The following is a 225,050-nucleotide window of genomic DNA, read 5'->3' as shown; positions in this document are numbered from 1 at the left end:
GTGTGTTTGCTCCAAAACAAAACCCCGGGGAATTTGTCCTTTTTCGTTGTTCAATAGTCCACTCTGACCCCGGTTTTGCCGATTGATGCGTGACCGAGCCGAGGAGCAACCCCGGCAGGCGCAACGCTGCCACCGAAGCCCGCCTCACCGTGATCGAACGATTGCGCGCACAAGCGCGCACGAAGAAAAGCCCGGCCAGAGGCCGGGCTTCAAAGGGGCAACTGCGGGCAGCGGCCTAGACTGCGTCGGCCGCCTCGCGGGCCTGCCGATCGAGCTCGTCGAGCGCGGCCTGGACCTTGAGCATCACTTCGCGCGTGCCCTCGTGGGCCAGCCCCGAGATCAGGAACCAGGGACCCGCCCACGCCAGCGCCTCGACGATCCGCGCTGCCTCGGCCTGCGCCTCTTCGGGCAGCAGCGTGTCGGCCTTGTTGATCAGCAGCCAGCGCGGCTTGTCGAGCAGCGCCGCATCGAACTTGCCGAGCTCGCGCTCGATCGCGCGCACCTGGTCGACCGCATCGCTGCCGTCGAGCGGCGCGATCTCCACCAGATGCAGCAACAACCGGGTGCGCTGGATGTGGCGCAGGAACAGCGCCCCCAGCCCCGCGCCATCGGCCGCCCCCTCGATCAGACCGGGGATATCGGCGATCACGAAGCTGCGCGCCGGCTCGACGCTGACCACACCCAGGTTCGGATACAGCGTGGTGAACGGATAGTCGGCGACCTTCGGCGTCGCCGCCGAGACCGCCCGGATCAGCGTGCTCTTGCCGGCGTTCGGGAACCCCAACAGGCCGACGTCGGCCAGCAGTTTGAGCTCGAGCCGCAGCGTGCGCTCCTCGCCGCCCTCGCCCGGCGTCGACTGGCGCGGCGAGCGATTGGTCGAGCTCTTGAAGTGCATGTTGCCCAGGCCGCCCTTGCCACCGCGCGCCACCAGCAGCCGCTGACCGTGCGCGGTCAGATCGCCAATGACCTCGTCGGTGGTGACGTTGTGCACGACGGTGCCAACCGGCACCACGATCACCAGATCGTCGCCGCCCTTGCCGTACATCTGCCGGCCCATGCCGTTCTCGCCGCGCTGCGCGCGGTACATCGTCTGGTGACGGAAATCGACCAGCGTGTTGAGGTTCTCGTCGGCGATCAACCAGACACTGCCGCCGTCGCCGCCGTCGCCGCCGTCCGGCCCACCGAGCGGAATGAACTTCTCACGCCGGAACCCGACGCAGCCATTGCCGCCGTTGCCGGCAGTGACGGTGATTTCGACTTCGTCGACTAACTTCATGGGATTGGGAATTCGAAAAAAATGGGGGATTGGGACAAGCGGGGCGACAGCAGTCTACCTGCCTCGCTCTGGTGGACCGGCTCTGGACATGCGGTGCGCGCGTGCGGCGCCCGAATTCCCATTCCCGAATCCCGTCTTTCCTGGTGGGCTGCGCCGCCAGAAAGACGAAACCCCGCCGGAGCGGGGCTTCGTGCCGGACGACGTCGCGCGGGGATTACTGCGCGGCGACGACGTTGACGGTGCGGCGGTTCTTCGGACCCTTGGTCGTGAACTCGACCTTGCCGTCGACCAGCGCGTACAGCGTGTGGTCGCGACCCAGGCCGACGCCGCTACCCGGATGGAACTGGGTGCCGCGCTGACGCACGATGATGTTGCCGGCCTCGATGGCCTGACCACCGTAGATCTTGACGCCGAGGTACTTCGGGTTGGAGTCGCGGCCGTTGCGCGAGGAACCTACGCCCTTCTTGTGTGCCATGCCTGCTGCTCCTTACTTGCTGCCACCGGCGATGCCGGTGATCTCGATTTCGGTGTAGTGCTGACGGTGCCCCTGCCGCTTCATGTGGTGCTTGCGGCGGCGGAACTTGATGATGCGGATCTTCTCGGCGCGGCCGTGCGACTTGATCGTCGCGCTGACGCTGGCGCCGGCGAGCGCATCGCCGAGCTTCACGCCGTCGGCGTCGCCGAGCAGCAGGACGTTGTCGAACTTGATCTCGCTGCCGACATCGCCGTCGAGCTTCTCGACGCGCAGCGTCTCGCCCGCCATCACGCGGTACTGCTTGCCGCCCGTCACCAGGACTGCATAACTCATGACCAGACTTCCTCTGTAGTTATTGTGGTCGCTGCCGCCATCGAGGGCGGACAGGAGCGGAATTGTAATGCGATCAGCGGCTTGCGGTCAAACCACCCCAGATCGTACGGACGTGCGCGCCGCTCTGCGGGGAAGGCGCCAGCCCGGGCACCTGAACCGCCTCGTCTCACGGCCTGCGACCGCCCCCCGTCACACTGGCGTTCGGCCGATTTGCCCCCAAATGACCGGCTCGGTAGTCTGACCGATTGCCCGTTCCCGCGCCTCTCAAGGGCGCGCGCGTGCCTCCCCCGCCCTCCAACCGGACCTGACGTCGATGGCGATGGACACCATCCGCATTCGCGGTGCCCGTACCCACAATCTCAAGAACATCGATCTCGACCTGCCGCGCGACCAGCTGATCGTCATCACCGGCCTGTCGGGCTCGGGCAAGTCGTCGCTGGCGTTCGACACGATCTACGCCGAAGGCCAGCGCCGCTACGTCGAGTCGCTGTCGTCCTACGCGCGGCAGTTCCTCAGCGTGATGGAGAAGCCCGATCTCGACCACATCGAGGGCCTGAGCCCGGCGATCTCGATCGAGCAGAAGTCGACCTCGCACAACCCGCGCTCGACCGTCGGCACGATCACCGAGATCTACGACTACCTGCGCCTGCTCTATGCACGCGTCGGCAGCCCGCGCTGCCCCGACCACGGCTACCCGCTCGAGGCGCAGACCGTCAGCCAGATGGTCGACCAGGTGCTCGCACTCGATCCCGAACAGCGCTGGATGCTGCTGGCGCCGGTCGTGCGCGACCGCAAGGGCGAGCATGCGCAGGTCTTCGAGCAACTGCGCGCCCAGGGCTATGTGCGCGTGCGCGTGGACGGCGAACTGTACGAGATCGACGCGCTGCCGACGCTGGCGCTGCGCCAGAAGCACACCATCGAAGCGGTCATCGACCGCTTCAAGGTGCGCGAGGACATGAAGCAGCGGCTGGCCGAGTCCTTCGAGACCGCGCTCAAGCTCGGCGAGGGCATGGCCTCGGTGCAGGCGATCGACGATGCGTCGATTCCGCCGCACCTGTTCTCGTCCAAGTACAGCTGCCCGGTCTGCGACTACGCGCTGCCCGAGCTCGAGCCGCGACTGTTCTCGTTCAACGCACCGATGGGCGCCTGCCAGACCTGCGACGGCCTGGGCATGAGCGAATTCTTCGATCCCGACCGCGTCGTCGTGCACCCCGAGCTGTCGCTGGCGGCCGGTGCGGTGCGCGGTTGGGACCGCCGCAACGCCTACTACTTCCAGCTGATCCAGTCGCTGGCCCGTCACTACAAGTTCGACGTCGACGCGCCGTGGCAGGACCTGCCGCAGGCCTCGCGCGATGCGGTGCTGCTGGGCAGTGGCGAGGAGACGATCACCTTCACCTACATCACCGACTCGGGCGCGCGCACCCAGCGCAAGCACCGGTTCGAGGGGATCGTGCCGAACCTGGAGCGGCGCTATCGCGAGACCGAGTCGGCCGCGGTGCGCGAGGAACTGGCCAAGTTCATCAGCGAACGCCCGTGCCCGGACTGCGGCGGCGCGCGGCTCAACCGCTCGGCGCGCAACGTGTTCGTCGCCGACCGGCCGCTGCAGTCGCTGGTCGTGCTGCCGATCGACGAGGCACTGGCGTTCTTCGAAGGCCTGGAGCTGCCGGGCTGGCGCGGCGAGATCGCCGCCAAGATCGTCAAGGAGATCGGCGAGCGGCTGAGCTTCCTGGTCGACGTCGGCCTGGACTATCTGACCCTCGAGCGCAAGGCCGACACGCTGTCGGGCGGCGAGGCGCAGCGCATCCGGCTGGCCTCGCAGATCGGCGCCGGCCTGGTCGGCGTGATGTACGTGCTCGACGAGCCGTCGATCGGCCTGCACCAGCGCGACAACGAGCGCCTGCTCGGCACGCTGACCCGCCTGCGCGACCTGGGCAACACGGTGATCGTCGTCGAGCACGACGAGGACGCGATCCGCCTGGCCGACCACATCGTCGACATCGGCCCGGGCGCCGGCGTGCACGGCGGCGAGGTTGTCGCCCAGGGCAGCTACGACGACGTGCTCAAGGCCCCGCGCTCGCTGACCGGCCAGTACCTGTCGGGCAAGCGGCGGATCGAGATCCCGGCCAAGCGCCACACGCCCAATCCAAAGATGCGGCTGCGGCTGCTGGGCGCGTCGGGCAACAACCTCAAGAACGTCGACCTGACGATCCACTCGGGGCTGTTCACCGCGATCACCGGCGTCTCGGGCTCGGGCAAGTCGACGCTGATCAACGACACCCTGCACTCGCTGGCCGCCAACGAGATCAACGGCGCCTCGCACAAGGCCGCGCCCTACCGCGAGATCGAGGGCCTGGATCTGTTCGACAAGGTCGTCGACATCGACCAGTCGCCGATCGGACGCACGCCGCGGTCCAACCCGGCCACCTACACCGGCCTGTTCACGCCGCTGCGCGAGTTGTTTGCGCAGGTGCCCGAGGCGCGCGCGCGCGGTTATTCGCCAGGCCGCTTCAGCTTCAACGTGCGCGGCGGTCGCTGCGAGGCCTGCCAGGGCGACGGCCTGCTGAAGGTCGAGATGCACTTCCTGCCCGACGTCTACGTGCCTTGCGACGTGTGCCAGGGCAAGCGCTACAACCGCGAGACGCTGGAGATCCTCTACAAGGGCCACAGCATCCACGACGTGCTGGAGATGACGGTCGAGGACGCGCTGACGCTGTTCGAGCACCTGCCGCCGATCGCGCGCAAGCTCGAAACGCTGGTCGATGTCGGCCTGAGCTACGTCAAGCTCGGGCAGAGCGCGACCACGCTGTCGGGCGGCGAGGCGCAGCGCGTCAAGCTGTCGAAGGAGCTCTCGCGCCGCGACACCGGGCGCACGCTCTACATCCTCGACGAGCCCACGACCGGCCTGCACTTCCACGACATCGAGCACCTGCTCAGCGTGCTGCACAAGCTGCGTGACGACGGCAACACGGTCGTGGTGATCGAGCACAACCTCGACGTCATCAAGACCGCCGACTGGGTCATCGACCTGGGCCCGGAGGGCGGCCACCGCGGCGGGCAGATCATCGCCGAAGGCACGCCCGAGCAGGTCGCCGCGATGCCCCAGTCGCACACCGGCCAGTTCCTCGCGCGCCTGCTGCAGACCGTGCCGGCCGAGGCTGCCGAGCCGCGGGCGGCGCGCAAGCTGGCCCGCAAGTCGACCGCGCACCTGCCCAAGCCGCTGCCGCGCAAGGGCGCCTCGACCAAGGCCGCCGAGGCCGAGGCCGCCGCTCGCGCGGAACTGCGCAAGACCGACACCAAGCCCAAGTCGAAGCCCGCGGCCAAGCGGGCCGGCAAGACGAGCAAGGCGAAGGGAGCCAAGGCATGAACGATGCGAAGGTGCTGATCCGTGTGCCGATCGAGTTGCGCTGGCGCGACCTCGACGCGTTCGACCACGTCAACAACGCAACCTTCATGACCTATCTGGAGGAAGCGCGCATCCGCTGGTTCGACTCGATCGGCGAAGCATGGGTCACCGAGGCCACTGCGCCGCTGCTGGCGGCGGTGCAGATGAACTACCGGCTGCCGATCCCCTACCCTTCGCGCATCGTCGTCGAGTTGTCGGCGCAGCGCGTGGGCACGACCAGCGTCACCGTCGGCCACCGCATCGTGTCCGAGGACGGCGCCACCCTGCATGCCGACGGCCACGTCGTCGTGGTCTGGATCGACCGCGCGACCGGGCGGCCGACGGCGCTGCCCGAGTCGGTGCGGGCCAAGGCGCTGGCCTGACACCACGCCGGAGACACAAGCGGCGTAACGTGCCGCATGCGCTTGCTCGAGCGATCGGCCGCGCCGACGGCATCGTCTACCATCGCCGCTCCTGTTCTGCCGGAAGGTCCACGATGCCGTCCCCGATCGAGATCCTCACCCATGGCCCGATCCGCGAGCTGCGGCTCGCACGCGCGCCGGTCAATGCGCTCGACCCCACGTTGTGCCGGGCGCTGCGCGAGGCCGTGGAGGCAGCAGCCGACGACGACAGCGTCGCCGGCTTGGTGCTGTCGGGTCAGCCGCGGTTCTTCTCCGCCGGGCTCGACGTGCCGTATCTGCTGACGCTCGATGCGTCCGCGCTGCGCGCGGCCTGGGACGGCTTCTTCGATGCCGTGCGCGCGGTCGCGGTCTCGCCCGTACCGGTCGCGGCCGCGATCACCGGCCACGCGCCGGCCGGCGGCTGCGTGCTGGCGCTGGCCTGCGACTACCGGGTGATGACGCGCGGCGCGTTCGGGATCGGCCTCAACGAGACCCAGGTCGGGCTGGTCGCGCCGATCGGGATCCAGCAGCTGATGCGGCGCACCGTGGGCCAGCGCCAGGCCGAGCGCCTGCTGGTGGGCGGTCTGCAAGTCGATCCGGAGGAAGCACTGCGGCTCGGGCTGGTCGACGCCCTGGCCGAGCCGGAAGAGACGGTAGCGGCCGCCTGTGGCTGGCTGCGGTCGCTGCTGGCATTGCCGCAGGCACCGATGCGCGAGACGCGCCGGATCGCACGCGCCGATCTCGTCGAGGCGTTGCAGCCCGACCAGCTCGATCTCGACCACCAACTCGCGGCCTGGCAGGCGCCCGACACCCAGGCCGGCCTGCGCGCCCTGGTGGCGCGGCTGGGGCGCTGACGCGTCGCCCAACACACTGCGCGATTTACGGCCCGGTCGCCACCGCACGCGCGGGATCGTCGATCCAGCCGCTCCACGAACCGCTGTACAGCCGCGCGCCATCGAGCCCGGCATGCGCCATTGCCAACAGGTGATGGCAAGCGGTCACGCCCGAGCCGCACATCGCGACAAGCGCCGAGGGCGGATGGCCGTCGAGCAGCGCGCCGAACTCGCGCGCCAGCGCATCGGCGGGCTTGAACCGGCCGTCGGCCAGATTGTCGGCATACGGCCGATTGATCGCGCCAGGCACGTGACCGGCACGCGGATCGATCGGTTCGACCTCACCGCGGAACCGGGGCGCGGCACGGGCGTCGACGAGCAAGCCGCCCGCGGCGACATGGCGCTGGACGTCGTCGGCTGCGTGCAGCAGCGCGCCGGCATCGAAGGCGCCGGCAACCTCGCGCGACACGCGCACCGGCGCCTGTGCCTCGACGGGCAACCCCAGCGCGGTCCAACGCGCCCAACCGCCGTCCAGCACCGCGACCCGGGAATGGCCGAAGCTGCGCAGCAGCCACCACAGCCGCGCGGCGAATGCGCCGTCGCCGTCGTCATAGGCCACCACCTGGGTGGCCGCATCGATGCCCCAGCGCCCCAGGCTCTGCGCGAATGCAGCCGCCGTCGGCCAGGGATGTCGGCCTCGGCCGGGACCGTGCGGCCCCGACAGGTCGCGATCGAGATGCGCGTACACCGCACCGGGCACATGCGCCGCGCGCCAGGCGCGCTCCCCGGCATCCAGGGCGCCGGCCGAGGCTGCGAGCGAGAACCGACAGTCGACCACGCACAGACGGTCGCGACCGAGCGCGGCGGCCAGCGCCTCGGCGGAGACCAGCGTGCGCCAGTCCGTGCTCATGCGCGCTCCAGATGACGCCGCAAATTCAGCAGGATCGACGCGGTCACGCCCCAGATGCGATGGGTCGGCGCGTCGGGCACGGTTTCGTACTCGAGCACGTGGCGCGTGCGTCCGGCGAACGCGATGTCGACCTGGCGCAGCGTCACCGGCGACATTAGGAAATCCAGCGGCACCTCGAACACCTCGGCGACCTCGCCCGGATCGGGCACGGGCGCAAAACCGGGATCGAGCATCGCCACCACCGGCACCACACGGTAGCCGGTCACGGTCGCCAGCGGATCGAGAAAGCCCAGCGGTGCGGCCTGAGCGGGCACCAGTCCGATTTCCTCGTTCGCCTCGCGCAGTGCGGCTTGCAGCGGGCCGTGATCCTCGGGCTCGAGCCGGCCACCGGGAAAGCTGACCTGGCCGGCGTGATGGCGCAGCGTGTCGGTCCGCCGCGTCAGCAGCGCCTGCAGGCCGCGCTCGCGCTCCACCAGCCCGACCAGCACCGCGGCCTCGCGCAAGGTCGCGTCCGGCGCGAGCAGGCCGTCGAGTTCGTCGACATTCCAGCCGCGTGCGGTCGGCGCCCCGTCGAGCGGGTGCAATACCCGGCGCAGGCGTGCCGCGAGGACGGGCGGGGTCATGCGCGTGCGGCCTGGCGGGCGGGCAAGACCACCTCCATCAGATGCCGGCGCTGGGCATCGCTCATCTGCAGCCAGCGCCCGATCTCCTCGGTGCTGCGCAGGCAGCCGTCGCAACGGCCCTGGTCGTCGAGCGTGCACACGCCGGTGCACGGCGTCGGCACGGCGCGGAAGGAAGCATCCATCCCGCCATTCTAGCGGCGCGGCGCACGTGCGGCGTGCGCCAGGCAGCGCGTGGCCCGGACACGACGACGCCGACGTGCGGGGCACGTCGGCGTCGTCGGACACACTTGCAAAACCGTGATCAGCGAACGCTGAGCAGCTTCACCATCACGCCGACCGGCTGCTTGGCGATCTCCTGCGCGTTCTGCCCGGTGACGAACTTGCCCGGCGGCAGCACGATCTCGTAGACCGCGTTGAGCGGCATCAGCGGCAGCACTTCGCGCAGACCGGTGATCTGGGCCTCCGACACGCGGAAGGGCGCGGTCTTGTCCTCGGCGCTGACGCCGATACCGACCGGCACGATCAGCGCCTGATAGGCGATCTCGACCTGGCTCGACGCGGTGGGCTTGGCACCCGAACCGGCTTCGACGACGCGGTACATCACGCCGCTGGGCAGCGACACCACGCCTTCGCGCGCCTTGTACTCGGCCAGGAACGCCGAGGCCTTGCCCTCGTTCTCGGTCAGCGCCGCGCGACGCTCGGCGACGATCTTCTGCTGCATGCGCTGCTGGAAGCCGTTGTAGGCCGCGCCCATCTGCTCGGGGGTGTAGGTCGGCTGGCGCTTGCCGTGACCGTCCTGCAGGCCCTTGATGATCGTGTTGACGTCGACCGACTCACCGGTCTCGGCCAGGCGATTGCCCAGATCGAACCCCAGCGCATAGCTCAGCGTGGTCCTGTCGGTCGCCGATGCCGCGGGAGCTGCGGCCTGCTGCTGTGCGAACGCGGAACCGCTGAACGTGATGGCCGCCACGGCGGCCGCAATAAAACGCAACTTCATTCCCTGGTTCTCCGCTAGGTCAGATTTCGATATCGCCTGTACGAGAAAGGGCGGTCGAACCGCCCCTCTTGACGCGTTAGGATAGCGGTCGCAGGGCTTAACCGCCACTGACGACCTCCCTATCCGACCGCGCGCGGTCCGGCGAGTTCCAGGCGCCGCGTCCCGCGCCAGGAGCCCGTATGGCCGACTTCCCGCTGCTGATAGACGATCGCGACGGCATCCGCGTGGTCGCCGTCCACCGCCCGGAAAAACTGAATGCGCTGAACTCGGCGACGCTCGATGCGCTGTTCGAGGCCTTCGAGGCTGCGGCCCAGGCGCCCGACGTGCGTGTGGTCGTGCTGACCGGCGCCGGCCCCAAAGCCTTCGTCGCGGGCGCGGACATCGCCGAGATGGCCGACCTGCGCCCGGTCGAGGGGCGCGATTTCGCGTTGCGCGGCCAGCGCACGATGCGCCGCATCGAGACCATGCCCAAGCCGGTGATCGCGATGGTCAACGGCTTCGCGCTCGGCGGTGGGCTGGAACTGGCGATGGCCTGCCACCTGCGTATCGCTGCCGATACCGCCAAACTCGGCCAGCCGGAAATCAATCTCGGCCTGATTCCGGGCTTCGGCGGCACCCAGCGCCTGCTGCGCCTGGCCGGCCGCGCGGCGACCCTCGAACTGTGCCTGACCGGCACACCGATCGACGCGACGCGCGCGCAGGCGCTGGGCATCGTCAACCGCGTGGTGCCGGCCGATGCGCTGGAGGCCGAGACGATGGCGCTGGCCACGCAACTGGCGCAGGCTGCGCCGCTGGCGCTGCGCGGCATCCTCGACTGCGTCCACATCGGCGGCGAGACCGCGCTCGATGAGGGCCTGGCCTACGAGGCCGCGCAGTTTGGCCTGGCGTTCTCGACGCAGGATATGCGCGAGGGGACGCGCGCATTCCTCGATCGACGCAAGCCCACGTTCGGAAACCGTTGATGCCCGGCCAGCCCATCGCCAGCCCAGCTTCGATGCACCACCTGGTCGCTCTGCTGCGCCGCGACGATCTCGACGGTGCGATCGAGGCCGGCCTGATGGCCGCCTGGCCGGACGCGGCGACCGCGTCGCTCGACGACGACGCGCGCACGCGGCTGCTCGACGCGCGCGCCCGGCTGCAGGCAGCCTGGGACGCGCGCGCACGGTACCGCCGCCGCGACGCCCGGCTCGCACAACGCGCGGCCGCACGCGAGGCTGCACGTGCGCCGGCGCCTGTCGCAGCGCCCACCTCCGCAGCGGAGGCCGCCCTGCCGCCGCGGCCGGCACTGCCCGCCAGCGCCGCGGCCATCCTGGCCCGCGCCAAGGCGCGCGCAGGCGGCGGCGCATGAGCGACGGCGCCCAGCCCACCCCGCCCCGGCGCCGCGGCCCGACGTTGACCCGGGCCGAGATCCACGACCTGTTTTCGCGGCTGCGCGCGCTCGATCCCGAGCCCACGACCGAGCTCGAATACACCACGCCGTTCGAGTTGCTGATCGCGGTGATCCTGTCGGCGCAGGCCACCGATGTCGGCGTCAACAAGGCCACCCGGCGGCTGTATCCGGTCGCCAACACGCCGCAGGCGATCCTCGACCTGGGCGAGGACGGCCTCAAGCGCCATATCGCGACGATCGGCCTGTTCAACGCCAAGGCCAAGAACGTCATCGCCACCTGCCGCATCCTCGTCGAGCAGCACGGCGGCGAGGTCCCGCACGATCGCGCTGCGCTCGAGGCCTTGCCCGGCGTCGGCCGCAAGACCGCCAATGTCGTGCTCAACACCGTGTTCGGCGAGCCGGCGATCGCGGTCGACACGCATATCTTCCGCGTGTCCAACCGCACCGGTCTTGCGCCGGGCAAGGACGTGCGCGCGGTCGAGGACCGGCTGCTGCGGGTGGTGCCCGAGGAATTCCTGCTCGGCGCGCACCACTGGCTGATCCTGCATGGCCGCTACACCTGCAAGGCGCGCAGGCCCGACTGCCCGAAGTGCGTGATCCGCGACCTGTGCCGGTTCAAGGACAAGACCCCCGGGACGGTGGACTGACGCCCATCCATCGTGCCGCGGGGCCTTGCCGGGCCTCTGTCGTGCGTATCCCGGAGCGATAGCGCTCAAGCGGAACCAAGGCCCTGTGCCCGCTCGAGCGAGCGCGCCGGCACGGCGGCGGCTGCACCGCCGTGCCCGACCGCATCACTCGTCGCGTTCGACGAACGGCTTGCGCGGCAACCGCTGCTCGCGCATCGCGGCGTGATAGGCGAACGAGGCGATGATCGCCGCCGCCTGCTTCAGGTCCTCGGGCACCACGTGGTCGTAGGTGTCCAGGTGCGTGTGGTGGACATGGCTGAAGTAGTCGGCGGGGTCCTGCACGAACTGGAAGCCTGGCAGGCCGACGCGATCGAACGAGATATGGTCGGTGCTGCCGGTGTTGCGCGTGGTGACGATGCGCGCGCCCAGGTCGGCGAACGGCGCCAGCCACGCCTGGAAGATCGGCACCGCGGCGTGATTCTCCTGCGCATAGATGCCGCGGATGCGACCGGTGCCGTTGTCGAAGTTGAAGTACGTGGAGAACCGGTCGTAGCCACGCTGGCGCTGCAGCGGACCGGTGCCGCGCTGGAACGACTGCGGCAGGGCCCGCTGCTCGGGATCGGTCGGTTCGGGATAGGCCGCCAGGTGCCTGGAGACGTAACCGGCCGACCCGTGCAGGCCCTGCTCCTCGCCGCCCCACAGCGCGATCCGGATGGTGCGCTTCGGGCGCACGTCGATCGCCTTGAGGATACGCATCGCTTCCATCATCACGACCACGCCGGCGCCGTTGTCGGCCGCGCCGGTCCCGGTATGCCAGGAATCGAGGTGCGCACCGATGATCACCAGTTCGTCGGCCTTCGAACTGCCGGGCAGGTCGGCAAAGGTGTTGCTGGCCGGCAGATCGTCATCGCTGGTGAAGCGCGCATCCACGTCGACCCGCAACCGCGGCGCCTGGCCGCGCTCGACCGCGCGCACGAGCTGGTTGTAGTGCTCGGCGGCGACCACCAGATCCGGCACCCCGACCGGCTCGCCGGCCTTGCGCGCGCCCCCGCCCATCACCCGGACGATGCCGTTGTCCCAGGAACTGATCGACAGCGTCGCCAGCACGCCTTCCTCGGCAAAGAACGCGTTGAGGGCACGGTTGAGCGCCTGGCGCTTGCGGTACTCGTCCAGGCGCTTGTCCTGCGCATCGCCGGCCGGGTCCTGCGGCACCGGGAAGGTCTGCAGCTCGCCGAGGTCCTCCTCGGTATAGCGGCGGAAGTCGGGCTTGTCGGCCGGCTTGTAGGCGCGCGCCTCATCCAGCAGCACGATCTTGCCGGCGAGCTTGCCGCGCTGCTTGTCGATGTCCTCAAGCGTCTTGAACGTCGCCAGGACCACCTCGCCCTCGACCGGGCCATCGGTGCCGGGGGTCCAGGCCTTGGGCAGCGCGTGGATCGGCAGTGCGCGCGGTGCGAGCAGTTCCACCCGCGATGCGAGGAACTCCCAGCCGCGGCCGAAGGCCGGGTCGTAGACCTCGTCGTGCACGTTCGACAGGCCCCAGCCCGCCAGCTTGCCGCGTGCCCAGGCGCTCGACCGCACGTAGGCCGGCGAGTTGGTCAGGCGCGGCCCCACGGTTTCGGTGAGTTCCTTGAGATTGGCGGCGGCCTGCGAACGATGGAAGGCTTCGTGGCGGATCCGGGCCACGACATCGAGATCGACCGGCTCGACGGCCTGGGCGAATGCCAGCGCCGGCGACAGGACAACGGCGGCCAGTGCCGCCTGCAACAGGCGGAAAACGTGGGATTGCGTGCTCACGAGACTCCCCGGGGACTGCGGAACGAAAGCCCGCACAAGGACGGGCCGGCGACGGCGCCGTCTCCCGCGGCGCCGGACCGCCATGCTAACCGCAGCCGGGCACGACGACGCCTCCCGCGCATGTCCGATTCCACCTATCGGCATGGCGCATGCGCATGTGGGACGGTCGCGGCCCCGAAAACGCACAAGGCCCGCGGCATCGACCGCGGGCCCAGTGCGTGGCGCGGACCGCGTGGGTCAGAACGCAAACTGCGTGCGCAGCGCGTACTGCCCGGTCTCATCGCCAGTGAGCGTGTTGTCGCCCTTGGTGTAGTTGAACATGAAGCGCAGGTTCGGATTGACGTAGTAGTTCATGCCGACGATCCAGCTGCTGACGTCCATGTTGCGCACGTCCTTGTTCTCGATCGTGTCGTAGCGCGCGGTCAGCTCCCACAGGCCGCGGTCGGCGACCTTGGGCGAGGCGAAGATGCCGTTGCCCGGCTTGTAGGCCTTGTGGCCGCCGTTGAGCAGCCAGCTGCCCTGCACGTACCAGGTCGCGACGTCCTGGTCGGGGCCGTTCGGCTGGCCGAACGTGGCGTTGGCGTACTCGCCCTGGAAGAACAGCGGCCCGAACGAGCCCGCGGCTTCGATACCGACCGCAGTGACTTGGTTGCGGCTGGCGCCGGTGGTCGTGGCGATGGTCTGCGACGGGCCGCGACGGCCGGCGTAGTGGGCCGACGCCGAGAAGTCCGCCGAGCCCTGGTTGAGGTTCTCCTGGCTGACCCAGCCGCCGAAGTGCAGCGTGCTGTCCTGGGTGTTGATCGGCGCGAAGGTCACGCGCCCGGCCGCGCCGACGCCCTCGTTGCGGCTGCCCGACGCACTGCGCAGGTTGAACACCGACAGCCCGGCGGTGTAGTTGCCGTCGGCGCGCAGGTAGCCCACGCCCTGCTGGAACTGGCGGCCGCTGAACAACCCGGTGGCCGAAGCGAACGGCCGCTCCATCATCAGGATTTCGTTGGAGCTGGTGAGTTCTTCCATCGAGCGGTACGGCTTGAAGTGGCCGATGGTGAACTTGCCGCCCAGCGCCGACTTGGCGATGTAGACGTCGCGGAAGCCATCCAGGCCGCTGCCGGCCGCAAAGTCCTGCTCGAACTTGTAATCCCAGCCATAGGCCTTGCCCTGCAACGTGATGCGTGCGCGGCGGAACTCGGTGGTGCCTGTGGTCGAGGCCTGGTCGCGGTCGAAAGCGTAGGCATCGAAGTGCAGGCGGCCACCAGCGGAGAACTCGAACTGCTTGTCGGCCGAGGTGACCTTCAGCCCGCCCTTGGTGTCGACGACCGGCAGGGTGGTCGCCATCTTGTCCAGGCTCTCCTGGGTGCCGATGTTGATGTCCGACTGCGCATCGGTGCGCACTTCCAGTGCGTCGACCTTGGCCTGCAGCTCGGCCAGTTGCGCGCGCAGCGCGGCGACCTCGGCATCGCGCGGAGACTGGGCGGCAGCGGCGGAGGAAACGGACGCGACAGCGAGGGCGATGGACGCGGCCAGGATGGAATGACGCATGGTGGTGTCCCGTGGAGAGAGTGAGAGGTGTCGAAGCGCCACACCTTGCGTCACGCCCCGCGTGAGCCGGCCCAGCGTTAAGCGCCCGTTATCGACGCTGCGCAGACTGCGCTGGCTCGCTGACAGGCCGATGGCAACCCGATGACAGTGCGATGACAGCGCGCCCGGCGGCGCGCTGGGCCCGCGCCTCGCGCACCGTCATCGCATGGTCACGGGATTGAAGCCGGCCCGTCATCTCGCATGCGTGAAATACGCCGCACGGCGCTGTGGGCCGTCCATCACTCCAGGGAACCTCATGTACGCACTGCTCAAGAACCGGGTCGCGACCCTTGCACTGTCGACCACCCTGCTGGCGACCGCATTCGCCGCGCCCGCACTGGCCAACGATGTCACCGGCGCCGGCGCCTCGTTCGTCTATCCGGCGATGACCAAGTGGTCGGCCGATTACCGCGCCGCGTCCGGCAAGCAGGTCAACTACCAGTCGATCGGTTCGGGCGGCGGCATCGCCCAGATCAAGGCCGGCACGGTCGACTTCGGCTCCTCGGACGCACCGCTCCCGCCCGAGGATCTGGCGAAGTCCGGCCTGATCCAGTTCCCCTCGGTGATCGGCGGCGTGGTGCCGATCATCAACGTGGACGGCATCGCCGCCGGTGCGATGAAGCTCGATGGCGACACGCTGGCCAACATCTTCCTGGGCAAGATCACCCGTTGGAACGACCCGGCGATCGTCGCGCTCAACGGCGGCCTGGCCCTGCCTGATGCACGCATCACCGTCGTCCACCGCTCCGACGGCTCGGGCACCACCTTCAACTTCGTCAACTACCTGTCCAAGGTCAGCGCGGAGTGGAAGAACGGCGTGGGCGAAGGCACGACGGTCAAGTGGCCGGTCGGCATCGGCGGCAAGGGCAACGAAGGCGTCGCCGCGTACGTCAAGCAGATCAAGGGCGGCATCGGCTACGTCGAACTGTCGTATGCGGTGCAGAACCGCCTGGCCTATTCGCGCCTGAAGAATGCCGCGGGCCACTTCGTCAATCCGAGCGAGGAGACCTTCTCGGCCGCGGCCGCCAGCGCCGATTGGGCCTCGACGCGCGACTTCCACCTGGTCATGACCAACGCCCCAGGGGAGAACGCCTGGCCGATCACGGCGACCAACTTCATCCTGATGCACCGCGCGCCGCGCAACCGCACCGGCGCCAAGAATGCGCAGGACTTCTTCCGCTGGGTCTACGCCAACGGCGGACCGCAGGCCCGCGAGCTGGGCTACGTGCCGCTGCCGGCCTCGCTGGTGCAGCAGATCGAGCGCTACTGGACCCAGAACGCGCGCTACTGATTCCTTCGACGCCTCGCACTCGCAACACCGCGGGCCGGTTGTCCTCTCCCAGCCGGTCCGCGGCCCCGCGCTGCGTCCTTTTACTTTCTCGACGGGCCTTTTGGCCCGTCGCGCCGGGCGCTAACCGTTCCCGGCTCAGTCGGCGCACTCCGCAGTCCGGCCCGGCGAAGCCCCGAGCGCCCCGACAAGCCGCATCCCTCCTGAGTTCTGCACCCAGGCCGGGCGCAAAGACGGCAGCGACACGCTCAGCGCAGCGCGTCGACCATGCTGCGCAGCAGCCGGAAGGCTTCGGCGCGCTCGCCGTCGCTCAAGCCGCCCAGCATCCGCACCTCGACGTCGCGCACCGCGACGGTGGCCTGCGCGAGCTTGCGCCGCCCGAGCGGGGTGAGACGCGTGGGCAGGGCTTTGCCCACAGGCGCCTCCGCCGGGCGGGTCACCTGCCCTTCGCGCTCGAGCGTCTGCAGCAGCACATTCATCGACTGCCGCGTGACGAAAGCGCCGCGCGAGAGATCGGAGTTCGACAGCCCCGGGCGCTGCGCGAGCAGCTCAAGGCACGCGTAATGCGTGACCGTCATGCCGAGGGGCCGCAGCGCCTCGATCATCGCGGCACGAAGTACGCTCGAGGCCTCCTTGAGCAGGTAGCCCACCGACGTCTCGAGATCGACTCCACCTTGACTCATGTCAGGATTCTAACATAGAGTGCCTCGTGTCAACTAACTGACACGAATGAAGGAGCACGATCATGCCCGCCACCGGCCTCGATTTCCTCTCCCTGCAGACGCGCGACCTCGACGCCTCCCAGGCGTTCTACGAGCGCTACCTCGGCCTCGTCCGCTCCCCCGCCGGGCCGCCCCACGCCGTCGTCTTCGACACGAAGCCGATCGCCTTCGCCCTCCGCAATCTCGTACCCGGCACGGATCTGGAGGCTGCGCCGCAGCCGGGTGTCGGCATCGCGCTGTGGTTTCACGCGACCGAGGTGCAGGCGATCCACGACGCACTCGTCGCCGACAACCACACGATCGTCTCCGCGCCGATCGACGGCCCCTTCGGCCGCACCTTCACCTTTGCCGATCCCGACGGCTACCACGTCACCCTCCACGACCGCCGATGAGCCCGCCCGCGCCGGCCGGCGCGAAACGGGAGCGACCAGCACGACGCACTGAGACCGAAAGCGCGCGGCTTGTTTCAGCAAGCGACTGTGCATCCACCGAAGTCCTGTTACAGACGTCTATGGCGGCGGACTGACGGCGCGTGGCCGGGGCAAGCGCGCCAGGGGCGAGCCGGCTTCGCCCCCCGGGCGCGCGCCCGAGTCGCACAGAGGGGGCATGGCTGGCGCGACGCACCTCCATGCAAGCGCGATCTGCGCTTCGCGTGAGCGGACAGCGAAGCGGCTTTGACCGAGGGGAGAAGGCGGTTTTCGGCTGGCAGGCGGCGGCCCATCCGAAGTGAAACTCCCAGTCCCGCCTCTGGGAGAAGGGCCTTTCTCGGGCCGGCTCGACGCCTCTCTCCACCCTGCCCGCCAGGCGGGGGATGGCGTCGACAGTCGCGGGTGGCGGGGAACCGCGGCACTGCGCGCCCATGGGTCCGACTCCCGCCCGTCAGAGGGTCAGCGCGCGCCAGCCACGCCGTCATACGCCTGTAACAAAAACATCATTTCATGAGCGCACCCCGGCGGCGCGCTGCGTCGCTTCCTCACATGGAGCTTTTCGCATGTCCCGTCATCCGGTCCGCATCAGCGCACTCGCGCTGTCCTCCCTGCTCTTTCTCGCCGCCTGCGGCGGCAACGACGCGCCGGCCGGCCAGACCGCCGACGGTGCACCCGCCGCGCAACAGGGCGCGCGCGATCGCGTCGCCGCCGAGATCTCCGGCGCCGGGGCCTCGTTCATCTACCCGCTGGTGTCCAAGTGGTCGGCCGACTACAACGCCGCCACCGGCAACAAGGTCAACTACCAGTCGATCGGCTCGGGCGGCGGCATCGCCCAGATCAAGGCCGGCACCGTCGACTTCGGTTCGTCCGACAAGCCGCTCGACAGCGCCGAACTGCAGGCCGCGGGCCTGGGCCAGTTCCCGTCGGCGATCGGCGGCGTGGTGCCCGTGCTCAACGTCGAGGGCCTGGCTCCCGGCCAGCTCAAGCTCACCGGCGCCGTGCTCGCCGACATCTTCCTGGGCAAGGTCGCGACCTGGAACGATCCGGCGATCGCCGCGCTCAACCCCGGCGTGACGCTGCCGGCGGGCAAGATCAGCATCGTCCACCGCTCCGACGGCTCGGGCACCACGTTCAACTTCTCCAACTACCTGTCCAAGGTCAGCGCCGACTGGAAGTCCAGGGTCGGCGAAGGCACTTCGGTGCAGTGGCCGACCGGCGTGGGCGGCAAGGGCAACGAGGGCGTGGCCTCGTACGTGCAGCAGATCAAGGGCTCGATCGGCTATGTCGAACTCGCCTACGCCCTGCAGAACGGCATGCCGTACGCCTCGCTGCAGAACGCGGCCGGCAATTGGGTGCAGCCGAGCGAAGCGAGCTTCGCCGCAGCGGCCGCGACCGCCGACTGGGCCAGCGCGCAGGACTTCAACCTGGTGATCACCAACGCCCCCGGCGCCGATGCCTGGCCGATCACTGCGACCAACTTCATGTTGATGCACAAGCAGCCCAAGGACGCGGCCCGCAGCCAGGCGACCCGCGACTTCTTCAAGTGGGCGTTCGAGTCGGGCCAGGCCCAGGCCAGCGAGCTGCACTACGTGCCGCTGCCGCCCGAACTGGTGCAGCAGATCGAGGCCTATTGGGCGGCCGAGTTCAAGTGACGGTGTGTCCGCGCCCGTGCGAGCGGGCGCGGACACGCCGCGTCCCCGCGGCGATGCGGGTTGCGCGGGTGGCGAGACCGCCCGGACCGATCGCGATGGTCGCGTCCACCCGGGGTGACCCGCCGTTCGACTGTCGAAGAGCACGTCCCGCCTGCGCGGGAATGACGGCACCCGCCACCTGCGGCCCACTCTCCTGTCTGGACATCCAATGACCGCCGCCACCGTTTCCGCCGCGTTTGATGCCCCGAGCGACCGCGACCTGCGCGACGCACGCGCCGATCGCCTGTTCCGCTTCGTCCTGACCACGACCGTGGTGCTGGTGATGCTCGCGCTCGCGGGCGCCGCGCTGTCGATGCTCTGGGGCGGCCGCGATGCGCTCGCCTCGCAGGGCCTGTCGTTCTTCACCAGCGCCGACTGGAATCCGGTCGAGAACCGCTACGGCGCGCTGGCCCCGATCGCCGGCACCATCGTCACCGCGCTGATCGCGATGATCATCGCCGTGCCGGTCAGCTTCGGCATCGCGTTCTTCCTGACCGAGGTCGCACCGCGCTGGCTGCGCGGCCCGGTCGGCACGGCGATCGAACTGCTCGCCGGCATCCCGTCGATCATCTACGGCATGTGGGGCCTGTTCGTCCTGGTGCCGGTGATGACCACCTGGGTGACGCCCTGGCTCAACGACCACCTGGGCACGCTTCCCGGCATCGGCCTGCTGTTCCAGGGCCCGCCGCTGGGCATCGGCACGCTGACTGCCGGCTTCGTGCTCGCGATCATGGTGATCCCCTTCATCTCGGCGGTGATGCGCGAGGTGTTCCTGACCGTGCCGACCCGGCTCAAGGAATCGGCCTACGCGTTGGGCGCGACCAAGTGGGAGGTCAGCTGGGACATCGTGCTGCCCTACACCCGCTCGGCAGTCATCGGCGGCATCTTCCTCGGGCTGGGCCGCGCGCTCGGCGAGACGATGGCGGTGGCCTTCGTGATCGGCAACTCGGTGCGGCTGACGCCCTCGCTGCTGGAACCGGGCACGACGATCGCCGCGCTGATCGCCAACGACTTCGGCGAGGCCACCGAGACCTACCGCTCGGCGCTGCTGCTGCTGGGCTTCGTACTGTTCATCGTCACCTTCGTGGTGCTCGCGATCGCGCGACTGATGCTGATGCAACTCGCCCGCCGGGAGGGCAAGTGATGACCGCCGTCGCCACCGTCACCGAACGCGAACGCCAGGTCGCCGACCGCCTGTATGCGCGCCGCCGCGTGCGCAACGGCATCGCCATCCTCATGGGTTGCCTGACCGCCGCGTTCGGACTGTTCTTCCTGGGCTGGATCCTGTGGACGCTGGTCAGCAAAGCCGCCGGTGGCATCAACCTGCAGTTGTTCACGCAGATGACGCCGCCGCCGATGCAGGAGGGCGGCCTGCTCAATGCGTTCTTCGGCAGCGCGGTGATGTGCGCGCTGGCGATCGCGATCGGCACGCCGCTGGGCGTGGCTGCCGGCACCTGGTTGTCGGAGTACGGCCGGGCCCGCAAGGCCGGGGTGGTCGTGCGCTTCATCAATGACATCCTGCTCTCGGCACCGTCGATCGTGCTCGGCCTGTTCGTCTACACGCTGTTCGTGATGCAGACCGGCGGCCGGTTCTCGGCGCTGGCCGGCGCGATCGCGCTGGCCTTCATCGTGCTGCCGGTCGTGGTGCGCACCACCGACGAGATGCTGCAACTGGTGCCTACGCAGATGCGCGAGGCCGCGCTGTCGCTGGGCGTGCCGCATTGGAAGGTCGTGGTGCAGGTGCTCTACCGCAGCGCGTCGGCCGGCATCGTCACCGGCGTGCTGCTGGCGCTGGCGCGCATCAGCGGCGAGACCGCGCCATTGCTGTTCACCGCGTTCGGCAACCAGTACTGGAACAGCGACGTGCTGCGCCCAATGGCGAGCGTGCCGGTGGTCATGTACCAGTACGCCGGCAGCCCCTACGAATCCTGGCAGCAGCTGGCCTGGGCCGGCGCGCTGGTGCTGACCTGTTTCGTGCTGCTGGTGAGCCTGGGCGCCCGCGCGATCCTGCTGCGCAATCGGGTGACACATGACTGACGCCGCGCCCCGCCTTCCCTATCCCACTCCTTCCTTTCGACCGGATCCGGCCATGAACGACCTGCATACCGCGCCGTCGCAACGCATCCAGCTGGCGACCCACGCCCGCGAAGTGCTGGCCCCGCGACCGGTCAAGATCGCCGCGCGCGGCCTGGACTTCCACTACGGCGACTTCCACGCGCTCAAGGGCATCGACCTGGAGATTCCCGAAAAACGCGTGACCGCGCTGATCGGGCCTTCTGGCTGCGGCAAGTCCACGCTGCTGCGCATCTTCAACCGCATCTATGCGCTGTACCCCAGGCTGGTGGCCAGCGGTGACGTGCTGCTCGATGGCGAGAACATCCTCTCGCCGCGCTATCCGATGAACCGGCTGCGCTCGAAGGTCGGCATGGTGTTCCAGAAGCCGGTGCCGTTTCCGATGACGATCTTCGAGAACGTCGCCTATGCGATCCGCCACCACGAGAAGCTCTCCAAGGGCCAGCTCGCCGAGCGCGTCGAGCAGGCGCTGACCCAGGCCGCGCTGTGGACCGAGGTCAAGGACAAGCTCGGCCAGAATGCGCTGGGCCTGTCGGGCGGCCAGCAGCAGCGCCTGTGTATCGCACGCGCGGTCGCGCTGCGCCCCGACGTGCTGCTGCTCGACGAGCCGACCTCGGCGCTCGACCCGATTTCCACCAGTCGCATCGAGCAGTTGGTCGAGGAACTGAAGGTCGACTACACGATCGTCATCGTCACCCACAACATGCAGCAGGCCGCACGCGTGTCCGACTACACCGCCTTCATGTACCTGGGCGACCTCATCGAGCACGACACCACCGAGACGATCTTCTCCAACCCCGCCAAGCGGCAGACCGAGGATTACATCACCGGCCGGTTTGGGTGAGGGGCGCACTCGGTCGAGGCCATCCGGCCTCGATCGCGCCCCGAACGCCCGGCCATGGAGGCCGGGCCGGTCGATCCGACGCCGGCGACATCCCGCCATGGAGGGCGACGCCAATCCAAAGACGAACGCGTCCGCGCCTTCCCTATCCAGGTAACCACCATGCCCACCCAACCGCACGACCACATCGTCAAGAGCTACGACGAAGAACGCAGCCGTCTGACCGGCGAGATCCTGCGCATGGGCGAGATGGCGGCCGCGCAGCTTGAATCGGCGCTGGACGTCATCGAGCGCCGCGACGACCGGGCCGCCGACCGGATCGTCGCCAACGACGATGCGATCGATATCCTCGAACGCGAGATCAGCCAGGACGTGATGAAACTCGCACTGCGCGGGCCGATGGCCCGCGACCTGCGCGAAATCCTCGCCGCGCTGCGCATCGCCGCCGACATCGAGCGCATCGGCGACTACGCGGCGAACGTGGCCAAGCGCTCGACCGCGCTCAACCTCTCGCCGCCGCTGCCGCATACCCGCGGCCTGGCAGTGCTGGGCGAACTGGCCGTGCGCCAGGTGCGCGAAGTGCTGGCGGCGTTCCGCAACACCGATGCCGACGCGGCCCAGCGCGTACGCGCCCAGGACGTGGAGATCGATACGGTCTACACCAGCCTGTTCCGCGAACTGCTGACCTACATGATGGAAGATCCCCGCGCGATCACACCGAGCACCCATCTGCTGTTCATGGCCAAGAACATCGAGCGCATCGGCGACCACGCGACCAACATCGCCGAGAACATCTGGTTCCTCGAACACGGCGACGACGACCTGCCGCCGCGCGAGAAGCGCGACGGCACCAATACGGTCGTCTGAACGACGGGCCGCGTGCCGGTTCCTGCTGCCGATCCAGCGCGACGCTCTGCTAGGCTTGCGCGCATGCCTGAGATCGACGCGCCGGCCGCTGCCGCCCCCACCGCCCTTGTGCCGATGGCCCGCCGCTTCCGTGGCTTCCTGCCCGTCGTGGTCGACGTGGAGACCGGAGGCTTCGATGCACGCCGGCACGCGCTGCTGGAGATCGCCGCGATCCCGCTCGACCTCGATGCCGACGGCCGTCTGGTCGCCGACGCATCGGCGCATGCGCACGTCGAGCCCGCGCCGGGCACGACGATCGATCCCAAGTCGCTCGAAGTGACCGGCATCGACATCCACCATCCGTTCCGCTTCGCCAAGCCAGAGCGCGATGCGCTCGAGCACGTGTTCGCGCATGTGCGCGCGGCCATGCGAAGGCACCAGTGCCAGCGCGCGATCCTGGTCGGCCACAACGCGCATTTCGACCTGGGGTTCGTCAACGCCGCGGTCGAGCGCAGCGGCCACAAGCGCAATCCGTTCCACCCCTTCAGCGTATTCGACACCGTCACGCTGGCCGGCGTGGCCTACGGCCAGACCGTACTGGCCCGCGCGGTGCAGGCCGCCGGCTTGCCGTGGGACCAGACACAGGCGCACTCGGCGCTGTACGACACAACGCTGACCGCGCAGCTGTTCTGCCGGATCGCCAACGCTTGGCCGGCGATGGGCGCCCCGCCGCCGCCGGATGAAGCCGCCGACCTCAGTCCACCGCCCGACGCAGCGTGATCAGCGCGATCTCCGACGGCACGCCGATCCGGGTCGCAAAGCCCGGCCACAACCCGGCGCCGTTGCCGACGTACAGTTGCATGCCGTCGACCGGATAAAGGCCGGACACGAAGCCACCGTTCGCGCGCGCGACCAGACGGTCCATGCCGATGATGTGGCCACCGTGGGTGTGGCCGGACAACTGCAGCGCCACCCCGCGCGCGGCATGCGCGCGGGCTTCGCCCGGACGGTGGTCGAGCAGGATTACCGGCGCCTTCGGATCGACGCCGGTCAGCGCAGCCGCGGCATCGGGCTGCGGCAGGCCGTAGCGCGCGGCGATCGGATCGGTGACGCCGGCGACGGTCAGCGCCGCATCGCCACGCGCGATCCGCAGGTGCGCGTTCTCGAGCACCGTCATACCCAAGGCCGCGAACGCGTCCATCCATTCGCGGTACTGGCCGTAGTACTCGTGATTGCCGGTGATCGCGATGACGCCGTCGGGCGCGCGCAGTTCGGCGAACGGACGCACGTCATTGGCGCGCGTCCGCACGCTGCCATCGACCAGATCGCCGGTGATGACGATCAGGTCCGGATGCTGCGCATTCGCACGCGCGACGACCTCGGCGACCCAGTCGCCGGTCAGCAGTCGGCTGGCGTGGATGTCGGTCAGCTGCAGCAGCCGATAGCCCTCGAACGCCGGCGGCAGGTCGGCGATCGCGATCTCGACCTGGCGGACCTGCGGCACCGCCATCGCCTGCCAAGTGCCGTACAGCGACAGCAGCAGCGCCAGCGCGGCCGCCCCCGGACGCAGCGAGCTAGCGCGCAACGCCGACAGTGCCCCCTGCCGGCGCAACGCCCAGGCCGCGAGCGTGGCGATGTCCAGCACCAGCACCAGCAGCGCCGTGAGCAGCAGCGCCACGAACCCGGTGCCGAGCGCGGCGATGACCAGCGTCGGCAGCTCGGGCGAGGCCATGCTGCCGGCAAAGCGCGCAACGATGCGGTGATGCAGTGCCAGCCCGCAGATCAGCGCCGCCAATGCGACACGCAAGGGCCACGCGCAGCGCAATGGCAGCACCAGACGCAGCGCGAGATAGGAGGCGAGGACGAGGGCGACGACACTGAGCACGACGGATTCCAGGCAGCAACTGGCCGGCGCGTGCGAGACGTGCCGACGTGGGGCCGGCTATGGTCTTCGATGCGAGGTATCGGTGCCAGCATCGCGATGGCGGCGATTCACCTGTCTCGCAGCAGTCACCGAGCGCCGAACCGCAGCCCTCGGCGCTTTCCTGGTGCTTCGCCAAACCAGAGGACAACCGGGGTCAGAGTGCAATTTTCGCCTTGCGAAATTTGGACTCTGACCCCAGTTTTTCGATGGCCATCTCCGCGTGTGGGAGAAGACCTTTCTTTCGAGATCAGTCGCGCAGGTCAGCCGGCGAGTTTGAGGCCGATGATGCCGGCGACGATCAGCGCCAGGCTGATCAGGCGTCCGGGACTGGCCGCATCGCCCATCAGCACGATGCCCAGGATCACGGTGCCGACCGCGCCGATGCCGACCCAGACCGCGTACGCGGTGCCGACCGGCAACGTGCGCATCGCGATCCCCAGCAGGCCGACGCTGATCGCCATCGCCGCCAGCGTGCCGACACTGGGCCAGAGCCGGGTGAACCCGTGCGTGTACTTCAGGCCGATCGCCCAGGCGATCTCGAACAGACCGGCCAGCACGAGAATGATCCAGGACATGACATACCTCCATCGTGGCGATGGGGCCGTCCCCGGATGTAGATGGAGCGGCGGGGTCGTCCCCGCTTCCTGCGCGGCATTCTGGCGCAGGCGCTGCCGCAAGGGATGACCGCGGCCTGACCCACTGCGGTCGAACCAGGATGCGCCGGCGTCGGACGCGCCGTGATCGGACGCGTTGCCGTCAGCGCGGACCGGTCACCCGACTGCGGGCGCTCAGCGTCCGGACGATGCCGAACAGGCTGATCGCGATCCAGGCCAGCTGCATCACCAGCACGGTCACATCGAAGCCGCCATAGAGCGAAAGCACCACGCCGATGGCGCCGAACAGATTCAGCAGCAGATACGGCAGGCCGGCGCCCGACAACCGCGTCACCTGCAGCAGGAAGTACGCCAGCACGATCAGCGACGCGCCGACGATGCCGCACCATTGATGCCAGAGCAGGTCCATGCCGTTCTCCTCTACGCGAAAACCGATCGCATCATCCGCCCGCCCGTTCCGGCGGGCAAGCAGGGCTCAGCCCAGGCGCTGGCGCACGGCTTCGAACAGCACCACGCCCGAGGCGACCGAGACGTTGAGGCTCTCCACGCCGCCGGCGGCGTCGGCGCCGGGCATCGGGATGGTGACCAACTGGTCGCAATGCTCGCGGGTGAGCCGGCGCAGGCCGTCGGCCTCGCCGCCGAGCACCAGCGCGACGTTGCCGCGCAGGTCCAGGCCGTACAACGAGGCGCTCGCCTCGCCGGCCAGGCCGTAGATCCACACGCCGAGCTTCTGCAGGTCGCGCAGGCTGCGCGACAGATTGGTCACGCGCACGACCGGAACATGCTCGGCGGCGCCAGCAGACGTCTTGCGCACCGTGGCGTTGACCTGCACCGCCTTGTCCTTGGGGATCAGCACCGCTGTGACCCCGGCCGCCGCCGCGCTGCGCAGGCAGGCGCCCAGGTTGTGCGGGTCCTGCACGCCGTCGAGCACCAGCAGCAGCGCGCGGCCTTCGGCGGCCTCCACCAGGCCCTCGAGTTCGTTCTCGTCCCAGGTCCGGGCCGCCGCGTAGCGGGCGACCGCGCCCTGGTGGCGCAGGCCGCCGGCGACGCCGTCCAGCGCCTGCTGCGCGACCCGACGCACGTCGATGTCGCGGCGACGCGCGGCGGTCTCGATCTCCACGATCCGCGGGTTCTTCGCCCCGGCCTCGAGCAGCACTTCGCGTACGTTCTCGGCGTCGTGTTCGACGGCCGCGGCGACGGCATTGATGCCGACGATCCACTGGTTCTGTTTGCTGCTCATGCGTCGGGCTTCGGCGTTGGGGGTCTCACACGTTTCGGGGCCGGGACCCGGGCCCCGGCCCCGAAGGGGCGTCCATTCTACTGGTAGGGCGCCTTCTCGCGCTTCGCCGGCTTGCCGCGCGGCGGCGGCGGTTTCGGCTCGCCGGGCTGCGGCGCGCCCTCCTCGACCAGGCGGAAGTCGATCTTGCGGTCTTCCAGGCTGGCCTTGAGCACGAGGATGCGCACACGGTCGCCGAGCCGGAACTCGCGGCCGGCGCGCTCGCCGGTCAGCATCCGGCGCACCGGATCGAAGCGGTAGAAGTCGTTCGGCAACTGGGTCACATGCACCAGGCCGTTGACCTTCGACTGGTCGAGCTCGACGAACAGCCCGAAGCTGGTCACGCCGCTGATGACGCCGTCGAACTGGCCACCGACATGCTTCTCCATCCACGCTGCGCGGTAGCGCTCATCGACCTCGCGCTCGGCTTCGTCGGCCCGGCGCTCGCGCTCGGAGCACTGCAGCGCCAGGCTTTCCATCATCCGCGGCGTGTAGTCGAACTTCGCCAACGGCTTGCCCGAGAGCACATGCTTGATCGCGCGATGGACCAGCAGGTCGGGGTAGCGGCGAATCGGCGAGGTGAAGTGGGCATAGGCTGCGAGCGCCAGGCCGAAGTGGCCCAGGTTCTCGGTCGAATAGACCGCCTGGCTCTGACTGCGCAGCAGCACCGACTCGAGCAGCGTCGCGTCGCTGCGGTCGCGGATCTTCTTGAGCAGATTGGTGAAGTCCTTGGGCTGCACCTTCGCCCACGGCGGCATGCGCAGCGCGAATTCCTTCAGAAACTCCAGCAGGTCGGTGTACTTGGACTCCGGCGGCTTGTCGTGCACGCGGTAGGGCGCGGGAATGCCCGCCTCGAGCAGGAAGCGCGCAGCCTCCACGTTCGCGGCGATCATGCATTCCTCGATCAGCTTGTGCGCGTCGTTGCGCACCAGCATGCCGGCCTGGGTGACCTCGCCGCGGTTGTCGAGCACGAAGCGCACCTCCGAGCTTTCGAACTCGATCGCGCCACGCTTGGCCCGCGCCTTGGCCAGCACGCGGAACAGCTGGTGCAGGTACTCGACCTGCGGCAGCAGCAGTGCGCCGATCGACGCACGCGCGTCCTCGTCCTGCTCGCCCACCGCCTTCCAGACCTGGGTGTAGGTCAGCCGGGCGTGCGAGTTCATCACCGCCTCGTAGAACTTCGCGCCGGTCACCTCGCCGTCGCGGCCGACCTGCATGTCGCAGACGAAGCACATCCGGTCGACCCGCGGCATCAGCGAACAAATGCCGTTGGACAGGGTCTCGGGCAGCATCGGCACGACAAAACCCGGGAAATACACGCTGGTCGCGCGCAGCTGTGCTTCATCGTCGAGCGGCGTGCCCGGCCTGACGTAGTTCGAAACATCGGCGATCGCCACCACCAGACGGAAACCGTCGCGGTTGGGCGCGCAATACACCGCGTCGTCGAAGTCCTTGGCGTCTTCGCCGTCGATCGTCACCAGCGGCAATGCGCGCAGATCGACGCGGTCGCCGAGCATGCGCTCCTCGACGTTGAGGGGCACCGCCGCGGCCTCGTCGAGCACCGGCTGCGGGAACTCGTGGGGCAGATGGTGGCCGTGGATCGCGGCCTCGACCACCAGCGACGGGGTCAACGCATCGCCCAGCACCGCGAGCACCTTGCCGATCGGCGGCCGCCGCGCGTCGCCCGGGGCGACGATCTCGCAGACCACCAACTGGCCGTCCTGCGCGTCGAGCCGCGCGTCCTGCGGGATCTGCACGTTGCGCTGGATCCGGCGGTCGTCGGGCACCACGAAACTGATGCCCGACTCCACCGAAAACCGGCCGATCAGCCGGGTCGTGCGGCGTTCGAGCACTTCGACGATGACGCCGGCGCGGCGGCCACGTGCATCGACGTTGGTCAGGCTGGCCATCGCGCGATCGCCGTGCATGACCTTGCGCATCTCGGCCGGCGGCAGGAACAGGTCGTCGCCGCTGCCGCTGTCCGGGCGCAGGAAGCCGAAGCCTTCCGGGTTGGCGATGACGGTGCCGGGGATCAGGTCCAGCCGTTTGGCCGGCACCAGCCCGCCGCGGCGGTTCTGCAGCAACTGGCCCTCGCGCAGCATCGCGGCGAGCCGCTTGCCGAGCGCATCGAAGCGCTCGGGATCCGTCAGCTCGAGCGCCTGCGCCAGTTCGGTCGCGGTCTGCGGCCCGGGGGCGTCGGCGAGCAGTTGCAGGATTGCCTCGCGGCTGGCGATCGGATTGGCGTAGCGGGCCGCTTCGCGGTTGGCGTGCGGATCGTCGCTCCGGCCGCCGCGCGACGCCGGCGGGCGTGGCGCAGGCGGGGCGGATGCGACGGGTCTGTCAGACGGGCGCGACCCCGAGCGCGCGCCCGAGCGCAGCGCACGCTGCAGACCGGGGTCGGGCATCCAGGGCGGCAACGAGGCTGCCGGCTTGCCGCTGTGGGAGGATCCGCCGGCCTCGCCGCGTTTGGCGGCCGGGGCGGGACGTTCGGAATCGCGGCGACTGCCGCGCTTGCTGGGAGGTTTTGCCATTGCGGCCATGGTACACCCCACGCCGCGAGGCCCGCGTCGAGAGCGGTTGGCGCACCCTGCAGGTCGCCCCCCTGCTATCGCAATTCAGGGCCAGTACGACGTACCGAACCCTAAAGCGTGCCCCTTCTTCCAGCGGGCCACTGTGCCCGCCCGAAGTCGGGTTGCGAAGATCCGCACAGCGGACTGACGGCCGATGGCCGCGTCGAGCGCGCCGCTCGCAAAACCGGGGTCAGAGTGCAATTTAGCCGCGCGAATTTCACTCTGACCCCGGGGTTGGACCCCGGTTTTGCGAGGGCTGGCGCCCGAGTCAAGTCAAGGCGACTTGGCATTGCGCATTTGGAAAATGGCCCACAAAAAAACCCGCGCTTGGCGGGTTCGTTGTCGCAGTCGGTAAGGCTGCGTGACCTGGTGCCCAGGAGAGGACTCGAACCTCCACGGAGTTGCCCCCGCTAGCACCTGAAGCTAGTGCGTCTACCAATTCCGCCACCTGGGCAGGTCAGACGCGCATTTTGCGGTGCGCGTGCGCGGCTGTCAACGCGCGGCATTGGACCGTTGGCCGAGGCGGCCTCAGGCGCGCGGTGCGTCATCGGCCTGCCCCGCGTCCGCCTCCTGCTGCTCGCGATCGAGCGAGGCCTGCACCATCGCCTCGCTGACCCGGAACTCCGCACCGATCGGCGAGACCTGCACCACCGGCTCGAACGGCGCAGCCGGCAACGGTGCCGGCGAGGTGCTGCGTCGCCACAGGAACACGCAGGCCAACAGCAGGTTGAGCACCAGAAACGACCAGAACAGCCCCTGCGTGCCGACCTGGTTCATGACCCGCGCGATCATCAACGGGCTGAGCGCGGCGCCGACGGAGTTGACCAGCAGCAGGCCCTGGATCAGCCGCACCAACTCATCGGACGCGGCGCGGTCGGCCGAGTGGCTGACGGCGACCGGATAGATCGCAAACACCCCGCCGCCGAGCAGGAACAGCAAGGCCGCCAGCAACCAGCGCTCGTCGGGCAGCCACAGGATCGCCAGCGCCAGCGCCGCGCACGCCAGGCTCAGTACCAGCAACACCACCTGCCGGTTCTGCCGGTCCGACCAGCGACCGACCGGGTACTGCAGCACCATCGCACCGAGAATCGTGCAGGCCATCAATTGACCGACCTCGGCCACGTCCATGCCCACGCGCTGCAGATAGATCGGCAGCAGGGTGTAGATCGCCGCGATCGCCACGCCCGAACCGAAACAGCCGAGCACGCCCGATGGCGTCACCCGCAGCAGGTCGCGCGGCGTCAGCGGTTCGATCGCCCCGGCTTCGGGCGAGACCCGCGGCAGGATCACCACCGGCAACACCGACAGCGAGCCGAGCATGCCTGCGACCATGAACGGCGCCATCGCGCCCCAGCCGTCGATGACGCCCAACTGGAGCTGGCCGAGCATGCCCGAGCCGTACAGCGCGATCATGTAGACCGCGAGCAGCCGCCCGCGCATGCGCGAATCGCCCGCGAGCAGCAGCCAGCTCTCGACCACCAGGAAGATGCCGACGATCGCCCAGCCGTTGATCAGCCGGAACACGAACCAGGCCCAGGGATCGAACACCAGCCCCTGCAGCAGGAACGTCACCGCAGTCAGCGAGGCGAAGCTGCTGTAGGCCCGGATATGCCCGATCCGTGCGATCAGCCGGTCGCTGAACATCGCGCCCAGCGCCAGACCGACGAAGTACGACGAGGACACGATGCCGATCATCGTGTCCGACACGCCGGCCGCGTCCAGCCGCAACGCGGTCAACGACGACACGAAGCCATTGCCCAGGCAGACGATGAACAAGCCCAGCAGCGGACCCAGGACCAGCTTCAGCAGTGCTCGGGACACGACGCGCGCGCTCCTGTCCGCTGGCGCCGGGACCGTGCGGACCGGTCGGCAGGACGATCGCCATCGGACACGCCCGGCGCGTGTCGCGACGCCCTTCCCGGCCGCAGTCGAAAGCGCGTGTCAGGAACGGCAGGGACAAAAAAACCCGCACTCGGCGGGTTCGTTGTCGCAGTCGGTAAGGCTGCGATGACCTGGTGCCCAGGAGAGGACTCGAACCTCCACGGAGTTGCCCCCGCTAGCACCTGAAGCTAGTGCGTCTACCAATTCCGCCACCTGGGCAGGTCAGGGCGCGTATGTTGTCGATCCGCGCACGGCTTGTCAACGCATTCAAGGGCGATCCCGCAGGCCCGGCGCAAGCCACGTGCAGAAGGCCGGGGGGGCAACGGCTTCCGGCCGTCGCCGCGTTCGCGGCACGCACTGCACGCACCGGCGACATCGCCGCAGCTACACCACGACTGTGGATCTGCCGTCGCTGCCGTCGCCCTGCGCCGGCCAGGCGCCTTCCTCCCGCCCACAGGACCTACCCGATGGCGCCGCTGCAGCCGATGGATGCTCGAGCCAGGCAGGCCGCCTGGCTGCACGACCTGCGCAATGCGGCCAATGGCGTCGGCATCGCGCTGGAGATGATCGAGCTGTTGCTCCAGCACGACGATCGCCCGGCCGTCGTCCGCAGTCTGGCGCGCGCGCAACACGGCTGCGCGCACCTGCTCGCGCTGGTGCGCGCGCCGATCGAAGGCGAGACGGACGAGCCGACGTAGCCGCCGCACGCCCTGGCTGCAGTCGCTGCGTGGACTCAGGCCTGCGGTTGCCGCTTGGCCAGGACATCGCGCATCGCCGCCGCCAGGGCATCCATCGACAACGGCTTGCTCAGGTGGGCGTCGAACCCCGAGGCACTCGCCTCCTGGATGTCGCTGGGCCGGGCATAGCCGCTGAGCGCCACCAGCGCGAGTCGATCGGCCCCGGCCAGCGCACGCGCCTGGCGGGCGAACGCGTAGCCGTCCATGCCGTCCATGCCGATGTCCGACAGCACCAGGTCGAAGACCTGCGCATCGAGCCGATCGAGCGCATGGGCCGCATCGTGGCAGACCACGACCGAGGCGCCCTGCAGTTCCAGCAACTGCGCCAGCCCGTCGGCGGTGCCGACATCGTCGTCGACAACCAGGATCCGCAGCCCGTCCCAGCGCATCGCCTCGTGTCGGCCATCCGATTCGCCCGGCCCGAACAATGGGTAGGTGAAGCGCGGCAGCCACAGCGTGAACGTGGCCCCCCGCCCGGGGCCGTCGGAATGCGCTTCGATCCGGCCGCCGTGCAGGTCCACGAGCTGGCGCACCAGCGACAGCCCGATGCCCAGGCCGCCGCCCCGGCCGATCGCATGGCCGGTGCCCTGTCCGAACAGGTCGAAGATCCGCGGCAGCGACTGCGCATCGATGCCCTGCCCGGTGTCGCGCACGCGCAGCCGCACATAGTGCGCCTCGCCCCCGACCATCAGCGAGATCTGTCCGCCCTGCGGCGTGAACTTGATCGCGTTGCTGAGCAGGTTCCAGACGATCTGCTCGATCCGCGACGCATCACCGCGCACCATGATCGGCGCGTCGGGGATCTGCATCCCGAACGCGATGCCCACCGATGCCGGATCCAGTCGCGCGACGTCCACCAATTCGGTGACGACCATGCCCACATCGACCGGTTCGGGCTTGAGCGTGAGCTTGCCGGTGCGGATGCGCGACATGTCGAGCAGGTCGTCGATGATCTTGGTCTGGCTGCGGATCGCACGCCGCACGGTCTCGATCGAGGCGATCGCGCTCGACGACTCGCGCACGCCGGGCAACCGGGCCATCAGCTCGGTGTTGACGCTGATCAGGTTCAGCGGATTCTTCAGCTCGTGCGACATCACCGCGAGGAACTCGTCGCGCAAGGTGACCGACGTCTCGGCTTCGTAGCGTCCCGCCCATGAGCGCGCGCCGCCCTGGCGCCTGGCGCCGAGCAGCAGCACGTACGCGACCACCTCGTCCTGCGCGCGGATCGCCGACAGCGCGACCCGGCACTGGATGCGATCCCCGCGGCAATTGCGGTACCAGCGCAGCCCCTCGACCGCCATGCCGGCCCCAGCCTGGACGAAGTCGTGCTCGGGCTGCCCGCTGTCGCGCTCCTGCTGGCCGTAGAGCGCGTCCACCCGCGTGCCCAGCAGGTCGCGCTCGCCATAGCCCAGCAGGTCGACGACGCCGCCACTGGCGGAGATCACCTGCCGCTGGCCGTCGGCGACCAGGACCGCGACATCGGTCGGGGCCAGGACACTGGCGTCGGCCTGGCCCCGACGCTCGCCCGCGGAGCGCAGGCTGGTGGTGTCGATGAAGGTCAGCACCGCGCCGTCGATCCGGTTTCCGGCGGTGCGGTAGGGCACCACGCGCGCGACGTACCCCTTGCCGTCGGTGCTGCGGATCTCGCGTTCGATCGGTTGCAGGGTCTCGAACGCGTTGCCGGCATCCTCGCCCAGTTCGGGATACTCCAGCCGGTGGGTGATGTCGAGCAGGCAGCGGCCGACATCGCCGGGAATGATGTTGAAGATCAGTTCGGCCTTGGGCGTGTAGCGCTTGATCCGCAGCCCGGCATCGACGAACACGGTGGCGATGTCGGTGGCGCTGAAGAAGGTCTGCAGCTCGTCATTGATCTTCGCCGTTTCCTCGACCTTCGACTTCAGTTCGTGGTTGACGCGGATCAGTTCCTCGTTGACCGACCGCAGCTCCTCCTTGCTGGCCTCCAGTTCCCCGGTCGCCGAGCGCAGGGCGGCCTTGATCGATTGCAATTCTTCGTTGGAGGCCTCGGACTGCGCGATCGCGACCTGCAGCCGGTCTCGGGTGCGCTGGAGTTCCTGTTCCAGCTGCAGCAGCGCCTCGCCGTCACCGGTGCGCCGATCGTCCACGGGCGGCGGCGCATGGGCCGCGAGCACACGCTGGTGCACTTGGGCGAGGATCTCCAGGATGTCGCGGATCGCCCGCTCGCGCGCCTCACCAGTCGACGGCGCGGTCGCTGGATTGTGCTCGGCCCGCGGCTCGGGGCGCGGCAGTTGGATCTGCCTGGCATCGCGCCACAGCGCCACGAGCTTGCCCGGGATCTCGACCGCCGGCAGCACGAAATCCACGCAACCGCTGGCGATCGCGCTGCGCGGCATGTCCTCGTACTCGGCATCTTCGGGCAGTTGCGCGATCGCCACCCCGCCCTGCGCCTTGAGGCGCGCCAGGCCGACGCTGCCGTCGCTGCCGGTGCCCGACAGCACGATGCCGATCGCCCGGTCCATGTGCGCATCGGCGAGCGTGCGAAAGAACGCGTCGATCGCGATGTGCCGCCCCGCCGGCCGGTCGACGGCGCGCACCCCAAGGTAACCGTCGTCCATCGTCAACGACGTCGTCGGCGCGATCACATAGACGTGGTTGGGCTCGATCGGGGTCGGCGCGTTGACCTCGATCACCGGCATCGGCGTGCAATGCCGCAGCTCCTGGCTGGCCTGGCGCTGGTGCCGCGGCGACAGATCCAGGATGACCACATAGGCCAGGCCGCCGGTCGCCGGGGCCTGTTCGAACAGGCGACGCAACGCGGCCAGGCCGCCGGCCGAGGCGCCGATGCCCACCACCGGAAACGTCAGCGGGCGGCGCAACGCCCCGCCCTGACCATACGGCACCCCGGCGTCGCGGTCGGTCATCGTGGATCACGCCCGGTCGTCATGACCGGCATCATGCGCCGCCCGCCTGTTCGATCCAACACACGGCCGTGACGCGGCCATCGCCATCGGCGCCCGGTCGGGCGCCTGCGGACCGTTACAGCCCTGCGGTGGTGCGCAGCGTCGCCAGGTCGACGAGGTCGATGCGGCGAGGATCGTCGAAGGCGAGCGCACCGGCCTGGCGCAGCTTGGTGAAGCTGCGGCTGACGGTCTCGATCGTCAGCCCGAGATGGTCGGCGATATCGGCACGGGTCATCGGCAGATCGACGCGATCGACGCGGCCACCGCGGCGCTGCTGGCGCTCGGCCATGTCGACCAGGAAGCCCGCCAGCCGTTCGCTCGGGCCGAGCCGGCCCAGCAGCATCAGGCTGGCCCGGGTGGCGTCGAGCTCGGTGCAGGCCTGTGCGAGCATGCCGGCCTCGAGCTCGGGATAGCGCTCGCACAGCCGGCGCATGTTCTGCATCGGGAATACGCACAGCACGCACTCGTTGATCGCCTCGATCGTGTGCTTGTAGTGCGCCGCGCTGCTGAAGCCGATGAAATCGCCTTCCATCAGAAAGCCGGCGACCAAGCGGCGGCCGTCGGGCAGCAGCCGCACCCGGCGCAGCATGCCGCGGGTCACGGTGTAGACGTCCCGGCGCGGACCGCCCTCGTGGACCAGCGTGGCGCCGGCCGGCAGCACGACCTCGCCGACGGCGGCCTCCAGGGCATGGGTCTCGGAGGCGGGCAGTGCGGCGCAGACCGCCAGATGCCGGCTCAGGCAGGCCTCGCAGCCCGAGTGGGAAGCACGCCGGGGCGCGCCCGACAGCGGATGGCGGGCGCCAGAGGAGGCGGGGTCGGAGACTCCGCGCGCGCGCAGCTTGGTATCCATGGGACAGCATGATAGCGCGACCGAGCGCGATTCCCGCACCCGCGCCCCATCGGCCCGGCCTCGGCCGGCGGCTCGTCCCCTGCGACCGGCACCCGCTAGAATCGCCGGCTCCCCCGCAGCCGCAGTCCCGATGACCGAGTCCGTCCGCCCCGCCTTCCATGGCTTCGAGCAGCTGCCGCTGCGCGAGTTCGCCGAGCGCGCCTACCTCGACTACTCGATGTACGTGGTGCTCGACCGTGCGCTGCCGTTCATCGGCGACGGCCTCAAGCCGGTCCAGCGCCGCATCGTCTACGCCATGAGCGAGCTGGGCCTGGGCGCGGCCGCCAAACCCAAGAAATCCGCACGCACCGTCGGCGACGTGATCGGCAAGTACCACCCGCACGGCGACAGCGCCTGCTACGAGGCGCTGGTGCTGATGGCCCAGCCGTTCTCCTACCGCTACCCCTTGATCGACGGCCAAGGCAACTTCGGCTCCAGCGACGACCCCAAGTCGTTCGCGGCGATGCGCTACACCGAGTCCAAGCTGACCCCGATCGCCGAGATGCTGCTCTCCGAGCTCGGCCACGGCACGGTCGACTGGACCGACAACTTCGACGGCACGCTCGAAGAGCCCTCGTGGCTGCCGGCGCGGCTGCCGCACCTGCTGCTCAACGGCACCACCGGCATCGCGGTCGGCATGGCCACCGACGTGCCGCCGCACAACCTGGGCGAGATCGTCAGCGCCTGCGTGCGCCTGATCGACGATCCCGACGCCAGCGTGCGCGACCTGTGCGAGCACGTGCGCGGGCCCGACTACCCGACCAGCGCCGAGATCATCACCCCGGCGTCCGATCTGCTGCAGATGTACGAGACCGGCCACGGCAGCGTGCGTGCCCGCGCGACGTTCGACAAGGAACACGCGAACATCGTCATCACCGCCCTGCCCTACCAGGTCTCGCCGTCGAAGGTGATCGAGCAGATCGCAGCCCAGATGCGCGCCAAGAAGCTGCCGTGGCTGGAGGACATCCGCGACGAGTCCGACCACGCCAACCCGGTACGCGTGGTCCTGGTGCCGCGTTCGAACCGGGTCGACGCCGAGCAGTTGATGGGGCATCTGTTCGCGACCACGGACCTGGAGAAGAGCTACCGGGTCAACCTCAACGTCATCGGTCTGGACGGCAAGCCGCAGGTCAAGCATCTCAAGGCGCTGCTGAGCGAATGGCTGCAGTTCCGCACCGACACCGTCACCCGCCGGCTGACCCATCGGCTGGAAAAGGTCGAGCGCCGCCTGCACCTGCTCGACGGTCTGTTGATCGCGTTCCTGAATCTCGACGAGGTGATCCGCATCATCCGCACCGAGGACGAACCGCGTGCAGTGCTGCAGGCGCGCTTCGACCTGAGTGACGAGCAGGTCGACTACATCCTCGAGACCCGCCTGCGCCAGTTGGCGCGGCTGGAAGAGATGAAGATCCGCGGCGAGCAGGCCGAGCTCGAGGCCGAGCGCGATCGTCTGATCGCCACGCTCGCCAGCAAGGCCAAGCTGCGCAAACTGATCAAGGACGAGTTGCTGGCCGACGCCAAGAAGTTCGGCGACGCCCGCCGCTCGCCGCTGGTCGTGCGCGGCAGCGCGCAGGCACTGGCCGAGACCGATCTGGTGCCCAGCGAGCCGGTGACGATCGTGGTCAGCGAGAAGGGCTGGGTGCGCGCCGCCAAGGGGCACGATGTCGACCCGGCGGGGCTGTCGTACCGCGAGGGCGACCGCCTGCTGGCGTTCGCACGCGGACGCAGCACGCAGCAGGTCGCCTTCCTCGACTCGAACGGCCGCAGCTATTCGACGATCGCCCATTCGCTGCCGTCGGCGCGCGGTAATGGCGAGCCGCTGACCGGCCGCTTCTCGCCGGCCGCAGGCGCGGCGTTCCAGACCCTCGCCTCCGGCGACAACGACAGCCGCTTCGTCGTCGCGTCTTCGCACGGCTACGGCTTCGTGACCCGCTTCGAGAACCTCACCGGCCGCAACAAGGCCGGCAAGGCGATGCTCTCGCTCTCGCCCGGCGCCGCCGTGCTGCAGCCGGCGGCGGTCCGCGATGCCCAGGCCGATCGGCTGGTGGTGGTCACCAGCGCCGGCCACCTGCTCGCGTTTCCGGCCGCCGAGTTGCCGGAACTCGACAAGGGCAAAGGCAACAAGATCATCGAGATCCCCAAGGCCAAGCGCGGCACCGAGCAGGTCGTCGCGCTGGCCGTGGTCTCGCCGGGCGGGGCGCTGCTGGTGCAGTCGGGCACGCGCACGATGACCCTGGCCTTCAAGGAACTCGACGCCTACATTGGCGCGCGCGCCAGCCGCGGCGGCCTGCTGCCGCGCGGCTGGCAGAAGGTCGAGGGCCTGTCGGTGGCGTGACGGCCTGCGCCGTCGCCCACCTTCAACTTTTCGGAGCCGGCATGGATCCAGAGTTCTGGCACGCACGCTGGCGCACCCAGCGCATCGGCTTCCACCGCGACGCACCGCTGCCGCTGCTGATCACGCACTGGCCGGCCCTGCACCTGTCGGCAGACGCCCGCGTCTTCGTGCCCCTGTGCGGCAAGTCGCTGGACATGGTGTGGCTGGCCGAGCAGGGCCATCGCGTGCTCGGGGTCGAGCTGTCGGAACTGGCCGTGCGTGCATTCTTCGACGCGTGCGGGCTCATCCCGCAGGTCCACGACACCGCAGCCGGCCGGCACTATGTCGCCGGCCCGTTCGAGCTGATCGTCGGCGATGCATTCGCACTCGATGCGGCCATCCTGGCCGATTGCGCGGCGGTCTACGACCGGGCGGCGCTGATCGCATTGCCGCCGGAGCTGCGCGCGACCTATGCCGCGACCGCGTGGCACCGGTTGCCGGCCGGCTGCCGCGGGCTGCTGGTCACGCTGACGTACCCGCAGCATGAGAAAGCCGGCCCCCCCTTCTCGGTCGACGCCGATGCGGTGCATGCGCTGCTCGATGCCGATTGGCGCGTGGACCTGGTCGAGCATCGCGACATCCTCGCCAGCGAACCGGATTTCGGCACCAGCACGCTGTCGACCGAGGTCTGGCAGGTCGCGCGCCGCGACTGACGCCCGGCACGGCGCGCGCCCCGCAGGGCTTCAGCCCACGCCGGCGTGGGTGCCTTCCGCCTCGCCCATGCGGCTTTGCTGGTAGTTCTGCAGGCCGATCATCTCGATCAGGCGCAGTTGCTTCTCCAGCCAGTACGTGTGGTCTTCCTCGGTGTCGGAGAGCTGGGTCACCAGTACCTGGCGGCTGACGAAGTCGCCATGGCGCTCGCACAGCGCGATGCCCTGGGCGAGGTGGTCGCGCACGGCGTACTCGAGCGCGAGGTCCTTGCGCAGCATCTCCTCGACCGTGCGACCAGGCTCGAACGCCTCCGGGCGCATGTCCGGATCGCCCTCCAGGAACAGGATGCGACGCAGCAGCGCATCGGCGTGCTGGGTCTCCTCTTCCATTTCATGGTTGATCCGCGCATAGAGCTGGTGCAGGCCCAGGTCTTCGTAGCGGCGCGAATGGATGAAGTACTGGTCGCGTGCGGTAAGCTCGCCGCGCAACAGGAACTTCAGGTAGTCGACGACTTCGGGATGGCCTTTCATCGGGGGGCTCGCAGGTCCGGGAATGGGCGCAGTATGCCCAGTCGTCCGCGACGATGATCGGATGCAAATGCATGCATTTCGCATTCTCAGGGACAGCCACGTAGACTCGCCCGCCCCTTCGCCTTTGCGTGGATGCGCAGATGAAGATCGGTATCGATTTCGGCACCAGCTATTCGGCCGCCGCCGCGCGCGTCGGCGACCGCCTCGAACACATCCGCTTCGGCGGGCAGGCGCAGTTCCGCACCGCGGTGTACTTCCCGCGCGCCGTGCCCGACGCGGCCGACTTCGCGCTGACCGACGCGATGGAGGCGCAGGTCGCCGAGATCATGCGCGACCTCAAGGCCGCGCAGACCCGCGCCGGCACCGCGGCGCGCGGCGAATCGCAGTTGCGCGGCGACGCGGTGCGCATCGTGCGCCGGCAGTGGATGGAACAGCAGATGCGCGAGGCTCAGACCTCGGTCGCCGACCTGCAGGACGCGGTGTTCGGCGAGGAGGCGATCGAACGCTACCTCGAGGACGGCACCGGCAACCTGGTGCAGTCACCCAAGTCGATGCTCGGTTTCAATCTGCATCCGCGCGCCCGCACCACCATCGCCGGCATCGCCGCGCACATCCTCGAGCACATCCGGCTCACGGCGAGCCGTCAGCTGGGCACCGTGGTGCGCGAGGCGACGCTGGGCCGTCCGGTGCGCTTCCGCAGTTCGATGGGCGAGGCCGGCGGGGAACAGGCGCTGGCGATCCTGCGCGAGGCGGCGGGCATCGCCGGTTTCGACACCGTGCACTTCCTCGAAGAACCGGCCGCGGCCGCGCTGCATCACCACGCGATCAGCCCGCAGCGCCAGACCACCCTGGTCGTCGATATCGGCGGCGGCACCACCGACATCGCGCTGGCGAGCATCGGCGGCGATGCTCCGCCGCAGGTGCATCGGGCCTGGGGCATCGCCCATGGCGGCACCGATGTCGATATCGCGCTGAGCCTGGCCCGCGCGATGCCGCTGTTCGGCAAAGGCGTCACGCGCACGCCGGTGCACCATTTCGTCGAGGCCGCCACCGTGCAGGACCTGCCGCGCCAGCGCGAATTCCATCGCCACGACTACCGCGACGTCGTGGCGCCGTACGGCGCGCGTCTGCAGGCGCTGCAGGACGAGGGCGGTACCACCCGGCTCTACCGCGGGATCGAGACCATGAAGGTCCGGCTCAGCGATGACGCCACGGCCGTGCAGCCGCTCGACTTCATCGAGCCGGGCCTGTCGGTGGACGCCGGCCGCGCCGATCTCGAGGCCGCCGCCGCCCGCTTTCTCGATCAGATCGGCGGACTGCTCGATGAGGTCCGCGCCGACCTGCCGCAGCCGCCCGACAGCCTGTTCCTGACCGGCGGCATGTCCGGCGCCCCCTATGTACAGGCCGCCGCGCGGGCGCGGTTCCCCCAGGCCCGGGTCGTTCGCGGCGACCCGTCGCTGGGCGTCGTCTCGGGACTGGCCGAGCACGCGTCCAACACGCCCGCCGCCGCGGGCTGAGCGCCGCGGCGCCCCCGCCCCCTCACGCGCGGAACCTGAAACAATCGGGCGGCGGCAGGCGGCCGCGACGGGGGGAGCTCGGCAATGCGCAACCGGTGGCGCGCTTGGAGCGTGCGGGCGCTGCTCGTATTGGCAGTCTTGGCAGTGGCGATCTCGGCGATGCTGTGGTGGCAACTGCGCGGCAGCCTGCCGGCGCTGGCGGGCACACGAACGCTGCCCGGGCTCGAGGCCTCGGCGACGATCCAGCGCGACGCCTTGGGCACGGTGACGATCACCGCCGACAGCGAGACCGACGCGATGCGCGCGCTGGGCTGGGTGCACGCCCAGGAGCGTTACTTCGAGATGGATCTGATGCGGCGCCTGCCCGCAGGCGAGCTCTCGGCGCTGTTCGGCGAGCGGGCGCTCGACACCGATCGCCGCCATCGCCTGCACCGCATGCGCGCCCGCGTCGACGCCACGCTGACCGAGGTCGCCGGCGAGCGCATGCCGCAGTTGCGCGCCTACGCCGAGGGCGCGAATGCCGGGCTGGCCGCATTGCGGGCCCGGCCCTGGCCATACCTGCTGCTGCGCCGGCAGCCGACGCCCTGGACGCCGGCCGACTCGGCCCTGGTCGGCTTCTCGATGTACTTCGACCTGCAGGACGCCGGCAACGTCCGCGAACTGGCCATGCACCGTCTGCGACCGCATCTGCCGCCCGCGCTGTTCGCGCTCGTGGCCCACGACGGCAGCCGCTGGGACGCGCCGCTGGCGGGCGCAGCGCGCGGCGATGCGGCATTGCCGGATGCCGACGCGGTGGACCTGCGCCGGTTGGACGCGGGGTATGCGGGCAACGAGGACGGGCCGCCAGCGGCAATGGCGTGGGCTGCCCCCAGGCCCACCGCCGTGTGGGAGAGGGACGGTGGCAGGCCACCTGCGGCGGCCGATCTCGCCGTGGGAAGCAACAACTTCGCAGTCGGCGGTGCATTGACCGCCGACGGGCGCGCACTGGTCGCCGACGACATGCACCTGGGCCTGCGCGCGCCCAACCTGTGGTTCCGCGCCCGGCTGCGCTATCCCGACGTCCGCGCACCCGGCGGCCGAGTCGACATCACCGGCTTCACGCTGCCGGGCCTGCCCGCGGTCATCGTCGGCAGCAATGGCCACATCGCCTGGGGCTTCACCAACAGCTACATCGATACGCTGGACTGGCAGCGCATCGTGCCCTGCGCGACCGACGCCCCGCAGGGCCCCGGCTGCACGCCGCTGCGGCGCCATGCCGAGACCATCGCCATTGCCGGGCGCGCCTCCGATGTTCTGATGGTCGAGGACAGCGACTGGGGCCCGGTAGTCCACCGCGAGGCCGACGGCAGCGCGCTGGCGCTGCGCTGGACCGCGCACCTGCCCGGGGCCCTGAACTTCGGACTGGCGGACTTCGCCCATGCGCGCGATCTCGATGACGCACTCGTGATCGCCGACCGCACCGCGACCCCGACCCAGAACCTGGTGATCGGCGATCTGCACGGCGCGGTCGCCTGGCGCCTGCTCGGCCCGGTCCCGGTGCGTGCGCCCGGCTGCGATGGCGCGACGGTCTCCCGTTCCCAGGATATCGACGGTACCGCAGGCGACGCTGGCAACATCTGTGCACCGTGGCCGATCGCCACCGATGCGTCGCCGCGCGTCCGCTCGCCCGAGGCGATGCGGCTGTGGACCGCGAACAGCCGTGTCGTCGACGGTGCCGACTTCGCCCGGATCGGCGACGGCGGTGCCGCGCTGGGCATCCGCGCCTGGCAGATCCGCCAGGGGCTCGACGCCCGCGCGCGCTTGGCCGAACGCGACCTGCTCGCGATCCAGCTCGACGACCGCGCGCTGCTGCTGTCGCATTGGCATGCCCTGCTCGCCCAGGCGGCCGACGCGGCCGGCGCCGACGCCACTGCACTGCACGCACTCGCCGACGCCGCCGCAGACTGGCGCGGCCATGCGGCGGTCGATTCGGTCGGCTATCGCATCGTCCGCGCATGGCGGCTCGCGGTGCATGCGCGCATCGCCGATGGCCTGCTCGCCCCCGCGCGTGCAACGGCCGGCGACGCGCTCGCCTGGCCGGACCCGCCGAATTTCGAAGGCGTGGTCTGGCCGCTGGTGAGCCAGCGCCCCGACCACCTGCTGCCGCGCCGGTTCGCCTGCACGCCGCAGACCCAGCATGGGCGCTGCGCGCCGATCGTCGACGGCTGGACCGCGTTGCTGGAAGACGCCGCGCGCGAGGTCCGCGACACGCTGCAGGCTGAGGGGCCCTTGGCGCAACGGACCTGGGGCGAATACAACACCACCGCGATCTGTCACCCGCTCGCAGCCGCCATCCCGCTGGTGGGCAGGCGCGCGCTGTGCATGCCGGCGCAGCCACTGCCCGGCGACGGCACCATGCCGCGCGTCCAGATGCCTGCGTTCGGCGCCTCACAGCGCATGGTGGTCGCCCCCGGACACGAGCTCGATGGCATCGCGCACATGCCCGGCGGCCAGAGCGGTCACCCGCTCTCGCCGTTCTGGGGCGCCGGCCACGACGACTGGGCTCAAGGTCGGCCCACGCCGTTGCTGCCGGGCCCGGCCACGCACATGCTGCAGCTGCAACCCGCACACCGCGCGGCACGCAGCGACTAGCGGCCCAGCGCGCCCTGCCAATGGGTGCCATAGCGCCCGGCGGCCATCTTCGCGGCCGGGCGCGCGCGCAACACCGCACTGATCCGCGGGCCGACCGGGCGCGCCGTCTTCGCGATCCCGTGCTCGTGGGTCAACTGTGAGGCATGGCTCATCGCCAGCACGCTGCCGGGCGCGAGTTCGATCGCGATCGCCTTGCCGCGCCCATTCTTCGCGCGGATCGACATCCGCCGCGCACCGCCCAGCGACAGCAACGCGATCGGCTGACCGGGGACCAGCGTGTGCAGCTTGTCGTGATGCATGGCCACGCTGTCGCGGCCGTCGCGGTAGAGATTGAGCCCGACTGCGGTGTACGGCGCAGGCACCAACCGCTGCACAAGACGGCACATCTCGGGCAACGGCAACGCCGGCGGCAGCGCATCGAGCCGGTAGGACGCCAACAACCGCGGGACCGCGACCACGCGGTCGTACATCGACCGATGCTGGGTCTCCCAGTGCGCCCCGTCGCGCAGCGCCTCGAACCACGCGGCGGCCGTCGTCGGATCGACCGCATCGGCCCAGTAGCGGATGCCGCCCTCGGCGTCGTCGACGAGGCGCTGCGGGCCGGCGGGGGGAAACAGGTCCATGGCCCCGAGATGGGGCCGTCCGATGCGCCGGGCAACCGGCCTCAGGCCGCCGGCACAGAGGCCGCGTCGATGCGGAAGGCCGCGACGCTGGCGGTCAACCGGGCCGCCTGCGCATGCATGCGCGAGGCCGCCGCGGTGGCGTCCTCGACCCGCCCCGCGTTGCGCCGGGTGGCGGTCTCCATGCCGGCGACGGTTCGATCGATCTGGTCGATGCCGTCGGCCTGGGCCTGCGAGGCGGCGCGAATCCCGGTCATGATCGCGGTCACGCCCTGGACCGAGGCGACGATCTCGCTCATCGTCCCGCCCGCGCGGCCCGCCAGCGCGGCGCCGTCGGCGACCTTCGCGCCAGCGTCATCGATCAGCCCCTTGATCTCGCGCGCGGCCTCGGCGCTGCGCTTGGCCAGCATCCGCACCTCGGTGGCGACGACGGCGAAGCCCCGGCCCTGCTCGCCCGCCCGCGCCGCCTCGACCGCGGCGTTGAGCGCAAGAATGTTGGTCTGGAATGCGATCGCGTCGATGACCGACAGGATGTCGGCGATCCGGCGCGAGGCGCGCTCGATGTCGGCCATCGTCGCCACCACCCGGCCGACCGCCTCGCCGCCGCGCGATGCCACCGCGGCCGCATCGACGACCAGCGCGTCGGCCTGCCGCGTGTGTTCTGCGTTCTGGCGCACCGCATCGGCGAACGCGGCCATCGATGCGGCGGTCGCCTCCAGCTCGACCGCCTGCTGGGCGGTGCTGCGCGAAAGATCGGCGTTGCCGGCCGCGATCTCGTCGGCCGCACGCCCGATCGCGACCGAGGCGTCCTGAATGCGTGCGACGATGCCGGTGAGCTGGGCGACCGTGGCATTGGCGTCATCGCGCATGCGAGCGAACACGCCGTGGAAATCCCCGTCCATGCGCGCCGACAGGTCGCCCTGCGACAGCGCGGCCAACACCCCCTGCAGCGCCGACAGGTTGTGCTGGAAGGTATCGAGCAGCCGGTTGATGCCGGTCGAGAGCGTGCGCACGAAGCCGTCCTTGCCGTGCAGCGCAATCCGCCCGTGCAACTCGCCATGCGCCGCCGCCTCCACAAGTGCCGCGATCTCCTGCTCGACCATCGTTTCCAAGGCGCGGCTGCGCCACTCGACGGTCGCGCCGATGCGCTGGCCATCGACCGCGACCGCGGCGACCGCCCACGAGTAGCGGATGCCCGCGTGGTCGGCCTCGTGTTCGAATGCGCGCTCGCCGGCGCGCAGCCGGCGTTGGACCTGGGCAAAGTCGGGATGCAGCGCGGCCGCGTCGCCCCCATCGAGCCCGGCGGCGCCTGCGCCGAGCACACCGCGCAGCGCGCGGTTGGCGTAGGCGACGTGGCCGTCGTGGTCGAGCAGCATCAGGCCCGACTGGGCGCTGTCGAGCGCCTGGCGGATTCGCGCGTTCTCGCGCGCGATCGCGCGCTCGCCCTCGATGCGCATGCGCAGGCGTTGCTGCATGTGCACCAGCATCCCGGCCAGGCGGCCGAGCTCGTCGTGAGGATTGCGCACCGCGAGCGTGGCGTCGAGCCGATCGTCGGCGATGGCCTGCGCGAAGCGCAGCGTGTCCTCGATCGGACGCCGGACCGCGCGCAGGACCGCCAGCAGCGTGGCGATCAACGCGATCGCGACCAGCAGCAGCGTCGCCGCGAAGAACGCGTCCATTCCGCGGCCCTGCGCCTGCTGGCGCGCACGCGCGCCCGCCAGCGCCGCCGAGCGTTCGGCATGCAGCGCATCGAGTGCCGGCGCAATCCCGGCCGCGACGTCCTCGAGCGACTGCGCCTCGATGTCCAGGCCCACGCGCGCCGCGACGTAGGCCAGCAGCGCGGCCTGGTAGTCGTCCATCCGCGCCCGCACCGCCGCCTGCGTCGCATCGCCGGCGCGCGTGGCCGCGAGCGCCAGGTCGAAGTCCAGCTTGCCCTCGCTGGCCCGATCGGCCTGCGCGGGCTCGCCGGTCAGCAGGAAACGCAGCTCGTGCAGCCGCATGCGCTGCAGATGCCCCGACACGACCGGGTCGCCCAGGGCATCGACGTCGGCGGTGACCGCAGCGGCGGCCGACGCCAACCGCCCGCGCAACCCGTGCGCGCCCGCGCCCATCTCGTCCACGCGCGCATTGAGCGAGGCAATGCCGGTGCCAAAATCCGCGACCCGCGTCGCCACCGCGTCCAGCGCCGGGGACGCCTGCGCGCGGGTCTCCGACGGCCGCAGCGCGGCCAGCGTTGCCGACAGCTGCGCCTGGGCCGCCTGCAATCGCGTCCGGTCGGCCGCGTCCAGGCTGTGCGCGTAGGCAGTCTGCAGCCGCCGCGCCTCCGAGACCTGGCCGGCCAGCGTGCCGGCCAGCACCGCCTGCGCTTGGTGGTGTGCGAACATCGCGCCGGCACGCTCCACGCCCAGGCCCGCGCGCCAGTAGGCGAACGCCACAACCAGCAGGCCGAAGCCGCAGACCAGCAGGCTGGCCTTGATCTTCGTCGCCAGCGTGGCGCGCGTGAGCGGCTGCAGCCAGCCCGGCGCGACGATCCGAGACAGGCGTTGGCGGACGGCCGCGAAGGCCTGCGAGCTTTGCGGCGACGGGGACGGAAACGTGGCGACCGACATGCGCGTCTTCCAGGCAAAGTGACGCATCGATATCGGCTTGGTCGCCAGGAACTTGAGCGCCACGACGCGGACGATGGCCGCACGGTCCTGGCGGACCCGTGTGTTCTACCGCCGCGGCGCTACAGCGCGATGACCGGACGCATGCCGTGATGCCCGCACTGCGAGCGCATCGCTTGCGCGGCCGTGTGCGTCCTCTGCCGCCAAGGGTCGCGTAGGATCGGATGGGGACGGGACCGTCCCCCCGATACGGCGACGCTGGCCCGCGGCATGCGATGACAAGGACGATCACGGCCACTGAGGACACGGCGCAGTCACTGCGCTCGGCGCGCCGCGCGTTGTTGCGTGCCTATGCCCTGCACGTCGCCTGGTTCGCGGGCATGTGCGCGTTCGCCGCCACCCACTGGAACGACGACGGCCTCCGGATCGCGGTGCTGCTGACCCTGCTCACCGTGCCGCCAGTCCTGCGGCGCACCGTGCGCGTGCACCGGCTGTGCCGGGCCATCGATCCTCAGGCCCGCACGCTCGGCCGGGGGCCCGTGCTCTTGATCACCCTCGTGCTGCGCCCGTTCGAGTCGGGGCTCGTCCTGCCGCTGAAGAACCTGTGGGCCTGCCGCAGGCTGCTTCGTGCGATCGACGCGTCGCAGCAGGTCACCCTCGACCGGCCCTGCGATACGCACGAGGGCGACACGCCCGGCTGCCGCGGACGACCGGACGGCACGCCGCCACTGGATGCGCCGCCAGGTCCGTGATGCACTGCCGCACCCGCCGGGCCCGGTCGCCAACGCCATTGCATTGGAACTGTGACTGCCTGGGCAATTCCACCGCTTCGACGGCGAATCGGCCGCCCGGCGATTGACCCCGGGCCCATGCGTGCGCAGGGTCCGAGGGATGTCGGACGCAGGAGACGCTCGCATGCCGCGTCGCATGCCATGGATCTGGTTGGGCCTGCTGGGCGCCTGCGCGCTGGTGGCAGTGCTTGCCTGGCAGAACCGAGAACTGCGCGAGGAACGGCGCTGGTTCGTCACCCGCACCATCGAGCCGTACCTGGGCATGTACGTGCCGCAGGTCCCGGCGACCACGCTCGACGGTGCCGCGCACGTGCTCGGCGCGCCGTCCGGCGCGTTCCAGGTGCTGTACTTCTTCACCCCGACCTGCCCGTACTCGCGGCGCTCGCTGCCGCGCGTGGCCGAGACCGTGCGGCGCATCGCCGAGGCGCACGGGCCAAACGTCGAGGTACTGGGCGTGTGCCACTGCACGCCGGCACAGGCGCGCGCCTATGCGGACACCCATCGCCTGCCGTTTGCGGTGACCACGCTGACCGACCGGCGCCACGTGATGCTGTTCCGCGCGCGCAACGTGCCCGCGCTGCTCGCGCTCGATCGCGACGGCCGGGTGCGCTACGCGCGCGTGGGCATCTTTGATACCAAGGAGCGGATGCAGGACCTTCTGGCCGCGCTGCAACGCAGGGACGCGTCGCCAGCCCTGGCCAATGTCGAGGAGCGATGACATGACACGGTACTGGAAGACGATGCGCAACGCCGCGGCTGCCGCCCTGTTCGTGGGCTGCATGGGCTTCGGTGCGATGCAGGCGATGGCCGACGACGGCGAGGACCGCGAGGCCTCGTGCAGCGCGTGGGCCTGCGCACAGGAATGTGCGCCGTTCGGCGGACAGCTGGGGCCCGGCGGGCCCGGCCAGCCGCTGCAGTGCTACTGCTGCGGCTGAGTGCGGACATGCCCGGTGCCGGCCAGTGCCGGCCCGGGCACGCGCCGCGGTCGCGCGGACTCAGTCGCGCAGTTCGATCACGTCGAAATCGACCACCGGATCGACGTCCGCGTCGTAATCGACATCGTCGCGCTCGAAGCCGAACAGCTTCAGGAACTCGTGCTTGTAGCCGGCGTAATCGGTCAGCGCGGTCAGGTTCTCGGTCGTGACCTGGGGCCACAGCGCCTTGCACTGCGCCTGCACGTCATCGCGCAACTCCCAGTCGTCCAGACGCAGGCGATGCGCCTCGTCGAGCTCGGCCGGTGCACCGTCGGCGCGGTACATGCGCTCCCGGAACAGCCGGTCGAGTTGGTCGAGGGTGCCCTCGTGCAGGCCAAGTGCCTTCATGACCTTGAAGACGATCGCGATGTACAGCGGCAACACCGGGATCGCGGCGCTGGCCTGGGTGACCACCGACTTGAGCACGGCGACGTTGGCGCTGCCGCCGGTCGGCTTGAGCTGCGCATCGAGCCGGCGCGCGGTCGCGTCGAGGTCGGCCTTGGCCCGACCCAGCGCACCGTGCCAGTAGATCGGCCAGGTGATCTCGGTGCCGATGTAGCTGAAGGCGACGGTCTTCGCGCCGTCGGCGAGCACCCCGGCGTCGCGCAGCGCGTCGATCCACAGCTGCCAGTCCTGACCGCCCATGACGGTCACGGTGTCCTCGATCTCCTGCTCGGTCGCCGGCTCGACGGTCGCCTGGATCACCTGGTCCTTGTTGGTGTCGATCGCGGTCGAGGTGTAGGCCTCACCGATCGGCTTGAGCGCCGAGCGCTTGAGCTCGCCGGTGTCGGGCAGCTTGCGCACCGGTGAGGCGAGCGAATAGATCACCAGGTCCACCTGCCCGCCCATTTCGTCGCGGATCAACGCGATCGCCTGTTCGCGCGCGGCGTCAGAGAATGCGTCGCCATTGATCGAACGGCTGTAGAGACCGGCTTGCTTGGCGGCCTTGTCGAACGCCGCGGCGTTGTACCAACCGGCGGTGCCGGGCTTTTTCTCGGTGCCCGGCTTCTCGAAGAACACGCCGAGCGTGTCGGCGCCGAAGCCGAAGGCCGCACTGATGCGCGCCGCCAGCCCGTAGCCGCTCGACGCACCGATCACCAGCACCTTCTTCGGGCCGTCGTTGCGCACGCCCCGCGCGCGCGTGGCCTCGATCTGGTCGCGCACGTTGTGGGCGCATCCGGTGGGGTGCGTGGTGGTGCAGATGAAGCCGCGGACCTTGGGATGGATGATCACTGTGCTGCCCGGTTGTCGTGGAAATCGGACGCCAGTTTAAGGCGTGCCGCGGCCCCGGTCCCGTACGGGGGGCAATGGTCTGCGGCGGCGCGCGCGCCTGCATCGCGACGCGGCGATTGACAGCACGCCGGTCGCCAGCTGAACTGGGCGCCCCGGGCGCGCCTGTGCCCTGCTGCGGACCCCACTGCCGATGTCTTCGCGCTGGCTCGATTCCCCGACCCGATATGGCCTGATCACCCGTCTGCTGCACTGGAGCATGGCTGCCCTGTTCGCGTGGCAGTTCGCCGGCATGGGCGTGAAACTGGCGCTCGGCCGCCACGCGTTGACGGCTTTCATGGTCGGCACCCACAAACCGGTCGGCACGCTGCTGATGCTGCTGATCCTCGCGCGTGGCGTCTGGGGACTGTCGCAATGGCGCCGCCGGCCGCCACACCCGCCGACTTGGGTCGGCCGCGCCGCGTTGGCAGGCCATGCGGCGCTGTATGCGCTGATGGCCTGGGTGCCGACGGTCGCGCTGCTGCGCGAGTACGGCTCGGGCAAGGGCTTCGCGCCGTGGGGCATCCCGTTGTTCCCCGCCACCGGCGTCGAGCAGGCGACGTTGATGGCGCCGGCGAACCTGTCGCACGGCGTGCTCGCCTGGACGCTGCTGGCCCTGGTCGTCGGCCACGTGCTGATGGTCGCGGTGCACCACCTGTTCTGGCGCGACACCACGCTCGCGCGGATGGCCGGCCGGCTGTAGCGCGGACGGCGCTGCCCCCGCCCCCACCCGGTCCGCGATGCGGACCGACCTCCCCCGCCAGGCGGGGGAGGTGGTTCCCATTGCTGCGAGAGATGACGCGGCGTCAGGCCGCCGCTGCGTGGTGCACACCAGCGACTGCGCGTCCCGATGGATCGGCGGCGTTCGCGAATGCGGCGTCCCAGGCGATCGCGGCCGGCGACGAACACGCGATCGACTTGCCGCCGGGCACGGTCGCCGCCGCGGCCGGCGTCGGGAACGCCTGTTCGAACAGGCTGCGATACAGATACGCCTCCTTGGTCTGCGGCGGTGCGTGCGGGAAGCGGCTCGCCGCGGCCGCCAGTTCGCGATCGCTGACCTGGGCCTCGGCGTGCGCCTTGAGGCCGTCGATCCAGCCATACCCCACGCCGTCGCTGAACTGCTCCTTCTGCCGCCACAGGATCTCGTCGGGCAATGCGCCGTCGAACGCAGCCCGCAACAGGCCTTTCTCCATGCGCTGATAACCGTCGCTGCTGCGGTCGATCATCTTGTGCGCGGCGTCGATGTCCATCGCCACGTCCAGGAACGCGCGGTCGAGGAACGGCACGCGCGGCTCGACCCCCCAGGCCATCATCGCCTTGTTCGCACGCAGGCAGTCGTAGCCGTGCAGCGCGTCGAGCTTGCGCACCAGCTCTTCGTGGAACTGACGTGCGTCGGGCGCCTTGTGGAAGTACAGGTAGCCGCCGAAGATCTCGTCGCTGCCCTCGCCCGACAGCACCATTTTCACGCCCATTGCCTTGATCCTGCGCGCGAGCAGGAACATCGGGGTGGACGCGCGGATCGTGGTCACGTCGAAGGTCTCGATGTGCCGGATGACGTCCGGCAATGCGTCGAGGCCTTCCTCGAACGTGTATTCGAACCCGTGGTGTACGGTGCCCAGCGCCTCGGCCGCGACCGCCGCGGCGGCGAGGTCCGGCGAACCGGCCAGGCCGATCGCGAACGAATGCAGCCGCGGCCACCAGGCCTCGCTGCGATCGCCGTCCTCGATGCGATGGCGCGCATAGCGCGCCGCGACCGCGGCGACCAGCGATGAATCCAGACCGCCCGACAGCAGCACGCCATAGGGCACGTCGGTCATCAGCTGCCGGTGCACGGCGGCCTCGAAGGCCTCGCGCAGCGCCGGCAACGACGGTGCATGCCCGGCCACCGCATCGTGGTCGCGCCAGGGCCGCGCGTAGTAGCGCGTCAGCGCGCCGGTCGCGCTGTCGTACCAATGGCCGGGCGGAAACTGCGCGACATCGGCGCAGCTGTCGACCAGCGCCTTCATCTCCGAGGCCACGCGCAGCCGGCCCTCGCGGTCGTGCCCCCAGTACAGCGGCACCACGCCGATCGGGTCGCGGGCGATGATCGCGCGGCCCGACGTGCGGTCCCACAGCGCGAACGCGAAGATGCCGTTGAGCTGCTCGAGCCATGTCGCCGGCCCGGTGGCGTCGTCTGCATGCTCGCGATACAGCGCGTTGATCACCTCGCAGTCGGACGCGGTCGTGAACGCATAGGGCACACGCAGGTCCGCCCGCAGCGCCTGGTGGTTGTAGATCTCGCCGTTGATCGCCAGCACCAGCGCGCCGTCGGCCGAGCGCAGCGGCTGGGCGCCGCCGGCCGGATCGACGATCGCCAGGCGCTCGTGCACGAGGATCGCGCGGTCGTCGGCGTGGACGCCGCTCCAGTCGGGGCCGCGGTGGCGCTGACGTTGCGAACAGGCGAGCGCCTGGCGGCGCAGGGAGGCGATGTCGTCGCCAGGCTGCAGGCCGAAAATGCCGAAGATCGAACACATGGTGGGGCTCCTTTGAAGTGGAGCCGCGCGCGGGCCACAAAAAAACCCGCATCGCGGCCGATGCGGGTGGTGTGTCCTGGTGCTTGCGCGTGTTGCCTTATCCTCGCGCCCGCTCCCACACCCGCCTCGGCCGCGCACGATTATTCGTGCGCGGGGCGTTGCGGTTGGTATTGCGGGCGGACAAGCGCGACATGGGATCGACCCTAACCGGTGCGCGCGCACTGCGCAACGGTTGCGTACGCAACCGCCCGCCCCGGGGTCAGGCCGGGCGGGCCGGCGCTGCGTCGCCCGGCTGCGCATCGCGCGCGGCCTGCTCGGCCAGCGCCCGATCGGGATCGACCAGTTGCGGATTGTCGAGCACCGCCGCCAGCCGCTCGCGGTCGAGCTGGCCGGTCCAGCGCGCGATCACCAGGGTGCCGATGCCATTGCCGGTCAGGTTGGTCAGCGCGCGGCCTTCGGACATGAAACGGTCGATGCCGACAATCAGCGCGATGCCCGCCAGCGGAATCACGCTTTCGAACGCGGCCAGCGACGCGGCGAGCGTCACCAGCCCGGCGCCCGATACGCCCGCCGCGCCGTTGGAGGAAATCAGCATGAACACCAGCAGCGCGATCTGGGTGCCGATCGGCACCTCGATCCCGAACGCCTGCGCGATGAAGATCGCGCCCATCGCCATGTAGATCGCGGTGCCGTCGAGGTTGAAGGAGTATCCGGTGGGAATCGTCAGGCCGACCACCGACTTGGGCACGCCGGCCGCCTCGAGCTTGGCCAGCATGCGCGGCAGCACGGTTTCCGACGACGAGGTGCCGAGCACGATCAGCAATTCGTCGCGGATCATGCGGATGTACTTGAACACGCTGAAGCCCGACCAGCAGCAGATCGGCCCGAGCACCAGGAGCAGGAACAGCAGGCAGGTCAGCCAGAAGCTGAGCATGAAGTAGCCGAGCGAGCCGAGGATCGCGCCGCCGTACTCGCCGATCGTGAACGCCATGCCGCCCATCGCACCCAGCGGCGCGAACCACATCACGATCTTGATCACGCCGAACATGACCTGGGCGATCGTGTCGAGCGCGGCGACTGCCGGCTTGCCGCGCTCGCCCAGCATCGTGATCGCACAGGCGACCAGGATCGCCATCACCAGCACCTGGATCAGCTGGCCCTCGACGAAGGCCGCGAAGAACGAACTGGGCACCAGATGCAGCAGAAAGCCGGTGATGCCGTCGCCGGCCGCTGCACCGGCGCTGGCGAGCGTGCCCTGCGCGGCCGACGCGTCGAAAGTCTCGATGTCCAGCCCAAGGTTGCGGCCAGGTCCGAGCAGGTTGACCACGACCAGGCCGATGCCCAGCGCGAATACCGTGGTGACGTTGAAATAAACCACGGTCTTGAGCGCCAGCCCGCCGGCCTTGGCGAGATTGCCCAGGCCCGCGATGCCGACGGCGACGGTGGCGAAGATCGTCGGCGCGATGACGACCTTGACCAGTTTGATGAACAGGTCGGCCAGCCATTTCATCTGCGCGCCGACCTGCGGCGCGGCCAGGCCGATGACGATGCCGGCCGCGATGCCCAGCAGCACCCAGAAATAAAGGTGGTGCCACAGCGGCTTGCGGGGGCGGACGGAAGGGCGGAGGGTCGCGTCGGGCGCGATCGGCGGTGTGGGGTCGGTCGGCATGGGTCGAGCCTGCCAGACCGCGTCGCCCGGCGCGGTCATACATTCGAACTAGACCGCGCAGTCAGGACCGGCGTGCGGGCGTGTTGCGGGCCCGCCATCGAGGGACATCGCAGCGTATGCGGGCCCAGCGCGCTACCCTGTGCGCCGCCCGTCTTCGCCCCGCCGCATGTCCCCCGCTCCCGATCTCGTCGAACGCCTCGATCGCCTGCTGCCACAGACCCAGTGCGGCCAGTGCGGTTTCGATGGTTGCCGCCCCTATGCCGAGGCGATGGCGCGTGGCGAAGCCGACATCGACCGGTGTCCGCCGGGCGGCGATGCCGGCGCGCGCGCGCTGGCGACGCTGCTCGGCGTGCCGGTGCGGCCGTTCGACCGCAGCCGCGGCCCGCACCATCCGCGCCCGCCGGTCGCGCTGGTCGTCGAAGCGGACTGCATCGGCTGCACCAAATGTATCCAGGCCTGCCCGGTCGACGCGATCGTGGGCGCCTCCAAGCTGATGCATACCGTGATCGAACCGCTGTGCACCGGGTGCGAGCTGTGCGTGCCGGCCTGCCCGGTCGACTGCATCGTCATGGTCGAGGCGGCCTGAGGCCCGATCGCGATGGTTGGGGCGGCCGCAGGCCGCCAGGTTCAACGTCCCGGCGTGGCCGGGTCGCGCGCAGGCGGGTCGGGCTGCGGCGGCGGCGCGTCGTCTGCATCGATTGACGGCAGCGGCGCTTCGTCCTTGGGCGCCGTCACCGGCGATGGTGCAGGCATGCGCTCTTCGGGCACCGGCGCGGAGCCGTCGCCGATCTCGATCGCCGGCGGCGGCGCGCACGCACTGCAGATGCGCTCGACCTCGTAGCCCTTGGCAGCCAGTTTCTCGACCACGCCGTCCTCGCCCAGCAAGTGCAGCGTGCCGACGACGACCAGGATCTCGCCGTCCTGCTGCAACATCTGCTCGAGCTTGGGCAACCAGGCATCGTTGCGCTCGGTGTTGATCCGCCGATACAGCGCGGGAAAGCGCGCACGCATGTCCAGCGCCATGCCGTTCCACAGCTGCGCCGCATCGCCCGCGCGCCAAGCGCCATGCAGCGTCTCGATCGACGCCTGCCCGCCCTGCGCCTGGTCCAGCGCCTCGCGCAGCATCTCCACCTGCTCGAGCTGGCCCAGGCCATCGAGAAAACCGATCTGCTCGGACGCGGTCTCCAGCCCCGCCGTCGCCTTGCCCGCCTCGCGCGCCTGCCGCGCCAGATACGCATCCATGCCCAGTTGCGCCTGCAGGCCGTAGCGGCCCAGTTCGGTCGTGGTCACCAGCAACGAAGCGAACCACGGCTTGAACAACTGCAGGCTCTGCGCGCTCATGCCGCCGGTCGGTTGTGCGGCGAGGTTCGCCTCGCCCCAGGCCGCCAGGTCCGCGACGAGCGTTGGCGGCAAGTCGTCGTCGAGGCGACTGCCGTCGCTGCGCAGACCAGCCTGCATCATCTGCATCGCCAGCGTCGGCGACTCCAGCTCCTCGGGCGACAGTTCGAAGACCACTTCGCCGGCCGCATCCAGCGTCCGGGCGACGTCCTCCGACAGCGGATAGTCCGCGGGCTGCAGGAAATGGAACGAGCCCAGCAGATACAGCGCCCCGTGATCGCCCGAGACCTTCCACAGCAATGGGACCGGCGGCGCCGGCGCCGGCACGTCGGCGATAGGCGGCACCGCGGACGGCGCGCCCTCGCCCATCGCGGCAGGCGACTGGGCCCATGCCGTCGGGGCAAGGCCAAGGAACGCGAACGCAAGTGCGGCGACACGGGCGGCACGCAGGACAGGGGGGAAACGCATGCGGACTCCAGAATGAAAACGGGGCGGAACGCAGCCCGATGCCGTCGCGCGCGCGCCGGCGGGCACGCGCCCAGGGCCTGCGAGCAGATGCGCGCTCAACGCCCGCGCAGGAACCAACGGTCGATCTCGGCGAGCGGGAAATGCGCCCAGGTCGGGCGGCCATGGTTGCACTGCCCCGAGCGCTCGGTCGCCTCCATCTGCCGCAGCAGCGCATTCATCTCGGGCACCGTCAGTCGCCGGTTCGCGCGCACCGCACCATGGCAGGCCATCGTCGAAAGCAGTTCGTCGCGTGCCGCGCGCACCCGCCGACTCTCGCCGTGCTCGCGCAGGTCGGCCAGCACATCGCGCAGCAGCGCCTCGGTGTCGCCATCGACCAGCAACGCTGGCACGCCGCGCAGCAGCAGCGATTGCGGTCCGGTGCGCGAGACCTCGAAGCCCAGGTCGGCGAGCGTGCCCGCTTCCTGTTCGGCGATGTCGGCTTCGCGCTCGGAGACGGCGACGGTCTGCGGCACCAGCAGCGGCTGCATGCGCACACCGTCGCCATCGTGCGCGGTCTTGAGCCGCTCGTAGCCGATGCGCTCGTGAGCGGCATGCATGTCGACGACGATCATGCCGTCGGCCGCCTGGCTGAGAATGTAGATGCCATGCAACTGCGCGACCGCATAGCCGAGCGGCGGTACGAAGGCGGCGGTGTCGGCGGCGGTGTTGTCGGCGGCTGCGCCATCGACGGCCATGCCCTGGGCGCTCGCATCCGCCCACGCATCGCCTCGCGCAGGTGCCGGCGCGAACGTCGCGTCCGTCCCCGCGTGGGTCCCCGCGTCGCCGCCGCCCATGCCGCCGCCGTAGAGGCTGGCATAGGCCGCACGCGCCTCGCCCACGCGCAGTGCCAGATGTGTCTGCGGCATTGGCCGCGACCAGGCGGCTGCAGAGCCGCCGTTGGTCGGCCCGGCGGCGAACGGCGCTCCGGGCGTCGGCGCCTCGACCGCCACGTCGCCCGCCTGCCCGGCCCGGGTATCGGCCAGCGCCTCATGCAGCGTGCGATAGACGAAGTCGTGCACCAGCCGGGCGTCGCGGAACCGCACCTCGTGCTTGGCCGGATGCACATTGACGTCGACCCGGGTCGGATCGAGTTCGAGGAACAGCACGTAGGCCGGCTGTCGCCCGTGGTACATCACGTCGGCGAAGGCCTGCTTGACCGCGTGCGCGACGCTGCGATCGCGGATCGACCGGCCGTTGACGTACAGATACTGCTGATCGGCACTGGCGCGCGAGTACGCCGGCCGCGCGATCCAGCCCGACAGCCGCAGGCCGGCCGCGGCATGATCGATCCGCAGCGCGGCATCGGCGAACTCGCGGCCCAGCGTCTCGACCAGGCGCGCGCCCGAGAACAGGTCCTCGTCGCCCTTGTAGCGGCGCGCGGGCTTGCCGTTGTGGCTCACGCGCAGTTCGACATCCGGCCGTACCAGCGCCAGCGCACGCAGCCATTCTTCGATGTGGCCCAGCTCGGTGCGCTCGGCGCGCATGAACTTGCGGCGCGCCGGCACGTTGTAGAACAGGTCGCGGACCTCGACGGTGGTCCCACGCGGATGCGGCTTGGGGGCCGCCGCGCCCACACGCCCGCCGTCGACCTGCAGCACGGTGCCGTGGGCATCGTCCTCGCGGCGCGAGGCCAGCGAGAACCGGCTGACCGATGCGATCGACGGCAGCGCTTCGCCGCGGAAGCCGAGAGTGGCGACCGATTCGAGATCGTCGAGCGAGCCGATCTTGCTGGTCGCATGCCGCGACACTGCCAGTGGCAACTCCTCGGGTGCGATCCCGCCACCATCGTCGCGCACGCGGATCAGGCGGCCCCCGCCTTCCTCGAGCTCGATGTCGACCCGACGCGCACCGGCATCGAGCGCGTTCTCGACCAGTTCCTTGACCACCGAGGCCGGCCGCTCAACGACCTCGCCCGCGGCAATCTGGTTGATCAGGATATCGGGCAGTTGACGAATGGACACGGCACGGCGGCGCCAAGGCGCTTTGACGAGGGGGACGGGGATGATAGCGGGCGCCGGATGCGCCTGCCGGCCGGTCGATCCGGCCGATTCAGGGGCTGCCGCCGCCGGCAGCGGCCGCGGCCGCGCGCGCGGCGTAGAGCGTGCCTGGGGGCGGCTGGCTGGTGAAGAAGGCATTGATCCCCTGCAGCACGGCGGCAGCGACGCGCCGCTGGTGGCCGGGGTCGAGCAGCCGCTTCTCCTCTTCGGGATTGGAGATGAAGCCCGTTTCGACCAGCATCGCCGGCATGTCGGCGTTGCGCAGCACCGAGAAGTTCGCGTACTCCACGTTCGCCTTGTGGGTCTTGCCGACATCGCGCAGCCCGGTCAGCACGTGCGTAGCGGCCTCCTGCGAGGCGCGCATGTGCCCGCTCTGCGCCATTTCGAGCAGGACGTTGGACAGCGTGTCCTTCTCCAGGCGCACACCGCCGACGAGGTCGGCGCTGTTCTCGCGGTCGGCCAGCCAGCGTGCCTGCTGCGAGGACGCCCCGCGCAGTGACAGGGTGTAGACCGAGGAGCCGTAGGCGGCGCGATTGAGCGCGGCGTCGGCATGGATCGACACGAACATGTCGGCTCTGGCCTGACGCGCCCGACGCGCGCGCTGCGGCAGCTCGACATAGCTGTCGTTGTCGCGGATCAGATGCGCGCGCATGCCGGGCGTGGCGTTGATCTGGCGCGCCAGTTCGCGCGAGATCGCCAGCACCACGTGCTTTTCGTAGGTGCCACCCGGCCCGATCGCCCCCGGATCCTGGCCGCCGTGCCCGGGATCGATCGCGATCACCAGCGGACGCATGCCCGGCCCGACCGTGGTCGGCAAGGGCGGGGCCGCATTGCGCGGCGCCGGCGCGGTGGCCTCGGGTGTGGGGGCAGGCGCCTGCGCGACTGGCGCAGCAGCGGGTGTCGGCGTCGGCGTCGGGGCAGGCGTCGAGGCCGATGCCGCGGGCTGCGGCGCAGGTGTGGCCGGCGCACGGGCGCGCGCCATCTCGGCGATCAGCCGCGAGGTCGCATCGTTGGACGCGAGAGCAGGATCGGGCGGCGGGGTGCGGGTGGCCGGGGCGCCAGCGGCGGGCACGGCGCCGGTAGCCGTCGGTGGTGCAGAGGCCTGGGCGGCGACCCGCGCGATCGGATCGGCATCGCCATCGCCGGGCCACTCGACGACCAAGCGAGTCCCGTCGCCGCCTTCTTCCAGGCGCGGCGTCATCGCCACGACCGGGCTGGCGAGATCGAACACGATCCGGGTCGTGCCGGCCACCGGTTGACCGGTCCGGACACTGCGCACCACGCCGCGCGAGGCCGGCAGCGCCAGGCCGCCGCGGAGCTTGGTGCCGGGCAGGTCGACCACGAGGCGGTCGGGATTGGCCAGCGAGATCACCGAGAATTCGGCCTTGCCGTCCAGCCGCAGTTCGGCCCGCGTCCCGGTCGCGCCGGTCTGCAGGTCAACACCACGCAACTCGGCGCCGTAGGCCAGGTTCCAGCACAGCGCCGCGAGCAGCGCGAGCGCCAGCAAGGCCTGAGACAGATTGATCCCCCGGATACGCATGGGGTTAGTCAATCATCGCCGCCAGGACAATGCAAGACGTTTTCCCTTGCAAATCCAGAGCCTGCGCACCCTTCCTACGGTTTCGGTTCAGAAAGGGCCGGCAAGCAGCCCGGTCGCCCGAGCGCCTCGCACCACTGTCGACCGGCCTCCGACAGCGGCGCCAGCGATGCGCTGCGCCCCTGGCCCGACAAGGCGAGACAGATCCGCAGATCCGGCCGCGGCAACGCGTCGGCGCCCCGCTCGGGCCATTCGATCAACCACAGCCGCGCGGGGACGTCGTCCAGGCCGAGAAACTCCAGCTCGCCGATGTCGCCGATGCGGTACAGATCCAGGTGCAATGCCTCGCCGCCCGCCACCGGGTAGCGCTCGACCAGCGTGTAGGTGGGGCTGCGGACGGTACCGGTCACGCCCAGTGCGCGCAGCCAGGCGCGCGCCAGCGTGGACTTGCCGGCGCCCAGGTCGCCTTGCAGATGCACGACCGCCGGCGTGGGGGCCGTGGCGGCGAGCGCCTGCGCGAAGGCCTGGGTCGCGGCCTCGCCGTCGAGTTGCCACAGGCTCATCGCCATGTCTCCAGGAACGTCGGATTGGCCAGCGGACGCAGCGCGGCGATCAGGTCGACCGGCAACAGGCCGCGCTCGCCGCCACTGCGCGCCGCGACATCGCCGGCGGCGGCATGCAGCAGGGCACCGCAGGCCGCGGCGGATTCGGGGTCGAGCCCCTGTCCGCGCAGCGCGGCGATCACGCCGGTCAGCGCATCGCCCATGCCGCCGGTCGCCATGCCCGGGTTGCCGGCGGCGACCAGCCACGGCATGCCGTCCGGCGCACAGATCAGTGTGCCCGCGCCCTTGAGCACGACGACCGCGCCAGTCTGGGCGGCGAGCCGGCGCACCGCGGCGGGTCGGTCGCGCTGGATGTCGACCGTCGCGGCGCCGAGCAGGCGCCCGGCCTCGCCCGGGTGCGGGGTCAGCACAGTGCCGGGCGGCAGCGCGCGCGGCATGGCGGCCAGCAGGCTCAGCGCGTCGGCGTCGAGCACCAGCGGCCGGCCGCTGCCCAGCACCTCGTCGTACAAGCCGTGACCCCAGGCGCCGCGCCCCAGCCCCGGCCCGAGCGCGACGACATCGGCGGCCTGGAGCAGATGCGCGAGCGTGGACGCGTTGTCGATACGGCGGACCATCGCCTCCGGACAGCGCACCAGCAGCGGGGCGACATGCGCCGCCTGGGTCGCGACCGACACCAGCCCGGCGCCGGCGCGCAGCGCGGCCTCGGTGGCCAACATCACCGCGCCGCCCATGCCGTGGTCGCCGCCCACGCACAGCACGCGGCCGGAGGCCCCCTTGTGGCTGTTGCGTAGACGCGGGCGCAGCCAGTGCGCCAGGTCGCCGGCCTCGATCCGGCGCGCGACGCCGGGCCCGGCGGCTGCCATCACGCCCGGATCGACGTCGAGTGCATCGAGTGCGAGTTCGCCGGCATGGTCGGGGCCGTCGCCGGTCTGCAGACCGACGCGTGCGGCGAGGAATTGCAACGTGACCTGCGCATGCACCGCGACACCGGGCGCACTGCCGCGGTCGCCGTCCAGGCCGCTGGGCACGTCGAGCGCCAGCACCGGCGCGGGCGTCGCCTCGATCGCGGCGATCAAGGCGGCGGCATCGGCATCGGGTGCGCGCGACAGACCGATCCCGAACAAGGCGTCGACGACCAGCCCGGCCGACGGCAGCGGGCCGCCAGCGAACGTCGCGATGCGTCCACCGGCCTCGACGAAGGCCGCGCACGCCGAACGCGAAAGCGCGGTCCGGGGCGCGTGCGTGTCGAGCCGAACCACCTGCACCTCGCAGCCGGCCGACTGCGCGTGCCGCGCGAGCACGTAGCCGTCGCCGCCGTTGTTGCCAGGCCCGCAGACCACGACCAGGGTGCGCACCTGCGGCCAGCGCCGCTGCAACAGGCGCCACGCGGCCAGCCCGGCGCGCGCCATCAGCACGCCGGCATCGCCGCCCTCGGCGGCGATCGCCGCGGTCTCGAGCGCGCGCACCCCCGCCGCGTCGTACAGCAGGGTTCCCGGCATGGACGCCGCGTTCGAGGCACAGGGAAGGCTCATCGCGCCGATTCTATACTTCAGGCATCGTGAGTCCCTGCCCCGACACCCCCGACGCCGCGCCACCGGCACGCCGCGCGCCCGAGCCGCAGCAGGTGGCCGCGCGCATCCGCGCGATCGCGGCCGAGCTGGGCTTCCAGCGCTGCGGCATCGCCGGCATCGAACTCGCCGAGGATGAAGCCCACCTGCGCGATTGGCTCGCCCAGGGGCTGTACGGCACGATGGACTGGATGGCGCGCCACGGCACGCTGCGCGCGCGCCCGGCCGACCTGCTGCCCGGCACCGTGCGGGTGATCTCGGTCGGGCTCGACTACGGCCGCAACGACGACGACAGCGCCTGGGAGACGCTGGCCGATGGCCGCCGCGCCTACGTCGCGCGCTACGCGCTCGGCCGCGACTACCACAAGCTCATGCGCAACCGGCTGCAGAAGTTCGCGCACCGCATCGCCGAGGAAATCGGCCCGTTCGGCCACCGGGTGTTCGTCGATTCGGCGCCGGTGCTCGAGCGTGCGCTCGCACGCAACGCCGGCCTGGGCTGGATCGGCAAGCACACCTGCCTGATCGACAAGCGCGGTGGCTCGTGGTTCTTCCTCGGCGAGATCTACGTCGACGTGCCGCTGCCGATCGATCCACCGGCGAGCGCGCACTGCGGCACCTGCACGCGCTGCATCGACGTCTGCCCAACGCAGGCGATCGTCGCGCCGTACCGGCTCGATGCGCGCCGCTGCATCTCGTACCTGACGATCGAACACGACGGCGCGATTCCCGAACCGCTGCGCGCGCCGATCGGCAACCGCATCTTCGGCTGCGACGACTGCCAATTGGTCTGCCCGTGGAACAAGTTCGCCAAGCGCCACGACGAACCCGACTTCCGCGCGCGCAACGGCCTGGACACCGCAAGCCTGGCCGATCTGTTCGCCTGGGACGAGGACGAGTTCCTGCAGCGCACCGAGGGCTCGCCACTGCGCCGCAGTGGGCATCGCCGCTGGCTGCGCAACATCGCCGTCGCCTTGGGCAATGCGCCGAGCACTCCCGACACCATCGCCGCACTGCGGACACGCCGGCAGTCGGGCGACGCGCTGGTCGACGCGCATGTCGAATGGGCGCTGGCGCGACACGACGCGCACTGACGAAGCGACACGACGCGCGCGGGTTCGCTCGATCGCGGCTGGCGAATGACGCGTGTCCTGGCGGCAGGTCAGCGTTGGCGCAATGACAAGGCCGCAAGGGCCCGCCCCCACCCGGCGCGCTGTGCGCGCCGACCTCCCCGCGCGCGCGGGAGGTGACTTCAGCATGCGGCGCGCGGCCGACTCCCACACGCACCGATACGCTTGTGCTCCTTCCCCCGCGCGCGGGGGAAGGCTGGGATGGGGGCGCTTTGTGCGACACGCCCATGGCTGAACTGGCGCGCTACGTACGTCGACCTCCCACGTGCGCGGGGGAGGCGGTCGCCACCGATCAGGCGTTGCGGCGGGCGCGCAGTTCGTCGAGCAGGGCGCGGGTGACCGGGTCGGCGATCTCGACGTCCTGGCCCTGCACCGCGGGCAGCAACTCGCCGGCGATGCGCTTGCCCAGTTCGACGCCCCACTGGTCGAAGGCGTTGATGCCCCACAGCACCGACTGCGCGTAGACGCTGTGCTCGTAGAGCGCGATCAGCGCGCCGAGACTGCGCGGGTCGAGCCGGTCGAGCAGCAACAGCGTCGACGGCCGGTTGCCGGGATACGACTTCTGCGGATCGTCGGCGGAGAACCCGTTGGCCAGCGCCTGCGCCTGGGCGAGCAGGTTCGACAGCAGCGCGGCATGGTTGTCGGTGTGCGGATGGGCCGGATTGACAACGCCGATGAAATCGGCCGGCACCGTCTGCGTCCCCTGGTGCAGCGCCTGGAAGAAACTGTGCTGCGAGTTGGTGCCCGGCCCGCCCCACAGCACCGGCACGGTGTCGAGCCCGACCGGCGCGCCCTCAGGCGTGACCGACTTGCCCAGGCTCTCCATCACCAACTGCTGCAAGTAGGCCGGCAGCAGCGCCAGCCGCTCGTCGTAGGGCAGCACGGCGTGCGTCGCCAAGCCCAGCGCATTGCGGTTCCACACACCGGCCAGTGCGTGCAGCAGCGGCAGGTTGCCGGCCAGCGGCGTCCGCAGCGCGTGGGCGTCCATTTCGGCCGCGCCGTCGAGCAAGGCGTCGAAACCATCGGCGCCGATCGCCAGCGCGATCGAAAACCCGACCGCCGACCACAGCGAGTAGCGACCGCCGACCCAGTCCCACATCGGCAGCACACGCTCGGGTGCGACGCCGAAGGCCTGCGCCCGCGGCACGTTGGCGCTGACCGCATACAGCCGCTCGCTGCCGCCCAGCCAATCGCGCACGACCGCGCCGTTGAGCAGGGTCTCCTGGGTGCCGAAGGTCTTGGAGACCAGGATCGCGGCGGTCTTCGCCGGATCCAGCTTCGCCAGGCGATGCTGGGCGTCGCTGCCGTCGACGTTGGTCAGGAAATGCACACGGAAACGACCGGTGCCGAAGTCCTTGAGCGCATCGACCACCAGCCGCGGGCCGAGATCGGAGCCGCCGATGCCGACGTTGACGATGTCGGTGACATCGGACGCCTCGAGCTGCGCGACCAGGGCGCGCATGCGCGTGCGCGCCGCGAGCGCCTGCTCGCGTGCATCGCGCGCCGCCGGCGCCTGCGACAGCGCCGAGCGCAGTGCGACGTGCAGCGCCGGGCGCTGCTCGGACGTATTGACGATGGCGCCGTCGAACAGCGCGCGCATCGCGGCCGCCAGCTCGGCCGACGCGCCAAGCGCGAGCAGCGCATCGCGGGCCTCGCGGTCGAAACGCTGGCGCGCGAAGCTGGCATAGAGCCCGCCCACGCGCAGCGCGAAGTCGCGCGGGCGCGCGGCGTCGGCGGCGATGAGGTCGGCGATACGCGCCGCGTCCAGGCGCCGCGCATGCGGCGCCAGCGCCTCGATGATCCGCCGCGCCGCCGTCGTCATCAGGCTGCCTGCGCCGGGATCGAATCGTTGGTGTGGGTCATCCGGTTCTGCCGATCGACGTAGACCAGGGTCGGCTTGAAATTGGCCACCTGTGCCTCGTCGAGCGCGCCGTAGGCGCAAATGATCACCAGATCGCCGACGCCAGCCTTGTGCGCGGCCGCGCCATTGACCGAAATGATGCCGCTGCCGGCCTCGGCGCGGATCGCGTAGGTCGCGAAGCGTTCGCCGTTGTTGATGTTGTAGATCTCGATGCGTTCGTATTCACGGATGCCCGACAGGTCGAGCAGATGGCCGTCGATCGCGCACGAGCCTTCGTAGTGCAGCTCGGCGTGGGTCACGGACGCGCGGTGGATCTTGGCTTTGAGCAGGGTCAGTTGCATGGCGGCGGCCGGATCGCGGCCTTGGCAAACGCGGGCGTTCCGCAGGAGTCGGCAAGTATAGGGGCCGTGTGCGGCATCGCAACATGCCGCCCGGGCACGCGAGCGGCGATTCAGCCGGCCGCAGACACCGGCGCCAGGCTGAATTCGAGGTTGTCGATCAACCGGGTGGTACCCAGCCGGGCCGCGAGCAATGCGACCGCCTCGGCATCGCCCGCCGCCAGCGGCCCGAGCGCGGGCGTGCGCACGACCGCGTAGTCGACCGCGAACCCCTGCGCGCTGAGCTGCGCTTCGGCGTCGGCCTCGACCTGGGCCGGCGCGCGGCCGGCACGCAGGTCATCGCGCATCGCCTGCAGCGTGCGATACAGCTGCGGCGCCCGTGCGCGCTGGTCGGCGTCGAGATACTGGTTGCGCGAGCTCAGTGCCAGCCCGTCGGCATCGCGGGCGATCGCGACCGGCAGCAACTGCACCGGGAACGCGAGCTCGGTCACCAGGTGCGCGATCACCGCCAGTTGCTGGTAGTCCTTGCGCCCGAACGCGGCGACATCGGGCTGCACCTGGTTGAACAGGCGCGCGACGACCGTCGCCACGCCATCGAAGTGGCCCGGCCGATGGGCGCCGTCGAGCACCTCGGTGATCCCGGGCACGCGCACGGTGACCGTGTTCGCCAGCCCCAGCGGATACATCGTCTCCACCGACGGCTGCCACAGCAGGTCGCAGCCCGCAGCGGCCAGCCCTTGCGCGTCCTGCTCGGGTGTCCGCGGATAGCGCGCGAAGTCCTCGTTGGGTCCGAACTGCGTGGGATTGACGAACACGCTGGCGACGACACGGTCGACCTGCGCGCGCAACGCCGCGACCAGCGAAAAGTGCCCCGCGTGCAGGTTGCCCATCGTCGGCACCAGGCCCACGCGCAGGCCCGCGCGCTTCCAGTCCGCGATACGGGCGCGCAGGACGCTCAGGCTGTCGACGGTTTCGATCATGGGGCGTGCGGATTGGAAAGCGAAGGCCGGCGGCGCTGCGCTCAGCTGTAGGAATGCTCGGGGCCGGGGAAGCTGCCGTCGCGCACAGCGGCGACGTACGCGCGCGCTGCGCCGGCGACCGAGCCGCCATCGGCCAGGAAGTCGCGGACGAACTTCGGCCGGCGATGGCCGCTGTCCAGGCCCAGCATGTCGTGCAGCACCAGCACCTGGCCGTCGCAGTTGGGACCTGCGCCGATGCCGATCGTCGGCACTGGCGAGGCGGCGGTGATCTCGGCGGCCAATGCAGCGGGCACGCCCTCGAGCACGATCAACGAAGCACCGGCCTCGGCAATCGCGAGCGCGTCCTCGCGCAGTGCCTGCGCGGCCGCCTCGCCGCGGCCCTGCACCTTGAATCCGCCCAAGCGCAGCACCGACTGCGGGGTCAGGCCCAGGTGCGCGCAGACCGGGATCTCGCGCTCGACCAGGAAGCGCACGACCTCACGCTTGCTCGCGCTCGCGCCTTCGAGCTTGACCATGCCGGCACCGGCCTGCAGCAACCGGGTGGAGGCGTTGAGCGCACGCTCGGGCGTCGCATCGGCCTGGAACGACAGGTCGGCGACGATGAGCGCGCGCCGGGTCGCCCGCGCCACGCAGGCCGTGTGATAGACCATGTCGTCGGTGGTGACCGGCAACGTCGAGCCGTGCCCCTGCACCACCATGCCCAGCGAATCGCCGACCAGCAGCAGGTCGACCCCGGCCGCATCGAAGGTGCGCGCAAATCCGGCATCGTAGGCGGTGAGCATCGAGAGCCGGCGACCCGCGGCGCGGGCCTCGAACAGCGCGGGCACGGTCACCGGCGCGGACATGTGGGGAGTGGTCATCGCACTAGGGTATCGCTTCGATGCCGCTTCGATCCATGCCCGCGAGGATGTCGGCGGCTGCGCCGACACCAGGAATCTGCGCATCCGGCGCGACATCGAGCAGCGGCACCAGCGCGAACGCGCGCGTATGCAGATGCGGATGCGGAACGATCAGTCCCGGCAATGCGAGCCTGGCATCGCCGTACAGCAGCAGATCCAGGTCGAGCGTACGCGGCCCCCAGCGATCGCGGCCATCGGGCGCGCGGCGTCGCCCCAGCGCCGTTTCGATCGACAACAGCATCTGGAGCAGCGCCATCGCCGGCAGGTCGGTCTCGAACACCGCCGCGGCGTTGATGAAGTCCGGCTGGTCGGTCACACCCCACGCGGGGGTGCGATAGAAGCGCGACAGCGCCCACCCCGAAATGCCGGGCAAGGCCGCCAGCGCACGCGCCGCGTCGCGCACCGTGGCCACCGCGTCGCCGAGATTGGCGCCCAACCCGACGCAGGCGTGCACGCGCGGCGCCTGCGCCGACCCGGTGCTCATCCGGCTGCGGCAGGCGCGCGCCGACGGCGGCGCTTGCGGCGTGGGGCCTGCCCCTCGCCGTCCTCTCCCTCGTCGCCCGGGAACAACGCGATCGCGTGGTCTGGATCGTGCTGGGCTTCCTGCCAGAACGCGACATCGGCGGCATGCGCATCGGAGGCCGCGCTGCGCAACACCAGGAAATCGAACGCGGCGCGGAAGCGCGGGTGCGACAGCATCCGGGTCACCCGCTTGCGCTGGCGCTGCGGGAAGCGCGCCTGCAGCAGCCAGATCTCCTGCATCGGCAGCGAGAACCGGCGCGGCAACGCGACCGTCGACAACTGGTGCAGCGTCACCCGGTCGGCCGCCCGGCGCTGGGCATCCACCGGCTGCACGCCCTCTGCCTGCAGCTTCATCAACGTGCGGCAGTACGCCGGCCACAGCAGGGTCGCGAACAGGAACGCCGGCGATACCGGGTCGCCGGCGGCAACGCGGGTGTCGGTCGAGCGCAGGCCCGCGACCACCATCGTGCGCAACGCGCCGCTGCGGTTGCTCGCCAACGCCTTGGCGGTCTCGGGGAACAACGCGCCCAGCAGGCCGTGCCGCTCCAGGCCTTCGAAACTGGCCACCGCGTGCCCGGACAAGAACAGCTTCAGGCATTCCTCGAACAGCCGCGCCGGCGCCGCTTCGGACAACAGCCCGGCAAGCTGCGGGATCGGCGCTGCGGTTTCGGGCGCGATCGAAAAGCCCAGCTTGGCCGCCAGCCGCACGGCGCGCAGCATCCGCACCGGGTCCTCGCGATAGCGCGTCTCCGGATCGCCGATCAACCGCAGCACGCGGTTCTCGACATCCTCGAAGCCGCCGACGTAGTCGCGCACCGAGAAGTCGGCGATCGCGTAATAGAGCGCGTTGGCGGTGAAGTCGCGCCGGACCGCATCGTCCTCGATCGTGCCGTAGACGTTGTCGCGCAGCAGGCGGCCATCGTCGTGGACCTCGCGGTCGCCGCTGCCGTCGTCGACGTTGGCACGGAAAGTGGCGACCTCGATGATCTCGCGACCGAACACCACGTGCGCCAGCCGGAACCGCCGCCCGATCAGCCGGCAGTTGCGGAACAGCGCCTTGACCTGCTCGGGTGTCGCGTCGGTCGCGACATCGAAATCCTTGGGCGCCAGGCCGACAAGAATGTCGCGCACCGCACCGCCGACCAGATAGGCGGCATGCCCGGCCTCGTGCAACCGGTAGAGCACACGCAGCGCGCTCTGGCTGATCTGCCGGCGCGAGATGATGTGCTGGTCGCGGGGGATGGTCCGCAACGCGGAGCCCGGAGTCGAATTGTCGTCGTGCATCAAATGAAAATTTTCCGTGGGCACCCGTTGCGGGGCCCGCAAGCCTGCTATACTAGCAAGCTGCACACGTCTTTCCGATGTTCTGCAGACCGGTCGTCCAACCGGTCGCCGCTTCGGCGGTACACCCAGCTCCCTTCGTCTAGAGGCCTAGGACGTGGCCCTCTCAAGGCTAAAACACGGGTTCGAATCCCGTAGGGAGCGCCATCTTCAAGAAAAGGCCCGCGCAAGCGGGCCTTTCTCGTGGCGCGTCGCCGACACCCTGGGAACGCCAGCCACCGCCCAAAACCGGGGTCAGAGTGCAATTTAGCCAAGCGAAATTGCACTCTGATCCCGGATTCGGCCCTGCCTCGACGCTCCGAAGTCGGGTTGCAAACGTCCGCATCAGCGGACGGCCGGCCGATGGCGCGCGCCCGAGTCAGGACAGGATGTCCTGACCGAGGGAAGAGCGGCTTCCGGCGGGTCGGCCGCTGCCCGTCCGAAGACGCCGCGCCGTCGTGTCAGTCAAGCGCTTCTTCGCTCGTCCAACATCACGTCCTGGACGCGCAAATGCGAATCCTTTCCACCGCAGCGCGGAGCCCTGCCTTAAACTTGACGCATTGCCGCGCGTTCGAAGATCTCCATGCCTTTCGTCGTCACCGAAAACTGCATCAAGTGCAAGTACACCGATTGCGTCGAAGTCTGCCCGGTGGACTGCTTCCATGAGGGCCCGAACTTCCTGGTCATCGACCCGGACGAGTGCATCGACTGCACCCTGTGCGAGCCCGAGTGCCCGATCAACGCGATCTACCCCGAGGACGATGTCCCCGCCGGCCAGGAACACTACGTCGCGCTGAACGCCGAACTGGCCCAGGTCTGGCCGGTGATCACCACGCGCAAGGACCCGCTGCCCGACGCCAAGGACTGGGAAGGCAAGCCGGGCAAGCTGCCGCTGCTCGAACGCTGAGCCGACCGGTCCGGCATCGCAACGAGAACGGGCGCCGCGAGGCGCCCGTTCTGCGTTTGCGGACCGGCCCGAAGGGACCGACGCCCAGCCTCAGTTGGCCAGCGCCGCGCGCAGCGCCGCGATCACGCGCTCGGGGCCTGCGCCGCTCGCCGCGACACCGCGCGGATCGACCGCCGACACCGTCGCCCCGCCCTGCCCGGCACCCACGCGCACCAGGAACTGGCTGCCCGCATAGGCGACCTCGTAGGTGCCCAGCGCCTGCGACTGGCTGTTGACGGTCACACCCTCGACCCCCGCCAACGCCTGACCGACGCGGGCGAACACCGCGTCGCGCTCGCCGGCCACGGTGAAGGCGACATTCGACGAGGCGGCCGCAACCGTCGCCGACTGGGTCGCCGAGCCGCCGGCCGGCGGCAACGCCATCGCGCCATCGGTGCGCGGCTGGTCGAGGTCCGGCGGCACTTCGAGCGGCCGGCTCTCGGGACTCTGCGCATACAGCGCGTTGTCCTTCTTGAACCAGCGGCAGCCGCTGGCGCCCACGACCGCGACGGCCAGGACGGCGATGGCGACGTAACGGATGGGGGAATGGGATCGACGCATGGGTGGAGTTCTCCTGGGAAATCAGGCGGCGCGCGCGCGGCAGGACCCTTCCAGGTCCGCCGCCAGTCGCGTCGCGTCGTCGGCCTGCGCGCGATGCGCCTCGGCCAGGGGGGTCAACGGCAGGCGCAGCCCGTGGCCGAAGCCCTGGCGCGCCAGTACCGCCTTGACCGGGATCGGATTGGACTCGATGCCCGAAAACGCGTGGATCGGCTGCAGTTGTGCATCCCAGGCCATGGCCTCGTCCGCACGCCCGGCCCGCGCCAGATCGCACAGGCGACGGAACGCGGCGGGCACGATATTGGACACCACCGAGATCGTGCCGTCGGCACCGGCCAGCATCGCGCGCGCAGCGGTGGGATCGTCGCCGCTGAGCACCGAGAACCCCTCGCCCTGCAGCGCCAGCAGCGCCTGCATGCGCGCCTGCCCGTTGTGCGCCTCCTTGATGCCGACGATGCGCGGATGCGTCGCCAGCCCGGTCACGGTTTCGGGCAACAGGTCGGTACCAGTCCGCCCCGGCACGTTGTAGAGCAGCACCGGCACGCCGCCATCGTCGGCGACTGCGCGGAAATGGGCGTCCAGACCTGCCTGGGTCGGGCGCACGTACGCCGGCACCACGACCAGCGCCGCATCGATGCCGAGCGCCGCCGCCCGACGGGTCAGCGCGACCGTCTTCGCCGTGCCCGGCTGACCGGTCCCGGCCAGTACCGGCACGCGGCCGGCGACCTGCGCGACCGTGGTGGCGATCAGCCAGTCGTATTCCTCGTCCTCCAGCGTCGCCGCCTCGCCGGTCGAGCCGGCGACCACCAGCCCCTGGGTGCCCGCTGCCAACTGTGCGTCCACCAGGCGTTTCCACGCCGACCGGTCGAGCGCGCCCGAGGGCGAGAACGGGGTGGCAAGGGCGGTGATGCTGCCGGAGAGTCGCAAGATGAGGCATCCAGGGCTTGGGGACGGGGCGACCGCGGTCGCCGGAACGCGCCCGTTGGGCGCACGAACGGCGGAAACACGCGGAAAATGCCGGCCGATGTTACTTGCGGCCGCGAAGCGCGGGCAAGTATGCTGACCGCGGCACCGGCCCCGGCCGGGTCGCCGTTCACCCTCCAGTCGCCCTCGACGCGCTTGCCGTCGAACAGATTCCCGCCGCGGACGCCGCCTTGACCGATTCCGATACCGCTTCACGGCCTGCGCCGAACGAGAACTACCTGCTCATCAACGCCTACACCACGCATCCGGCCTCGCCGCTGTTGTCGGTGTCGCGGCGGATCGCAGACAGCGGCTGCAATCTCGTCGACACCCGCCTGTCCACCGTGGGTCGCGATGTGTCGGTCACCGCGCTGGCCAATGGCCCATGGGACGCGGTCGCCAAGCTCGAGGCGATGCTCACCCGCCTGGAGCGCGAGGAAGGCCTGAAACTGATCTGGTACCGCACCGGCCCAAAGCCTGTGCAGTCGAACCTGCTGCCTTACGTGGTGGAAGTCGTCGCGGCCGACAAGCCGGGCATCCTGTATCAACTGGCGGATTTCTTCGACCGCCAGGGCATCACGATCGAGAGCCTGCACTCCTCGCGCTATCGCGCGATGCAGACCGGCGCGGACATGTTCTCGGCCCAGGTCACCATCGGCATTCCGTCGAACATGCACATCGCCGCGTTGCGCGACGATTTCCTCGAGTTCTGCGACCACCTCAATCTCGACGCCATCATGGACCCGATGAAGTTCTGATGCCGATGGCGCACCGCTTGCCTCCCGCATCGGCATCGCGCATCGTGATGCGCAACGCCACCGGCATGGAACGGCCGACTGTTCGATGAGCGCCACACCTCTCCCCGCCTCGACACTGCAGCTGCCGCTGGCCCTGTCCGGCGGTACGACCACCACGCTCGCCGCCTACGCGGGCCGCTGGCTGGTGCTGTACTTCTATCCCAAGGACGCCACGCCCGGCTGCACGACCGAGGGCCTGGACTTCAATGCGCTGCTGCCGCGCCTGCATGCGCTGGGGGCGGACGTGCTCGGTGTGTCGCGCGATTCGGTGCGCGCGCACGACAACTTCTGCGCCAAGCAGGGCTTCGCCTTCCCGCTGGTCAGCGATGCCGACGAGGCGCTGTGCCGCGCATTCGACGTCATCCGCGAAAAGACCATGTACGGTCGCAAGGTGCTGGGCATCGAGCGCAGCACGTTCCTGATCGACCCGTCGGGCTGCATCGAGGCGCAATGGCGCAAGGTCCGCGTCGCCGGCCATGCCCAGGCCGTGTTCGACGCGCTGCAGGCCGCGCAATCCCGGTGATCGCCCTTGCCCGCCCCGGCGGCCGCCGTCCCGGATTCCGGGCCATGGCGGCGGCGCCGTGCGCGATCGATATCGGCCGGTTGCCCGGCCTCACCCGTTCTCGACCGCCGGCGCGGATGCTGGCCTCGACCCTGTCTCCCTCCCCGCCCCGCCACGGAGCGCCGCGACCACGATGATGACCCAAGGCAAGCGTGTCTACGTCCTCGACACCAACGTGCTGATGCACGACCCCACGGCGCTGTTCAAGTTCGAGGAGCACGATGTCTACCTGCCGATGCAGGTGATCGAAGAGCTCGACAACGCCAAGAAGGGCACCAGCGAATCGAGCCGCAATGCCCGGCAGGTCAGCCGGTTCATCAACGAGCTGATCGAAGCCTCGGGCAGTGAGCGCATCGCCTCGGGCCTGCCGCTCGCCCGCCCCCAGGGCCTGCAACTGCGTGGCGCGGCCAGCGTCGGCCACCTGCGCTTCCAGACCACGGTGCCCCAGGAGGACAAGACCTCGTTCGGCGCGGTCGCCCCCGACAACCGCATCCTCGGCGCGATCCTCGCACTCAAGCGCGAGGCGCCCGACGGCACGGTGGTGTTCATCTCCAAGGACATCAACCTGCGGATCAAGGCCGCGATCGCCGGCATCGCCAACGAGGACTACGAGAACGATCGCGCGCTCGACGATTTCAGCCTGCTCTACACCGGCGCGACCGCATTGCCCGAGGACTTCTGGACCCGGCACGGCAAGGATCTGCGCTCGTGGACCGACAAGGGCCGCACGTTCTACGAACTCGCCGCAGACGAGGAGGACGGCTGGTATCCCAACCAGTTCCTGTACCTGCCCGGGGACGAAGAATCGGAGTTCCGGGTGGTGGCGGTCGAGGACGGCCGCGCGACGCTGCAGATCGTCGACGACTTCCGCCACAACCAGCATGCGGTCTGGGGCATCCTGGCGCGCAACCGCGAGCAGAACTTCGCGCTCAACGCGTTGATGGACCCGGATGTCGACTTCGTCACGCTGCTGGGGACCGCCGGCACCGGCAAGACCCTGCTGGCACTGGCTGCGGGTCTGGCGCAGACGATGGACCAGCAGCGTTATCGCGAGATCATCATGACCCGCGCGACGGTCAGCGTCGGCGAGGACATCGGCTTTCTGCCCGGCACCGAGGAAGAGAAGATGACGCCGTGGATGGGCGCGCTGACCGACAACCTCGAGGTGCTCACGCACAACCAGGACGGCGGCAGTTGGGGCCGCGCGGCGACCAACGACCTGCTGGCGTCGCGGATCAAGATCCGCTCGCTGAACTTCATGCGCGGACGCACGTTCCTCAGCCGCTACCTGATCCTGGACGAGGCGCAGAACCTCACGCCCAAGCAGATGAAGACCTTGATCACCCGCGCAGGCCCAGGGACCAAGATCGTGTGCCTGGGCAACGTCGAGCAGATCGATACGCCCTACCTGACCGAGACGACCTCGGGCCTGACCTACGCGGTGGACCGCTTCAAGCACTGGGCGCACAGCGCGCACATCACGCTGCGCCGCGGCGAGCGTTCGCGCCTGGCCGATTTCGCGTCCGAGGTCCTCTGACCCCAGCCATCAGCCGGGATGTGCCCGACCGATTGGGGTCCACACGACGCCGGCACCCGCGCTGCGGGTGTCGGCATCCCGCGGCTCGCTACCCGCCACCTCCAACCAGGGCTGTGACGGCTGGATTGATGTATCAGCCATCGATTTGAACCGCTCTGGCTTGCATCGGCTTTCGCTGCGATGCAACATGCCGGCATGCGCCCAGGGCCGCCGCCGTGATCTCCGCCACCCAGCTGCGCGCCGCGCGTGCCTTGCTCGGTCTCGACCAGCGAATGCTGGCGGCGCTGTCGGGCGTCTCGTTGCCGACGATCCAACGCATGGAGGCCAGCGCCGGCGATGTGCGCGGGTCGATCGCGACGCTGACCAAGATCGTCGACGCGCTGGAAGCGGCAGGCGTCGAGTTGATCGGCAACGACCGCCCCAGCCATGGGCGTGGCCGCGGTGTGCGGCTCAAGGACCCGGCATGAGCCCGTTCCGACCATCGAAGGCGGTGCGCTGAGGCGATGGGGATGCAGCTGCCACGCTGGGTCTGGGTGGGCGCAGTGACGCTGGCGTGCATCGCCGGCATGGTCAATGTGACCGGCTACCTGGGCTTCGAGCATCTGGCCGTCAGCCATCTCACCGGCACCACCAGCCTGCTCGGCGCCGCGCTCGCCGACGGCGACTGGCGCTCGGTGCGCCATCTGTGGGCGATGCTGATCGCCTTCAGCATCGGCGCGATGCTCAGCGGCCTGATCATCCAGGACAGTGCGCTGCGCCTGGGACGACGCTATGGCGTCGCGCTCGCCCTTGAGTCGGCGCTGCTGCTGGCCGCGGTCCCGCTGTTTTCGTCCCAGCCCCTCCACGGCGCGCTGTTGGCGGCAATGGCCTGCGGCCTGCAGAACGCGATGGTGACCACCTACAGCGGCGCGATCGTGCGCACGACCCATCTCAGCGGCATGTTCACCGACCTTGGCATCGGCCTGGGCCATCTGATCCGCGGCAAACCACTGCCGATGCGCCGGCTCACGCTCAGCGGACTGATCATCACCGGCTTCCTCGGCGGCGGCGTGCTCGGCACCTGGTTGTTCCGGGCGTTGCACTACCACGCACTGCTGATCCCGGCGGCGCTGACCGGCCTGACCGGTCTGAGCTATGTGGGCTACCGGCACTGGACGCTGGTGCGCGCTACGCGCCGCGTCGAGTGAACGTCTGCCCGTGCGCACAGGGCGTTGCGGCAGAATAGCGCCATGTCCGACACCCCTCGCGCCCCTTCCGCGCTCACCATCGCCGGCTCCGACTCGGGCGGCGGTGCAGGCATCCAGGCCGATCTGAAGACCTTCGCCGCGCACCGCGTGCACGGCCTGTCGGCGATCGCCGCGCTCACTGCGCAGCACACCCGCGGCGTGAGTGCGGTGCACGCGCCGCCGGTCGCATTCCTGCAGGCGCAGATCGACGCCTGCTTCGACGACTTCGACGTGCGCGCGGTGAAGATCGGCATGCTCGCCACCGCGTCGATCGTGGTCGCGGTGGCCGACGCGCTCGCCGCACATCCGCACGTCCCGGTGGTGCTCGACCCGGTGATGATCGCGACCTCCGGCGCCAAGCTGCTCGACGACGATGCGCTCGAAGCCCTGCGCACCCGGCTGCTGCCGCGTGCGACCGTGCTCACCCCCAACATCCCCGAGGCGGAACTGCTGCTCGGTTCGCCGATCGCCGATGCCGCCCGCGCCCGCACCGCACTGGGCGAGCTGCGCGCGCTCGGTGCGCGCGGCGTGCTGCTCAAGGGCGGCCACCTCGACGAGGGCGACCGCGTGGTGGACCGCTACGCCGACGCGCAGACGCAGTTCGAACACGGCGCGCCGCGCCTGGCGATCGACGGCCACGGCACCGGCTGCACGCTGTCGTCGGCGATCGCCGCGCAATTGGCGCTGGGCGCGTCGGCGGCGGACGCCTGCCGCCAGGGCATCGACTACGTGCACGCGACGATGCGCGACGCCTACCGGCCAGGGCGCAGCGCGGTCAGCGTGCTCGGCCACCTGGGGCCGATCGCCCGATGAGCACGCCGTCGCCGCCCCTGACCCTGGTCGCAGGCGACGGCCATCGCTACGAACTGATCGCGCGCGTGCCGGCTGTGCCACAGCGCAGCCTGCTCTGGCTGCCCGCGCTGGGCGTGGCGGCGCGCCACTACCTGCCGTTCGCCGAACGCCTGGCGGCGCGGGGCATCGCGGTGTTCCTGCACGAATGGCGCGGCATCGGCGCAAGCGCGCTGCGTGCAGGACGACACGTCGATTGGGGCTATCGCGAACTGCTGGCCGACATCGCCTGCAGCGAGGCGGCGATGCGCACGGCCGTCCCCAATGCTGGCCGCATCGTCGGCGGGCACAGTCTCGGCGGCCAACTCGCTTGCTGCCATCTGGCCTGTCGACCCGACGCGGCGCAGGCGCTGTGGCTGGTCGCCAGCGGCGCGCCGTACTGGCGCGCGTTCTCCGGCCCGCGCGCGCTCGCGCTGCCGGCGCTCTACCGGTTCCTGGCCTGGCTGTCGCGGGTCAACGGCGCACTGCCCGGTCGCCGGCTCGGCTTCGGCGGCAATGAGGCCCGCGGCGTCATCGCCGACTGGACGCGCAGCGGGCTGTCGGGCCGCTATTGCGCCGCCGGCCTGGACCTGGACTTGGACACCGCGCTGCATCGGGTCGATGTCCCGGTCGCGGCCGCCGTGCTGGTCGACGACTGGATGGCCCCGGCCTCCTCGTTGCGCTACCTGCTCGGCAAGCTCGCCACCCCGGCGCCGACGATCGCGACCTTCGATGCCCAGGCGCTGGGCATCGACGCCGATCATTTCGCCTGGATGCAGCGGCCCGATATGATCGCCGACTGGCTCGCGCAGCGCTGACCCGGTCGCCCCGGGGCGCTGCGCTAAACTGCGCTGTCCTCTTCCCGAACGTCCCCTCGTCCATGAGCGCAACGCCACCCGCACGCGACGACATCCGTATCTCCGTCGTCGGCCTGGGATACGTCGGCCTGCCGCTCGCGGTCGCGTTCGGGCGGCGCCATCCCACGCTGGGCTTCGACATCGACCAGGCGCGCATCGAGCAGTTGCAGGCCGGGCAGGACCATACCCGCGAGTTGTCCGAAGACCAACTGCGCGCGGCGAGCCACCTGCACTACAGCGCCGACCCGGCAGCGCTCGCGCGCTGCAACGTACACGTGATCACTGTGCCGACGCCGGTCGACGACTACCGCCGCCCGGATCTGTCGGCGCTGGAAAGCGCGAGCCGCGCGGTCGGCGCGACGCTCGCGGCCGGCGATGTGGTGATCTACGAATCCACGGTGTATCCGGGCGCGACTGAGGAGGTCTGCGTCCCGATCCTCGAACAGGCCTCGGGCCTGCGCTACCGCGACGACTTCCATGTCGGCTACAGCCCTGAGCGCATCAACCCGGGCGACAAGCTGCACCGCCTGGAGAACACACTGAAGGTCACCGCCGGTTCGTCGCCTGAGGCGGCCGATTTTGTCGATGCGCTGTATCGCGACATCGTCCAGGCCGGTACGCACCGGGTCTCGAGCATTCGCGTGGCCGAGGCGGCGAAGGTCATCGAGAACACCCAGCGCGACGTCAACATCGCGCTGGTCAACGAACTGGCACTGATCTTCGAGCGGCTCGGCATCGATACCTACGAGGTGCTCGAAGCAGCCGGCACGAAATGGAACTTCCTGCCGTTCCGCCCCGGCCTGGTCGGCGGCCACTGCATCGGCGTCGATCCCTACTACCTCACCCACAAGGCCCAGCAGATCGGCTACCACCCGGAGGTCATCCTCGCCGGACGCCGCATCAACGACAGCATGGGCCTGCACGTGGCCCAGCGGCTGGTGAAGCTGATGCAGCAGCGCGGTATCCAGACCGCCGGCGCACGCGTGCTGGTGCTGGGCCTGGCCTTCAAGGAAAACTGCCCGGACCTGCGCAACACGCGCGTGGTCGACGTCGTCGCCGAACTGCGCAGCTATGGCGTCGAAGTGGACGTGCACGACCCCTGGGTGGCCCCGGCCTATGCCGAGCACGAGTACGGCCTGCGCCCGGTCGCTGTGCCCGAGGCGGGCGCCTACGACGCCATCGTGCTGGCGGTCGCCCACAGCCAGTTCCGCGAACTCGGCAGTGCAGGCATCCGCGCCTACGGCAAGCCCGGCGCGGTGCTGTTCGACGTCAAGGCGATCCTGCCGGCCGACGAGGTCGACGCACGGCTGTAGCGCCGCCCCCTATGCGCGCTTGACGCCGCGCGAGCGCCGCCGTCAAGCGCGGTGATAGGGATGGTTGGCCAGCATCGCCGCAGCGCGGTAGAGCTGTTCGGCCAGCACCAGTCGCACCAGCATGTGCGGCAAGGTCAGCGGCCCCAACGACCAGCGCTCGTCGGCGCGCGCCAGCACCGCATCGGCGTGGCCTTCCGGTCCGCCGATCAGGAAGGCCAGATCCCGCCCCTGCGCCCGCCAGTGTTCCAGCCGCTGGGCGAGGTCCTCGGACGAATGCATGCGGCCGCGGCCGTCGAGCGCCACCACCAGCGCATTGCGTGGCAGCGCGGCGAGCACGCGCGCCCCCTCGTCGGCCATCGCACGCGCCGTGTCGCGGCCCTTGCCGCGCAGGCCCGGCTCGACCTCGACCAGGTCCAGCGGCAACCAGTGCGACAGGCGCTTGCGGTACTCGCCGAAGCCATCGACCACCCAGCCGGGGGCACGCTCGCCGACCGCGACCAGTCGGGCCTTCATGCAGTCATGCGCGGCAGACGGCCATCGGCCGGGGCCGAACGCCGATTCACCCGTCGCTGCGCGGCTCGCCGGCGCCCGGTGGCTGGTCGCCGACGGTCCACAGGCGCTCGAGCGCGTAGAACTCGCGCACGCGCGGCAGCATGACGTGCACGACCACATCGCCCAGGTCGACGAGCACCCACTCGGCCTCGCGTTCGCCCTCGACGCCGAGCGGCTGGCAGTCAAGCTGCTTGGCGCGCTTGACGACCTCATCGGCGATCGACTTCACGTGGCGGCTGGAGGTGCCGGAGGCGACGACCATGAAGTCGCAGACGCTGCTGCGGCCCCGCACGTCGATATCGACGACATCGACGGCCTTGAGGTGGTCGACCGCGTCGAGCGCGGTGCGGAGCAGAACATCTGCCGCCGGCGGCGGCTCGGGCAGACGGGTCTTGATGACGTGGGCGGTATCGGACAAGGGATCGGGACTCGGAAAGTGCGGCGTGGATTATAGCGGAGCGCCCGGCGGCGGCCGGTACAGCCCCTTCTCCTGGATGAATGCGGCCACCGCGTCAGGCACCAGGCCCACCAGCGGTGCACCGGCGGCCGCCCGTGCGCGCACCTGCGTGGCCGAGACCGGATGCAGCGGCTGGCGCAGGCGCAGTACCCGCCCGGCCGGGGTCGCCGACAGCGCCGCCGGGTCATCGGTCCAGCGATCGGCCAGGCAGGCCGCCAACGCCGGCGCCAGCGCACCGTCCAGGCCGCTGCCTGGACGCTCGGCGACCACCAGGTGCGCCAACGCGAACAGCGCCTGCCAGCGATGCCAGCCGGGCAGGCCCAGCAGGCTGTCGGCACCGACCAGCCAGGCCAGCGGCCGGGCATCGCCCAGGCGCGCGCGCAGCGCGGCCAAGGTGTCGACGGTGTAGCTGCGGCCGCCACGCTGCAGTTCCTCCGGATCGAGCAGCAGGCCCGGCTCGCCGTCGATCGCCAGCGCGATCATCGCCGCGCGCTGCGCGGCATCGGCACCGGGCGGCGCGCGATGCGGCGGGTCGGCAGCGGGCATCAGCCGGACCGTGCAGCCCAGCGCGTCGCGCGCGGCCCGCGCGATCGCCAGATGGCCGCAATGCAGCGGATCGAAGGTGCCGCCGTAGACCAGGTAGAGCATCGCCGGGGTCAGGCCGCCAGCAGCGCGCCGGCCCGGGCGTCGGCGACCGCGATCAGCAGCCGCTCGAGCGCGAGCCAGGCGTCGGCCGGGTCGATCCCCGGCCGGCCGCGCCCCTTGGCGATCCGGTCGATCCGGCCGGCCTCGGCGACGAAGCGGTCCCAACGCGCAGCCGGGTGCCGCTGCAGCGCACGCCGGTAGCCGGCCTGGCGCGCGTCCCAGATGCGCTGGGCCTTGAACTCGGCCGCCATGTTGCCGCCGCGCACCTGGACCTGTGCCAGGCTGGCCGCGCGCGTGAGCTCCATGACGATCATGCCCATCAGCGCAGGAATCGCCGCGCCCTCGGCGCGCAGGCCCGCCAGCATCCGCGCAGCCTGCGCCGGCTGGCCGTTCATCGTCGCATCGAGCAGCCGGAACACGTCGTAACGCGCGGCATCGGCGACCAGCGCCTGCATCCGTGCCACATCCAGCGGCTGGCCGTCGGCCAGCAGCGCGAGCTTGTCGACCTCCTGCGCTGCAGCCAGCAGGTTGCCGTCGACGCGCTCGGCCAGCAGTTGCACCGCGGCCCGCTCGGCGGGCACGCCGCGACTGCGCAGGCGCGCCTCCATCCAGCCTTCGAGTTCGTGTGGCTTGACCTGCCAGGCGACGACCAGATGCCCGACCGCCGCCACCGCCTCGCTCCACTTGCCGCCGTGCTGGCGGCTCCATTCGCCGCCGGTGATCAGCAAGGTGACGTCAGCCGGCGGATCGGCGCAGAAGCCGGCGATGACCTGCGCGCCCTCCTTGCCGGGCTTGGTCGTGGGCAGGCGCAGCTCGACCAGCCGTCGGCTGGCGAACAGGCTCGGCGCTCGGAACGTGGCTTCGAGCGCGTTCCAGTCCACATCGCGGCCTTCGGGCTCGAAGACTTCGCGCTCGGACACGCCCTGGGCCCGTGCCGCGGCCCGGACCGCGTCGGCGGCCTCGAGCACACGCAGCGGCTCGGGGCCGGCGATCAGATAGGCCGGCCGCAATGGCTCGCGCGCCAGTTGCGCGGGCAGGCGCTCGGGGGTCAGTTCCACGGCGGGGACACGCCGCTGGCCGGGGCCGCCGCCATCAATTGCGCACGCGTTCCTGCGGGTTGCGGAACACGGCGTCGATGCGGCGGATGATCGAGGCGGTCATCTCGCGCTCGAGCTCGCGCGACAGCAGCTCGCGCTCGGAATCGGCGCCAATCGAGTCGGTCGGCAACGCAAGATAGTCACGCGCCAGCTCGATCGCCTGCTGGGGCACGATGTCCCGGCCGTCGGCGTCGCGCATCGTGAACACCACCGCGTAGCGCAGCGTGTACTCCTGCGCGCGGCCCTGGGCATCGAGGCTGGCCGGCAGCGACGCCCAGCGCTCGGAGCGGATGTCGAGCACCGCGACGTCGACCGCATCCTCCTCGGCGATCTGCGCGCCGGCCGCGGCCAGCGCGCGCTCCACAGAGCGCGCGAGCCGGCTGTAGGGATCGGACGAGACGATGTCCACAGGCCCCAGCTCCGCCGGCAGCGTCAGTGCGTTGCGCAGATGGAAGCCGCAGGCCGACAGGGTCAGCGCAAGAACCGCAGCGACGGCGGCCAGACGGAGGGAAACCGGGCGAAGGATGCTCATGGGCGGAGTCTGGACGAGGCGGTCTTGGCCGGCAAGCGGCGCGCGGACGCGCCGCCCCGGCAGGTTCAGGCGGCGACGATGTTGACGATCTTGCCCGGCACGACGATCACCTTGCGCACGGTCATCTGTGCCAGGAAGCGCGCCACGTTGGGCTCGGCCAAGGCCTGCGCCTCGACCGCGTCCTTGGCGGCATCGGCGGCGACCTCGATCGTCCCACGCAGCTTGCCGTTGACCTGGATGGCCAGGGTCAGCGCATCGCGGGCCAGCGCGGCCGGGTCGACGCGCGGGAACGGCTGGTCCTCGAGCAGTGTCTCGGGGTGGCCCAGCAGTTGCCACAGCGCGTGCGCGATGTGCGGGGTGATCGGATTGAGCAGCAATACGATCGTCGAGAAGGTCTCCTGCAGCAACGCGCGTGCGTTGGCGTCGTCGGCCTCGAATTTCTGCACATGGTTGAACAACTCCATCACCGCCGCGATCGCGGTGTTGAAGCTGTGGCGGCGGCCATAGTCGTCGCCCACCTTCTGGATCGCCTCGTGCAGTTGCCGGCGCAGCGTCCGCTGCGCCGGGGTGGCGGCGGCGACGTCGAAGGCGCCGGCCGGGCCGGCCTCGACGTGCCGCTGGACCTGCGTCCACAGCCTGCGCAGGAAGCGCGCCATGCCCTCGACGCCGGCCTCGTTCCATTCCAGCGACTGCTCGGGCGGGGCGGCGAACATCGAGAACAGGCGCACGGTGTCGGCACCGTACTTGTCGATCATCGACTGCGGATCGACGCCGTTGTTCTTGGACTTGGACATCTTCTCCACGCCGCCCACCTGCACCGGCGCGCCGTCGAGCCTGGACACTGCACCGACGATACGGCCCTTGTCGTCGCGCGAGACCTCGACGTCGGCTGGGCGGATCCAGTCCTTGCCGCCGTTGGCCTGCTCCCGATAGAACGTCTCGGCGATCACCATGCCCTGGGTCAGCAGGTTGCGGACCGGCTCGTCGCCCTGCACCAGGCCCGCGTCGCGCATCAGGCGATGGTAGAAGCGGAAGTACAGCAAGTGCAGGATCGCGTGCTCGATGCCGCCGATGTACTGGTCGACCGGCATCCAGTAATTGGCGCGCTCGTCGACCATGTCCGCAGCGCCGGGCGAGGTGTAGCGCGCGGTGTACCAGCTCGACTCCATGAAGGTGTCGAAGGTGTCGGTCTCGCGCTCGGCCGGGCCGCCGCAGTCCGGACAGGTGGTCTTGCGCCACTGCGGATCGGACTTGATCGGCGACTGCACGACGCCCGGGTTGGCGAACGCGCCCTCGACATCCTCGGGCAACAGGACCGGCAACTGGTCCTCCGGCACCGGCACCGCGCCGCAGGCCTGGCAGTAGATCACCGGAATCGGGCAGCCCCAGTAGCGCTGGCGGCTCACGCCCCAGTCGCGCAGCCGGAAGTTGACCTTGCGTGCGCCCTGCCCCTGCGTGCCCAGGTACGCGGCCAGCGCATCGAAGGCGCCGTCGAAATCCAGGCCATCGTACTGACCGGAATTGATCAGCACGCCGCGCTCGGTGTAGGCGCCGCGCTGCTCGATGCCGTCGAGATAGTCGCGAACCACCGCGACCGCCGCCGAGGTGTCGTAGGCATCGACCGACCCGCCGGCCAACGCGGCCTGGAACGGGTCGGCGTCGTGGGCAACGTCGCCGATCACCTCGCGCAACGCATCGCGTACTGCCAGCGGCACGATCACCGGCCGCACCGGCAGGCCGTAGGCCTTGGCGAACTCCCAGTCGCGCTGGTCGTGCGCAGGCACCGCCATCACCGCGCCGGTGCCGTAGCCCATCAACACGAAGTTGGCGACGTAGATCGGCACATCCTCGCCGGTGACCGGATGGATCGCCCACAGGCCGGTCGCCATGCCGCGCTTGTCCTGGGCCTCGAGCTCGGCCTCCGACACGCCGCCCTGGCGCAGGTCGGCCAGGAACGCGGCCAGCTCAGGATTGTCCTGCGCGGCCTTGAGCGCCAGCGGGTGCTCGCCGGCGATGCTCAGGAAGGTGACGCCCATCAGCGTGTCGGGACGCGTGGTGTAGACGGTCAGCGGGGTCGCTTCGCCGTCGACCGCGAAGGTGATCTCCAACCCCTCGCTGCGGCCGATCCAGTTGCGCTGCATGGTCTTGACCGAATCCGGCCAGCCCTCGAGCGTGTCCAGGCCGTCGAGCAGTTCCTGCGCGTAGTCGGTGATCTTCAGGAACCACTGCGGGATCTCGCGCTTCTCCACCACCGCGCCCGAGCGCCAGCCGCGGCCGTCGATGACCTGCTCGTTGGCGAGCACGGTCTGGTCGATCGGATCCCAGTTGACGACCGCATTGCGGCGGTAGGCCAGACCCTTTTTCATCAGCCGCACGAACATGCGCTGCTCGTGCACGTAGTAGTCCGGGCTGCAGGTGGCGAACTCGCGGCCCCAGTCGATCGCATAGCCCAGCGCCTGCAGCTGTCCGCGCATATGGTCGATGTTGGCGTAGGTCCACTTGGCCGGCGCGGTCGCGTTCTTGATCGCCGCGTTCTCGGCCGGCAGGCCGAACGCGTCCCAGCCCATCGGCTGCAGCACGTTCTTGCCGATCATGCGCTGGTAGCGGCTGATGACGTCGCTGAGCGTGTAGTTGCGCACGTGGCCCATGTGCAGCGCACCGGAGGGGTAGGGCAGCATCGACAGGCAGTAGTACTTGGGCCGGTCGCTGCGCTCGACGACCTCGAAGGCACGGGTGTCGGTCCAGAACCGCTGGGCGTCGGCCTCGACGCGGGTAGGCTGATAGGCGTTGGACGACGGAGCTGCGGGATCGCTGGACACGGACGGTTCTGCGGAGCGGAGGACAGCCGGCAAGCCTACCCCAGCGCCCCGGCGTCCGCCACGCAGGCCGCAGCGCCACCGGGCCGCTGCTAGACTGGCCTGATGTCTAGGACATCATCGCGCTCCCGATCCCGCGCCCTGCACCTGCCCGCGATCCTGCTGGCGTTCGTGCTGCTGGTGGGCGCCGCCGCCGCGGCGATCGACGGCGTGCGCGGCCTGGAGCGCGCGAACGGGTCGCTCGAACACAGCTACCTGGTGATCAACCTGCTGGTCGCCTCGGAGGCAGCGCTGCACGAAGCCGAGTCCAAGGCGCGCGGCTACCGCCTGACCGGCCGCGAGAGCTTCCGTCCCGAGTACGGCGACGCAGTGGCGCGCGCCAGCCAATCCAGTCGCCGGCTGATCGAGCTGACAGCCGACAATCCGTCGCAGCAGGCGCTGGCGCGCACCTTCGACGCCGACATGCAGCGGCACTTGAGCACGATGGAAATCCTGCTCGACCCGGTGCAAATGGCCGCTCTGCCCGACCAAGAACGCCAACGGCGGATCAGCGACAACGTGCGCCGCGCCACCGCGATGTCGGCATTGCGCCAGCAGATCATGGATGAGGAAAGCCGGCTGTTGGCCGAACGCCAGGTCACCAGCCAACAGCGGGCGACCTTGCTGGTGGTGTTCATCGTGCTGGCGTTCGTCGTCGCGCTGGGTCTGCTGATCTTCATGCTGTGGAGCCTGTGGCGCGAAAACCAGCGCAACCGCCTGCTCGAGCGCGACGCGCGCAACGCAATGCGCGACCTGCACGCGCTGTCGGAACAGCGGCACACCCAGAGCGAGTACGCGGGCATGCTGCAGAGCTGCCAGAGCCGCGAGGAGATCGTCGCGCTGACCACGCGCGCGGTCGTCGAGCTGGTGCCCGGCGCCAGCGGGCGTTGCTACCTGGCGCGCCCGTCGCAGAACTTCCTCGAAAGCGCCGCCACCTTCGGCGAGCATCCGATCAGCCACGAGGACACCGTCACCCAGGACGACTGCTGGGCCCTGCGCCGCGGCCAGCCGCACTACCTGCGCGGCCGCAGCGGCGGGCTGCGCTGCGCGCACATCGATCGGGACGTGCCGCTGGACGGCGTGTCGACCTTGTGCGTGCCGCTGATCGCGCAGGGCCAGTCGCTGGGCATGCTGCACGTCAGCGCGGCGAGCGATGCGTCGAGCGGCGACAACGACGCCGCGATCCTGGCCTCGCTGTCGGAGCAGATGGCATTGGCGCTGGCCAACCTGCAATTGCGCGAGACCCTGCGCACGCAGTCGCTGCGCGATCCGCTGACCTCGCTGTTCAATCGCCGCTATCTCGAAGTGAGCCTGGCGCGCGAGCTCCAGCGCTGCGAGCGCCGCAACCTGCCGCTGTCGCTGATGATGCTCGACGTCGACCACTTCAAGCGCTTCAACGACACCCACGGCCATGCCGCGGGCGACGCCGTGCTCAGCCAGGTCGGCCGGCTGATCCAGGCCGGCGTGTGGACCGAGGACATCGCCTGCCGATACGGCGGCGAAGAGTTCACGGTGGTGCTGCCCGAACTCGACGCGGCGAATGCGCGCGTACGCGCCGAGCAGATCCGCCGCGCGGTCGAGATCTCCAGCCTGCAGCACATGGGGCAGACCCTCGGCCCGGTGACACTGTCGATCGGCATCGCGACCTTCCCCGCCAACGGCACCACGCCCGAACTGCTGCTGCAGGTCGCCGATGCGACCCTGTATCGCGCCAAGGCCGAAGGCCGCAACCGCGTGCTGCACGCCTCGCAGACCGACTGAAGCTGCGGCACAGGCCGCACGATCGTGCTTCAATCCGGCTTCCTGTCCCGGCCGTCCGGAGCCCGCCGCATGTCCAGCCGCTTCCGCCTCACCGCACCGTCCCCGGTGCTCGCCCTGCTCGCCGCCGCCCTGCTCGCACCGGCCGCGCAGGCCCAGGACCGGACCGCGCTGCAGTGCGAGCGCCTGTTCGATGCGCGCAGCGGGCGCGTGCTCGGCGCGCATACGGTCGTGGTCGCCGACGGCCGGATCGAATCGGTCACCGCCGGTCATGCGGCCTCGGCGGAGCCGGCACGCACGATCGCGCTCGCTGGACGCACCTGCATGCCCGGCTGGACCGACCTGCACGTGCACCTGGGCTCGCAGTCCGGCCCGCAGAGCTATTCGGAAGGTTTCCGCCTCGACCCGGTCGATTTCGCCTACCGCTCGGTTGGCTACGCGGAAAAGACCCTGCTCGCCGGCTTCACCACGGTGCGCGATCTCGGCGGCGAAGTCGCGCCGCATCTGCGCGATGCGATCGAACAGGGCCTGGTACGCGGCCCGCGGATCTTCGCGGCCGGCAAGTCGATCGCCACCACCGGCGGCCATGCCGATCCCAGCAACGGCTACAACTCGATGCTCTCGCACCTGCTCGGCCCGCCGGGACCGACCGAAGGCGTGATCAACTCCATCGACGACGCCCGCCAGGCCGTGCGCCAGCGCTACAAGGACGGCAGCGACGTGATCAAGATCACCGCCACCGGCGGCGTGCTCAGCTACGCCCGGTCCGGCGATGCGCCGCAGTTCACCGTCGACGAAGTGCAGGCGGTGGTCGACACCGCCAAGGACTACGGCTATCGCGTCGCCGCGCATGCCCACGGCACCGAGGGCATGAAGCGCGCGGTGCTGGCCGGCGTGACCAGCATCGAACACGGCACCCACATGGACGAGGAGGTCATGCGACTGATGAAGCAGCGCGGCACCTGGTACGTGCCGACCATCTACGCCGGGCGCTTCGTCGCCGACAAAGCGCGCGAACCGGGCTACTTTCCCGAGGTCGTACGCCCGAAGGCGGCGACGATCGGTGCGCAGATCCAGGACACCGCAGCGCGCGCCTACCGCGCCGGGGTTCCGATCGCGTTCGGCACCGACCAGGGCGTGGGCCCGCACGGCGACAACGCGCGCGAGTTCGTCTATATGGTCGAGGCCGGCATCCCGGCGGCGTACGCGCTGCAGTCGGCGACGCTGCATGCGGCCACGGTGCTGGGCGTCGACGACCAGGGCCTCGTCGAAGCCGGGCGGCGCGCCGACATCATCGCGATGCCCGGCGACCCGGTCGCCGACATCAATGCGGTGCTGGCGGTCGACTTCGTGATGAAGGCCGGCCGCGTGTACCGCACGCCGGACGCATCGGTAACGCGCGACTGAGTCAGCCGGCCCGGCGCGGCAACCGCCACGCCAGCCAGGCCGTCCAGCCGCACCAGGCCAGCAGCAGCACGCGGTCGGCCGCACCGGCGGCCGCGACCGCCGGCAACGCCAGCGCGACCATGACCGCGAGCGTGGCCAGCAGCGAGACCAGCCGCACACCCGGCACGACGACGACGGCCAGGCCCGCGCCGGCGCCGAAGGCCAGCGCCCACAGCATCCACGCGCTCGCATGCGCCCGGCTGCCGCCACCGTCGAGGTCGCCGGCATCGAGCGGCAGCGCGCCCTGCAGCGCGAACAGCACCGCCGCGAGCAGCCACAGACGCAATGCGATGCCGACGGCCAGGCCCGCGTCCGGCCACCAGCGCGCGCGCGCGCGCCACGCCACCGCGGCCAGGGCGAGGCCGGGCAGCACGAACGCGAGCAGATTGAACACACCCGCATGCGGCAGCCCGTGCGCGCCTGGCAACGCCAGCGGCAAACCGGGCGCCAGGCCCACGAAGCGCGCGAAGCCGAGCATCGCCAGCCAGGTCGCGGCATGCGCCACGAGCACCGCCCCCAGCGATCGCCATCGCACCGATCTCACCATCCGCCCCACTCCGGCCTTGTCCGGCCCGGATGATAGGCCCCGGCACGCCACCGCGCCGCTGTCGACCAGGGTCACGACAGGCTGCACTCGAGGTCGCGCTTGTATCCTGCGCAACCGTCGCCACCTCTAGTCGGGCCGCTCCGGCGGCTCCCCGATCGCAACCGGAAAACCGCATGCTCCTCAACGGCCAAGCCCCCACTCCCGAACGCTCGCCTCATATCGTCGATGTCACCACCGAGACCTTCGAGTCGGCGGTGCTGCAGGCCTCGCTCGAAGTGCCGGTCCTGGTGGACTTCTGGGCGGAATGGTGCGGCCCGTGCAAGACCCTGGGTCCGGTGCTCGAAAAGCTGGCAGCCGAGTACAACGGCGCCTTCATCCTGGCCAAGGTCGACGTCGACAAGGAATCGCAGATCGCCGCGGCATTCCAGATCCGCTCGGTGCCCACGGTCTTCCTGATCGCCGGGGGGCAGCCAGTGGACGGCTTTCCGGGCGCGCTGCCCGAAGGCCAGTTGCGCGAGTTCCTCCAGCGGCACGGCATCGTGCCGGCCGAGGGCGACGCCGCGTCGCCCGAGGAGGCCGCCCTGCTCGATCCGCAAGCCGAAGTCGCGCGCCTGCGCGAGGCAGTGGCCGCCGAGCCCGACAAGGCGGAGCTGCGGCTCGACCTGGCGCTGGCGCTGCTGCAGACCGGCGCCGCACAGCAAGCCGAAGGCCTGCTCGACGGGCTGCCGGCCAATCTCGCCACCGACGATCGCGCCGTGAAGGCCCGGGCACGTCTGGAGTTTGCCGCGCTGCTGGTCGACGCGCCGCCCGCCGATGCCTTGCAGGCGGCGATCGAACGCGATCCTGCGGACCTGCGCGCCCGCCATCTGCTGGGCGTGCGCCAGATCGTCGCTGGGGATGCGCAAGACGGCCTGGAGCAGTTCATCGAGATGCTGCGCCGCGACCGCAGCTTCGAGGACGGCCTGCCGCGCAAGGCGCTGATCGACGCATTCCGCATCGTCGACGACGCCGAACTCGTCGGCCGTTACCGCAGGAAGATGGCCTCGCTGCTGTTCTGACAGCGCGACGCCGCGACGCCCGCATCGGTCCGCCCCGGTGCGGGCGCCGCGCAAACATACAGGTGCGTATGGTAGTGTCCGAACGTCCTGGCCACGTCCCTCGTCCATGTCGCCGCGCCTCGCCCGCCTGCTGTTCAATCTCTGGCCGCCGTTCCTGTTCACCGGGATCCGCGTCACCGCGCTGACGCCCGGGCTTTCGCATGCCCGGGTCGAGCTGCGCCGGCACTGGTACAACCGAAATTACGTCGGCACCCACTTCGGCGGCAGCCTGTTCGCGATGACCGACCCGTTCTGGATGCTGATGACGCTGCACGCGCTCGGCGACGACTACGTGGTCTGGGACAAGGCCGCCGAGATCGAATTCATCCGTCCCGGGCGCGGCACCGTGCACGCCACCTTCGATCTGGATGCGGCGACGGTCGAGGCGATCCGCGTGGCGACCGCGCACGGCGACAAGCACCTGCGCTGGTTCACCACCGACGTCGTCGACGCTGCGGGCGAACCGGTCGCCCGCGTACGCAAGCAGATCTATGTGCGCCGCAAACGCGACCGCGGCAGCGCCCCCGCACCTGCCTGATCCGCGCACGCCACGCCCCAACCCATCGACCGCTCGGTATGCTGTAGCGCCACGGGGAAGACGCATGTCGCAGACCACAAGCGGATACGAGTCGCCTGCGCTGCCGCAGATCGCGGGCTATCGCCTGCTGCGCGTCATCGGCCACGGCGGCATGGCGACGGTGTACCTGGGCACGCAACTGTCGCTGGGACGCGATGTCGCCATCAAGGTCATGCGTCCCGAGACGCTGGCCGATGAGGTCAGCCGACGCCGGTTCGAGAACGAGACGCGGACGATCGCGCGCCTGGAGCATCCCAACATCGTCGGCATCCACGACGTCGGTCGCACCGCCGACGGGCTGCCCTGGTACGCGATGCCCCACCTGCCGCATGGACACCTGGGCCAGCGCGACCTGCGCGGCGACCAGGCCCGGGTCCGCACGGTCCTGCACGCCCTGCTGTCGGCGCTGGCCTATGCGCATGCGCGCGGGGTGATCCACCGCGACGTCAAGGCCGAGAACGTGCTGTTCGACGAAACCGATCGGCCGCTGCTGGCGGACTTCGGCATCGCACTGCGCCGCGGCTACGGCACTCGGATGACGATGGTCGGGCTGGCGGTGGGCAGCACCGCATACATGGCGCCCGAGCAGGCCCGCGGGCAGCAGGTCGACTTCCGCGCCGACCTCTACAGCGTCGGCGTGCTGGCCTGGGAAATGCTCACCGGCGCACTGCCGTTCGAGGGCGAGGACGCGCTGTCGATGGCGCTGGCGCACGTGCAGAACCCGGTGCCGCGCCTGCCGCCCGAGCTGCGCCACTGGCAGCGGTTCCTGGACCAGGCGCTGGCGAAGTCGCCCAAGCGGCGGTTCGCCGATGCCGGACAGATGTTGCGGGCGCTCGGGCAGGTGCCCCAGCGCGATGGCGAGGCCCGGATCACCGGGCAGATCCGCCGGATCGGCCGCGGCGGGCGCCGCCTGTTGCCGTGGCTGGCGCTGCCGGTCGTGCTGCTGGCCGGCGTCGGCGTCTGGCGCGCCTGGGAGCGTCCCTCGGCCACGACCGCGGCGGCCGACGAGGCGGCGCCGGCCGCATCGAGCGCGAGCGCGCCGCCGGTCGCGCACCAGGCAGCCGCCAACGGCGACGCCGATGCCGATCTCGCACCGCAGGCCGATCCCGACGCGACGGCGGCCGCCGCCGGCATCGAAGCCTCGCAGGCCGCGCCGGTGTCGGAGGCCGACCGCCACCTCACCGCCGCCGAGCGCCTACTGCGGGCCGGACGGCTGGCGGCACCGCACGACGACAACGCGCTCGAGCGCCTGCGCCGCGCGCGCGCAGCCGATGCCCAGCACCTGGGGCTGCCGTCGCTGACCGCGCGCGTCTTCGCCGCGGTCGGCAGCCGCGCCGGGACGCTGATCGCCAGCGGCGACGACGACGCGGCCACCGAACTGCTGCAGGCCGCACGCGCACATGCCGGCAGTGCCGAGGAGGTCGCGGCGCTGCAACCGGTGCGCGCGCAGGTCGCCGATGCGATCGAGGCGCGCGTCGCCGACGCCGTGACCGCGGTCGATCGCGACGACGCGATCGCCAGCCTGGCCGCCGCCGACGCCATCGGGCTCGATACCGCGACCAAGGCGCGCCTGCGCCGCGAGGCCCAGGCCATTCCCGACCTCAACGCGCTCGCAGCCAAGATCCCCGGAGGCGCTCGGGTGGTGCGCAGTGGCGACACCAGCTTCGCGATCGCCAACGCGCCGGTCAGCCGCGGCGATTACGCGGCCTTCGTCGCCGCGACCGGGCGCAAGTCGGCGCCGTGCCGCGCGCGCGGCTCGGTGCTGCGTGCGCTGGCGCCGCGCGACTGGGAGTCGCCGGGCTTCGACCAGGGGCCGAACGATCCGGTGGTGTGCGTGTCCTGGCACGACGCGCTCGACTACGCACGCTGGCGCAGCGAACGCGAGGGTCGCAGCATCGTGGTGGCCTCCACCGCACAAGGCGCCGCGGCGCCTGCGTCCGCCGAGGGACCGGCGGAGTGGCGCAGCGACTGCGCGGCCGCATGCAAGGATCGCATCGCCGCCGGGCGCAGCCGGCGCGACGCGCTCGACAGCCGCGCCCTCGACCCGCGGCGCGGTTACGACGACGTCGGCTTCCGGCTGGTACATCTGCCATGACTTCCCGGGCATGATGACGCCCCCCTTTCGCTTTGCGGATCTTTCATGAGTGCCCACTCCCTGGGCGGGCGCCTGCAGCGCCTGTTCCTCACCGGCCTGTTGACGCTGCTGCCGATCTGGCTGACCTGGATCGTCGTCAAGTTCGTCTTCGTGCTGTTGTCGGACATCAGCACCCCCTGGGTGGTGCCCCTGGCGCACGGCATCTCCGCCGCGTTCCCGGCCCTGAGATGGATCAACGTCGCCTCGGTGCAGGCGACGGTCGCGATGATCGCGACGATCGTGCTGATCCTCGCCGTCGGCTGGCTGACGCGCCGGGTCATCGGGCAGCGCATGCTCGGCTGGCTCGACGCACTGGTGCGCCGCATTCCGTTGGCCAACATCATCTACTCGAGCGCACGCAAGCTGCTCGACATCCTGCAGACCAAGCCTGACGGCACCCAGCGCGTGGTGCTGATCGATTTCCCGCACAGCCAGATGAAATCGGTCGGCTTCGTGACCCGGGTGATCCGCGAACAGGGCACCGGCCGCGAGCTCGCGGCGGTCTACGTGCCGACCACGCCCAACCCGACCTCGGGCTATCTGGAGATCGTGCCGCTGGACAAGGTCACGCCGACCGACTGGACCGTCGATCAGGCGATGAGCTTCATCATCTCCGGTGGCGCGGTCGCGCCCGACACCATTCCTTTCGAGCCGCCGCCCACGGCGGCGCCCCCCCGCTGAGTCCCGTGCCGACACGTCGCCCCCACCAGCGCATGCAACCCGCAGGTGCGCGCGTGCGCGACGATGCCGCCGCCCGCGCAGCGCCGCGTGGCCAGACGATCCGCACGCTGTCCTCGCTGATGCTCGGCATGCTGGCCGCCACGACGGTCGCGCTGGGTTTCGAGTTCCTCGGCAAGCGGCTGTTCCCGCTGCCGGCCGGTGCGCTGCCTACCGATGCCGGACCGACCGATCTGTTCGCGATCGCCCCGACCGGCATGTTGCTGCTGGTCGCGCTCGGCTGGCTGGCCGGGGCCTTGTGCGGCGGCTGGGTCGCCGCCCGCATCGCGCGCCGACGGCCGATGCGCATGGCACTGACGGTCGGCGCGCTGATCCTGATCGCCGTGCTGCTCAACGCCTGGCTGTTGCCGCAGCCGGTGTGGATGACCCTGCTCGACGCGATCGGCGCATTGCCCCTGGCCTGGTGCGGCGGGCGCTTGGCCGGCGCCGCACCGCGCCGTTGAACGACGCCGGCACATGCCGGCGCCCACGCCTCAAGGCGCGTCGTCCGCCTTGAACGCACCGAACGCCGTCAGTTGCCCGGCGACCGCGGCGTCGCCGACGACCACGATGCTCTGGCGCGCGGGATCGAAGAACGCGCGCGCGACCGCCTGCACCTCGGACGCCGTCACCGCGTTGGCCTGCTCGACGTAGCGGCTGAGGTAATCGGCCGGCCGGCCCAGTAGCCAGTTGGACGCCAGCGCCGAGGCCACCGCCCCCTGCAACTGGTTCTGGAACAGGTAGGTGCCGGCGGTGAAGCGCTTGGCGCGCTGCAACTCATCCTCCGGCACGGGCCGGGCGCGCATCCGCTCGAACTCGGCCAGGAACTCGCCGATCGCCGCACCGGTGACCTCGTTGCGCACGTCGGCCTGGGCCTGGAACGCCCCGCCCCGTGCGCGCAGGCCGAAGCTGCTGCCGGCGCCGTAGGTATAGCCTTTGTCCTCGCGCAGATTGCGCATCAGGCGGCTGTCGAAACCGCCACCGAGGATGGTGTTGGCGAGCGCGGCGGGGATCGCCCGCGCGTCGTCGGCTGCGAACGCCGGACGGCCGATCCGCACTGCCGACTGCACACTGCCGGCGCGCGGCACCAGGACGAATTGTGGCCGGCCGGTCTCCGCGGGCGCGGGCACCTCGGCGATGGCATCACCGCGGCCCGCCCAGTCGCCGAACGCGTCACGCGCGAGCGCCAGTGCCGCGTCGTCCGACAGCGGGCCGGCGATCACCAACAACGCCTGCTCGGGTCGGAAGCGCGCGGCATGCGCGGCCTGCAGGGCCGCGACGTCGGTGGCGGCAATGCTGGCCTCGGTCGGCAGCGTGTTGCCGTAAGGGTGGTCACCAAACAGCACGCGCCCCATCGCACGGTTGGCCTGGTAGGCCGGCTGCGCCTGCATCGCCTTGAGGCTCTGCAGCGCGTTGGTCTTGGCCAGTTGCACTTCGCTGGCCGGGAACGCCGGGTGGCGCACCACGTCGGCGAACAGTGCCGCCAGTGGCTGCGCCGACGACGACAGACCGGATGCGGCGATGACGAGCCCGTCGCTGCTCGCACTGGCCGAGATCGACGCCCCCAGACGTTCGAGCGTCTCGGCGATCTGCACCGAGGTGCGCGTCGCGGTCCCTTCCTGCAGCAGGCCGGCGAGCAGGTTCGACATGCCCGGCAGCGCAGTCGGGTCGCTTGCCAGACCGCCGCGCAGGGCCAGCACGTAGTCGACCTTCGGCAGGCCGCCCGCGCGCGGCACGATCCAGACCGTCAGGCCATTGTCGAGCCGGCGCTCGACCAGGCCCAGTTCGGGCAGCGGCCGGTCGGCGCCGTAGGCCGGCAGGTCGGCGGGCAACACGGTCGGCGGCGCCTCGGCCGGTGGCGCACCGGGCGCAGCTTGCGACTGCGCCTGCGCGGCGGCGGCCATCAGGCAGGCGCCGAGCGCCAGAACGAGTGGACGCACTGCGCGTGCACGGCGATACGGGATGTCCATGGCGGTCTCCTCAGTCCTGCGCGGGGGTGGCGGGGGCCGGTGCGGCCGGCGGGGCGATCCCGCGTGCCGGGGCCATCGCGGCCGGTACGCGGTCGATGACAGTGCGGTTGTCGTCGGTCAGGTAAGTCCTGGCGACGCGCTGCACGTCGGCCACGGTCACCGACCGCACCCAGCCGGGCACTGCGTTGAGCGTTTTCGCATCGCCCCACAGCAACTGCGCCTTGGCCAATTCGTCGGCACGCGAGATGAACGGCTCGAGGCCGTCGACGTAATCGGCCAGCAGCTTGGTCTTGGCCGCGGCCAGCGTCTGCGCCGGCACGCCCTCGGCCACGATCCGCGCGATCTCCTCGTCCATCGCGGCGAGCACGGCGTCGGGCGAGACATCGGGCTTGTAGAGGGCGAACAGTGTCATCAACGTCGGGCCGTCGTAGTCCCAGGCGTGCCCCAGCGGCCAGCCCACTCCGCCGTCGATATTGAGCAGGTGTTCGCGCCCCTTGACCAACCCCTGGTACAGCCGCGACGCGTCGCCGCCGGCGAGCACCTGCGCCAGTACCGCCATCGGCGCCTGGTCGGCATGGCCGCGCGGCGGCATCTTCCAGCCCACCGCCAGCGCGGGCACCTGCGCCAGCGCATCGCTCTGCGCTTCGCGCCTTTCGCGCGTGTTCAGTGGCTCGGACACGTCCGGCCGCGCGGGCGTCGCACGTGCAGGGATGTCGCCGAAGTACTGTTCGACCAGCGCGAACGCCTCGTCCGGCGCGATGTCGCCGACGATGCCCACCACCGCGTTGTTGGGCCCGTAGTAATCGCGATGGAAGGCCTCGACATCGGCCAGCGTCGCACCCTCGAGATCCTTGAAGCTGCCGTAACCATCGTGCGCGTTGGCCCACTTGTCGAACGCCAGACGGTTGATGTCGAACACGAAGAACAGCCCATAGGGCTGGTTCTGCACATTGACGCGGATCTCTTCCTTGACCACGTCCTGCTGGTTCTTCAGGTTCTGCGCAGAGAAGTCGAGCGTCTTCATCCGATCCGCTTCCAGCCACAGAATCGGCGCGAGCGCCGACACCGGCGCGGTCTCGATGTAGTTGGTGTAGTCGGGCCGCGTCGAGCCGTTGAGCCGGCCACCGCCGCCCTGGATCACGCGGTCGAACACGCCCTTGGGGGCGATCGGCGTGCCCTGGAACATCAAGTGCTCGAACAGATGCGCAAAGCCCGTCCGGTCCTCGGGCTCGAGCCGCATGCCCACGTGGTAGACCACGCTGACGCCGACGGTGGGCGAGCTGCGGTCCTGCGACACCACGACGGTCAGCCCGTTGTCCAGGCGCCGGGTCTCGATCGGCAGTTGCCAGTCGGCGGTCTGCGCGGCCGCCGGCGCGGCCAACATCGCGAGCAGCACGCATGCACCGCCCAGTCCTGCGAGTCGTCTCATGTCGATCCCCTTGCCGCCCCGCTCCCGGGGGCGCGAAGCCCGACTATAGGCCGCATCGCCGGCGTCGCGGTGTGCCGCAGGTCATGCCCCGGCCTGCACGCGCCGCTCACACTTGCCGTCCGTCGGCACGCGATGGCGCCCGATCGTCGGCTGCAGGACGCCGGGGCGGCGTTCGCCCAGCGCAACCGTGCTCACGTGCTGTCCCGACATGCCGGCTTTGCCGCTGGCCGCCGATGCAGTCGCCCGCAACGCCGATTGTTCGGGCCAGAACGCAGTGTGGACTGCGGCCGGATGCCGCTGCAGGACCAGGGCCTGCCGATGTTCGAGCCGCGACCCAACGCGCCACTCAACCGCGCCCTGCAACGCTGGGCGAGGTGGCGCCCGGCGACGCCGCCTGCGTCAGCGCGGCGCGTCGGCGTCGGGATCGGGATCGTCGAGCCCGACGTTGCTGCTCGCCGCCTCGAAGACCTCGCGATCGAGCAGGCCAGTCTCGCGCGCGACCAGCACCGGCACCAGCATCTGCCCGGTGACGTTGGTCATCGTGCGCATCATGTCCAGGATCCGGTCGATCGCCAGCAGCAGGCCCAGGCCCTCGAGCGGCAGGCGGGCCGCCGACAGCACGACCGTCGCCATCACCACTGCCGTGCCCGGCACGCCAGCGGTGCCGAAGCTGCCGAGCACCGAGGCCAGCAGGATCGCCGCGTACTGCGCGAAACTCAGCTCGATGCCGAAATACTGCGCGATGAATACCGAGGCCAACGTCGGATAGATCGCGCCGCAGCCGTCCATCTTGATCGTCGCACCCAGCGGCACCGCGAACGCGGCGTAGTCGCGGTTCACGCCCAGGTTGTGGGTGACCGCACGCAGCGCGACCGGCATCGCCGCCAGGCTCGACGAACTGACGAACGCGACCTGCATGCCGGGCGCGGCGCCGCGGAAGAACTTCAGCGGATTGAGTCCATGCACCAGCAGCAGGCCGCTGTAGACGATGACGATGTGCGCGGCGCACGCGACATACAGCGCGATCACAAAGCTGCCCAACGGCAGCAGCTTCTCGAAGCCGTAGGTGCCCACGAGGGCGGCGATCAGGCCGAAGGTGCCGAGCGGGGTCATCTCGAGCACGAAGCGCGTGACCTGGATCATCGCATCCGACGCCTGGCCGACCAGCGTGCGCAGCGCCGCCACGCGCTCGCCGAGCTTGACCAGTGCAAAGCCGAGCAGGCCGGCGAAGAAGATGACCTGCAGGATCCGTCCTTCCGACAGCGCCGCGAACGGGTTGGTCGGCACCACACTCAGCAGCACCTCGACCGGGGTCGGCACCTCGCGCGGGGTGTAGTCGGCGGCCACGGTCAGCGAGCCCGGCTCCACGCCGAGCCCGGGATTGAAGGTGTAGGCGACAGCGAAGCCGACGCCCACCGCGAGCACCGCGGTCGCGGCGAACCAGCCGAACGTGCGCCCGCCGAGCGCAGCGATCGACTGCTGCCCGTGCAAGGCGGCGACCGCATTGATGACCGCGAAGAACACCAGCGGCACCGCGATCATCCGGATCAGGTTGACGTACAGCGTGCCCAGTGGCTGCAGCCAGGTGCCGGCTGCCGGCCCGAGCAGCCAGCCGGCCAGCGCGCCGAGCACGAAGGCACCGAGCACGCGCTGCCAGAACGGAATCCTGAACCACCATGCCACTGCGTTCATTGCGGCCTGCCCGAAACGTCGAACTGCGACGATACGTGAGCGCATGGGGGTTGGCGATGCCCCTGCCGCGACGCCAGCGTCCCATCAGTGCAACGCCCGGCGACATCGACTGCCACCAAGTGCGCGGATGCAACTACTGGCGGGCGACGACAGTCAGCCCGGTGTAGCTGCCGCTCAACTGCAGGTCATACGTGCCCGCCTGGGGCGCGGTGATGCGGATCGTTTCGATATTGCTGCCCGCACGCGCCGAGCGGAACGCGTCGTCGGTCGACGTTGGCGGTGCGCCATAGCGCGCGAGCAGGGTGACGTTGCCGGGGCCGGCCAGCGTCATCAGCGTCAACGTGCGACCGGCCTGCGCCTCGAAGCGGAAGCGCGCCCTCGCCGTTGGAGGCCAGGCCGGTGACGTCGGCGCCATTGAACAGTTGGGTGCCGAGTGCGCAGGTCTCGGTGGCCGGATCGAAGTCATGGACGTTGTCGGAGACCGCGGCGATCAGGCGGTCGCGCGCGACTGTCTCGCCCTCGGCTTCGACCGGGCACTGCAGCATCCGCCGCTCGGATTTGGTCAGCGCCGCGCCGTGGCCGCTGGACCCGACCAGACGCCAGCCGTTGTCGGCCAGTCGCCAGCCATCGGCCGGTGCCGGCGACGGCGCATCGCCGTGCAGGCGACGGGCGAGGCTGTGCAGGGTCGCCGCCAGCAGGTCGATCTCCACCGGCTTGGCCAGATAGGCATCAGCCCCTTCGTTGAGCCCGCGCACCCGGTCGGGCGTATCGCGCCGGGCGGTCAGCATCACGATGCGCCATCCGCGGATGGCGCATACGCAAGCTCCGCGCGACGTCGTAGCCGCTGGCGTCGGGCAGGCCGACATCCAGTACCACGATGTCCGGCACGCCGCGGCGCAGGCGCTGCTCGAGTTCGGCGGCGCTGGCCATGCCTTCGATCTGAAAGCCGAAGTCGGCCAGGCGCGGCAGCAGGATGCGCTCGCGCAGCATGTCGTCGTCTTCGAGCAGCGCAATGGTCAGCGTCATCGTCGTCGTTCCGCGCCGGCAGGCGTGGGGGAGTCGCCTCGCCGGCGCTCCGATGGTAGCGCGCCGCGCGACCGACACGAGCCTGCCATGCGGGGCGGGCATAATGGAGGCGCATCTTTTCGTTACCGGGCCGACTCTCCATGCGCGTTCTCTCCGCGGGCCTCGCCTGCACCCTGACCCTGCTCTGCGCCGCCTGCGCCTCCATCGACATCCCCACGCCGCCCCAGGCCGGCACCGCACTGCACGTCGACGTCCCCGTCGCCGCCCGTCCCGCCGACGAGACCGCGCAATGGTGGTACCGCAGCGGCGCCGCGCGCGCAGCGGGCAATGGCGCGATGGCCGGGAACGCGAAGAACGTCATCGTCTTCCTCGGCGACGGCATGAGCCTGACCACGGTCGCCGCGGCCCGGATTCTCGAAGGCCAGCGCAACGGCGGCAGCGGCGAGGAGCACCAGCTGAGCTGGGAGCACTTCCCGCACACCGGGTTGAGCAAGACCTACAACACCGATTCGCAGACGCCCGATTCGGCCGGCACGATGACCGCGGTCGCCACCGGTGTGAAGTCGCACATGGGCGCGATCGGCGTCTCGGCCGGCGACCGCACCGACTGCGCCGACAGCCAGGGCCGGCACCTGCAGTCGTGGCTGCGCCTGGCCGCCGAGGCCGGCCTTGCGACCGGCATCGTGACGACCGCGCGGCTGACCCACGCCACCCCCGCCGCGACCTACGCCCACGTCCCGGACCGCAACTGGGAAAGCGATGTCGACATGCCCGAGGCCGCACGCGCGGCCGGCTGCCGCGACATCGCCAGCCAGTTCGTCGACGCGGTACGCGATGGCTACGGCCCGCGCGTCGCCCTGGGCGGTGGCGCCCGGCCGTTCCTGCCCGATGCGGAGGTGATGCCCGGCATCCGCGGCCAACGCCGCGACGGACGCAACCTCGTCGAAGAGTGGCAGGCGGCCCGGCCCGATGGCGCATTCGTCTGGACCACGCGGCAGTTGCAAGCGGCGCGTGCATCGTCGTCGGTGCTGGGGCTGTTCGGCCTCAGCCACATGGACTACGAGCACGACCGCGATACCGGTCCTGATGGCCAGCCCGACCTGGAAACGATGACGCGCTTCGCGATCGACGCCCTCTCGCGCGACGGCAAGGGCTACGTGCTGCTGGTCGAGAGCGGCCGCATCGATCACGCCAACCACGCCGGCAACGCGTTCCGCGCCCTGGACGAGACCGTCTCGATGTCGCGCGCGGTGCAGGCGGCCGTCGATCTGACCTCCGCCGACGACACGCTGATCCTGGTCACCGCCGACCACTCGCACACGCTGAACTTCGTCGGCTATCCGGCGCGCGGCAATCCGATCCTGGGCAAGGTCCGCGGCCGTACCGGCGAAGAGGGCGACCCCACCGCCTATGCGCTCGATGCCACCGGCCTGCCCTACACCACGCTGTCCTATGCCAACGGCCCGGGCTACACCGGCGCCAGCGACCAGCAACCGGCCGGCCCCAAGACCCACCCCCACGCACCCCGCAGCGTCGAGCCGGCGCACGGACGTCCGGACCTGCGCGCGGTCGACACCGAGCACCCGGACTACATGCAGGAGGCGCTGGTGCCGATGAAGAGCGAGTCGCATGGCGGCGACGACGTCGGTATCTGGGCGCGCGGTCCGGGCAGCGACGCGGTGCGCGGCACGATGGAGCAGAACGCGATCTACCACATCATCGTGCAGGCCACGCCAGCCTTGCGTACCAAGCTGTGTGCAGATGGCCACTGCAACGCCGACGGCGTGCCGGTCGAGCTGCCGAGGCCGGCGCCGGCGCGCACGCACTGACGCACGTGCCCGCGGCCGCGCTAAGCTGCGCGGCATCTTCCCCATGACGAACGCGCGCATGAATCGTCTCGACGGCAAGGTCTGCGTGGTCACCGGCGCAGCCAGCGGCATCGGCCGGCGCATCGCCGAGGTCTATGCCGCGGCTGGCGGACGGGTGGTCGTCGCCGACCTGGCGGCCGAGGCCGCCGAGACGGTCGCCGGCCAGATCCGCAGCGCCGGCGGCGATGCCCTGGCGTTGGCGATGAATGTCGCCGACGAGGCGCAGGTCGTGGACGGGATCGCCCGCGCGATCGCGCATTACGGCAGGATCGACGTGCTGGTCGCCAACGCCGGCATCCAGATCGTCAGTCCGATCGTCGACTTCGACTTCACCGACTGGAAACGGCTGCTCGCAATCCATCTCGACGGCGCGTTCCTGACCACCCGCGAATGCCTGCGCGACATGGCCAAGCGCCGCGCAGGCGGCGCGATCATCTACATGGGCTCGGTGCATTCCCACCTCGCCTCCAAGCTCAAGGCCCCCTACGTCACCGCCAAGCACGGGTTGCTCGGCCTGGCCCGCACGGTGGCCAAGGAAGGCGCCGAATACGGCGTGCGCGCGAACGTGGTCTGCCCTGGCTTCGTGCGGACGCCACTGGTGGACAAGCAGATTCCCGAACAGGCACAGGCGCTGGGGCTGAGCGAGGACGAAGTCGTCAGCCAGGTCATGCTCAAGGACACCGTGGACGGCGAATTCACCACGCTCGACGATGTCGCCAACGTCGCGTTGATGCTGGCCGCATTCGAGACCAACGCGCTGACCGGGCAAAGCTTGAACGTCAGTCATGGGTGGTCGATGCAGTAACCGCAGGGCGACTGCGCATCGCTGAATCGAGGCTGGCTCGACGGGTGTTTTACGCCCCGACCTGGGGACAACCCCAGGTCCCGACGATAGGCCCGGCTCTTATCCTGAATGGGATCTCCCTTTCAGGTTTCGCATGAGCATTCAGCCCGCCGCATCGCACGCGCCGTCGTCGCTTCCCGCATCCCCGTCCACCGAGCCCGCGCGCCACACCGTGCAACCGGCCGAGAGCCTGGTTCAGATCGCGAACCAGTACGGTGTTTCGCCGCAGGACCTGCTCAAGGCGAACCCGCAGGTCGTGAACCCGGAGATGATCTATCCCAGCGACGAGCTGGTGATCCCCACGCGCACATCGCACAGCGACAGCCAGGGGGTCTCGATCTCCAACACCGGCGGCATCAGCGCCAATCAGGGCACGCGCACCGACGCCCGCACCACCTACACCAGCGATGCCGGCACCGTGCACCAGTCCACCACGTCGGCCAGCGGCAACGTGAGCGTCAATCCGGAGGCCGGCTCGGTCACCGCGTCGGGCGGCGTGTCCTTCAGCGAGTCGGTGAAATCGGCCAACGGCTATGGCGTGAGCTTCGGCGCCGGTGCGAATGCGTCGGTGACCGGCGGCGTCAACACCGCCGATGGCGTGACCACGTATAAGGCCTCGACCGACGTCTCGGTGTTCCTCAAGGGCGGCGTGAACACGCCGCAGGCCGGCGTCGAGCTCGGCCGGACCGACGGCATCCGCGCCAGCTACCAGGTCGCGATGCCGGCCGATGCCGGTGTCGACCCGCTGTCGGTCAACCCGTTCTCGCCGCGCTCGATGCCGGTGGGGTCCACCGTCACGATGAACGGCTCGGACTACACCACCAACGAATTCAAGGCGACCTTCCGCAATCTCGCCACGCAGACCAAGGTCACCGACGAGACCGGCGTCAGCACGGTGATCGCGCGCACCGGCGAGGACACCGTCCGCGTGACCGCGGGGCCGACCGAGGCGGTCAAGGCCTACAACGGCGTCGGCGTGGAGTTCGGGATCGGCAACGTCATGCTGGGCCGCAACGACAGCCTGTCGGGCGCGACGCTGCGCACCGCCGAGTTCGACCTGTCCACCGAGGCCGGCCAGGCCGCCTACAACGATTTTCTGGCCGCCGGCCGCATGCCCGAGAGCAACGGCGCCGGCATTGCCGACGTCGCCACCATCGAGCGCCTGGACTACAGCTCGCAGACCAATCTCAGCGCCAAGCTCGGGCCGGTGAACCTGTCGCTCGACGGCGCCCGCAATACCGGCAACATGGTCGTGACCACGCGTCCTGACGGCAGCGTCGAACGCAACGTCGACCTGCAGTACGCGGGCAATGTGCCGATGAACGTGACCCAGCGCTGGGACGCGAACGGCAACGAGATCGCCAGTGCGCGCGTCTACAGCTACGACGTCAAGGTCGACCAGAGCAATGTGCAGATGCTCAACGCCGCGTTGAGCGGCGGCCTCGACGGCACGCCGGTGCAGGAAGGCCAGACCGTGAGCCTGAGCTTCAGCGAGCAGCAGATGGCCGCACTGGCCGGCAAGACCGCCACCGCGGTCGGCAACGGTGCGCATATGAGCCTGGGCCACTTGCTGGGCTATCAGAACCGCGACGGCAGCTACCCCACGCCCGAGGCCTGGGACTTCGCACTCTCGCTGGGCCGCAACCTGGGCAACAGCGACTACGGCCTGTCGGAGCGGCTGTTCTCGATCTCCGACGGCAGCACGGCGGGCGGCTTCGGCGACCGCAGCTACGCACGCATCGACGCCGGCGTCACCGCGCACAAGTGAGACAGGACACGCCCCGGTCGGCCACACGCCGACCGGGGCGGTGTGCTTGATCGGGCTTTAGAACGGCTTGGCGATCACCAGATACACCACGCCCACCAGCAACAGCACTGGCACTTCGTTGAACCAGCGCAGCGCACGCGTCGAGGGCAGCGCGCGGCCGCGGCCGGCGCCCTTGAGCCAGCGGCCACCGACGACGAAATGCGCGAACAGCAGCGCCACCAGCAGCAGTTTGGCGTGCATCCAGCCCGCGCCGCCGACCATCGTCGGGAAATCCGGCAGCACCCGATAGCCCAGCCACAGCACCAGGCCCAGCGCGACCGCCAGGCCTGCCATCACGTGGCCGAAGCGATACAGCCGACGCCCCATCAGTACCAGCCGCTCGTGCACGTCGACGCGGCCCTGCGCCTCGACCAGGTTGATCAGGATCCGCGGCAAATAGAACGCAGCGGCGACCCAGGCCATCACGAACACCAGGTGAAACGTCTTGACCCACAGATAGGCTTGCATCGCGCGCTGGCTCCTCTGACTGGCGCATAGGATCGCATGTCGCTCCGCGTCCGTTCGCGCGCGGCACGGCCGCTTAGAATGGCCGCCCCTTTTGTGCCGGCATTTTCGATGGCCAAGCAGTACGACCGTGCCTATTTCGACCGCTGGTATCGCGCCGGCGACATCGGCGGACCGGCGCGCCTGGCGCGCAAGGTCGCGCTCGCGGTCGCGACCGCCGAATACCATCTCGAACGGCCATTGCGCAGCGTGCTCGACATCGGCTGCGGCGAAGGCGCCTGGCGCGCGCCGCTGCTGAAATTGCGCCCCAAGGCGCAGTATCTGGGCTTCGATGCCAGCCGCTACGCCGTCGCTCGTCATGGGCGCAGGCGCAACCTGCACCTCGCGCGCTTCGGCGATTTCGCGATGCTGCGGCCTTGCCCCCCGGTCGATCTGCTGGTGTGCAGCGACGTGATGCATTACCTGGACACGCGCGAACTCGATCGCGGCCTGCCCGGTCTGGCCGAGCTGTGCGGCGGTGTCGCGTTCCTGGAGACGTTCGCCCGTGAGGACGGCGCCGAAGGCGACGAGGACGGCTTTCGGCAGCGGCCTGCCCGCTTCTACCGCACGCGGTTCACCAGCGTGGGATTTCGCCCGCTCGGCTCGCATTGCTGGCTCTCGCCGGCCTTGGCCGACGCCGCCACCGCGCTCGAATTGGCGCCGATGACGGGCTGAATCCGGTCGCAATGCCGCAGGACCGGTTCATGCGGCCTAGAATATGTTGCAACGCACAACCCGCCCCGGATACCCGCCATGCTGTTCTATCAAATGCACGAACTTGGCCGCGCGTGGATGAAGCCATGGACGCTGCTGGCCGACGCCACCGCGCGCGCCTATGCGCCCGGCGGCACCTGGCTGTCGCAGTTGGCGGGTGCCGACCAGGTGGCCGCGGCCAATGAGCTGCTCTACCGGATCGGCAAGGACTACGAAAAACCGGCCTTCGACATCCATTCGGTCGAGCACAACGACCGCACCTATCCGGTCGTGCAGCTCGACGAACTGGAACTGCCGTTCTGCAAGCTGCTGCGCTTCAAGCGCTACACCGACGATCCGGCGCACCTGGAGGTGATCCGCGCCCAGCCGCGGGTGCTGGTAGTCGCGCCGCTGTCGGGCCACCACGCCACGCTGTTGCGCGATACCGTGCGCACGCTGCTGCGCGACCACAAGGTCTACATCACCGACTGGGTGGACGCGCGGATGGTGCCCACCGAGTCCGGGGGGTTCTCGCTCGACGACTATGTCACCTACATCGAGACCTTCATCCGTCACATCGGTGCCGAGGATCTGCACGTGATCAGCGTCTGTCAGCCCACCGTGCCAGTGCTCGCGGCCGTGTCGCTGATGGCCGCGCGTGGCGAGCCGACGCCGCGCTCGCTGGTGATGATGGGCGGGCCGATCGACACCCGGCAGTCGCCGACCGCGGTCAACAACCTGGCGACCGAAAAGCCGCTGTCGTGGTTCCAGCACAACGTCATCCACCCGGTGCCGATGAACTACCCCGGGCGCGGGCGCCTGGTCTATCCGGGTTTCCTGCAGCACATGGGCTTCATGGCGATGAATCCCGAACGGCACCTGGAATCGCACCGGGCGTTCTACGAGAACCTGATCAAGGGCGACCTGGAGGACGCGCAGGCGCACCGCCGGTTCTACGACGAGTACAACGCCGTGCTCGACATGCCGGCCGAGTACTACCTCGACACGATCCGCGTGGTGTTCCAACAGCACCTGCTGCCGCGCGGGCGCTGGGTGGTGGCCGGCGAACCGGTCGACCCGTCGCGGATCACCGGCACCGCGCTACTGACGGTCGAAGGTGAACTCGACGACATCTCCGGCGAAGGCCAGACGCGCGCGGCTCACACGCTGTGCACCGGCATCGCCGAGACCGACCGCGCCCACCTCACCGTCGAAGGTGCGGGCCACTACGGCATCTTCAGCGGCCGCCGCTGGCGCAACCAGGTCTACCCGCAGGTCCGCGACTTCATCGCCGCGCACGGCGGCTCGGCCGCGACGCCGCAGCGCACGGTGCCCAAGACGCCATCGGCCCCGCGCAAGGTCACGCGCAATAACGGCTGACGGCTCGCCGCATAAACCGGGGACACAGTGAAATTTCGCCTCGCGAAATTGCACTCTGACCCCGGTTTTGTGTTTGCAGAGCAGGGACGCAATGGCCGGCCCGCGCGATGCGCTCACCGAGGACGACCGCACTGCGCGAGCGGGCAGACGCAAGCGTCCTTCCGACCAGGCGAGAACCTCCAAAAAAAACCCCGCTTCCGGCAAGCGGAAGCGGGGTGGGATGCCGCGCGCCGATGGCTCAGACGCGGGTGTCTTGCCGTGCGCCCTGCGACCGGCCCGCGCCCTGGCGGTGCGGCCTGGGACCGGCGTGCGCATGCGCGCCGCGCTCCTGCGGCTTGCCATGACCGCGCGCCGCGGGCTTGCGCGGCGGACGCTGGCCGCCGGGCTTCTGCTCGCCCATGCGCGCGCCCGGACGACCACCGGCGGGCTGGCGACGCTGACCGCCGCCGTTCTTCGGGATCGGCGTATCCAGCCGGACCGGCTGGCTCGGCTCGTAGCCCTCGACCGCGCTCATATCGATCTCGGCCTTGAGCATGCGCTGGATCTGGCGCAGCAGACCGCCCTCCTCCGGCGACACCAGCGACAGCGCCTCGCCCGACGCGCCGTTGCGGCCGGTCCGGCCGATGCGGTGCACATAGTCCTCGGCGACCATCGGCAGATCGTGGTTGATCACCAGCGGCAGGTTCGGAATATCGAGTCCGCGCGCGGCGACGTCGGTCGCGACCAGGATGCGGGCGCGGCCGGACTTGAACGCATCCAGTGCCTTCTGCCGCTGCGCCTGGCTCTTGTTGCCGTGGATCGCCACCGACGGCAGACCGGACTCGGCCAACTGCTCGGCCAGGCGGTTGCAGCCGTGCTTGGTCTTGCCGAACACCAGCACCTGGTCGGTGTGGCGCTTGGACAGCAGATCGACCAGCAGATCGCGCTTGCGGCTGTTGTCGACCGGGTGGGCGCGGTGGGCGATGGTGTCGGCGATCGTGCTGTTGGCCGCGACCTGCACCTGCTTGGGATCGCGCATGAACTCCAGCGCCAGCGCCTTGATCCGCGGCTCGAACGTGGCCGAGAACAGCAGCGTCTGGCGCGCCTTGGGCACACGGCCGAGGATGCGCTTCATCTGCGGCAAAAAGCCCATGTCGAGCATGCGGTCGGCTTCGTCGAGCACCAGCAGCTCGACCGCGTCGAGCTTGGCATGGCCCGAATCCATATGGTCGAGCAGGCGACCCGGACAGGCGACGAGGATGTCGACGCCACGGCGCAGGTTATCGATCTGCGGCTGCATGCCTGCGCCGCCGAAGATCGTCGTGACATTCATGCGCAGGTGGCGGCCGTACGCCTTGAGGTTGTCGGACACCTGCACCGCGAGCTCGCGGGTCGGCACCAGGATCAGCGCGCGCGGCTTGCGCGGCCCCTTGGGCGGGGTCTCCTTGGCCAGGCGCTGCAGCAGCGGCAGGCCGAACGCGGCAGTCTTGCCGGTGCCGGTCTGGGCGCCGCCCAGCACATCGTGTCCGCCCAGCACCAGCGGGATGGCTTCGGCCTGGATCGGGGTGGGGGTGGTGTAGCCGGTTTCGGTCAGCGCGCGCAGCAGCGCGGGCGACAGCCCGAGGGTTTCGAACGTGGTCATGCAAGGACTCCTGTGGGCCAGTCCACGTCCCGGCGGCCCGCGCATGCGGGCGACAGCCGATGGCCGTGACGATGGCGATGGACCCCGGAGCTATCCGTAAACCGCGCTGCGAGATCCGATGTGACGGCACCGGGAACGCCCGGGCACCGTGTCTGCGCGACGAAAGACGTGCGGGATAAGGACCGGAACGGCGCGAAGCGCCGACGGCATACCAGGATCGTGACCGGGTCCGGGGACCTTGGGTGGGCGACCGCGCTGCAGGACCCGCCCATTCTAGGGCACTGCGGCCCGCGGCGCCATCGTCGCGGACCGGGTCTGTGCGTTGCACAGCGCATATGGCACGCTGCGTCGGGTTCCCGTTCACGGAGTTTTCGATGGCCTCTGGTTCCGGCGCCCACGGCGGCGCGGTCACGCTCGGTCGCTGGCTGCTCGCCGCGGTCTTCATCGTCGCCGGCGCGCTGCGCCTGTGGGCGGCGCTGCGCGGCGCGCCGACCTCCGACACGACGCTGGCCTTCAGCCTGGCCCAATTGCTGGTGGGCGTACTGATCGTCGCCGGCTGGCAGCTGCGCTGGACCGCGTTGGCGGCCGTCGTACTGGTGCTCATCGATGCTCTGCTCTCGCATCCGTTCTGGGCGGTGCGCGCTGCCGCCCGCACCGGTCAGATGCTGCAGTTCCTGCAGCAACTGGGGCTGGCCGGCGGTTTCCTGTTGTTGTCGGCGATGGCGCCGAGGCGCTGACCGATGGCCGCCGACGCCCACGACACCACCGGTCAGTTGGTCCAACTGGTCGCGTTGCTGGGTGCAGCGGTCGTCGCCGTACCGCTGTTTCGACGGTTCCGTCTGGGCTCGGTGCTCGGCTATCTCGCCGCGGGCCTGGCGATCGGCCCGTTCGGCCTGGGCTGGTTCTCCGACCCACAGGCGATCCTGCATGTGGCCGAACTGGGCGTGGTGATGTTCCTGTTCGTGATCGGCCTGGAGATGCGGCCCTCGCACCTGTGGGCGTTGCGCCGGCAGATCTTCGGGCTGGGCGCCTTGCAGATCCTGCTCGCGACCACCGCGCTGACCCTGGTGGCGTATGCGTTCGGCTTCCCCTGGCCGGTCGCGTTCGTCGGCGCCGCCGGCTTCGTGATGACCTCGACCGCAGTGGTCATGCAACTGCTGTCGGAGCGCGGCGAGATCGCGCTGCCGCACGGCCGCAAGATCGTCTCGGTGCTGCTGTTCGAAGACCTGCTGATCGTGCCGTTGCTGGCCTCGATCGCGTTCCTGTCGCCGACGCCGGAGGCCGCAGCCGACGCGCCGTCGCGCTGGACGGCGATCGCGACCGGCATCGGCTCGCTGGCCGCACTGGTCGTGGCCGGCATCTACTTGCTCAATCCCCTGTTCCGGATCCTCGCCGCCGCGCGCGCGCGCGAGGTGATGACCGCCGCCGCGCTGCTGGTGGTGCTCGGTGCGGCCTTGCTGATGCAACTAGGCGGGCTGTCGATGGCGATGGGCGCATTCCTGGCCGGCGTGCTGCTGTCCGAATCCGCGTTCCGGCACCAGATCGAAGCCGACATCGAACCGTTCCGCGGCCTGCTGCTGGGCCTGTTCTTCCTTGGCGTGGGCATGGCATTGGATGTGGCGGTGGTGGTCGAGGACTGGCCGCTGATTGTCTCGGCGGTGCTGGCGTTGATGGCGACCAAGGCCCTGTGCATCTACGTCGTCGCGCGTGTCACCCGCAGCGGCCATCGCGAAGCGCTCGAACGCGCGGTGCTGATGGCCCAGGGTGGCGAGTTCGCGTTCGTGCTGTTCGCCGCCGCGGCCGCGAGCGGCCTGATCCAGGCCCGGGTCAACGCCACCCTGACCGCCGTCGTCGTGCTGTCGATGGCGCTTACCCCACTGGTGGTCCTGGCCGCTGGACGCTGGACAGCCCGCCGTGATCGGCCCTCGCTCGATGGCGTGGAGGCCGTCGCCGACCAGACCGGCAGCGTGCTGATCATCGGCTTCGGTCGCTTCGGTCAGGTCATGAGTCAGTCGCTGCTGGCCCGGGACGTCGACGTGACGATCATCGACACCGACATCGAGATGATCCAGAGCGCCGCCGACTTCGGCTTCAAGGTCTACTACGGCGACGGCACCCGGCTCGACGTGCTGCACGCCTCGGGTGCGCACAGCGCCCGCGCGATCGCGGTCTGCGTCGACGATCGCGATGCCGCCGACCGCATCGTCGAACTGGTCACCCACGAATTCCCCCAGGCCCGGCTGCTGGTCCGCGCCTACGACCGCGAGCATGCACTGAAGCTGGTCAATGCCGGCGTCGACGTGCAGGTACGCGAGACCTTCGAATCGGCGGTGCTGTTCGGCGCCGCTGCGCTGCGCGCACTCGGGGTCGACGACGACGAAGCCGATGCGATCGCCGCCCAGGTGCGCCGCCTCGACGCCGAACGCTTCGACCTGGAAACCGCGAACAACGACACCCGCGCCGGCATCCCGCTGCTGATCAAGAACACCGACGCGCCAGGCCCCAAGCCCGTGCCGTTCACCCGGCCGCGGCGCGAGGGGCGGTCGTTGAACGATGACCCCGCGCCTCCGCCCGCCGACCCGCACTGACAGCCGCCCGATACTCAGCACGGGCGACGATCGACCTCGTTGACCATGCGGAATCTGGCGATTGCCGCATGACCTTCGACACCCCCAGGCGCCCGGGGGCAGGCGTAGAGTGCGCGCTCACAGGGCGCCGTCCGGCGCCGCTCTCCCGGAGACTGTCTTGATTGCCATCGTTCCCAAGCGCCTGCTGCTGACCGGCGCCGTTGTGCTCGCGCTGTCCGCCTGCTCGGGCGGCCAGGACGCCGCGGCCCCCGCCGCCGACGCACCGCAGACGGCCCAGGCGCCGACATTCCATCTCGACGAGACCGCGCTGCCGCCCTACAACCGCTTCCTGATCGACGATCTGGACACGACCAAGAACGCCTGCGCCGACTTCGGCGGCTACGTCAACGGCAAGTGGCTGGCGGCCAATCCGATCCCCGGCGACCGCAGCTCCTGGGGCGCGTTCGAAATGCTCGACGAGCGCTCGACCGCGGTTCAGCACCAGCTCGCCCAGCAGGCAGCCGAACACACCGATGCGACCGGCATCGAGAAGCTGGTCGGCGATTTCTGGGCCACCGGCATGGACGAGGCCGCGATCGAAGCGCAGGGGCTGGCGCCGCTGCAGGGCGAACTGGCCGCGATCGATGGCCTGACCGACAGCGCGTCGATCGCGCAGTGGCTGCGTACGAGCGCGGCCAAGGGCCAGGGCTTCCTGTGGGGCATCGGCGCGATGCCGGACTTCAAGGATTCCTCGGTCAACATCGCCGCGACCGGCCAGGGCGGCCTCGGCCTGCCCGACACCACCTATTACAGCGCCGCCGACAAGGCCGGTATCCGCGAGGCCTACGTCGCCCATATCGCCAAGGTGCTCGAACTGTCGGGCGTGCCGGCCGAGCAGGCCCAGGCGCAGGCCAAGGAGGTGATGGCATTCGAGACCCGCATCGCCAAGGTCTCCAAGTCCCGCGAGGCGTTCTCGCGCGATGTCGGGCTGTACTACAACCCGATCACCGTGGCCGAGGCCGACAAGCTCACGCCGAACTTCCCTTGGACGACGTTCTTCGAGTCGCAGGGCGTCGCGGTGCCGCAGACGCTGTCGCTGTCGGTGCCCGAGTTCCACCAGGAAGTCGACAAGATGCTGGTCGACGTGCCGGTCGAGCAGTGGAAGGCCTACCTGCGCTTCCACCTCGTCGACGGGGCCTCGCCATACCTGTCGGATGCCTTCGTGCAGCAGCACTTCGCGTTCTACGACCGCACGCTGGGCGGCCAGAAGGAAATCGAGCCGCGCTGGAAGCGGGTGCTCGGCACGGTCGACAACGAGATCGGCCACGCGATGGGCCAGCTGTACGTGCAGGTCGCGTTCCCGCCGGAGTCCAAGGCCAAGATGGAGGCGCTGATCGCCAACCTCAGCGATGCGCTCAAGCAGCGCATCGAGCACCTGGAGTGGATGAGCCCTGAGACCAAGCGCAAGGCGCTGGCCAAGTGGGAGACGTTCGAGCCGCGCGTGGGCTACCCGGACAAGTGGCGCGACTGGAGCGGCTTGACGACCTCGCGCGACAGCTATCTGGGCAACGTGCTGGCGGCGACCGAGTTCAACTACAAGTGGGATCTGGGCAAGATCGGCAAGCCGGTCGACAAGTCCGAGTGGGGCATGCGCCCGCAGACGGTCAATGCCTCCTACAACCCATTGGCCAACCAGCTGACGTTCCCGGCCGCGATCCTGCAGCCGCCGTTCTTCGATCCCGAAGCCACCGACGAGATGAACTACGGCGGCATCGGCGCGGTGATCGGCCACGAGATGACGCACGGCTACGACGACCAGGGCGCGCGCTTCGGACCCACCGGCAACATGGAGGACTGGTGGACGCCGGAGGACTTCGCCGGCTTCAAGGCGCGGACCGGCAAGCTCGTCCAGCAGTTCAACGACTACCGCCTGCCGGATGGCCGTGCGCTCAACGGCAACCACACGCTGGGCGAGAACATCGCCGACCTGGGCGGCCTGGCGACGGCCTACGATGCAATGAAGAAGGCCACCGCCGGTACGCCCGACCCGATGACCGACGGCATGACCCGCGACCAGCGCTTCTTCCTGAGCTGGGCCACGGTGTGGCGCCGCAACTTCACGCCCGAGCAGCTGACCCAGCGGCTGGCGACCGACGAGCATGCGCTCTCGTCGTTCCGCGCGATCGGCGCGCCGTCCAACCTGCCGGCGTTCGCGGCCGCGTTCCAGTGCAAGCCGGGCGACCCGATGGTGCGCGACGGCGAGCGCCAGGTGGTGATCTGGTAACGCCCCGGCCAGCCCCGATCGGCTGACCAGCGAGGCCCGGCGGCGACGCCGGGCCTCGTCGTTTCGGGGCCATCGCGGCGTTGGCGGACGCCCGCCGACCGGCGCCGGGAACGCCGCGCGCGTCTGCACGTCGGCCTCTACGGCGCTTGCTAGACTTGCCCGCATCACGCCGAACGGAAGCTGCAATGTCGATCCATTCCCCCCTCGCCCGCCCGGCCCTGCTCGCCGCGTCGATCGCCCTGCTCGTGGGCCTGAGCACCGACGCCGATGCCCAACGCCGGCGCGCAGCCGCCCCCAAAGGTCCGCCGCCGGTCACCGCCTGCAGCGACCTGTACGCCGTCGTCAACAAGGACTGGCTGGCCGCCAACGTCCTGGTCGCCGGCCAGGGCACGCGCTCGGCGCTCGGCGAACTGCAGGCGCTGGCGCAACAGCAGCAGTACGACCTGCTCGATGCCGCGATGCAAGCGCCGCAGAACAACGTGCAGCAGTTGCTGGGCGATTTCTGGGCCAGCGGCCTGGACGAGGCCGCGGTCGAGGCGGACGGCGCCAAGCCGATCGCACCACTGATCGCGCGCATCGACGGCATCCGCCGCACCCGTGACATCGCGCCGTCGATCGCCGCGCTGCATTCGGTCGGCATCCCGGTGGTCTTCAACTTCGGTGCCGAGGTCGATGTGGCGGACCTCAATCGCAACATCGCCTACTTCGTGCAGGGCGGCCTGGGCCTGCCCGACCCGGCCTACTACAGCCGTGGCGATGCCCAGACCCAGGCGGTGTTCGCGCAGTACACGCAGTACGTGCGCAACATCCTGGCGCTGACCGGCACCACCGAGGACCGGCTCGAGGCCGACACCGCGCTGGTGCTCGACCTGGAGCGCCGCATCGCCGCCGCCTCCAAGCCGCTGGCCGACATCCGCGACCCGCGCACGCAATACGCGCTGGTCGACGTCGCCGGCCTGGGCAAGCAGTACCGTCGCCTGCAACTGGAGGATTTCCTCCAGGCGCAGCACGTGACCGCCACCCAGGTCTCGCTGGCCGATGCGGCGCTGTTCCAACAGCTCGATACGCTGGTCAACACGCTCAAGCCCGAACAGTGGAAGGCCTATCTGCGCTTCCATATCGGCAATGCGATGGCGCCGTACCTGTCCAAGCGCTTCCGCGATGCCGAATTCGATTTCCACGGTCGCATCCTGCGCGGCGAAGCCGCCCAGCCCGAGCGCCGGCAACAGGTGCTGGCGGCGATCAACCGCGCCGCCGGCCCGATGGTCTCGCGCGAGTACATCGGCCGCCACCTGCCCGACGCCACCCGTGCGCGCGCCGAGACGATCGCCGGCCAGGTGCGCGACGCGCTGGGACGCGGCATCGACCGCAGCACCTGGATGAGCGAGCCGACCAAGGCCGAAGCGCGCGCCAAGCTGGCGAAGCTGCGGATCGAAATCGGCGCACCGGTGCAGGACATCGACTACACCGTCCAGCCGATGGGCCGCGGCAGCTTCGGCAGCAACATGCTCATCGCCGCGACCTGGCGTCACGGCCAGGAAATGCGCCGCATCGGCCAGACCAATGCCGCCCGCCGCTGGGACGTGTTGCCGCAGACACCGGCGCTGGCCTACGACCCGGCGCAGAACCGGATCATCGTCTCGGCCGCGGTGCTGCAGGCGCCGGTGCTGGACATGGCCCAGGACAGCGCGGCGTACTACGGCACCTTCGGCGCGCTGGTCGGCCATGAGATGAGCCGCGCGGTCGACATCAAGGGCAAGTCGGTCGACAGCAACGACGCCCTGCGCACCTGGTGGACCCCGGCCGACGATGCGGCGTGGATGCAGGCGACCGACCGCCTGGTCACCCAGTACAACGGCTATCCCTATCCCGGCCTGGCCGGGGTCAACGTCAACGGGGCATTGACCCGCGACGAGAATGCCGCCGACCTGGCGGGCGTGGAGCTGGCCTGGGATGCGCTGCAGCAGGCCACGCCCGAGCTCGCCAAGCCGTCGCGCGAGGCGTTCTTCAACGCCTGGGCGCAGTTGTGGCGGCAGCAGTCGGCGGTCGATACCGCGACGCGCAACGCCGCGACCAGTCCGCAGGCCCCCGGCCAGTGGCGCGCCAACGGCCCGGTCGCCAACCTGCCGGCGTTCGCCGAGACCTTCCAGTGCAAGGCCAGCGACGCGCTCAATCGCAAGGCCGAGGACCAGGTCCGGATCTGGCGCTGAGCCGCGCTTGGGGATTGGGGCGTCGCACCCGACCAGCAAACGCAGACGCCTAGCCGAGCCGCGCTCGTCTCCGAAGCCGGGTTGCGCGCGCCATGGCCAAAACCGGGGTCAGAGTGCAGTTTCGCGACGCTAAATTGCACTCTGACCCCGGTTCTGCGGTTCTGGGCCCCGGTGTTGAGAAGCGCCAAAAAGAAGGCCGCACACTGTGCGGCCTTCTTCGTTTTCGAGCAGTGCGGTCGATCGAGGCACCCGCTTCTACGCATCCTCAATCACGACTTCCGAGACTGCCTCCCCGCTCACAGCCGCCGCACGTGACGGCGGCTGCGGTTGAACGGCGGGCGACCGCGCCAGTTCTGGATCAGCAGCCAACCGAACAGCATGCCGCCCAGGTGCGCGAAGTGCGCCACGCCCGAGCGCGTGCCGGTGATGCCGAGTACCAGCTCGACCAGGCCGTAGACGATGACCAACGTGCGCGCCCGCATCGGGATCGGCGGAAACAGCAGCATGATCCGCTGATTCGGAAACAGCATGCCGTAGGCCAGCAGCAGGCCGAACACCCCGCCCGACGCGCCGAGCGTGGGATAGGGAAACGCCCCTTGGGTCAGCGACCACGTCACCACGGCGAGCTGGCACAACCCGGCACCGACCACGCACACCAGGTAGTAGGTCACGAAGCGGCGCGTGCCCCAGGTGTACTCGAGCTGGGAGCCGAACATCACCAGCGCCAGCATGTTGAACACCAGATGCGCGAGATTGCGCGGATCGTGCATGAAGCCGTAGGACAACAGCTGCCACGGCTGGAAGCCCAGCCCACCGGCGTCGGCACCGCCCAGCGGCCAGAGCATGAACGGCGCGAGCAGGCCGCCGATCACCAGTTGCAGCAGGAACACCACGACATTGATGGCCAGAATCACTTTGACGGCCTGCGGCAACCTCGGGAACATCGGCACTCCTCGTTATGCGCGCCCATGATACCGGCGCGCCGTGTCGACTGCGTCGCCTTCAGTCGCGCGCGTCCGGTCCCCACAACGCCGCATCGAGCCCATCGTCGGCCGGCATGCGCACGCGCCCTCGCACGACCGCCACGCCTTCGGCGCGCAACAGGCGGACCTGCGCCTCGAAGCCGGGCGAGCCCTCAGGAAACGCGATGCGCCCATCGCTGCGGACGATGCGGTGCCAGGGCAGCGCCGGCCCGTCGTGGTCGCGCAACACCCGCGCGACCAGACGTGCCCGGCCCGGCAATCCGGCGCGACGCGCGATGTGGCCATAGCCGGCGACCCGCCCGGCGGGCACCGCGCGGATCGCATCCGCGATGCGGGCGTGCGGGTGCGAGTCGGGCGCCTTCGACAGCGATGCGGGCCGCTCGGCCCGCGCGATTTTCGCCCGGCGGCCGGCCGTCACACCCAGCCGAAGTGGTGGAACACCCGGAACAGGCCGTAGGCGATGCCGCCCGACATCGGGATCGTCAGGATCCAGGCCCAGATCATCTTGTTGACCACCGACCACTTGATCGCATTCAGCCGCTTGGCGGTGCCCACGCCCATGATCGCCGAGGAGATGTTGTGGGTGGTGGAGACCGGAATGCCCAGCGACGACGCGGCGAGGATCACCGACGCAGCGCTGGTCTCGGCCGCGAAGCCGTGGATCGGGTGCAGCTTGACCAGCTTGTGGCCCAGCGTCTTGATGATCCGCCAGCCGCCCGCGGCGGTGCCCGCGGCCATGACCAGCGCACAGGAGATCTTGATCCACAGGTCGATGTCGCCATCGTTGAGCGCGGCGTCGGAGGGATGCAGGAACGCCAGCCAGCCCGGCAGGTTGTCCAGCGTGCCCACGCTCTGCGCACTGACCAGGGTCAGCGCGACGATGCCCATCGTCTTCTGCGCATCGTTCATGCCGTGCGCGAAGCCCATGCCGGCGGCCGAGACGATCTGGCTCTTGCCGAAGAACGCATTGACCCAGCGCGGCCGCGCGATGCGCGCCAGCACGCCGCCGCTGCGCGCCATCATCGAGATCACGAAGAACAGCACGCCCATCATCAGAAAGCCGGCCGCAAAGCCCAGCACCGGCGAGCTGACCATCGGCACGACCACTTTCCACAGCACGCCGGCGCTCTGCCAGAACGGCGTCGCCGGCTCCGACCACACGACCACGTCGAAGTTGTTGGAGGCCGCTGCCAGCGCGGCGCCGATCAGGCCGCCGATCAGCGCATGCGAGGACGACGACGGCAGGCCCCACCACCAGGTGATCAGGTTCCAGATGATGCCGCCCAGCAGCGCGCACAGGATCAGCTGCGAGCCGACGTCGATCACCCCGGCGTTGATCAGGCCCGAGGAGATCGTCTTGGCGACCGCGGTCCCCATCAGCGCGCCGATCAGGTTCATCGACGCCGCCAGCCCGACCGCCTGCATCGGCGAGAGCACCTTGGTGGCGACGACCGTCGCGATCGAGTTGGCGGTGTCGTGGAACCCGTTGATGTATTCGAACACCAGCGCGGTCGCGACCACGATCAGCACGAGGGTCAGCATGGTCGGCAGCCCGTCAGGAGTTCTTGAGCACGATCTCGTAGGCCACGACACCCGCCTCGCGGCAGCGGTCGATGGCCTTCTCGAGGATCTCGAAGAACTCCTTGAGCAGGAACATCTGCAGCGGATCGAGCTTGCCCGAGTAGATGTCGCGGTAGAGCTCGAGCATCAGCCGATCGGCCTCGTTCTCCAGCGCACGCAGCTCGTCGTTGAGCGCCTTCATCGGCTCGAGCTTCATGCTGCGCAAAGTCTTGACCATCTTCACCACCACCGCCGATGCCTGTTCGAGCATCGCCGCGCGCGGCGCGAAGTCGATGTGTTCCAGGTGCTGGGTGGCCAGCGAGTAGCGATCGGCGAACTTCTCGATCTGCTTGGGAATCTTGTACAGCGCCGAACCGAGCGCCTCGATGTCCTCGCGTTCGATCGGGGTGATGAAGCTGTCGACCAGTGCCTGGCTGATCTTGTCGGAGGCCTCGCGCTCGCGCATGCGCGCCAGCTTGAAGGCATCGAGCGCGGGCTGCCGGTCGGCCTCCTTGAGCATCGCGTGCAACGCGATGGCGCTGTCGTGCGCGGCGACCGCCGCCTCCTCGAGCAGGGTGTAGAACTGGTTGCCTTGGCCGAAGATGGTTTGCAGGGAGAACATGCCGACGCCTTTGTCCGCGCACCCGCGGGGCCGGGCGCTTGCGCAAGGGCGAATTATGACGGCTCCGTGACGCCTGCGACCACCCCGGACGTGCCCGGGGTCGTCACGCGGCCACCTGTTATAGTCCGGCCCGCGCCCTCCTGCGCTGCCCGCCCCCCATGGACGACGACCCTAGACCGCCCTTCGCCCGCCGATGCCCGCGCCCGCCGGCCTTCACCACCGGCCACGGCCTGAACACGGGCGCCGTCGATGATTGAGCTGATCCTCATCGTCCTGGCGCTGATCGCCTGCAACGCGTTCTTCGCGCTGTCGGAAATGTCGGTCGTGACGTCCCGCAAGCCGCGCCTGAAGCAAATGGCCGAGCGGCGCGGCGCGCGCACGGCCCTCGAGCTGGCCCAGCACCCCGAGCGCTTCCTGTCGACCGTCCAGGTCGGCATCACGCTGATCGGCGTACTGACCGGCATGCTCGGCGGCGACGCGCTGGGCAGCGCCATCGGCAGTTGGCTGGCGTCGAGGCTGCCGGCGCTGGGCGCCTATGCGGCCACCGCCGGCACGGTGCTGGCCGTTGGCCTGATCACCTTCCTGACCATCGTGTTGGGCGAACTGCTGCCCAAGCGGCTGGCACTGCTGGCGCCCGAGCGGGTGGCCAGCGTGGTCGCGCTGCCGATGCATTGGCTGTCGCGGATCGCAACCCCGGCCGTGTGGCTGCTCAGCGCCTCGGTGCGCGGCCTGCTGCGGCTGTTGCGGCTCAACGACACCGAAGCGGCCCAGGTGACCGAAGAAGAGATCCGCATGCTGGTGAGCGAGAGCCACGAGCAGGGCGTGATCGACGCCGACGAACGCAACATGGTCAATCGCGTGCTCACGCTGGGCGACCGCGATGCCGAGACGCTGATGACGCCGCGCACCCGGATCGCCTGGCTCGACGTGTCGGCCAGCTTCGAAGAGAACCTGGCGCGGATGCGCGACACGCCCTACTCGCGCTACCCCGTGCTGCGCGGCAACGATGCCGACGTGGTGGGGGTCCTGGAGATCAAATCGCTGATCGACCGGCTCGATGCGGGGGCGTTCGACCTGTTCAAGTACCTGCGCGAGCCGCTGTTCGTGTCAGAGTCGACGCCGGCGATGAAGCTGCTGGAGATCCTGCGCGAAAACCAGCAATCGCTGGCGCTGGTGGTCGACGAGTACGGCGACATCACCGGCATGGTCACCGTCAACGACGTCATGGAAGCGGTGATCGGCCGCACCCAGAGCAGTGGCGTCGACGCCTCGCCGCTGGTCGTCACACGCGACGACGGCTCGCTGCTGGTCGACGGCAGCCTGTCGGTCGAGGCGGTCCGCGAGCTGCTCGGCGGCGGCACGCTGCCGGGTGAGGACGAACACCTGTTCCACACCGCGGCCGGCATGACCATCGCCCAGTTCGGACGCATCCCCAACGTCGGCGAGCACTTCGACGCCAACGGCTGGCGGGTGGAGATCGTCGACCTGGACGGGCCGCGCGTGGACAAGCTGCTGCTGCAGCGCCTGCCCGAGGCCGAGGCCGACAATGCGGCCTGACGGGCCTGCGATGCGTTCGCGCGAGGAAGCCTCGACCCGGGAACTGCTCGCGGCGATGGCGGCGGGCGATCCTGGCGACCAGTTGCGCTTCCGCGACCTGCTGGCCGGCCTGGACAAGCGCGTGTTCGGCATGATGCTGTTCGTCGCCACGCTGCCGGCCTTCATCCCGATCCCTGGGGTCGGCGGCGCGGTCGGCGGCCCGCTGGTGATCTTCGTCGGGCTGCAGCTGCTGATCGGGCTGCGTAAGCCGTGGCTGCCCGGCTTCATCGCCGAGCGCGGCCCGCACCGCAGCGCCGTGCAGCGGTTCGAGACCGTGCTCGAGCCCTGGTTCCGACGCCTGGAGCGGGTCAGTCGCCCGCGGCTGCCGGGCGTCCTCGACCATCGCGCAGCGACCATGTTCACCGGCCTGCTGCTGGTGCTGCTGGGAATCTTGCTGGCGCTGCCGATCCCGTTCACCAACTATGTCTTCGCCGTGCTGCTGCTGGCCTATGCACTGGCGCTGCTCGAACGCGACGGCGCCCTGCTGCTGGTCGCCTGGGCCGCTGGCCTGCTGGCGATCGGCGTGTTCGGCGTGCTCAGCGGCGCGCTGGCCGCCGCCGCGACGGATTGGATCGCGCGGCTCACCTAGCCCGGCAACGCGGCCAGCCGTTCAGCGGCCGCGCTCGCCAGCGAGCTGCGCCATGCGCTGAGCGTCGGCCAGGATGCCGCGCAGCAGCCGGACTTCCTTCTCGTCGAGCCCGGTGCGCACGAACAGCCGGCGCAGCTTGCGCATCGCCGAGTCCGGCGCCCGCCCCTTGTGGAAATCGATCGCCTCGAGCGTGTCGGCCAACTGGGCGAAGAAGCCTTCGAGCTGCGCATGCGGCACGGCGTCTGCCGACGCCGGCACGACCGCCTGAGGAGCGGAGGCCTCGCCCAGCAGCGCCAGCCGCAGCTCGTAGCTGAGCACCTGCACCGCGGCCGCGAGGTTCAGCGAGCTGTAGTCGGGATTGGCGGGGATGTGCACGGCCGCATGGCACAGCTGCAACTCCGAGTTCTCGAGCCCGGTGCGCTCGCGCCCGAACACCAGCGCGACCTCGCCGCCGGCCAGCGCCTGCGCGTGTGCCGCAGCCGCCGCCTCGCGCGGACGCAGCTCGCGCAATTGCACCCGACGGCTGCGCGCGGTGCAGCCGAGCACGAACCGGCAGTCGGCGACCGCCTCGGCCAGAGTGTCCAAGCGCGTGGCCGAGGCCAGTACGTCATCGGCGCCGGCGGCCATCGCGTCGGCTTCGACATGCGGAAACTTCTGCGGCGCGACCAGCACCAGACGGTGCAGTCCCATCGTCTTGAGCGCGCGTGCGGCCGAGCCGATGTTGCCGGGATGCTGGGTGCCGACGAGCACGATGCGCAGGCGCGCAGCGATCGTGGCGGGCGAAGAGTCAGGATTGAGGGGCGCTTGCATGCCGCGAATGGTAAACTGCCCGACCGGCCAAGCGCCGGCACTGCTCTTTTTCCCCTCGAACCCGCCCGCGCCCGGAGTCGTCCGCGATGCTTCAACCTGCTGTCAACATCATGGTCAAGGCGGCGCGTGCCGGCGGCAACGTCCTGCTCCGCAACATGCACAAGCTCGACGCGCTCAACGTCGTCGAGAAGGCACGGCTGGACTACGCGAGCGAGGTCGACGGCCTAGCCGAAGAGGCGATCGTCAAGGAACTGCGCCGGGCGCACCCCGATTACGCCATCCTCGGCGAGGAAGGCGGCGCCAAGCCCGGCCGAGGCGGTGCGAGCCGCTACACCTGGGTCATCGATCCGCTGGACGGCACCAGCAATTACCTGCGCGGCTTCCCCCACTGGTGCGTGTCGATCGCGCTGGTCGAGGGCGGCGAGCCACTGCACGGCGTGATCTTCGATCCGCTGCGCAACGAACTGTTCACCGCCACGCGCGGCGCCGGCGCCCAGCTCAACGAACGCCGCATCCGCATCGCCGACCGCAAGGACCTGTCGGGCGCGATGATCGCCACCGGCTTCGCCCCGCGCGAGCGCAAGCGTGCCGGTGCGCAGCTGCGCGCGGTCGACGCCCTGCTCGAGTCCGCCGAAGACGTCCGCCGCGCCGGCTCGGCCGCGCTGGACCTGGCCTACGTCGCCGCCGGCCGCTGCGACGCCTACTTCGAGGCCGGCGTGCACCCCTGGGACATCGCGGCCGGCGTGCTGCTGGTCCGCGAGGCCGGCGGTCGCGTCAGCGACTTCAAGGGCCGCGCCACCGGGCCGCTCAATGTCGCCTTTGCCGGCGGCCGCCCGATCCTTGCCGCCAATGTGCGCCTGATCGAACCGCTGCAGCAGGTGCTGGTGTCGTCGGGGTACGCAAAGGAATTCGACTGACCCATCGGGCCAGTCGCAGGATCCGCAGACGCGGATCCCAGCCCCCGGAAACAGAAAAGCCACGCATTGCGTGGCTTTTTCTTCGTCCCGGCCCGCACAACACCGGGGGCAAAACCCGGGGCCCAGCGCCAATTTGCCCCCGCCTAAAATTCCCCTCTCACCCCGTTTTTGACCCGGCCGCCGGCCTTACGGCCGGCGCGCCAGGGCCGCTTCGTCCTTGGCCTTGGGCAACAGGTCCTGCTTGGTGACGCGCAGCACGCCGTAGGTCAGCAGCGGACAGGCGATGAAGATCGACGACAAGGTGCCCACGACCGCGCCCATCATCTGCGTCAGCGCCAGACCTTCGAGCGAGCCGCCGCCGTAGAGGAACAGCGCCAGCACCGACAGGAAGAACACCAGCGAGGTGATGATCGTGCGCGAGAGCGTCTGGTTGATCGAGCGGTTGAAGATCTCCAGCGGCTCGGCCCGCACGCCGCGGAAGTTCTCGCGCACGCGGTCGAACACCACGATGGTGTCGTTGATCGAGAAGCCCATCACCGACAGCAGACCCGCAAGCACGGTCAGGTCGAACTCGCGGCCGGTCAGCGAGAACAGCGCGGCGACCACCAGCACGTCGAACAGCGTGGTCACGCTGGCCACGACCGCGAACTTCCACTCGAAGCGCACGCTGATGTAGAGCAGGAAGCCCACCAGCACGAAGATCGCCGCGTAGATCGCGTTCTTGCGCAGGTCGCCCGAGACCTGCGAACCGATTGCCTCGGTGCTCAGGATCCGGCCGGGATTGCTGTCGCTCGTCGCGGCCGCCAGCACCTGCTGCGCCAACTGCGTGTTGCCGTCCACGCTCGCCTGCTCGTCACCGCGCACGCGGATCAGCAGGTCGTTGCCGCTGCCGAAGGTCTGCACCTGGGCATTGGCGATGCCGGCGGTCTCGAGCCGCTCGCGCACCTCGTCGACGCTCACCGGTTGCTCGAAGCGCACGTTCACCGCGGTACCGCCGGTGAAGTCGAGCGCGAAGTTGAAGCCCTTCAGGCCGATCACCGCGATCGAGGCCACGAACAGCAGGGCGAACATCGAAACCCAGACGTGGCGCAGCCGCATGAAGTCGATGCGGGTATCGCTGGGAACGAGGGTCAACGGGAAAATTTTCATGGGGTCTCTCCCGTCAGATCGCCAGGGACTTGAGTTTCTTGCGCGGCGCGTAGATCAGCGTGACCAGCGCGCGCGAGACGACGATCGCGGTGAACATCGAGGCGATGATGCCGATCACCAGCGTGACCGCGAAGCCCTGCAGCGGGCCGGTGCCGAAGGCGTACAGCGCGATACCCGCGATGATGCCGGTCAGGTTGGAGTCGAAGATCGTATCGGAGGCCTTCTCGTAGCCGGTCACGATCGCCGCCTTGGGCGGCATCCCGGCCCTGAGCTCCTCTCGAATGCGCTCGTTGATCAGCACGTTGGCGTCCACCGACAGGCCGATCGACAACGCCAGACCGGCGAAGCCGGGCAGCGACATCGTGGCGCCGAACAGCGACATCACCGCGACCACGATCAGCAGGTTCAGGATCAGCGCCAGGCAGGTGACGATGCCGAACATGCGGTAGTACAGCATGAAGAAGATCAGCGTGAACACGAACGCGTAGAGCACCGCGGTCACGCCGCGCTCGACGTTCTCCGCGCCCAGGCTCGGGCCCACGACGCGCTCTTCGACGAAGTCCATCGGTGCGGCCAGTGCGCCGGCCTTGAGCTGGCGGGCCAGGTCGTTGGCCTCGTCGCGGCTCAGACCGGTGGTCTGGAACTCGCGTCCGAACACGCCGCGGATCGTCGAGGAACTGATCACGCGCTCGACGGTCCGTGCCGAACGGACTTCCTCGCCATTGACGACGCGCACCGTCGGGATGCGCTCGACGTAGACGATGCCCAGGCGCTGGCCGACGTTCTCCAGCGTGTGGTCGAGCATGCGCTTGCCGCCCGCGCTGTTGAGCGTGATGCTGACCGACGGCATGCCGGTCTGCTGGTCGGTCCGCGGATTGGCGTTGATCAGCTGGTCGCCCGAGACGAGGATGCGCCGCGAGAGCAGCAGCGGGCGGTTGTTCTCGTCGTAGTACACGCGCGAATCGGCCGGGACGCTGCCCGAGGCCACCGCAGCGGCGGCCTGGTTCTCATCGCCGGTCACCGCGCGAAACTCCAGCGTCGCGGTCGCGCCGATCAGGCGCTTGGCCTCGGCGGTGTCCTGCAGGCCGGGCAGCTGGATGACCAGACGGTCCTCGCCCTGGCGCTGCAGCACCGGCTCGGCGACGCCGATCGAGTTGATGCGGTTGGAGATCACGGTGCGGTTCTGCTCGACCGCGTCGGTGGCGATGCGGGCGATCTCGCTCTGCGACAGGCGCACGGTGATGCGGTTGCCGTCGACGGCGATCTGCGGGCCACTGCCGGCCACCCCCTGCCCCGACGCACTCGCCAGGCTGGTGGCGATGTGCTGGCGTGCCTGGGCGACGTTGGCACCCTCGTTGAGGACCACGCCGATGCTGTTGTCGGCCCGGCGCTCGACGCTCGAATAGCCGATGCGGTTGTCGCGCAGCACGGTGCGGATGCCGTCGGCGTAGCCGTCGACGCGCTTCTGCAGCGCGGCGGCCTGGTCGACCTGCATCACGAAGTGCACGCCGCCCTGCAGGTCCAGACCCAGCGACATCGGTCGGGCGCCGAAGCGCGACAGCCAGTCGGGGACGGTCGAGGCCAGGTTCAGGGCGACCGAATAGTTCTCCCCCAGCGCCGGACGGAGTGTGTCGGCGGCCGCGGTCTGCGCATCGGCATCGTGCAGGCGCACCAGCAGGTGGCTGTCGTCGACCTCGGTGCCGACCGGCGTCACGCCCGCGTCCTTGAGCAGGCCGTCCACCTGCTGGCGCAGCGCATCGTCGATGCGCGCCTCACTGGTGCTCGGGGTGATCTGTATCGACGGATTCTTCTGGTAGGCATTGGGCAGCGCGTACAGCGCGGCCAGCACCAGCACCAGCAGGATCAGGACGTATTTCCAGCGCGGGAATTCGAGCATTGGCTTGCCTCTGGCGCCGCGCAGACGGCGCCGGGAGAGTTGCCGGGGCAAGCCCCAGCAGAATCAGGAAATCAGGCCGACTTCAGGGTGCCCTTGGGCAGCACGTTGCCGACCGCGCCCTTCTGGACCCGGATCTCGACGCGCTCGGCGATCTCGACGGTGATGAAGCTCTCGCCGATGGCGCGCACGACGCCGGCGATGCCGCCATTGGTGATCACCTCGTCGCCGACCGACAGCTTGTCGAGCATCGCGCGGTGTTCCTTGGTCCGCTTCATCTGCGGGCGGATCATCAAGAAGTACATGATCGCGATCAGGATGATCGGGAAAGCCAGCGTCGACAGCATGCTCGGCGCGGCGGGCGCCCCGGCGGCGGCGTGGGCGGGGGCGATCAGCAGGTCCAGCAGATTCATCTGGGCATCCATCAGGGTCGAAAAGGCAGCAGGCGATTATGCCACGGCCGGCCGGAGGCGCAGGCCGGGGCGTGGACGGGGGTGAAAATCGGGCGATCCGAGCCGTCAGGCCCGGCTCAGGCGTCCGGATTCCCGGTCCGGGCGCGATAGAAAGACGCCCGGAACGCGGCGAAGGTTCCCGACTCGATCGCGGCACGCATGTCCGCCATCAGGCGCTGGTAATACCAGAGGTTGTGCAGCGTGCCCAGCATCGGCCCCAGCATCTCCCCACAGCGGTCCAGGTGGCGCAGATAGGCGCGGGTGTAGCCGCCGGCGCAGGCCTCGCAGCCACAGCCTTCCTCGATCGGGCGCAGATCCTTCTCGAACTTCGCGTTACGGATGCGGATCGTGCCGGTGGAGGTGAAGAAATGCCCGTTGCGGGCGTTGCGGGTCGGCATCACGCAGTCGAACATGTCCACCCCGCGGGCGACCGCCTCCACCAGATCCTCCGGGCGGCCCACCCCCATCAGATAGCGCGGACGGTCGCCCGGCAATTGCGGACAGGTGTGGTCGAGCATCGCGTTGCGCTCGGCCTCGGTTTCGCCGACCGCCAGCCCGCCGATCGCATAGCCGTCGAAGCCGATGGCCTGGAGTCCTTGCGCCGAGCGGGTGCGCAGGTCGTGGTGCACGCCCCCCTGCACGATGCCAAACAGCGCGGCGTCGTTGCCCTCGTGCGCACGCTTGGAGCGCGCCGCCCAGCGCAGCGACAGTTCCATCGAGCGCTCGACCACGCGCGGGTCGACCGGCTTGCCGTCGATCTGCACCGGCGGGCACTCGTCGAAGATCATCACGATGTCCGAGTCGAGCGTCTTCTGGATGCGCATGCTCTCCTCGGGCCCCAAGAACACCCGCGAACCGTCGGTCGGCGCCGAAAACGTCACGCCTTCCTCGGTGATCTTGCGTTTGTGCGCCAGCGAGAACACCTGGAAACCGCCCGAATCGGTCAGGATCGGCCCGTCCCAGCGCGCAAAGCCATGCAGGCCGCCGTGCGCCTCGATGACCTCCAGGCCCGGGCGCAGATACAGATGGAAGGTGTTGCCCAGGATGATCTGCGCGCCCAGCGCGCGGATCTGATGCGGCAGCACGCCCTTGACCGTGCCGTAGGTGCCGACCGGCATGAAGGCGGGGGTTTCGATGGTGCCGCGGGGGAAATCGATACGGCCGCGCCGCGCCGCGCCGTCGCTGCCGAGCAGCTGGAAGGACATTCTGGACATCCCGCTAGTATGACCGGTCCGTCCGCGCCCGCCCCTGACGCCATGGATCGCCGCCGCCCGTTGGCCGGATGGCGAAAGCGAGGCCTGGGACGCCTGGCCGACCGGCGCACCGGCAATCTGGGCGCGATCCTCCGCAGCCCCCGGGCCGCCGCGTGCGGCCCGGCGAGGCCCGCCCGCTCAGCCGGCCGGCTGCGCAGACGCCTCGGCGCTCCACAGCAGCATCGCATCGCCGTAGGAGAAGAACCGGTAGCGCGCCGCGACCGCATGCGCGTAGGCGGCGAGGATGCGCTCGCGGCCGGCGAAGGCCGAGACCAGCATCAACAGCGTCGATTCGGGCAGGTGGAAGTTGGTCACCATCGCATCGACGCTGCGGATGCGGTAACCGGGGAAGATGAAGATCCGCGTCTCGCCCGAGAACGGGTGCAGTTCGCCGTCGACGCTCGCGCTCTCGAGCGCACGCACGACTGTCGTGCCGACCGCGATCACGCGGCCACCGGCCTGGCGGGTGCGCCGGATCTGCGCGACCAGTTCGGCACCGACGTTGAGCCACTCGCTGTGCATGCGGTGCTGGCGGATATCGTCCACCCGCATCGGCTGGAAGGTGCCGGCGCCCACATGCAGGGTCACGTGACCGAAGGCCACGCCCCGCGCACGCAGCCGCTCGAGCAAGGCATCGTCGAAATGCAGGCCCGCGGTCGGCGCCGCGACCGCGCCGACCTCGCGCGCGAACACCGTCTGGTAGCGCTCGGCGTCGTCGCGCCCCGGCTCGCGCCGAATATAGGGCGGCAGCGGCATGCGTCCGGCCTGAAGCAACCAGGATTCGAGCGCGTCGCCGACCTCGAAGCGCAGGTGGTAGAAGCCCTCATCGCGCGACAGCACCTCGGCGCTGCCGCCACCGTCGAGCACGATCCGCCCCCCCGCCTTGGGCGCCTTGCTGGCGCCGATCTGCGCACGCGCCTCGTTGCCGGGCAGCAGGCGCTCGATCAGGATCTCCACACGGCCGCCGCTGTCCTTGTGCCCGAACAGCCGCGCCGGGATCACCCGGGTGTCGTTGAACACCAGAAGGTCGCCCGGCTGCAGCAGCTCGGGCAGGTCGCGCACGTGACGATCGTCGAACGCGCCGTCGGCAGGCGGCACGACCAGCAGCCGGCTGGCCGAACGCTCGGCCAGCGGCGCCTGCGCGATCAGCGCGTCCGGCAGGTCGAAATGGAAATCGGACTTCTTCAAGAGGCGCCGACGATCGGAAGGGGCGGCCATTGTAGGTCGAGGCGACGGGCGCGGTGGCGCCATGGGCGCCGGGTGGAGCGGCAGGCGTGGGACGTCTACCGTTCGAACTTGGTCGACAGAATGATCGACGAGGTCGTGCGCTCGACGCCCTCCAGGCAGCCGATCCGGTCGGTCAGCACGTCCATGTCGGCGACGGTCGGCACCACGCCGAGCGCGATCAGGTCGTAGGGCCCGCTGACCGAATGCAGCGTGCGCACCGCATCGATCGCGCGCAGCGCGGTCACCACCGGGGTCATCTGCCGGGGCCGGACGCTGATCATGATCTGCGCGCGGATGTGCCCCTGCTCGAAGTCGTCGCGCACCCGCACGGTGTAGCCGTTGATGACGCCGTCGCGCTCGAGCCGCTCGATCCGGCTCTGCACCGTCGTGCGCGACAGCCCGAGTCGTCGCGCGATCTCGGCGGTCGACAGCCGTGCGTTCTCGCGCAACAGCATCAGCAGGCGGACGTCGGCAGGCTCGCTGGACATTTTCACGAATAGATTCGGCGATGCGCCGAAATCCTAGCAGCGATTCGGCGATCCGTCGCTACCGGCCGACGGAATCGTCCAGATAATAGAAGGGACGTACCGGCTGGGGAGCCGGTCTCGCCTATCGTCGCGAGCCCGCGCCCGCCCACCGGCCCGCCTGCCGACCTGGGAGTCCACCGTATGTCCGTGACCCGTATCCTCGCCCCCCTGCGTGCCCATGGCGGCGCACGCCGCACGACCGGCCTGCCCGACGATGTCGTCGAGACCTACGCCGCGCGCCACCCCGCACTCGTCGAGGCGCTGCAGGCCGCCGCGGACGAGTACGCCCGGATCGGCGGCGAGTTCGCCGACCTGCTCGACCTCGACGAGGACGCCCAAGCCCGCACGGTGCAGGCTGGCTACGTCAACTTCTACCCCGGCGACGCAGTGAACCCCTACGTCGCGCTGGCCGCACGCGGCCCGTGGATCGTCACCCTCAAGGGGGCGGTGCTGCATGACTCGGGCGGCTACGGCATGCTCGGCTTCGGCCACACCCCCGCGACGATGCTCGAGGCGATGGCGCGGCCGGTGCCGATGGCCAACATCATGACCCCGCACCTGTCGCAATTGCGGCTCGACCGCGCGCTGCGCCGCGAGATCGGCCACACCCGCGACGGCGGCTGCCCGTACAGCCATTTCCTGTGCCTGAATTCCGGCTCAGAATCGGTGGGCCTGGCCGCACGCATCGCCGACATCAACACCCGCGTCCAGACCGATCCGGGCGGCCGCCATGCGGGGCGCACGATCAAGCGCATCGTGGTCAAGGGCAGCTTCCATGGCCGCACCGAGCGCCCGGCGCTGTACTCCGACTCCTCGCGCGCGACCTACAAGAAGTACCTGGCCAGCTTCCGCGACGAGAACTCGCTGATCACCATCCCGCCCTATGACGCCGACGCGCTGCGCCAGGCGTTCGCCGATGCGGACGCGAACGGGTGGTTCGTCGAGGCCGTGTTCCTGGAGCCGGTGATGGGCGAAGGCGATCCCGGCCGTGCGCTGCCGCCCGCGTTCTACGCCGCCGCGCGCGAGCTCACCCGCGCCCACGGCAGCCTGCTGCTGGTCGACTCGATCCAGGCCGGCCTGCGCGCGCACGGCGTGCTGTCGGTCGTCGACTATCCCGGGTTCGAAGGCCTCGACGCGCCGGACATGGAGACCTATTCCAAGGCACTCAACGCCGGCCAGTACCCGCTGTCGGTGCTCGCGGTCTCGCAAGACGCCGCGCAGTTGTACCGCAGCGGCGTCTACGGCAACACGATGACCGCCAATCCCCGCGCGCTCGACGTGGCCTGCGCGGTGCTCGAGCAGCTCACGCCCGAGATCCGCGCCAACATCCGTCAGGCCGGGCGCCGTGCCATCGAGCGGCTGGAAGCGCTGCGCGCCGAAGCGGGCGGCGCGATCACCCAGGTCCAGGGCACCGGCCTGCTGTTCTCTTGCGAGCTCGATCCCCGGTACAAGTGCTACGGCGCCGGCTCGACCGAGGAATGGCTGCGCGAGCGCGGCATCGGCGTGATCCACGGCGGCGCGAACTCGCTGCGTTTCACCCCGCACTTCGCGATCGGCGACGACGAACTTGCGCTGCTGGTGGACATGGTCGGCAAGGCGCTGCGCGAAGGCCCCCGCCAGACGGACGCCGCCGCGGCCTGATAAGGTCGGCGCCCCGCGCGGCCGGCACCGGTCTGCGTCCGCCCGGGCGCAGACGCGGCCACCGAGCCGTCCGATGCGCCCGGAGGACGTGCGCCGTCGCCATCGATCCGCGCGCTTTGCTTCCGACAGCGTGGTGACCATGATTCGACGTTCCGTCCTGCTCGCGCTGCCGTGCGCGGCGCTTCTTCTCTCGGCCTGCGGCCACGACAGCGCCACGCCGGCTGTGGAACCGCCGGCCGATGCCGTCCTGCTCGGCCGTCTGTTCGACGCGCGTGCCGGCACGGTGCTCGAACAGGGCGTCGTGGTGATCGCCGGTGCGCGCGTGCGCTGTGCCGGCGCGCGCCACACCTGCGCCTGGGACGACGCGGCCGCGCAACACGATTACGGCGACGCCCTGCTGTTGCCCGGACTGATCGACCTGCACGTGCATGCACGGCCGCATTTCATCGGCGCCTTCGTGCCGTCGGGCGTCACCACGATCCGCGATGCCGGCAACACCCTCGACATGCTCGCCGACCTGCGCGCGACGCCGGGTGCGCCGCGCCTGTTCGCGACCGGCCCGCTGCTCGACGGTGCGGTCAGTGTCCTGACCCCCGATGGCCCTGCGCCGTTCGATGCGGCGGCCCTGGGCACCCAGCCCGCGATCACACTGACCTCGCCTGACGACGCCGCCACCGTCGTCGACGCCCTGGCCGCGGCCGGCGTGGACTGGATCAAGCTCTACGAGCAACTGCCTCCCGCAGTCTTCGACGCCGCGACACAGGCCGCCGCGCGTCACGGCCTGCCGGTCATGGCCGATCTCGGCACGGTTCTGACGCGCGGGCTGTCGGGCGCCCATGTCGATGCGCTGCAGGCCGCCACCGCCGGCGTCGGCACGCTGGAACATCTCGGCGGCGCCGCGCTGGCGTACCAGCGACTGGGCGGCGATCCGGCCGCCGACACGCTGGATCCGGTCCTGCTCGACCGGATCGTCGCCGAGCTCGCGCAGTCCGTCGTCGCCCTGGTGCCGACGACGGCCAACGGCATCCAGTTCGCGACGCCCGACAGCCTGACGCGCGACGACCTGCCCGGTGCAGACCGCCTGGCCGTCGACGTCGCCGAGCACTGGTCGGCGCTGTCGGGCATCCTCGCCGAGCCTCGAGTGCAGGCCCGTGCGCGTGCCGACCAGGCCCTGATGGCCGCCCTGTTACCGCGCCTGCTGGCGGCCGGGGTCCGCGTCGGGGCAGGCTCCGACCTGCCCGCTGCGCCCTACATGCTGCCCGGTCCGGCGCTGCACCAGGAACTCGAGGCCCTGGTACGCATGGGCCTGACCCCGGTGCAGGCACTGCAGGCGGCGACCCATGTGGCCGCCGACATCCTGGGCCGGTCCGATCTCGGCCGGCTCGAAGCCGGTGCGCGCGCCGACGTGCTCGTCGTCAGCGGCGACCCACTGGCCGACATCCGCGCCACCCGCACCATCCAGGCGGTCTGGGCCGACGGCGCGCAGGTCGACCTGCCCCAGGCATGGGCATCGGTCGAGGCTGCGTTGCGCCTCGCGCGCGAGGCCCACGCCGCAGACGCCGAGGGCTGAGCCGGTAGACCATGCTGGCCGACAAGGCGTCCCGATTCGCAGCGGGGCCATCAACGGCCCCGCCCGTTCTCTACCGCGCCGCGCGGCCCCGGCCCTCGACTGGTCGCCTCAGCGCCCCGCAGCCTCGATCGCGTCACCGATCAGCGCGCGCGCGGCGGCGGCGTCGCCCCAGCCGTGAAGGGTCACAGCGCTGCTGCCCTCGGGCAGGTCCTTGTAGACGCGGAAGAACGCCTCGATGCGCGCGCGTTCGGCGGCCGGCAGATCGGCGAGATCGCGCACCCCGGCATAGGTCGGGTCGACGTCGTCGACCGGCACGCCGACGATCTTCTCGTCGGCCTGTCCGCCGTCGCGCATGCGCAGCACGCCCAGCGGCCGGAACCGGAGCAGCGCGCCGGGATGCACCGGCGCACGCGTGAGCACCAGCGCATCGAGCGGATCGCCATCGCCGGCACGTGTGCCTGGCATCGCGCCATAGTTCGCCGGATACACGACAGGCATCGACACGAAGCGATCGACGTGCAGCAGGCCGTCCTCGGCGCCGATCTCGTACTTGACCATGCCGCCGGCGGGGATTTCCACCACCAGCAGTGCGTCATGCGTCGACGGGTCGGGCTGGCGCGCGTGGACGGGATGACCCGCGGGGCCGGCCGCCCAGGTCGCTGCCCCCGCCAGGCTCAGCCCTGCCCCCAGCATCAGCGTGACCACCGCCATGCCGAAGCGCGTGCCTTGCATCGCGCTCATTCCCAGCACCGGTCGGCGCGACCCTTCAGCGAGCCCTCGCGCGTGCAGCGCCGCGTGTCGATTCTGCCATCCTCCCGTTCGACCAGCCGCTTGCGGCCATCGTCGTCGTGCAGTTCGAACGCGTCGTACAACCGACCGGTCGCCGTGCGCGCCTCGTAGCGCAGCACCGGGCCATCGACGCGCAGCACCTGGAACAGTTGGGTGTCCTCGGCGATCGGTGCCATCGTCGCCAGCGCCTGCGGCCCCAGGCGGTACTGCTTGGCGCCGGCCACGCTGACCAGGAGTTGTGGCGTATCGCCGTTCGCATCCAGCGCGCGGCGGCCGTAGCCGTGGTCGTGCCCCTGCAGCACCAGGTCCACGCGGTGCCTGCGCAGCACCGGGGCGAGGTGTGCGCGCAGCGACGCGTAGTCGCGGTCGGCGCGCAGTGCGTACAGCGGCTGGTGGATCTGCACCACGCTCCAGCGGTGCGGGTTGTCGGCCAGCACGCGGTCCAGCCACTGCGCCTGCGCCGGACCGGTCCCCAGATCCAGGATCGAGGTGCCGTCGAGCACGACGAAGCGCACGCCCTGGTAGTCGAACCAGTACGTCGTCGCTTCCACGCCGGGCGCGCCGTTGCGCGGCAATGCGAACGTCACCGGCCAGTGTGGCGACAGCACCCGGCGTTCCTGCGGTGTGTCCTCGTGCTCGTCGTGGAACTCGTGGTTGCCTGCCGCCGGCGCGGTTGCGATGTCTTCGGGCAGGCCGCTGGCGGCCTCGAACCACTCGGCCCACTCGTCGTCGTCGGCGCCCTGCCCGGCCCCACCGCCCGACACCAGATCGCCGGCGAACAGCGCCAGCTTCGCGTCCGGCGCCCAGCGCCGCGACTCGCGGATCACCCGGGTCACCAGCGCAGTGTTCTGGTTCTGGGTGTCACCGAAGTACAGCACCGTCAGCGGCGCGGCCTCTGCGGCCGCGGTGCGAAAGTGGAACCAGGGACTCCATGTGCCGTGGCCCTGCACGCGCCAGGCATACAGCGTATCGGGCGTCAGGCCGTCGACATCGGCGCGGTGCTGGTGCGCGACGCCGTTGCGCGTGTCCAGCGACTGGGTGGCGGCGACGATCGTGCGTGCGCGCCCACCCGCGATGTCCGGCGTGTCGTCGGCCGGCGCGATCTGCAATTGCGGCGCACGCACGCGCGCGTCGGTCCGCCAGGCCACCGCGAAGCCGGTCGCTGCGTCCTGCGCCGGCGAGGCGACGATGCGGTCCGGATACGCGCTCGCGGCATGCCCGCGATCGCCCTCGGGCACGCGGGTGTTGGGCTCAGGCTGTCGCGGCGCCTCGGCGTGAACCGCAGGCGCAAGCAAAGCCAGCGTGAGCAGCGCTGTACGCCAACACACAGACATGACGAGGCTTGCTCCCATGATCAGGACCGCCCGCACGCGGGCAGCGACAGCGCCTGCGCGATCGCGCGCCAGTCGAACGCGACCAACCCCTGGTCATCGTGCACCGCATAGAGCGCGCCGTCGGGGAAGTTCGCCGACGGTGCGTCGTGCAGCCAGATGCCATCGGTGTTGGCGACCGTCTTTCCGACCACGGCGCCGACGTGCGCAAGCGAGCGCCGGTCGAACAAGTGGAACGCGGTCCGGCCCTTGCCCTGCTCGGTCGTGATCCACCAGCCGCCGCCATCGGCGCAGGTCTTGAGCATGATGCCCTCGGCCTGCGCCTGGAACACATCGCGGCCGACCGTGCGCCCGGCGTAGCGGCCGGCCAGGTCGTAGACCTTCAGTTCGTTGGCATAGGTCTCGTCCTCCTCGGCGATCAGCAGGCGATCGTTCGCCGGGTCGCCCCAGATCGACTCGACCACCCGCAGTGCGCCGTCGGCCGTGGTGTCGCCGAAGGCGCCCAGCGCCTCCACCGCGAACGTCCCGCGATCGGGGCGCAGCGCATAGCGGTGCACGCGCCGGTCGAGCTTGTCGAGCGGCGGCAGCACATCGTGGCCCTGCGCATCTTCGCCATCGTCATAGGCGTCGGTGACATAGACCGTATACCCCTCGCCGGCGCGGTCGATCCACAGCCCGTACGGCTTGACCAGGTCCTGCGCGGCGAACGCGAGCACCGGCGCGAAGTCCGGCAGCCGCAGCACCTGCACGCGGTGGTTGTCGCGCTCGACGACGAACACGAGGTCGTCGATCACCGCGATGCCGTTGGGACGCCGGAACTGACCGGCCCCACCGCCCGAAGCGCCGAACGTGCGCAGCGTCTCGCCGCTCGCCCCGTCGTAGACGACCAGACGGTCGGTGGACTTCGCCGTCGCGATCACCAGCACCCGGCCATCGGGCGCGGCCCATGCCGCCGGCGAGTCGATGTTGTCCTCGGGGGTCAGCGCACTGACGAACGCTTCCTCGACGATCGGCAGGTCGCGTCCGGGCGTAGCCGGCGTCGCAGGGGCCTCGGCGCTCGGCTGGCCGGCGATGTTGGGCGCGGACGCAGAACAGCCTGCGATGCACAGCGCAAGCGATGCGATCGCCCACGTTCGGAAAGGGACGAAGGGAAGCCTTGTCATGGATCACCAGGAAGTCGTGTCATCGGGGACGCGCAACGGTCACGCGACGGTCATGCCGTATTGCGGCGACCGCGGATTGTGTGGACGGACGATGACACCGGCATGTCACTGCGATGGCGCACATGCAGCATCGCCATCATGAATCGGCAACACAACTGACCCAGACTTTTCGAAACGTTCCCGAGGCGCTCGTGAACACCGGCCTGCACCACGCCAAAGGGGGCGCGCAGGCCGACGCGCCCTTGCCACTTCCCGGAGTTTCGATGACATCGACCCAGACCGCGATCGCCGTGGCGATCGCCGCCGCGCTGTTCGCAGCCACCCCGTCCGCCGCCCATGCACAGACCGCCGCCGACGGCGTCGCCGCGATGGCCGGCACGCTCGTCGGTCAGGTCCGCGAGGCCTCGCGCGGCATCGCGCTGGAAGGCGCACTCGTCACCGTCGGCGGCCGTCAGGCCAGCACCGATGGCGAAGGCCTGTTCCGTGTCGTCGGCCTGCCCGCGGGCCGCCACACGTTGCGTGTGGATTATCTGGGCTACGGCGCCTACCAGACCGAGGTCACGGTCGGCGACAGCCGCGGCGCGCGTATCGAGATCGCGCTGACCAGCGCTGCCGGCGCGACCGACTTGGGCGTCGTCGAGGTCCGCGCCAGCCGCGATGCCCAGGCGCGCGCGCTCAACCAGCAGCGCACGTCCACTCACTACGTCAATGTCGTCTCGGCCGACCTGCTGGGCCAGTTCCCCGACAACAACATCGCCGAGTCCACCCAGCGCATTTCCGGCGTGTCGATCGAGCGCGACCAGGGCGAAGGCCGTTACGTCAGCGTGCGCGGTGCGCCAAAGGAATTCACCACCGTCTCGATCGACGGCGTGCAGTTGGCCAACCCCGATGCCGGCAGCCGCGGCGTGGAATTGGACACCATCCCGTCCGACGTGATTTCCGCGCTCGAGGTCACCAAGGCACTGACACCGGACATGGACGGAGACGCCATCGCCGGCAACATCAACATCCGCACCCAGAGCGCGCTCGACCGCGACGGACTGACCCTGCGCGCTTCAGTCGCCGGCGGCGCGTACCAACTGGGCGATGGCGACAACGCGCGCTACAACGCCACGATCGGCAACCGCTTCGGCGCCGACCGCAACATCGGCGTGCTGATCTCCGGCTCGCTCAGCAAGCAGGGCCGCTTCACCGACAACGTCGAGAGCCTGTACGAGCGCGTCGACGCGGGCTTCGCACCCACCGAGATCCAGATCAAGGACTACGAAGGCACGCGTACCCGCAAGGGCCTGACCGGACGCTTCGACATCCGCATCGATCCCGACAACCTGGTCTACCTGGTGGCCTCGGATGCGAACTTCGTCGACCGCGAGTTCCGCGACAACCTGACGATCGCGCTCGACCGGCACACCGCGGGCTCGGACGAAACCGCCGGCACCGCGCGCGCGACCTTCGACAAGGAACTGCGCGAACGCACCTACGACAAGACGATCCGGACCTACAACCTGGGCGGCGAGCATTATCTGGGCGAGACCTGGAAGCTCGACTGGCAAGCCTCGCGCAGCGAAGCCACCAAGGTCACCGATCCGCGTCAGCAGTACATCTTTCGCGCCACCGTGCGGCCGCAGCTCGATTACGACTACGCCAATCCCGACTTCCCGGTCTGGACGATCCGCGGCCGCGACGACGCGCCTGCCACCGGCGTGAACCTGCCCGAGGCCTGGTATGCGTTTCGCCGCTTCAACGACCGCTTCGAGTCCAGCGAAGAGGCCGAGACCGGCCTGCGGCTGGACCTGGCGCGGCCCCAGCCGTTCGTCGGCGAAACCGGCGACCTGCGCATCGGCGTGCGCGCCCGACTGCGCGACAAGCAGTTCGACGACGAGCGCTACCGCAATGGCAAGCGCGACGACTTCGACGCGCTGGGGATCGCCTACTCGGACATGCTCTGCGACAGCCTGTCCAACAACTTCGGTTACTTCCTGACCGGCCGGCGCTTCTGCCGCGACATCTTCGATCGTTACGCCGGACCACTGAAGGACAGCGATGCCTACAAGCGCCTGATTCCCGATTCGCTGACCGGCGACTACCGCGCCGAAGAAAACGTGTACGCAGGCTACGCGCGCCTGGACGCGACCTGGAACGCGCTGACGATGGTCGCCGGCGTGCGCTACGAGCGCACCGAGACCACAGGCATGGCGACCGCATTCGACGAGGGCACCGGGGTGGCCACGCCGGTCTCGGCCGGCCGCCGCTACGGCAACCTCCTGCCCAGCGTGCACCTGCGCTACGAGCTCGGCCCAGACCGCATCGTGCGCGCCTCGTACTCGACCGCGCTCAACCGCCCGGACTTCATGCACACCGCGCCCTACCGCATCCTCGGCGAGGCCGACGACCGCAACGTCATCGCCATCGAAGAAGGCAACCCACTGGTGCGCGAGGCCTATGCGCACAACCTCGACCTGTCGTTCGAGCACTATCTGCGTCCCCTGGGCCTGGTCTCGACTGCGCTGTTCTACAAGCGCATCGAAGACCCGCTGTTCCTCGCCTCACACGACGAGGCCACCAGCGGCGGCCAGACGCTGCGCATCACCCGCGCCGAGAACGGCAAGCGCGGCCGGATCTACGGCGCGGAACTGACTTGGCAGCAGACCTTCGACCAGTTGCCCGGCGCGCTCGCGGGTCTGGGCGTCTACACCAACTACACCTACGCCAAGTCCGAGGCGCAGTTGCCGTTCGACCTGGGGGAAACCGAACTGCCGGGCACCTCGCGCGACAACTACAACATCGCATTGACCTACGCACGCGCGGGTCTGGATGCACGCCTGGCGTACAACAAGCGCTCACGCTTCATCCAGGCGTTCGACATCAGCAATCCCGAACTGAACATCTACTGGGACGACCGCGCGAGCCTGGATTTCTCGGCGAGCCTGGCGCTCGGCGCGGGCTGGCGCGTGTTCGGCGAGATCAACAACCTGCGCGACACACGTCAGGTCCGCTTCCAGGGCCAGCGCAACCGGGTGCTGGAGATGGAGGGGTTCGGCCGGTCGTGGCTGGCGGGCGTGCGCTACCAGTTCTGATCGTCCGGCGCGGCCGCGGCGTCGCCCTGGGACCGGACCGGCGCCGGCTCTCGGGGCGGACCCGGCGCCGCGCGTGCCCTATCCTGTCGGCATCGCCCGCTCGTTCCCGATGCCCATGAAGATCGTCGAAGTCCGCCACCCGCTGGTCCAGCACAAACTCGGACTGATGCGCCGCGCCGACAACAGCACCAAGACCTTCCGCGAACTGTCCGCCGAAGTGGCCACGTTGCTGACCTACGAGGCCACCTCGGACCTGGAAACCGAGGACGCCACCGTCGATGGCTGGGCCGGCGCGGTGCAGGTCCGGCGCATCAAGGGCCGCAAGATCACCCTGGTGCCGATCCTGCGCGCAGGCATCGGCATGCTGCCCGGCGTGCTCGAACTCATCCCGGCGGCCAAGGTCAGCGTCGTCGGCATCAAGCGCGACGAGGCCTCGCTGCAGGCGGTGCCCTACTACGAGAACCTCGTCGGCGACATGGCCGACCGCACCGCGTTGATCCTCGACCCGATGCTCGCCACCGGCGGCACGTTGATCGCCACTGTGGCGATGCTCAAGGCGGCTGGCGCCAGCCGCATCAAGGGCCTGTTCCTGGTCGCCGCGCCCGAGGGGCTGCGCGCACTCGAGGCCGCCCATCCCGATGTCGAGGTCTACACCGCCTCGATCGACCAGCGCCTGGACGAACGCGGCTACATCCTGCCCGGGCTTGGCGATGCCGGCGACAAGATCTTCGGCACCCGCATCGACTGAGCGGCGCGCCGCGCGTCGGCGCCCTCAGCCCACCTCCGGCCAGTGCCGAAGGATGTCTGGCGACACAGCGACGCGCCGGCACGCACGCGGGGCGATGCCGTCGGGCAGCGCCATGCGCAACAGCGGCGCCAGGCCGCGCAGCACGCATGCACAGACGCGGTTGTGGAGCCGCTGCAGCGGTGTGATCTCCAGCAACGCCTCGGCCCAGCGCGGCAGCAGCGCGGCACCGGCGCCGATGAACACCCCGCGCAACAGCGCTCCGCCCGGCACTGGCAGGCGGATCCCGCGCAGCACCGCCAGCACCTCGCGCGAACGCGCGTCCAATCGCAGTGCCGGGCGCACTTGGGCGAAGTACTCGACCATCGCCGCGCCGCTGGTCGGCACCTTGCGTGCACCCAGCGCCTCGGCCACGCGGCGCGACTCGTCGTAGTAGCGGTCGTCGATCCCGTCGGGCGTGGGCAGTCCGGCGTAGGCGCGAAACCCCTGCAGGAACGCATAGGCTTCGGTCGCATGCACCCAGGTCAGCAGCGCGGGATCATCGGCCGCGTACGGCGCACCATCGGCGGTGGTGCCGCGCACCTGGTGGTGAATCGCCGACACCCGCGCAATCAGCCGATGCGCCTGCGCGGTGCCGGCATACGTGGTGCCCGCGACGAAGGCGGTGGTGCGGCGCAACCGCCCGATGAGATCGGTGCGGAACTCGGAGTGGTCCCACACACCGGCCAGCGCGCGCGGATGCAGCGTCTGCAGCAGCAGCGCGCACAGACCGCCGGCGAGCATGCCCGGAAAATCGGCATGGATTCGCCAGGTGACCGTGTCTGGACCGAACAGGCCCGGGTCGCCTGCCGGCGTGTCGTAGTCGATCCCGCTCTGCCCGCGCGGGAACACGCCCAGCACCCAACGACGGAGTGCGGCGGTCAGCGGTGCGGCAAAGCCAGGGCGGGATGCGTCCATGCCCGACAGGCTATCGAGCCAGCGTCGACGACAGCGTCGATGCCGATCATGCCGCATGCGACGATTCACATACGTCGCCGACGCGTCCACGCCCGTCCGCGCCGCTCCGTCAGCCAGGGGCCCCGGCCCTCAGCCAGCCATGCCGCCTCCCCTTGCCGACAGGACCGCTTCGCCATGCCCGCTCTTCCGTTTCCCGCCCCGGCCGCGTCGTTGCGCGCGCGCCGTGCCCCGCTCGCGCTCGCACTGCTGGCCTGCATCGCCGTGGTGCCCGCACTCGCCCAGGACGCTACGCCCGACACGCCGACGCGCACGCTCGACACCGTGCTGGTGACCGCCGACGGCTCGCAGGTCGAGCTGCCGCCCGCTTACGCCGGCGGCCAGGTCGCCACCGGCGGGCGGGTCGGCCTGTTCGGCAACCTGGACCTGATGGATACGCCGTTCAACAGCCTCAACTTCACCGCCGAGCTGATGCGCGACCAGCAGGCGCGCAGCGTCGCCGACGTCGTGCAGAACGATCCGGCGGTGCGGGTCGCGCGCGGCTTCGGCAATTTCCAGGAGTTGTACATCGTGCGCGGCCTGCCCGTGTACTCCGACGACATGAGCTACAACGGCCTGTACGGGCTGCTGCCGCGACAGTACGTCGCCGCCGAGTTCCTGGAGCGAGTGGAGGTGTTTCGCGGCGCCAACAGCTTCATCAACGGCGCGGCGCCTGGCGGCAGCGGTATCGGCGGTGCGTTCAACCTGGTGCCCAAGCGCGCCGGCGACGACGATCTGACCCGGCTGACGCTCGGCTACGAGAGCAACGGCCAGGGCTATGCCGCGGCCGACGTGTCGCGTCGCTTCGGCGCCGACCGCGCCTGGGGCGTGCGCGCCAACGCCGTGCGCCGCGACGGCAACACCGTGCTTGACGAAGCCCGCGAACTCGGCGTGCTGGCGCTTGGCGTCGACTACCGCGGCGAACGCGCGCGCTTCTCGGCCGACCTGGGCTGGCAGGACCACCGCATCGACGCCCCACGGCCCAGCGCCACGCCCACCGGCTTGATCCCGAAGGCGCCCGCAGCCGACGTGAACTTCGCCCAGCCGTGGACCTTCACCGACGAGGAGGACCTGTTTGGCGTGGTCCGCGGCGAGGTCGACTTCAGCAAGACCACGACGGCCTGGGCCGCGGTCGGCATCCGCGACAGCCGCGAGCACAACGTGCTGGCCAACCCGCGGGTGGACACCGCAGGCGCCCTGACCGCATCGCGCTTCGACAATGCCCGCGAGGACCTGCTGCGCACCGGCGAGGTCGGCCTGCGCACCGAGTTCCGGACCGGCGCGGTCGGCCACCGCGTCAGCATCACCGGCGCGTTCTTCGATCTCGACTCGCAGAATGCCTTCGCGACCGGCACACGCCGCCCGGTGGGCTCGCTGTATGCGCCGGTTGCGACGCCGCTGCCGCCGACGCGCCCCGCAGTCGGCGACATGGCCGATCCGCTGACCACCAGCCGCACCCAGACCGCGAGTTATGCGATCGCCGACACGCTGCGCCTGGCCGACGAGCGCGTGCTGCTGACGCTGGGCGCGCGCCGGCAGACGCTGCGCCAGTCGAGCTACGACCACACCACCGGCGCCCCCCTCGACCGGTACGACGACAGCGCGGTCACGCCGGTGGCAGCGGTCGTGTTCAAGCTCGGCCGCCAGGTCTCGCTGTACGCCAACTATGCCGAAGCGCTGCTGCCCGGCCAGACCGTCGCGCAGACCAGCGCCGACGGTACCCCGATCGTCAACGCCGGCGAGATCCTCGACCCGTTCCGCTCCAAGCAGTACGAGGTCGGCGCCAAGTACGACGCCGGCGGCTGGGGTGCGAGCGCCGCGGTGTTCCGCATCGCCAAGCCGAATGCGATCGAGCAGGACTACCGGGTCCGTGCCGACGGCGAACAACGCAACCAGGGTCTGGAGCTGAGTGTCTACGGCCAGCCGGCCGACGGCCTGCGCGTGCTCGGCGGGCTGACCTGGCTCGACGCCACACTGCGCCGCACCCAAGGCGGCATCAACGAGGGCAACGACGTGATCGGCGTGCCCGACGTGCAGGCCAACGCCGGCATCGATTGGGATGTTCCCGGCGTGGATGGGCTCACGCTCGATGCGCGTGCCGTGCACACCGGCCGCCAGGCGGCGCGCGCAGACAACGCGCTGGAACTGCCGTCCTGGACGCGGTTCGACCTGGGCACGCGCTACGCGTTCGAGGCCGGCGGCCGCGACTGGACGCTGCGCGCGCGCGTGGACAACGTCTTCGACCGCGCCTATTGGGCTTCGACCGGCGGCACCTCGGGTGCGAACTACCTGGTGCTGGCGGCGCCGCGCACGGTCACGTTGTCGGTCTCGCTCGCGCTGTAATGCCGAACGACGAAGGGACGCCGCGGCGTCCCTTCGGATGTCCTGCGAACGGCGGCGGCGTCCTGCGACCGGGACGCCGCCGACGACGCGGGATCACTCGAGCGGAATGCGGACCACGCTTTCCAGTGCGCTGGCGGTGTAATCCTTGTTGAAGGGCGCCTTGACCGTCACGTACAGCGCCTTGCCGTCGGGCGCGATCTCCAGGCTGTTGGGATTGGGCGGCAGCGTCCAGGTCCGACGCACGGCATAGCTGTCGGCGTCGAGCTCGCTGACCGTGCCCTGGTCGCGATGGGTCACATAGAGCGCCCTGCGCGCAGGATGGAGCTTGATGCCCATCGAATCGCCGACCGGCAGACTGCGCTCGACCCGGCCGGTGCGTGTGTCGAACACCAGCACTGTGGCGCCCTTCGAGTGGTCGGTGACGAACAGGCGGTGGGTGGCCGGGTCGTGGGCAAGGTTGAGCAGCAGGTACTCTTTCCCGTCGCCGGGCGTCCAGCGGTGCTGGATGGTGTGGGTCGCCGTGTCGATCACCAGCACCTCGCCGTCCCCGTTGGCGGAGTACAGGCGGCCGGCCGCCGGATCGAGCAGCAGCCCGGTGACCCACTTGCCGGCATCGCCGATCGTGGCGCGCAGCGTCAACGTGGCCGCGTCCACCACCCAGATCAGCCCCGGCGCGCCGACGCCGCCGATATACAGCGTGCCGCTGGCCTCGTCGAGGATCACCTGCCGCGGCCCGTAGTACGTGCCGTCGGACGCCTTGTCCTCGAAGCGCAGCCGGCCCTTGACCTCGCCGCTGGCCGCATCGATCGCAGTGAGACCGCGCTCGACGCTGTTGGTCACGTACAGCGTCTCGCCCTTGGCATCGGTCGCGATGGCGAAGTTGCGCAGGTCCGTATGGGTCTTGCCGCGCGTCTCCAGCGTGACCGGATCGAGCCGGTAGATCACCCCGCCCTTGGTGTCGGGCGCGGCTTCCGCGGACGCCACGAACAGGGCGTTCGCGGCTTGGCTATAACGCGCTTCGTAGACACCGCGCGCGAGATCGCGACGCAGCGCGCCATCGGGCAACGCCGTCGCGGCCGCGGCAGGCGTTGCGACTGCCGGCGCCTGCTGGGCATGCGCAAGCGACGACAGGCCGAGCGCGAGCACAATCGCGGCGGTCAGCAGGGAACGGGGACGGGAGGACGGCATCATGGGCATGGACTCGGCTGGGCAGGAGGACGGCGCCCGCTCGGGGCCTCCGGCCGGCATCGAGTCGCCGGAAGCATGCCCCGGCGATCGGCCGGGACCGTATGCATCGTTGACCGGCTTCGGATCACGACGCCCCTTTGTCGGGAACGATTCTCATTCTCTCAATGAACCTCGACCTTGTCCATCCCGGTGGCGATCACCGCAGTCGCAGCGGCCCGACCGCATCGAGGACGCGGGCATCGTGGCGGCCGTCGCCGCCCCCGAAAGCCGACGCACTCGCCTCCGGCCGTAGCGGACGGAAGCCGTCGTCGTAGTCCCAGGTCACCGCGTGCACGCGTGCGCCGGTGAGCGTGGCCGGATCGCCGAGCGACGAGGCCGGCAGCGTGAACCGGATCGTCGCCGCCTTCGGGTCGACCTCGATACGTGCCGGCTGCGCCTGGGGCGTGCCTTCGGCGTCGGCATCAGCGCCCTGCGCCGAGAACAGCGCGTTCGACCAGCCGTGCGCGCGGATGCGGTAATGCCAGCGCATCCCGTCGGGCAGGCGCGCATTCTGCTGGGGCATCAACTCGCTGCCGCGTGCGCGATCGGGCAGTTCGATGAACACCACCGGCGCGACATGGTCGAAGCCGTTGGGCGGATTCCAGCCCTGGGTGACGCTGGCCATGCGCAGGGTCACGCGCAACGCACCGCCACTGGTCTCCACGTCCATCGCGCGCAGGTCGCCCTGCCGCTGCGTACGCCACTGGCCGCCGAGGGGATAGACCACGCGCCCGTCCAGGCCGTGATCGTCGCCGGCCGGATCGTCCGTGCGCGCAGCCGCCCGCCATCGGCGCTCGACCCGGAACGGCTGCGCTGTCGAGACAGTCCGGTCGGTCTCGCGCCACAGCACCAGGCGATGCGTGCGTGCCGGATCGATCCAGCTGTCGGTGCGCAGCGTCGTCGTCCAGCGACCATCGGCACCGGCCACGACCCGCGGGGCACGCTGCAGATCGCCGTCGACCACGACCTGCAACACGTCACCGGGCGCGGCGCGTCCGCGCAGCACCACGTCGTCGCGCCACGGGGTCGGCGGCAAGGTTTCGATCTTCGGCGCCGTGCCCTGCGGTGCCTCCGGCGGCGCCTCGCTGCCGCGCTGCCGCCAGACCAGGCCCGCACGCGGCGGCAGCACCAGCGTCAGCCGGCCATCGGCGGCGACGGTCATCGGCGCAGGATCGCCATCGAGCCCGAACACGCCCTCCAGCCGCGTCCCGGCCGGCAGCCCGGTCTCCAGCGCATCGACCAACACCGGCGCATCGGCCGTGTTGAACGCGACCAGCGCGAGCGCGTCGTCGCGGCGGGTGGCCCACACCAACGCGCCCGGCCCGCCGCCGCTGTCGCGCAACACCTCGGGCACGCCGCGCGAGAACAGCCGATCGTCGAGCCGCAATGCCGACATCGCGGCGATCTCGCGATACAGCGGTGCGGCGGTGTCGAACGCATCGCCCTGCGCGCCGACGCCGCCAGCGAACATCGCCGTGCGGCGCCCCGTGAACCCCTGCTCGGTGCCGGCGTACAGCGTGGGAATGCCCGGCAGGGTCATCATCGCCAGCAACGCCTGGCGCAGCGCACGCGTGTCGGCGCCGGCCAGGAACCGGTCGACGTCATGGTTGTCGACGAAGCTCGGCATCCAGTGCAGGCGCGGATGCAGCGCGACCATGCTGGCGATGCGGTGGCCGAGCACCGCGGTCGGCTCGCCGCGCGCGAACACGTCGCCGAGGCTGCCGTAGAGCGGGAAGTTGATCATGCCGGGCAAGCGCTCGCCGCCGGACTCGGTGCGCATATAGGCCTCGAGCCGGCGCGCCTGGCTGTCCTCGAATGGCTTGTCGATCGCAAAGCCCTCGCCGAAGACGTGGAAATCCTCGCGCCCGGTCGCGCGCGCCACCGCAAAGATCCCCGGCGCATCGCGATCGTCGGCATGCAGGAAATCGTCGAAAAAGTCCGCCGGCACATGCAACGCGGTGTCGACACGAAACGCGTCGACGCCGACATCGCGGATCCAATCGCCGTAACTGCGCCTCAGCGCGCGGCGGACCTCGGGGTGCTCGGTGTTGAGGTCGTCGAGGCCGGCGAGCTGATAGGTCAACTCCTGCGTGCGGTCGGTGAAATCGACGATATCGGGCGTCCAGTGGTAGATCGCATCGCGGCGCTGCGCCGGATCGCGCGCGTCGTTGCGGTCGAACGGCGGCTGCACTGGCGCCTGGCGCCCGCGCGCATCAGTGAAGCGCACGAATCCCGCCGCCGGATCGTCCGCGCGCCAGCCACCGGGATAACCGAAGTAGTTCGCGGTGTGGTTCACCACGATGTCCTGGATCAGGTACATGCCGCGGCCGTGCAGACCGCGCGACAGGGCGCGGTAGTCCTCGCGCGTGCCGAAGTGCGGATCGATGGCGGAGAAGTCGTCCGCCCAGTAGCCGTGATAGCCACCGTAGCGTGTCGCCTCGTTCCACCACTGGTGCGCCACCGGCGGGGTGATCCACACCGCCGTCGCGCCCAATCCCTGCACGTAGTCGAGCCGACGGGTCACACCGGCCAGGTCGCCGCCGCTGTAGCGCGCCGGGTCCTTGGGATCGTACTCGCCGGTGCCCTGGTCGTTGTTGGACGGATCGCCGTCGTCGAAGCGGTCGATCATCAGGAAGTAGACGATCTGGTCGCGCCAATCGGGCGACGGCACGTGCAGATCGCCCGCGCTCGCCGCACCGGCAATCAAGGACAGACACGCGAGCGCGATGCCCCGCACGCACGCGCGTGTGCGCCGTTGCATGTCACCGTTTTCCATCGCCACCTCCCAGTGCCATCAATGCCACATCGTCGACGAGCGCCACCGCGATGCGCCATGAATACGTATGCAGTGCGCCGCCGCGTCCGAACCCCGGCACTACCATGGCCGCCAATCGCGGAGCGTGGCCGATCGATCCTGTTCCAAAGCGGACGGCACGCCCCGAACACCTGCCTGCTGGACACCCTTGGGAGGGGAGATGTCGAAGCTCGATCGCAACCTGCTCAGCGTTGCGCTGTCGTCCGCACTGCTGATGCTCGCAACCGGCGCACACGCGCAGACCACCCCATCCACCGACGTGACCGACGACGCCTCGACGCAAGCCGGCGACGCCGTGCAGCTCGACAGCGTGCGCGTCACCGGCATCCGCCGCGGCATCGAACGGTCGATGGACACCAAGCAGGCCGAGGACACCATCGTCGAGGCGATCTCGGCCGAGGACATCGGCAAGCTGCCCGACACCAGCATCGCCGACTCGCTGGCGCGCCTGCCCGGCATCTCGGCGCAGCGCTTCGGCGGCCGCCCGCAGGAACTCAACATCCGCGGCTTCGCCGGTGACTTCTCCACCGCACTGCTCAACGGCCGCGAGCAGGTGAGCTTCGGCAACAACCGCGGAGTGGAGTTCGACCAGTACCCGTCCGAACTGATCAGCCAGGTCGTGGTGCACAAGACCACCAACGCGCAGCTGGTCGGTCAGGGCCTGTCGGGCACGGTCAACATGAAGACCGTCCGCCCGTTGTCGTTCGGCGAGCGCGCGATCGCGGTGAACGTGCGCGGCGATATGAACAAGCTCGGCGACGACAAGGAATACGGCAGCCGCGCCAGCATCTCCTACATCGATCAGTTCGCCGACAACACCGTCGGCATCGCCCTTGGCTATGCCCGCCTCGACAGCCCGAACCTTGGCCACCAGTTCGAGTCGTGGAACTTCAACAAGGAGTACGCAGGCTACGAGGGCAACGCCGTGCTCGGCGGCACCGCGGCCTACGCGATCGAAGGCAGCAACCGCCGCGACGGCTACATGGCGGTGCTCGAGTTCCAGCCCAACGAACGCCTGCACTCGACCATCGACCTGTTCTACTCGCAGTTCGATCGGCAAGAGAACAAGTACGGCCTGCAGACCGGCCTGGCCTATGGTCGGGCGACTCTCGACGAGGCCACGTTGAGCCCCGACGGCACCACGATCGATTCGACCTGGTCGCAGATCGCGCCGGTCGTACTGCGCAACGACAGCAACACGATGGACGACCGCCTGCTGTCGTTCGGCTGGAACACCGAACTGGAGGTCAACGCGAACTGGACGCTGACCACCGACGTCAGCCATTCGCGCGCGCGCCGCGCCGAGCAGCTGTTCGAGATCTACGCCACGCCGCCGGCCGGCGTCACCAGCTCGGGCCGCTATGTGTTCAATCCCGAAGGCTGGTACGACATCGACCTGGACTACGACCTGGGCGCGCCGGGCGGTTTCGTCCTGCGCGACCCCGACCGCTGGGGCGGCGAGCGCGACCAGGCCGGCTACCTGAAGAACTTCGAGGTCCGCGACCAGATCAGTGCGTTCCGGATCGACCTCGAGCGTCGCTTCGACAGCGGATTCCTGTCTGCCCTGCGCTTGGGCGGCAACATCACCGACCGTCGCAAGAGCCGCGCATCGACCGAATATACGCTGTGCGTCACCGACGCCTGTACCGGCGATCTCAGCGTCGCGATTCCCGGCCAGTACGTGCGCAACAGCGCATTCGGCTTCGCCGGCATTCCCTCGCTCCTCGACCTGGACGAGCGCGCGATGCTCGCCGCCGGCATCTACCGCCCATGGCGCAAGGACGATGCAGCGATCAACGACAAGAACTGGGACATCCACGAAGAGATCGGCACGCTCTACGTCCAGGCCGACATCGACACCGACCTCGGCCCGGTGCCGCTCAAGGGCAACGTCGGCGTGCAGGTGGTCAACGCCAGCCAGCGCTCGACCGGCGTGGCGACGTTCGAAGGCGTCGCACTGGAAGCGCCGAGCGAGCGCGGCGCCGACCATGTGCACTACCTGCCGAGCATGAACCTGTCGTTCGGCCTGCCGGCCGAGCAGTTCGTGCGCGTGGGCGCCTCACGCCAGATGGCGCGCCCGCGCATGGACGAACTGACCGCCGGCGGCCGCTACAGCATCGACCGCAGCCGCGACCGCTGGACCGGCAGCGGCGGCAACCCCGAGCTCGATCCTTGGCTGGCCAATGCCTACGACCTCTCGTACGAGAAGTACTTCGGCAACGAGTCGATCGGACGCGGTTACGTCAGTGCGGCGTACTTCTACAAGGACCTCAAGACCTACATCTATCGGCAGACCACCGCGTTCGACTTCAGCCAGTTGCCGCTGCCTGCCGAACTGCCCGGCAACCTGCCGCCGTCTTGGATCGGCGAGTACAGCCAGCCGGTCAATGGCGAGGGCGGCACGATCAAAGGCTGGGAGTTCGCCGTGTCGTTCCCGCTGGGGCTGCTGTGGGCGCCGCTGGAAGGCTTCGGCTTCATGGGTAACTACTCCGACACCGAAAGCGACATCGCGCCCAATGGCCCCGACAGCTCCGAGCCCCTGCCCGGCCTGTCGAAGTACGTCTCCAACGTCGCGCTGTACTACGAGCGCTACGGCTTCTCGGCCCGCGTGTCGCAGCGCAGCCGCTCCGACTTCCTGGGCGAGGTGCAGGGCGCCGGCGGCGACCGCACCAAGGTGATGTTCACCGGCGAGACCGTGACCGATCTGCAACTGGGCTACGCCTTCGAAAGCGGACGCCTGGCGGGCCTGTCGCTGCTGCTGCAAGTCAACAACCTGGAGAACGAGCCCTTCCGCTCGACCTTCGACAGCCTGCAGGAGCGCCCCAACCAGTTCTACGACTACGGCCGCACGTACCTGATGGGCGTCAACTACCGCTTCTGACCCGGACCGGCCGCGCGGCGCGTCCCCGCGCGACCGGAGGGCGGGGACGTCGGGCACAGGCGATCCCCCCGGGACATGCTTGTGCGCCTCCGATGACTGGGCTAGAATGCGCGACCTCGCCCGAGCGGCGGGACAGCAACACCGGGCGGTTAGCTCAGCGGTAGAGCACTACCTTGACATGGTAGGGGTCACAGGTTCGAACCCTGTACCGCCCACCACGTAAACGCCTTAATTTAAAGGCTTTTCGTGACCAACACTTAGCGCGGCGTAGAAGCACTGACGCCGCACTGACCCCAAAAATGCCGGCCGCCAAGCCGGCATTTTTTTGTGCCTCGGCAATAGCCCATCGCGCGTTCCAAGCCCGCTTCTTCGCGATCGCCCGACCCTGTCGCCAACTCGAAAGCGACCGGACCCGTGGCTGGGCCTGTCGATGACGCGTCAGCGACGACGCACGATGCCGTGCCGGGCCAGCATCGCATCGAGCCGGCGCTGTACACAGCGCCGTTCGTCGTCGGTCCTGGCCTTGACGAGGATGCGCTGCGCGAGGGCTTCGAACTGAGGGTCGAACGCCTCGCGCACGCGCAGCTTCTCCAGCCAGACCGGCAGCATGCCGGCCAATTCGTCCAACGCCGCTTCCAGTTCGTCGGGCAAACCGGGACTCATGCGGTCGCCGCCCCGCCGGCTTCGCCGCGTGGCCATTGCAGGACGAGTTCGCGCCGCACGGCGGCACGCTCGAGCTGGATCCGCAGGCCGTCCTGGGGCACGCCATCGAGCGTCAACGATGCTGGCCCGATATCGGTCTGGACGATCTCGATTCGGTACAACGCGTCACCATTTCGGAACTGCATCCGGTAGCCCGGCCACGCCTCCGGCACGCACGGCGCGATCTCGAGCGTCTGTCCACGGATCCGCAAACCGAGCAGCGATTCGGTCAGCAACCGATACATCCAGCCAGCCGAGCCGGTGTACCAGGTCCAGCCGCCGCGGCCGACATGCGGCGCGACGCCGTAGACATCGGCCGCCATCACGTAGGGTTCGACCTTGTAGACGGCCGCGCCGGCCGCGTCCGCGGCGTGGTGGATGGGATTGATCATCCGCGCCAGGCCCCATGCGCGCTCGCGGTCGCCGAGCGCCGCGAAGGCCATCGCCGACCACACCGCGGCGTGCGTGTACTGCCCGCCGTTCTCGCGCACACCAGGCACATAGCCGCGGATGTAGCCCGGGTCGTGCGCGGTCCGGTCGAACGGGGGATCGAGCAGTTGGATCAGGCCGGCCTCACGCTTGACCAGGTGGGTCTCGAGCGCGGCCATCGCCAACCGTGCACGTTCGGGATCGGCTGCGCCCGACAGCACCGCCCAGCTCTGGGAGATCGAGTCGATCCGGCATTCGTCGCTGTCCCGCGAGCCGATCGGGGTCCCGTCGTCGAACCACGCCCGCCGGTACCAGCCGCCATCCCAGGCGTGGGCTTCGAGATCGCGCTGCAGCCGCGTCGCCGCGTCCGCGCAGGTGGTGGCGAACGCCGCGTCGCCGCGCGCCTCGGCGACGCTGGAAAAACGTTGCAGGACGTCGAACAGGAAGAAGCCCAGCCACACGCTTTCGCCGCGTCCGCCCTCGCCGACCCGGTTCATGCCGTCGTTCCAGTCGCCAGTTCCCATCAGCGGCAGTCCGCGCTCGCCGAGCAGGGCCATCCCGCGCACGAGCGCACTCACGCAGTGGTCGTAGAGCGACTGCACGCGCCCGGAGGCCACCGGCAGGTCGTAGTAGGACTCCTCGTCGGCATTGACCAGCCTGCCCTCGATGTAACCGACGCGCTCGTCGAGCACGCTGTCGTCGCCGGTCGCCTCGAGATAGCGGCACGCCGCCAACGGCAGCCACAGGTAGTCGTCCGAGCAGCGCGTACGTACGCCGCGGTCGGCCGGCGGGTGCCACCAGTGCAGCACGTCGCCCTGCGGGAATTGGTGCGCGGCGCTGAGCAGAAGATGCGCGCGCGTCAGCGCCGGCACCGCATGCACGGTCGCCATCGTGTCCTGGAGCTGGTCACGGAACCCGAACGCGCCGCCGGACTGGTAGTACCCGCTGCGCGCGACATAGCGGCACGCCAGCGTCTGGTAGATCAGCCAGCCGTTGACCATCAGGTCCGTGGCCGGGTCCGGCGTCTCCACACGCACCTTGCCGAGCGTCTGCAGCCAGTGCAAACGCACCGCATCGAGCGCATCATGGGCCGGCGCCGAACCGCGCAGCCGCTGCGCAAGTTGCAGGGCGGCGGGCATATCGTCCTCGATGCCGAGCCGGAACACGGTCTCGGCCGCCTGGCCCGGCCCCAGGTCCACCTGCACCTGGATCGCGGCGCACGGGTCGAGTCCCGCGCCGAGCCGGCCGGACAACCGCGTCCGGCGCATCGCGTCAGGATTGCGCAGGCTGCCGTTACGACCGAGGAACTCGGTCCGGTCGCCGGTGAAACTGCGGCGATCGCCGTCGACGTCGAAGAACGCGACGCGCCCGGCGAACTCGGTGTTGTAAGGATTGCGCGCGGTCAGTACACCGCTCGCTGGGTCCTGTTCGCTGACGACGTGCATCTGCGTCTTCACCCGCAGGTCGCCGAGGACCCATTCGGCGTAGCCGGTCGCCGACAGCCGCCGCGCACGATCGGAGAGATTACGCAGCTTGAGCACCGAGAACTTCACCGGATCGCGCAGCGCCGTATAGATCCACAGTTCGCTGGCGATACCGTCCTCGACGTGCTCGTAGACGCTGTAGCCGAAGCCGTGCCGGGTCCGGTAGGCACCGCGCCCGCGCCGCGGCAGCGGCATCGGCGACCAGACATGACCGCTGTCCTCGTCGCGCAGATAGAAGGCTTCCCCCGCCGCATCGGACACCGGATCGTTATGCCAAGGCGTCAGCCGGAACTCGTGCGCGTTCTCGAACCAGGTGTAGCCCGGGCCGCTCTCGCTGACCACCGTGCCGAGCCTGGGATTGGCCATGACGTTGGACCACGGCGCCGGCGTGCTGGCGCCCTCGTCGAGCACGATGACGTACTCACGGCCGTCAGCGGCGAACGCACCGGTGCCGTTGTCGAACAGTGCGGCCTCGGCCACCGCCTCGAACGGCCACGGGTCTTCGGCCGGACCGGGCGGCGCGCCTGGCGGCGGCAGCCCGTGGCGGCCGGCGTCGATGCCCTGCTCGTCGACGGTCGCGAAGCTGTCCGCATCCGCCACCAACAGCGGCTCCTCGCGCTCGGGCGTTGTATGGCGCCCGACCTGCGCTTCCAGCGTGCCGTGCTGGTCGCTCACGATCACCCGGGCGACCGACTGCACCAGGATGCGGTCTTCCTGGGAGATCTGCTGCGCCGGCCGCACGAAGATCCCACCAGGCCGGTCGAGCACGTTGCCCTCCGGCCCTGCGGACACCAGGCCCAGGATCTGTTCCTGCAACTGCTGGCGGTAGCTGGCCTGGTCCTCGTTCCAGATCACCAGATCGACATTGAGCCCTTTGAGCCGCCAGTAGGCGTGCGCCTGAACCATCTGCCGCACCAGCTCGATGTTCTCGGCATCGGCGATCTGCACCAGCACGATCGGCAGGTCGCCGGAAATCGAGTGCCCCCACAGGCCGGACTGCCCACGCCGGTTCTGCAGCAGCACTGCGCTGTCGGCGCGCAGGAACGGATGGGCGAACACCATCAACCCGGCGATGCGCTCGTAGAGTTGCGCATCGGCCTGCGACGCGTTGATCTGTCGGCGCACGACCTGGCTGTGGGTCCAGGCCAGGTCGAACACGCGATCGGCGAGCCGGCGGTCGCGGTATTTGTCGATCAGCGCCGCACAGGCGTCACGGTCATCGCCGACGCCGGTGACCAGATCGAGCACCGCGGTCTGCTCCGGCGCCAGCGTGATCCGGACCCGGATCGAGACGATCGGATCGAGCACCGAGCCTGCGGTGTCCGACAGCGCACCGGGAACGCGCATGGCCTGCGGCTCGCGGGGTGTGTTGCCGCGTCCGAGGAAGCGCGCGCGGTCGGTTTCGTAGGAGATCCCGACGATATCGGCGCCGTGCGCAGCGAGCAGGTGGAACATCCACGGCGGCATTTCGTCGCGCGCGCGCGGACGCCGCGTGCACAGCAGCGCCTGCTTCTCGCGCACGATCTCGGCCTGCACGAACAGGTTGCCGAAGGCGGGATGGAGTTCGTCGACGATCGCAGGTGCCAGCACCACCTCGGCATAGGTGGTGACTTCGATCGTACGCGCGTGGCGCGAGCGATTGCTCAGACGCAGCCGCCGCAGCTCGATATCGTCCTCGGCCGAAACGGCTATCTCCAGGTGCGTCTCCAGGCCCCGCCTGCGCCCGCGGAACTCGGCCTTGGCATCGGAGAAGATCGCCTCGTAGTGTTCGACCGGTACGCAGGTCGGTTGGTAGGCAGCCGACCACACGTCGCCGTCCTCGACATCGCGCAGATAGCAGAACGCGCCCCAGTGGTCGCGCGTGCCGTCCTCGCGCCAGCGGGTGACGGCCATGTCGTGCCGACGCAGGTAGCCGCCGCCGGCCCCGGTAAGCAAGGCGTGGAAGCGGCCGTTCGACAGCATCTGCACGGCGGGCCGCGAGGCGTCGGGGGTGCGGAACACCCGCAGACGCGTCTCGCCGACCGACGCAGTACCGCGCACCCCGACCGACTCCAACGCGTGCGGACGGACCACACCGGTGCGTGGCACGCGCTCTTGCAGCAGCAACAACGTCGCCTGGAACTCCGCATCGGCGACAAAGCGGCGCTGCATCGGCTGTTCGCGCAGCAGGTGATCGAGCGCCAGGAATCCCATGCCCTGGTGGTGGGCCATGAACGAACGCACGACCGCATGGGTCTGACCGCGCGGGAGCCTGGAAGGCGTGTAGTCGATTGCCTCGAACATGCCCAAGCGCCCGGAGAAGCCCGCGGCATCGAGCCGCTGCAGGTTCTGGGTGGCCGCCTCGGGCGCGACCATCAGCGCCATCATCGTTGCGTAGGGTGCGATCACCAGATCCTCGCCCAGTCCACGCTTGAGCCCGAGCCCGGGCACGCCGAACGCGCGGTACTGGTAGTTCATCCGCGTATCGACGGTGTTGTAGCCCGACTCGGAAATCCCCCACGGCACCTCGTGCTGGCGGCCATAGGCGATCTGCGCATTGACCGCATGTCGGGCGGTCTGGTCGAGCAGTGTGTCCGGATAGCTGGGCATCACCAGTTGCGGCATCAGATACTCGAACATCGAGCCGCTCCACGACATCAGCGTCGCATCGCCGTCGACCTCGGTCAGCAGCCGGCCGAGTGCGAACCAGGTGTCCTGCGGCAGTTGGCCCTGCGCAATCGCGACGAAACTGCACAACCGCGCTTCCGAGGCCAGCAGGTCGTAATGGCCCTGGTCGAGACGTCGGTTGTCGACGTCGTAGCCGATCGACAGCAGTTGCCGCGCCCGGTCATAGAGGAAGCCGTACTCCATCAGCGAGAACTGGCCCGCCACGTGCGCCAGACGCTCGAGCTCGCGCACCCGGGTGCGAGCGCGCTTGCGCACCACCGGATCGTTGCCCGGGGCGCACAGGGCACGCAGCGACGGGATCGTGCCCGCGGTCGCCGGCCCGTCGTCCCGGCCGGCGACCGCCTCGGCCGCCGGCAGCCAGTCCGACAGCGCGTCGCGCGCCTCGTCGCACGCGATCCGCAGGCGCTCTGCCCACTGCGCGACCTCGTCGTCGGCCGCGGCCGGGTCGTTGGCTGCAGGCGCCATCTCCGCCAGCGGCGCGGCCAGTGCGCGCAGCGCATCGAGCGTGGACAGGGCGGAGGCCATCGTGGATGGCGGCGAGCCGATCGCACGGGTCAGCGCCGCCTCCAGCGCACCGGCCGCGGCGGTCCAGGGGCCGGTCGCGCGTGCCTGCGCGTTGGCCGCCTGCACCAGCACCCCGAGCGTGTCGGCCAGGCCGGCGTATGTCTGCGGCGCGAGCACCGGGGCATCGATCAGTCCCAGCAGCCCCTGCCGCAGGGTCAGCAGATGTCCGGCCAAGTTGCCGCTGTCGACGGTCGAGATGTAGCGCGGCGGCAACGGCGCAAGCGTTTCGGTGTCGTACCAGTTGTAGAAGTGGCCGCGATGGCGCGGCAGCCGGTCGAGCGTCGCGAACATCTGCCCGGTGCGCCGCATGAGGGCCGGGGCCTGCAGATACCCGAAGTCCCATGCAGCGAGATGCGCCAGCAGCGACAGTCCGATATTGGTCGGCGAGGTGCGCCGCGCGACCACCAGCGTGGGATGCTCCTGGATGTTGTCCGGCGGCAGCCAGTGATCCTCGGCGCGGATGTTGACCTCGAAGAACCCCCAGGTGCGCCGGGCCAGCCGGCCGAGAAAGGCCCGCTGGGCCGCGGACAGTTCGGCGCTGCGCTGCGGTGGCGCGCGGCCCAGCCAGGCCATCAGCAGCGGGGACGCGGCCCACAGCGCCAGCACTGGGCCAGCGACCCAGAGCGCCCCCGGCTGCAGGCCCCACAACGTCACGGCCGTGACCAGCGACAGCAGCGATGCGGGCCACATCGTGCGCAGTTCCGCCGCCATGCCGCTGCCCAGCGTCCGCTCCACTTCGCTCGACGGATTCCATTGCAGCAAGTGGCGACCGCTGACCAGCGTCCGCCACAGCGTCAGCGCGATCGCCGACAGGCTGAACATCGCCTCGTACGGCAGGCACGCCACGTTGACCAGCGCGCGCAACAGCCCGCGGCCGGTCGCATCGCCGACCTGCAGCAGGTGCGTGTCCAGGCGCATGTCCGCCGGCTTCGACAGCAGGTCGCGCAGGGCGGGCACCAGCACCGGCGCGAAGAACACCGCCAGCAGCCACAGCGTCCAGGGCAGTGGCGCGGGTTGCGTCATCCAGCCGAACAGCAGCAGCGCCAGCGCCGAGACCGGCACCAGACTGCGACGCAGGTTGTCGAGCAGCTTGCCGCGAGAGAGCGTCGACAACGGATTGCGCACGAGGCCGCGCGCACTCGGCACCCACGGCAGCAGCCAGGGCAGCAGCTGCCAATCGCCGCGGATCCAACGGTGACGGCGCTTGACGTCGGCGGCATAGCGCGACGGGTAATCCTCGTAGAGCCGCACGTCGCTGACCAGGCCGGCCCGCGCGTAGCAGCCCTCGAGCAGATCGTGGCTGAGAATGCGATTGTCGGGCAGGCGCCCGTGCAGCGCCTGCTCGAACGCATCGACATCGTAGATGCCCTTGCCGACGAAGGAGCCCTCGCCGAACAGGTCCTGATAGACGTCCGACACCGTGCGCGTGTACGGATCGATGCCCGGCTCGCTGCCGTACATGCGCGCGTAACGGCTGATCCGGCGACCGCTGAAGCTGCTGCCCACGCTCGGCTGCAGGATGCCGTAGCCGCGCGTGACCAACTGGCGCTGTGGGTCGAAGCGGGCGCGATTCAGCGGATGCGCGAGCGTGCCGACGAACGCACGTGCCGCATCGCGCGGCAACCGGGTGTCGGTGTCGAGCGTGATCACGTACCGCACGTTCGCCAGCACATCGACCCGGCCGACGACCTGCTCGAACGCGCTGGTGCCGGCGCCGCGCAGCAGCCCGTTCAACGCGGCAAGCTTGCCGCGCTTGCGCTCCTCGCCGATCCAGCGACCTTCGCCGGCATTCCACTTGCGCGGCCGGTGAAGCAGGAAGAAGCGGTCTCCGCCCGGTGCCGGGCTGTCGCCCAGATAACGCTGATTGAGGCCCGCGATCGCCGCCGCCGCATGCGCCAGCACGTCGGCATCGCCGGGCAACTGCGCGTGGTCGGCATCGAGATAGTCGCTGAGCAGGGCGAAATGGAGATGCGCATCGCGGTTGGCGAGGAACCGCACCTCGAGCCCCTCGACCAGCGCATCGACTGTGCCGATGTCGCCGAACATGCACGGCACCACCACCAGTGTGCGCGACGCGGCGGGGATGCCTTCCGAAAAATCGAGCCGCGGCAGCGGTCTGGGCGGTACCACCACCGTCGCCAGCCAGTTGGTCAGCGCGATGCCGAGTTCGCTGAACGCCAGCACGCCCAACACGGCGAGCAGCCACACCGGCGCCCAGGCAACTTCGCGCGCGCCGGACTGCCCCAGCAGGCCGCTGGCCGCGAGCGCGACGACGACGGCGATCAGCGCGAGATAGACCGGCAGCGGGACGGTGCGAGGCACGATCCGGATCGGCGCGCGTCCGCGCACCGACGCCAGCGCGGCGACCGTCTGCCCGACCCCGTCGTCGACGAGGTAGTAGCCCACGTGCGCCTCGATCGCCTCGGCGGGATGGGTCCGTGCCAGGCGCAGCGTGGCCCGCGCAACCTCGACCTCATCGACGCCCGCACGCCGCGCCATCCGCTCGACGGCATGGCGATAGTGGTCGCGTGTGCCGAAATCCATCAGGGCATAGGTCGCGGCGGGATCCTCGCGCAACACCGCGTCGACCAGGCTCATGGTCTCGACGTACTCGCGCCAGTCCATCGTCGCCAGGAAGCGCAGGCTGCCGATGCTGTTGCCGATCGACACCTGGTCGGCGGCCTGCTGCTGGCTCTCGGCATGGACCAGCGCATCGATGCGCAGCCCCGCCTCGGCCAGCCATTGTTCGACCCACGTCAGCGGCATCGACAGCAGCGCTCCCCGCCCATGCAAGCCGCGGGTGAGTTCCGCGACGAAGGCGCCGGTCGCCGGCGGGGCACTGCGCGCCAGGTCGGCGACGACCAGCACCACGTCGCGCGGCGACCGCACCGCAGTCGCATTGAGTCGCTCGGCCCAGCGGCGTGCGAGACGGTGATCCTCGCCATCGCGCATCACCCGCACCGCCATGCGGCGCAGGTTCTCGAGCACAGCCAGGCGCAGCATGATCGGGATCGCCCACAGCTCGCCGAGCGTCAACGGGGTCACCGACTGGTAGGCGGCGACGAACCGGCTCAACGTCGTCGCATCGACCTGGCCGTCGCCATGCGCCACTGCCTCCATCGCCAGATCGTAGACCCGCGGCAGACCAGCCAATGCCCCGTGAGAGAGTGCGGGCAGTTCGCGGCTGTAGCCCTTGGGCAGGTGCCGGCGCGCCAGCCGCACCTGCTCCTCGATCAGATGATAGTTGTCGAGCAACCATTCGCCCGCGGGCGTGATACGGATTTCGTCGCGCACCATCAGCGACAAGAAGGTCCGTGCATCCTCGAGCAGCGCCGCGTTCTCGCTCAGTCGCGCCAGCAGGCGGTCAGGGACGCGGCGGGACTGGATCGCATGGCCCAGCGCCAGCGCCCTGCCGTGCAGTTCCATCTGTTCGGCACTCAACAGCTGCGCGCGCAGCGGCGCTTCCGTCCCGGCGTCGGCGGGAAGCGCGGCGTGCCCTAGCCGCGCGCTCCTGCGTAGGCGCCACCAACGGCGGAACATCCTTGAAGCTGCGACCATAGAAGAACCCGTCGGGCCCGACGGCCCTCGTCTCCATCATTGCACCCACCCAAGATTCGGGCGTGACGATGGATCGACGTGTCGCCGGCGCCGAGGGGCGTCCCCGCTGCGCAGCCCCGCGACCGACGCGCCCGATGGGGCGGCGCCAGCCACCGGTTCGGCAGCCGCACAGCGGACCCGCAGGCGGCTCACTGGATCAGGCTGGCGGCCTTGATCTTCTGGATCTGGTCGCGGATGCGCCCGGCCTCCTCGAACTCGAGGTCGCGCGCATGCTGGTACATCTGCTGCTCGAGCGACTTGAGCTTGGCTGCGAGCTTGTCGGGCGACAGCGCCGCGTAGTGCTCGACAGGTTCGGCGACCTTGCGGCTCTTGCCGCGGCCCTTCTTCTCGAGCTCGGGTTCGGCGCGTGCGCCTTCCATGATATCGACGATCGCGCGGGCGACCGAGCGCGGCGTGATGCCGTGCTCGGCGTTGTACTCGACCTGCTTCTGGCGTCGGCGGTCGGTCTCGTCGAGTGCGGTCTGCATCGAGTTGGTGATGCGATCGGCATACAGGATGGCCTTGCCGCGCAGGTTACGGGCGGCGCGGCCGATCGTCTGGATCAGCGAGCCGCCCGAACGCAGGAAGCCCTCCTTGTCGGCATCGAGGATCGCGACCAGCGACACCTCGGGCATGTCCAGGCCCTCGCGCAAAAGGTTGATGCCCACCAGCACGTCGAACTTGCCCAACCGCAGATCGCGGATGATCTCCACCCGCTCGACAGTGTCGATGTCCGAGTGCAGATAGCGCACCTTGACGTCGTGTTCGCTCAGGTACTCGGTCAGGTTCTCAGCCATGCGCTTGGTCAGCGTCGTGATCAGCACCCGGTCGCCCATCGCCACGCGCTCGCGGATCTCGCCGAGCACGTCGTCGACCTGGGTCGCGACCGGCCGGATCTCGACCACTGGGTCGATCAGGCCAGTCGGGCGCACGACCAGTTCCACCACCTGGCCTTGCGACTTCTCCATCTCGTAGCTGCCGGGCGTGGCCGAGACGAAGATCGCCCGCGGCGAGCGCCCTTCCCACTCCTCGAACTTCAGCGGCCGGTTGTCCAACGCCGAGGGCAGCCGGAAACCGAAGTTCACCAAGGTCTCCTTGCGCGAACGGTCGCCCTTGTACATCGCCCCGATCTGCGGGACGGTGACATGCGACTCGTCGATGACCAGCAGCGCATCGGGCGGCAAGTAGTCGAACAGGCACGGCGGCGCCTCGCCGGGCATGCGCCCGGTCAGATGGCGCGAGTAGTTCTCCACGCCATTGCAGTAGCCGACCTCGGCCATCATCTCCAGGTCGAACTGGGTGCGCTGCTGCAACCGCTGCGCCTCCACCAGCTTGTTCTCAGCGTAGAACTGCTCCAACCGCGGCGGCAACTCGGCCTTGATCGCCTCGATCGCGTCGAGCGTCGTGCGCCGCGTGGTCACGTAGTGCGACTTGGGATAGATCGTGTAGCGCTGCAGAGTGCGCCGGGTCTCGCCGGTCAGCGGGTCGAACTGGGTGATGCGTTCGATCTCGCCGTCGAACAACTCGATGCGCAATGCCTCGGCATCGGACTCGGCCGGGTGCACGTCGATCGTCTCGCCGCGCACGCGGTAGGTGCCGCGGCGCAGCTCGTGGTCGTTGCGGCTGTACTGCATCTCGGTCAGCCGCCGGATCAGCTCGCGCTGGTCGATGCGCTCGCCGCGCACCATGTGCAGCACCATCCGGAAGTACTCGTTCGGATCGCCCAGGCCGTAGATCGCCGAGACCGTGCACACGATGATCGCATCGCGACGCTCGAGCAGCGCCTTGGTCGCCGACAGCCGCATCTGCTCGATGTGCTCGTTCACCGAGCTGTCCTTCTCGATGTAGGTGTCCGACGACGGCACGTAGGCTTCGGGCTGGTAGTAGTCGTAATAGCTGACGAAGTACTCGACCGCGTTGTGCGGGAAGAACGATTTGAACTCGCCGTAGAGCTGCGCCGCCAGCGTCTTGTTGGGCGCCATCACCAGGGTCGGCTTCTGCACCCGCTGGATCACGTTGGCAATGGTGTAGGTCTTGCCCGAGCCGGTCACGCCAAGCAGCGTCTGATGCGCCAAACCGGCCTCGAAGCCCTCGACCAGTTGCTCGATCGCATGCGGCTGGTCGCCCGCCGGCTGGTACGGCGAGACGAGCTGGAAGCCGGCGGGTTGGATGGCGTCGTTCATGGCGTCTGCGATGCGAAGGAGCACTTGAAATGGGGGCGACCACCGCTGGCGACAACCGTCACCACGGGAACCTCCGACGATAGCAGCCGGAGGTTTCCGACCCGTGGAGGCGGCCTGCACCGAGCGAAGCCGCAACCCGGACTGCCCATGCTGATCGCTCCCGTTCAGGAGGATCGGCCATGCACCGCGAACGCGGCGTCACCTTGCTCGAACTGATGTGCGCGGTCGGCGTGCTGCTGGTACTCGCACTAGTCGCAGTGCCCGCCTTTGCGCAGGCAGTGGCGGCCTACCGCGCGATATCGGCTGCCGAGCACCTCAGGGCCGACCTGGCCCTGGCCCGCAGTGCCGCCGTCACCGGCGGCAAGAGCGTCGTCGTCTGCCCGCGCACCGAGGACAACCGATGCCGCGACGACGGCATCTGGACACTGGGCTGGGTAGTGCTGCGGGACCCGGACCGCGATCTCGCCGCCGACGCCGACCACGACCTGCTGCGCATCGCCAGGCCGCCGGGGCTGGCGACCGGCGCCCTCGCCTTCGATGCCAACCGCCCCTTCGTGCGCTACCGGCCCGACGGCCGCAGCGTCGGGACCAACCTCACCGTCACCGTCTGCAGCGCCGGCCGCGTCCAGCGCCGGCTCATCGTCAACAATGTCGGGCGTGTGCGGACCGAACGCCGCCCGGACGCGGTCCCATGCGGCATGGGCTGACGACCTCGTCCTCCCGCACCCGTCCCGGCTGTGCCACGCCTCCTCGGGAGCGCTTGACCTCCCGCGACGAACCCTTAAACTACGCGTCCCCGCCCGAATAGCTCAGCCGGTTAGAGCACTTGACTGTTAATCAGGGGGTCGTTGGTTCGAGTCCAACTTCGGGCGCCAAATTCGAAAAGGCCTGTGCAATGCACAGGCCTTTTTCTTTGGCCGCCTTGCTGGCCACGAGCGCTGGACGGAGCGAACGTGTCGCTGGAACGTACGGCTACGTCTGCCCGCAGCGCCTTGCACTCACCAGCAACCAGCCGTCGTCGGCGTTCGCGCGCCGGTGTTAGTGATGCTCAGAATGCCGCAACGTGTATCTTGGGACTGAGGCCCTTGCGGCTCGGCACTCAGCTTGTAAGTGCGAGCGGTCACCTCAGAGAGCTTGATCTTGTAGAAGTCGGCCGTCCCGCTGTCGCATGCGAAGGCAGCCGGTGCCCCAGCCGCGTTGTAGGCGAGCTTACTGGTATAGAAGCGCTCCATCTCCTGAACGGCCTGCATCAGGCACGCGGCGCCTCCGGCGCGGCGCGTCTTGACGATGTGCTCGCGATAGCTGGGAAACGCAATCGCGGCCAGGATGCCGATGATCGCGACCACGATCATCAGCTCGATCAGCGAGAAACCGGTTTGCGCGCGACGGTGCGCGTGCCAGCGGACGAAGAACGCGTGCGTCATCGTTAGTCTCCTCGGATCTCGCGCCACGATACGCGATCCCAGCGGGGACGCGAGGTGCCGAGCGTGCGCAGGTCGGACCCGCCTGTCCCCCCGACGACAAGACGACCACGCAGCAGGTTGGGGAGCGTCGGCATGCCGACGCCGGGATTAACCGAGCCGACGGGCAGACGGTTGCTGCCAGACACCACGGCGGCATCGTCTGTCTGCCCGTCGCCATCGAGGTCGAAATACGAGCCGCCGGCGCTGGTGCCGGTAAATGCGTCGAGCGCGTTGATGAAGCCCGAGCCATCAGCGTCGCAAGCGTTACCCGATGGCATCACACTGGCCGTGACCAGGAACGAGGACACGATCTGCGCATCCTGGACGATCCGCTCGCCGCTGCCAGGCAGGTCGATGTACCACCCCTTCGCGTTGGCCGGCAGCGCGCTGCGGGCCTCGAAGGCGCGCGCCGCCAAGCCGCTGACGGTCGTGCTCTGGACAGTGATGGTGCGTCGCGTCAGATCAGCACGCGTGGGCGGCGTCGTGGGATCGTCGTCGATGAGGCCGTAGAGCGTCTGCACCGCAGTATTGCGGACATCCGCATCCTCGGTCGTCAGGTAGCGTCCGGTGCCGAAGAACACCCAGCGCTTGCGCGTCGTCGGATTGGTGGTCACGGTCGGCGCACCGGTGATCGGCTGCGCGGTTCCATTGGCATCCTGCGCAGTGAACAGCCGCTTGGCGCTCCACAGTGTCGAATTGCTGCTCGTCAGATCGAACTTCCACACGTTGCCGAGCATGTCGCCCGCGTAGACATAAGCGAGCGTTTGGCCATCTGCACCATAGACGCCGACTGGCGCCGACAGCCCGTTTGGCGTCTGAGTCGACCCGACACCGGTATCGATCTGCCGAATGATCTCTCCGGTTTCGACATTGAGCACGATCAGAACGGCCTTCTCACGCGAACTGTTGACGCCATTGCCCAGCACCGCGGCAACCCGACCACCGGCGACCTTCGACAGCAACGGTTTCCCCATGACCAGTCCCATGTTGCCGTCGCTGCCGGTCGTGGTGTCCCTCAACTCCCACTTGTAGACACTCGTTGCGGTTGCGGCTCTCGGCGCGCTCACGTCGAGTGCGAACACACCCTTGCCGCCGCGACCCAGCGCGCCGATCAACAGATTCTTGCCCGGCGTCAGTGTCCGCGATGTCACCGAAACCGGTCCGTCAACGAAGTAGCGGTGCGTGTAATCGGGTCGGCTCAGCGTCGACAAGGCGGAGATATCGATGATGCCGGGAACGTAGGCGAACAGTTCCTGCCCGTTGGCCGCATCGAACGCGTGCAGCATGCCGTCGTTCGCACCAACATACAGCGTATTGGTGTCTCCCACATAGGCGGGCGACGAACCGACGATATCGCCGAGAATCGACGCACGGTTGCGCAGCGTACCGCCGTTGCGTTCCTCCAGGATCGATTGCCCCTTGAGATAATTGGCGTTGTTCTCACCGGTGACGGGATAACTCGACGGGCCGCCTCCACGCGCGAGCGCCGTGACCTGTGCGGTGCTGGGGAAGGTCGCGCCCGCGCTTCCGCTGACGGTGAAGATCTTGCGCGAGGCCCAGGCCGGGAGTGTCGACGTCCAGCTGACCGCGTTCGCGACGCCGGTCTGCGTCACGGTACGCGCGGTCACCGCACCCGTCCACGTGCCGGACACGTAACTGGCATTGAAAACCTGCGAGCCGGTGTCGAGCGAAACCGAATTAGACGTGACGTTGGAGAACGAGCTCGTACGCTGCGAAATCGCAGCGAGCGCGCCCTGGAGGCCGGCGCTGAACTCCTCGGGATTGGACGCAGCGACGAACGCTCCGCGGCCGTTGACCGCTGCATGCAGCAGGTCGTCGATGCGGTCAGCATCTTCATGATCCGTCGGATCTTCCCAGGTGGCGTCCGACGGCACCGCCCCGACGCTCGACCAAGGCTTGTCGCCATTGAGGCCGATGGAGATGCCGAACGTCACCATGTGCTGCCAGAACGCAGGATTGGCAGAGTTGGTCGGGACATTGTTGGCAAGGTCCGTCCGCAGATCCGCCTTCCAGTAACGCATCGCCACGTCGGCCAGCGTGTCCGAGTAGCCGTCCATGTAGGGCGCGCTTGGGCTGTAGCGGTAGCTTTGGTTGTTGCTGCCGCTGATGGTCGAACCGGCGGTGCCGTCCTGATTGCCGACCTTGACGCTGTAATTGTTGCTGGTGTCGTTCCAGTAGCCGTCCGTGGTGAGGATCGCGAAGTTCTGGCGACACGAGAACTGCCCGGATGTCGCCTGCGGACCGTAAGGACCCTGCGCGTCCGTGCGGCTGAAGTACCGGCCGGCCGAGTCGAGTGCGCCGTGCAGCGGCGTGCCATTGTAGGCAATCACGTTCTGCAGCCGGGAATACCACGTCGAGCGCGAGGTCGTTGCCGAGGTGCCCTGCCCCCCGGGATTGTCGACGAAGCGCCCGTCATTGCCGTCGGTGACCGGGATGTCGAAGCTGTTGCGGTCCCAGATCGTGCGAAATCCCACGCGGACGCGGCTGTCGAGGTCAGCGAATGCTTCCGACGCCCCTGCTTTCGCGGCCTTCATCCGCGTCCGGTGATAGGAGAACCAGGTGGCATAATTCGTCTGCTCGGCCGCAATGGTGCGGCCTGTGGGCGTTGCGGATTGACAATTGATCCAATCCCGCGGGCCCGTCCCCGACGAACACCGGTTGTTGTTACTGGTCACGGCGCTGAGCGTGACATTATTGAAGTTGCTGTAGGCATTGACGACGACATGGTAGGTCCCGCCGCCGGCTGGTGGGTTGAACGTGCAGCTCTCGTTGTTGCCGCTCGCGTAAGGTCTGCAATCGTAGTTCCACGAGGTCGGTTGGGCGTTGAGGCGAACATAAAGATCGGCGTCGCCCCAGCCGCCACTGATCGCGATGGTGAGCGCGGTGGTGCCCGCCGGAACGACAACGGTGTAGGACAGTGCCTGCTCGCGGTTCGCAGACAGGCCCGACACCGGATATCCGGCCACATTACCAGTGCTCGACGACACCGCACCGTACTCGCTGCGCACGACATCGTCGCCGCTGATCTGGTAGCGGTAGTAGTTCTCGCCGTTGTTCAGGTACGACGCCTCCGTTCTCGACGCGTCCTTCGGCACATAGAACGTCTGCATGCCACCGCACACCTGCGTGCCGCCCCAAGAGAGTTCGTCGTTGGTGGAGTTGCTGTTGCGGTTGTAGCGTCGGCAGCTTGAGGCATTGGCGAGGTTGATGGTGTTTCCGCCGACCAGATTGAAGCTGCCATAGACCGCGCTGAAACTCGTGCCGCCGCTCATGCGCGTCCCGTCCGCCTGACGCCACGGCAGATAGGTGATGGCGGGGTTGTAGGACAACGAATTGCGCGTGTACGCACTGTTGGAGACGTCGGGCGTCGAAGTGCTCGGCGGGTTGTCGGGCATCGTCTCGAACGCCATCGACCCCGAATCGTCGAGAATGAAGAGGATGTTCGGCGCGACGCGGCTGGCAGTGGTCAACGGATCGTCGGGAATGGTGATGCCCGCACTGGCAGGCAATGCCAGCAACGTCACCAGACACGCGACCGGGCCAGACCACCAACGATGCTGCGAGGCTGTTGCGCGGCGACGGATAGGAGGGGAGACGAGCATGCTTCAGGCTCCCGGCTGCGGAATGCGGCTGACGACGTTGGCCTGCAACACGACTTGCGCGCGCCCCTCAGCCTGGCTTCTGGCGGTGATGCGAAAGATCGGACTGAGGCAGTCAAGCGGCACAGGAACCACCTCGCAGCTGCCCTGGTAACCGGGGCCGGTGCCTAGATACTCGATCCAGTACTCCGGCTGCGACACCAGGCCCTCGCCGTTGAACGCGCCGGTAGGTACCGGCTTCCAGACAGCCTCGGAGCCTGTGGGACACACCCCCAGGTTGGCGCAGTGCGCGGCGGTCGGCACGATGCTGGCCCAGGTCAGGTTGGGCGCCAACGCATCGGGCGCGACGTCGAGCACATTCTGCTGGGCATAGCGCAAGGCGGCCTCGGCCGCCTCGAACGCGAGCGAGCGGTCGCGGGTGTTCGCACTCATGCGCTCCTGCAGCGTGGCGCTGCGCAGGATCGCGATGCCCAACAGCGCGGTGATGACCAACAGCACCATCACCACGATCAGAGAAATACCGCGCTCCGAAGCGCGGCCGGACGCAAGGCGGACACCTGGCGGCATCCATCGTCCTGAAAGTGTCATAGGGTTCTCCCGCGCACGCTGATCACGCTCGACGCACGCCGTAGCAGCGGACTGCCATCGACGGCCGCGCCCTGCAGCACCAGCTCGACCCGGACTGCGATCACGTTCGCGAAATTCGGCGTCGTCGAGTAGATGCCGGTGCTGCTGTCCAGATACGAGAACGCGACCGATTGCACGCCCTCGATCACTTCCTCGGAAGCGCCGCTACCGCGCTTGACGAACAGCGACGGCTTGTTGTTGGCGTTGTTGGCGACAGACCAGGTGACGTCGCGAAACCGGGCCAGTGCCACCGTCGCGAGCGACGCATAGGGATCGGCCGCGGGATCATATCCGGACGGCAGCGCGGCAAAACTGATGTCCTGGTCCCCGACGGCGGTCGCGGTGACCACGAAGGTCTTGCGCGCGTTGCAGAGCAGCAAGACGTCGCCCGTGCTGAACACTTTGGACGCCTTGGTGAGCTGGCCGGGGGCCAGCGTCAGGCTGGTGGCCGACGCGGACGCAATCTTGTACGCAGCATCCTCACCCGATGCGACCCGCAACGTGCTGGCACTGCCCGTGATCGGCGTGTCGCGGAACAACAGCGCGTTGCTGTTGGAGCTGGCGATTTCCGATGCGCTCGAACAGGCCGAACCCCCGGCGGCACGGATATCGCGTGCGATCAGGTCCAGCGCGATCCGCGCATTCTCCTGGATCCGGTTCAGATCCTCGTTGGCGGTGTAGCTGCGCTGGTTGGACAGGAAGATGGCGAACGCGGCACCGACGACCAGCAAGCCCAGCACCATGGCGATCATCAGCTCGACCAGCGCCATACCCGCGGCGCGGTTGCGCGCCTGGAAACCGGCGCCGGTCATAGCCGTGTCACCGTTTTGACCTGACGCTGTGCATTGCCACGGGCGCGCGAGTCGTCCCATTGCACAACGACCGAGCAGGCCTCCGGGCAACCGCTGATGCTGGCGCAGGTGGTGTCGTCCAGCGCCGCGGCCGCCGTGCCGCCAGTTGCGCTGGCCGCACCGGCGCCGACCGTGGTCTTGAGCGCGATCATCCAGTCGCGCAAGTCCCGCTGGGCCAAGGTGCCAGCCTCGGTCGGAACATCACACCGCATCGCCATGTTGTAGCTACTGGCTTGCGAGACGTTCGCGCGCATCGCCTCGATGATGGAATTGGTCTGCACCACCGCCATGCTGCTCTCCAACGAGCTCTGGCCCGCCCGCATCGCGACCGCCTGCAGCGCCGCGGTCCCGAGCAGGCCGATGCCCAGCACGACGACGGCGACCAGCACCTCGATCAGGCTCACACCGCGCTGGCCGCGTGGCGGCGTCAGGGTGCGTCGTGGGTATCCGGTCAGGCGCATTGTCCCTTCCCATCCTTGCTGCTGCTGCGGGCGCTTCCGCTGACGTTGATGGTGATCACGCGCTGGTTGCTCGAGGGGTTCGTGGTCGGCATGCACACAGTCAGCGACGATGCCGCCGCCAGCAGCCCCGAGGGCCGGAACACGACGCCATTGGCCGGGCCGCTGATCTGGAGGCTCTCCGGCGCGACCAGCGTGCGCAGCACCTCGGGCTTCGCGCCGCTTTCGTCGATGACGAGCCAGCCGGACCACCCCGCGGCCTTGGTGCAGGTCGCCCCGTCGGCAGTGCCGCACAGCTTGACCTGGACATTGCGGCGGACAGCCTCCGAGCGCGCGAACTGCACGGCGGCCACCAGCTCGCTCGATGCGCTCGACAGCCGGTTGGCATTGATCAGGCCGGTCATCGACGGTACGGCGACGGCCGACAGGATCGCGAGCACCGCGACCGTCACCATCAGTTCGACCAGCGAGAACCCGCCCGCTCCGATGCGCCCCTGCGGGCGGCGTCCACCACTGCGCATAGCATCCCCCATCCGATCGGCCGCACACTAAAGGGCGTCAGGTCTGGATGCCAGCGGCGGCCGACGGATGGTCACTGCTGCGCCCCGAACGGTCGCGTCGGCGCCGTTTGCGGCACGATGGCGGTCCCGCCCCGCCCCTCAGCCGCCATGCCTGCGCCCCGGCTCCACCCACTGCTCGCCCTGTTCACCGCGCCCGTGCTGGTCGCCGTGGTGCTGTCGAGCCAGGCGCTGGCGGCGATGCTCAGCCTCGCCCGGCCGCTGGATGCCGACTGGCCGATCCGGTTCGGGCTCACGTCGTTGGCGGTGTTGTGGATTGTGCTGGTGCTGCTCGGCACGGTACGGCTCGCACGCCCGCTGTTGCTGCGTCTGCCGCCCCAGGCCTGGTCCTGGGCGATGCTCGCGCTGCTGGTGGCGGTCGCCTCGACTGTCGCCTGGGCGGGCTGGCAGCTCGCCGGCGGACCGATGGCGTCCGAGTCGCCGCTGCGGTTTCTGGCGCGGGTCGTGGCGCTGGCGGCGATCGCGGGGCTGCTGGCGCTGCTGATCTACCAGAACTATTGGCGGGCGCTGCAGTCGTCGGCCCGCGCCGATGCCGCCGAGCTCGAGCTGCTGCGCGCACGTCTGCATCCGCATTTCCTCTTCAACACCCTCAACACCGGCGCCGCGCTGGTCCACGACCGCCCGGAGGAAGCCGAGCGCCTGCTGCTCGATCTGGCCGACCTGTTCCGCGCGGCCTTCAGCGGCCCGGGTGTGATCCCGCTCTCGGAAGAACTGGCGCTCGTGCGGCGCTATCTGGAGATCGAGTCGCTGCGCTTCGGCAACCGGCTGGAGGTGCGCTGGACGCTACCCGAGGCGATGGACATGGTTGCGGCCACCCCCGTCCCGGCGCTGGCGATCCAGCCGCTGGTGGAGAACGCGATCAAGCACGGCGTCGAGCCGCGCCTGGAAGGCGGCATGGTCGAGATCACGGTGTCGATACAGCCGGGCCGGGTCACGATCCGGATCGGCAATCCGCTCGCAGCGCAGACACAGGCCGCATCGAGCGGCCACGGGATCGGGCTGGACGCAGTGCGCGCGCGGCTCACCGCGCTCACACCCGGAGCCACGCTGGTGACCCGCCCCGAGGCCGACGGCTTCAGTGCGACGGTCACGCTGCCGACCGGCACCTGAGGCGCCGGTCGGCAGCCGCCGGGATCAGGCGATGACTTCGTAGCAGGGGCGGTACTCGCCGGAGATCTTCATGCGCCGCTGCTCGACGAACGCGCGCAGCAGCGCGTCGAGCGACTGCATGATGTCGCGGTCGCCGTGGATCTGGAAGGGGCCGTACTCTTCGACCCGGCGCAGGCCGTCTTCCTTGACGTTGCCGGCGACGATCCCTGAGAACGCGCGGCGCAGGTCCGCCGCCAGCTCATGCGGGCGCCGGCCGTGGTGCAGGTCGAGCGCGGCCATCGCCTCGTGGGTCGGCACGAACGGACGCTGCAGGTCCAGCGGAATCGTCAGCGACCAGTTGAAGTAGAACGAATCCTTGTGCGCGACCCGGTACTCCTTGACCTTGCGGATGCCGGCCGACATGCGCTTGGCGACCTTCTCGGGGTCGGCGACGATGATCTCGTAGCGCGACGCGGCCTCTTCGCCCAGCGTCAGGCGGATGAACTGATCGATCTGCTCGAAGTACGGCGCCGACGCCGTCGGCCCGGTCAGGATGAACGGGAACGGGATATCGCGGTTCTCTTCCTGCAGCAGCAGGCCCAGCAGGTAGAGGATCTCTTCGGCGGTGCCCACGCCGCCGGGGAACACGATGATGCCGTGGCCCAGGCGCACGAACGACTCGAGGCGCTTCTCGATGTCGGGCATGATCACCAGCTGGTTGACGATCGGATTGGGCGACTCGGCGGCGATGATGCCCGGCTCGGTGATGCCGATGTAGCGCGCCGGGTACTGGCGCTGTTTGGCGTGGGCGACGTTGGCGCCTTTCATCGGGCCCTTCATCGCACCCGGGCCGCAGCCGGTGCAGATGTCCATGCCACGCAGGCCAAGCTGGTAGCCGACCAGCTTGGTGTAGTCGTACTCGGCGCGGCTGATCGAGTGGCCGCCCCAGCACACCACCATGTTCGGGTCGCCGGGCTGCAGCAGGCGCGCATTGCGCAGCAGGCCGAACACCGCGTTGGTGATGCCCGATGACGACTCGAGATCGGCCGCGTACTCGGGCCCGAGCTCGATTGCGGTGTAGGCCAGGTCGCGGACCACCGCAAACAGCAGCTCGGCCACGCCGAGGATGATCTGGCCGTCGACGAAGGCCATGCCGGGCGCGTTGATCAGCTCGATCCGGATGCCGCGGTCCTGCTGCAGCACCTGGATGTCGAAATCGGGGTACAGCTCCTGCGCCGCGCGCGGGTCGTCGGAGGCGCTGCCGCTGGTCAGCACCGCCAGGGCGCAGCGCCGCAGCAGGTCGTGCATGCCGCCGCTGGAGGCGTCCTTCAGGCGCGCGACCTCGTCGCGCGACAGCACATCCAGCCCACCGCGCGGGTACACGTAGGCATTCACCACCGGCAGCGCCGTCGCCGCCACATTCGTCTCGCTCATCTGCTTCTTCTTCGGCTTTTTTTTAGGGGTGCGGCACTGTAGCGCAGCCGCCCGGACAAACGGAAACGGCCGGGTTTCCCCGGCCGTTCCGTTCAAGCGAGGCTTCGGTCAGAAGCGGTACTTGATCCCCAGCATCACCGACCAGCGCGACACTGCAGTGTTGCCCTTGTCGTTGTTGTTCTCCTGGATACCCGGCTCGGTCGCACCCGTGAAGTTGTACACGTACTTACCGGTGTCGGGATCGATACCAGCGTAGTTGGCGACGCGGCTGGTTGCGTTGAAGCCGTAGTCCTCGATCAGACCCCAGTCCTTGTTGATCAGGTTGCCGATATTCATGATATCGAGCGACAGCTCGGTCTTGTGGCCGCGGAAGAAGCCCGGCAGCTCCTGACTGATCCGCACGTCGAAGCTGTTGGTCCACTTGGTCCTGAACGCGTTGGCCGGCGCAATGCCGCCCTGGTACTTGGCCAGGTCGGGACGCTGGGCGAGCCAGTCGAAGAACTGTTGTTCCATCGCAGCACCGCCCGTCCACAACACATCGCCCGGGCCATTGGGCACGTAGAACAGGTCGTTGAAGTAACCCGCCTGGTTCGTGCGGGCCGGATCGCCGTCGCCGTTGGCATCGTTGTAGAAGATGTAGCTGAAGGGACGACCGCTACGGCCATCGTAGAACATCGACACGCGCGTCTTGTAGTCGCCGAAGAATGCCTTCTGCCAGTGCAGCTGACCGGTGAAGCGGTCACGCAGCGCATAACGAGAATCGTAGGCCACGTTCTCGTTGACCACGCCGATGGTGGTGTTGCCCCAGTTGGACGTGTTCTGCGAGCTGGTCATCGAGCTGACTTCGGTCGCACGGGTGTAGGTGTAGAACAGCGACCAGCCCCAGTTCTCAATCAGCGGCTTGTCCAAGCCCACCGTGAACTGCTGGCTGCTGCCCTTGTCCGTATTGCGAATCAGCAGCACGTCGCCGATTCCGTCGGGCCGGTTGGCCTTGGTGGCAGCGCCCTTGCTACCGGGGTCGATACCGAAGCGACCCGCGTTGGCAGGATCCAGGCCGGCCGCATTCCAGAAGATCGGACGTCCATCCTGACCGTAGGCGGTCGGGCCATTGCCGTTGCCGTCGTACAGATCCAGGCGCTCGACGAAAATCCCGTCATTGACGCGCGTGAACAGCGCTTCGGCCGACGCGACGATGCCGTACCACGGCGTTTCGTGGTCGAACGCCAGGTTCGCCTTCCACACGGACGGCAGCTTGAAGCCCGGCTCGATGATATCGACATTGGCACGAGCATTGCCTGCCGTGCAGTTGCTCGGTACGTTCGGCGTGGGGCTGCCCGAGAACACCGGCGCTTGAGCGTTGTTGCAGGTGTACTCGATATAGTTCAGGCCCGTGTTCTGGTAGGCGCCCGCCAACCACACGTTCGGAGCCGCGCCACCGAACAAGCCGACGCCGCCGCGCAACTGGGTCGGACGATCGCTGTCGAAGGTGTAGTTGAAGCCGAAGCGCGGCTGCACGAGCTTGCTGTCGGGCACATAGGTATTGTCATACCCGTAGATGTCCTGGATCAATGGGTTGCGCAGACGCTGCTCGCTGTAGTCGGGCAGATCGACGCGCACGCCGAACATCAAATTCAGGTTGTAATTGATCGCCCAAGTGTCCTGCAGGAACACGCCGGTGTTCTTCAGCGTGAACTCTGCCGGGACATCGGAGACGCTACCGCCTGCACGCGGCGCACGCACGCTGTACGACGAAGGGGTGCCCGCCTGGAACGCGGCCAAAGTCCTGAAGGAGTAGGAGCCGTTGAGGTTGCGGCCGTAGAAGTTCATCAGATCATTGTCCTGATGATCCACGCCGAACTTGACCGTATGATCGCCTGCGTACCAGGTCGCGGCACCGAACAGGCTCAGTTCCTTGCTCTCGACGATGTTGACGTGGCTGTTGACCTCCGTGCCCAAATAGACCGAGGCATTGTTCGGACCAAAGCCCTGGATCTGCATCGACGGCAGATTCGAGTTGGTCGAGCGGACCGAGGAGTAGTCCTTGTAGGACACCTTGAACTCGGTGGAGAAGTTGTCGCTCCAGTCGCTGAAGAGCTCGCCCATGACGGTCTCGTAGGTCTTGGGCTGCGCATACCAGTAACTGCTCAGCGAGACCGTGTTGTTGCCCAGACCGGGGAAGCGCGCGACGCTCTGCTCCATCTTGTTGTAGCGGATCGCGGCACGATGGTTCTCGTTGATGTTCCAGTCGAGCTTGAGCGCGTACTCCTCGATCTCGGTCTCGCTGTCGCCGGGCGAAGAAAGCCCGCCCGCGTCGAATCCGTAACGATTCGAGGCCGCAACGATGCTAGCAATGTCAGCATCGGTGATTTCCCCACGGCCGTAGGGCGTGTCGGAGAGGCTGGCGCCCGGCGCGGTGCGCGTGTACTTCTCGTAGTTACCGAAGAAGAACAACTTGTCCTTGACGATGGGTCCGCCGAAGGTGAACCCATAGGTCTCTTCCTTGTCGAAGCCGTTGAAGATTTCGCCGCGCAGATCTTTGCGCACCCAATCCTTGTCACGGAAGGTGTAGTACACCGTGCCGCTGTAGTTATTGGTGCCCGAGCGCGTCACCGCATTGATGACGGCGCCGGTGCCACCGAAGATCGTGGTGTCGTAGTTGGCCAGGTCGATGTTGATTTCCTGGATCGCGTCCATCGAGACCGGCTGGCGCTCGGTCGGGAAGTTGTTCGGCTCCAGTCCGAAAGGATCGCTGGCCCCGATGCCATCGATACGGATCGCGTTGTAGCGGGTGTTCTGACCGCCTGCCGAGATCGCGCCGTCGGCCTTGCTGGTCTGCGCGATACGCGGGTCGAGGCGGATGTAGTCCTGCATGTTGCGGTTGGCCGACGGGAGCGCTTCGATGCTCTCGCGCGTCACGTTGGTTCCGGTGCCCATCTTGTTGGCACTGAAGACTTCCGAACCGCCGCCGATCGCGGTGGCCACCACGCGATCGAGATTGGTGACGTCGCCGCCAAGCGCCGCATTGACCGTGTTGACCTGGTTGAGGTTGAGGTACACGTTGTCTTCGGTGCGCGTGCCCTCGCCCGCCTTGGTGATCGTGATCGTGTACGGACCGCCGACGCGCAGGCCGCGCGCGTTGTAGCGGCCGCTGGCATCGGTGGTGGCGCGGCTGACCGTGCCCGACTCGGTGTGGACGATGGTCACTTCGGCGCCCGTGACGGGCTGGCCGCCGGCGCCCGTGACCTGTCCGCCGACGCCGGCGGAGGTGCTCTGCGCGAACGCAGGGGCGGCGGCAAGTGCGACGATCAGGCCAAGCGACAGTTTCGAAAGTCGGGCGCGATTCGGGTGTTTCATGGGTGGTTAGCCTCGATGCGTGGATAGCGGCGCGCACCTTGCGGCGCGGCGACGGTCAGGTCGGTAAGCGAGTGGGGTCCCCTGCCACGGCGCGCGCTACCGCGCGAGTGGTTAAGAACAGGTTAACACGGTAGTCGGGTTCGGTGACAGTGCCATGACACCGGACGCGCCGCGCAACCAGCTGAATCCGTTGGCTTTTCTCCGGGCACGGTGCGACGCACCGGACCGCCCGTCGCGATCCGGTCACATCGCCGATGCCTCAGACTGCCGGCGCGTCGCGCAGGAAGCCGACGATGCCGTCGAGCAGCATCTGCACCGAGATCGCCACCAGCAGCATGCCCATCAGCCGCTCCAGGGCGGTCAGCGCGCGGGCGCCGAGCAGCTTGTAGAGGTAGGTGGCCGAGAACAGGATCGCGGCGGTCGCGCCCCAGGCGATCAACAGCGCCAGGCTCCATTCGCCCAGCCGGTCGGGCTCGTTGCTGCCCATCAGCATCACCGCGGCCATGCCCGAGGGGCCGGCGACCAGCGGGATCGCCATCGGCACGATGAAGGGTTCGCCATCGGGGATCTCGCCCATCAGTCCGCCTGTGGGCGGGAAGATCATGCGGATGCCGATCAGGAACAGCACGATGCCGCCGGCGATCGCGACCGACTCCTGGCGCAGGTGCATGATCTCCAGCGCGTACTTGCCGCCCCACAGGAACAGCATCAGCACCAGCAGCGCGATCAGCAGTTCGCGCGCGAGCACCACGCGCTGACGCTGCGGCGTGAGCCGCCGCAGCATGCTCAGGAACACCGGGATGTTGCCCAGCGGATCGAGAATCAGGAACAGCAGCAGTGCTGCCGAAGCGACGGTCATGCCGCGACTCCGTCGGGCGACCAGACCTGACCGCGATGGGCGGCGCCGGCCGCCGACAGCAAGGTGACGCAATGTGGCGCAACCCGCGCTGGATCCTGCGCCAGCCGGTCGTCTTCCTCGACGTGCGCGCGGCTGCGCAGGCCGGTGCGCATCGGCGGCGGAGACAGGCCGCTGACACGCACCGCAGAATTGGCGAGCTCGGCATGGAGCATGCGCACCAGCGTCTCCAGTCCGGCCTGGGCGACGCCGTAGCCGCCCCAGTAGGCGCCGCCGGTGCGGGCCGGCGGGTCGATCGCGAACACCACCGCGCTGTCGGCCGCCCGGCGCAGCAACGGCAGGCAGGCCTGGGTCAGCCACCAGCGCGCGGTCAGGTTGACGTGCAGCGCGCGCGCGAACGCCGCCGGATCGGTGTGCTCGAGCGGGGTCAGGCCCGAGAACTGGGCCGCCACGTGCAGCACGCCGTCCAGGCGACCGGTGTCGGCCTCGATGCGCTCGGCCATCTGCGCATAGTCGTCGGGCCCCGCGCCCTCGAGATCGAGCGGATACAGCGCCGGCGGCTGCCCATGCGCCTGCAGCCGGTCGTGCAACCGGTTCAGCCGCGGCACCTTGCGCCCGAGCAGCACCAGCGAAGCCCCGGCCTGGGCGCATGCCGTCGCCGCGGCCTCGCCCAGGCCGCCGTGGGCGCCGACGATCAGGATCGTGCGCCCGGCGAGCCCGGCCGGGCGCACCGGAATATCCAGCACCGGCGCGCTCACGGCTTCAGCACCTCGGCCAGGATGCGGGCCAGTTCGCCCGATTCGTGCAGTTCCAGGGTGATGTCGCAGCCGCCGATCAGCTCGCCGTGGACGAACAGTTGCGGGAATGTCGGCCAGTTCGAGAACCGGGGCAGGTTGGCGCGAATCTCCGGCTCCTCGAGCACGTTGATGGTGCGAAAATCGCGCGCCCCGGCCGCGGCCAGGGCCTCGGCCGTGCGCGCAGAATGGCCGCACATCGGGAACTGCGGGGTCCCTTTCATGAACAGCACGACGGCATGGCCGTCGATTTCGGCCTGGATGCGTTCGAGGATCGACACGAGGCGACTCCGAAAGGGGCGCGTCGCCAGCGGTGGCAGCGACGGTCGGGGTTAGAATCCGCTCATTCTATCGCGTCGCACCCGACGCCATCGCCCCACGGAGATTTCCGCGCCCCATGCCTGTCGAATTCGCCGCACTGCCCTACGATCGCACCGCGCTCGAACCGCACCTGTCCGGCGAGACGCTGGACCAGCATCACGGCCGGCATCAACTCGCGCACATCGAGCGCGTCAACGCACTGGTGGCGGGCACCGATCTGGCCGAGGCCTCCTTGGAGGCGATCGTGCGCAAGGCGCATGGCGAGCTGTTCGACCATGCCGCCCAGGCGTGGAACAACGCCTTCTACTGGCATTCGCTCAAGCCCGCAGCAGCCGGCGGCGGCGCGCCCAAGGGCAAGCTGGCCGAGGCGATCGCCCGCGACTTCGGCGATGTCGCCACGCTGCGCAGTCGCTTCGACACCCTGGCTCAGCGCCACTTCGGTGCCGGCTGGGCGTGGCTGCTCCAGCGCCGCGACGGCCGGCTGGGGCTGGCGGTCACCGCCAATGCGGCGACGCCGCTCACCGGCGACGACACGCCGCTGCTGGCCGCCTCGCTGTGGGAACACGCCTGGTATCTCGATTACCGCGACAACCGCCAGCGCTATCTCGACGCGTTCTGGCAGCTCGTCAGCTGGGACAGTGTCGCAGCGCGATTGCGCGGCTAGCCACACCACCCCGCCGCCAGCGCCTTCCGCTCGCGGACAACTCGCGGATAATGCGCCTCCTTGCCGAGACGCCCCGATGACACCCACCGCCAGAGCCCAGTGGCAGATCCACCTGTGTGTGTTGCTGTGGGGCTTTACCGCGATTCTCGGCAAGCTGATCAGCCTGCCCGCACTGCCGCTGGTGTGGTGGCGGATGCTGCTGGTCGCCGGCACCTTGCTGTTGCTGCCCCGGGTCTGGCGCGGGCTGCGCGCGCTGCCCGGCCGCCTGCTGCTGGCCTATTCGGGCGTCGGCGCGCTGGTCGCGCTGCATTGGCTGACCTTCTACGGCGCGGTCAAGCTGGCGAACGCGTCGGTCGCGGCCACCTGCATGGCATTGGCGACGGTGTTCGTGGCACTGATCGAACCGCTGGTGGCGCGCAGCCGCTTTTCCTGGCGCGAGCTGGCTCTGGGCCTGGCGGTGCTGCCCGGCGTGGCGCTCGTCGTGGGCGGCGTGCCGGACGGCATGCGGATGGGCATCGCGGTCGGTGCCCTGTCGGCGCTGTTCGTGGCGTGCTTTGGCGCGATGAACAAGCGCCTGGTCGAACGCGCCGACCCGCTCACGGTCACCGCACTCGAACTGGGCGCCGGCACGTTGACGCTGACCGTCCTCGCGCCGCTGATGCCGCTGCTGTTTCCGGCGTTCGCCGGCAGCCTGCTGACCCTGCCCGGCGCCCGCGACGGGGCCTGGCTGCTGCTACTGGCCTTCGCCTGCACCCTGTTGCCGTTCGCGCTGTCGCTGGTCGCGCTGCGCCACATGAGCGCGTTTGCCGCGCAACTGGCGGTCAATCTCGAGCCGGTCTATGCGATCGCGCTGGCGATCGTGCTGCTGGGCGAACAGCGCGAGCTCGCGCCGGGCTTCTACGCCGGGGTCGCGATCATCCTGGCGGCCGTGCTGGTGTATCCGGTCCTCGCGCGCCCGCGGCGGATCGTGCATGCCGAGAACATCGGCACCGGCGAGGCGAAATCGATCACCCGCTGAGTGCGCCTGCGCTGGCCGGGCGTGCGCAGACCCGGTTGCGGCCGCTGCGCTTGGCCTGATACAGCGCAGCATCGGCGCGCGACAACAGCGCGGCGGCATCGTCGGCGGCCGCGAGATCGGCCACACCGATGCTGACCGTCAGGGCGAACGGAGACCGCATCGCCGCGACCGAGGCGCGCATCGCGTCGCAGACTTCGACCGCCTGGCTCAGGCTGCATCCGGGCAGCAGGCGGACGAACTCCTCGCCGCCGAGCCGTGCGATGCGACCGCGCGCCGCCTCGGTTTCGCGCAGCAGCGCGCCGAGCAGTTGCAGCACGCGATCGCCCTCGGCATGGCCGTGCGCATCGTTGATCGCCTTGAAATGGTCGATGTCCACAACTGCGATCGACAGTGGCGCGCGCTGCGCACGCGCCTGCCCGATCGCCTGTTCGAGCGTGCAGGAGAAGCCGCGCCGATTGGCCAGCCCGGTCAGCGGGTCGGTGGTCGATTGCTCGGCCAGGTCTGCGTTCTGCAGTTCCAGCGCCTGCTGGTATTGCAGCAATTGCTGCTCGTACCAGGCCCGCTCCTGGAGTTGCAGATGCAGCGCACCGCTGACGCGGTGCAATTCCATCAACCGCGACGCCTGGCGCGAGAGCGCCTCGAGCGCTTCGCGCTGGGTGTCGTCGAGCTGCCGCGGATGGGAATCGACGATGCACAGCGCCCCCAGCGCATGTCCGTCGGCCGAACGCAACGGCGCGCCGGCATAGAAGCGCACGCCCGGGGCACCGGTGACCATCGGCAGGTGGCGAAACCGCACATCCCGTGTCGCGTCCTCCACCACCAGGGTCTGGTCGGGCGTCAGGATCGTCTGCGCGCAGAAGGACTCGTCACGCGGGGTCTCGACCGCGTCGAAGCCGGTGACCGCCTTGACCCACTGCCGGTCCCGGTCGACCAGGGTGATCGCAGCGATCGGCGCGTCGCAGATCGCCGCGGCGACCCGCACCAGGTCGTCGTAGGCCGCCTCGCGCGGCGTATCGAGAATGCGATAGGCATCGAGCGCCGCCTGGCGCTCGGCCTCGTTCACCGGCCGGTCGGGGCGCATCATCGTGCAGTTGGCCTGGCGCAGTGGGCGCGAGCAACGGACATCAGGAACTCCAGCGTTGCGGTGCCAGCACCCTAGCGCAGGCCGCGCACGCCGATGTCGACGGCTGCCGACGATGTGACCGCCCGCACGGAACCCGGCACTCGCAGGAGGACGCACTGACCGAGATAATGGCCGCCCGCCCGGAGGATCAAGATGCCCGCACCCGTCGAATTCCAGCTCGAAGGCGAGCACGTCGAACTCAACCAGTTGCTCAAGCTCGAGGGGCTGTGCGAGAGCGGCGGCGCGGGCAAGGCCCTGGTCGCCAGCGGCGCGGTGCGCGTGGACGGCGCGGTCGAGCTGCGCAAGACCTGCAAGATCCGCGCAGGCCAGACGGTGCGGGTAGGCGAGCACACGATCCGCGTGATCGCGGCCTGATCGCACGCGATCGACCACGCAGCACCCGCGCCGTCGCCGGCGCGGGTCCCCGCGCTCAGCGCACGCTGTAGCCCGATACGCGCCAGGTACGGTCGTCGTCGAAGCGGAACGACACCAGTTCGCGGATCGGCTGGGCGTGGTTGGCGAACTTGGTCGGCGAGGCGACGTTGAGATAGATCCCTTCGGGCACGGACTCGCCGGCGCCGAACCGCGACCGGCTCACCACCGGACGGTCGCGCGAAGCCGGTGCACCCAACCGGCTGCGGTCGGCGGCGACCTGGCGCACGAAGTCCTCGCGCGTCACCAGACCCTTCATCGTCGCCGACGCGCCGTCCCAGACTTCGCCGGCGCGGTTGGCATCGATCATCTGCATGATCTGCAGCGCGGCGGCGCTGATCTCGGCATCCTGCCGCGCGATCTGCGCCTGCTGCTCGGCGGTGAGGGCCGGCTGCTGCGCGGGCTGTTGCGCCGCTGCCGGCGGCGCCGCCGGGGCGGGCTGCTGGGCGTGGGCGGCAGACGCGGCCGCGGCGAGCATGGCGATCGACAGGGACAGGCGCAGCTTGTTCATGGGCATGACGCTCCAGGCGGCAGACGGGTCGAAGGGCTCGAGTGTACGCCTCGGGCTGGGGCCGGCAAGCGGGCGGGGCGACGCGTGGCGCGGGTATGCTCGGGGTTTTGAGCCCTCTGCCCGCCATGCCCCGCAGCGCCCGCCGACCGTGCCCCGACCACGACGCGATGCCGCCCGCTCGCCAACATCGCGACGCTGCCTACGTGAGCGACCGGACGACAGGGCCTGCGCCCTCCGCCAGCCGCCCGCGCAGACGCTGGTGGGGCCGGGCGCTGCGGTGGCAGTTGCTGGCATGGCTGCTCGCGGTGCCCACGGCCTGGGCGCAGGAACGCATCCTGGCCGACGACATCGAGGTCCGGGTCCTGCCTGACGGCCGCCTCGACGTCACCGAACGCATCGCGATCCGCGCTGAGGGGCGCATCTTCCGCCACGGCATCGTGCGCGACATTCCGGTCCGTTACCGCGACCCGGCAGGGGCCCGTATCGTCGTCGACCTGGACGTGTACGAGGTGCTGCGCGATGGCCGACCGGCGCCCTGGACCGCAGAGCGCAGCGGCAACCGCATGCGCGTGCGCGTGGGCGATGCCCGCCGCCTGCCGACTCCATCCACGCCGGTCTACACCTTGCGTTACCGGACCGCACGCCAGCTCGGGTTCTTCGACGATCACGACGCGGTGTATCTGCCTGCGCTCGCCCCCGCACGGGATGTGGCGATCGAGCGCGGCAGCATCACCATCGTGTTGCCGGACGCGGTGCCGCTGGAGACGCTGGACGCCGATGGCGCCACCGGCACTGCGGACGCGCCGGGCCGGGACTTCCACGTGGCGCTGTCGGCCGCCGGGACCGCGCGCTGGACGCTGGCGCGGCCGCTGCCGCCGGAGGCGGGCTGGACGGTCTCGCTGGCCTTCCCCAAGGGCCTGATCGCGCCGCCCAGCCGGCAGCAGCGCCTGGCCTGGTGGCTGCACGACCACCGCGGACCGCTGATCGCACTGGCCGGGCTGGCGACCCTGCTCGTCCTGTTCGTGCTGCAGCGCCGCCACCGCCGCAGCCCTGCCGCGGAGGCCACCACGCTCCGTGATGTGCCTCCGCCAGGTGTCTCACCGGGCGGGCTGCGCTACCTGCTGCGCATGCGCTACGACGCGCGCTGCCTGTCCTCGGATCTGCTTGCGGCTGCAGTCGACGAGCATGTGCACCTGCTGCGCGAGCGCGCGAGCGCGGGCATGCATTGGCGCGTCCGGCGCAGCCGCACCGGCGCACACCGTCTGCCTACCCTGGAACAGCGCGCGCTGCTGACCGCACTGCTGGCTGGCCCGCAGGACGCGATCGTGCTCGAGCCGGCACAGGCTGATGCCATCGGCGCGACCTGGCGGGCGCATGAACTCGCCCTGCGCCGCCGCTTCCAGCCTGCATTGTTCAGCGCCCGCGGCGGCCATCTGCTCGCCGCGCTCGCGATTGCGCTGGTCACAGGCGCGGTCGCACTGTGGCTGTCCGCCGATGCCGGCACCTGGGTACCGACGCTTGCGATCGTCGCGGCGATGGGACTGGTCCTGATCGCCTTCGCGGTGCGGGCGCGTGCGCCCACCGCCGAAGGCCGTCGCCTGCTCGCGCACGCCCAGGGCCTGCGCCGCTATCTGACCGGCGCCGGCGGCCCCGGGGCATCCGACGCCCAGGCTGCGCCGCCGCTGCACGATGTCCATCACTACGCGTTCCTGCTGCCCTACGCCGTCGCACTCGACGTCGAAGCGGCCTGGACCCGCAGGTTCGCCGCGGCGGCCGGGCCTGCGGCCGCGAGCGCATCGGTCGCCGGTCTGCCCTGGTACCGGGGCGTGGCCGTCACCGATCTGGATCGCTTCTGCCGCTCCGTCGGCCAAGGCCTGGCCCGTCGCATCGCCGCCGCACGCACGCCGAGCGCGCGACGAGCCAAGCGCCGTCGCCATGGTGCCGAAGGCGACGCGCCGCGCTGATCGCAGCGGCGACCCACGGGCCTGGTGGCCGACGCATCACAGCAGGCGCCAGGCACCGGATCACCGTTCCAGATACGGCGCCCCGGGACCGCGCGCGCCGGCGACATCGTCCGGGTTGCGCAGCGGACAAGTCCGCAGCGACAGGCATCCGCAGCCGATGCAGCCGTCGAGTTGGTCGCGCAGTCGCGTGAGCTGTGCGATGCGGGCATCGAGGTCGGCCCGCCAGTGACGCGACAGGCGCGTCCAGTCGACCTGGGTCGGCGTTCGCCCGTCGGGCAGGGTCGCCAGCGCCTCGCCGATCGCCGCCAGCGGGATCCCGGCCCGCTGCGCGACCCGGATGACCGCCACCCGCCGCAGCGCGTCGCGCCGATAACGGCGCTGGTTGCCTGCATTGCGCGTACTGGACAGCAGCCCCTGGCGTTCGTAGAAGTGCAGGGCCGAGACCGCCACGCCGCTGCGTGCAGCCAGTTCGCCGACCGACAATGTCTCGTGGGTCCCCAATCCGTCCCGACTCATCAGCCACCTCTTGACCTCAACATTTGTTGAGGTTTTACCCTGCCCGGCACCCCCCCGCAATCCGACAGGAGCCCGAATGATCCTCCAGCCCCGCTCTTCGCCCTCGATCCAGGCGCCGGCCTGCGCGTGGTCGCATGCCGACGCCGGGCCGGAGACGATGCAGGCGATCGCCTGCGCACCGGGCGCACGCGGCGCATGGATCCCGGTGGAAACGCCGATTCCGTTGCCGGGCCCTGAGCAGGTGCTGATCCGCGTGCTGTCGGCGGGCTTCGGCCACTGGGACGTCCTCGAGCGCGACGGGCGCTTGCCCGGCACCCTCGTGCACGCGTCCGCCCCCTGGATCGGCGGCGCGGAGGGCGCCGGCACGGTGGTCGAGGTCGGCGCCCACGTGCAACGGCTGCGCGAGGGCGATCGCGTCTGCGGCCTGGCGCTGCCTTGCGCCCCGCGCTACGGCTTCCATGCCCAATTCGCGCTCGTCGATGCCGACCGCGCTTGGCGCATCCCCGCCCGACTGCCGCTGCACCACGCCGCCGCGCTGCCGGTCGATGGCGGTCTGGCGATGCACGCCGTGGCCCACGTGCTGGGCCTGGGCGCAGGCGACACGCTGCTGCTGTTGGGCGCGAGCGGCGGCATCGGGCACATGGCGCTGCAGTTCGCCCGCCAGCGCGGCGCGCGGGTGCTGGCCGTGGTGTCGGGCGCCGATGGCATCGCGCTGGCCGAGCGGCTCGGCGCGGACATGGCGATCGACGGGCGCCGTCAGGATCTCGCCGCAGCCCTGCGGATCTTCGCGCCTGAGGGCCCGACCGCTTCGTTGCTGACCGCGAGCGATGCCGGCATCGCCCGGATCGCAGTCGATGCGCTGCGGTCCGGCGGCCGCATCGCCTGGCCGCACGGCGTGACGCCGCCACCGGCGCGCGCAGACATCGCCGCGACCGGCTTCGGTGCGCATGCCGGCGCGACCTCGATGCAGGCGGCCTGCCGCGCGATCGAACGCGGACCGTTCCACCTGCACGTCGGGGCCCGCCTGCCGCTGTCGCGGATCGCCGATGCCGAGCGCTTGCTCACCGCGCATCACCTGGGGCGTGTGGTGCTCGACATTCCCTAGAGGGCGCGCCGTCGACGCTGCACGGCCCGGCTGACGACGGCGCCGCGACAGCCGCAGGCGCATCGCGGACAATGCCCGCTCTCCCCCGACGAAGACCGGCGCGCGCGCGCGCCGCACTGGACCGCCCATGCTCCGCTGGTTCGAAAACCGCATCGCCCCGTTCCCGTCCGCCCCGCCCGAACAGCCGCCGCGGACGCTGTTCGCGTTCTGCATGCACTACGTGCGCGGCAGCGGCCGCTGGCTGCTGCTGATGGCACTGTTCACCGCGGCCATCGCCATCGCCGAGGTCGTGCTCTATGCCTATGTCGGCTCGCTGGTCGATCGCCTGGCGGCGCACACGCCCGCCTCGTTCCTCGATGCCGAGGGCGGGCGACTTGCGGCGATGGCGGTGCTGGTGCTCATCGGCCTGCCGGTGATGACCTTGTTCAGCTCGTTGATCATCCACCAGACGCTGCTGGGCAACTTCCCGATGCGGATCCGCTGGAACGTGCATCGCTACCTGCTGCGGCAGTCGATGACCTACTTCCAGGAAGAGTTCGCCGGCCGCATCGCCACCAAGCTGATGCAGACCTCGCTGGCGGTGCGCGAGACAGTCATCAAACTGCTGGATGTCGGCAACTACGTGCTGGTCTACCTGACCGGCGCGCTGGTGGTCGCGGCCTCGGCCGACTGGCGGATGATGCTGCCGTTCCTGGGTTGGGTGCTCTGCTACGCGGCGCTGATGCGCGTTTTCGTGCCGCGGCTGAGCAAGATCTCCGAGAAGCAGGCCGACGCCCGCGCGGTGATGACCGGACGCATCGTCGACAGCTACACCAACATCGCCACGGTCAAGCTGTTCTCGCATTCCTCGCGCGAGCAGTCCTACGCCTACGAGGCGATGGACGGCTTTCTCGACACCGTGCATCGGCAGATGCGCCTGGTGACGATCATCAACGTCTGCAATTACGTGCTCAACATGCTGCTGGTCGCTTCGGTCGGCGGGCTCGGCCTGTGGCTGTGGCATGGCGGGGCGATCAGCACCGGCGCGATCGCGGTGGCGATCGCGCTGGCGCTGCGGATGCTGGGCATGTCGCAATGGATCATGTGGGAACTCTCGGCGCTGTTCGAGAACATCGGCACGGTGCGCGACGGCATCAACTCGATCTCGCTGGCGCCGACCGTGGACGATGCGCCCGCCGCGCAGGTGCTGCCGCCGGTGCGCGGCGACATCCGCTTCGAAAGCGTCGATTTCCACTACGGCCAGGCCGAGCGCAGCGTCATCGAGGGCCTGGACCTGCACGTGCGCCCCGGCGAGAAGATCGGCCTGGTCGGACGGTCGGGCGCGGGCAAGTCGACTTTGGTCAATCTGCTGCTGCGCTTCTACGACCGCGAGGCCGGCACGATCCGCATCGACGGTGTCGACATCGCCACCGTCACCCAGGACTCGCTGCGTGCGCAGATCGGCATGGTGACCCAGGACACTTCGTTGCTGCACCGCTCGGTGCGCGAGAACATCCTCTACGGCCGTCCGGATGCCAGCGAGGCGGAGATGATCGAGGCCGCACGGCGCGCCGAGGCGCACGAATTCATCCTCGGCCTCAGCGATGCCAAGGGGCGCACCGGCTACGACGCCCAGGTCGGCGAGCGCGGCGTCAAGCTCTCGGGCGGCCAGCGCCAGCGCATCGCGATCGCGCGCGTGCTGCTGAAGAACGCCCCGATCCTGGTGCTCGACGAGGCCACCTCGGCGCTCGACTCCGAAGCCGAAGCCGCGATCCAGGAGAACCTCTACCGGCTGATGGAAGGCAAGACGGTGATCGCGATCGCCCACCGGCTCTCGACGATCGCAGCGATGGACCGGTTGATCGTCATGGAGCGCGGCCGGATCGTCGAGCAAGGCACGCACGAGGCGCTGATCGCGGCCGACGGCATCTACGCGCAGTTGTGGCGGCGGCAGTCGGGCGGTTTCCTGCAGGACGACGCGCCCTGAGTTCACGACGCGACGGGCCGCGCCCGTCGCTCACCCCGGCGTTGGCGCCGGGGTCTGGGTGCGATCGGCGCCGTCGGTCGGCGCAGCCGCCTCGCTGTCGTCGGCCGAGGCCTCGGACGGCCGGGCGGGCGTATCGCCGCCCTGCGCCGTCGGCGTGCGCGCCTCGCGCGGCGCGGGCGCGGCGGGGGCCGGCTCGGCGGCGCGGCGGGATGTCCCGCTGGGCACGCCGAGGATGCGCAGCCGGCTGGCGATGCCTGCGGCCGCGGTCATCTCCCCGACGAGGTCGAACTCCGACAGCGGGCTCTCCGACGGGCACTGCGCGTCCGGGAAGCCGAAGCGTCCGCGCAGCTCAAGACCGCAGGCGGTCATCGCCTCGACATCGCGATCGGGTGCATTGCAGGTCGCATCGAAGGCGCGGATGTAGGAGTCGCGGCGCGCGACGAAGTCCTGGCCGCACTTACGCATCAGTCGCAGCCGGTCGAGATCGTCCTGCGCCGGATTCACCCCGTCCAGGCCATAGAGCTTGAGCTCGTCGGGGGTGAGGATGCGCAGGCTGCGATTGGGCACGGCCATCATCAGGTCGGCGACCGCGACGGCGGCGCCATTGCGCTCCAGATAATCGCGGACCCGGCCGTAGACCGCCCGCAGTTCCCGGTTGAGCTCGGCCCGCGTCGACGCGCTCGAGCTCATGCGGATGATCCGGTGGATGCCGACCCGGCCGCCGATCAGCCGGGTGTCGCCGCCGGCGAGCAGGAACACGCAGGAACTGTGGCAGGCCGCGCCTTCGCGCACCCAGATCGTCCAGCGCGACTCGGCGATCACGTCGCCGGCGCGGATCGCTTCTTCGACCATGCCGCCGCTCGAGTCGAGATCGAGCACCCGCTTGTCGATCTTCAACTCGTCGGCGACCGCAGCCAGGCGTTGCATCAGCCGGGTGAAATCCTGGGTCACGCGCCCCTTGAAGCGCAGCCGGAATACCCCGCGCTCGGCGCAGGGCGCCATCGCCTCGCGCAGCGCCGCGCGGTCGAACGCCTTCAGCACGTCGCCATCGCCAGCGTTGGCATAGTCCAGTTCGCAACTCACCGACGCAGTCGCGCCCTCGAGCGTCATCGGCGACCAGTCGACCTCGGCCGGATCGGCGGTGTCGGCGGGCAGCGGCGCCACATCGGGCAGGTCCTCGGTCGCCAGCGGCGCCGTGCTGACCGCGCCGCCCTCCTCCGGGCTGGACACCTCGACGGTCTCCACTGCCTCATCGACGGGCGCGGGCGCGCGCTGGCAGCCGACCACGGCCAGGCACAGGATCAACGGCAGGCACGAACGCCAGGACGACATGGAGGCAACGGACTCCGGCTAGGGGCGCGAGATGATCCGCCCAGTGTAGGGACTTGGCCGGCGACCGTTCGAATGCGATGTGAATGCAGCCGGACAGCCCGCGCCCAACGTGCTCAGCGGACCAGCCGTGGCAGCAGCGCCGCGTGGAACGGGGCGGGCGCCTCGACCTGCGGCGCGTGGCCGAGCGCCGGGAACTCGACCAGTTCGGCATCGGGGATCGCCTGAGCCGCGCGTCGCCCCAGCACCGGGTAGTCGCCCAACCGCGCGGCGATGGGCGGCGGCGCGCGATGGGCGCCGGGCGCGATGCGATCCTTGCCGCCGATCATCAGCAGCGTCGGCACGCGCAGCTTCGCAAACTCGTGCACCACCGGCTGGGTGAACACCATCTCCGAGGTCTGCGCCTGGTTCCAGGCCACGATCTCGCCGTCGGGGCCGGCGTACAGGCCGGCCAGCATCTCGACCCAGCAGTCGTAGCGCGGGTCCCAGCGACCGTCGTAATAGACCTTGCACTGATAGGCCCGGATGCGCTCGGCGCTCGTCCTGCGCTCGTCTTCCATCAATTGGTCGACCGTCGCGTACGGCACGCCTTCGGCCTGCCAGTCCTCGAGCCCGATCGGATTGACCAGCACCAGCTGCGCGACCGCGTCCGGATACTGCAGCGCGTAGCGGGTCGCCAGCATGCCGCCCATCGAGTGGCCGATCAGCACCGGGCGCTCGACGCCCAGCGCCTGCAACAGCCCCTGGGTGTTGGCGGCCAGCTGGGCGAACGAGAACTGGTAGCCGCGCGGCTTGCTCGACCCGCAGAATCCGACCTGATCGGGCGCGATCACCCGCCAGCCGTCGGCGACCAGCACGGCGATCGTGTCCTCCCAGGTCGCAGCGCAGAAGTTCTTGCCGTGCAGCAGCACGGCCGTGCGCCCGTTGCCCGTGCCCGCTGGCTGCACGTCCAGATAGGCCATCGACAGCGCCTGGCCCTGCGAGCTCAGCGCATGCGTCTGGCTCGGGTACGCCGCATCGAGGCCCTGCTGCCCGCCGCGGTCGGGCGAGGTGGCGTTGGACGCAAAGGCGGCAGCGGACACCCCCGACAGTGCGGCGAGCGACAGCGCGAAGGTCAACGAGCGGGACATGCGAACAGCCTCATACAGCGGGATGGCGCGATCCTGCCAGGCGCGATCGACCGGGCACAGCGTCGGGCCCGGCTCAGCGTGCGGGCACGGTCCACAGATAGATGCGGGTGCCGTCCACCTCCTGCGTGGCCTCGGGCGTCCACTGGTCGGCCATGTCGAAGGCGTGGCTGACGATCCGCGTGCCGGGCTTGAGCTCGGCGAGCAGTTTCGGGCGCAGTTTCACATTTAGGCTCTGCAGCAGATACAACGTGACCACGCTGGCCTGGCTGATGTCCTCTTGGAACAGGTCGGCCTCCTTGAACGTCACCAGATCGGTGACACCGGCCGCCTCGGCATTCGCGTTCGCCTCGCGCACGCGTACCGGGTTGATGTCGATGCCGACCGCGCGCACGCCAAAACGTTGTGCCGCGGCGATCGGGATGCGGCCATCGCCCGAGCCCAGGTCGTAGAGCACGTCGCCTTCGCGGACCTTGGCCAGATTGAGCATGGCATCGACCACCGGCTCGGGCGTCGGCACGTAGATCACGTCGGGCTCGCGCGACGGTCGCGGCGCGCCTTCGGCGAACGGCGAGTCCGGGCCGATCTGGGCGGTGACGGTCGGCACCGCGGTCGGCACGCCGCCTGCGCCCGTCGCTGCGGGCAGGCCGGCAGCGGTATCGGCCGTGGCCTGCGGCGGCTGCGGATCCTGCGCGCACGCGATCATGAAGGCGGGCACGAGCACGCAGAGCGCGCGCATGGAACGGGACGGGGTCGATCGGATCATCGCGAGGTCTCCTCGAGGCAGGTGGACGGTCGAAGCCAGAGCAACAGCAGCCCGCCGACCGCGAGCACGACCACGCCGACCAGCGCACCGCGTCCGGTGTAGGCCAGGCTCGCGTACAGCAGGTAGCCGCTGGTCGCGCAGAACAGCAACGGCAGTGCGGGATACAACGGCACCCGGAACGGGCGCGGACGCTGGGGGTCGCGCCGGCGCAGCACGAACAGGGCGATGCCCACCAGCAGGAAGAACAGCCAGAACACCGGCGCGGTGTACTCCACCGCGACCTCGAAGCCATCGCGTGCGAACGCGCCCAGCCCGACCAGCGCCAACGCCAGCACGCCCTGGACCAGGATCGCTGCACGCGGCGCGCCGCTGCGCGCATCCCAGCGGCCGATGGCGCTCAGCGCCGGGAAATCGCGCCCGGCGGCGTACACGCTGCGCGCACCGGTGATCAGCGTCGCGTTGGCCGAGGTCAGCGCCGCAGCGACCACGATCGCACTCATCAATGCCGCGCCGCTCGGCCCGAACACCCGGCCCATCACCTCGGCCGCGACGGCGTTGTGCTCGGCCATGCCGCCCAGGCCGAGCACGCGCAGATAGGCCAGGTTGACCAGCACGTACAGTGCAGCGATCGCGATCAGGCTGAGCACCAGCACGCGCGGCATCCAGCGCCGGGCATCGCGGACCTCGGCGGTGATGTAGACCGCCTCGTTCCAGCCGCCGTAGGTCAGCAGCACGAACACCAGGACCAGGCCGATCGCGCTGTCACCGCCGCTGCCCGGCACCGCTGCGATGTCGGTCGGCGCAAACGCCAGCCCCGCCACGACGATCACCAGCACGCCAGCGATCTCGGCGATCGTCAGCCACGTCTGCACCGCCGCACTGTGGCGCGTGCCGATCCAGTTGATCGCCGACAGCGCGATCACGGCCGCGGCCGCGTACAGCGCCGATGCCCCACCGCCGCGGTCGAACAGCTGCGCCAAGTAGTCGCCGACGATGAAGCACAGCAGCGCGATCGAACCGGTCTGGATCACGGCCATCCGCGCCCACGCGAACAGGAAGGCCATGCGCGGTCCATAGGCGCGCCGCAGGTAGGCGTAGTCGCCACCGGCCTGCGGGTAGGTCGTGGCCAGTTCGGCGTAGCACAGCGCACCGACGATCGACAGCACGCCGCCTGCGGCCCAGGCGAGCAGCAGTGCCACTTCGCTGCTCGATGCGCCGGCAACGAGCGACGGCGTGCGGAAGATGCCCGCGCCGACGACGATACCGATCGTGATCGCGAACGCATCGCGCGCACGCAATGTGGCACGCGGGGGCGCAGGGTCGGCCATCGCGGGCCGGCGTTCGCTTGCGTCCATGAGGGTCCAGAGTGACGGAGGGTCGCTGTCGGCGAACCGGCGGCGCGGGACTGCTGGGCCGTCCGATTCAAGCACTGCCGCGATGGCAGACATGTGAACCCGTCCGCAGCATCGCAAGCGTGCACATCGAGGCGCGACGCGCGATCCCACGCACAAGTGGCCGCCCGCGGTAGCGCCGCCGCGCGCTGTGGCAGCGGCGCGCGCTGGGGAGGGCGACCCGCACTGCGGCAGCAGACTCGCGCACTGTGGCGGCGGACTGAAGACCGCTTCCAGGTCGGTGTGCGGCTCCCCCTCCCCCGCTTGCGGGGGAGGGCCGGGGTGGGGGCGAGCCGCCGACGGCGCGCACGGCGTCAGCGGTCGCGCATCGCCTCGAGCACGCCCAACAGGCTGCGCAGGTCCTGCGCATTGTGCAGACCGACGCGACGCAGCTTGTCGGCGCTGCCGCCGCGCAGATAGCGCAGCCACGCGGCCGGCGCTTCGCTGCCCGGCAGGTCGTCTTCGCGCAGCACACCGAGCAACTCGCGCTCGACGGTCGCCAAGCGGCAATTGGCCCAGACACCGCGATAGCGACGCCGCACTGGGTGCAGCAGGTCGACATGGCGCAGGTCGATCAGCGGGTCGCGCATCCGCGCCAGGCGGTAGCGCGTGGTCAGCAACGGACGGTCGTAGCAGCGTCCGTTGTAGCTCACAAGGACAGTCTCGCGCCGCAGCCAGCCGGCGAAGACCTTCAGCATCTCGCGCTCGGCGCCGAGCGTGGTGATGCACAGCTGGCGAATCCGCAGCCGGCCATCGATGACGTCCGCCGCGCCGATCATGAACGCACGGGTGCCGGTGCCGCCGGCCAGGCCGGTGGTCTCGGTATCGAACGCAAGCAGGTCGCCGCGCTGCACGGTGTCATGGCGGATGTCATGCAGCGCCAACTCGGCGTCGTCATGCGGCCACGGGGCCATCTGTTCCAGATAGCGCAGGCCCGGCGCGATCTCTTCGCCAGGTAGCGTGCGATCGACCGTCGCGCCCGGACGCGATGCCACGGCCGGGGCGCGCAGCTTCATCAGCTTGCGTAACTGCTCGGCGACCGCCTCTGGCGACCGTTGCGCATCGGCGCGCGGCCACTGCGCGCGCGGCGGCAGCACGGGCGCCATCGGCCGGGCCGGCGCGACGCTCGGCAGCGCGGTCCCGGCCTGGCTGCGCAGCAGCCCCAACCGCTTGGCCAGCGCGCTCATGGGCGCCCCGTCATGCGCTCACCAGCAGGTCGACCACGCGCGCGGCCAGCTGCCGCGGCGTGCGCTCGGTGTCCTCCTCGGACGCGAGGATCGGCCCGACGCAGGCCGGGCAGCCGGCACGGCAACCGCAGCCATCGATCAGCGCCGCGGCCTGCGCCAGCAGTTCGTCGCGGCGCTCGAACAGCGGTGAGGACAGACCGACGCCGCCGGGATAGTTGTCGTAGAGATAGAGCGTCGGCGCGAAACGACCGATCCCGGCGATGTCGAGTGCCGCGCCCTCGCCGTCGCGCAGTTGCCCGCGACCGCGCTGGTCGGCGGTCGCAAACCACGTGCCATCGCCGCTGCCCACGGCTTTCTGCAGGTCGCGGCTCTCGGCCATCACCGCGACCTGCGCGACCAGATGCAGTGCGTACGACGCGCCCAGAAACCCGTCGAGCGCCTCGTGCCGCGCATCGAACGCAGCATCGAGCGCGCGCTGCGGCAACTGCCACCACACCGCGCTGGTGTGCAGTTCCTGATCGGGCAGGTTGACCGGCCCGTAGCCGATGTTCTCGTGGGTGTGGAAACGGATCTTCTTGTAGCCCGACACCCGCCGTACCACATGCACCTCGCCCAGATGCGCGCTGCCCTGCCCTGCGTCCGCCTGCTCGGCATCGTCGAGCACCTTGAGCTTGGTGTAGTCGATCGCATCGGTGTAGTAGTCGACGTGGGTGCGCTGCACGTAGGCCTTGCGGCCCTCCCAATCCAGGCGTTCGACCTGGAACGGCTCGGACTGGATCATGTGAATCGCGCCCTCGTAGAGCGTGAGCGCGGCGGCCGAATAGTCGACCTCGGCGATGATCGTCTGCCGACCGTCGGTCCGATCGACGACCACGAAGTTGCCGTCGGCGACCGAGCGCAGGTTCACCGCCTGCGCCGGATAGCTGTCGGCGATCCATTCCCAGCGATCGCCCTCGTGATGCAACACGCCCGACTCGGCCAGCACCTCCAGCCACGGCAGTGGCGCGACCGGGCCGAACATGTCGCCATCGACGAACGGCAGTTCGAACGCGGCGCAGCGGATGTGATCGAGCAGGATCAGCGGCTGGTCGGGCTCGATGCGCGCGTGCTCGGGATTGGCCTGCGCGAAGAACTCCGGATGGCGCACGACGTACTGGTCCATCGGTTCGGAGCTGGCGACCAGCACGCCGACCGAGGGCTGCTGCCGGCGGCCGGCACGACCGAAGCGCTGCCAGGTCGCCGAAATGCTGCCCGGATAGCCGTTGAGCACGACCACGTCGAGGCTGCCGATGTCGACCCCCAGCTCCAGCGCCGAGGTGCTGACGATGCCGTCGATGCTGCCCGCGCGCATCTCGCGCTCGGCCGCGCGGCGTTCGGTCGGCAGGTAGCCGCCGCGGTAGGCGCGGATCCGGCGCGGCTTGCGCGGGTCGTGGTCGAAGACTTCCTTGAGGTACTTGGTCAGCACCTCGACCATCAGCCGGGTCTGGCAGAACACCAGTGTCTTGAGGCCGGAGCGGATCGCCAGCCGCGCGATGCGGTTGGACTGCGAGCGCGCGGACGCGCGCAGGCCCAGGTCCGGATTCACCACCGGCGGATTCCACAGCAGCACGTGCTTGTCGCCGCGCGGCGCGCCGCCATCGTCGATCGCCTCGAGCTGCGCGTCGTCGACCTCGATGAGCGCGCGCCCGTGCTCGCGGGCATTGCCGATCGTGGCCGAGCACAGGATGAACTGCGGGGTCACGCCGTAGAACGCGCACACCCGCTTGAGCCGGCGGATCACATTGGCCACGTGCGAACCGAACACGCCACGGTAGGTGTGGATCTCGTCGATCACCACGTAGCGCAGATTCTCGAAGAACTGCGCCCACTTGGTGTGATGCGGCAGGATCGCCTGATGCAGCATGTCGGGATTGCTGACGACGATGTCACCATTGATGCGGATCGCCTGGCGCGCATCCCCGGGCGTGTCGCCGTCGAAGGTCGCCGCGCGCAGGCCGAGCTCGCCGGCGGCATTGAGTTCCAGCAATTCGGCGACCTGATCCTGTGCCAGCGCCTTGGTCGGGAACAGGTACAGCGCCTTGCTGCGCCCGGCGATCGCTGCCGACAGCACCGGCAGCGTGTAGCACAGCGACTTGCCCGACGCGGTCGGCGTGGCGACCACGACGTGGCGGCCGGCCTGGGTCGCGGCCCAGGCCTGGGCCTGATGGCTGTAGAGCCGGTCGATGCCGCGGCTGCGCAGCGCGCGCGCCAGCGCTTCGGGCACCTCGCCCGGCATCGGCGCGTAGCGGCCCGGCTGGCCGGGCAACAGCAGGCTGCCGGTGATGCGCCCGGGGTACTTGGCCGACAACTTGGTCGCAAGCGCAGTGCCGGGCGCGGTGCCGGCCGTGGTCGCAGGCAGCGAGTCGGGTTTGAGGATCGCGTTCAGACAGCACGCTCCGGGCGGCAGGCGGGGCGCGAGCGTGCCCGTGCGTCGTCTCACGACGCGAGACGGCGGCCGCAGGCGCCTTTCGTTCACGGGCGCAGGACCGCCCGCGCCCTAGCATCGGGCGCTCCTGATCCCCCGCTTGGAGACCCCGATGCAGACCCTGGACGGCAAGACGATCGCCATTCTCGCCACCGACGGCTTCGAGCAGTCGGAGCTCGAGAAACCGCTACAGGCCTTGCGCGAGGCCGGCGCCCACGTCGATGTCGTGTCGCCTGGCGATGCGACCTCGATCAAGGGCTGGGACCAGAAGGACTGGGGCCGCAGCGTCGATGTCGACGTGCCGCTTTCCAAGGCCGATCCCGGCCGCTACGACGCGCTGGTGCTGCCCGGCGGGCAGATCAACCCCGACAACCTGCGCAAGGACGCCGACGCGGTCGCGTTCGTGCGCACCTTCGGCCGCAGTGGCAAGCCGGTCGCCGCGATCTGCCACGGTCCGTGGCTGCTGGTCGAGAGCGGCCTGGCGAAGGGCCGCAAGGTCACATCCTGGGCATCGATCAAGACCGACCTGGTCAATGCCGGCGCGGATTGGCAGGACGCGGAGGTCGTCGTCGACGGCAACCTGATCACCAGCCGCAAGCCCGACGACATCCCGGCCTTCAACGCCGCGATCGTCAAGGCCGTCGCAGGCTGAATCCGCACACTGCGCTGGAGACCATGCCGATGACGATCGAATTTCAGATGTTGGCCGGGTCGATCGCCCTCGGCTTGGTCCACGTCCTGGTCGCCGCCGGGTTTTCCACCGCGCAACGCGGCATGGCGTGGAATGCCGGCAATCGCGACGGCCATGTGCCACCGCTGACCGGCGCCGCGCAGCGACTGTCGGCGGCGAGCCGCAACTTTCTCGAGACCTTTCCGTTCTTCGCCGCCGCGGTGCTGGCGGTGGTGCTGGCCGGTCGCCACGACGCCACCACCGCACTGGGCGCGCAGCTCTATCTGTGGGCGCGCGTGGCCTATCTGCCGGTCTACGGCGTCGGCATTCCCTACCTGCGCAGCGCCATCTGGGCAGTCGCGACCGTGGGGCTGGTCATGGTGCTTGCAGGGCTGTTGTGAACGCGGCGGTCCTGTCATCGAAATCCAACATTGGATTCACGGAAAACAGACGATCCGCGCCTTAGCCTGCGCACTCCCAAGTTCCTGGCAACATTCCGATGGCCCGTTCCGAATCCGATCACATGTTGGTGCTCTCGCTGGGTCGCAATGGACGCGCCTCGTATCCCGAGCGCCCCTGGGAGGAGATCGAACCGGTGCTGCGGCGGGTCTGGGAATTCGATGGCCGGCTGCGCGCCTGGCATGACGTCCGCGCGCAAGTGCAGGCAGCCTGGCAGGCGCATGACACGCGCCCGCGTCACGATCGCCGTCGCGGCGCCGCGATTGATCAGGTCAGCCGCGCGGTCTGACATCCGTTCGCACCATCTCCCGACGGGAGGAAGCGCGGCATCACGATCGACTCGCGATGCAGGCAGGCCCCGGCCACAGCACGACGCCATGCTCTTGCCGCCCGCGTGACGCGGTCGCACCGATAGTGTCCGCACCGCAGACCGGAGATCGCCATGAGCAAGGCCAACCCCACCCGCCCCAACGCCCCGAGCGACGAATCGTCGCTGCGCGACCGCGAGGATCTGCCGCCGACGCGCGGACCGGCACTGAAGGATCCGCGCTCGCAGTCGGCGATCGACAACATCGGCCTCGACGACCAGGCCGACCTGCTGGACCCCGAACTCGATGACCAAATCGGCGATCGCAATGCCGATGGCCATTCGTTCGCCGACGACGTGCGCAGCGATACCGGTGTGGAGAACGGTGAGCCGAAGTGAGCGTGCCTGTGCCCGGGGCCGTCTTCGGCCCCGGGCGCGTTGCGTGACGCGTGGTCAGACCCCAGGACGGCGGTACAACGCCGCGTTGATGCACGAGAACACGCTGACGATGAACCAACCGAACGGCAGCAACGAGACCGTCAGCAGCCAGGTGATCGCGAATGCGATGCAGCCAGCCAGAAACCACAGCACGGCCGATAGCAGCCGACCCTGCACCAGTTGCCCGAGGCCGGGCACGATGAAACTGCAGATGGCGGCGATCACATTGCCGGCCGAACCCTGTCCACTCATGGAACGATCTCCTGCGCGTTGAAATGACTGCGATGGTCCGCGACGAGGGCGCGGCGTGATGTGAATGCGCCATGCCGCTCCCTTGACGACAGGCGCGCCATCAAGGCCGGCAACCGACCTGTCCAGCATACTGGCGAACGCTGGCAACGCGATGCCCGCGCGCATCTGCCACGCAGTGGAAGCGACACCGTGGCCTGCAGACATGGGCACACCGACGACGGGCGCATCCTGGAAGGATGCGCCCGTGGCGGAATCACCGGCGATCGGAGGCGTCAGCCGACGCGGAAGCGGTCGTTGTCGTCGCGGCCGCTGCCGGTGTACTCGCCGCTGGTATAGCGGTCGTGCGACACGTAGGCATCCTCCACCGCGGCCTTGGCGCGATCCCATTCCAGGCGTGAATTGCCGCGACGCGATGCCCAGTCTCGCGCAAGCTCGCCTGCAAGCGCGTCGTCCCACTCACGATCGGCATGACGCGAACGCGCATAGGCGCCATAACGATAGGCCGGCTGGTAATCCTCGTAGCGGTCGTCGGCGTTGCGGTAGGGCGCATTCTCGAACGCCTTGGCGTAGTAGTCATCGCTGCGCTGGTACAGAGCGTACGTCCGATCCGTGCGCTCCCAGGCATCGCGCACCGCCGGCTGCGCGTCTTCCCATTCCAGCTTCGATTCGGCCCTGGCCGATTCCCAATCGCGGCGAAGTTGCGCCTCCGACTCGTCCCAACCGCGGGTCCGATCGGCCTCGCGGGCCTGCAGGCCGAAGCCGTAGGCCGGAGCGTAATCGCGGTCGTAGTCATGCCCAGGTTTGACGTAAGGCCGGTCGCCATGCGCTTGGCGCCAGTACTCCACTTCGCCGGTCGGATCGATCCGCTCGGCCACGCCCTTGCCGATCGCCGCCCCGGCGACCACGCCCACCGCCGCCCCGATCAAGGTCCCGACCGGCCCGAACACGGTACCGGCCGCAGCACCGGCGGCCATGCCGCCCGCAGCGCCGCCCACACCGACACCGACGGGATGAGCGCCGGGCGTCTTGGTGATCGGATCGCGATTGAGATCGCGGCCACCGTCGCGAATGTCGTCCTGCTTGGTCATGTGCTTGGCTCCGTTGCTCGAATGTGCGATCACCGTGCGGGTCCGGGGATGAAGCCGCCGTGGCGAAATCCGGAATGCGCGGCCGTTGCGTTCAGCTGTCACGCCCGGCCATGTCCGCAGGGCGTCGGTCCGCCGTCGCACGCGAACGTTGCAGACGAGGCAGCGCGCCGACCACCAGCAACGCCACAAGCGTGGTCGCCAGTGCCACCATCTCCTGCCCCATGCCTGCAGCCATGCCGATGGCCGCAGTCATCCAGACGCCGGCCGCGGTCGTCAGGCCTTCGATGCGCTCGCCCTTGTCCAGCTTGAGGATCGCGCCCGCTCCCAAGAACCCGATGCCCGACACGATGCCCTGCATCACCCGGGTCACCTCGGCGCCGTCGATGTCCGACAGCAATGGCGCGAGCACGAACAGCGCCGAACCGATCGAGACCAGGATGTGTGTCTTCAGTCCCGCCGCGCGGCCCTTGTATTCACGCTCCCAGCCGACCATGCCACCGAGCAGCGCGGCCACCAGCACGCGGACCACGATGGTGGTCAGGGTGTCGGGATCGGGCAACGCCAGTTCGCGGGCCACGGCATCGAGCACTTGAGCGAACACGCTCATCGCACATGGCCTCCAGGCACGGCAGGACGAATGAGGCGGGTCGCGATCGGCATCGGGGCACTCCGTAGGGGGGGGTGCGCCGGACGCTAGCGCGCGTCGGGTCTGACCGCGGTGATGGTCGCTGTCGCGCCTCGCGGCCCAGGTCGCACGTCCACCACCGGGCCGGCGCGCCGCCGCCCGCCTCGAAGCCTTGAACGGTCAGCGATCGCCCCCCCCCTGCCGGCCGCGCCCCGGTCGCGGCGGTGGGAATGCAAAACGGGGACGGCCTGCGCCGTCCCCGCGGGTCAGATCGCGTCGATCCGGTCGCGCCGGATCAGTCGACGCAGATCGTCCACGCCACGCCGTCGCGCACCCGCTGCTGGCAGCCGAACGGGTTGGTGTCGACGCTGCACTGGCCTTGCACGCGCGCACTGTCGACCGTGCCTTCCGGCGCCAGGCACTGGCCCTGGCACTGCTGGCTGTCGGTGCAGGCCTTGCCGGCATCGACGGTCTGCAGCAGACACTGCGGCACCGGCGCCCGTCCCAGCTGCTTCCACTCGCCGCCGCGTCGCAGACAGTCGGCCTCGTTGGTCACCGACGCCACCGCCGGACCGGCCTTGGGCTGGACGGTGTCGCGCTCGGCCGGCGCGCTGCAGGCGGCCAGCAGGGCGATGAGCAGGACGGGAACGATGCGCTTGAACATGGGTGGGCTCTCGCCAGACGAAGGAAGGCCGAGTCTAGAACCGACGATGTGAATCCTGCAGCAGAACGCCCGCCGCCTTGCCCTGCTCCCTTCCCCGCCCGCCTGCGGGGGAGGGCTGGGGTGGGGGCAGGCCATCGCCTCAGCCAATCGCCTCAGCCAATCGCCTCAGCGCACGCCCTGCCCGCGTTCGCGCATGGCCTCCGCATCGTCGAGCCAGTTCGCGCTCTTGTTCTTGAGGAAGAACACGTAGACCACCAACGACACCGCGATCACCGTGGTCGCGTAGACCACGAACGCGGTCACTTGGTCGGACTTGAGCGCGGCCTGGTAGAGCACCGGCGCGGTCCCGCCGAAGGCCGAGTTGGCCAGCGCGTAGCCCAGGCCGACGCCCAGCGCGCGCACGTGGGTGGGGAACAGTTCGGCCTTCACCACCGCGTTGATCGACGTATAGCCGGTCAGGATCACAAAGCCCACGCCCAGGATCAGGAACGCCGACAGTGCGCTGGTCTGCTGCGGCAGCGCGGTCACCATGTAGCCGGTGTAGAGCACGCCGCCGATGCCGAAGAACACCAGCAGCGACTTGCGCCCGATGATGTCCGACAGCCAGCCGCCGACCGGCTGCAGCACCATCAGGAAGGCCAGCAGCGCCAGGTTGATCCAGGTGCCGGTGATCGCATCGCCGCCGGCGAACGCGGTCTGGATCATCTTCGGGCCGTTGACCGAATAGGTGTAGAACGCGATCGTGCCGCCAGCGGTGATCAAAAAGCACAGCAGCAGCGGACGCCACTGGTTGACGAACAGTTCGCGCAGCGACCCCGAGGCGCGTGCGCCGCCGGTCTTGGCGGCCTCGATCGATTCGGTCTCCAGCGACTCGTCCATCGTGCGCCGCAGCCAGAACACCACGATCGCCGCGACGCCGCCCAGGGCGAAGGCCAGGCGCCAGCCCCACTCGGCAATCTGCGCGGTGTCGAGCGACAGCAGCATCGCCAGCAGCGTGGCCTGCGCCAGCACATGGCCGCCGACCAGCGTCACGTAATGGAACGAGGACAGGAAGCCGCGGCGGCCGGGAATCGCGGCCTCGGACATGTAGGTCGCGCTGGCGCCGTACTCGCCGCCCGTCGCGAAGCCCTGCACCAGACGTGCGAGCAGCAGGATGATCGGCGCGGCGATGCCGATCGTGGCGACCGTCGGCGTGATCGCGATGACGAACGAACAGCCGGCCATCATCGACACCGAGACCGTCAGCGCCAGGCGCCGGCCGTAGCGGTCGGCGAAGCGGCCGAAGTACCAGGCGCCGATCGGACGCATCAGGAAGGTCATCGCGAAGATGCCCCAGACGTAGAGCGTGGCGTTCTTGTCCTCGGGCGAGAAGAATTGCGACTCGAAGTACGCCGCGAACACCGAGTAGACATAGACGTCGAACCATTCGACGAGGTTGCCGGCAGACCCCTTCAGCGTATTCGACACCGACCGGCGCAGACTGCCGGGCGGTGTCGCGCTGGGCGCGGCGGAAGACGCGGAATCGCTGGACACACGCATGGGCAAGGCTCGCCGGGTCGGGGGCGGGCGAGTATAGAGGTCCAGGGCGGAAAGGCATGTCGGCGATCGCGACGTGCCCAGGCCGGGCACCGCTGCGTGCCCGGCGCCCTCGCCTGCACGTGAGCGATCAGGCCGGCGATGCCTCCGCGCCGCCGCGTGCCAGCGGGTCGGGCAGCGATTCGCCGGTCGCCACGAACGACAGCGACACCGAGTTGAGGCAATGCCGCTCGTAGGTCGGCGGCGGCCCGTCGGGGAACACGTGCCCCAGATGGCTGCCGCAGCGCGCGCAGACCTCCTCGACGCGGATCATGCCGTGGCTGGTGTCGCGGATGCGGCCGATGTGCGCTTCGTCGATCGGTGCGAAGAAGCTCGGCCAGCCGGTACCCGAGTCGAATTTGGCGCTTGAGCGGAACAACGGCAGGCCGCACAGCCGACAGCAGTAGGTGCCTTCGCGCTTGTTGTCGAGGAACACGCCGCAGAACGGCGCCTCGGTGCCGTGGTGCAGCAGCACGCGGCGCTCGTCGGCGGACAGGTCCGCTTCCAGGGCGGTGCGCTCGGCGGTGCTGGGCGGACGCAGATCAAACGAGGACACGGCATGCTCCGGTGGCGATCGACCCTCAAGAAGCTGGCGATGCACAGACCGCATTGCAAGCCCCGGCCCGTGCGCCGCGCCCCGCCGCTCGGCGGCCCACGCAGGCCCACGTGACGCGTGCGGCGGGCTACTCCGTCCGCAGGTCGAGCCCTGCGTCCACCAGCGGTTTCAGCACCCCGACATCTTCGACCGGCGACTTCGCCAGCCGCACCGTGCGCAGCCCGTGCATGGCGCGCAGTGGCGACACATCGTGCACCCGCGTTTCCTCCATCGTCAGCCAGCGCAGGCTGGGCAGCCCGGCCAGCACTGAAACGTCCTCGACGGGCGTGCGCGACAGGTCCAGTGTTTCGAGCAGCCGCAACGGGGCGAGCGCTGCCATGTCGTCGAACGTGGTGTCGGCCAGGTCCAGGGTCTGGAGCGCCGTCAATTCCGCGATGACCGAGAAATCGGTCACCGACGTTCCGCGCAGGCCCAGGTCGATGAGGTGGGCATGGCCGGCCAGCGCCGAGAGGTCCCGCACCGGTGCGTTGGTCAGCGACAGCCGTTCGAGCCGGCGCAGGCCCGCGACCGGCGCGAGCGCCGCGACCTGGGTGTCGTGCAGATGCAACAGTCGCAGGGCCGGCATCCCGGCAACGACCTCGATGCGCGCGACCCGGGTCGCCCCCAGCGCCAGCCATTCGAGTTGTCGCATCCCGGCCAGCGGCCTGAGGTCGGCGATCGTGCTGCCGGCAAGCCCGAGTTCGGTCAGCCCGGTCAGTCCGGTCAGCGGCCGGTAATCCGCGACCTGGCTGTTGGCCAGCGACAAGACCTTGAGCGTCTTGAGTCTCGCCAACGGCGTGATGTCGGTGAACGGATTGCTGTGGAGCAGGGCGCTTTCGAGCGCGGGAAGTTCAGCGATCGGCGACAGGTCGTCGATCGCGTTGTTCCCCAGATCCAGCGTCCTGAGCGCGGGCTTGTCGCGCAGGAACCCGATGTCGCGCACGCCTGCGCTGGCGAGGTTGAGCAGGCGCAGTTCGCCGAGCGCGGCAATCGGCGAAAGATCCTGGACTTCGGTTTCCGACAGCGTCAGCACCCGCAGATCGGGCAATGTGGCGAGCGCGGAGATGTCGCGCACCAGACTGCTCGTCAGGTACAGCGTGCGCAGTGCGGGCAGGCCCGACAGCGCGTCCAGGTCGCCGATTCGCGTGCCATGGAGGTTGAGCGTTTCCAGGGGGCGCAGCGCCGAGAGCGGCGCGATGTCGTGGACCGTGGTCTCGTACAGGCTGAGGGTCTTGAGCGAGCGCAGGCCCGCCAGCGGCGCGACATCGACCACGCCAGACCGGCTGAGGTCGATCGACTCGAGTCCGTCGAAGGCCGCCAGCGCGGACAGATCACGCAACTGCGGCAGTTGCATCAGATCGAGCGTCTTGCCGTCGAAGCCGGCATTGACCGCCATGATGTCGGCGGCGTCGATACCGGGATTGTCGGCCGCCAGAGCGGCCGCGAGCCGCGCGAGCGCCGCATCCGGCGCTGCCGGCAGGTCACATCTGGCGCGGACCGTCTGGTCGTGCACATAGCCGCTGCGCAGGGTGCCGCCGCGTGCGTCCAGCAGGCTCACGCGATGGTAGCCATACCCCTCCGGCGTGAGGAGGGTGTCCTCGACGCGCAGGCGTTGCCCGTTGGGCATCCGTGCCGTCGCCGGATACTGGCGTGCGCTCGGCCCATCGCGCAGGTGGGTGTAGGGGCTGGCGGCGTTACAGACTTGCACGAACGTCCCGCGCTCGACCGGCGCCGCCAGGGCCGCCGGCACCACGCCCACCAGCCACGCCGCGCATGCGGCCAGACACTCGATTCGCTTCATTGCCGCGCTTCCCATTGTCGGACCTTAGCGCCTGACCTGGTGTCCAGACCCGCCGCACGCACAATGCACCATGCGCCCGCCCCCGATCGCTGCGCAGTCTCTGCCAGCGCGGCGCGCCCTGCGCGCCAGGGTGACACAGTCAGGCGAGCATCGGCAGATCGAGACCCTGCGCTTTCGCGCAATCGGCGGCGATGGCGTAGCCGGCATCCGCATGCCGCATCACGCCGGTCGCCGGATCGTTCCACAGCACGCGTTCGATGCGTCGATCAGCCGCCTCGCTGCCGTCGCAGACGATCACCACGCCCGAGTGCTGCGAGTAGCCCATGCCGACGCCACCGCCGTGATGCAGCGAGACCCAGGTCGCCCCACCGGCGACATTGAGCATCGCGTTGAGCAGCGGCCAGTCGCTGACCGCGTCGCTGCCGTCGCGCATCGCCTCGGTCTCGCGGTTCGGGGACGCGACCGAGCCCGAGTCGAGGTGATCGCGGCCGATCACGATCGGCGCCTTGAGTTCGCCATTGCGCACCATCTCGTTGAACGCCAGGCCCAGCTTGTGGCGCAGGCCCAGCCCGACCCAGCAGATCCGCGCCGGCAGGCCCTGGAAGGCGATGCGCTCGGCGGCCATGTCCAGCCAACGATGCAGGTGCGGGTCGTCGGGGATCAGCGCCTTGACCTTGGCATCGGTCCTGGCGATGTCCTCCGGATCGCCGCTGAGCGCGACCCAACGGAACGGGCCGATGCCGCGACAGAACAGCGGACGCACGTAGGCGGGCACGAAGCCGGGAAAATCGAAGGCGTTCTCCAGCCCCTCGTCCTTGGCCATCTGGCGGATGTTGTTGCCGTAGTCGACGGTGGGGATGCCCTGCGCGTGGAAGGCCAGCATCGCCTCGACATGGACGCGCATCGAGGCCTTGGCCGCGTCGCGTACCGCGTCGGGATGGGCGGACTGCTCGGCCAGCCAGCGCTCGACCGTCCAGCCGATCGGCAGGTACCCATGCACCGGGTCGTGCGCGCTGGTCTGGTCGGTGACGCAGTCCGGACGCACGCCGCGCCGCACCAGTTCTGGCAGGACCTCGGCGGCGTTGCCCAGCAGCGCGATCGATTTCGCCTCGCCCGCCTGGGTGTAGCGCGCGATGCGCGCCAGCGCGTCGTCCAGGTCGGCGGCCTGCTCGTCGACGTAGCGGGTCTTGAGCCGGAAGTCGATCCGGCTCTGCTGGCATTCGACCGTCAGCGAACACGCACCGGCCAGGCTCGCGGCCAGCGGCTGCGCCCCGCCCATGCCGCCCAGGCCCGCGGTCAGGATCCACTTGCCGGTCAGGTCGCCGCCGTAGTGCTGGCGGCCCATCTCGACGAAGGTCTCAAAGGTGCCCTGCACGATGCCCTGGCTGCCGATGTAGATCCAGCTGCCGGCGGTCATCTGGCCGTACATCGCCAGGCCCTTGCGGTCGAGCTCGTGGAAGTGCTCCCACGTCGCCCAGTGCGGCACGAGATTGGAATTGGCGATCAGCACCCGGGGCGCGTCGATATGGGTGCGGAACACCCCGACCGGCTTGCCCGACTGCACCAGCAGCGTCTGGTCGTCCTCGAGCGTCTTGAGCGTCTCGAGGATCGCATCGAAGCAGGCCCAGTCGCGTGCGGCGCGGCCGATGCCGCCATAGACGACGAGATCCTCCGGGCGCTCGGCGACCTCGGGATCGAGGTTGTTCTGCAGCATCCGGAACGGCGCCTCGGTCAGCCACGAGCGGCAGGTCAGGGCGCTGCCGCGGGGCGCGCGGATGGTGCGGGACGGGTCGTGGCGCGAGGCGTCTGTCATGGCGGCACTCGATGGGGCGATGAGCCGATTATCGCACCGGCGCACCGGACGGCCTGACGCGCTGCGGCGTGAATGCCGCGGCCGCCGGCCGCTATGCTCGCGCGCATGCGCTCCGCGTCGCCCGTCATCCTCGCCCTGCTTGCTGCGTCCGCGTCCATGGGCGCATCGCCATTGCCCGTCCGTGCCGCCACTGCCGAGCCCGACGTCCCGCGCGTGCTGGTGTTCACCCGCACCGCCGGCTACCGCCACGACGCGATTCCCACGACGATCGAGACCTTGCGCACGCTCGGGGCGCAGGCCGGCATCGAGATCGAAGCGAGCGAAGACCCGACACGGTTCGACGACGCGACACTGGCCGGCTACCGCGCGGTCGTGTTCGCGCACACCACGCGCGAGGTACTCGAGGCGCCCCAGCAGGCGGCCTTCGAACGTTATGTCGCCCACGGCGGTGGCTATCTGGGCATCCACGCCGCCGCCGACAGCGGCTACACCTGGCCGTGGTACGGCGAGCTGGTCGGCGCCTGGTTCGCACGCCACCCCGAGGGACTGCAGGCGGTGCGCGTGGTGTTCGAACAGGACCCGGCGCCGCTGGGCCGACGCGACTGGCGGGTCGTCGACGAGATCTACGACTACCGCCGCAACCCGCGTGCGGATGTGCGGGTGATCGCGTCGGTCGATCCGCACTCGCATGCCGCCGGCGGTATGGGCGACGACCATCCCATCGCGTGGTGCCACACCCGCGCCGGCGGCCGCGCCTGGTACACCGGGCTCGGCCACGACCCTGCGCTGTATGCCGATCCGGTGTTCCGCGCGCATCTGCTGCAGGGACTGCGCTGGACGACCGGCCACGCCGACGACTGCTGAGCCCGGACGCAGAAACGCCCGGACATGCCGGGCGTTTCGCGCACTGCGGTGCCGCCGGTATCGTCAGAACACCGACGGATCCAGCCGGCGCAGCGCGTCCTTGATGTCGACCGAGCCGGTGCGCTCGATGTCGCTGCGGGTGTAGACCCGGCCGCCCCCGTCGACGCATTCCTGCTCGGCACGCTTGGAACGCGCGTTGCGCGCCGCGGTCACCCGCGACCCGGTCTCGCGAATGCAGAAACGATCCGACGGGCTGGCACGCTGGCCACGCTCGCGCACCGCCTCTTCCTCTTCCTCCTGCTGCTGCGCCAGAGCGCCATGCGACACCGCGCCCAGCGCCAGACCGGCGCACAGCGCCGCCATCCACCATCTGTTGTTCATTGCGCACTCCCGGTTGCTGGTCCTGCTGCGCACGATACGCCCCCCACTCGATCCCGTGGTCTGCGCCCGCTGAACGTTCAGATTCCTCGCCCCAAAAACCGGGGTCAGAGTGCAATTTCAGTGGACATGCGCGCTGATCCGGGTTGCTGAGGAAATTGCACTCTGACCCCGGTTTTGGCTTTGGACTGTCACTTGGGCTCGGTATCCTGTGGGGATGATCGATATCGCATTGGTGCGCCGAATGGCGCCGTCTGTTCTGGTTTCCGTGGTGCTTTGCAGTTTGCTCGTGCTGGTTGGCTGCGCGAGCCGCGCCGCGTCGCCCGCGGCCGCGGATCCGCGGCCCACGCTACTGCTGATTTCGCTCGACGGCGTGCGCCCCGACTCGCTGGGGCGCGGTGAAACGCCGCATCTCGACGCGCTCGCGCGCGGGGGCGTGCAGGGCTGGATGCGGCCGTCGTATCCGTCGCTGACCTTTCCTAATCACTACACGCTGGTCACCGGGCTGCGCCCCGACCGCCACGGCATCGTCCACAACTCGATGCACGACGCCACGCTCGGCGACTTCAAGCTGTCCGACCGCGCGGCCGTCGAGAACGCGGCCTGGTGGAACGACGGCGAGCCGTTGTGGGTGACGTCCGAGAACGCCGGGCTGGCGACCGCCACGCTGTCGTGGCCCGGCAGCGAGGCCGCAGTGCGCGGCGTGCGGCCGACGCGCTGGCTACCGTTCGACAAGACCCGCCCACTCGACGCACGCGTGGACACGGTGCTCGGTTGGCTGTCCGAACCCGATGCCACGCGCCCGCGGCTGGCGACGCTGTACTTCGAGCATGTGGACTCGGCCGGCCACGACCATGGCCCCAACGCCCCGCAGACGCATGCGGCCTTGCGCCAGGTCGATGCGGCGATCGGCCGACTCGTCGCCGGTCTGCGCGCACACGGCGCGTTCGATCGCACGAACATCGTCGTCGTGTCCGATCACGGCATGGCCGAGGTCGCGCCCGGGCACGCCATCGCGGTCGAGGACATGGTGGCGCCCGAGGAGGCGCGCGTGGTCTCGATCGGCCAGGTCGTGGGCATCGCGCCCCATCCCGGTCACGAGGCCACGGTCGCCGCGCGCCTGCTCGGCGCGCATCCGCGCTACGACTGCTGGCGCAAGGAGGCGTTGCCGGCGCGCTGGGCCTACGGCCGCCATCGACGCGTGCCGCCCATCGTCTGCCAGATGCACGAAGGCTGGGACGCGCTGCCGCGCGAAACCGTCGCCACGCGCGATGTCGGGCCGCGCGGCTCGCATGGCTTCGATCCGGCACTGCCCTCGATGCGCGCGGTGTTCATCGCGCACGGGCCGTCGTTCCGCCACGGCGTCGTCCTGAACGGCTTCGACAACGTCGATGTCTACCCGTTGCTGGCCCGGCTGATCGGCGTGGCGCCGGCCGAGCACGACGGCGACGCAGCGACGCTGCTGCCTGCGCTGCGATCCGACGATCGCCGTTAGTTGCGACGACCGCGCTCGCTGCGCGGCGCGTCGCATTCGTGTCCGAAAACGGCCAGTCCCGCGCCGGGCGCGGTGCTAGCCTGCGGGCATGTCGTCGCCCCCCGCCCTGCCCGATCCCGCCGTCTGCGAGCAGGCCCGCCTGAGCCGCGACGCGCGCTTCGATGGGCTGTTCTTCACCGCGGTCCGCACCACCGGCATCTACTGCCGTCCGGTCTGTCCGGCGCCACCGCCGCGGGCCGGGAACGTGACCTACTACGCCAATGCGGCCGCGGCCCAGGCTGACGGCTTCCGGCCCTGCCTGCGCTGCCGCCCGGAGTTGGCGCCCGGCGACGGGCACTGGCACCGCGGCGACGACGTCGTGGCGCGAGCGCTGGCGCTGATCGATCGCGGTGCGCTCGACGATGCGCCGCTGGCGTCGCTGGCAGCGCAGTTGCATCTGGGCGAACGCCAACTGCGGCGGTTGTTCGTCGAGCGCCTGGGCGCGCCGCCGATCGGCGTGCGCGGGACGCGCCGCCTGCTGTTCGCCAAGCAGTTGCTGACCGAAACCGCACTGCCGATCACCGAAGTCGCGCTGGCCGCCGGCTTTGCCAGCCTGCGCCGGTTCAACACCGCATTCCGCGAGGCCTATCGCATGGCGCCGCGCGATCTGCGTCGGCAGCCCTCGGCGTCCGTTGCCGGCGATGGGCTGGTGCTCCGGCTCGGCTACCGCCCGCCGTACGACTTCGCCGCGATGCTGGATTTCCTGCGCAGCCGCGCGCTGCCAGGCATCGAACGCATCGACGAGGCCGGCTACACCCGGGTCGTGGGCGACGCATTGGCGGCGGGTTGGCTGCGTGTCTCGCACTGGCCGGCCACGGTGGCCGGGCCGGCGCATGCGTTGCGGCTCGAGCTGTACGGCATCGCACCGGCACGGCTGCAGGACACCGTGCGGCGCGTGCGGCGGATGTTCGATCTCGACGCCGAGCCGACCGCGATCGCCGCCCACCTGGCGCAGGATCCACGGCTGGCACCTCTGCTGCAGGCCCGTCCGGGCCTGCGCCTGCCCAGCGGCTGGGACGGTTTCGAGATCGCGGTGCGCGCGGTGATCGGCCAGCAGGTCAGTGTGGCCGCCGCGCGTACGCTGACCGCCCGGTTGTCGCAGCGCTTCGGCTATCCGTTACCCGAGACGCTGGCCACCCATGGATTCGCCCACCTCTTCCCGACCCCCGAGGCGCTGGTCGACGGCGACTTCGATGGCCTCGGCCTGATCGGCAGCCGCATCGCCACGATCCGTGCGATCGCCGCGGCCCTGCTCGAGGGCCGTGTGGATTTCGACCCGGCGCGCACGCTCGACGACACCGTCGCCCGCTGGACCGCATTGCCCGGCATCGGGCCCTGGACGGCGCAGTACATCGCGCTGCGCGCGCTGGGCCATCCCGACGCGTTTCCCGCGCAGGACCTCGTGCTGCAGAAGGCCGTGCCCACCGATGGCAGCCGGCTCGACGCGCGCGCGCTGCAAGCACGCGCGCAGGCCTGGCGGCCCTGGCGTGGCTACGCGGTCTTCCACCTGTGGCGCGATGCCGCGCTATCGGCCCCGCCCGCCGTCGCCCGCCCCCGGAGTCCCCGATGAGCCCCTCACCCGTCTTCACGACCTCGCTCGACACCCCGATCGGCCCACTACGGCTCGCCGCCTCCGATGCTGGCTTGCACGCGATCGATTTCCCGCAAGCGCGACCGCTGCTGCGCGGACGCGCGCACTGGCAGGCCGGCGATCACGCGCTGCTGCGCGAAACCGCGGCGCAACTGCGCGCCTACTTCGCCAGGCGGCTGCGCCACTTCGACCTGCCGCTCGCCGCCGATGGCACCGCGTTCCAGCATGAGGTCTGGCAGGCGCTCTCACGCATTCCCTACGGCACCACCACCAGCTACGTCGCGCTGGCACGCGGCCTCGGTCGGCCGACTGCCAGCCGCGCGGTCGGCGCCGCGAACGGGCGCAACCCGATCGCGATCGTCGTGCCCTGCCACCGGGTGATCGGCGCCAGTGGCGCGCTGACCGGCTTCGCCGGGGGCGTGCCGACCAAACAGTTCCTGCTCGCACTCGAAGGCGCGCTGCCCGCCGTCGACGGCCTGTTCGCCGCGCACGTGGTGGCGCCGGCCGCGTAGCCGGCCTGCCCGGAATCGGCCCGACGCAGCGTGGGAAGACCGGTTGTTCGCGGCCGCGAGCAGCTCAGCGCAGGGCCGGCCGCTCCTGGGTGAGGTGCGCGGCGATCAGCCGCCGGAACGGCGTGAGCCGCTGCGCGATGCGCAGCGTCGTGCTGCGGACCAGACGCGCCGGCGCGCGGTCGTCGGTGTAGAGGCTGGCGACGATGCCGGTTGCGGCGAACAGCGGCCACGTCGCCAGCCGGTGCTGGCGCTGGAAGCGTGCGAGCACGGGCCGGCCGGCGATGTCGCGGCCGGCATCCTGCGCCCGGCGAATGCCGTCGGCCAGGCGCTCGGCCCCCTGCAGGCCGAGGTTGAAGCCGTGGGCGGTGACCGGATGCATACCGACGGCGGCATCGCCGATCAGTGCCGCGCGCTCGGCGACGAAGCGGTCGGCATAGACGCCGACCAGCGGATAGACGTGGCGCGTGCCGACCGTGGTCATCGTGCCCAGTCGGTCGAGAAACCGCCGCTGGATATCGGCCGCGAAGGCGGCGTCATCCATCGCTTCGACCTGGGCCATCGCCTCCGGCGCCAGGGTCAGCACCACCGACGCCCGGCCGGCGTCGAGCGGCAGCAGCGCCATCGTCTGGCCATGTCCGAACCACTCCCAGGCGACGTGGTCGTGCGGGCGCTCGTGGGCGACGCGGCACACCAACATGCGCTTGCCGAAATCGCGCATACGCGCCCCGATGCCGAGCATGCGACGCACGTCGGAGAACCGGCTGTCGGCGGCGACCAACAGGCGCGCCGACACGGTCTTGCCGCCATCGAGCGCGAGCTCGACGCCGTCGCTGCGATGGGTGACGCCGCGCACCGCGGTGTCGCAGACCAGCTCGACCTCCGCCAGGCCCTCGACGGTGTCGAAGGCCGCCTGCCGGATCTGGTGATTGGGCACCAGCCAGCCGAGTTGGCGGCCGTTGCCGTCGCCGGCGGTGATCGTCAGGCCGGTCTGGGCATCGCCGTTGAGGATGCGCGCATCGCGCAGGTCGAAGATCTGCGCCGGATCGAGCCGGGCCCACAGGCCCAGCGTCTCCATGATCCGGCGCGAGCCATGGGTCAGCGCGATCTCGCGACCGTCGAACGCAGGCTTGGCGATCGCCTCGCGCGACTGGCGCTCGATCAGCACGATCTTCAGCCCCGTGCCGGCCAGCGCGCGGGCGAAGCACAACCCGGCCGGCCCGGCCCCGACGATGGCGATGTCGACCTGCATGCGCACGACTCCAGCATAAGAACGATGCCGGCAGGATACCGACGCCGGCCGGCGCCCGGCGTTGACCTGAATCAAATCGTGCGGCAGCGGCCGGGCATTACTGCGCCAGCAACCGACGCATCGCCTCGGCGTGACCATGCGCCGCCTGCGTGTGCAGCCGGTGGCGTCCGTCGACGACCAGCCGCTGGCCGGCGACCTCGACCTCGCGCACCAGCGGCCGGTTGCCGGCGAACAGCCAGCGGTCGGCGACGTCGGTCGACGTCGCGCCGGCGAGCAACGGCGCATCGGCATCGAGCACGACGGCATCGTCGCGCTGCGCGAACCCGGTCGCGGCCGCGGCGCTGGCCCAGGCGCCGGCGAGCAGGGTCGCGCCCACGCTCGGCGTGCGCGGACCGACCGCGATATTGCGCCGGCGCCTGGCCAGGCGCTGGCCATACTCCAGCCAGCGCAGTTCCTCGACCGGCGACACCGAGATGTGCGAGTCGGAGCCGATGCCCCAGGCACCGCCGGCATCGAGATAGGCACGCAGCGGGAACAGACCGTCGCCGAGATTGGCCTCGGTCGTCGGACACAGCGCGACGGTCGCGCCGCTGCGCGCGATGCCGGCGACCTCGTCCGCGTCCAGATGGGTGGCGTGGACCAGCGTCCAGCGGGCATCGACCGGCGCGTGGTCGAGCAGCCAGGCCACCGGGCGTGCCCCGCGCACCGCGACGCAGTCGTCGACCTCGGCGGTCTGTTCGGCGATGTGGATGTGCACGCGCGCCTGCTGCGGCAGCGCGCCCAGCACCGCGTCCATCGCATCGGCCGGCACCGCGCGCAGGCTGTGCAGCGCGCAGCCCACGCGCAGGCCCGCCCCCTGGCGCGCGTACAGATCGGTGAACAGCCGCAGATAGCCGTCGACATCGTGGCCGAAACGCCGCTGATGCGGCCCCAGTGGCCGACCGTCGAAGCCGCCGGCCATGTACAGCACCGGCAGCAGGGTCAATCGGATGCCGGTCGTTTCGGCCGCCTCGATCAGGGCGTCGGCCATCGCCGATGCCGGCGCATACGGCTGGCCGTCGGGGGCGTGATGGACATAGTGGAACTCGCACACGGCGGTGTAGCCGGCCTCGAGCATCTCGACGTAGAGCTGGGTGGCGACGTCGCGCAGCGTGTCCGGGGCGAAGCGCGCGGCCATCCGGTACATCGTCTCGCGCCAGGTCCAGAACGAATCGGCCGGATCGGTCTGCACCTCGGCCAGGCCCGCCATCGCCCGCTGGAACGCGTGCGAATGCAAGTTGGCGATGCCCGGCAGGCGCCAGCCTGCGGGCATGCGCTGGATCGGAACCGTTGGCAGGTCTGGCATCGGGGTGACTCCGGAAACGAGTGCGGTAGGCTAGCCTGTCTGCCCTGGGGGAGCATCGCATGCACGATTCTTGGGGCTTGCTGCGGCTCGTGTGCGTCGCGTGCTGCGCGTTCTCGTGGTAGTGGCGCAGGCGTGTCCGGCGGCGCAAGCAACGCAACGGCCGGGCGCGAACGATGGCGATGGCGTCGACTGGCCCGGCGACAACGATGGAGGCGATGATGGGGGCGACTGAACGCTGGGATGGGCTGATCGTCGGGCCGACCCTGGTCACACTGGCCGAGGACACCGGCTACGGGCTGATCGAGGACGGCGCGCTGGGCTGGCGCGACGGCACGATCGTGCACGTCGGTCCCCGCACCGCGCTGCCTGCGCCGGCGGCGCAGTTGGCCGACCGGGTGATCGAGGCCGATGGCCTGCTGACCCCGGGCCTCATCGACTGTCACACCCATCTGGTGTTCGGCGGCGACCGCGCCGCAGAGTTCGAGCAGCGGCTGCAGGGCGCCAGCTACGAGGCGATCGCGCGCAGCGGCGGCGGCATCGTCTCCACCGTGCGCGCGACCCGCGCCGCCGACGAGGACGCGCTGCTCGCGCAGTCGTTGCCGCGCGCGCGCGCGCTGCTGGCCGACGGGGCCACGACGCTGGAGATCAAGTCCGGCTACGGCCTGGACTTCGCCCATGAACGCAAGATGCTGCGCGTCGCCCGGCGCATCGGCCAGGCCCTGGGCATCACCGTGCGTACGACGTTCCTCGGCGCGCATGCCCTGCCGCCCGAGTACGCCGGGCGCAGCGACGCCTACATCGACGCGGTCTGCGAGTGGCTGCCGCGGCTGCACGCGGAGGACCTGGTCGACGCGGTCGACGCATTCGCCGAGCGCATCGCCTTCGATGCGGCGCAGACACGCCGGGTGTTCGAGGTCGCACGCGCACTCGGCCTGCCGGTCAAGCTGCACGCCGACCAACTCAGCGACGGCGATGGCGCCGCGCTGGTGGCCGCGTTCGACGGCCTGTCGGCCGACCATGTCGAACACACCTCCCAAGCCGGCGTCGACGCGATGGCGGCGGCCGGCACGGTCGCGGTGCTGTTGCCCGGCGCCTTCCACGTGCTGCGCGAGACCCGGCTGCCGCCGCTCGACGCATTCCGCGCCGCCGGCGTGCCGATGGCCGTGGCGACCGACTGCAATCCCGGCACCTCGCCGCTGCTGTCGTTGCGCCAGGCCATGCAATTGGCGGTCACCCATTTCCGGCTCACCCCCGAAGAGGCGCTGCGCGGGGCGACCGTGCATGCGGCGCAAGCACTGGGACTGCGCGATCGCGGGCGCCTGGTGCCCGGCCAGCGCGCCGACTTCGCCTGCTGGCGCCTCGCGCAGCCGGCCGAACTCGTCTATTGGCTCGGCGGCCCGATGCGCGAGATGGCCTTCGCCGCCGGCCGTCGTCTGCCCTGACTCTCATCAAGGAATCCATCCGCATGCGCCTGCTCCCGCTCGCCCTCGCCCTTGCCCTTGCCCCGCTACTGAGCGTGGCCGCCGCCCAGACGCATGCCCAGGCCGATGAGGCCGCACGCCGGCTCGCCCAGGATGCGATCATCGTCGACACCCACATCGACGCCCCCGGCGTGCTGCTCGACCGCTGGGCCGACCTGGGCGAGGCCGCGCCCGACCGCGAGTTCGACTACCCGCGTGCGCGCGCCGGCGGCCTGGATGTGGCCTTCATGTCGATCTACACCTCGGCCGCGCAGGACACGGCCGGCACCGCGCGCGAGATCGCGCATCGGCAGATCGACGCAGTCGAGGCGCTGACCGCGCGCCATCCCGACCGCTTCGCGATCCTGCGCTCGCCACGCGACGTCGACCGCCTGCGCACCGCAGCGGACGGTCGCCAACGCGTGCTGTTGCCGCTGGGCATGGAGAACGCCGCGCCGATCGGTGACGACCTGTCGCAGCTCACGACCTTCTTCGACCGCGGCGTGCGCTACATCACGCTCGCGCACAGCGCAGCCAACCGGGTCGCCGACGCCTCCTACGGCAAAGCGCGCCGCTGGAACGGGCTGAGCCCGTTCGGGCGCCAAGTCATTGCCCAGATGAACCGCCTCGGGATCATGGTCGATGTCTCGCACGTCTCCGACGCGGCGGCCGAGCAGGCGATCGCGCTGAGCACGGTCCCGGTGATCGCCAGCCACTCGGCATTCCGGCACTTCACGCCAGGCTTCGAGCGCAACATCAGCGATGCGCTCGCCCGTGCGATCGCCGCCAAGGGCGGCGTGGTGCAGATCCCCTTCGGCACCGCGTTCGTCGATGCGCAGACCGCTGCCGACACCCAGGCCTGGTTCGACGCGGTCGCAGCCTTCGACGCCGACAACGCCAAGCGCGCCGACGCCGGACAACCGACGCTCGATGCCGCACAGTTCCGACGCGACTGGGCCGCCGCGCATCCCGCGCGCGAGACGCCGCTCGAATCGGTGCTGCAGCAGATCGACCACGGCGTGCGCCTGCTCGGCGTCGACCACGTGGGCATCGGTTCGGACTTCGACGGCGTCGACGGCGCGCTGGCCCAGGGCCTGCGCGATGTGTCCGACTTCCCCAACCTTGTGGCCGGCCTGCAGGCGCGCGGCTATGCCGAGGCCGACATCCGCAAGATCCTCGGCGGCAACCTGCTGCGGGTGTGGGCCGAGGTCGAGGCGGGCGCCGGCCGCTGAGCCGGCAGCCCTGCACGCAGATACGCGAAAGCCCCGCCTGGGCGGGGCTTTCGGCATGACCGGCGTTGCCACCGGTCGCGTCCTGCAGTCGGCCCCGCCCAGGCGCCAAGCGCCGGACCCGGAGCCGGGCGTCAGGAGGCCTTCTTGGCGACCGCCTTCTTGGCCGGGGCCTTGGCCACGGTCTTGGTGCCGGTCTTCTTGGCGACCGGTGCGGTCGCGGTGCCTGCGGCCTTGACGACGCCCTTCGAACGGGAATTGCCGTAGCTCGCGTTGTAGCGCTTGCCCTTGAGGGTCCTGCGGTCGCCCTTGCCCATGAATCTGCTCCTGATGTCCTGCGTGTATTGAATGCGGTAGACGCGAATGTGCGCCCGGCGGGCGCACAAGACCGCGAATTCTAGCATGCGGCCAGCGCCGCGCGATGCGTCAGCGCGTGCCGTGAAGATGGCTCAGGCGCAGGTTCAGCAGGTGCGCCCCGGCCAACAACAGCCCGCCGATCGTCATCACCACCGCATGGGTGAGCGTGTGGTCATGCAGATGGGTGAACGCGCCCGCCCAGACCAGCGCCAGGCCGGGCAACAGCAGGAACCAGGCGCGGAACGCGCGATGCCGGCGGTAGCCGAGCGTCAATGTGGTCAGGCCCAGCAGGGTGGCGAATATGACGAATGCCTGGTCGATGTCGACCCAGCCGCCCAGGTTGAGCCCCAGCGCAGGCAGCAACGCCAGCGCCAGCGGCAACAAGGCGCAATGGATCGCACAAAGGAACGAGGCAGCGAAACCGACGCGGTCGGCCCGTCGGAGGGCGGAATCGTGTGCAGGCATGTCTTTTGGGGGATACGAAGGTTGTCGTAACATTATAACATCCGCGTCTTGACCACCAGTGTACCCCATCCGCATGAACAACCTCCCCACCCCCTCCCGCCCGCCGCGCCGCGCCCGGCTGACCGTCGCCATCGCCCTGTTGCTGCCCGCCACCGCGGCGCTTGCACAGAATCAGACCCACGCCCACCCGACCACGCTCGACCGTGTCCAGGTGACCGCCACTCCGCTGGGCGGCGATGCCGAGGATCTCGCCCATCCCATTGAAGTGCTGTATGGCGACGCGCTCGACGATCGCAAGTCCGGCAACCTGGGCGACACCGTCTCGGCGCTGCCCGGCGTGCAGAGCGGCTTCTTCGGCACCGGCGTCGGTCGGCCGATCATCCGCGGCCAGGAAGGGCCGCGCGTGCAGATTCTCTCCGGCGGCATCGGCAGCATGGATGCCTCGACTGTCAGCGCCGACCACGCGGTCAGCATCGAGCCCTTCCTCGCCGACCAGATCGAGGTGCTCAAGGGGCCGGCCAACCTGCTCTACGGCAGCGGCGCGGTCGGCGGCGCGGTCAACGTCGTCGACGGCCGCATCGCGCGCGCCGTCCCCGACCGTCCACTCAGCGGCCGCGCAGAACTGCGCGCGGCCAGCGGCAATGGCGAGCGCAGCGGGATGTTCCGGCTCGATGGCGTCAACGGCGACAACCTGGTGCTGCATGTCGACGGCCTGGTCCGCAATACCGGCGACTTCGACATCCCCGGCTACGCCCAACTGCCCGACGACCACGATCACGGCGATCACGACCATGATCACGACCACGAGGCCGAGAACGCCTACGGACGACTGCCCAACAGTTCGATCCGCACGCGCGCCGGCGCGCTCGGCGCGACCTGGTTCGGCACGCGCGGCCACTTGGGACTCGCGGTCAGCACCTATCGCACCAACTACGGGCTGCCCGATGGCGCGCACGTGCATGCCGAGGACGATCACGGCCATGGGCACGACGACGACGGCCACGATCATGACCATGACCATGACCACGGCCATCACGATCACGACCATGGCGAAGAGGGCCACGACCACGGCTCGGTGCGCATCGACATGGTGCAGAACCGGATCGACCTCAAAGGCGGCATCTACGATCCGCTGCCGTTCCTGAGCGCATTGAACCTGCGCGCGGCCTATAACGATTACGAACACGTCGAGCTCGAGGGCGGGCTGGCAGCCACGCGCTTCACCAACAAGGGCACCGAGGCGCGCCTGGAAGCGGTGCAAAACGAGGTCGCAGGCTGGCGCGGCGCATTCGGCCTGCAGGTCGGTCACGTCGATTTCAGTGCCGTGGGCGAGGAAGCGTTCGTGCCGCCGAGCGTGACCGATACGCTGGGCCTGTTCGTCGTGCAGGAGAAGGAATGGGGGCCGGTGAAACTCGAGTTCGGCGGCCGCCACGAACGTGTGGAGATCGATCCGGCGGCAGGCGCATCGCGCAAGTTCGACGCCAGCAGCCTGTCGGGCGCCGCGATCTGGCATCTGTCGGAGGTCTTCGACCTGCGCCTGGGCGCGGACGTGTCCGAGCGCGCACCGACCAACGAGGAACTGTTTGCGGCTGGCCCGCACATCGCCACCCGCTCGATCGAGATCGGCGACGCGGAGCTTGGCACCGAACGCGGCCAGCGCCTGGAAGTCGGCCTGCATGCGCATACCGACCGCGTCGAGTTCAAGGCCGCCGTCTACCAGACCCGGTTCGACCGCTACACCTACCTGGCCGACACCGGCGTCGCCGAGCAAGGCTTCCCGGTGCGCTTGTGGACGCAGGGCGATGCGACATTCCGCGGCGCCGAGGCCGAGGCGAAGTTCCACCTGGTCGAATCGGACGCGGGCGACTTCGACCTGCGCGTATTCGGCGACCTCGTGCGCGCCGAGCTCGACGGCAGCGGGACCCGACACGTGCACTTCGACGTGCCGCATGGCGACCACGCCCACCACTACCACGCCGACATCCCGCTCGGCGGCAACCTGCCACGCATCGCACCGGCGCGCATCGGCGCCGACCTCAACTGGAGCCTGGGCGGCTGGCGCGCGAATGTCGGCGCAGTGCGCTACCAGAAGCAGGATCGCGTCGCCGCGCTCGAGGACCCGAGCCCGGGCTACACCCTGGTCAACGCCGGTGTCGCCTGGCGCCTGGGCGAGGCCGACGGCACGCAGTGGGAACTGTTCCTGGACGGTCGCAACCTGACCAACCAGGAGGCACGCGCCCATACCTCGCTGCTGCGCAACTACGCTCCATTGCCCGGCCGCACGATCGCAGGCGGCATCCGCGTGTACTTCTGACCTCGCCCTGATCCGCCCGGCACCGCGTGCCCACCTCCCGCCCCGGCTCGCCGGGGCGGGACATCGCCGCGCCGTGGCATTGCATGCACGCCCTGCATCGGGCCTGCGCCTGCGCAGCGCATGCAGGCCGATCCGCCGCGGCTCAGAGGGTGCCCACGTCCACGCACTGCGCGCACAGGCCGTGCACTTCCAGCGTCTGCGCCTGCGGCACGAAGCCCAGCGTGCGGGCGCGCGCATCGAGCGAGGCGACCACCGCTTCGTCTTCCAGCTCCACCGCACTGTGGCAGTGATCGCAGATCAAAAACGGCACCGAATGCTGCGCGGTGCTGGGATGGTGACAGGCAACGAACGCGTTGACCGACTGCAACTTGTGGATGAAGCCGTTGGCCAATAGAAAGTCCAGCGCTCGGTAGACGGTCGGCGGCGCCGCCGCGCCCGGCCCCCCACCATCGCGGACCTGGTCGAGCAGGTCGTAGGCCTTCAGCGGCTTGCCGGCCTTGGCGATCAGGCCCAGCACGTGGCCCCGGATCGGCGTCAGGCGCAGCCCCCGCTCGCTGCAGGCACGTTCGACCGCACGGACGAACCCGGCTGCGTCGTCGACGTGATGATGCGGATCCGTGCAGGCGTTGATCGTTCCCATTCCTAGATGATGGAGGCGCCGGCGCGGGGACTCAAGCCGTGCCCTGGCAGCGCGCGTCGCCCCTACTGCCGCGACGAGGCCCGGGAGGTGCTGCGCTCCGCGTCGCATGCAGCGCCGCGGCGACCGCCGCGCGCGTTCAGGCGTCGGGGATCATCGCGATCGCGGCCTCGATCCGGCGCAAGGCTTCCTCGCGGCCGGCCAGATAGACGGTGTGCCCGATGTCCGGGCTGACCTGGGTGCCGGTGATGGCCACCCGCATCGGCTGGGCCACCTTGCCCATGCCCAGCCCGAGCGTCTCCGCGGTCTGGTGCAACGCCACGCCGATCGCCTCGGCCGTCCAGTCGGGCAGCGCCAGCAGCCGCGCACGCGCGTCGGCCAACGGCGCCCGCGCTTCGGCCTTCAAATGCTTGGCGACGGCCTTGTCGTCGTAGTCGGTCAATGGCCGGTACCAGACCGCCGCGCGCTCGGACATTTCCTTGAGCGTCTGCACCCGGTCGCGCAGCGCGATCACCACATCGGCCGGCGCCGGGCCGGTCGACAGGTCGTAGCCATCGTTGCGCAGGTGCCAGACCAGATGCGCGGCGACTGCGGCCGGATCATCGGACTTGAGGTACTGCTGGTTGAGCCAGCCGAGCTTGGCCGGATCCAGACGCGAGGCCTTGGCGTTGACGTCCTTGAGATCGAACAATGCGCGCATCTCGTCGATCGAGAAGATCTCCTGGTCGCCATGCGACCAGCCCAGCCGCACCAGGTAGTTGAGCAGCGCATGCGGCAGGTAGCCGGCATCGCGGTACTGCATCACATCCGCCGCGCCGGTGCGCTTGGACAGTTTGGCGCCGTGCTCGTCGAGGATCATCGGCAGGTGCGAGAACGCCGGCGGCTCGGCGCCGAGTGCGCGGTAGATGTTGATCTGCCGCGGGGTGTTGTTGACGTGGTCGTCGCCGCGCACGACATCGGTGATGCCCATGTCGAGATCGTCGACGACGACGGCGAAGTTGTAGGTCGCGTAGCCGTCCGGGCGGAACAGCACCAAGTCGTCGAGTTCGCTGTTGGCGATCTCGATGCGCCCCTTGACCTTGTCCTCCCACACGACCGTGCCTTCGAGCGGGTTCTTCAGCCGGATCACCCGGTTCGGGTCTTCGCGGCGCGCTTCGCCACGCTCGCGATAGGCACCGTCGTAGCGCGGCTTGTCGCCACGGGCCATCGCCGCCTCGCGCATGGCATCGAGCTCGTCCTTCGACTCGTAGGCGTAGTAGGCCTTGCCGTCGGCGACGAGTTGCTCGGCGACCTCGCGATAGCGGTCGAGGCGGTGGGTCTGGTAGATCGGGCCTTCGTCGTAATCCAGGCCGAGCCAGTCCATCGCCTCGAGGATCGCGTCGATCGCGGCCTGCGTGCTGCGCTCGCGATCGGTGTCCTCGATGCGCAGCACGAACTGCCCGCCGCGGCGGCGCGCTTCCAGCCAGCAGTACAGCGCGGTGCGTGCGCCGCCGATGTGCAGGTAGCCGGTGGGACTGGGCGCGAAGCGGGTACGGCAGCTCATGCGGAACGCTCGGAACAGGGAAACCGCGCATTCTACCCGCGCCGCCCCCGTCACCGGGACGCACCGCGGGGCGGAGTGGCTTCTACAATGGCGCGATGACGACCTACTTCCTGTCCGACCTGCACCTCGACCCGGCGCGCCCGGCGATCACCGAGTTGTTCGCCGCGTTCCTCGATGGCGAGGCACGACAGGCCGAGGCGCTGTACATACTCGGCGACCTGTTCGAGTCGTGGGTCGGCGACGACGATCCGTCCGAGGCTGGCGCACTGGTCGCCGACCGTCTGCGCGCGCTGTCGGATGCGGGCGTGCCGGTGGCCTTCATGCACGGCAACCGCGACTTCCTCGTCGGCAACGCCTGGGCGCGGCGCGCGGGCCTGCGGATCCTGCCCGACCCGGCGGTGATTCTGCTCCATGGCCGGCCGGTGCTGCTGACCCACGGCGACCTGCTGTGCACCGACGATGTCGAGTACCAGGCGATCCGCGCCCAAACCCGCGACCCGCGCTGGCAGGCGCAGATGCTCGCCCAGCCGCTGGCCGCGCGGCTGGCGTTCGCGCAGCAGGCGCGCACGGCCAGCCAGGCGCGTGCGGCCGCGTTGCGCGAGGCCGGCACGATGGAGACGGTGACCGATGTCGCGCCGGCCACCGTCGCCGAGTGGTTCGTCCGCTACGGCATCGACACGATGATCCACGGCCACACCCACCGCCCCGCGATCCACGACCTGCAGGTCGCCGGCCGCGCCTGCCGTCGCATCGTGCTCGGCGACTGGTTCGAGCAGGGCTCGGTGCTGCGCGCGAGCGCCGACGGCCGCTTCGAGCTTTCGGCGCTGTAGACAGCCGGCGCCGCAGGCGTTGCCCACCGCAGTGGCGTGGGAGGCCTAACGCCACCCCCGGTGCACCAGCCTAGCCCGGCGTGGCCTCCGCCTCCGCTACCGTGTCCGCGCGATCAGACTCCGGACGTGGCGCCGACATCGGTGTGTCGAACCCGCACTCCAGCAGCAGGGGCGAAGGCAGTCGGCAGTCGGGATGCAAGCGGTTGAGGAAGTGGAGCGATCCCGACACGCCGCTCATCAGCCCCGGTGTGTAGGTATCGCGCGCCAGCCCGCCGACTGCGCCGCTGCATTCCTCCATCGCCGAGACGATACGCGCGCCGGCCGGCAATCCGTCATCGCGCCGTAAGCCCGGATCCAGCACTGCTGCGCGCTCGAGCAGCTCACACAGGCTCAGATCGCCATGGCATAGCGTGTGGCTGATCCCCCAACCGCGTCGCTCGGCCGCACGGACTGCCCGCCGCAAGGTGTCGAGATGGCGCACTCCGCCTGTGCGCGCGTAGAGGTCGCAGGCCGCCAGCCCGATACCGACGCTGCCGTGGCACCACGTGTCGGGAAAGTCCTTGGATTCGGGCTTTCGGACATCGATCCAGTCGCCCGCCGCGGCGTCGTAGAGTCCATCTTCGAAAACGAAGGCCTGTTCGGCCAGCGCGGCCCACCGTTCGCGTTCGTGATGCGTCCCCGCGTTGCTCGCTGCGAGCCTCGCGAGCGCCCATCCGCTGCCCGTGGCGCCGTGCGCGAAGCCGCCCAGCGGCCGATCGAAGATGGCACTCGGCCATCGCGCTCCCTGGGCATCGACGATCGCCGACGCTTCCAGATGGCGCCCAGCGTCGGCGGCCACCTCTCGCCACCCGTCGTCTCCGTCCAGGTCAGCCAGTTGCAGCAACGGCACGATCGCGCCACTGACCCCTTCGAGCAGGTCCAGATTGTCGTCCGGGCGGAACCCTCGCCGCGCCAGCGTCGTCGCGCTGCGGCGCGCGCGCTCGAGCATCGCGGGATCGCCGTCCAAACGGTACAGGGTCATCCAGGTCAGTACCTGCGATGAGAGGCCGATGAACGCGCCGACCGCATCGATCGGCTCTTGCAGTTCGAGCATCTCCGCGACCCGGATCGCCCCCGCAATGGCGCTATCCAAGCCCTCCACCGCATCAGCCCGTCCCCGCCTGACTTCATGCCGGTAGCCCGCCAATGCGATGGCGATCCCTCCCAGCCCGATGTAGAGATCGGACTGGAGCGTGCGCATCGTCCAGCCTTCCGCGCCAAGTACGGGACTGATCCATGCCGACGTTCCATCATCGCCGGACACCGACAGTCGCAGCAGCTTCTCGACCGTCTCCCTCGCTAGTCGTCGGCGCCGCCGATCCAGGTCGTCGGCATGCGGACGGCGAGCAACGACGTCGCGCGGCGCACTCTCGCGATTGGCGAGCTTGCCATTGAGATAGGCCGTCACCAACGCACCCCGGATCGTCAGCTCTTCCATCTCAAGACGCATGCCGCGCCAGCTGTCCAAGGCCGCGTCGATGTCGACGGCAGAAAGCGTCTCGAAGAAAACGGGAATGTCGCCGTAGCGCATGTCCTCGACTTCACCTGAGATCGTATCCGAGTCGCGCGGCGCGACCGGCAACACGGCCGCATTGCGTTGCAGGATATCCCGGGCGCGCTCGAGCGCCGGAGGTTCGTTGTGCAGCGATGCGGGATGCCAGAGCATGCGCATCACTTCCGAGTAGGCTTGCGTCGGACGCCGGATCCGCCTGGCCTCACAACCGATGAAGGGCGCGAGCAAAGGGCGCAGTTCCTTATCGCGGTCGAGGGCCTGGAAACGTGCGGTCAACTCGGAGAAGCCATCGACGACGTGATTCCAGTGCAGGGAAATGTCCGGGCGGACGCAAGGATGATTGCGTGCGGGGGGAAGCTCGACATCTGCCACCTGCATGCGGGCCGAGGTCGTACCAGCGTCGACGATCAGCGGGACCCGAATCTTTGGCTGTTCGTCGGGAAGGGCGCCCGCTGCCGAAATGTCCACCCCGTGCAGGCCGAGCATCGGGGCGCGAAATGGCACCAAGCCTGTACGCAGTACCGAGGTGGTGATCAGCCGACTCGCCGCATCCATTGCCGCACCCAGCCCCGTCGACGGCGCGTCGACCTCGGGTGCGAACAGACTTTCGACGTCCACGGCCACCGGCACCGGCCCGACCGCGATAATGTTCTCATGATGCAGGTCGGTGCCACCCAGAAGGCGCATCGTGGCCAGCCAATGGCCGATGTTGCGATAGAAGGTGGCCAACTCCTCTTTATCGCCGCAGTAGCGGTGCACGGCGAATGCCGACCACCCGTAGCCTGCCCGCATCAGCGACGCAGGCACGCGGATACGCAGGGGGTCGCTTCCGAGCACGCGCTCGAGAAAGCGCTCCAGCGCCAGGTCGATCGCCACCGAACGCGGCTTGTACATGACACTGCCGCCTTCGAACTCCAGATGCGCGACCGCCTGCCCGCCGTTATGCACGTCCCCCTGACCAAGATGAAGAGCGCGCAGCGTGCCCTCTGGCCCCCCGATGAGCGCGCGCACCTGAGCACGGTCGTTGCCCAGTCGCTGCACCATCGAGGCCAGCGCGGATGCCTGCTGGCCCAATGTGCGCTCCAGTCGCGGGCCCAGTGCAGGATATCGCCGTGCGAGATGCGCTACGAATGCCGGGTCGCTGGCGCGCTGGACGAACGCATCGAAGCGCTCGCGCTCTCCCTCGTGGTGCAACTGACCGGCCAGTTGCGCCGCGTGCAGTTCCAGCAGCAGCACCCGATTGAGCTTGCGCCGTGCGTTCGCCAACAACGTGCGATGCGCCGCAGCGAACACGACGTCGCATTCCTCCGCTGCGAGCCCCTGCGAGACGGATGCGAGCCGAGCGTCCAAATCCTTGCGCGCATCCGAAATGATCGCGCCGATTGCGCGGTCGAACTCTGTCCCTGCCACTCTGTCATCCATGCCGGTCTCCGTTCCCGCGAGCACGATGGCCAACGCATCCCGATCTGCATGACGCGCGTCGTCACTTCCAAGTCGTGTCCCAGAATCATTCCGGCGAGACGACGACCGCGATCGGCCTTGCCGCGAAAGCGGGCCCGCGCTGGGCGAACCCGCTTCCGCGCCCTATCAGCAGCAGTGCGCCGGGATCGACGCCGTACAGGAACTGCATTGCGTCAGCAGGAAGAAGTTCTTGTCGGTCATCGCCGCTTCCGTGACCGCTACGCCCTCGGCGTACAACGAGCCGGCCGGGTTCTCATGGCCGTCCACGCTGTCCGCACCGCTGAGCCAACCACCTACGATGTCTTCATACTGCATGTCTCGTCTCCTTGTCGATCGTGCATTGAAATACAGCCGCGCAGCATGTGGGCCCGTATCGGGTCCGCACGCGGATATCAGCAACAGAAGGTCGGAAATGACGCGGTGCAGGAACTGCACTGGGTCAGCAGCGAAAGGTCTGTATTGGTCATCGCCGCTTCAGTCGCGGCAACGCCCTCCACATACAACGCCCCTGCCGGGTTCTCGTAGCCATCCACGCTGTCGGCCCCGCTCAGCCAGCCGCCAACGATCTCGTCGTGCTGCATGTCGTCTCTCCTTGTCGATTGCATCAACTTGCGAATGCCGCTTGCACGTCCGCCGGAACACATGGCTCGACACTCCGGTCGAACGCACGCACGGTACCTGGACGGGGCGTCAGCGTTGTAGCACTCCAGCCTACGGACGATCCTGCCCCGAAGGAATACTGGCCTCGGACGGACGGGCTGTCCTTGATGCGCGTCACAGTCCATCCCACGTCCTGCGGCGACACGGCGAGTGGCGGCGCGTCATTGCGAGGCGGCTGACAGCCTCGCTTGTCCCGCGGCGTGCCCGCCCGGCACGCAGACTTGCCGCCCTACCCTTGCGCCACCGCCTGCAAGGCCGCGAGTTCCTCGGCGCTGAATCCGGCGGCGGCGCGGGCGTCGAGATTGAATGGGCCGTGCAGCACCGTGCGCGCGTAATCGGCCAGCAGTGCGCGGAACCTGGGCTCGGGGGCGATGCCGTCGCGGGCGCAGTACCAGCGGAACCAGCGGCTGCCGGCCGCGACGTGTGGGATTTCCTCGCGCAGGATGATCTCGAGGATGTCGGCGGTCGCATCGTCGCCGAGCGCGCGCAGCTTGACGATCATGCCGGGGGTCACGTCGAGACCGCGGGCTTCGAGCACGCGTGGCACCAGCGCCATGCGCGCCAGGCCGTCATGTGCGGTCTTCTCGCACATTTCCCACAGCCCGTTGTGCGCGTCGAAATCGCCGTAGTCGCGGCCGAACGCACGCAGGCGATCGCGCAGCAGCACGAAATGTCGGGCCTCGTCGTCGGCGATTGCGACCCAGTCGGCGTAGAACGCATCAGGCAGGCCGCGAAAGCGGTAGACCGCGTCCCAAGCCAGGTCGATCGCATTGAGCTCGATGTGGGCAATCGCGTGCAGGAACGCCGCGCGCCCCTCGTCGCTGCCCAGCCCTCGCCGCGGCAATTCGCGTGGATGCACCAGTCGCGGACGCGGCGGCCGACCGGGCATGCGGATGGGGTCGGGCGGCGGCGGATCGAGGGGCAGCGGCAGCCTACCATCGCGGTGCCGCGCGGCGTGCTGGCGGGTCAATGCGACCTTGAGGTCGGGGTCGCATGCGTCCAGGCACTGGCGCGCCGCGGCCAGCAGGTCGGGCGCGTCGGACACCGCCGCGCTCACGCGCGGCGCTTGTTCTTGGCCTCGTCGGAGCGCAGCTGGCGCAGGCGCTCGAAGTAGCCCGGCTCGATGCCGGTGACGTATTCGCCGCTGAAGCACGAACTGTCGAAGCGCAGGTCGGGGAACTTGGGCCCGGCGACCGCCGCCTCGAGATCGGCCAAGTCCTGGTAGATCAACCAGTCGCAGCCCAGGAACGACTCGATCTCGGCCTCGGTGCGGTTATGCGCAACCAGTTCATCGACCGACGGCATGTCGATGCCATAGATGTTGGGGTGACGGACCGGCGGGGCGGCGGAGGCCAGGTAGACCTTCTTGGCGCCGGCATCGCGCGCCATCTGCACGATCTGCTTGGACGTGGTGCCGCGCACGATCGAATCGTCGACCAGCAGCACGACCCGGTTGCGGAACTCGAGCGGAATCGGATTGAGCTTGCGCTTGACCGACTTCGCGCGTTCGCCCTGCCCCGGCATGATGAAGGTGCGGCCCACGTAGCGGTTCTTGATGAAGCCCTCGCGGTACTTCACGCCCAGCACGTTGGCGATCTCCAGCGCGGAGTCGCGCGAGGTGTCGGGGATCGGGATCACCGTGTCGATGTCGTGGTCGGGGCGCAGCCGCAGGATCTTCTCGCCCAGGGTCACGCCCATGCGCATGCGCGCCTTGTGCACCGAGATGTTCTCGATCATCGAATCGGGACGCGCGAAGTACACGTACTCGAAGATGCACGGCGCGTGCGCCTGCCGCGGCGCGCACTGGCGATGGTGCAGTTCGCCACGCGCGGTGACGACGATGCCCTCGCCAGGCTCGACGTCGCGCAGCCGCTCGAAGCCGAGGATGTCGAGCGCGACCGATTCGGACGCCACCGCATACTCGGTGCCCTCCTCGCTCTGCCGGCGGCCGAGCACCAGCGGACGGATGCCGTGCGGATCGCGGAACGCGACCAGCCCCAGGCCCAGCACGGTCGCCACGACCGCGTAGCCGCCGCGGGCACGGCGGTTGACGCCCTCG

188 protein-coding genes, 5 tRNA genes and 1 pseudogene (1 of these 194 cut by a window edge) are annotated in these 225,050 nt (G+C 69.7%); 82 read left to right on the top strand and 112 right to left on the bottom strand.

Translation table 11 applies throughout. The annotated features are described in order from the left end of the window. Positions 1–235 precede the first annotated feature (235 nt). The 3 genes from cgtA to rplU form a co-directional block, all read right to left on the bottom strand. Positions 236–1,276 carry an Obg family GTPase CgtA gene (cgtA, locus tag ABE487_RS03960; protein ID WP_346452241.1) on the bottom strand — a complete coding sequence of 347 codons (1,041 nt, stop codon included), beginning with the start codon at positions 1,274–1,276 and terminating at the stop codon, positions 236–238. A 214-nt stretch (positions 1,277–1,490) separates the two neighbouring features. Beyond that, entirely contained in the window at positions 1,491–1,751 is a 261-nt protein-coding gene (gene rpmA / locus ABE487_RS03955) for a 50S ribosomal protein L27 (RefSeq protein ID WP_047136307.1), read from the bottom strand. Between the two features lie 12 nt (positions 1,752–1,763). Next, the gene (gene rplU, locus ABE487_RS03950) at positions 1,764–2,084 is read right to left on the bottom strand and encodes a 50S ribosomal protein L21 (RefSeq protein ID WP_337245031.1); all 321 of its coding nucleotides are present in this window, start codon (positions 2,082–2,084) and stop codon (positions 1,764–1,766) included. Between the two features lie 313 nt (positions 2,085–2,397). Between rplU and uvrA the strand changes: the two genes are divergently transcribed. From uvrA to ABE487_RS03935, 3 genes are all read left to right on the top strand, one after another. After that, positions 2,398–5,448, top strand: coding sequence for an excinuclease ABC subunit UvrA (gene uvrA, locus ABE487_RS03945; protein WP_346452242.1), 3,051 nt, complete (start codon positions 2,398–2,400; stop codon positions 5,446–5,448). Next, a complete protein-coding gene (locus tag ABE487_RS03940; RefSeq protein WP_346446515.1) occupies positions 5,445–5,849 on the top strand; it encodes a thioesterase family protein in 405 nt (134 codons plus the stop codon). The genes uvrA and ABE487_RS03940 overlap by 4 nt, the downstream gene beginning before the upstream one ends. A 113-nt stretch (positions 5,850–5,962) precedes the next feature. Continuing rightward, positions 5,963–6,721, top strand: coding sequence for an enoyl-CoA hydratase/isomerase family protein (locus ABE487_RS03935; protein ID WP_346452243.1), 759 nt, complete (start codon positions 5,963–5,965; stop codon positions 6,719–6,721). Between the two features lie 25 nt (positions 6,722–6,746). Here ABE487_RS03935 and ABE487_RS03930 read toward each other — a convergent pair whose 3' ends face one another. The 3 genes and pseudogenes from ABE487_RS03930 to ABE487_RS03920 form a co-directional block, all read right to left on the bottom strand. Then, a complete protein-coding gene (locus tag ABE487_RS03930) occupies positions 6,747–7,610 on the bottom strand; it encodes a sulfurtransferase (RefSeq protein WP_346452244.1) in 864 nt (287 codons plus the stop codon). Beyond that, positions 7,607–8,415: pseudogene (locus ABE487_RS03925) on the bottom strand (DUF1289 domain-containing protein). Before ABE487_RS03925 ends, ABE487_RS03930 begins: the two are co-directional and overlap by 4 nt. Positions 8,416–8,534: 119 nt before the next feature. Continuing rightward, positions 8,535–9,230 (bottom strand): FKBP-type peptidyl-prolyl cis-trans isomerase N-terminal domain-containing protein, encoded by a 696-nt coding sequence (locus tag ABE487_RS03920; protein ID WP_337245026.1) that lies wholly within the window; start codon positions 9,228–9,230, stop codon positions 8,535–8,537. A gap of 179 nt (positions 9,231–9,409) precedes the next feature. On the opposite strand from ABE487_RS03920, the gene ABE487_RS03915 reads away from it, so the two are divergent. The 3 genes from ABE487_RS03915 to nth are packed head-to-tail and all read left to right on the top strand — an operon-like array spanning position 9,410 to position 11,267. Further along, positions 9,410–10,192, top strand: coding sequence for an enoyl-CoA hydratase-related protein (locus tag ABE487_RS03915; RefSeq protein ID WP_346452245.1), 783 nt, complete (start codon positions 9,410–9,412; stop codon positions 10,190–10,192). Further along, positions 10,192–10,578 (top strand): hypothetical protein, encoded by a 387-nt coding sequence (locus tag ABE487_RS03910; protein ID WP_346452863.1) that lies wholly within the window; start codon positions 10,192–10,194, stop codon positions 10,576–10,578. The genes ABE487_RS03915 and ABE487_RS03910 overlap by 1 nt, the downstream gene beginning before the upstream one ends. Then, positions 10,575–11,267, top strand: a complete 693-nt coding sequence (nth, locus tag ABE487_RS03905; RefSeq protein WP_346444013.1) for an endonuclease III — start codon at positions 10,575–10,577, stop codon at positions 11,265–11,267. Before ABE487_RS03910 ends, nth begins: the two co-directional genes overlap by 4 nt. Positions 11,268–11,411: 144 nt before the next feature. Here nth and ABE487_RS03900 read toward each other — a convergent pair whose 3' ends face one another. Both ABE487_RS03900 and ABE487_RS03895 read right to left on the bottom strand, forming a co-directional pair. Next, a complete protein-coding gene (locus ABE487_RS03900) occupies positions 11,412–12,998 on the bottom strand; it encodes a M20/M25/M40 family metallo-hydrolase (protein WP_346446970.1) in 1,587 nt (528 codons plus the stop codon). Between the two features lie 279 nt (positions 12,999–13,277). Next, positions 13,278–14,579: a porin gene (locus ABE487_RS03895; RefSeq protein ID WP_346446521.1), complete on the bottom strand. Its 1,302-nt coding sequence runs from the start codon at positions 14,577–14,579 to the stop codon at positions 13,278–13,280. 295 nt (positions 14,580–14,874) lie between these two features. Here ABE487_RS03895 and pstS (ABE487_RS03890) point away from each other — a divergent pair, with 295 nt between their 5' ends. Then, positions 14,875–15,909, top strand: a complete 1,035-nt coding sequence (gene pstS / locus ABE487_RS03890; RefSeq protein WP_346452369.1) for a phosphate ABC transporter substrate-binding protein PstS — start codon at positions 14,875–14,877, stop codon at positions 15,907–15,909. 245 nt (positions 15,910–16,154) lie between these two features. On the opposite strand, the gene ABE487_RS03885 is transcribed toward pstS (ABE487_RS03890), so the two are convergent. After that, positions 16,155–16,556, bottom strand: coding sequence for a MarR family transcriptional regulator (locus ABE487_RS03885; RefSeq protein WP_346452368.1), 402 nt, complete (start codon positions 16,554–16,556; stop codon positions 16,155–16,157). A gap of 95 nt (positions 16,557–16,651) precedes the next feature. On the opposite strand from ABE487_RS03885, the gene ABE487_RS03880 reads away from it, so the two are divergent. The 7 genes from ABE487_RS03880 (at position 16,652) to rnt (ending at position 23,287) form a co-directional block, all read left to right on the top strand. Continuing rightward, positions 16,652–17,020 carry a VOC family protein gene (locus ABE487_RS03880; RefSeq protein WP_346444007.1) on the top strand — a complete coding sequence of 123 codons (369 nt, stop codon included), beginning with the start codon at positions 16,652–16,654 and terminating at the stop codon, positions 17,018–17,020. 599 nt (positions 17,021–17,619) lie between these two features. Further along, positions 17,620–18,708 carry a phosphate ABC transporter substrate-binding protein PstS gene (gene pstS, locus ABE487_RS03875; RefSeq protein ID WP_346446526.1) on the top strand — a complete coding sequence of 363 codons (1,089 nt, stop codon included), beginning with the start codon at positions 17,620–17,622 and terminating at the stop codon, positions 18,706–18,708. Positions 18,709–18,916: 208 nt separating this feature from the next. After that, positions 18,917–19,891: a phosphate ABC transporter permease subunit PstC gene (gene pstC / locus ABE487_RS03870; RefSeq protein WP_346444004.1), complete on the top strand. Its 975-nt coding sequence runs from the start codon at positions 18,917–18,919 to the stop codon at positions 19,889–19,891. After that, positions 19,891–20,784, top strand: coding sequence for a phosphate ABC transporter permease PstA (pstA, locus tag ABE487_RS03865; protein ID WP_346446527.1), 894 nt, complete (start codon positions 19,891–19,893; stop codon positions 20,782–20,784). The genes pstC and pstA overlap by 1 nt, the downstream gene beginning before the upstream one ends. A gap of 52 nt (positions 20,785–20,836) precedes the next feature. Further along, positions 20,837–21,664 (top strand): phosphate ABC transporter ATP-binding protein PstB, encoded by an 828-nt coding sequence (gene pstB / locus ABE487_RS03860; protein ID WP_346452367.1) that lies wholly within the window; start codon positions 20,837–20,839, stop codon positions 21,662–21,664. Between the two features lie 159 nt (positions 21,665–21,823). Continuing rightward, positions 21,824–22,528, top strand: coding sequence for a phosphate signaling complex protein PhoU (gene phoU / locus ABE487_RS03855; RefSeq protein WP_346446531.1), 705 nt, complete (start codon positions 21,824–21,826; stop codon positions 22,526–22,528). Positions 22,529–22,591: 63 nt separating this feature from the next. Continuing rightward, positions 22,592–23,287 (top strand): ribonuclease T, encoded by a 696-nt coding sequence (gene rnt / locus ABE487_RS03850; protein WP_346452366.1) that lies wholly within the window; start codon positions 22,592–22,594, stop codon positions 23,285–23,287. Here the strand turns inward: rnt and ABE487_RS03845 are convergent. The 8 genes from ABE487_RS03845 to ABE487_RS03810 all read right to left on the bottom strand — a co-directional run bounded on the left by ABE487_RS03845 (position 23,262) and on the right by ABE487_RS03810 (position 30,991). After that, entirely contained in the window at positions 23,262–24,392 is a 1,131-nt protein-coding gene (locus ABE487_RS03845; RefSeq protein ID WP_346452365.1) for a metallophosphoesterase, read from the bottom strand. The genes rnt and ABE487_RS03845 overlap by 26 nt on opposite strands. Before the next feature lie 299 nt (positions 24,393–24,691). Further along, positions 24,692–25,006: a quaternary ammonium compound efflux SMR transporter SugE gene (sugE, locus tag ABE487_RS03840; RefSeq protein WP_346443995.1), complete on the bottom strand. Its 315-nt coding sequence runs from the start codon at positions 25,004–25,006 to the stop codon at positions 24,692–24,694. Positions 25,007–25,187: 181 nt separating this feature from the next. Beyond that, positions 25,188–25,454, bottom strand: a complete 267-nt coding sequence (locus ABE487_RS03835; protein WP_346452364.1) for a hypothetical protein — start codon at positions 25,452–25,454, stop codon at positions 25,188–25,190. A 66-nt stretch (positions 25,455–25,520) separates the two neighbouring features. Next, positions 25,521–26,285, bottom strand: a complete 765-nt coding sequence (rlmB, locus tag ABE487_RS03830) for a 23S rRNA (guanosine(2251)-2'-O)-methyltransferase RlmB (protein WP_346452363.1) — start codon at positions 26,283–26,285, stop codon at positions 25,521–25,523. Between the two features lie 77 nt (positions 26,286–26,362). Further along, positions 26,363–28,852 carry a ribonuclease R gene (rnr, locus tag ABE487_RS03825; protein WP_346452362.1) on the bottom strand — a complete coding sequence of 830 codons (2,490 nt, stop codon included), beginning with the start codon at positions 28,850–28,852 and terminating at the stop codon, positions 26,363–26,365. A 406-nt stretch (positions 28,853–29,258) separates the two neighbouring features. Further along, positions 29,259–29,345: transfer RNA gene (locus tag ABE487_RS03820), tRNA-Leu, on the bottom strand. Between the two features lie 74 nt (positions 29,346–29,419). Next, on the bottom strand, positions 29,420–30,712 hold the full coding sequence (locus tag ABE487_RS03815; protein ID WP_346443990.1) for an MFS transporter: 1,293 nt from the start codon (positions 30,710–30,712) through the stop codon (positions 29,420–29,422). Between the two features lie 192 nt (positions 30,713–30,904). Beyond that, positions 30,905–30,991, bottom strand: a tRNA-Leu gene (locus ABE487_RS03810). A 248-nt stretch (positions 30,992–31,239) separates the two neighbouring features. Here ABE487_RS03810 and ABE487_RS03805 point away from each other — a divergent pair. Beyond that, entirely contained in the window at positions 31,240–31,470 is a 231-nt protein-coding gene (locus tag ABE487_RS03805; protein WP_346443989.1) for a hypothetical protein, read from the top strand. A gap of 35 nt (positions 31,471–31,505) precedes the next feature. On the opposite strand, the gene ABE487_RS03800 is transcribed toward ABE487_RS03805, so the two are convergent. Continuing rightward, positions 31,506–34,409, bottom strand: a complete 2,904-nt coding sequence (locus ABE487_RS03800) for a chemotaxis protein CheB (protein ID WP_346452361.1) — start codon at positions 34,407–34,409, stop codon at positions 31,506–31,508. 115 nt (positions 34,410–34,524) lie between these two features. Next, complete coding sequence (locus tag ABE487_RS03795; RefSeq protein WP_346443985.1) at positions 34,525–35,298, bottom strand: Crp/Fnr family transcriptional regulator; 774 nt, start codon at positions 35,296–35,298, stop codon at positions 34,525–34,527. Between the two features lie 130 nt (positions 35,299–35,428). On the opposite strand from ABE487_RS03795, the gene parC reads away from it, so the two are divergent. After that, complete coding sequence (gene parC, locus ABE487_RS03790) at positions 35,429–37,672, top strand: DNA topoisomerase IV subunit A (RefSeq protein ID WP_346452360.1); 2,244 nt, start codon at positions 35,429–35,431, stop codon at positions 37,670–37,672. Positions 37,673–37,713: 41 nt separating this feature from the next. Beyond that, on the top strand, positions 37,714–38,364 hold the full coding sequence (locus ABE487_RS03785; RefSeq protein WP_346452359.1) for a thiopurine S-methyltransferase: 651 nt from the start codon (positions 37,714–37,716) through the stop codon (positions 38,362–38,364). 30 nt (positions 38,365–38,394) lie between these two features. Here ABE487_RS03785 and bfr read toward each other — a convergent pair whose 3' ends face one another. After that, positions 38,395–38,892, bottom strand: a complete 498-nt coding sequence (gene bfr, locus ABE487_RS03780; RefSeq protein WP_346452358.1) for a bacterioferritin — start codon at positions 38,890–38,892, stop codon at positions 38,395–38,397. 140 nt (positions 38,893–39,032) lie between these two features. Here bfr and ABE487_RS03775 point away from each other — a divergent pair, with 140 nt between their 5' ends. Together ABE487_RS03775 and ABE487_RS03770 are read left to right on the top strand one after the other, a co-directional pair. Continuing rightward, the gene (locus tag ABE487_RS03775) at positions 39,033–40,409 is read left to right on the top strand and encodes an Hsp70 family protein (protein WP_346452357.1); all 1,377 of its coding nucleotides are present in this window, start codon (positions 39,033–39,035) and stop codon (positions 40,407–40,409) included. Between the two features lie 84 nt (positions 40,410–40,493). Beyond that, a complete protein-coding gene (locus ABE487_RS03770; RefSeq protein ID WP_346452356.1) occupies positions 40,494–43,040 on the top strand; it encodes a penicillin acylase family protein in 2,547 nt (848 codons plus the stop codon). Here the strand turns inward: ABE487_RS03770 and ABE487_RS03765 are convergent. Next, complete coding sequence (locus tag ABE487_RS03765) at positions 43,037–43,663, bottom strand: alpha-ketoglutarate-dependent dioxygenase AlkB (RefSeq protein WP_346446547.1); 627 nt, start codon at positions 43,661–43,663, stop codon at positions 43,037–43,039. The two genes, ABE487_RS03770 and ABE487_RS03765, sit on opposite strands and share 4 nt — an antisense overlap. A gap of 41 nt (positions 43,664–43,704) precedes the next feature. Then, complete coding sequence (locus ABE487_RS03760) at positions 43,705–46,269, bottom strand: methyl-accepting chemotaxis protein (RefSeq protein WP_346452355.1); 2,565 nt, start codon at positions 46,267–46,269, stop codon at positions 43,705–43,707. 272 nt (positions 46,270–46,541) lie between these two features. Between ABE487_RS03760 and ABE487_RS03755 the strand changes: the two genes are divergently transcribed. From ABE487_RS03755 to ABE487_RS03745, 3 genes are all read left to right on the top strand, one after another. Continuing rightward, positions 46,542–47,018 carry a hypothetical protein gene (locus ABE487_RS03755; RefSeq protein WP_346446551.1) on the top strand — a complete coding sequence of 159 codons (477 nt, stop codon included), beginning with the start codon at positions 46,542–46,544 and terminating at the stop codon, positions 47,016–47,018. Between the two features lie 190 nt (positions 47,019–47,208). Then, on the top strand, positions 47,209–47,775 hold the full coding sequence (locus tag ABE487_RS03750; RefSeq protein ID WP_346452370.1) for a TlpA disulfide reductase family protein: 567 nt from the start codon (positions 47,209–47,211) through the stop codon (positions 47,773–47,775). A gap of 1 nt (position 47,776) precedes the next feature. Beyond that, the gene (locus tag ABE487_RS03745) at positions 47,777–47,992 is read left to right on the top strand and encodes a hypothetical protein (protein WP_183426085.1); all 216 of its coding nucleotides are present in this window, start codon (positions 47,777–47,779) and stop codon (positions 47,990–47,992) included. 60 nt (positions 47,993–48,052) lie between these two features. Here the strand turns inward: ABE487_RS03745 and fabV are convergent, their stop codons facing one another. Further along, the gene (gene fabV / locus ABE487_RS03740) at positions 48,053–49,264 is read right to left on the bottom strand and encodes an enoyl-ACP reductase FabV (protein WP_346452354.1); all 1,212 of its coding nucleotides are present in this window, start codon (positions 49,262–49,264) and stop codon (positions 48,053–48,055) included. A gap of 190 nt (positions 49,265–49,454) precedes the next feature. Between fabV and ABE487_RS03735 the strand changes: the two genes are divergently transcribed. Then, positions 49,455–50,003, top strand: a complete 549-nt coding sequence (locus tag ABE487_RS03735; RefSeq protein ID WP_346443935.1) for a cytochrome b — start codon at positions 49,455–49,457, stop codon at positions 50,001–50,003. Between the two features lie 103 nt (positions 50,004–50,106). On the opposite strand, the gene asnB is transcribed toward ABE487_RS03735, so the two are convergent. Together asnB and ABE487_RS03725 are read right to left on the bottom strand one after the other, a co-directional pair. After that, the gene (gene asnB, locus ABE487_RS03730) at positions 50,107–51,813 is read right to left on the bottom strand and encodes an asparagine synthase B (RefSeq protein ID WP_346443934.1); all 1,707 of its coding nucleotides are present in this window, start codon (positions 51,811–51,813) and stop codon (positions 50,107–50,109) included. 259 nt (positions 51,814–52,072) lie between these two features. Beyond that, complete coding sequence (locus tag ABE487_RS03725) at positions 52,073–53,482, bottom strand: cation:dicarboxylase symporter family transporter (protein WP_346452353.1); 1,410 nt, start codon at positions 53,480–53,482, stop codon at positions 52,073–52,075. Positions 53,483–53,648: 166 nt separating this feature from the next. On the opposite strand from ABE487_RS03725, the gene rnfB reads away from it, so the two are divergent. Then, positions 53,649–54,068, top strand: coding sequence for an Rnf electron transport complex subunit RnfB (gene rnfB, locus ABE487_RS03720; protein ID WP_346443931.1), 420 nt, complete (start codon positions 53,649–53,651; stop codon positions 54,066–54,068). 41 nt (positions 54,069–54,109) lie between these two features. Here rnfB and ABE487_RS03715 read toward each other — a convergent pair whose 3' ends face one another. The 5 genes from ABE487_RS03715 to ABE487_RS03695 form a co-directional block, all read right to left on the bottom strand. Next, positions 54,110–55,288, bottom strand: coding sequence for a TraB/GumN family protein (locus tag ABE487_RS03715; RefSeq protein WP_346452352.1), 1,179 nt, complete (start codon positions 55,286–55,288; stop codon positions 54,110–54,112). A 95-nt stretch (positions 55,289–55,383) separates the two neighbouring features. Next, a complete protein-coding gene (gene mutL / locus ABE487_RS03710; RefSeq protein WP_346452351.1) occupies positions 55,384–57,288 on the bottom strand; it encodes a DNA mismatch repair endonuclease MutL in 1,905 nt (634 codons plus the stop codon). A gap of 88 nt (positions 57,289–57,376) precedes the next feature. After that, the gene (locus ABE487_RS03705; protein ID WP_346452350.1) at positions 57,377–58,864 is read right to left on the bottom strand and encodes an N-acetylmuramoyl-L-alanine amidase; all 1,488 of its coding nucleotides are present in this window, start codon (positions 58,862–58,864) and stop codon (positions 57,377–57,379) included. A gap of 74 nt (positions 58,865–58,938) precedes the next feature. Further along, entirely contained in the window at positions 58,939–59,424 is a 486-nt protein-coding gene (gene tsaE, locus ABE487_RS03700; RefSeq protein WP_346443925.1) for a tRNA (adenosine(37)-N6)-threonylcarbamoyltransferase complex ATPase subunit type 1 TsaE, read from the bottom strand. After that, positions 59,421–60,956 (bottom strand): NAD(P)H-hydrate dehydratase, encoded by a 1,536-nt coding sequence (locus ABE487_RS03695; RefSeq protein WP_346443923.1) that lies wholly within the window; start codon positions 60,954–60,956, stop codon positions 59,421–59,423. Before ABE487_RS03695 ends, tsaE begins: the two co-directional genes overlap by 4 nt. Positions 60,957–60,982: 26 nt before the next feature. Between ABE487_RS03695 and queG the strand changes: the two genes are divergently transcribed. After that, positions 60,983–62,083 (top strand): tRNA epoxyqueuosine(34) reductase QueG, encoded by a 1,101-nt coding sequence (queG, locus tag ABE487_RS03690; RefSeq protein WP_346443921.1) that lies wholly within the window; start codon positions 60,983–60,985, stop codon positions 62,081–62,083. Between the two features lie 328 nt (positions 62,084–62,411). Here the strand turns inward: queG and pgi are convergent, their stop codons facing one another. From pgi to pcnB, 6 genes are all read right to left on the bottom strand, one after another. Continuing rightward, positions 62,412–63,941: a glucose-6-phosphate isomerase gene (gene pgi / locus ABE487_RS03685; protein WP_346452349.1), complete on the bottom strand. Its 1,530-nt coding sequence runs from the start codon at positions 63,939–63,941 to the stop codon at positions 62,412–62,414. After that, a complete protein-coding gene (gene panD / locus ABE487_RS03680; RefSeq protein ID WP_346443918.1) occupies positions 63,941–64,321 on the bottom strand; it encodes an aspartate 1-decarboxylase in 381 nt (126 codons plus the stop codon). The genes pgi and panD overlap by 1 nt, the downstream gene beginning before the upstream one ends. A 110-nt stretch (positions 64,322–64,431) precedes the next feature. Beyond that, positions 64,432–65,298, bottom strand: coding sequence for a pantoate--beta-alanine ligase (panC, locus tag ABE487_RS03675; RefSeq protein WP_346443917.1), 867 nt, complete (start codon positions 65,296–65,298; stop codon positions 64,432–64,434). A gap of 41 nt (positions 65,299–65,339) precedes the next feature. Further along, positions 65,340–66,158: a 3-methyl-2-oxobutanoate hydroxymethyltransferase gene (gene panB, locus ABE487_RS03670; RefSeq protein WP_346443915.1), complete on the bottom strand. Its 819-nt coding sequence runs from the start codon at positions 66,156–66,158 to the stop codon at positions 65,340–65,342. Between the two features lie 4 nt (positions 66,159–66,162). Beyond that, positions 66,163–66,681: a 2-amino-4-hydroxy-6-hydroxymethyldihydropteridine diphosphokinase gene (gene folK, locus ABE487_RS03665; protein ID WP_346443914.1), complete on the bottom strand. Its 519-nt coding sequence runs from the start codon at positions 66,679–66,681 to the stop codon at positions 66,163–66,165. Continuing rightward, positions 66,678–68,003: a polynucleotide adenylyltransferase PcnB gene (pcnB, locus tag ABE487_RS03660; protein WP_346443912.1), complete on the bottom strand. Its 1,326-nt coding sequence runs from the start codon at positions 68,001–68,003 to the stop codon at positions 66,678–66,680. Before pcnB ends, folK begins: the two co-directional genes overlap by 4 nt. Positions 68,004–68,131: 128 nt before the next feature. Between pcnB and ABE487_RS03655 the strand changes: the two genes are divergently transcribed. Both ABE487_RS03655 and fdxA read left to right on the top strand, forming a co-directional pair. Continuing rightward, positions 68,132–68,207 (top strand) — tRNA-Glu (locus ABE487_RS03655). A 415-nt stretch (positions 68,208–68,622) separates the two neighbouring features. Next, positions 68,623–68,946, top strand: coding sequence for a ferredoxin FdxA (gene fdxA / locus ABE487_RS03650; protein ID WP_346443910.1), 324 nt, complete (start codon positions 68,623–68,625; stop codon positions 68,944–68,946). Between the two features lie 90 nt (positions 68,947–69,036). On the opposite strand, the gene ABE487_RS03645 is transcribed toward fdxA, so the two are convergent. Continuing rightward, positions 69,037–69,546 (bottom strand): hypothetical protein, encoded by a 510-nt coding sequence (locus ABE487_RS03645; protein ID WP_346452626.1) that lies wholly within the window; start codon positions 69,544–69,546, stop codon positions 69,037–69,039. A 21-nt stretch (positions 69,547–69,567) separates the two neighbouring features. Further along, positions 69,568–70,470, bottom strand: coding sequence for a 4-hydroxy-tetrahydrodipicolinate synthase (gene dapA, locus ABE487_RS03640; protein ID WP_346452625.1), 903 nt, complete (start codon positions 70,468–70,470; stop codon positions 69,568–69,570). 206 nt (positions 70,471–70,676) lie between these two features. On the opposite strand from dapA, the gene ABE487_RS03635 reads away from it, so the two are divergent. The 8 genes from ABE487_RS03635 (at position 70,677) to ABE487_RS03600 (ending at position 77,626) form a co-directional block, all read left to right on the top strand. Further along, a complete protein-coding gene (locus ABE487_RS03635) occupies positions 70,677–71,264 on the top strand; it encodes a glycine cleavage system protein R (protein WP_183426267.1) in 588 nt (195 codons plus the stop codon). An 85-nt stretch (positions 71,265–71,349) separates the two neighbouring features. Then, positions 71,350–71,826 carry a peroxiredoxin gene (locus tag ABE487_RS03630; RefSeq protein ID WP_346446575.1) on the top strand — a complete coding sequence of 159 codons (477 nt, stop codon included), beginning with the start codon at positions 71,350–71,352 and terminating at the stop codon, positions 71,824–71,826. 175 nt (positions 71,827–72,001) lie between these two features. Continuing rightward, positions 72,002–73,402 carry a PhoH family protein gene (locus ABE487_RS03625; RefSeq protein WP_346444018.1) on the top strand — a complete coding sequence of 467 codons (1,401 nt, stop codon included), beginning with the start codon at positions 72,002–72,004 and terminating at the stop codon, positions 73,400–73,402. A 215-nt stretch (positions 73,403–73,617) separates the two neighbouring features. Beyond that, positions 73,618–73,869 (top strand): helix-turn-helix transcriptional regulator, encoded by a 252-nt coding sequence (locus ABE487_RS03620; RefSeq protein ID WP_346443902.1) that lies wholly within the window; start codon positions 73,618–73,620, stop codon positions 73,867–73,869. 36 nt (positions 73,870–73,905) lie between these two features. Beyond that, positions 73,906–74,589, top strand: coding sequence for a YoaK family protein (locus ABE487_RS03615; RefSeq protein WP_346443900.1), 684 nt, complete (start codon positions 73,906–73,908; stop codon positions 74,587–74,589). Positions 74,590–74,631: 42 nt separating this feature from the next. Beyond that, positions 74,632–75,441, top strand: a complete 810-nt coding sequence (thiD, locus tag ABE487_RS03610; RefSeq protein ID WP_346452624.1) for a bifunctional hydroxymethylpyrimidine kinase/phosphomethylpyrimidine kinase — start codon at positions 74,632–74,634, stop codon at positions 75,439–75,441. Next, on the top strand, positions 75,438–76,274 hold the full coding sequence (locus ABE487_RS03605) for an alpha/beta hydrolase (protein WP_346452623.1): 837 nt from the start codon (positions 75,438–75,440) through the stop codon (positions 76,272–76,274). The genes thiD and ABE487_RS03605 overlap by 4 nt, the downstream gene beginning before the upstream one ends. Positions 76,275–76,336: 62 nt before the next feature. Next, positions 76,337–77,626 (top strand): nucleotide sugar dehydrogenase, encoded by a 1,290-nt coding sequence (locus tag ABE487_RS03600; RefSeq protein ID WP_346446580.1) that lies wholly within the window; start codon positions 76,337–76,339, stop codon positions 77,624–77,626. A 42-nt stretch (positions 77,627–77,668) separates the two neighbouring features. On the opposite strand, the gene rlmH is transcribed toward ABE487_RS03600, so the two are convergent. The 6 genes from rlmH to leuS all read right to left on the bottom strand — a co-directional run bounded on the left by rlmH (position 77,669) and on the right by leuS (position 83,728). Next, complete coding sequence (gene rlmH / locus ABE487_RS03595; RefSeq protein ID WP_346443894.1) at positions 77,669–78,139, bottom strand: 23S rRNA (pseudouridine(1915)-N(3))-methyltransferase RlmH; 471 nt, start codon at positions 78,137–78,139, stop codon at positions 77,669–77,671. 46 nt (positions 78,140–78,185) lie between these two features. Then, on the bottom strand, positions 78,186–78,596 hold the full coding sequence (gene rsfS, locus ABE487_RS03590) for a ribosome silencing factor (protein WP_337244929.1): 411 nt from the start codon (positions 78,594–78,596) through the stop codon (positions 78,186–78,188). A 30-nt stretch (positions 78,597–78,626) separates the two neighbouring features. Beyond that, on the bottom strand, positions 78,627–79,283 hold the full coding sequence (gene nadD / locus ABE487_RS03585; RefSeq protein ID WP_346443893.1) for a nicotinate-nucleotide adenylyltransferase: 657 nt from the start codon (positions 79,281–79,283) through the stop codon (positions 78,627–78,629). Positions 79,284–79,291: 8 nt separating this feature from the next. Further along, positions 79,292–80,338 (bottom strand): DNA polymerase III subunit delta, encoded by a 1,047-nt coding sequence (gene holA, locus ABE487_RS03580; RefSeq protein ID WP_346443891.1) that lies wholly within the window; start codon positions 80,336–80,338, stop codon positions 79,292–79,294. Positions 80,339–80,372: 34 nt separating this feature from the next. Further along, positions 80,373–80,909: an LPS assembly lipoprotein LptE gene (gene lptE / locus ABE487_RS03575; protein WP_346443890.1), complete on the bottom strand. Its 537-nt coding sequence runs from the start codon at positions 80,907–80,909 to the stop codon at positions 80,373–80,375. A 65-nt stretch (positions 80,910–80,974) separates the two neighbouring features. After that, positions 80,975–83,728 carry a leucine--tRNA ligase gene (gene leuS, locus ABE487_RS03570; RefSeq protein WP_346452622.1) on the bottom strand — a complete coding sequence of 918 codons (2,754 nt, stop codon included), beginning with the start codon at positions 83,726–83,728 and terminating at the stop codon, positions 80,975–80,977. A 102-nt stretch (positions 83,729–83,830) separates the two neighbouring features. Between leuS and ABE487_RS03565 the strand changes: the two genes are divergently transcribed. Both ABE487_RS03565 and ABE487_RS03560 read left to right on the top strand, forming a co-directional pair. Then, the gene (locus tag ABE487_RS03565) at positions 83,831–85,525 is read left to right on the top strand and encodes a diguanylate cyclase (protein ID WP_346452621.1); all 1,695 of its coding nucleotides are present in this window, start codon (positions 83,831–83,833) and stop codon (positions 85,523–85,525) included. 69 nt (positions 85,526–85,594) lie between these two features. Then, positions 85,595–86,929, top strand: a complete 1,335-nt coding sequence (locus ABE487_RS03560; protein ID WP_346443884.1) for an amidohydrolase family protein — start codon at positions 85,595–85,597, stop codon at positions 86,927–86,929. Between the two features lies 1 nt (position 86,930). Here the strand turns inward: ABE487_RS03560 and ABE487_RS03555 are convergent, their stop codons facing one another. After that, positions 86,931–87,503, bottom strand: a complete 573-nt coding sequence (locus tag ABE487_RS03555) for a DUF998 domain-containing protein (protein ID WP_346446589.1) — start codon at positions 87,501–87,503, stop codon at positions 86,931–86,933. A 185-nt stretch (positions 87,504–87,688) separates the two neighbouring features. On the opposite strand from ABE487_RS03555, the gene trxA reads away from it, so the two are divergent. The 5 genes from trxA to ABE487_RS03530 all read left to right on the top strand — a co-directional run bounded on the left by trxA (position 87,689) and on the right by ABE487_RS03530 (position 92,504). Then, positions 87,689–88,573: a thioredoxin gene (trxA, locus tag ABE487_RS03550; RefSeq protein ID WP_346446591.1), complete on the top strand. Its 885-nt coding sequence runs from the start codon at positions 87,689–87,691 to the stop codon at positions 88,571–88,573. 106 nt (positions 88,574–88,679) lie between these two features. Beyond that, positions 88,680–89,150 carry a DUF4442 domain-containing protein gene (locus ABE487_RS03545; RefSeq protein ID WP_346443879.1) on the top strand — a complete coding sequence of 157 codons (471 nt, stop codon included), beginning with the start codon at positions 88,680–88,682 and terminating at the stop codon, positions 89,148–89,150. Positions 89,151–89,214: 64 nt separating this feature from the next. Next, positions 89,215–91,284 (top strand): bifunctional serine/threonine-protein kinase/formylglycine-generating enzyme family protein, encoded by a 2,070-nt coding sequence (locus ABE487_RS03540; RefSeq protein ID WP_346443877.1) that lies wholly within the window; start codon positions 89,215–89,217, stop codon positions 91,282–91,284. A gap of 45 nt (positions 91,285–91,329) precedes the next feature. Beyond that, positions 91,330–92,004 carry a DUF502 domain-containing protein gene (locus ABE487_RS03535; protein ID WP_346446595.1) on the top strand — a complete coding sequence of 225 codons (675 nt, stop codon included), beginning with the start codon at positions 91,330–91,332 and terminating at the stop codon, positions 92,002–92,004. Positions 92,005–92,036: 32 nt separating this feature from the next. Next, positions 92,037–92,504: a hypothetical protein gene (locus tag ABE487_RS03530; RefSeq protein WP_346446596.1), complete on the top strand. Its 468-nt coding sequence runs from the start codon at positions 92,037–92,039 to the stop codon at positions 92,502–92,504. 30 nt (positions 92,505–92,534) lie between these two features. Here the strand turns inward: ABE487_RS03530 and ABE487_RS03525 are convergent, their stop codons facing one another. The 5 genes from ABE487_RS03525 to ABE487_RS03505 all read right to left on the bottom strand — a co-directional run bounded on the left by ABE487_RS03525 (position 92,535) and on the right by ABE487_RS03505 (position 98,157). Next, a complete protein-coding gene (locus ABE487_RS03525; protein ID WP_346452620.1) occupies positions 92,535–94,010 on the bottom strand; it encodes a pitrilysin family protein in 1,476 nt (491 codons plus the stop codon). A 10-nt stretch (positions 94,011–94,020) separates the two neighbouring features. Beyond that, positions 94,021–95,439 carry a pitrilysin family protein gene (locus tag ABE487_RS03520; protein WP_346452619.1) on the bottom strand — a complete coding sequence of 473 codons (1,419 nt, stop codon included), beginning with the start codon at positions 95,437–95,439 and terminating at the stop codon, positions 94,021–94,023. Positions 95,440–95,838: 399 nt separating this feature from the next. Beyond that, entirely contained in the window at positions 95,839–97,131 is a 1,293-nt protein-coding gene (locus ABE487_RS03515; RefSeq protein ID WP_346443868.1) for a dicarboxylate/amino acid:cation symporter, read from the bottom strand. 185 nt (positions 97,132–97,316) lie between these two features. Then, a complete protein-coding gene (locus tag ABE487_RS03510) occupies positions 97,317–97,922 on the bottom strand; it encodes a hypothetical protein (protein WP_346452618.1) in 606 nt (201 codons plus the stop codon). After that, entirely contained in the window at positions 97,861–98,157 is a 297-nt protein-coding gene (locus ABE487_RS03505) for a response regulator (RefSeq protein ID WP_346443865.1), read from the bottom strand. The genes ABE487_RS03510 and ABE487_RS03505 overlap by 62 nt, the downstream gene beginning before the upstream one ends. A gap of 140 nt (positions 98,158–98,297) precedes the next feature. On the opposite strand from ABE487_RS03505, the gene ABE487_RS03500 reads away from it, so the two are divergent. The 3 genes from ABE487_RS03500 to ABE487_RS03490 all read left to right on the top strand — a co-directional run bounded on the left by ABE487_RS03500 (position 98,298) and on the right by ABE487_RS03490 (position 102,637). Further along, positions 98,298–99,986, top strand: coding sequence for an alkaline phosphatase (locus ABE487_RS03500; RefSeq protein ID WP_346452617.1), 1,689 nt, complete (start codon positions 98,298–98,300; stop codon positions 99,984–99,986). A gap of 58 nt (positions 99,987–100,044) precedes the next feature. Further along, positions 100,045–100,830, top strand: coding sequence for a 3-hydroxybutyrate dehydrogenase (locus ABE487_RS03495; RefSeq protein WP_346443862.1), 786 nt, complete (start codon positions 100,045–100,047; stop codon positions 100,828–100,830). A gap of 133 nt (positions 100,831–100,963) precedes the next feature. Beyond that, the gene (locus tag ABE487_RS03490) at positions 100,964–102,637 is read left to right on the top strand and encodes a LysM peptidoglycan-binding domain-containing protein (RefSeq protein WP_346452616.1); all 1,674 of its coding nucleotides are present in this window, start codon (positions 100,964–100,966) and stop codon (positions 102,635–102,637) included. Positions 102,638–102,694: 57 nt separating this feature from the next. Here ABE487_RS03490 and ABE487_RS03485 read toward each other — a convergent pair whose 3' ends face one another. Continuing rightward, positions 102,695–103,144: a CopD family protein gene (locus tag ABE487_RS03485; RefSeq protein ID WP_346443858.1), complete on the bottom strand. Its 450-nt coding sequence runs from the start codon at positions 103,142–103,144 to the stop codon at positions 102,695–102,697. A gap of 108 nt (positions 103,145–103,252) precedes the next feature. Here ABE487_RS03485 and ABE487_RS03480 point away from each other — a divergent pair, with 108 nt between their 5' ends. Both ABE487_RS03480 and phaZ read left to right on the top strand, forming a co-directional pair. Next, the gene (locus ABE487_RS03480; RefSeq protein ID WP_346446975.1) at positions 103,253–103,855 is read left to right on the top strand and encodes a class I SAM-dependent methyltransferase; all 603 of its coding nucleotides are present in this window, start codon (positions 103,253–103,255) and stop codon (positions 103,853–103,855) included. A gap of 78 nt (positions 103,856–103,933) precedes the next feature. Then, complete coding sequence (phaZ, locus tag ABE487_RS03475) at positions 103,934–105,253, top strand: polyhydroxyalkanoate depolymerase (protein WP_346452862.1); 1,320 nt, start codon at positions 103,934–103,936, stop codon at positions 105,251–105,253. A gap of 238 nt (positions 105,254–105,491) precedes the next feature. Here the strand turns inward: phaZ and ABE487_RS03470 are convergent, their stop codons facing one another. Continuing rightward, positions 105,492–106,874 (bottom strand): DEAD/DEAH box helicase, encoded by a 1,383-nt coding sequence (locus tag ABE487_RS03470; RefSeq protein ID WP_346446608.1) that lies wholly within the window; start codon positions 106,872–106,874, stop codon positions 105,492–105,494. A gap of 374 nt (positions 106,875–107,248) precedes the next feature. Between ABE487_RS03470 and ABE487_RS03465 the strand changes: the two genes are divergently transcribed. The 4 genes from ABE487_RS03465 (at position 107,249) to ABE487_RS03450 (ending at position 113,935) form a co-directional block, all read left to right on the top strand. Further along, complete coding sequence (locus ABE487_RS03465; RefSeq protein WP_346443854.1) at positions 107,249–107,611, top strand: hypothetical protein; 363 nt, start codon at positions 107,249–107,251, stop codon at positions 107,609–107,611. Between the two features lie 3 nt (positions 107,612–107,614). Further along, positions 107,615–109,462: a monovalent cation:proton antiporter-2 (CPA2) family protein gene (locus ABE487_RS03460; RefSeq protein ID WP_346452736.1), complete on the top strand. Its 1,848-nt coding sequence runs from the start codon at positions 107,615–107,617 to the stop codon at positions 109,460–109,462. Positions 109,463–109,622: 160 nt separating this feature from the next. Further along, positions 109,623–111,725, top strand: a complete 2,103-nt coding sequence (locus ABE487_RS03455; RefSeq protein WP_346452738.1) for a M13-type metalloendopeptidase — start codon at positions 109,623–109,625, stop codon at positions 111,723–111,725. Positions 111,726–111,910: 185 nt separating this feature from the next. Continuing rightward, complete coding sequence (locus ABE487_RS03450; RefSeq protein WP_346452735.1) at positions 111,911–113,935, top strand: M13 family metallopeptidase; 2,025 nt, start codon at positions 111,911–111,913, stop codon at positions 113,933–113,935. A gap of 296 nt (positions 113,936–114,231) precedes the next feature. On the opposite strand, the gene ABE487_RS03445 is transcribed toward ABE487_RS03450, so the two are convergent. From ABE487_RS03445 to ABE487_RS03430, 4 genes are read right to left on the bottom strand one after another with little or no spacing between them, the layout of a single operon-like run. After that, entirely contained in the window at positions 114,232–114,879 is a 648-nt protein-coding gene (locus ABE487_RS03445; RefSeq protein ID WP_346443850.1) for a rhomboid family intramembrane serine protease, read from the bottom strand. Positions 114,880–114,937: 58 nt separating this feature from the next. Next, positions 114,938–115,285 (bottom strand): MGMT family protein, encoded by a 348-nt coding sequence (locus tag ABE487_RS03440; protein WP_346452737.1) that lies wholly within the window; start codon positions 115,283–115,285, stop codon positions 114,938–114,940. Between the two features lie 47 nt (positions 115,286–115,332). After that, positions 115,333–116,460 carry an inorganic phosphate transporter gene (locus ABE487_RS03435; RefSeq protein WP_346446613.1) on the bottom strand — a complete coding sequence of 376 codons (1,128 nt, stop codon included), beginning with the start codon at positions 116,458–116,460 and terminating at the stop codon, positions 115,333–115,335. Between the two features lie 13 nt (positions 116,461–116,473). Then, positions 116,474–117,100 carry a DUF47 family protein gene (locus ABE487_RS03430; protein WP_183426139.1) on the bottom strand — a complete coding sequence of 209 codons (627 nt, stop codon included), beginning with the start codon at positions 117,098–117,100 and terminating at the stop codon, positions 116,474–116,476. 249 nt (positions 117,101–117,349) lie between these two features. On the opposite strand from ABE487_RS03430, the gene ABE487_RS03425 reads away from it, so the two are divergent. Further along, positions 117,350–118,657 (top strand): hemolysin family protein, encoded by a 1,308-nt coding sequence (locus ABE487_RS03425; protein ID WP_346443847.1) that lies wholly within the window; start codon positions 117,350–117,352, stop codon positions 118,655–118,657. Between the two features lie 10 nt (positions 118,658–118,667). Next, positions 118,668–119,285, top strand: coding sequence for an exopolysaccharide biosynthesis protein (locus ABE487_RS03420; protein WP_346452734.1), 618 nt, complete (start codon positions 118,668–118,670; stop codon positions 119,283–119,285). Between the two features lie 21 nt (positions 119,286–119,306). Here the strand turns inward: ABE487_RS03420 and ABE487_RS03415 are convergent, their stop codons facing one another. Beyond that, positions 119,307–120,095 (bottom strand): RNA methyltransferase, encoded by a 789-nt coding sequence (locus ABE487_RS03415; protein WP_346443844.1) that lies wholly within the window; start codon positions 120,093–120,095, stop codon positions 119,307–119,309. 86 nt (positions 120,096–120,181) lie between these two features. Between ABE487_RS03415 and ABE487_RS03410 the strand changes: the two genes are divergently transcribed. Beyond that, entirely contained in the window at positions 120,182–121,012 is an 831-nt protein-coding gene (locus tag ABE487_RS03410; RefSeq protein WP_346446620.1) for an inositol monophosphatase family protein, read from the top strand. Positions 121,013–121,198: 186 nt separating this feature from the next. On the opposite strand, the gene secF is transcribed toward ABE487_RS03410, so the two are convergent. The 6 genes from secF to ABE487_RS03380 form a co-directional block, all read right to left on the bottom strand. Then, the gene (gene secF, locus ABE487_RS03405) at positions 121,199–122,161 is read right to left on the bottom strand and encodes a protein translocase subunit SecF (RefSeq protein WP_346446622.1); all 963 of its coding nucleotides are present in this window, start codon (positions 122,159–122,161) and stop codon (positions 121,199–121,201) included. A gap of 13 nt (positions 122,162–122,174) precedes the next feature. Further along, positions 122,175–124,058: a protein translocase subunit SecD gene (gene secD, locus ABE487_RS03400; RefSeq protein WP_346443100.1), complete on the bottom strand. Its 1,884-nt coding sequence runs from the start codon at positions 124,056–124,058 to the stop codon at positions 122,175–122,177. Between the two features lie 71 nt (positions 124,059–124,129). Next, complete coding sequence (gene yajC, locus ABE487_RS03395) at positions 124,130–124,468, bottom strand: preprotein translocase subunit YajC (RefSeq protein WP_183426274.1); 339 nt, start codon at positions 124,466–124,468, stop codon at positions 124,130–124,132. A gap of 116 nt (positions 124,469–124,584) precedes the next feature. Beyond that, positions 124,585–125,721 (bottom strand): tRNA guanosine(34) transglycosylase Tgt, encoded by a 1,137-nt coding sequence (tgt, locus tag ABE487_RS03390; protein ID WP_346446624.1) that lies wholly within the window; start codon positions 125,719–125,721, stop codon positions 124,585–124,587. A gap of 177 nt (positions 125,722–125,898) precedes the next feature. After that, on the bottom strand, positions 125,899–126,948 hold the full coding sequence (gene queA, locus ABE487_RS03385) for a tRNA preQ1(34) S-adenosylmethionine ribosyltransferase-isomerase QueA (RefSeq protein WP_346451108.1): 1,050 nt from the start codon (positions 126,946–126,948) through the stop codon (positions 125,899–125,901). 95 nt (positions 126,949–127,043) lie between these two features. Continuing rightward, a complete protein-coding gene (locus ABE487_RS03380; RefSeq protein WP_346443303.1) occupies positions 127,044–127,475 on the bottom strand; it encodes an Lrp/AsnC family transcriptional regulator in 432 nt (143 codons plus the stop codon). Positions 127,476–127,655: 180 nt separating this feature from the next. Here ABE487_RS03380 and ABE487_RS03375 point away from each other — a divergent pair, with 180 nt between their 5' ends. Beyond that, positions 127,656–129,155, top strand: coding sequence for an aminotransferase class III-fold pyridoxal phosphate-dependent enzyme (locus ABE487_RS03375; protein ID WP_346451107.1), 1,500 nt, complete (start codon positions 127,656–127,658; stop codon positions 129,153–129,155). A 139-nt stretch (positions 129,156–129,294) separates the two neighbouring features. After that, the gene (locus ABE487_RS03370; RefSeq protein WP_346451106.1) at positions 129,295–130,725 is read left to right on the top strand and encodes an amidohydrolase family protein; all 1,431 of its coding nucleotides are present in this window, start codon (positions 129,295–129,297) and stop codon (positions 130,723–130,725) included. 108 nt (positions 130,726–130,833) lie between these two features. Here ABE487_RS03370 and ABE487_RS03365 read toward each other — a convergent pair whose 3' ends face one another. Genes ABE487_RS03365 through ABE487_RS03355 form a run of 3 tightly spaced genes read right to left on the bottom strand, consistent with a single transcriptional unit; the run spans position 130,834 to position 134,008 of the window. After that, entirely contained in the window at positions 130,834–131,466 is a 633-nt protein-coding gene (locus tag ABE487_RS03365; protein ID WP_346451105.1) for an inorganic diphosphatase, read from the bottom strand. Next, positions 131,463–132,848, bottom strand: coding sequence for a metallophosphoesterase family protein (locus tag ABE487_RS03360; RefSeq protein ID WP_346451104.1), 1,386 nt, complete (start codon positions 132,846–132,848; stop codon positions 131,463–131,465). Before ABE487_RS03360 ends, ABE487_RS03365 begins: the two co-directional genes overlap by 4 nt. 20 nt (positions 132,849–132,868) lie before the next feature. Beyond that, positions 132,869–134,008: a phytase gene (locus ABE487_RS03355; protein ID WP_346451103.1), complete on the bottom strand. Its 1,140-nt coding sequence runs from the start codon at positions 134,006–134,008 to the stop codon at positions 132,869–132,871. A 263-nt stretch (positions 134,009–134,271) separates the two neighbouring features. Here ABE487_RS03355 and ABE487_RS03350 point away from each other — a divergent pair, with 263 nt between their 5' ends. After that, positions 134,272–137,085, top strand: a complete 2,814-nt coding sequence (locus tag ABE487_RS03350; protein WP_346451101.1) for a TonB-dependent receptor — start codon at positions 134,272–134,274, stop codon at positions 137,083–137,085. Positions 137,086–137,200: 115 nt separating this feature from the next. Then, entirely contained in the window at positions 137,201–137,833 is a 633-nt protein-coding gene (gene upp / locus ABE487_RS03345) for a uracil phosphoribosyltransferase (RefSeq protein ID WP_346451116.1), read from the top strand. Positions 137,834–137,857: 24 nt separating this feature from the next. On the opposite strand, the gene ABE487_RS03340 is transcribed toward upp, so the two are convergent. Next, complete coding sequence (locus tag ABE487_RS03340) at positions 137,858–138,787, bottom strand: oxygenase MpaB family protein (protein WP_346451099.1); 930 nt, start codon at positions 138,785–138,787, stop codon at positions 137,858–137,860. Between the two features lie 174 nt (positions 138,788–138,961). Here ABE487_RS03340 and ABE487_RS03335 point away from each other — a divergent pair, with 174 nt between their 5' ends. Continuing rightward, the gene (locus ABE487_RS03335; RefSeq protein ID WP_346451097.1) at positions 138,962–141,166 is read left to right on the top strand and encodes a TonB-dependent siderophore receptor; all 2,205 of its coding nucleotides are present in this window, start codon (positions 138,962–138,964) and stop codon (positions 141,164–141,166) included. Between the two features lie 93 nt (positions 141,167–141,259). Here the strand turns inward: ABE487_RS03335 and ABE487_RS03330 are convergent, their stop codons facing one another. Both ABE487_RS03330 and ABE487_RS03325 read right to left on the bottom strand, forming a co-directional pair. Continuing rightward, entirely contained in the window at positions 141,260–142,357 is a 1,098-nt protein-coding gene (locus ABE487_RS03330) for a YncE family protein (protein ID WP_346451095.1), read from the bottom strand. Between the two features lie 193 nt (positions 142,358–142,550). Continuing rightward, complete coding sequence (locus tag ABE487_RS03325) at positions 142,551–145,154, bottom strand: alpha-amylase family glycosyl hydrolase (RefSeq protein ID WP_346451093.1); 2,604 nt, start codon at positions 145,152–145,154, stop codon at positions 142,551–142,553. Between the two features lie 214 nt (positions 145,155–145,368). On the opposite strand from ABE487_RS03325, the gene ABE487_RS03320 reads away from it, so the two are divergent. Together ABE487_RS03320 and ABE487_RS03315 are read left to right on the top strand one after the other, a co-directional pair. After that, a complete protein-coding gene (locus tag ABE487_RS03320; protein WP_346451091.1) occupies positions 145,369–148,089 on the top strand; it encodes a TonB-dependent receptor in 2,721 nt (906 codons plus the stop codon). Between the two features lie 143 nt (positions 148,090–148,232). Next, positions 148,233–148,307, top strand: a tRNA-Val gene (locus ABE487_RS03315). A 220-nt stretch (positions 148,308–148,527) separates the two neighbouring features. Here ABE487_RS03315 and ABE487_RS03310 read toward each other — a convergent pair. The 3 genes from ABE487_RS03310 to uvrB form a co-directional block, all read right to left on the bottom strand. After that, on the bottom strand, positions 148,528–148,752 hold the full coding sequence (locus ABE487_RS03310; protein WP_346451089.1) for a hypothetical protein: 225 nt from the start codon (positions 148,750–148,752) through the stop codon (positions 148,528–148,530). Then, a complete protein-coding gene (locus ABE487_RS03305) occupies positions 148,749–157,361 on the bottom strand; it encodes a glucoamylase family protein (protein ID WP_346451115.1) in 8,613 nt (2,870 codons plus the stop codon). The genes ABE487_RS03310 and ABE487_RS03305 overlap by 4 nt, the downstream gene beginning before the upstream one ends. A gap of 320 nt (positions 157,362–157,681) precedes the next feature. Then, entirely contained in the window at positions 157,682–159,715 is a 2,034-nt protein-coding gene (gene uvrB, locus ABE487_RS03300; RefSeq protein WP_346446736.1) for an excinuclease ABC subunit UvrB, read from the bottom strand. A gap of 179 nt (positions 159,716–159,894) precedes the next feature. Between uvrB and ABE487_RS03295 the strand changes: the two genes are divergently transcribed. Then, positions 159,895–160,422, top strand: a complete 528-nt coding sequence (locus ABE487_RS03295; RefSeq protein WP_346451088.1) for a GspH/FimT family pseudopilin — start codon at positions 159,895–159,897, stop codon at positions 160,420–160,422. A gap of 91 nt (positions 160,423–160,513) precedes the next feature. Then, positions 160,514–160,590 (top strand) — tRNA-Asn (locus tag ABE487_RS03290). 123 nt (positions 160,591–160,713) lie between these two features. Here the strand turns inward: ABE487_RS03290 and ABE487_RS03285 are convergent. Genes ABE487_RS03285 through ABE487_RS03260 form a run of 6 tightly spaced genes read right to left on the bottom strand, consistent with a single transcriptional unit; the run spans position 160,714 to position 167,255 of the window. Further along, positions 160,714–161,139 (bottom strand): type IV pilin protein, encoded by a 426-nt coding sequence (locus ABE487_RS03285; protein WP_346451086.1) that lies wholly within the window; start codon positions 161,137–161,139, stop codon positions 160,714–160,716. Between the two features lie 2 nt (positions 161,140–161,141). Then, positions 161,142–164,801 carry a PilC/PilY family type IV pilus protein gene (locus tag ABE487_RS03280; protein ID WP_346451085.1) on the bottom strand — a complete coding sequence of 1,220 codons (3,660 nt, stop codon included), beginning with the start codon at positions 164,799–164,801 and terminating at the stop codon, positions 161,142–161,144. Between the two features lie 3 nt (positions 164,802–164,804). Next, complete coding sequence (locus ABE487_RS03275) at positions 164,805–165,365, bottom strand: PilX N-terminal domain-containing pilus assembly protein (protein ID WP_346451083.1); 561 nt, start codon at positions 165,363–165,365, stop codon at positions 164,805–164,807. A 17-nt stretch (positions 165,366–165,382) separates the two neighbouring features. Further along, on the bottom strand, positions 165,383–166,237 hold the full coding sequence (locus ABE487_RS03270) for a prepilin-type N-terminal cleavage/methylation domain-containing protein (protein ID WP_346451081.1): 855 nt from the start codon (positions 166,235–166,237) through the stop codon (positions 165,383–165,385). Continuing rightward, complete coding sequence (gene pilV / locus ABE487_RS03265; protein WP_346451080.1) at positions 166,234–166,737, bottom strand: type IV pilus modification protein PilV; 504 nt, start codon at positions 166,735–166,737, stop codon at positions 166,234–166,236. The genes ABE487_RS03270 and pilV overlap by 4 nt, the downstream gene beginning before the upstream one ends. Beyond that, entirely contained in the window at positions 166,728–167,255 is a 528-nt protein-coding gene (locus tag ABE487_RS03260) for a GspH/FimT family pseudopilin (RefSeq protein WP_346451079.1), read from the bottom strand. The genes pilV and ABE487_RS03260 overlap by 10 nt, the downstream gene beginning before the upstream one ends. A gap of 147 nt (positions 167,256–167,402) precedes the next feature. Here ABE487_RS03260 and ABE487_RS03255 point away from each other — a divergent pair, with 147 nt between their 5' ends. Next, positions 167,403–168,422 (top strand): histidine kinase, encoded by a 1,020-nt coding sequence (locus ABE487_RS03255; RefSeq protein ID WP_346451078.1) that lies wholly within the window; start codon positions 167,403–167,405, stop codon positions 168,420–168,422. A 24-nt stretch (positions 168,423–168,446) separates the two neighbouring features. On the opposite strand, the gene ppnN is transcribed toward ABE487_RS03255, so the two are convergent. The 5 genes from ppnN to grxD form a co-directional block, all read right to left on the bottom strand. Next, a complete protein-coding gene (gene ppnN, locus ABE487_RS03250; RefSeq protein ID WP_346443148.1) occupies positions 168,447–169,835 on the bottom strand; it encodes a nucleotide 5'-monophosphate nucleosidase PpnN in 1,389 nt (462 codons plus the stop codon). A gap of 108 nt (positions 169,836–169,943) precedes the next feature. Beyond that, positions 169,944–173,189, bottom strand: coding sequence for a carboxypeptidase regulatory-like domain-containing protein (locus ABE487_RS03245; RefSeq protein ID WP_346452861.1), 3,246 nt, complete (start codon positions 173,187–173,189; stop codon positions 169,944–169,946). Positions 173,190–173,448: 259 nt separating this feature from the next. Continuing rightward, positions 173,449–174,048, bottom strand: a complete 600-nt coding sequence (locus ABE487_RS03240; protein ID WP_183426170.1) for a YhgN family NAAT transporter — start codon at positions 174,046–174,048, stop codon at positions 173,449–173,451. Then, positions 174,045–174,803: an SDR family NAD(P)-dependent oxidoreductase gene (locus tag ABE487_RS03235; RefSeq protein WP_346451075.1), complete on the bottom strand. Its 759-nt coding sequence runs from the start codon at positions 174,801–174,803 to the stop codon at positions 174,045–174,047. Before ABE487_RS03235 ends, ABE487_RS03240 begins: the two co-directional genes overlap by 4 nt. After that, entirely contained in the window at positions 174,800–175,120 is a 321-nt protein-coding gene (gene grxD, locus ABE487_RS03230; protein ID WP_241945631.1) for a Grx4 family monothiol glutaredoxin, read from the bottom strand. The genes ABE487_RS03235 and grxD overlap by 4 nt, the downstream gene beginning before the upstream one ends. Before the next feature lie 116 nt (positions 175,121–175,236). On the opposite strand from grxD, the gene ABE487_RS03225 reads away from it, so the two are divergent. Then, entirely contained in the window at positions 175,237–175,824 is a 588-nt protein-coding gene (locus tag ABE487_RS03225; RefSeq protein ID WP_346451073.1) for a Fe-Mn family superoxide dismutase, read from the top strand. Between the two features lie 76 nt (positions 175,825–175,900). After that, entirely contained in the window at positions 175,901–176,842 is a 942-nt protein-coding gene (locus ABE487_RS03220) for a DMT family transporter (protein ID WP_346443157.1), read from the top strand. Here ABE487_RS03220 and ABE487_RS03215 read toward each other — a convergent pair. Next, a complete protein-coding gene (locus tag ABE487_RS03215) occupies positions 176,832–177,926 on the bottom strand; it encodes a sensor domain-containing diguanylate cyclase (protein WP_346451072.1) in 1,095 nt (364 codons plus the stop codon). The two genes, ABE487_RS03220 and ABE487_RS03215, sit on opposite strands and share 11 nt — an antisense overlap. Positions 177,927–178,118: 192 nt before the next feature. Here ABE487_RS03215 and ABE487_RS03210 point away from each other — a divergent pair, with 192 nt between their 5' ends. Continuing rightward, positions 178,119–178,340 (top strand): RNA-binding S4 domain-containing protein, encoded by a 222-nt coding sequence (locus ABE487_RS03210; RefSeq protein ID WP_346443160.1) that lies wholly within the window; start codon positions 178,119–178,121, stop codon positions 178,338–178,340. A 55-nt stretch (positions 178,341–178,395) separates the two neighbouring features. On the opposite strand, the gene ABE487_RS03205 is transcribed toward ABE487_RS03210, so the two are convergent. Beyond that, on the bottom strand, positions 178,396–178,908 hold the full coding sequence (locus ABE487_RS03205; RefSeq protein WP_346443162.1) for a DUF4019 domain-containing protein: 513 nt from the start codon (positions 178,906–178,908) through the stop codon (positions 178,396–178,398). 305 nt (positions 178,909–179,213) lie between these two features. Here ABE487_RS03205 and ABE487_RS03200 point away from each other — a divergent pair, with 305 nt between their 5' ends. Next, positions 179,214–180,872 carry a DUF2207 domain-containing protein gene (locus tag ABE487_RS03200; RefSeq protein ID WP_346452860.1) on the top strand — a complete coding sequence of 553 codons (1,659 nt, stop codon included), beginning with the start codon at positions 179,214–179,216 and terminating at the stop codon, positions 180,870–180,872. Between the two features lie 60 nt (positions 180,873–180,932). On the opposite strand, the gene soxR is transcribed toward ABE487_RS03200, so the two are convergent. Further along, entirely contained in the window at positions 180,933–181,388 is a 456-nt protein-coding gene (gene soxR / locus ABE487_RS03195) for a redox-sensitive transcriptional activator SoxR (RefSeq protein WP_346446761.1), read from the bottom strand. Positions 181,389–181,464: 76 nt separating this feature from the next. On the opposite strand from soxR, the gene ABE487_RS03190 reads away from it, so the two are divergent. Together ABE487_RS03190 and ABE487_RS03185 are read left to right on the top strand one after the other, a co-directional pair. Then, entirely contained in the window at positions 181,465–182,493 is a 1,029-nt protein-coding gene (locus ABE487_RS03190; RefSeq protein ID WP_346451069.1) for an NADP-dependent oxidoreductase, read from the top strand. Positions 182,494–182,620: 127 nt separating this feature from the next. Then, a complete protein-coding gene (locus ABE487_RS03185) occupies positions 182,621–184,459 on the top strand; it encodes an ABC transporter ATP-binding protein (protein WP_346443169.1) in 1,839 nt (612 codons plus the stop codon). A gap of 30 nt (positions 184,460–184,489) precedes the next feature. Here the strand turns inward: ABE487_RS03185 and ABE487_RS03180 are convergent, their stop codons facing one another. The 6 genes from ABE487_RS03180 to ABE487_RS03155 form a co-directional block, all read right to left on the bottom strand. After that, positions 184,490–185,791: a hypothetical protein gene (locus tag ABE487_RS03180; protein WP_346451067.1), complete on the bottom strand. Its 1,302-nt coding sequence runs from the start codon at positions 185,789–185,791 to the stop codon at positions 184,490–184,492. 113 nt (positions 185,792–185,904) lie between these two features. Next, entirely contained in the window at positions 185,905–186,918 is a 1,014-nt protein-coding gene (locus tag ABE487_RS03175) for an alpha/beta hydrolase (RefSeq protein ID WP_346451065.1), read from the bottom strand. A gap of 73 nt (positions 186,919–186,991) precedes the next feature. Then, complete coding sequence (locus ABE487_RS03170) at positions 186,992–187,681, bottom strand: class I SAM-dependent methyltransferase (protein ID WP_346446767.1); 690 nt, start codon at positions 187,679–187,681, stop codon at positions 186,992–186,994. Further along, positions 187,678–189,036: an amino acid permease gene (locus ABE487_RS03165; RefSeq protein WP_346451062.1), complete on the bottom strand. Its 1,359-nt coding sequence runs from the start codon at positions 189,034–189,036 to the stop codon at positions 187,678–187,680. Before ABE487_RS03165 ends, ABE487_RS03170 begins: the two co-directional genes overlap by 4 nt. Positions 189,037–189,386: 350 nt before the next feature. Then, positions 189,387–190,259, bottom strand: coding sequence for a ribonuclease H-like domain-containing protein (locus tag ABE487_RS03160; RefSeq protein ID WP_346443177.1), 873 nt, complete (start codon positions 190,257–190,259; stop codon positions 189,387–189,389). A gap of 10 nt (positions 190,260–190,269) precedes the next feature. After that, complete coding sequence (locus ABE487_RS03155) at positions 190,270–192,657, bottom strand: DEAD/DEAH box helicase (protein WP_346451113.1); 2,388 nt, start codon at positions 192,655–192,657, stop codon at positions 190,270–190,272. 178 nt (positions 192,658–192,835) lie between these two features. Between ABE487_RS03155 and ABE487_RS03150 the strand changes: the two genes are divergently transcribed. The 4 genes from ABE487_RS03150 to ABE487_RS03135 all read left to right on the top strand — a co-directional run bounded on the left by ABE487_RS03150 (position 192,836) and on the right by ABE487_RS03135 (position 194,558). After that, on the top strand, positions 192,836–193,375 hold the full coding sequence (locus ABE487_RS03150) for a type 1 glutamine amidotransferase domain-containing protein (RefSeq protein WP_346443179.1): 540 nt from the start codon (positions 192,836–192,838) through the stop codon (positions 193,373–193,375). 23 nt (positions 193,376–193,398) lie between these two features. Beyond that, positions 193,399–193,794, top strand: a complete 396-nt coding sequence (locus ABE487_RS03145) for an MAPEG family protein (protein WP_346451061.1) — start codon at positions 193,399–193,401, stop codon at positions 193,792–193,794. 98 nt (positions 193,795–193,892) lie between these two features. Further along, positions 193,893–194,141 carry a hypothetical protein gene (locus tag ABE487_RS03140; protein WP_346443183.1) on the top strand — a complete coding sequence of 83 codons (249 nt, stop codon included), beginning with the start codon at positions 193,893–193,895 and terminating at the stop codon, positions 194,139–194,141. Between the two features lie 153 nt (positions 194,142–194,294). Further along, on the top strand, positions 194,295–194,558 hold the full coding sequence (locus ABE487_RS03135) for a hypothetical protein (protein WP_346443185.1): 264 nt from the start codon (positions 194,295–194,297) through the stop codon (positions 194,556–194,558). 54 nt (positions 194,559–194,612) lie between these two features. Here the strand turns inward: ABE487_RS03135 and ABE487_RS03130 are convergent, their stop codons facing one another. The 8 genes from ABE487_RS03130 to hutU form a co-directional block, all read right to left on the bottom strand. Continuing rightward, the gene (locus ABE487_RS03130) at positions 194,613–194,849 is read right to left on the bottom strand and encodes a hypothetical protein (RefSeq protein WP_241945614.1); all 237 of its coding nucleotides are present in this window, start codon (positions 194,847–194,849) and stop codon (positions 194,613–194,615) included. 272 nt (positions 194,850–195,121) lie between these two features. Beyond that, the gene (locus ABE487_RS03125) at positions 195,122–195,937 is read right to left on the bottom strand and encodes a hypothetical protein (RefSeq protein ID WP_346446775.1); all 816 of its coding nucleotides are present in this window, start codon (positions 195,935–195,937) and stop codon (positions 195,122–195,124) included. 91 nt (positions 195,938–196,028) lie between these two features. Then, positions 196,029–196,544, bottom strand: a complete 516-nt coding sequence (locus ABE487_RS03120; RefSeq protein ID WP_346443189.1) for an MgtC/SapB family protein — start codon at positions 196,542–196,544, stop codon at positions 196,029–196,031. 313 nt (positions 196,545–196,857) lie between these two features. Further along, the gene (locus tag ABE487_RS03115) at positions 196,858–197,226 is read right to left on the bottom strand and encodes a hypothetical protein (RefSeq protein WP_346446777.1); all 369 of its coding nucleotides are present in this window, start codon (positions 197,224–197,226) and stop codon (positions 196,858–196,860) included. Between the two features lie 165 nt (positions 197,227–197,391). Continuing rightward, a complete protein-coding gene (locus tag ABE487_RS03110; protein ID WP_346451060.1) occupies positions 197,392–198,765 on the bottom strand; it encodes an MFS transporter in 1,374 nt (457 codons plus the stop codon). Between the two features lie 127 nt (positions 198,766–198,892). Further along, positions 198,893–199,357, bottom strand: a complete 465-nt coding sequence (msrB, locus tag ABE487_RS03105) for a peptide-methionine (R)-S-oxide reductase MsrB (protein WP_346443194.1) — start codon at positions 199,355–199,357, stop codon at positions 198,893–198,895. Positions 199,358–199,484: 127 nt separating this feature from the next. Then, positions 199,485–201,197, bottom strand: a complete 1,713-nt coding sequence (locus ABE487_RS03100) for a leucine-rich repeat domain-containing protein (RefSeq protein ID WP_346451059.1) — start codon at positions 201,195–201,197, stop codon at positions 199,485–199,487. A gap of 139 nt (positions 201,198–201,336) precedes the next feature. Continuing rightward, a complete protein-coding gene (gene hutU, locus ABE487_RS03095) occupies positions 201,337–203,010 on the bottom strand; it encodes a urocanate hydratase (protein WP_346443197.1) in 1,674 nt (557 codons plus the stop codon). A gap of 156 nt (positions 203,011–203,166) precedes the next feature. Between hutU and ABE487_RS03090 the strand changes: the two genes are divergently transcribed. Continuing rightward, entirely contained in the window at positions 203,167–203,874 is a 708-nt protein-coding gene (locus ABE487_RS03090; protein ID WP_346451058.1) for a ThuA domain-containing protein, read from the top strand. Between the two features lie 63 nt (positions 203,875–203,937). Here the strand turns inward: ABE487_RS03090 and ABE487_RS03085 are convergent, their stop codons facing one another. Then, positions 203,938–204,255: a hypothetical protein gene (locus ABE487_RS03085; protein WP_346443201.1), complete on the bottom strand. Its 318-nt coding sequence runs from the start codon at positions 204,253–204,255 to the stop codon at positions 203,938–203,940. 214 nt (positions 204,256–204,469) lie between these two features. Between ABE487_RS03085 and ABE487_RS03080 the strand changes: the two genes are divergently transcribed. From ABE487_RS03080 to ABE487_RS03070, 3 genes are all read left to right on the top strand, one after another. Then, a complete protein-coding gene (locus tag ABE487_RS03080) occupies positions 204,470–205,747 on the top strand; it encodes an ectonucleotide pyrophosphatase/phosphodiesterase (protein WP_346451057.1) in 1,278 nt (425 codons plus the stop codon). Between the two features lie 88 nt (positions 205,748–205,835). Beyond that, positions 205,836–207,356, top strand: a complete 1,521-nt coding sequence (locus tag ABE487_RS03075) for an AlkA N-terminal domain-containing protein (RefSeq protein ID WP_346451055.1) — start codon at positions 205,836–205,838, stop codon at positions 207,354–207,356. Further along, a complete protein-coding gene (locus ABE487_RS03070; RefSeq protein WP_346451053.1) occupies positions 207,353–207,889 on the top strand; it encodes a methylated-DNA--[protein]-cysteine S-methyltransferase in 537 nt (178 codons plus the stop codon). The genes ABE487_RS03075 and ABE487_RS03070 overlap by 4 nt, the downstream gene beginning before the upstream one ends. A gap of 64 nt (positions 207,890–207,953) precedes the next feature. Here ABE487_RS03070 and ubiM read toward each other — a convergent pair whose 3' ends face one another. Together ubiM and ABE487_RS03060 are read right to left on the bottom strand one after the other, a co-directional pair. After that, the gene (ubiM, locus tag ABE487_RS03065; RefSeq protein WP_346451051.1) at positions 207,954–209,138 is read right to left on the bottom strand and encodes a 5-demethoxyubiquinol-8 5-hydroxylase UbiM; all 1,185 of its coding nucleotides are present in this window, start codon (positions 209,136–209,138) and stop codon (positions 207,954–207,956) included. A gap of 97 nt (positions 209,139–209,235) precedes the next feature. Next, positions 209,236–210,483: a formimidoylglutamate deiminase gene (locus ABE487_RS03060; protein WP_346451050.1), complete on the bottom strand. Its 1,248-nt coding sequence runs from the start codon at positions 210,481–210,483 to the stop codon at positions 209,236–209,238. A gap of 218 nt (positions 210,484–210,701) precedes the next feature. Between ABE487_RS03060 and hutI the strand changes: the two genes are divergently transcribed. Together hutI and ABE487_RS03050 are read left to right on the top strand one after the other, a co-directional pair. Then, entirely contained in the window at positions 210,702–211,925 is a 1,224-nt protein-coding gene (gene hutI / locus ABE487_RS03055) for an imidazolonepropionase (protein ID WP_346446782.1), read from the top strand. Between the two features lie 23 nt (positions 211,926–211,948). Then, entirely contained in the window at positions 211,949–213,175 is a 1,227-nt protein-coding gene (locus tag ABE487_RS03050; RefSeq protein WP_346451048.1) for a dipeptidase, read from the top strand. Positions 213,176–213,306: 131 nt separating this feature from the next. Here the strand turns inward: ABE487_RS03050 and ABE487_RS03045 are convergent, their stop codons facing one another. Together ABE487_RS03045 and ABE487_RS03040 are read right to left on the bottom strand one after the other, a co-directional pair. Next, positions 213,307–213,489: a 30S ribosomal protein THX gene (locus ABE487_RS03045; protein ID WP_047137582.1), complete on the bottom strand. Its 183-nt coding sequence runs from the start codon at positions 213,487–213,489 to the stop codon at positions 213,307–213,309. Between the two features lie 109 nt (positions 213,490–213,598). Next, positions 213,599–213,994 (bottom strand): MerC domain-containing protein, encoded by a 396-nt coding sequence (locus ABE487_RS03040; RefSeq protein WP_346443217.1) that lies wholly within the window; start codon positions 213,992–213,994, stop codon positions 213,599–213,601. Between the two features lie 73 nt (positions 213,995–214,067). Here ABE487_RS03040 and ABE487_RS03035 point away from each other — a divergent pair, with 73 nt between their 5' ends. Beyond that, positions 214,068–216,308 carry a TonB-dependent receptor gene (locus ABE487_RS03035; RefSeq protein ID WP_346446786.1) on the top strand — a complete coding sequence of 747 codons (2,241 nt, stop codon included), beginning with the start codon at positions 214,068–214,070 and terminating at the stop codon, positions 216,306–216,308. A 142-nt stretch (positions 216,309–216,450) separates the two neighbouring features. Here ABE487_RS03035 and ABE487_RS03030 read toward each other — a convergent pair whose 3' ends face one another. Together ABE487_RS03030 and gltX are read right to left on the bottom strand one after the other, a co-directional pair. After that, a complete protein-coding gene (locus tag ABE487_RS03030; protein WP_346443221.1) occupies positions 216,451–216,948 on the bottom strand; it encodes a transcriptional repressor in 498 nt (165 codons plus the stop codon). Between the two features lie 136 nt (positions 216,949–217,084). After that, positions 217,085–218,488, bottom strand: coding sequence for a glutamate--tRNA ligase (gltX, locus tag ABE487_RS03025; protein ID WP_346446788.1), 1,404 nt, complete (start codon positions 218,486–218,488; stop codon positions 217,085–217,087). Between the two features lie 95 nt (positions 218,489–218,583). Between gltX and lpxH the strand changes: the two genes are divergently transcribed. Then, positions 218,584–219,318 carry a UDP-2,3-diacylglucosamine diphosphatase gene (gene lpxH / locus ABE487_RS03020; RefSeq protein ID WP_346446790.1) on the top strand — a complete coding sequence of 245 codons (735 nt, stop codon included), beginning with the start codon at positions 218,584–218,586 and terminating at the stop codon, positions 219,316–219,318. Between the two features lie 70 nt (positions 219,319–219,388). On the opposite strand, the gene ABE487_RS03015 is transcribed toward lpxH, so the two are convergent. The 5 genes from ABE487_RS03015 to purF all read right to left on the bottom strand — a co-directional run. Then, positions 219,389–222,292, bottom strand: a complete 2,904-nt coding sequence (locus ABE487_RS03015; RefSeq protein ID WP_346452859.1) for a type 2 lanthipeptide synthetase LanM family protein — start codon at positions 222,290–222,292, stop codon at positions 219,389–219,391. A gap of 165 nt (positions 222,293–222,457) precedes the next feature. Then, entirely contained in the window at positions 222,458–222,646 is a 189-nt protein-coding gene (locus ABE487_RS03010; RefSeq protein WP_346451046.1) for a DUF6229 family protein, read from the bottom strand. Positions 222,647–222,723: 77 nt separating this feature from the next. Further along, the gene (locus tag ABE487_RS03005) at positions 222,724–222,912 is read right to left on the bottom strand and encodes a DUF6229 family protein (RefSeq protein ID WP_346451045.1); all 189 of its coding nucleotides are present in this window, start codon (positions 222,910–222,912) and stop codon (positions 222,724–222,726) included. Positions 222,913–223,220: 308 nt separating this feature from the next. Next, positions 223,221–224,048 carry a ferritin-like domain-containing protein gene (locus tag ABE487_RS03000; protein WP_346443225.1) on the bottom strand — a complete coding sequence of 276 codons (828 nt, stop codon included), beginning with the start codon at positions 224,046–224,048 and terminating at the stop codon, positions 223,221–223,223. Then, positions 224,045–225,050 carry the 3' portion of an amidophosphoribosyltransferase gene (gene purF, locus ABE487_RS02995; RefSeq protein ID WP_346443227.1) on the bottom strand. Its footprint extends 461 nt past the window's final position, so the window shows 1,006 of its 1,467 coding nt (coding positions 462–1,467); its start codon lies off the right edge, out of view; its stop codon occupies positions 224,045–224,047. The genes ABE487_RS03000 and purF overlap by 4 nt, the downstream gene beginning before the upstream one ends.

The organism is Luteimonas sp. TWI596 (assembly GCF_039674105.1).
GTDB lineage: Bacteria > Pseudomonadota > Gammaproteobacteria > Xanthomonadales > Xanthomonadaceae > Luteimonas.
The sequence above is the reverse complement of the archived record's forward strand: the minus strand, read 5'-3'. Positions and strand labels throughout refer to the sequence as shown.

Bases quoted from the DNA above. Each gene is read 5' to 3' on its own strand.
- cgtA (WP_346452241.1), bottom strand. From the start codon at position 1,276: ATGAAGTTAGTCGACGAAGTCGAAATCACCGTCACTGCCGGCAACGGC.
- rpmA (WP_047136307.1), bottom strand. From the start codon at position 1,751: ATGGCACACAAGAAGGGCGTAGGTTCCTCGCGCAACGGCCGCGACTCC.
- rplU (WP_337245031.1), bottom strand. From the start codon at position 2,084: ATGAGTTATGCAGTCCTGGTGACGGGCGGCAAGCAGTACCGCGTGATG.
- uvrA (WP_346452242.1), top strand. From the start codon at position 2,398: ATGGCGATGGACACCATCCGCATTCGCGGTGCCCGTACCCACAATCTC.
- ABE487_RS03940 (WP_346446515.1), top strand. From the start codon at position 5,445: ATGAACGATGCGAAGGTGCTGATCCGTGTGCCGATCGAGTTGCGCTGG.
- ABE487_RS03935 (WP_346452243.1), top strand. From the start codon at position 5,963: ATGCCGTCCCCGATCGAGATCCTCACCCATGGCCCGATCCGCGAGCTG.
- ABE487_RS03930 (WP_346452244.1), bottom strand. From the start codon at position 7,610: ATGAGCACGGACTGGCGCACGCTGGTCTCCGCCGAGGCGCTGGCCGCC.
- ABE487_RS03920 (WP_337245026.1), bottom strand. From the start codon at position 9,230: ATGAAGTTGCGTTTTATTGCGGCCGCCGTGGCGGCCATCACGTTCAGC.
- ABE487_RS03915 (WP_346452245.1), top strand. From the start codon at position 9,410: ATGGCCGACTTCCCGCTGCTGATAGACGATCGCGACGGCATCCGCGTG.
- ABE487_RS03910 (WP_346452863.1), top strand. From the start codon at position 10,192: ATGCCCGGCCAGCCCATCGCCAGCCCAGCTTCGATGCACCACCTGGTC.
- nth (WP_346444013.1), top strand. From the start codon at position 10,575: ATGAGCGACGGCGCCCAGCCCACCCCGCCCCGGCGCCGCGGCCCGACG.
- ABE487_RS03895 (WP_346446521.1), bottom strand. From the start codon at position 14,579: ATGCGTCATTCCATCCTGGCCGCGTCCATCGCCCTCGCTGTCGCGTCC.
- pstS (WP_346452369.1), top strand. From the start codon at position 14,875: ATGTACGCACTGCTCAAGAACCGGGTCGCGACCCTTGCACTGTCGACC.
- ABE487_RS03880 (WP_346444007.1), top strand. From the start codon at position 16,652: ATGCCCGCCACCGGCCTCGATTTCCTCTCCCTGCAGACGCGCGACCTC.
- pstS (WP_346446526.1), top strand. From the start codon at position 17,620: ATGTCCCGTCATCCGGTCCGCATCAGCGCACTCGCGCTGTCCTCCCTG.
- pstC (WP_346444004.1), top strand. From the start codon at position 18,917: ATGACCGCCGCCACCGTTTCCGCCGCGTTTGATGCCCCGAGCGACCGC.
- pstA (WP_346446527.1), top strand. From the start codon at position 19,891: ATGACCGCCGTCGCCACCGTCACCGAACGCGAACGCCAGGTCGCCGAC.
- pstB (WP_346452367.1), top strand. From the start codon at position 20,837: ATGAACGACCTGCATACCGCGCCGTCGCAACGCATCCAGCTGGCGACC.
- phoU (WP_346446531.1), top strand. From the start codon at position 21,824: ATGCCCACCCAACCGCACGACCACATCGTCAAGAGCTACGACGAAGAA.
- rnt (WP_346452366.1), top strand. From the start codon at position 22,592: ATGCCTGAGATCGACGCGCCGGCCGCTGCCGCCCCCACCGCCCTTGTG.
- sugE (WP_346443995.1), bottom strand. From the start codon at position 25,006: ATGTCCTGGATCATTCTCGTGCTGGCCGGTCTGTTCGAGATCGCCTGG.
- ABE487_RS03835 (WP_346452364.1), bottom strand. From the start codon at position 25,454: ATGGACCTGCTCTGGCATCAATGGTGCGGCATCGTCGGCGCGTCGCTG.
- rlmB (WP_346452363.1), bottom strand. From the start codon at position 26,285: ATGAGCAGCAAACAGAACCAGTGGATCGTCGGCATCAATGCCGTCGCC.
- rnr (WP_346452362.1), bottom strand. From the start codon at position 28,852: ATGGCAAAACCTCCCAGCAAGCGCGGCAGTCGCCGCGATTCCGAACGT.
- ABE487_RS03805 (WP_346443989.1), top strand. From the start codon at position 31,240: ATGGCGCCGCTGCAGCCGATGGATGCTCGAGCCAGGCAGGCCGCCTGG.
- ABE487_RS03800 (WP_346452361.1), bottom strand. From the start codon at position 34,409: ATGACCGACCGCGACGCCGGGGTGCCGTATGGTCAGGGCGGGGCGTTG.
- ABE487_RS03795 (WP_346443985.1), bottom strand. From the start codon at position 35,298: ATGGATACCAAGCTGCGCGCGCGCGGAGTCTCCGACCCCGCCTCCTCT.
- parC (WP_346452360.1), top strand. From the start codon at position 35,429: ATGACCGAGTCCGTCCGCCCCGCCTTCCATGGCTTCGAGCAGCTGCCG.
- ABE487_RS03785 (WP_346452359.1), top strand. From the start codon at position 37,714: ATGGATCCAGAGTTCTGGCACGCACGCTGGCGCACCCAGCGCATCGGC.
- bfr (WP_346452358.1), bottom strand. From the start codon at position 38,892: ATGAAAGGCCATCCCGAAGTCGTCGACTACCTGAAGTTCCTGTTGCGC.
- ABE487_RS03775 (WP_346452357.1), top strand. From the start codon at position 39,033: ATGAAGATCGGTATCGATTTCGGCACCAGCTATTCGGCCGCCGCCGCG.
- ABE487_RS03770 (WP_346452356.1), top strand. From the start codon at position 40,494: ATGCGCAACCGGTGGCGCGCTTGGAGCGTGCGGGCGCTGCTCGTATTG.
- ABE487_RS03765 (WP_346446547.1), bottom strand. From the start codon at position 43,663: ATGGACCTGTTTCCCCCCGCCGGCCCGCAGCGCCTCGTCGACGACGCC.
- ABE487_RS03760 (WP_346452355.1), bottom strand. From the start codon at position 46,269: ATGTCGGTCGCCACGTTTCCGTCCCCGTCGCCGCAAAGCTCGCAGGCC.
- ABE487_RS03755 (WP_346446551.1), top strand. From the start codon at position 46,542: ATGACAAGGACGATCACGGCCACTGAGGACACGGCGCAGTCACTGCGC.
- ABE487_RS03745 (WP_183426085.1), top strand. From the start codon at position 47,777: ATGACACGGTACTGGAAGACGATGCGCAACGCCGCGGCTGCCGCCCTG.
- ABE487_RS03735 (WP_346443935.1), top strand. From the start codon at position 49,455: ATGTCTTCGCGCTGGCTCGATTCCCCGACCCGATATGGCCTGATCACC.
- asnB (WP_346443934.1), bottom strand. From the start codon at position 51,813: ATGTGTTCGATCTTCGGCATTTTCGGCCTGCAGCCTGGCGACGACATC.
- ABE487_RS03725 (WP_346452353.1), bottom strand. From the start codon at position 53,482: ATGCCGACCGACCCCACACCGCCGATCGCGCCCGACGCGACCCTCCGC.
- rnfB (WP_346443931.1), top strand. From the start codon at position 53,649: ATGTCCCCCGCTCCCGATCTCGTCGAACGCCTCGATCGCCTGCTGCCA.
- ABE487_RS03715 (WP_346452352.1), bottom strand. From the start codon at position 55,288: ATGCGTTTCCCCCCTGTCCTGCGTGCCGCCCGTGTCGCCGCACTTGCG.
- ABE487_RS03705 (WP_346452350.1), bottom strand. From the start codon at position 58,864: ATGCGTATCCGGGGGATCAATCTGTCTCAGGCCTTGCTGGCGCTCGCG.
- tsaE (WP_346443925.1), bottom strand. From the start codon at position 59,424: ATGAGCCTGTGGCAACTCGACGGCGAGGCCGCGACCCAGGCCTTCGCG.
- ABE487_RS03695 (WP_346443923.1), bottom strand. From the start codon at position 60,956: ATGAGCCTTCCCTGTGCCTCGAACGCGGCGTCCATGCCGGGAACCCTG.
- pgi (WP_346452349.1), bottom strand. From the start codon at position 63,941: ATGACGACGGCGGCGCGGCGGATCATCGAGGCGCTGGCGCCGCATGCG.
- panD (WP_346443918.1), bottom strand. From the start codon at position 64,321: ATGCAACTGACCCTGCTCAAAGCCAAGATCCACCGCGCGTCCGTGACC.
- panC (WP_346443917.1), bottom strand. From the start codon at position 65,298: ATGATCGAAACCGTCGACAGCCTGAGCGTCCTGCGCGCCCGTATCGCG.
- panB (WP_346443915.1), bottom strand. From the start codon at position 66,158: ATGACCACTCCCCACATGTCCGCGCCGGTGACCGTGCCCGCGCTGTTC.
- folK (WP_346443914.1), bottom strand. From the start codon at position 66,681: ATGAGCACCGGGTCGGCGCAGGCGCCGCGCGTGCACGCCTGCGTCGGG.
- pcnB (WP_346443912.1), bottom strand. From the start codon at position 68,003: ATGCACGACGACAATTCGACTCCGGGCTCCGCGTTGCGGACCATCCCC.
- fdxA (WP_346443910.1), top strand. From the start codon at position 68,623: ATGCCTTTCGTCGTCACCGAAAACTGCATCAAGTGCAAGTACACCGAT.
- ABE487_RS03645 (WP_346452626.1), bottom strand. From the start codon at position 69,546: ATGCGTCGATCCCATTCCCCCATCCGTTACGTCGCCATCGCCGTCCTG.
- ABE487_RS03630 (WP_346446575.1), top strand. From the start codon at position 71,350: ATGAGCGCCACACCTCTCCCCGCCTCGACACTGCAGCTGCCGCTGGCC.
- ABE487_RS03625 (WP_346444018.1), top strand. From the start codon at position 72,002: ATGACCCAAGGCAAGCGTGTCTACGTCCTCGACACCAACGTGCTGATG.
- ABE487_RS03615 (WP_346443900.1), top strand. From the start codon at position 73,906: ATGGGGATGCAGCTGCCACGCTGGGTCTGGGTGGGCGCAGTGACGCTG.
- thiD (WP_346452624.1), top strand. From the start codon at position 74,632: ATGTCCGACACCCCTCGCGCCCCTTCCGCGCTCACCATCGCCGGCTCC.
- ABE487_RS03605 (WP_346452623.1), top strand. From the start codon at position 75,438: ATGAGCACGCCGTCGCCGCCCCTGACCCTGGTCGCAGGCGACGGCCAT.
- ABE487_RS03600 (WP_346446580.1), top strand. From the start codon at position 76,337: ATGAGCGCAACGCCACCCGCACGCGACGACATCCGTATCTCCGTCGTC.
- rlmH (WP_346443894.1), bottom strand. From the start codon at position 78,139: ATGAAGGCCCGACTGGTCGCGGTCGGCGAGCGTGCCCCCGGCTGGGTG.
- nadD (WP_346443893.1), bottom strand. From the start codon at position 79,283: ATGCTCTACCTGGTCTACGGCGGCACCTTCGATCCGCTGCATTGCGGC.
- lptE (WP_346443890.1), bottom strand. From the start codon at position 80,909: ATGAGCATCCTTCGCCCGGTTTCCCTCCGTCTGGCCGCCGTCGCTGCG.
- ABE487_RS03565 (WP_346452621.1), top strand. From the start codon at position 83,831: ATGTCTAGGACATCATCGCGCTCCCGATCCCGCGCCCTGCACCTGCCC.
- ABE487_RS03560 (WP_346443884.1), top strand. From the start codon at position 85,595: ATGTCCAGCCGCTTCCGCCTCACCGCACCGTCCCCGGTGCTCGCCCTG.
- trxA (WP_346446591.1), top strand. From the start codon at position 87,689: ATGCTCCTCAACGGCCAAGCCCCCACTCCCGAACGCTCGCCTCATATC.
- ABE487_RS03545 (WP_346443879.1), top strand. From the start codon at position 88,680: ATGTCGCCGCGCCTCGCCCGCCTGCTGTTCAATCTCTGGCCGCCGTTC.
- ABE487_RS03540 (WP_346443877.1), top strand. From the start codon at position 89,215: ATGTCGCAGACCACAAGCGGATACGAGTCGCCTGCGCTGCCGCAGATC.
- ABE487_RS03535 (WP_346446595.1), top strand. From the start codon at position 91,330: ATGAGTGCCCACTCCCTGGGCGGGCGCCTGCAGCGCCTGTTCCTCACC.
- ABE487_RS03530 (WP_346446596.1), top strand. From the start codon at position 92,037: ATGCAACCCGCAGGTGCGCGCGTGCGCGACGATGCCGCCGCCCGCGCA.
- ABE487_RS03525 (WP_346452620.1), bottom strand. From the start codon at position 94,010: ATGGACATCCCGTATCGCCGTGCACGCGCAGTGCGTCCACTCGTTCTG.
- ABE487_RS03520 (WP_346452619.1), bottom strand. From the start codon at position 95,439: ATGAGACGACTCGCAGGACTGGGCGGTGCATGCGTGCTGCTCGCGATG.
- ABE487_RS03515 (WP_346443868.1), bottom strand. From the start codon at position 97,131: ATGAACGCAGTGGCATGGTGGTTCAGGATTCCGTTCTGGCAGCGCGTG.
- ABE487_RS03505 (WP_346443865.1), bottom strand. From the start codon at position 98,157: ATGACGCTGACCATTGCGCTGCTCGAAGACGACGACATGCTGCGCGAG.
- ABE487_RS03500 (WP_346452617.1), top strand. From the start codon at position 98,298: ATGCGCGTTCTCTCCGCGGGCCTCGCCTGCACCCTGACCCTGCTCTGC.
- ABE487_RS03495 (WP_346443862.1), top strand. From the start codon at position 100,045: ATGAATCGTCTCGACGGCAAGGTCTGCGTGGTCACCGGCGCAGCCAGC.
- ABE487_RS03490 (WP_346452616.1), top strand. From the start codon at position 100,964: ATGAGCATTCAGCCCGCCGCATCGCACGCGCCGTCGTCGCTTCCCGCA.
- ABE487_RS03485 (WP_346443858.1), bottom strand. From the start codon at position 103,144: ATGCAAGCCTATCTGTGGGTCAAGACGTTTCACCTGGTGTTCGTGATG.
- ABE487_RS03480 (WP_346446975.1), top strand. From the start codon at position 103,253: ATGGCCAAGCAGTACGACCGTGCCTATTTCGACCGCTGGTATCGCGCC.
- phaZ (WP_346452862.1), top strand. From the start codon at position 103,934: ATGCTGTTCTATCAAATGCACGAACTTGGCCGCGCGTGGATGAAGCCA.
- ABE487_RS03470 (WP_346446608.1), bottom strand. From the start codon at position 106,874: ATGACCACGTTCGAAACCCTCGGGCTGTCGCCCGCGCTGCTGCGCGCG.
- ABE487_RS03465 (WP_346443854.1), top strand. From the start codon at position 107,249: ATGGCCTCTGGTTCCGGCGCCCACGGCGGCGCGGTCACGCTCGGTCGC.
- ABE487_RS03460 (WP_346452736.1), top strand. From the start codon at position 107,615: ATGGCCGCCGACGCCCACGACACCACCGGTCAGTTGGTCCAACTGGTC.
- ABE487_RS03450 (WP_346452735.1), top strand. From the start codon at position 111,911: ATGTCGATCCATTCCCCCCTCGCCCGCCCGGCCCTGCTCGCCGCGTCG.
- ABE487_RS03445 (WP_346443850.1), bottom strand. From the start codon at position 114,879: ATGTTCCCGAGGTTGCCGCAGGCCGTCAAAGTGATTCTGGCCATCAAT.
- ABE487_RS03435 (WP_346446613.1), bottom strand. From the start codon at position 116,460: ATGCTGACCCTCGTGCTGATCGTGGTCGCGACCGCGCTGGTGTTCGAA.
- ABE487_RS03430 (WP_183426139.1), bottom strand. From the start codon at position 117,100: ATGTTCTCCCTGCAAACCATCTTCGGCCAAGGCAACCAGTTCTACACC.
- ABE487_RS03425 (WP_346443847.1), top strand. From the start codon at position 117,350: ATGATTGAGCTGATCCTCATCGTCCTGGCGCTGATCGCCTGCAACGCG.
- ABE487_RS03420 (WP_346452734.1), top strand. From the start codon at position 118,668: ATGCGTTCGCGCGAGGAAGCCTCGACCCGGGAACTGCTCGCGGCGATG.
- ABE487_RS03415 (WP_346443844.1), bottom strand. From the start codon at position 120,095: ATGCAAGCGCCCCTCAATCCTGACTCTTCGCCCGCCACGATCGCTGCG.
- ABE487_RS03410 (WP_346446620.1), top strand. From the start codon at position 120,182: ATGCTTCAACCTGCTGTCAACATCATGGTCAAGGCGGCGCGTGCCGGC.
- secF (WP_346446622.1), bottom strand. From the start codon at position 122,161: ATGAAAATTTTCCCGTTGACCCTCGTTCCCAGCGATACCCGCATCGAC.
- secD (WP_346443100.1), bottom strand. From the start codon at position 124,058: ATGCTCGAATTCCCGCGCTGGAAATACGTCCTGATCCTGCTGGTGCTG.
- yajC (WP_183426274.1), bottom strand. From the start codon at position 124,468: ATGAATCTGCTGGACCTGCTGATCGCCCCCGCCCACGCCGCCGCCGGG.
- tgt (WP_346446624.1), bottom strand. From the start codon at position 125,721: ATGTCCAGAATGTCCTTCCAGCTGCTCGGCAGCGACGGCGCGGCGCGG.
- ABE487_RS03380 (WP_346443303.1), bottom strand. From the start codon at position 127,475: ATGTCCAGCGAGCCTGCCGACGTCCGCCTGCTGATGCTGTTGCGCGAG.
- ABE487_RS03375 (WP_346451107.1), top strand. From the start codon at position 127,656: ATGTCCGTGACCCGTATCCTCGCCCCCCTGCGTGCCCATGGCGGCGCA.
- ABE487_RS03370 (WP_346451106.1), top strand. From the start codon at position 129,295: ATGATTCGACGTTCCGTCCTGCTCGCGCTGCCGTGCGCGGCGCTTCTT.
- ABE487_RS03365 (WP_346451105.1), bottom strand. From the start codon at position 131,466: ATGAGCGCGATGCAAGGCACGCGCTTCGGCATGGCGGTGGTCACGCTG.
- ABE487_RS03360 (WP_346451104.1), bottom strand. From the start codon at position 132,848: ATGTCTGTGTGTTGGCGTACAGCGCTGCTCACGCTGGCTTTGCTTGCG.
- ABE487_RS03355 (WP_346451103.1), bottom strand. From the start codon at position 134,008: ATGACAAGGCTTCCCTTCGTCCCTTTCCGAACGTGGGCGATCGCATCG.
- ABE487_RS03350 (WP_346451101.1), top strand. From the start codon at position 134,272: ATGACATCGACCCAGACCGCGATCGCCGTGGCGATCGCCGCCGCGCTG.
- upp (WP_346451116.1), top strand. From the start codon at position 137,201: ATGAAGATCGTCGAAGTCCGCCACCCGCTGGTCCAGCACAAACTCGGA.
- ABE487_RS03340 (WP_346451099.1), bottom strand. From the start codon at position 138,787: ATGGACGCATCCCGCCCTGGCTTTGCCGCACCGCTGACCGCCGCACTC.
- ABE487_RS03335 (WP_346451097.1), top strand. From the start codon at position 138,962: ATGCCCGCTCTTCCGTTTCCCGCCCCGGCCGCGTCGTTGCGCGCGCGC.
- ABE487_RS03330 (WP_346451095.1), bottom strand. From the start codon at position 142,357: ATGATGCCGTCCTCCCGTCCCCGTTCCCTGCTGACCGCCGCGATTGTG.
- ABE487_RS03325 (WP_346451093.1), bottom strand. From the start codon at position 145,154: ATGCAACGGCGCACACGCGCGTGCGTGCGGGGCATCGCGCTCGCGTGT.
- ABE487_RS03320 (WP_346451091.1), top strand. From the start codon at position 145,369: ATGTCGAAGCTCGATCGCAACCTGCTCAGCGTTGCGCTGTCGTCCGCA.
- ABE487_RS03310 (WP_346451089.1), bottom strand. From the start codon at position 148,752: ATGAGTCCCGGTTTGCCCGACGAACTGGAAGCGGCGTTGGACGAATTG.
- ABE487_RS03305 (WP_346451115.1), bottom strand. From the start codon at position 157,361: ATGGAACTGCACGGCAGGGCGCTGGCGCTGGGCCATGCGATCCAGTCC.
- uvrB (WP_346446736.1), bottom strand. From the start codon at position 159,715: ATGAACGACGCCATCCAACCCGCCGGCTTCCAGCTCGTCTCGCCGTAC.
- ABE487_RS03295 (WP_346451088.1), top strand. From the start codon at position 159,895: ATGCACCGCGAACGCGGCGTCACCTTGCTCGAACTGATGTGCGCGGTC.
- ABE487_RS03285 (WP_346451086.1), bottom strand. From the start codon at position 161,139: ATGACGCACGCGTTCTTCGTCCGCTGGCACGCGCACCGTCGCGCGCAA.
- ABE487_RS03280 (WP_346451085.1), bottom strand. From the start codon at position 164,801: ATGCTCGTCTCCCCTCCTATCCGTCGCCGCGCAACAGCCTCGCAGCAT.
- ABE487_RS03275 (WP_346451083.1), bottom strand. From the start codon at position 165,365: ATGCCGCCAGGTGTCCGCCTTGCGTCCGGCCGCGCTTCGGAGCGCGGT.
- ABE487_RS03270 (WP_346451081.1), bottom strand. From the start codon at position 166,237: ATGACCGGCGCCGGTTTCCAGGCGCGCAACCGCGCCGCGGGTATGGCG.
- pilV (WP_346451080.1), bottom strand. From the start codon at position 166,737: ATGCGCCTGACCGGATACCCACGACGCACCCTGACGCCGCCACGCGGC.
- ABE487_RS03260 (WP_346451079.1), bottom strand. From the start codon at position 167,255: ATGCGCAGTGGTGGACGCCGCCCGCAGGGGCGCATCGGAGCGGGCGGG.
- ABE487_RS03255 (WP_346451078.1), top strand. From the start codon at position 167,403: ATGCCTGCGCCCCGGCTCCACCCACTGCTCGCCCTGTTCACCGCGCCC.
- ppnN (WP_346443148.1), bottom strand. From the start codon at position 169,835: ATGAGCGAGACGAATGTGGCGGCGACGGCGCTGCCGGTGGTGAATGCC.
- ABE487_RS03245 (WP_346452861.1), bottom strand. From the start codon at position 173,189: ATGAAACACCCGAATCGCGCCCGACTTTCGAAACTGTCGCTTGGCCTG.
- ABE487_RS03240 (WP_183426170.1), bottom strand. From the start codon at position 174,048: ATGACCGTCGCTTCGGCAGCACTGCTGCTGTTCCTGATTCTCGATCCG.
- ABE487_RS03225 (WP_346451073.1), top strand. From the start codon at position 175,237: ATGCCTGTCGAATTCGCCGCACTGCCCTACGATCGCACCGCGCTCGAA.
- ABE487_RS03220 (WP_346443157.1), top strand. From the start codon at position 175,901: ATGACACCCACCGCCAGAGCCCAGTGGCAGATCCACCTGTGTGTGTTG.
- ABE487_RS03215 (WP_346451072.1), bottom strand. From the start codon at position 177,926: ATGATGCGCCCCGACCGGCCGGTGAACGAGGCCGAGCGCCAGGCGGCG.
- ABE487_RS03210 (WP_346443160.1), top strand. From the start codon at position 178,119: ATGCCCGCACCCGTCGAATTCCAGCTCGAAGGCGAGCACGTCGAACTC.
- ABE487_RS03205 (WP_346443162.1), bottom strand. From the start codon at position 178,908: ATGAACAAGCTGCGCCTGTCCCTGTCGATCGCCATGCTCGCCGCGGCC.
- soxR (WP_346446761.1), bottom strand. From the start codon at position 181,388: ATGAGTCGGGACGGATTGGGGACCCACGAGACATTGTCGGTCGGCGAA.
- ABE487_RS03190 (WP_346451069.1), top strand. From the start codon at position 181,465: ATGATCCTCCAGCCCCGCTCTTCGCCCTCGATCCAGGCGCCGGCCTGC.
- ABE487_RS03185 (WP_346443169.1), top strand. From the start codon at position 182,621: ATGCTCCGCTGGTTCGAAAACCGCATCGCCCCGTTCCCGTCCGCCCCG.
- ABE487_RS03180 (WP_346451067.1), bottom strand. From the start codon at position 185,791: ATGTCGTCCTGGCGTTCGTGCCTGCCGTTGATCCTGTGCCTGGCCGTG.
- ABE487_RS03175 (WP_346451065.1), bottom strand. From the start codon at position 186,918: ATGTCCCGCTCGTTGACCTTCGCGCTGTCGCTCGCCGCACTGTCGGGG.
- ABE487_RS03170 (WP_346446767.1), bottom strand. From the start codon at position 187,681: ATGATCCGATCGACCCCGTCCCGTTCCATGCGCGCGCTCTGCGTGCTC.
- ABE487_RS03165 (WP_346451062.1), bottom strand. From the start codon at position 189,036: ATGGACGCAAGCGAACGCCGGCCCGCGATGGCCGACCCTGCGCCCCCG.
- ABE487_RS03160 (WP_346443177.1), bottom strand. From the start codon at position 190,259: ATGAGCGCGCTGGCCAAGCGGTTGGGGCTGCTGCGCAGCCAGGCCGGG.
- ABE487_RS03150 (WP_346443179.1), top strand. From the start codon at position 192,836: ATGCAGACCCTGGACGGCAAGACGATCGCCATTCTCGCCACCGACGGC.
- ABE487_RS03145 (WP_346451061.1), top strand. From the start codon at position 193,399: ATGCCGATGACGATCGAATTTCAGATGTTGGCCGGGTCGATCGCCCTC.
- ABE487_RS03140 (WP_346443183.1), top strand. From the start codon at position 193,893: ATGGCCCGTTCCGAATCCGATCACATGTTGGTGCTCTCGCTGGGTCGC.
- ABE487_RS03135 (WP_346443185.1), top strand. From the start codon at position 194,295: ATGAGCAAGGCCAACCCCACCCGCCCCAACGCCCCGAGCGACGAATCG.
- ABE487_RS03130 (WP_241945614.1), bottom strand. From the start codon at position 194,849: ATGAGTGGACAGGGTTCGGCCGGCAATGTGATCGCCGCCATCTGCAGT.
- ABE487_RS03125 (WP_346446775.1), bottom strand. From the start codon at position 195,937: ATGACCAAGCAGGACGACATTCGCGACGGTGGCCGCGATCTCAATCGC.
- ABE487_RS03120 (WP_346443189.1), bottom strand. From the start codon at position 196,544: ATGAGCGTGTTCGCTCAAGTGCTCGATGCCGTGGCCCGCGAACTGGCG.
- ABE487_RS03115 (WP_346446777.1), bottom strand. From the start codon at position 197,226: ATGTTCAAGCGCATCGTTCCCGTCCTGCTCATCGCCCTGCTGGCCGCC.
- ABE487_RS03110 (WP_346451060.1), bottom strand. From the start codon at position 198,765: ATGCGTGTGTCCAGCGATTCCGCGTCTTCCGCCGCGCCCAGCGCGACA.
- ABE487_RS03100 (WP_346451059.1), bottom strand. From the start codon at position 201,197: ATGAAGCGAATCGAGTGTCTGGCCGCATGCGCGGCGTGGCTGGTGGGC.
- hutU (WP_346443197.1), bottom strand. From the start codon at position 203,010: ATGACAGACGCCTCGCGCCACGACCCGTCCCGCACCATCCGCGCGCCC.
- ABE487_RS03090 (WP_346451058.1), top strand. From the start codon at position 203,167: ATGGGCGCATCGCCATTGCCCGTCCGTGCCGCCACTGCCGAGCCCGAC.
- ABE487_RS03085 (WP_346443201.1), bottom strand. From the start codon at position 204,255: ATGAACAACAGATGGTGGATGGCGGCGCTGTGCGCCGGTCTGGCGCTG.
- ABE487_RS03080 (WP_346451057.1), top strand. From the start codon at position 204,470: ATGATCGATATCGCATTGGTGCGCCGAATGGCGCCGTCTGTTCTGGTT.
- ABE487_RS03075 (WP_346451055.1), top strand. From the start codon at position 205,836: ATGTCGTCGCCCCCCGCCCTGCCCGATCCCGCCGTCTGCGAGCAGGCC.
- ABE487_RS03070 (WP_346451053.1), top strand. From the start codon at position 207,353: ATGAGCCCCTCACCCGTCTTCACGACCTCGCTCGACACCCCGATCGGC.
- ubiM (WP_346451051.1), bottom strand. From the start codon at position 209,138: ATGCAGGTCGACATCGCCATCGTCGGGGCCGGGCCGGCCGGGTTGTGC.
- ABE487_RS03060 (WP_346451050.1), bottom strand. From the start codon at position 210,483: ATGCCAGACCTGCCAACGGTTCCGATCCAGCGCATGCCCGCAGGCTGG.
- hutI (WP_346446782.1), top strand. From the start codon at position 210,702: ATGGGGGCGACTGAACGCTGGGATGGGCTGATCGTCGGGCCGACCCTG.
- ABE487_RS03050 (WP_346451048.1), top strand. From the start codon at position 211,949: ATGCGCCTGCTCCCGCTCGCCCTCGCCCTTGCCCTTGCCCCGCTACTG.
- ABE487_RS03045 (WP_047137582.1), bottom strand. From the start codon at position 213,489: ATGGGCAAGGGCGACCGCAGGACCCTCAAGGGCAAGCGCTACAACGCG.
- ABE487_RS03040 (WP_346443217.1), bottom strand. From the start codon at position 213,994: ATGCCTGCACACGATTCCGCCCTCCGACGGGCCGACCGCGTCGGTTTC.
- ABE487_RS03035 (WP_346446786.1), top strand. From the start codon at position 214,068: ATGAACAACCTCCCCACCCCCTCCCGCCCGCCGCGCCGCGCCCGGCTG.
- ABE487_RS03030 (WP_346443221.1), bottom strand. From the start codon at position 216,948: ATGGGAACGATCAACGCCTGCACGGATCCGCATCATCACGTCGACGAC.
- gltX (WP_346446788.1), bottom strand. From the start codon at position 218,488: ATGAGCTGCCGTACCCGCTTCGCGCCCAGTCCCACCGGCTACCTGCAC.
- lpxH (WP_346446790.1), top strand. From the start codon at position 218,584: ATGACGACCTACTTCCTGTCCGACCTGCACCTCGACCCGGCGCGCCCG.
- ABE487_RS03015 (WP_346452859.1), bottom strand. From the start codon at position 222,292: ATGGATGACAGAGTGGCAGGGACAGAGTTCGACCGCGCAATCGGCGCG.
- ABE487_RS03010 (WP_346451046.1), bottom strand. From the start codon at position 222,646: ATGCAGTATGAAGACATCGTAGGTGGTTGGCTCAGCGGTGCGGACAGC.
- ABE487_RS03005 (WP_346451045.1), bottom strand. From the start codon at position 222,912: ATGCAGCACGACGAGATCGTTGGCGGCTGGCTGAGCGGGGCCGACAGC.